The sequence below is a fragment of the Flavobacterium sp. genome (genome assembly GCF_052437795.1).
In the GTDB taxonomy this organism is placed as follows: Bacteria; Bacteroidota; Bacteroidia; order Flavobacteriales; family Flavobacteriaceae; genus Flavobacterium.
Window position 1 is genome coordinate 282,700 of sequence record NZ_JBQVPA010000004.1, and the last position, 230,686, is coordinate 513,385.

Sequence of the window (230,686 nt, forward strand, 5' to 3'; positions counted from 1 at the left end):
GGCATTACTCGAGAATGTTCGCAACCGTGTTACCGATCTCCTGAATGTATTCGGCCGCGTGCCGTTCCTGTATTACCTGCTGCACGTATACGTTATCCATTTGCTGTGCGTTGGCCTTTTTTATGCAGAGGGCTATACTTTTGCAGACAATTTCAGGCTGGACATGGCATTCGGGTTCCGGCCAAAGGAAAATTTCGGGTTCCCACTCGGCATCGTCTACCTGATCTGGATATTAGTTATCGTTTTATGCTGGTTCCCGACAAAGCAGTACGAGAAATACAAGCGGACACATAAAAAATGGTGGCTGAGTTATGTTTAAGGACTTAGATATACAGAGGTGGTTCAGGAACGAACCTGTCCGTATCAGAATTAATAAGGCGTTATAAATAATCATTGTTATTTATAACGCCTTCAACAAAAAGGCAAAAATATTTCTCTATTTCCTGTGATACAACTCCTCAAGCGTGGCGTAAGTTATCGGCACCACTTCTTTTCCCGTATTATCCACCATTCCCCATTTGCCATTGTATTGCACCCAGGCAATATTGTTCCTATATCTTGCCACTCGCTCATATTTAACCGGAACGATCTCTTTACCAACTTTATTTACGACACCTGCACTACCATTTATCTTAACGATCGCCCCTACTTCCCCATTACCATCCTCTTCTTCAAAATACAGCGCCTCATCATATCTAAAGGGTACAACCACTTTAGCGGACTTATCTATGGCACCATACTTTCCGTTTAATTTTACGCTGGCAATGCCTTTCCTAAAACTGTTCGCATCTTCATATTTAGGCGCGATAACCTCTTTTCCTGTTGGGTCCATAAAACCCCATATACCATTGCATTTTACACGGGCAAGACCTTCAACAAAGGAATCATTCTCATCATATTTAAATGCGGTAACCGCTTTGCCTGTTTTATCAATAAACCCCCTCTTACCATTAAGCACCACAGAGCCAAGTCCCTCCGAAAAACCATAACTTCCCTCATATTTGCAGGGGATCACCAACTTTCCGGCCGTATCAATATATCCCATCTTGTCATCAATTTCTACCTGTGCCAGACCTTCACTAAAATCCATAGCGAAGCTATAAGTCGGTGGAATTACCACTTGTTTTGTCTTCCAGTTTTTATAGCCATATTTTCCACCTTCTTGAAATCGGACTAATTCCTGTGCCTGTACAGCTAAAAAAGTACTTAATATAAATACTAACGTTATTAATTTTTTCATTGCGGTTTGTTATTTAATATTCACGAAATGTAGTCTTTTAAATTGTACAATAAATAACTACTAGTAGGTATTTTTAATAGTCATATTTTTCTTTCAGCTCTGACATTTCACAGTTAAACAATATACCGACTAATAAAAACATTGTTAATGTACTATCCCACATCCTGCTAATTAGCAGCATCAATTTTTAATTCGTAATTAATACGTTACTTTTGCAAAAAATCACACAGTGAATTACCTTTCAGTAGAGAACATATCCAAGTCGTTTGGGGAGCGCACGCTTTTCGAGAACCTTTCCTTCGGCATCAATAAAGACCAAAAGATCGCTTTCGTAGCGAAGAATGGCACCGGCAAGACCAGCATCCTTAAAATACTGACCGGCGAAGACATGCCTGATACGGGACAGGTCGTGATCCGCAAGGAAATAAAGATGGCATTCCTTTCGCAGGAGCCGAAGCTGGATCCGGAACTTACCATTGAGGAAAGTATTTTTGCGTCAGACAATGAGGTATTAAAGATAATTTCGCAATACGAAAAAGCCCTTGAGAACCTTGAAGACGAAGATGCCTACCAGAAGGCTTTTGAGAAAATGGAACTGCACAATGCCTGGGATTTTGAGACCCAGTACAAGCAGATCCTTTCCAAATTAAAACTGGAAGACCTGAAGCTGAAAATAAAGAACCTGAGCGGGGGGCAAAAAAAGCGTGTGGCACTTGCCATCATCCTGACAAGCAAGCCCGACCTGCTGATCCTCGATGAGCCTACCAACCACCTCGACCTTGAAATGATCGAGTGGCTGGAGAACTACTTCGCAAAAGAGAACATGACATTGTTCATGGTGACGCACGACCGCTTCTTTCTGGAGCGTGTATGCAATGAGATCATCGAGCTGGAAAATGGTAAACTTTACCAATACAAAGGTAATTATTCGTACTACCTCAACAAAAAAGAAGAGCGCATTGCCGCCGAGAATGCCAGCATTGACAAAGCAAAGAACCTGTATGTAAAGGAACTTGACTGGATGCGCCGCCAGCCTAAAGCGCGTACGACCAAGTCGAAATCCAGGCAGGATGATTTTTATGTCATACAGGAAAAGGCCCACAGCCGCCGGAAGGAGCACCAGGTAGAACTGGAGATCAACATGGAGCGCATGGGCAGCAAGATCGTAGAGTTGCATAACATATCTAAAAAATTCAAGGATAAGACGATACTGGAGAATTTCAGTTTTAACTTTAAAAAAGGAGAGCGCATTGGCATTATCGGGAAGAATGGTACCGGAAAGTCGACGTTCCTGAACCTTATCACCCAGACACTCCCTCCCGATAGCGGCAAGGTCGTGATAGGCGATACTATAAAACTCGGCTATTATACCCAAAGCGGTATCAACCCAAAACCGGAACAGAAGGTTATTGACATCATTAAAGAATTTGGCGAATACATCCCGCTGGCAAAAGGCAAGATAATATCGGCAGCGCAATTGCTGGAACGCTTTCTTTTTGACCGTAAAAAGCAATATGATTTTGTAGAGAAGCTGAGCGGTGGTGAGCTGAAGCGCCTGTACCTGTGCACGGTCCTGATACAAAACCCCAACTTCCTGATACTGGATGAGCCAACGAACGACCTGGACATCGTAACGCTTAACGTACTGGAAAGCTTCCTGCTTGACTATCCGGGATGCCTTTTAGTAGTATCGCACGACAGGTATTTTATGGATAAGATCGTAGACCACCTGTTCGTTTTCCGGGGTGAAGGCGCCATTGAGGATTTTCCGGGCAACTACAGCGACTTCCGCACTTACGAAGATAGTGCCGAACCAGCAAAGGAAGAACTGAAACCCGTTGGCGACAATGCTAAAAAGAACTGGAAACAAAATAATGTGAAGGCGGGGCTTACTTTTAATGAGCAAAAGGAATACCAAAAGCTGGAAAAGGAAGTAAAAGACCTGGAACGCGAAAAAGAAGCCATTGAGAAGCAATTTTCGGATGGGTTGATCGCCGATAAGGACATTGCCCAAAAGGCTGCCGACCTTGAAAAAGTACTGAAAAGCCTTGAAGAAAAGACCGAAAGGTGGTTTGAGCTCGAAATGAAAATGGAGGAATAATAGGGTTGAGCCGCAGCCGCAGTTTTCAGGTCTTAAACTGCGGCTATGACCGCGACTGAAAACTGACACTATTTTATGAGTACATTATCCTATACACGATTCTTATGGCGCTCGCTGGACGATCACGGCATCCATTCGCCATTCATGTTCCATTTCGTGAGCAAGGCTTTTTACGCTAAAGGGCCGCGCCTCTCCAAACGAGAGCACCGTGGGCAAAATATGCAGATCCCCTATCCGCAGGCCGAACTCCTGTACCGCATAGTGAGCTACCTGCGCCCCGCAAAGTCATTTGTCCTTGGCGAAGATGCTGATAAGGTGATCGAAATGCTGCGCTATGCCGGAGAGGAGAATAAGATCAAGCTGTGGTTCTTTTCGCCATTGGCGCCAATACCCGGCGGAACCGACTTTGCCGTTATAGCCGAAAATAACAAAGAAGCCGTACTGGCTTCCTTTAAAAAGATCGTTTCGAATTCGCACAATGATACGGTGTGCATCCTCCCCAATATACACGCAAATGCACAACTGGAAGCCTCATGGCAGGCCATCCTGGATCACGAGAAAGCTACCGTTACGGTTGATGTGTACCATTTGGGCATCATCTTCTTCCGAAGAGAGCAGGTGCAGCAGCACTTTATGGTACGCCCTTCAAGATCATTTTTTAGAGATGCGCTCATCGGCCTGAAGAGCGGCTACGGATTGTTGGGCTGATTCGCACAAAACAAAAAAGAAGGCATACCGAAATATGCCTTCTTCCTGAATTAATCAACCAATTATTATACTTAGTTCGCTTTTTCTTTAGCGTTTTTGTTCTCTTCACCTTTCGCGGTCATACGCTCCCAACGGAACTTAGGCGCGAATTTTAGCTTGATGTTAGCGATCTTACCATTATCAGAAGAAGAAAGGCCTTCTTTCTCAACAGTGTTTTTCCTTGCGTCAAGCGCTTCGTACCAAGCCTTTACTTTGTCAAGGTCCTGCCTTGTATACTCGTCCTTTTCAGCATCAAATGTTTCGTAGAATTTAGTGTATACATCAAGGATGTTGTCTTTATTCACCCAGGCAAATGTCATGTCATTTCCTACAACATTGCCAGGCCCAAAGAATTTGTCAGCCATTGGGTTACCTGCAGGGGTAGCCGCTGCTTCTGCTTTCGCTTTCGCTTCATTTTCAGCCGCCATTTTTACGCCGTCATACTTTGTTTTGCTCTCCTCGATCCTCTTTGCAGAAGCTTCGTCGTTTTCAAGAGCTGTAAGCGCCGCTTCAGCTTCCGATACCCTGCGTTGGTGTTCAGCATCGATAGCAGCCCAGTTGGCAGCCCTTTCAGCAGCGTCAAGTCCGTTCACAGAGTCAACGAATACTACATAGTGATCTACATTGTGCTCAGCAGTTTGCTTAGCCTCATCCTTACAAGATACAGCACCGGCAGCAACAAGCACAGTACCCAGAACTAAATTGAATCTTTTCATGGTTGTTTTGTATTTTTAAGTTACATTATTGAGTGACCAAAATTACAATACAACCAGTCATATTTCAAAATTTTAAGTTTTTTATTAAGAATAGTTTAGTAATATTATGAGTGTTTTATGAATTTTAAGAATTCGTTAACTATAATCATCTAACCCAACTATGGATAATAAAAAGCCACTCCGTAAGAAGTGGCTTTTTTATGAGGAGTTAATCCCTCTTATTTTTCTTTTCCCTTTTTTCCTCTTTCTTTTCCTTTGCGGTTTTAAGAGGCTCCTTCTTTACGTTCTTTTTAGCATCCTGACTCTTTGCCATAATGTGGGATTTAATTGATTACAGGTCTAATATACGGAATTTAAAGGAATGATACAGGGCACAAAATTAAATTCCCAATTCCTTAATTACCTTTTCGCTGAACAACCTTGTTTTAATAGGTCCGTCGCTATTATTAACGAACATCCATTTACCATTCGTATCCTTATCCCAAACGGCAACGGCCTGCGATCTCTTGATGATAGTAAAGGAATTGTCCTTTTTATCGAAAGTAACGTTATCAGTCTTCAGGTTGGTTTTCAAAGAGGCCAGTAAAAACTCCAATTCATCATCAGCAACCGGCTCATCAAAGCGCATTTTCATATTCAGGTCATGAGTGAGCACGCTATAATGTCCACCGTCGATCTTTTTTATCTCCCCAAATTTGAAATTAGGCGGTGTAGGCGCTATGGCAATAGTGAAACCTTCACCTTTGGTCATACGCTGCAATATCTCGACCATTTTATCGCGGGGCACGATCGTAAAAAGCTTAGGATAAGTAAAATCCAAAAGTTTCTCATATTGTTCCGAAGCTGTGTAACCGTACATTTGGTTGGCGCGCTCTTCAAGGGACTTTTTGTCCTGCGCGAATATCGTTATTGAGGATATAAGTAAAACCGAAAGAAGGATGAGTTTTTTCATTTTGTAAGTTTTGGCAAAGATAACCGTAATGCACCCACCAACAACCAGGCCAATATAAAAAACAAGTTCTGTTTTCTTATATTTGACAAAATTCGTAAAATGATAGTCGCTTACATATTCGGATCAATATCCATCGCATTCGCTTTTTCAGTCGTAGGATTACTCATTAATAACGCAATAAAACATACAGGTTTTTACAAGAGGCTCTCCCATTTTAATTTTGTAACCAGCGAAAAAGCGAACCGCTATCTCGGCGTACTTTATTTCAGACAGATACTGGTAAGATCGTTCTGGAGGCATTTGAATCCTGCCTTAAAGCTTACCCAAAGGCCTGACAGACAAAAACTACGATCCCTAAGGAACGAAATGACATACGCAGAGATCAGCCATTTATTTGCTTTCCTATTGGTTGCGGCAGTCGCTATTGCAAGCAAAGTATGGCATTATCGCGAACAGGGCATATCGGCGCTGATCATATCCAATATAGTTTTTCACCTTTATCCCGCTTTAGTACAGCAATATAATAAACGCAGGCTTGACAGGATAATAAAACGATCAAACACATAAAAAAATCCCTTTGCAGGGATTTTATTATTTGACAGAAATGACTACCTGCTCAGGTACATTTTCCTTCTTGAATACAGCTCGTAGAACTGGTCGTCCTTAAGGTCGTCGATGAAGAGGATGCTTTCCCCTGTCGATTTCATTTCAGGGCCCAGCTTTTTGTTTACGCCCGGGAACTTATTGAACGAGAACACCGGCTGCTTGATCGCATAGCCCTTTAGCTGTGGGTTAAAGGTAAAGTCGGTTACCTTATTATGGCCGAGCATCACTTTGGTCGCGTAGTTCACATACGGCTCGCCATAGGCTTTCGCGATGAACGGCACTGTGCGCGATGCCCTTGGATTGGCCTCGATAATGTATACCGTATCGTCCTTGATAGCGAACTGTATGTTGATCAATCCAACCGTTTTAAGGGCAAGGGCGATCTTCTTCGTATGGTCTTTTATCTGCTGCATGACGAACTCGCCCAGGTTGAACGGCGGCAATGTCGCATTCGAGTCGCCCGAGTGTACACCACATGGCTCGATATGCTCCATGATACCGATGATGTACACGTTCTCGCCATCGCATATCGCATCGGCTTCGGCCTCGATGGCACCATCAAGGTAATGGTCGAGCAGCAATTTGTTGCCCGGTATGTTCTTAAGCAGGTCGATAACGTGCTCCTCCAGTTCCTGCTTATTGATCACGATCTTCATGCCCTGGCCACCGAGTACGTACGACGGGCGCACTAACAGCGGAAAATCGAGCGTGTCAGCCAACTGTGATGCCTGGTCAGCATTCTCTGCCACCCCGAATTTCGGGAATGGTATGCCCAGTTCGGAAAGCAGCTCAGAGAAACGGCCGCGGTCTTCAGCAAGATCGAGTGCGTCGAAGCTCGTTCCTAATATTTTTATACCGTAGCGGTCGAGCTTTTCAGCCAGCTTAAGCGCCGTTTGCCCACCCAACTGTACGATCACGCCTTCCGGCTTCTCGTGGCGGATGATATCGTAGATATGCTCCCAGAATACCGGCTCGAAGTAGAGCTTGTCAGCCGTATCAAAATCGGTCGACACGGTTTCCGGGTTACAGTTGATCATGATGGTCTCGTAGCCGCATTCAGATGCCGCCAGTACACCATGCACGCACGAGTAGTCAAACTCGATACCCTGTCCTATCCTGTTCGGCCCTGAGCCAAGAACGACTACTTTCTTTTTATCCGATACAATGCTTTCATTATGTACGTATCGTGTACCGTCGGCCTTCTCGATCTCGGCCTCAAAAGTGGAATAGTAGTACGGTGTTTTGGCCTCGAATTCAGCAGCACATGTATCAACCAGCTTGTACACGCGCTTTACACCCATTTCCTCGCGCAGGTTGTACACCTGGCTTTCCAGGCAGCCCATCATGTGTGCGATCTGCCTGTCGGCGAAACCTTTCTGCTTGGCTTCTAAAAGCAATTCTTTTGGAAGGTTGTCTATTTTGAAAGTGGAGATCTCCTTTTCAAGCGAGTACAATTCCTCGTACTGCTTCAAGAACCACATATCGATCTTTGTTATTTCATGGATGCGGCTTAGCGGTATGCCCATCTGTATCGCATCATAGATCACGAACACCCTGTCCCAGCTCGCATGGGTCAGCTTATCAATGATCTGCTCATAATTTTTATAACCTTTACCATCGGCTCCAAGGCCGTTACGCTTTATTTCCAATGACTGTGTTGCTTTGTGCAGTGCCTCCTGGAACGAGCGCCCGATGCCCATCACCTCGCCCACTGACTTCATCTGCAGGCCAAGGGTACGGTCGGCACCCTCGAACTTGTCGAAATTCCAACGCGGTATCTTTACGATAACATAGTCAAGCGTTGGCTCGAACAATGCCGAAGTCGATTTTGTGATCTGGTTTTGAAGTTCGTCAAGGTGGTAGCCAAGCGCCAATTTTGAAGCGATCTTAGCGATCGGGTAACCAGTAGCTTTTGATGCCAGTGCCGAAGAACGCGACACACGAGGGTTGATCTCGATCGCTACGATATCTTCCTTCTCATCCGGGCTTACGGCAAACTGCACGTTACAGCCACCCGCGAAGTTCCCGATACTGCGCATCATCTTTATCGCCATGTCACGCATTCTCTGGAACGTCTTGTCCGATAATGTCATGGCAGGTGCAACCGTGATACTGTCGCCGGTATGGATGCCCATCGGATCCATATTCTCGATTGAACAGATGATCACCACATTGTCGTTCTGGTCGCGAAGGAGCTCCAGCTCGTATTCTTTCCAGCCTAAAAGGGCTTTGTCAATAAGTACTTCGTGAATTGGGGAAGCTTCGAGGCCGCGGGTAAGCAGCTCGTCGAAATCTTCTTTATGGTGTACGAAAGCCGCCCCGGTACCCCCAAGTGTAAAGGATGGGCGGATAACCAGTGGGAAACCGAATTCCTGCGCGATCTCTTTTCCTTTAAGAAATGAGTTGGCTGTTTTAGCCGGCGCGGCAGGTATCTCTATCCTTTCAAGGAGCTGCTTGAACTGCTCCCTGTCTTCGGTAATGTTGATCGCATTGATATCTACCCCTATCAGGCGTACATTGAAGTCGGCCCAAATGCCTTTTTCCTCCGCCTCAAGGCAAAGGTTCAGCGCGGTCTGCCCGCCCATGGTTGGGAGTACGGCATCGATGTTTGGGTGCGCCTTTAATATTTCAATGATAGACTTTGTGGTCAGCGGCTTCAGGTACACATGGTCAGCCATAGATGGGTCGGTCATGATGGTAGCCGGATTGGAGTTGATCAGGATCACCTCGATACCCTCTTCCCTGATGGAGCGCGCCGATTGTGAGCCGGCATAATCGAATTCGCAGGCCTGGCCGATAACGATAGGCCCCGAGCCAATAATAAGAACGGATTTAATGGATGTGTCTTTAGGCATTGTATGTGTTGTCGTTGTAGTTTAGTGTGTGCAAATTTAGTGAATTTTAGCCTCACCCCCTACCACCTCTCCAAAAGAGAGGGGAAACTCAGCCGCAACAGTGGCGGGAAGAGTATAGCTGCTCCCTCTCCGAAGGAGAGGGGTTAGGGGTGAGGTTTTTATAAAAAAAAGGCGTTACCAATACAGGTAACGCCTTTATATATGCTTGTGTCCAAACATTATTTTTTGTGCCTAGGTTCGCTTGAAACTGTTAGTTTATGCCTTCCTTTAGCCCTTCTGCGAGCAAGCACCTTTCTTCCATTGGCAGAAGCCATCCTGTCCATAAAACCGTGCTTGTTCCTTCTTTTTCTTTTCGATGGTTGAAATGTTCTCTTACTCATTGCTTTGTATCTTTAAATCTTATTGAAATATCTTTACCGGGGATAAAGGAAACTGCCTTTCCAAAACCGAGTGCAAATATACAAAGGTTTTTTTTTCGTGCAAGCAGTTTATTAAAAATATTTTACAAATCTATATATCTGCTTTTATTACCTTTGCAACCGCAAATATAAACTGATCATGTTCAATAAAAATATTAAGCTGGCAATTGCCGCGCTCCTGTTCATAACTGCCGTATGGCAATTCACCGAAGGCAACATCGGCAACGGCATTTGCCTGCTGTTGCTTATAGGTATCGTTATACTGCTCTACTTTAAGAATGAGTACATCATCATGGCCTTCCTGCAACTGAGGAAGCAAAATTTTGACGGTGCCACCAAATGGCTGGATAAAATAAAGAACCCTGACACCGCGCTCGTACGTAAGCAACAGGGCTATTACAATTACCTGAAGGGACTTATGCTTTCGCAGACGAACCTGAGCGCTGCTGAAAAGCACCTTAAAAAAGCGGTGGAATTTGGCCTGAGCATGGACCAGGACATGGCCATGGTAAAACTTAACCTTGCCGGCATCGCGATGAGCAAGAACCGCAAGATGGAAGCCGAGAAACTGCTAATAGAAGCCAAGAAGCTTGACAAGCAGGGCATGCTTAAGGACCAGATCAAAATGATGAAGGACCAGATCAAGAAAGGCCCGCAGGTGCAAATGAGAAGATATTAAATGAGACCGTCCGAAAGGGCGGTTTTTTGTTGGGTTAAAATTACCTTTGGAAAATAATCAGTCAAAACCAATAAATAATGAACACACCCCTTACCCTCATCGGCCTGAAACTCGGCTATAAGACCACCAACAAAAACGAAAAAGCCATGGAAGACTGCGGTGCGCTGTGGCAGGAATATATGGGCGGGTTCGTACCGAATAAGATCCCGAACAAGCTCAATGGCGATACCTATGCCGTATATTTTGACTATGACGGCGACCATACCGACCCCTACTCCTACTTCATTGGCTGTCCTGTGGAAGATGGAACAGAAGTACCTACCGGACTCGACAGCATTATCATCCCCCTGCAAAAGTATGAAATGGTAACCGCCAAAGGCAAAATGCCGGACTGCGTTGCAGAGGCATGGTGCGACATCTGGCAGCGGGACATCGACAGGGCGTATGGATATGACTTTGAGATCTACCGCGGGAATATGGACTGGAATAATGCGGAAGTAGAGATCTATTTATCGGTGAAGTAACGCATCTCGACTGCGCTCGATGTGACAACCGTTCAATGACATTAATTACATAGATATTCTTAATTCCGTTGTCAGTTCGGGCGCAGTCGAGAACAATACAAAGAAATTTATATTGCGTAAATTTCCTTACTTTTACTCCTTAGCAAAAATCATTTATATGCCCGAGACCATAACCTTATTACTCGCCTTTATCATTGCCCTTGCCATCGGGACCTTTATTGGCAAGGCTGTATTTTCATCGAGATCCGCCGCCGAAAAAAAGGTGTTAGAAGAACGCAACAACAGTCTCCAAATGCAGGTGGAGCAGGTAAGGCAGCAATCGCAGACCGAGCGCCTAAGCCTCGAAAAACAGATAACCCACACCCAAACCGAGCGTGATGACCTCCGCCAGGCCAAGGACTCGCTGAGCATCCAACTCACAAAAAAAGAAACCGATTTCGACAACCTGTTTGAGCGCATGCGCGAACAGCGCCAGGAAACGGACGAGCTTCGTGAGAAATTCACCAAGGAATTTGAAAACCTTGCCAATAAGATACTGGAAGAGAAATCGAATAAGTTTACCGAACAGAATAAGGAAAACCTGAAGAACATCCTCTCCCCGCTTCAGGAAAAGATACACCTTTTTGAAAAAAAGGTGGAGGATACCCATAAGGAAAGCATCGACTATCATGCCGCCCTCCGCCAGCAGATCATCGGCCTGAAGGACATGAACGAGCAGATGAGCCGCGAGACCCTGAACCTGACCCGCGCCCTGAAAGGCGACACCAAAATGCAGGGCAACTGGGGCGAGCTGATCCTTGAGCGCGTGCTGGAAAAATCGGGACTGGAAAAAGGCCGCGAATACTATACCCAGCAAAGCCACACCACCGAAGAAGGCAGCCGCATACAGCCCGATGTGGTGATCAACCTGCCGGACGGAAAGAAAATGATCGTCGACTCGAAAGTGTCATTAGTCGCCTATGAGCGTTTTATTAATGAAGAGGACGATGTGTTGAAGGCGTTGCACCTCAAAGAGCATTGCAATTCCATACGCCGCCACATCGACCAGCTGAGCGAGAAGAACTACCACGACCTATATAAAATCGAAAGCCCGGATTTCGTACTGCTTTTCATCCCGATGGAACCTGCATTTGCAAGCGCCCTTAATGAAGACACCACATTATACAGTAAGGCTTTTGAACGTAATATCGTGATCGTGACCCCAAGCACGCTGCTGGCCACGCTGCGCACCATTGACAGTATGTGGACGAACCAGAAACAGCAGGAGAACGCGTATGAGATCGCCCGCCAGGCAGGTGCGCTATATGATAAATTCGAAGGTTTTGTGGGCGACCTGACCAAAGTAGGCAACAAAATGCGTGATGCCCAAAGCGAATACCAGAACGCCATGGGCAAGCTGGTAGATGGCCGCGGCAACATCATCACCAGTATTGAAAAACTGAAGAAGATGGGCGCCAAAGCCAAGAAGGCACTGCCGGAAAACATACTGTCGCGCGCCTTGCAGCAAGAAGAGGAAGGGAATATTGAAGACGAACTACTGAACCCATAATTATGGAAATCTCAAAAAAAGTAAGCGCCTCGAAAATAACTATATCCGAACTGATGCTGCCCTCGCATACCAATTTCAGCGGAAAGATCCATGGTGGCTACATCCTTATGCTGATGGACCAGATCGCATTCGCGTCGGCATCCAAATACAGCGGAAGCTATTGCGTAACAGCATCGGTAGACACAGTAGATTTCCTCAACCCTATCGAGGTGGGCGAATTAGTAACCATGAAAGCCTCTGTAAACTATGTTGGCAACAGTTCGATGGTGGTGGGCATACGCGTAACTTCGGAAAACATCCAGACGGGCAAAGTCAAGCATTGCAACTCGTCGTACTTTACAATGGTCGCTAAAGATGCTTCAGGAAAAAATGTCACCGTACCAAGGCTTGTTTTGTCAGGCCAGGACGATGTGCGCCGCTTTTGCAACGCTCTGAAACGCATTATGCAAAAGAAAGAACACGAGCAGCACCAAACGAAATTCGACCATAATTCGCCTGAAGTTTTAGAGTCGCTGAAGCAGTACCGCATTGAGTTCGACCTCTAGCAACAACAGCTATAACATTTGAAATTTCGCAATGATGGATCTCATCGGCTTTTCGTGTATTTTACCGGTTAAACTTTTAACAAATAAGCAGATAACTTTTCCATAATGAAAAGTTAAAGCAAAAAGGTTTTATCATATATTTGTTATCATTTTATAAAAATTGCTACGATAACATTATGAAAAAACTTTACGTTTTAAAAACTTTATTGTTTTTATCACTATTCATTGCACTTACCTCATGCGGCGATGATGAGGGATATAAGAAAGTATCACCTGTCCAGCTCGACCTTACTGCTGTGCCTTACCCCAAGCTTTCGGACTACAAATTCTTTAAGGGGGAGATGAAAGACCATGACCCCGTCTACAAGGTTTTACCATACGACCTGAACAGCGGACTTTTTACAGACTATGCCCACAAAAAAAGGTTCATATGGATGCCAGAAGGTGTGAACGCTACCTATACCGCAGATGCCGACATTTTGGACTTCCCTGTAGGGACTGTGCTGATCAAATCATTTTATTATGACAACGTACAGCCGGCGAACACTACCCGGATCATAGAAACAAGGCTGTTGATAAAGAAAGATAACGCCTGGATATTTGCCAATTACATTTGGAATGATGACCAAACCGAGGCAACCCTTGACCTGGCCGGCGGTTACACTCCCATATCATGGAAAGAGAACGGGGTTACCAAAAGCACTAATTATCAAATACCTTCTGCTGCCGAATGCCTTGTGTGCCACAAAGTAAATGACAGCCCCATACCCATTGGCGTAAAGCCGCAAAACCTTAACAGGTCCTTCGCTTATCCTGACGGTACCGAAAACCAGTTGTCGCGATGGATCGATGAAGGCTACCTTGATGACAAACCCAACGACATAACATCGACAGTAGACTGGACCGACGAGACCAAACCCCTGGACCTGAGGGTACGTTCGTATATTGACATTAACTGCGCGCACTGCCACAAGGAAGGCTCACATTGCGACTATATGTCCATGCGCTTTGCGTTCAGCGAAACCGTAAACCCGCAAAACATTGGCATCTGTGTGCCACCACAGGAGAAGCCCGACCCGGCGCTTACACATATCGTTGCCAAAAGGAACCCTGAGCGTTCGGCATTGTTTTACAGGATCAGTTCTGTAGTCCCTTCGGAAAGGATGCCGATACTGGGACGGACCGTAGTGCATGAAGAAGCCGTTGCAATGATCGAGCAATGGATCAATGCCATGGAAGGTTCATGCCCTTAAATTTATCAACTACTAACAAAGATAAACTATGAAACAAATTTTTACCCTTGCGCTTTTGTGCCTCAGCCCACTGGCATTACTGGCCCAAACTGACTGCGGCCATCCGCAGGCTGCAGGCCCCGGCACCCATAGCGTTGCATTGACAACGGGAAGCCAGGTACCCGACCCTGTCTGCATTCCCGGTAACGGAAGCGTAACAAAAGGAGGCTGGTACATTTATACTCCCTCCCAACTCCATACAACAACTGTAAGCACCGAAGCATCCGGATTCGATACGCGTGTGCATGTGTATACCGGCAGTTGTGATGGCCTTACCTGCATAGGCGGTGATGATGATGGCGGAACAGGGCTTACTTCACTGATCAGCTTTATGGCCGAAGCCAACGTAACATATTACATCGTTTTTGATGACAGGTGGCGCAATTCGCCCGGTTATAGCGACAACTTTTCATTCACACTGACTGAAGAAGAATTCGTCCCTCCGGCCTTTACACAACAGCAGGTAAGCATTGGCGGCATTACCAGCTGCGTGGTCGACATGAACGGCGACTACCTTGATGACGTTGTTGGTGTTAGCGACGGCATGGTACATGTATTGTATCAAACCGCCAACGGCAGCGGCTTTACCGCACAGGACCTCCCAGCGCTGAATTCGCAACGGTCACCTACCTGGAGCATTGCCGCCGGCGACTATAACAAAGACGGGTATAATGACCTGCTTTACGGTGACGGAGGAGGATCGGTAGTGATGCTGTCCAACAATACCGGAACAGCATTTACTGCAAAGCTTGAAACGCCTGACAGCTTCCTGACGCAACGAACTAATTTTGTCGACATTAATAACGACGGCCAGCTTGACGCCTTTATGTGCGATGATAACGCGGCCAATGTATATTTCCAGAACACGGGCGGCAACAATGGTACGTTTAAGCGAAGCGGCCTGAACGGTGCGCCAGACCTTGGAATATTCTTCTCGGGCGGCAATTATGCATCGATATGGGTGGATTATGACGATGACGGCGACATAGACCTGTATATTGCCAAATGCCGTGGTGCCAATAACGATGCCGCGAAAGACGAGCTGCACCGCAATAATGGCAATGGTACCTTTACCAATGTAGCGCAGGAGCTGGGCTTTGCGGACTATCACCAGTCATGGTCGAGCGCATGGGCCGACTTTGACAACGACGGAGACATGGATGTGCTTGTGGGCAGCAACGCCGGACTGGACGGCTCATTATTCACACAAAAGCTGATGCGCAACAACGGCGACGGTACTTTTACCAACGTTACTGCCGGTTCGGGATTAGAAACCTTTACCGGGACAAGCAGGGATTATGTAGCACATGACTTTAATAACGATGGATTTACCGATGTATTAGGCGGCGGCAATCACATTTTGTACAATACGGGGGGACTCACTTTTAATCCTGTGCATATCAATTTTGGCAACGGCCCTGTAGGCGACCTTAATAATGACGGTTTCCTTGACGTACAAAACGGAAACACGCTGAACCTTGGCTATGACAACGGCAACAACTGGCTGAAAGTACACCTGAAAGGCATCGAGAGCAACCGCAATGGCATAGGCGCCCGCGTGGAAGTATATGTGAACGAGACTGACAAATTCTGCCGCGAGATACGAAGCGGCGACGGGTTTGAGTACATGGGCTCGCTGAACGCACACTTTGGCCTTGGCCAAAATGAGACGATAGACCATGTAGTGGTAAAATGGCCTTCGGGGACTGTGGATGTGAAAGAAAATGCCACTGTGAACCAGTCACTGCTTGTCGAGGAAGGTGCATTCCCGCTTGGTGTGAATGAGGCAGGTAAACAGCTTTTCAGCCTGTATCCTAACCCTGCCAAAGAGGTACTGACAATATCTGGCAGCCTTGATATTGCAAGCGCTAACATCTACGACCTTACCGGAAGGCTTGTAATAGCTGTGGACATAAAAGATGCGACCATACCGGTCCATCAGCTTACGAAAGGCAGCTACATCGTCATCCTGCATGATACGAACGGAAAACAGCATTCGGCGAAATTCATAAAAGACTAAAATAGCTAATCTGTAAATATGATCCCCGTTTCCTTTGAGGCGGGGATTTTTATTGCGGAAATTACCTGCTCCATAAAAACAGGTAATTACTACCTATATCAATAGAGAAGTATTGTTTAACATTGTATAAATTTTTCACACACATCCCAACCTTTTTGTGGTAATAGGCATCCTACTTTAGAGGGACACATATCATCTAGTAACCAACTAATTTATATATATGATGAAACACGATCGAAAAAAGCCCTGGAGGCTGTTGTTTTGCTTAATGCTACCACTACTGCTAACGCAATGTGCCCCTGAAGAAAGCGTTGTCAGGTCGCAAAGTACAAACTCAGGTGAATTGAGGTCACGCCTTGTTTCGCTTGATGAACTTGAAAAAATGCCACGCTTTATGTAAAAGCTCAATTCGCTTACTGTAAGTAAGAACAAGCGTCTTGCCTACAGCGCAAAGCATAAATTTTCTGTTGAGACGGAACAGGTACTGCTTATTGAAAAGGGGAATTACCAATCATTGAGCTTTCCTGTTTATAGGGAAAATCCATCCAGGGATATGGAGAACCTATTCCTGCATCCTCACAAAGGAGGCTATTTGGCTTTTTTGGCCAGTTATCAACTTGATGCCGCCGATCTTGCCAACCTAGACAAAGGCAACCCTATTACGGGTTTGCTATCAAAAGTCCGGTTTACACCGCTTGATGAGTTTGACCTTTCAGATATTGGCGCCGAAGTACATTCCGGAAATGTTTACAACGACCCCGGTTACACAGGTATTTTGTACTGGTTCGAAGGTAAGTGCTGGCGCATAGATCATGTTGCCGCCGATCTTTCGTCGTTTACAATAGTGCCCTGCCCCAACTGCGGGTGTACGCCTCCCGGTGGTGGCACAGGAGAAGGCTCTACAGGCAATAATAATACCCCGGGCGCTTTACAACAGCAATACCTTGCCATAGTAGACCTTATAGGCGGGAGTAGCGGAAGCTCTTCCGGCGGGCCGGGAAGTCCCGGAAGCGGGGGTGGTACTCCCTATATACCAAGAGCGGGTTTTTACTCGCCTTTTAATCCGGTAAAGCCCTCGGAGGTAGACCCTATGGAGCCGCAAGACGAGGATTTTTATCACCCACAGCCTATTATTGGGGTGGTGTCGCCGAACCTGATTGTGGAAGATCCGCATGAGAAAAACTGTGAGGAATTGAAAAAAATGCTGGAGAATCAGGCTATTAAGAACAAAATTATTTCACTTCAAAATGCTGCAAATGATTCCAATAAGAAAAATGAGGAAGGCTATGCATTAAAACATCCTGCATCTAGTAATAACACAACGCTAACCCCGGAACCTTTAGAACCCACATCAACCTCTCTTGGCGCCGCAGTAAAAATAAAATATGGTAGCGGCTACTACGGAGCGCTACATGACCATCCTTTCCCTGACCCAACAGATCCCAATCGAATAATACCGATGTTTAGTGTTTCAGATATGTATAATTTTGGCAATATTGTTCTAAAATATAATAATGGGATATCTAAAGATTACAATAAATTTGTTTTCACTTTAAGCGTTAAAGGTGGAAGCGAGGGCTCACAAACATCCACATATGCTTTAAAGATTGAAAATTGGATTCAATTTAGCGGTAATTTCATGACAACATATTTTAATATGTCTGATGATGATAAGAAAAGTTTTGGCGCCGACCTTGCAAAAAAATATACTGATATTGAGAAAAATACAGCAAATCTTGGACCAATGCAATATATGAAAGTACTTTTTAAATTTATGCAAACCAATAACATCCGAGGAGTTGCAATTTATAAAGCAAATGATAACCTTACCCAATGGGAAAAGCAAGTATTCAATCCTGCAGATAACACAATAACATCACAACCTTGTCCATAATGAAAAATATTCTAATACTTATAAGTTTTATAATTACAGCAAACTGTAATGCTCAAACCATACTATCATTATACGATGGAGAGAGAGATATACAAGGCGCTTACTACAAAGACCTCAACAATGACCTCAATAATTTTGTTGGCACCTGGAAATATGCTAATGGTACTACATCTTTAACCATTATATTGCAAAAGAAAGAAATGCAAAATCACAGTTACAGCTATAATAACATAAGTTATTACGAAGATATTATTGTCGGAGGCTATCAATATATAGAAAACGGTATTGAAAAAATCAATACACTGTCACAGTTGTCAATTAATCTTCCGAAAAGTTATGATTACCATATTGCAGGAAATATAATTTTGCCGCCGGCTGCAACTAACTGTCTTGGATGCATTTCAAATATGAGAATTGTGCACCTTGGATTTACGGACCCGAACCGCTCGATATTAGGGATGGAGTCCAGAATGATGTTTGCCAGGGCTGATTCCGGAGGTGTTCAAAAACTTTTACTTAAATTCAGGGCGTTGTCCGGGGGGCTTGAGGATCCTGACCACCCGCGACCGTATAATGAATACACAGTACCTTTTGGCGAATATCTTTTAGTGAAACAATAATTAAGGGCTGCCCGTCGCGGCGGGCAGTTTACTACCATGAAGACAATTTTTGTAATAGCGGTTTTGGTTTTGGGGAATTGTATAATGGCCCAGGATCTTCCTGTTTTAAGCACTACTTCATTGGCTAATGAAGAAGATGATTTAAAAATTGGTAATCACGGAAGTTATGCCGTTGATACTAATAATGAGCGCGACCAATACGTTGGTTTATGGGAATACAATCAAAATGGCATCATCTTTCAACTAAAAATTGAAAAGAAAGATAAAGTAGTCAGGAGATATAAATTTAATGGTGTAGTGACAAAATATAGTTTCTGCGATAGGGTTATATTGAAATATAAAATAGTTAAGAATAACATCGTTATATATGACAATCTATCCGAATTGAATGTTGATCCTGAAACTGGCTGGGGGCTAAAGAAAGGGAGTTTACAAGTCTTATTTGGGCGTATACTTGACCGCACCCGTAATGTAAGAGGTTCGTATACAATAGAGAAACTATCCGGCAATCCACAAAAAATAAATTTCAATTTAGTTTTGGGAGATTATAAATTTTTAAATGATCCTTCTTTCTATCAGGATGGCCAGCCGTTATTCAGCATCCCTACCGGTGGTATTGAAATGGTAAAAATTGATTAAACTAATAACTGCCCGTCCCGGCGGGCAGTTTACTATTATGAAGACAATCTTTTTAATATCGCTTTTATTTGTCAGCATTGGTTGCAAAGCACAATCCCCGATCAAATCTTTGTATGAAGACGATACTAATATACAAGGCGCTTATTACAAAGACCTAAACAATGATCTTAGTAATTTTGTTGGTACGTGGAAATATACCAACGGTACTACATCTTTAACCATTACATTGCAAAAGAAAGAAATGCAAAATCATAGTTACAGCTATAATAACATAACTTATTACGAAGACATTCTTATAGGAGGCTATCGATATATTGAAAATGGTGTTGAAAAGATCAATACGCTGCCACAACTTGAACTGAATCTCACGAAAAGTTATCAATATCATATTGCAGGGAATATTATTTTGCCGCCTGCTACAGATAATTGCTATGGATGCCTGCCAAACATGAGAATGATACACCTTGCATTTTCAGACCCAACCAGGGAAGTTTCCGGAATGGAATCAAAAATGGTTTTTGCCCGTGCAGATTCAGACGGTGTCCAAAAACTGCTTTTAAAGTTTGTAGTAACATCAGGGGGCTATAACAATATAAACAATCCGCGCCCTCATAATAGCTATACCGTTCCTTTTGGAGAATATCTTTTAGTGAAACAGTAAATTTCGGCCACTAATAATATCCCCATTTCCATGTCAAAGGAACGGGGATATTTTTTTCATAACAAATTGTTAAACATTCGGCAATTGGCTATATTGCGCCATTAAACCAACACTGATAATGAAGCGCTTTACCCTCCTGCTGTTTGCCTTTGCACTACAAACAGTTCATGCCCAAAAGAACATAGACCCTACCCCTGAAGATATTTCTACCGCAAAAAAACTGCGTGAAAAATACAGCAAGGATGACGTTGCTATTCTTGAAGCTGCCGAGACCATAACTTTTGAGCTTGGCAAAAAGGACCAGGGTGTTTCGGTAACCAATAACGTTCGCGAAAAGCTGATGAACATTGGACACCGTGCCGATATCCAAAAGGCCGAATTTTATGATAGTGAGTCGGAGATACAGGAATTCAGTATGAAATTCCGCAATGACAAGGTGGCGTATTTTTTGGTAAAGGACGAATTCTATAAAAGCGATGACCTTTTTTACAACGACTACAGGGTAAAATACATGACCGTGGATTTCCCGGTGCAAGGCTACATTTACAATTATGAGCTCAATAAAAAATACAAAGACGTAAAGTATTTTACCTCACTGTACTTTCATGATGATTACCCTACGGTAAAGAAGGAATTCGTGATCACTGTGCCGGACTGGCTGGAGGTAGAGCTAAAGGAATTCAACTTTGAAGGTTATGCGGTAAAGAAGTCTAAAAAAGCCGACCCGAAAGGCAAGGGTACCATTTATACCTACTCGCTTGAAAATATGGACGGTTTCCCTAAAGAAGAATCGACACCGGGTCCAAGCTACCTGTACCCGCATATTTTGGTCATTGCTAAATCGTACACTGTTGACGGCAAGAAAAACACACTGTTCAACTCCACCGCCGACCTGTACAAATGGTACAAATCGCTCGTGGACACCATGGACGAAAAGCCCGATGCGATGAAGGAGAAGGTAAAAGAGCTTACGGCCAACGCCAAAACCGACGATGAGAAGATAAAGAACATATATTATTGGGTGCAGGACAATATTCGCTACATAGCGTTTGAGGACGGGCTGGCCGGCTTCCGTCCTGATGCGTCGCAAAACGTTTTCCAGAAGCGCTACGGCGACTGCAAGGGCATGGCCAACCTTACCCGCCAAATGCTGAAACTTGCAGGCTATGATGCAAGGCTTACATGGATAGGCACCAAAAGGATAGCCTACGATTATACCATACCGTCATTGGGTGTAGACAACCACATGATATGCACACTGCTTAAAGACGGCAAGCAATACTTCCTGGATGGTACCGAAAAGTACAACTCCTTTGGCGAATATGCCGAAAGGATCCAGGGGAAGGAAGTGATGATCGAGGATGGCGACAAGTTCATCATCGGTAAAGTACCGGTGGCAGAAGCTTCAGCCAATAAAGAGATATATAATGCTACCTTTAAAGTAGATAACGAGACCCTTACAGGAAAGGTGAACGGCAGCATGAAAGGTGAAAGCCGCGCGTCGTTCCTGTACGGCTATAATAACACCAAGAACGACAAAAAGGAGAATGCCCTGCAATATTACATTTCAAGGGGTGACAAGAATTTTTCGGTTTCCGGCATTGTGACCTCTGACCTGGCCAACCGCGACAAGGTGCTGACCATTGAATACAATGCGGGCGTGAAGAACAAGGTATCATCCTTTGATAATGAATTGTACATCGACCTGGATTACACGGAGGAATTTTCGGGCCTTGAGTTCAAGGAACGCAAAACCGATTTCGAGTTCAGCTATAAAAAAGATTATGAGTCGAACATCACATTGGAGATACCAGCCGGATATACTGTTACACGCCTGCCGGAACCGCTCAACGTGAACACGACCGATTATGCGATCAATGTTTCATACGAGCAGAAAGGCAATGCCATCCTTTATAAAAAACATTTCCTCATTAAGAACGGCACTATTAAAAAATCAGATTTCACTAACTGGAATGCTGCCATTGCCGGACTGAAAAACCTTTATAACGAAACCATTACATTAACCAAGCTATAAATGAAGACCAGGATCTTAACCTTACTGTTCGTATGCATTACGGGCATGGCTTTAGCACAGGATAAAGCCAAAGCCGAAATCAAGGAGTCTTTTTGGGGCAAGGATGACGCCTACAAAAAGTCCAATACCATTCCCGACAAGTGGAAAAATGAGTCGGCCGTGGTGATCTACAAAAATGAAAATTACGACTTCCATAAATTCGGGCAGAATGTAACCTACATCTCCTCGGTACGCAAAAGGATCAAACTTCTGGACCAGGCCGCGGTGACGGAGTTTTCTGAATTTTCGTTCAAGGACCGCTTCATGTCTTCAAAAGGAGGGGGCTGGACTTTTAAAAAGGGGACCAATGTGATCGGTATTAAGGTTGTTAAGCCCGATGGCACCGAAAGGGAGATCAATGTAGCAGAAGAGGCCGTAACTACCGACGACCAAAAAAAGATAGCGATCTCTAACCTTGAAGTAGGTGATATTATCGACTTTTACTACCACTCTACCGAGCCGTTCAAAAGCAAGTTCCAATATGGATTTGAGCCGGTTGAACAAACCCTAGGTGATGATTACCCGATCATGAACATGAAGATCACCTTTAGGACCGAGAATGACTTTTTTGTAAACTTTGCAACCTACAACGGCGCACCCGAATTAAAGCAGGTGCCATCTGAAGATAGTAGTGAACGCAGGTATGAGCTTGTGGCGACCGATATTGAGAAGAACGACTTCCCGCGATGGTTCTACCCATTGGCAGAATTGCCTTGCTACAAGTTCCAGGTATATTTTGCCCGATCGGGAAAATTTGAAGAATTGGCCACAGCCTACCTTCCGGAAAAAGAAGATGTCATAAAAAGATCGGTATCAAAAGAGGAGATACTGAATTACTACGAATCCAAGTTCAGGCCGTACGGAGACATAGGCGACATAAAAGATTTCCTGAAAAAGAAGACGTTTAAAAACAATGCCGAGAAAGTGCGTGAGGTATACTATTACACAAGGCACGCTTACTATACCCGATACATTGAGGCTTTCATTGCCGATGATACTAAGATAATCAATCCGTATGAAGTATATGGCTATTACAAAAATCCGGTTTTCCTGAGGAGCGAGCGCGAGTTCATTAACCACTTCATGGTATTCCTTAAAGACCAGAAACTGGATTATGACATCATAGTTGCCACACCGCGTGTAAATGGTACTATACAAGACCTCCTGATCGAGAACAACGCCAGCGTGATGCTTAGGGTAAATACCGAAGAACCTGTTTACCTGCAATTCTTTACCCCCTACACGAATGCTGACCAGATCAACTATACCATTGAGGATACAGATGCCTATGTGCTAAAAATTTCGAAAGGCAAACGTGTGACCGACATTGAAACGGTAAAGCTCCCTGCATCGGCGTATAAAGACAACTTTACCAAAGAAGTGGTTAATGTTACGCTTTCAACTGACCTCAATACTGTTAACGTTAAGAGGCAGTCTTCGTTGTTTGGACATAATAAAGATCATGAGCAGGACGATAAAATGTACTTTTTTGACTATGTTTATGAAGATTACGGTAAGTATGGTACCGAGCAGCTTATAGACCTGGTACGAAACAAGAAAAGGAAAGAGCAATACGGCAAGGAATTCGACGCACTGAAAGCAAAGCTGAAAGACAAGCAGAAGAAGGAATTTGAGGAGTCTGCGGAATCGGAATTCGGTTTTGAGATCGAGGACCACAAGCTAGAGATAACAAGTACGGGGCGCTTTGGCAAAGCTACTCCGTTCACCTTTGACGATGAGTTCAACGTAAAGAACAACCTTATTAAGAAGGCAGGTGCCAATTATGTATTCGAGATAGGCAAGCTTATCGGCGAGCAGACGGACATTGAGGAAAAAGAACTGAAGCGCACCAACAACATCTATATTGCATTTCCAAGGTCGTTCGAAGAAGAGATAACCATGACCATCCCTGACGGCTATACGGTTACCGGGCTGGATAAGCTGAACAAAAAAGTAGAGAATGCTACAGGAGGCTTTGTAAGCACCGCAACCGTAGAAGGCAATATGCTAAAAGTAAAAGCATATAAATACTACACCAGGTCCTACCAGCCCAACAGCAACTGGAAGGATATGGTGGCTTTTCTTGACGCAGCCTACCAGTTTACCCAGGAAAAGGTCCTGCTGAAGAAAAACTAAATGAAGAAGCCCTCACAAAGAGGTCTTTTTTTGTGGTATAGTGTACAGTTATGTCTCTGTGATGAATTGTATGCCGGCTCTATGATATCCTTTGATACTATTATATATTTAACAACACAATTACAAAAAGCCCCGACGTACCAAGTCCGGGGCTTTTAAAATATACACACACAAAATTTTTATTTTTTTACTACGGTCATTTCTTTGATCGCTTTTCCTGCATATGCCTTTACATAATAAGTACCCGCACTATAGTTATCCATATATAATTTTACGGTTGCGTTTCCGGCAGTAGTATTTACGACCAGCCTGCCACTTTGGTCATACACTTCCACCCTGTCGATCACTGATCTCGAATTGATAGTCAGGACATCTGTAGTCGGGTTCGGGAAAAAAGCGAAATCGGGCGCGTTCAGTTCCCCTGTACCCATCACCTGCTGTGTTGTGATCGTACCCTGCATCATGGCATGGATATTACACCTGTAGTTCGTAGATCCAACGACAGTAAATACGCGCGAATACTCCTGGTTGCTGCCTGCAAGCTGCCCGCTGTTAAAGGTCTCCGCGCCACCCGCAATGCTCGTTACCGTATGCGGGGCGCTATCATCCCACGTCCATTTTACCGTATCGCCTGCATTGATGGTCTTAGAAGCCTGAGCCGATGACACCCCCATAAACCAGCTTACTACATGCGTGGTCTGCGCGCTCATGCCTATCGAGGTTATAAGTAAAATAAATAGTAGATCTTTTTTCATGGCAATTCTTTTAAGGTTTATGATTTTGATGTAAAGCTACTCACATTGCAAAGCACTATTTTTACGTTTTGAGAATTGCCGGGGTTTCAGTTAGTATCTGTAAGCTATTACTTAGTATTCGAGAATTTGGGCGTGCCGCCTTCGTTAATACTACGGCGTCGGGCTTTCGCCTTTATCTTTTCCTCCCGATAGTTATCGGGGAAAAAGGATATCGGCTCTATCCCTCACGCAGCCGTTAACTTTCATATTTTCGATACCGACTCATAATAAAAAACCCCAAAGGTTTACAACCTTTGGGGCCTGATAACAGGAATGTTATATTGGCTATTTCCTCACGATCTTCTTTGTTACAGTACTATTTGCACCCGATGCCTTCACAATATACATTCCTGGCGCATATTGCCCCAGATCGAGGTTAACATCGGTTGATGCTGCCTTTTGCGACTGCAGCAGCTTTCCATAAATATCATATACCTCAACAGAATACAGCACCTCAGCTGATCTTACGAACAGTGTGTTGCCTACAGGGTTCGGATAAATAACCGTTGATGATACAGCAGTAAAGCTATCCGCCGAAAGTGCATCTGTTACCGAAGCTACCCAACTCGAAGCAAGGCTGTTGTCAAGATCCGTGGAAACAAGCTGAAGGTAGCTACCGCTTCCGTCAGCATCCGGCCACGGCTCGTCATCATCATATTCTACCACATCTATCACATTGCCAAAACCATCTGCAAGCACCAGCTTTTGGGTGCTGTTCGACAAGTTGCGCTGGAACTGCCCGAACGGTACCACGCCATGCTTAGCTTCAAACACATTTGGATCGCTGGCAATGTAAAGGTTTGCTCCTGCTGCCAATGTTGCATTGACAGGGAATTGGTAAGATATGCCAAGTTCACGCAGGTACACGCCGGTAAGGTCAGCCTCTGTAGTGCCTGCGTTGGTGATCTGTATGAACTCCTGGTCGTCTGACTCGGGGAATTCAGTATTTTCAGATGGATTGTAATGGATCCTGCTGATAACCAATTGCGGCAGCGTAATGTTGCTGCACTCCGCAAAGCTTCCGATGTTGGCATCCATCCATGGCATCCTCTCAAGTATAAAATCTTTGATGATATGTATCTCCATGCCAAGGTCGGGCACCGTACCCCAACGCTGCTGTTCGCGCACAGAGGCTTCCGTGATCAATTCAACAGTGTCGTCGATGAAAGCTTCGACCGAAGCGAAATGAAGCGGCTGCCCCGGCTGGGTAAGTTGGTTCCATCTCCTTGAGAAGTAACATTTATAAGTCGGGTTATTAAACAGGTCGGTCCAGAACTTGGCACCTTCATTGTCTTCATTCGAAAATTGCCATACATCCGGCTGGCTCCTGTCGCCAAACACATCCAGCGCCAGGCTGAGGTTAAAGTCCCATACCGGGCCGGCCCTTAGTTTGCCGCCTTTATCTTTATGAAAAAACGTACTGATCTGGTAGGCATCAACATTTGAGGAAAATTCATTGATGATCATAAAATCAACGAACGTAGGGATATCGATCACTGAAGGGTAACCAGTGGCCACACTTGCATTATTCGCGCCCGTAGTCGACTCTAAGAGCTGGAACTGCCCGTGAATGTAGTCATTCTGTGCAGGTGTAATATTATTTGGCTTAGGCAGTTCATGTATAAAATCCGATGGCCAGCCCTGATAGGAATCCATTTGCCATGCGATTGGGTCGCCGCCTGTTGTTTTATCGGCCTTGGTAATGTAGCCGCCTGTCAGCGCCATTCCCGAAGAAGCCTCTTCATCGATCTCCTCGATATTCACACGTTTGGTATCGTCTTTTATTTTTTCCTGTAAAACGTACAGCCCGCGGTAATCACCATTGATGATCACTTCGCAGTAATGCGTGCGTGTGGCATACTGTCCCATCTGACGGGTAAGGTTGTAGCACAGGTAATCGCGCATTAGTGATGCGTCGAATGCAAGCCCGTTCAATATCCAGTCATTTTCACTTGGCATTCCCAGTAGGCTTACGTTCTTTTTAGTTGTGTCGTTATTTTCATAGGTTGTCCAGCCGTATTGCTTTTTCTCGAGCATTTGCGAGGAGGAACCACGCAGTTCGATCTTGATACGCCCGTTGTAATTGAGGAAAGCCGCATTACTTTGGTCTGTCATGTAGTTGCGCGTACCGTCAGGATGAAAAATGATCTTCATGCTGGCCGGGATCTTCGGGTCATCGGGTATCTCCATCGGTTCCCCGGTATTTGGGTCATTATCAGTAGTAATGATAACGATGGGCAGGTTACTGTCGGTAAAGTTGACCTGCGCATAAGCTAAAGCCTGTATGAAAAGAATCGCTGCCAGTAAGGAATAGCGCCGCAGAGCGTTGGGTAATAGTTGTGTCATAGTCAGATAGATGTTTGATCAAAGATAGTATTAATTTAATGTTAGTTTAAAAATAATTTAACTTGATGATTAAAGATCACATACATTTTACCCTAATAGCAAACGGCAAGTTCCCTGCTCACCGGCATGATATTTATTTTCTCCCCACTATAAAAATTTAATTTTTTAATTAAATTATTCTTTTAAATTTGGCGCTTTAACAACCTAACCTTTATTTATGAAACTTTTAAAACTTGCAGGCCTTTCTTTACTTGCGTGTGCCCTCCACAGTTGTTCTGACGACGACTCTTCGTCTACAGGTGGCACTAATAACGAACCGCAATACGCGATGACCGTTAAGATCAATGGAACACTTTATAACATGACCGCACCACTGGGCGGAAATAATGCATCACAGGGAGGATTTTCAGAATATCCTGATGAAACACACATCCATCTTCAGGGATGGCCTGTCAACCTGGGCATAGGTGCAATGGAAATATCCCTTTATCTCGACAGGAACAACCTTATACCCGGCACATATCCCATAGAAACTGACAGTTCACCCGATGCCACTTTTGATGCCGACCTGATCGACAACACCAATGATGAATTCGAAAGCGCTGTATCAGGAACGATAACTATTACCGAAGTGGATACCACCGCAAAGAAGATCAAAGGGACTTTTCAGTTCAGGACTTCAGATGACCCGTGGGTGGCATCGCCGGTAATTAATTATGATCTGACAGAGGGCACTTTCAATTACGATTATGATCAGGAGTAACAGCCTGAAGCTATAGCTAAAAAACCTGCGATCACTTGCAGGGTTTTATTTTTCAGGCATCCGGAGCACATGATAAAAGCAAAACCCCGCTGGATGCGGGGTTTTATCTGTAAATATGCTTTGTATCACTCGTGTGAGATGATCCACTCACCGGTTGCCAAAAGGCCTTCGGCTTTCTTGAATTTCATGGTTTCGGTCTTGCCACTCATTACGTGCTTGATAGTAACGTTATCGTTGCGATTGATCTTCGGGGCATCCCTGGTAATGGTCTCAGTCACCGGTTGGCGCTGCTGCGATTGCTGTGATGCTTCGCGTGCTGCTGCTGCCATCTCGTCGGTATTCATGATCTCATCCTTAGTTTCGGTATATTGCTCTTGTTTAGGAGCCTGCTGCTGTCTTGCCTCCTGGATGTTGTTCGGGTTCTGCGAAGGCAGGTCGCCCTTGAACAGGAACGATATCACTTCCTTGTTGATCGCCTCGATCGACTTCCTGAACAGGTTGAACGCCTCAAACTTATAAATAAGCAGCGGGTCCTTCTGCTCGTGTACGGCCAACTGCACCGACTGCTTGAGCTCATCCATTTTACGAAGGTGTTTCTTCCACGCCTCGTCTACAATGGCAAGAGTAATGTTCTTTTCAAAATCAGTTATCAGCGACTTGCCCTGGCTTTGGTAAGCTTTCTCAAGGTTGGTCACTACGTTCAGTGTCTTGATGCCATCAGTGAACGGAACAACGATACGCTCATACTGGCCGTTGTTGTTCTCGTACACATTGCTTATCACCTGGAAAGCCTCAGTAGCATTGCGCTCTGTCTTTTCATTGTAAGCCTCTGTCACCGCCCTGTACACTTTACCCGCTATCTCCATTTCCGACAGCTTCAGGAACTCCTGTTCTGTTATCGGTGAGGTTATAGAGAATGTGCGTATCAGTTCGAACTCAAAGTTCTTATAGTCATTATTGGCTTTGCTTTGTTCGGCAATCACCTCAGCAGTATCATACATCATGTTCGCAATATCCACTTTAAGGCGCTCGCCCTCCAGTGCATGCTTCCTGCGCTTGTATACCACCTCACGCTGCGAGTTCATTACGTCATCATATTCCAACAGGCGCTTACGCACACCAAAGTTGTTCTCTTCAACCTTTTTCTGGGCACGCTCTATGGATTTTGTCATCATTGAGTGCTGGATCACTTCGCCCTCTTTAAGGCCCATACGGTCCATGATCTTGGCAACCCTTTCGGAACCGAACAAACGCATCAGGTTATCTTCAAGCGATACGTAGAACTGCGAGCTTCCCGGATCACCTTGGCGTCCTGCACGTCCGCGCAGCTGCCTGTCTACACGTCTTGAGTCGTGGCGCTCTGTACCTATGATAGCAAGTCCGCCTTTGGCCTTAACTTCCGGCGTAAGCTTGATATCGGTACCACGTCCGGCCATGTTGGTGGCTATTGTTACCACGCCCGGCATACCGGCTTCGGCAACGATCTCGGCCTCTTTTTTATGGAGTTTCGCGTTCAGTACGTTATGGTTCACGTTCCTCATTTTAAGCATACGGCTCAAAAGCTCGGATATCTCTACCGATGTCGTACCGATAAGTACCGGCCTACCTGCATTAGAAAGTTCGGTAACGTCTTCAATAACGGCGTTGAACTTTTCGCGCATGGTGCGGTATATCAGGTCATTGTGGTCCTTACGCGAAATACCCCTGTTGGTAGGTATCTCCACAACATCCAACTTGTATATTTCCCAGAATTCACCTGCCTCGGTCACAGCGGTACCGGTCATACCGGCCAGCTTTTTATACATCCTGAAATAGTTTTGCAGGGTAATGGTAGCAAAAGTCTGCGTTACGGCCTCGATCTTTACGTTCTCCTTGGCCTCTATAGCCTGGTGAAGCCCGTCAGAATAGCGCCTTCCGTCCATGATACGGCCAGTCTGCTCATCTACGATCATGATCTTGTTCTCCATGATCACGTACTCAACGTCCTTCTCGAACAAAGTGTACGCCTTAAGCAACTGCGTAAGCGTATGGATACGCTCGCTCTTCACGCCAAAATCCTTGAAAAGCACTTCTTTCATTTCTACTTCCTCTTCTTTCGGAAGGCCTTTCTTTTCAATGTTGGCAATTTCGGTACCAATGTCCGGAAGCACGAAGAAGTGCTCATCCGTATCCTGCGAAAGGAACTTGATACCATTATCGGTAAGTTCTACCTGGTTGTTTTTCTCTTCAATAACAAAGTAGAGCGCCTCATCGATCTTGTGCATGTCGCGGTTGTTATCCTGCATGTACTGGTTCTCGGTCTTCTGCAGCAATTGCTTCACGCCTTCCTCACTAAGGAACTTGATAAGCGCCTTGTTCTTTGGCAAACCACGGTGCACCCTTAACAAAAGGAACCCGCCTTCTTTCGTCTTGCCTTCACGTATCAGTTTTTTGGCTTCGGCCAAAACACCGTTCAGCAATGTCCTTTGCAGGTTAACAAGGTGATCCACCTTAGGCTTAAGCTCATTGAACTCGTGGCGGTCACCCTGTGGCACCGGCCCGGATATGATGAGCGGCGTACGTGCGTCATCGATCAATACAGAATCCACCTCATCCACGATCGCATAGTTGTGCTTACGCTGAACAAGGTCTTCCGGCGAATGCGCCATGTTATCCCTCAGGTAGTCAAAACCGAATTCATTATTGGTACCATAAGTAATGTCAGCAGCATACGCTTTCCTCCTGCCGTTGGAGTTGGGCTGGTGGTTGTCGATACAATCTACCGTAAGGCCGTGGAACTCGAACAGCGGCGCTTTCCAGGTGCTGTCGCGTCGTGCCAGGTAGTCGTTCACCGTTACAAGGTGCACACCCATGCCCGGAAGCGCGTTAAGGTATAACGGAAGGGTAGCCACAAGGGTCTTACCTTCACCTGTCTGCATTTCGGATATTTTACCCTGGTGCAGTACCATACCGCCTATCAGCTGCACGTCGTAGTGTATCATGTCCCAGGTAATCTCTTTACCTGCGGCATTCCACGAGTTGGCCCAAACGGCGTTGTCGCCCTCAAGCTGTATGTATGTTTTTGTAGCCGAAAGCTCCCTGTCAAGCGGGGTGGCAGCAACCGAAATGGAGGTATTCTCCTTAAAGCGCCGCGCAGTTTCCTTAACCACGGCAAAAGCTTCAGGAAGGATATCCAGTAATACTTTCTCGGTAATGTCATACGCCTCTTTCTCAAGAGCATCTATCGAGGCATAGATATCCTCACGGGCATCAATGTCCTCCGTTTTTTCAACCTCCTGGAGGTACGAAGCTATTTTCGCGTCCTTATCGGCACGGGCCTCGCGTATCTTATCTTTAAAGAAGATGGTCTTTGCCCTAAGCTCGTCATGCGAAAGCTGCGAAAGCGGGCCCTCAAATGCCTTAGCCTTGTTGATATAGGGCTGTATGGCCTTGATGTCTTTTTGCGACTTATCGCCCACAAAGGCTTTAAGTATGCTGTTTAATAAACTCATTATATCTGTAATTACTTAAATTGTATCAAATTAAGGTGCAAATTTAACCAAAAAAAAAGCCTCCTGAAAGAGACTTTTCCATTGATCTTATTTGCTAGTATTCGTCCTCGTTCCAAAGATAATCTTCGTCCGTCGGATAATCCGGCCATATCTCTTCCATTGATTCATATATCTCGCCTTCGTCTTCAATGGATTGAAGGTTTTCTACCACCTCCAGCGGCGCACCGGTCCTGATGGCATAATCAATAAGCTCATCTTTTGTAGCCGGCCACGGGGCATCACTTAAATAAGACGCCAGTTCTAATGTCCAATACATCTGTTAACGGTTAAAGTTTATGCAAAAATAATTTTTCTAACGAAATAGTCAAGTAAAAAGTATTTTATTTTACTTAAAAAGTATAAGAACGTTTTTTTCAGTGTTCAGTCGCAGTCACAGCTTGCAGTTTCCCTGCTTTGTAAAACTACTATTCACTCTGTTGCGACTGGAAACTACAATTTTTCAGGTATCCACTTCACTTCGTCAGCCTGCAGGTCATGTGACAACTTCCGTGCCAGTACAAAAAGGTAGTCAGAAAGTCGGTTAAGGTATGTCAAAACCAGTATATCTACAGGCTCGATATCGTTCAAGTGCACCGAAAGGCGCTCTGCACGGCGGCAAACACACCTTGCGATATGACAGTATGACACGGTAGTATGTCCACCAGGCAGCACAAAGTGCGTCATTGGCGGCAGCGTGGTTTCCATGGCGTCGATCTCATTTTCAAGTAATTCTATATCGGCTTCAGAGATCTTAGGTATGTTCAGGCGCTCTTTGCCATTCTTCAGGATCTCTTTTGCCGGAGGTGTTGCCAATATGGCGCCTACCGTGAACAGCCTGTCCTGCACACGTATGAGTATTTGCTTATGATCGGGATCGATGTCCTGATCGCGTATCAGCCCGATGTAGGAATTGAGCTCGTCTACCGTGCCGTAGCTTTCTATGCGTATGTGGTGCTTTGGTACGCGGTCGCCCCCAAAAAGGGAAGTTGTGCCTTTGTCACCGGTTTTGGTGTATACTTTCATAAGCCTTACCCCCCGCCCTCTCCAAAGGAGAGGGAGCTGCTCACTCCTGCGGATATTGGGTCGTATTAATTTTAATATTTTTATTTACCGACTTCAATTCCCCTTTTGGGGGTTAGGATTCACTTTATCGGTCTCTATCACGCCGTCCCTGAGGCGGATCACGCGGTGGGCGTAGGCGGCAATGTCTTCTTCGTGAGTCACAAGGATCACAGTGTTGCCATTGGCATGTATCTCCCCGAACAGCTTCATGATCTCGACCGATGTTTTACTGTCAAGGTTACCCGTTGGCTCATCGGCAAGTATTATGGAAGGGCTGTTTACCAATGCCCTTGCTACTGCCACCCTTTGCCTCTGCCCTCCCGATAGTTGGTTGGGCTTGTGGTCCATCCTGTCGGACAATCCCACCTGGGTGAGCACTTTTGTTGCCCGGGCATTACGTTCCGGCTTTTTATACCCGGCATATACCATGGGCAGGGCCACATTGTCCAGTGCTGTCGTACGCGGCAGCAGATTGAACGTCTGGAACACGAAGCCGATCTCCTTATTACGTATACCGGCCAGTTCGTCATCACGCATTTGGCTTACCGGTTTTCCATTAAGGATATAACTCCCGGAAGTTGGCGTATCCAGGCATCCCAGCAGGTTCATCAGTGTACTTTTCCCTGAACCCGACGGCCCCATCAGCGCTACATATTCGCCTTTGTTTATGGTAAGGTCGATGCCTTTCAGCACATTAACCGTCTCGCTTCCCATCTGGAAATCGCGGGTTATGCCTTTTATGTCTATTATCGGTTGTGACATGTTTGTATTTTGAACGCTAAAAGTAAGGATTTTTATTTTATGTTATTCATTATCATAGAAAGATGGAACTCCGATCAAGCGTATCGGGCTGCTCCGCACCGATCTAAAGCATGAGTACTTTAAGATAAAGATATAATTAATGAAGAGTGGAAGATTTCCGATTTGCGCGATCCGTGTCATACGCTTTCTTTTTGTCCGCAAAGCAATGCTAAAACTGCAACCATGACCGTTACTATTAGTAGGATATAAAGTCAACTTTCGCTATTTTCGCAAAAGTCGATATTTTTTATACCTAAAATTACTTTACACGCCTATGGAGTTGTATTATTCATTATCGGTACTCATAGTACTGGCCTCTTTTTTTGCTTATCTTAATGTACGTTTCCTCAGGCTGCCATCAACCATTGGTGTCATGGTCATTGCCATGGCAGTTTCTATTTTCCTGGTAGTTTTCGGAAAGGTTTTCCCCGGTACTCTTACACGCATTTCGGGCCTCATAGCAGGCTTCGACTTTACTGAGCTCCTCATGGGGGCGATGCTTAACTTCCTGCTTTTTGCGGGAGCTGTACACATTAACCTGAAAGACCTCCGCGAACAGCGTGCACCCATCATGGTGTTCTCTACGGTCAGCGTGATCATATCCACTTTTGCAGTAGGCACGCTTGTCTATTTCATACCCATTAAAGGCCTCGAGATACCCTATATCTACTGCCTGCTCTTTGGGGCGCTCATCTCCCCTACCGACCCGGTGGCCGTACTCAGCATACTGAAAGGCGCGAACGTACGCAAGAGCCTTGAGACCAAGATCGCCGGCGAATCGCTTTTTAACGATGGCGTAGCCGTAGTGCTGTTCGCGGTTATCCTGCAATTGGCACAGGGCACTTCGGAAGACCTTACTGTGATGCATGTACTGTGGCTGCTGGTACGCGAAGCGGGCGGCGGATTCGTGCTCGGCGTGCTGTTGGGCGTTACCGCATCCAGAGCGCTTCGAAGAATCGATGATTACAAGGTATCAGTACTCATTACGCTATCGGTAGTAATGGGCGGGTACCTCATCGCGCGGGAGATGCACATTTCCGGACCAATTACCATGGTATTCGCGGGGATAATCATCGGAAACTTCAAAAAGCGTTTTATAATGTCGAGCGTTACGAAGGACTACCTCGATAAATTCTGGGAACTGAACGACGAGATACTCAACGCCATCCTGTTCCTTTTCATCGGCTTTGAATTGCTATTAATAAAAGACATCAATAACTACTGGTTCGCAGGATTGGCATGCATAGTCCTTGTGCTTTTTTCAAGATTTATATCAATATGGCTCCCTACCAAGTTCATTCCCTTCCGGGAGAAGTTCAGCAAGGGTACCATAAAAATATTGGTTTGGGGAGGATTGCGTGGCGGTGTATCTATCGCGCTGGCACTTTCCATTGCCGAAGGGCCTTATAAGAACGTGATCATTGCCATCACTTATATCGTTGTGGTATTCTCCATCATAGCGCAGGGGCTGTCTATCGGCAGGGTAGCTACCAGGGCGCTGGCAAAGGAAACTGCTGCCGCAAAAGCCCAAGGTTAAGAATGATCGCTATTATAAAATAAGAGAGCCGTAGCAATGCTACGGCTCTCTTATTTTATAATTAAGGATGTGATCATACCAAATTAAAAACTGAAAATTACTTCTGCGCCTTCACAAAGTTGCTAAGTTCGTTCTTGCTGCTGTCGAAGTTAAAAGAACTCCCCAGCTTGTAGTAGTTGTTCTTGTCAGTACAATGATCGTAAGCATATTTAGCGAGCTCCAGCCTGCTTTCCTCAAAGTTGATCAGCTTCAATATCTCTGCGACTTGGTTGGTATTAACACAGTTGGTCATCATGATCTGCTGTGCTATAGAAACTTTCGTATCGTCAAAGTTACCGTTCTTGATCGCTTTTTTGGCCTCTTCAAAATCGGCATTGCCCATGGCATTCATGCATGGTTTAGGACCATTATTGTTATTGCCGTAGCCGTTATTACCATTGTTGTTGTTATTGTTATAGCCACCAATATTATTGTGGTGGCCACCATTGCCATTACCGCCATTGTTACCATGATGGCCGCCATTGTTGTAGCCGCCATTGTTACCATTGTTGTTATAACCGCCGTTATTACCGTAACCGCTATTGTTGTTATAACCACCATTGTTATTACCTCCACCTGTAGTAGTGGTTGTTGTGGTAGTGGTCGTAGTACCGCCTGAACCGCCACCGGCAGACATGTTCACATTGAACCCGCCCATATTTACGTTCATGCCAAAAGCATCAGAATCGTCAATGGTCACAGTTTCCGTTTGGGTCACTATCACACCATGCTGGTCCATATACATGTCATGGGGATGGCCATAAACGTAAACTGGGGTGTTACGTGGTCGTACCATGTTTTGTTCCGCTGGGATAGAAGAATAAAAATTAAGCGTGCGCTTGCCCTTTTTATTCTTAATGCGGTAGGTCACGTCCTCCAATACACCATCAACATCTTCAATAGTGAGCGTCTTTTTAGTGATCGATGCTATTTTTGGGTTCTCGAAAACGATCTTGCAGCTGTAGTATGGATTGGGCAGCTCCTCCACACGAACGTTGGTTAGTGCCTCATCATTATACCGTTCGCCGTTAAGCTCAAGGTAAAACCTGGTACCGTCTTCAGAGAATACGGTAAGATTTCCGGTCTGCATGCGTTGTGCCATCATTGGCAGGGCAGAAAAAAGGAACAGATAGAGTAAAGTTATTTTTTTCATGTGTTCGGGTTTTGAATTGGCAAATGTAATTTTTTTAAATAATAATTTAAGATTTATTTAACAATAAACAAATCGCGTGCCAAAACCCTTCGATAATAATAACACAGTAGTTGCCAGTTTAATTTTTTAAAGCAAAAGCCGCTTCCCAATACTGGGAAACGGCTCGCACAAAACTAACGGATATCTGCTAAAACTTATACCCCACGCCTAAGAACATACCGCTTAGTGCCACATCGCCCATCCCGATGGAATACCTTGCCTGTACATCAAAGTTCTCGGTAATGTCGTACGATGCACCAAGGTCGATGTTCACCTTGAACTTGTCCTCTTCGGCATCAAGCAGGTAGTTCATGTCCGGGCCTGCAAGCACACTGAAGCTGCCAAAGCTGTATTTGGCCAGCACCGGTACGCTAAGCGAGTTAAAATCTTTGATCGAGACATACAGCACCTCAGGCTGTACGGCAAAGCTCTCGGAAATGCCTAATTCGGCGAAAGCACCAATAAAGAAGCCGGTCTCTGACGAAGATACCGTGCTCTCGTCACCTGTTATAGGGTTAACGTAAGCCACCTTCATCGAGGCAAAATCGACACCCGCGCGGGCGCCAAATTTTGTTTCCTGTGCCGATACTGCAAAGGTACCCGCCATTAGCAAACCTGTAAAGAATAATTTTTTCATCATCGGAATATTAAATTGGTTTATAATGTCCAAAATTATTCCATGAAGGTAGCCGCGGCAATACGATATATGCCGTATATTACTTTTCAGATAAACAAAACCCTGCACCCTAACTTTATTCCTTTCACAGCTTGCAATTATTCATTTCATATCCTTCGTACATGAAAAATATCGCAATTAGCAGCTAACCATACAAAAAACCTTATTTTTACTTCTCATAAACCAGTAACGTGGACACACCCAAACCCAATAAAAGCGCACTCCATGAAATTAACGGCATAGAACAGCCGGAGAGCATTAGCCTTGAGGTCGTTGCGCACATTACACAAATGCGGAAAAAACAGCCCTCCGCAAATGAACTTGTGCAGGGGATATTGAATGGGGATAAAACCGCCCTTAGCCGTGCCATAACACTAGTAGAGAGTACCAACCCCACCCACCTGGAAAAAGCCAATGTAGTTATAGCGCAATGCCTGCTTCATGCGGACAAATCGGTGCGGATAGGGATAACAGGTGTGCCGGGCGTAGGGAAGAGCACTTTTATAGAGGCTTTCGGGAAACACCTTACCTCATTGGGATGCAAAGTTGCGGTACTGGCCGTTGACCCGAGCAGCTCGCTATCGCACGGCAGCATACTGGGCGACAAGACACGGATGGAGGAACTTGTAAAAGATGACAATGCCTATATAAGGCCATCAGCATCGGGTGAGACACTGGGTGGCGTGGCCCGCAAGACCCGCGAAGCCATTATCCTTTGCGAGGCCTGCGGGTTCGATACCATCATAATTGAGACCGTTGGCGTAGGCCAGAGCGAGACGGCAGTACACAGCATGGTCGATTTTTTCCTTCTGCTGCAAATAGCAGGCGCGGGCGATGAACTGCAGGGCATTAAGCGGGGCATTATGGAAATGGCCGACCTCATTGTGATCAACAAGGCTGATGGCGATAACATCAAAAGGGCTAGGCTGGCAAAAACGGAGTTCAATCGGGCATTGCACCTGTTCCCTGCCAAAGCCTCAGGATGGCAGCCCACTGTAACCACCTGCAGCGCCATAACCCATGAAGGCATAGCCGAAATATGGCAAACTATTAGCAGGTATTTTGAGCAGGTTAAGGAAAATGGCTTTTTCGGCATCCGCCGAAGCGAGCAGAACAGCTACTGGCTTACCGAAACCATCAATGAGCAGTTACTGGGACGGTTTTACAATGACACAGAGATCTCGGGATCATTAGAGGATACAAAAATAGCGGTACAGGAGAACAGGATGTCGCCTTTTAGCGCGGCAAAGGTTTTGCTTGAGAAATATTTCAGATCTTAGATCTCAGATCAAGCTTCACTCAAATCTTATATTCTACGACTAACCACTATTAAAACCTCCACGACCTTATCAGCCAGCGGTAGATCAAAAGGTTCACTATCAGGAAAACTATCAATGGTACGATCAATACCAATGCCCACATGTAGAGCCATATATACGGCGACAGCAGCCCCTGGGTTATTTCGGCTGTCCCAAGATAGTACTGCCCTACCGATACTGCAATAAGACACAGCAACATGACGATGCCTACATTGATGCTGAAATGACGGCTGATGCTGCTCACCATTTTGCGTGGCGAATAGCCCAGTGAGTATTTAATAGATACTTCCTCCTGCTTTTCAAGGAATTCCATTTTAATGAAGTTGATGATAATGAAAAGGCACAGCAGGAATATGAACGCCCCAATAAACGCAATGGCATTGAGCACCAGGAACAGCTTGCTCTTGATCTTGGCCGAACGCAGGGACTCCTGATTGGACTCATACCCCTTTTCTCCCATTTTTTCGATAAGCCCCTGATCGGAGGCATCGTTTACCTTTACCAGCACGCGTGTGAAGATGTCCTTATGGTCCCTGCTAAAATCCTGGGTGGCATTGATCGAGTCCAAAAAATGCTTGGGCACAAGCACTGAATGTATCCTGTCGGACAGGCCTATCAATTTTCCTTTATACCTGAGATTCTTATCTTTTAGCCTCAGGTTGATATTTACCTCTATCTTCTTAGCAAAGTCTTCGGTGATCTGTGGCAATCCCTGGTTAAGCGCAAAGCCGTAGTTGTACAGGTTGAGGTATTCCCTGGAAATAACGATCGGGATGGTATTGTTCTCAACCTTAAATTCGGAAAGGTCCTCAATATCTATCGCGGCATCGTCAACCGCTTCCAGGTACATGTCGGTATAGAACGGGATGAAGTCACCACCGTCTGCCGACACCTTAAAGTCATTCGACACTACCGGGTACACATCCTTGACTTCTTCCCATTTGCTAATGCTGTCTATCTGTTCCCTGTTGAACCCAATAAGTTCTTTCCTCCCAATGTTATCAGGCGTTATGGCCTTCGACATGGTGATCCAGTAATTGGCATCGCTGCTTTTGCTGCCAAACATGGCATTGGCATTTACATATAGCTGGATGCAGCTCAGCACCAACGCAAAGGCGAGGAACAGCCCAAGGTAAAGGAAAGCGAATTTGGTAAACTTTTTCATAGGTTCAATTTCCGGCAATCATGCCCGAACGGAAGGTCGTTGAGTTCAAAGAATATCACCGCGCTGCCGCTTTGCGCTGCAACTGAGGTAATAAGGCCGTAGGCATTTTTCTTGTTATTAAGGTCGAGGTGGCTGAAGCATTCATCATACACCAGAAAGTCGGCGGGGTTGATGAGGCTCCTCAATATGGCCGAACGCTGGCGCTCGCCATAAGAGCAATTCTTTGCCTTTTTGTCCAGAAGCGGCTGGATGCCCAGCGTCGTGGCATAAGACTGCAGCTTTTCCTCAAAGGCCGAATTTTTTTTTGCGAAGGTGCGCAACAGCACATTCTCCCGGATAGTAAGATCGGGTATCAGGCGTACGTCCTGGAACAGGAGCTGTATGCCGTTCTTACGGAAGCCCACCACCTGCTCTACCGATTGTGTTTTGAGGCTCACGCCATCGTAGCTTATCGTGCCGTCATACTCAAAATGGTTGCCAAGCATCGCGGTGGCAAGTGTCGACTTACCGCTTCCGGAAGGGGCGATCACCAGGTAGTGGCCGCCCTTTTCGAAAGTTGTCCTATGATTCCATATGGATGTCGATCCAATGGTTTTCGGGGTAAAATATTTTGGCGAAATGCCGTCCAGCACAATGCTATTCATATCCGAAGATGTAGTGTAGGGCGTTTTTCTTATCCTTGTCAAGCTTGATAACCGTTTCGGATGAAGCGTTGCCGCCGTCTACTTTTGTTGTAGACTCTATACTAACGACCTTTGCTTTGGCCTTTCCTTCAAATCCTTTATTGAAATCCTCGCCGGTTGCCCATGAGTAGCTGTTCACACCCGAAACTTTATTCAGCTTTTTGTTGGCAGCTGCCTTGTTATCCTTCAATAGCTGTAACTGGCTGTCTTCTGTAGCAAATACCAGCACCTCTTTGTTGTGGAACATTTTTGCGTAATACCTAAGGCTTTCTTCAGAAACTATGGCATCGATAAGCTTATTGGCTTTATCACCATTGATACCCAATGCTACTACACCGCTTGGTTTAGGGTAGGCATACGGATCATTCGGATCAACAGGCTGTTCCGCGAACAAGGCGAACGCATAGTTCCCGTTAAGTGCGGCCGCAATGTCTTCCATCTTAAGGCCTTTATATTCCAATACCTGGTTCACTATCGGCTCGAAACCTGCTTCCTTCACAAAGTATTTCACAAAATCAAGGCTAAAAAAACCAACACTGTACATCTTGGCCTGATTGATATCGATATTTTTTACGACATTGTAATCAACACCTTTGCTGTCATAGTATTTCTTAACCAGTTTCTGCATCTCGTCATTAAAGAACGTATTGGTCTTGAAATCGATCTTGCCCTTATCAAAATTAAGGCTCATGCCACAGCCTGCATCTACAAGCAGTTTATTTACAGCGAGCGTTTCAATGTAACCCCTTGATACCGTGTTCACCACACTGTAGATATTTATCCACGCATTAACATCCGCATCGGCTTCAAGCGATTTCTCGATCTGTGTGATCATACCTTCTTTTTCAGTACCTTTCCTTTCCCAGAAAGCGGTGTAGAATTTTTCGGTAGCCTCACCATCGCCGGCCGGCATAGCACCTCCGCCCATCATGCCAGCCATTGGATTGCCAACAGTCCTCGAAAGCACCATCATGCCATCCTTTATACTGCCAATAAGCTTTTTATCAGAATAAATAAGGTTCTTGCCCTGGTCGATGCTGATCTTTGTTTCAGATATTTTAGAGAAGTTCTTTGTAAATTTAGCCTCGTCATCCAGCCACCCGATAAATGAGAACGAGAACTGGTCCTTATCCTTATCCGTCACCATGTACATTGGCTTTTCGATGTCGATACCGTTATCCTTCGCATTCATGAACAGGTCCATTTTTTCTTTTTCAGAAGCGGAGAATTTGTTCGACTTATCGTTCATTATCTCCTTTTTAGGAAGCTTCCCATCGATTTTGCCGAGGTTCACCTTTACGATGGCAAGGGTGTTATCAGTAGTGTATCCAAGGATAACATCATCGGTATTGTCACCTCCGCACGAAACGGCTAAAAGCCCCACTGAGAACATCAGGAAGCCGTAAATAATTCTTTTCATGGTTTTAATTGGTTATATTTTTTACAAACATAATTTTTTTCCTTTGGTTTACCACTAAACACCCTGATCTTTTTATAAAAAAGACAGCCGGGTCAGGCTGTCTTATATATATTATATCGTCACAATAATTGCATTGCAGATCTCAGGGCTCTTATATAACTAAACAGATCTGGGCAGGTTGCTAATTCTTCTCGTAGCGCTCCATTTCTCTGTCATAAAATTCCCCGGCAGCCACGATGAGGCCTTCCATTTCGGCATTCAGTTCGTTCTCATCAAGATCTTCGGGTTCTTCCAGGAACTCCACCTCATCATCCTTAAGATTGATGATAAATCGCGGGTAATCCAGGTGGATGATGAAAATATCCTCAGGAAAATCGGTATTATCGGCCAGTACGAATTTTGGTAACTCCATATTATTTTGTTTCAGGTTTCAGGTTTCAGGTTTAAAGTTTTAGGTCCCTCTTCGTTGCGGATTAGCTTATTGGTAAGATAATTAAAGCGAAGATACAAAAATAATGCGGCAGCAGTAAGCCCCGCAAGCAATCCTATCCAGATGCCGGTACCTTTTAGCGATGTATGCAGCCCCAGGTAATAGGAGATCGGGAAGCCGATAAGCCAATAAGACACAAAGGTTATTACTGTGGGTATTTTTACATCCTGTATACCGCGCAGCGCGCCAAGCACGACCACCTGCACGCCATCTGACAATTGGAATACTGCCGCGACAAGTATTAAGGTTGACGCAATGCCGATCACTTCGGTATTATCGGCAACCTGCAGGGTATTTTCCATGTTCAGGAACAAATGCGGCAGAAATTGGTGGAAAGCCACAAAGAGCAGCGCAAATACAGCTTCGACAATGATCACCAGCAAAAATACCGAACGCGCCACGGTGCGCAGGTTGGCATAGTTCCCCTGTCCTTTATTGTTTCCCACACGCACCATCGCTGCTACGCTGAACCCCATAGCAAACATAAATGTCATCGAAGCCATGCTGAGCGCGATCTGGTTAGCTGCCTGGTTGTTCTTACCCAAAAAGCCCGATAGCCATACGGCAGTGGTAAACAACGCTACTTCGAAAAGCATTTGCATTGATGATGGCAAACCCAGTGCCACTATCTTTTTGAGCATTGATCTTTTTATTTCGCTGAAGCTGAAATTTTGGAAGTACTGCTTCAGTTTATGGTTGTGCGAAAGCAGGTAATGCATGTATACGACCATGGCCGTACGCGATACGACCGTACCGATAGCTGCCCCCATAATACCCATTTTAGGGAAGAACCACACGCCATAGATGAGGAAATAGTTGATCACTACGTGAAGTACGTTCGAAAATATGGCGGCGTACATATCGTACTTGGTCAGCGACATGCCATCGGCAAATTGCTTGTATCCCTGGAATATGACCACGGGAATGAGCGAAAAACCTACCCAGTCGATGTAAGGCGAGGCCAATGCGATCACCTCCGGCTGCTGGTTCATCAGGTACATGAGCGGCTTGGCAAGGGTGACCAAGCCAAAAAGGAACAACCCCAGAACGGTGCATAGCAACAGTCCGTGATGGAATGCCGAACGGACCAGCGAATTGTCTTTAGCACCGTCGCCCTGTGCCACAATAGGTGTAATGGCCGTGGAAAAGCCAATACCTACCGACATAGCGATGAACACGATGCTGTTGCCCAGCGAAACAGCGGCAAGTTCAGTACTCCCCAGCCTGCCTACCATAATATTGTCTACTACTGTGATAAGGGTATGGCCCAGCATCCCAACAATTACGGGATACGCTAATGTAATGTTCGCCCTGAATTCCTTAGTATATTGAGAAAAACCCACCTTTATTTTTTTCGGCAAAGGTAATTTTAAAGTTCGCATGTAAGATAATCAAATGATAAAAACTTATGGTTCATCACCTTACATACTATTCCTGTTAATTTTATTATTTCATTACCAATTAATTAACGAAATATTGGAATTAACAGTAAAATCGTTACAGTAATTTTACACCAACTAACAAATACACGAGAGATCATGAAAAAGGGAATGAATATCAAAGGACTGCTGTTATCGGGCATGATGATGCTTGGCATGACAGCTTTTGCGCAGGATGGCGCTTCTTCTAAAGAAAATTATGACCAGGGGTTCCGCTTGGGATTCGCTGTTAACGCCGGTGCCGTTACAGGAGACTACTTCAACTTTGCGCTGGGTGGCGACGTAAGGCTGCAATATGACCTTAGCCAAAGGACATCGCTTACATTGACTACGGGTTACACCCACATGTTTGGCGAGGAAGACTACATTAAAGACCTCGGCTTCATTCCGGTAAAGGCAGGTTTCAAAGCTTTTATCTGGGAAGACAGGTTTTACGTATTGGGAGAGGCAGGTGCCGGTTTTGCAGTAACAAATGATTATGATGAAACAACTTTCCTTTGGGCTCCGGGCATCGGTTACGCGAATGACGTGATCGACCTTAGCCTTAGGTACGAAGGAATGAACGACTTCCAGGCAAACCAGATCGCGCTTCGACTTGCATACGGATTTAAATTGTAAAAAGCATTTCCACCGCGCTCGATCATGTGACAACGTACATAGTAATATATCCGTGTCAGTACTAGCGGGGTCGGGAACATAACACCCAAGTACAAAAACTGACTTTGTTAAAAACCTGCAAAATATTGCAGGTTTTTTTACATTTGTATAACAACCTCCGAACCATGAAACTATTCATTATCGACTGGAGTAAAGATAATTCAACGCCGCTGCTTGATTACTGCAAAGGCACAGGACACACTATTGCCGGCCATGAACTTGTAGATGGTGCGGAGGCCTATCGTAAAACCGCAAAGTGCAAGCCCGATGCCATTGTGGTTAACTATTCCGTACGCCCATTACACGGCCGCGCTACTGCCGAGCAGATATTCAAGCGCAAGATGACTTCAGAGATACCTATCTATTTTATTGGCGGTGCCGAAGATGATAACGAAAAGGTAGAGCACATGGGGCTGTGCCTTTCTGAAGAAGAACTGTACGAACTCCTTGACTGATGCTTTTCCCGTCTTTTCCTATTGCATACGATCGCACAGATCGGGATGATCAATTATAAATTATTTCTCTCCTTTTAGTTTTATACGATACGAATTGATGTTCTCTAAAACCTCTTCATCTACTGCGGGCTCTTTGATGTCATATTTGCAAAGCTCGTCCAATATGGTCTTTGCTACAAGATAACGCGCGGTTTCCTTATTATCGGCAGGGATCACATACCATGGCGCATGCTTTTTGGAGGTTTGGCTGATCGCTTCCTCAAAATATTTTTGGTAATCGCCCCAAAACTGGCGCTCATCAAGGTCCGACGGTGCAAATTTCCAGTTGTGGCTTTCCTTGTTGAGCCTTCGCAACAGCCTTTCCTTCTGCTCATTTTTACTGATATGCAGGAAAAATTTGAACACCAATGTACCGTTCTGGCTGATGTGCTTCTCGAAGTTATTTATCTGACCATAGCGTTCCTCCCACAGATCTTTCGGGATTTCCTCCACGGCTGTAATGCCCGGAAGGTTTTCTTTTAGAATGAATTCCGGGTGAACTCTTGTAATGAGTACATTTTCGTAATGCGAACGGTTGAAGATGGCGAACTTGCCTTTTTCAGGCAGCGCTATGTAATGACGCCACAGGTAATCGTGCTCTAATTCCGAAGATGTAGGCGTTTTAAAGCTGAATACATTTACGCCTCGTGCATTGAACCTGCGAAACACTTCACGTATCAGGCTGTCCTTACCCGAGGTATCCATACCCTGCAGGCACACCAGCACGCTGTAGCGGTTGTTGGCATACATTTTGTCCTGCAGCTTGCCGAGCTTGCGGCCCGCCTTTTTCATGGCCTTGCGCACTTTTTTTTCTGACGCGTCCATATCTATAGTTGTGGGTGCCTTACTGATGTCAAATATATCGGTGATCCTAAAATCTTGGGTATTGATGTCCTTCATATGGGAAATGGATTATCTTTATATAAATATAACTATTAAACAAATACTGCGTTTACAGGTAAAACATAAGATTATGCAAAAGTTTCAGATGGAGCTGCTGTTCCACATCATTGGCATCGGGTCGGCATCAGGATTGTTCCTCAATGGCAATTCGCTATTCATCATTTCCGATAACAGCCATATCCTTTACGAGTACGACATGACAGAGAAGTCGCTGGAAAAGATCTCGCTGGCAGACCCATCATACAAAGGCCCATTGGAAAATGTACCGAAGCCTGACAAAGCCGACTATGAAGCCATGGCGGCAAAGGGAGATGAACTTTACTTTTTCGGTTCCGGGTCGACCGACAAGCGCAACACCATTGCGCACATCAATTTCAAAACCAAAGAAATATTACCCACTATCGATGCGACCGACCTGTATATGATCATGCAGGAATTCGGCCAGATTGATGCAAAGAATTTCAATATTGAAGCGGCGGTGAACGATGGCGACATTTGGTACCTTTTTAACCGTGGCAACGGGCCGAGAGGAAAGAACGGCATATTTACCCTTGAGGGCGACATGGACGAAACCACGTTCCAGATCATTTATAACGATATAAAGCTGCCAAAGATCAATGGCGCTGCATCGGGCTTTACCGATGCCGTGAAGGTGGGCGAAAAAATATGGTTCATTGCCGCAGCAGAAAGATCGAACTCCACGTATAAAGATGGCGAAGTAGCCGGAACACTGATCGGGCGCATTGACATTGAGTCCATGGAAATAGAATACGCCGTGACTATTTCGTCTAAAAATAAATTCGAAGGCATAACCCTATATAAGGAGAACCCGACTTCACTTGAATTCCTGCTGTGCGAGGACACTGATAGTGATGCTAAGGAAAGCGGGGTTTACAAATTAAGTGTTGAAAAATAAAGTCCTCTCCCCCGACCCCTCTCCGAAGGAGAGGGGAGCAACACGGAGTGGTACGTATTTACCCAATATTAACAGCCGTTCGAGTAAACAAAACTTTAAACTTGTAACCTGAAACTTTAAACTTTTAATTTTTTTTCACTCCCTCCCAACCTTTTCCTCTTTTTGATCCTCTATATAAAAAAACAGACCTATCGTGATAGATGAACAACTCATAACAGCATGCAGGAAAATGCAGCGCGACGCCCAACGGAAGGTGTACGACTACCTTGCGCCCCGGCTCTACCAGTCGTGCAGGCGGTACCTGAAGAGCGAGGAGGCGATAGAGGAAGCGATGGCAGATGCTTTCTTTACCATTTTTACTAAGATCGACCAGCTCAAGGAGGACAAGGCATTTGAAGCATGGGCAAGGAAGATCGCGGTTAACAATTGCCTGCTTACACTGAAGCGTAATGTGAACTTCAACATTTATATTGAGGACATGGGGCACAGCGTAACCCCGGCGGCAGCACAGTCGGATGCACTGGAGGAAGAAGACCTCCTGCACCTGCTCACCTACCTCCCCGAAGGATGCCGCACGGTATTCAACCTTTTTGCGATAGAGGGCTATTCGCATAAAGAGATCGCGGTAATGCTCAACATCAGCGAAGGCACATCGAAATCGCAGCTTAATGTGTCGCGCACCAAATTGAAAGAACTGGTAAACAATGTTTACTATCAAAACAGGAACAGTCATGGAGGATCAAGATAAATTATTCGAACAATTCAGGGCTTCTGCCGAAAAGGCGGAACAAAAAGGCTTCGACCGCATGGAAGCGCTCTGGAACCGTGTTGAGGACAAGCTCGACAAGGAAGAACAGCGGAAGTCGGCCACGTGGTGGAAGTACACGGGTATGGCAGCGGTAGTGGTATTGTTCATTACCGTAGGGACATTCCTTTACAGGGAAAACATGCCGGGCAGTACACCTCAGGGCACACAAGAGAACCAGGTCACCGTTATCGACACCCAAAGGGTAATGAAGACATTTGAGCCTTCAAAAGAGAATGTGGCAGGCAATGCGGTTGTTATCACTACAGATGCGGCCAATGGTAATGCAAAGGCAAAAGGACACACTTATGACACTTTATATCCCGGCAGATCATTTAACCGCGCGCTACCGGGGCAAATTGCGGCACAACAAAATGAAAACAGCTCTGATGACTACTATGCCAATTCAAAGTCTTATTCTGCAGAAGTGGGATCAGACAGTGATAATGCTATAACGTTTAGCGGTATCGTAACTGACGACAGAGGGATGCCACTGCCGGGAGCCATCATCAGATCTGAGGATGGCACAAGCACAGCGCTTTCCGACATTAACGGGCGCTATACCATCACTGCTGTGGAGGGCGATAAGGTTATAGCCTCTTATATCGGCATGAAAAGCGGTTCTATACTTGCCTACAAAGCAAATGACAACCGCAATGTAGCCCTGGCAGAAGATACGCATATGCTAAGCAGCATCACGGCTGAAGCCCCCCGTACCGACTCCAGATCAAAATATACCGCACTGAAGGACCTGACCCCTGAGCAGGTGGAAAACCCGAACAACGGATCAATGCCGAGCGTAAATGGTACGGTAGCAGAGATCGATGAAGGAAAAGTACGCAAGCGTGAACAGCAGGTAAAAAGACCGGACAATGCCCTTGCCAACAATTATGCAAATGGGCTGACAGCAAATAAAGAGCAGGTGTCGCGCTACAATAACAGCATGCAATTGAAACAAGCTCCGGGGGCGAATCCTGTTTATGACAGCCTGGTATCAAACCAATTCCCTGATGACGCCATTACAGGAGGTGATCCGCTATATATAATTGATGGGATCGTATCTTCGGAGGAAGCATTCAGGAAAACAGATGCTAAAGATATTGTAAGCATCACGGTATTGAAAGATAGCAGTGCCACATCGATATACGGCAACAGGGCAAAAAGCGGCGTAATTATGATAAAGACCAAAAAAAGCCTGACAGCGGAAGAACTGAAAAAGCTGGAGCGCGACATGAAAAAATCGTACAGGGAAACAGAAAAGAAACTCAAAACCGCAACAAAACCATAAGCTATGAAATATTTTATAGCGACCCTACTGCTGGCTAATGCAACTGCTATGTTGGCGCAGGAAGGCACATTGCCATCGCAAGAGATCAAAGCGGAGGAAGTAAAACTGAAAAGCAGCGATGTACAGTTGCAGCCACAGATCGGTGTGGCGATAGCTACCCACTGACCCCCGGGCGAGGGACAGCCGCAAGGCCTGGCGTGCAGATTTCCGTCTTCGGCAGGGCAACAGAAACCGTTATACGTGATCGACGGAGTGCTTTCAAGCCAGGAAGCTTTAATGGGGCTAAACCCTAATGACATTGTTAGCATCAATATCCTGAAAGACGCATCGGATCCGCTGAACCTTTGCAACCGGTCCAATAATGGCGTGATCATCATCAAAACAAAAAACGGCCTTTCCAAACGCGAGCTGCGTAACCACCAGCGCAAAGAAAGAAGGGCCGCAAAGAAACTGGCGAAAGCATAAAAGAACAAATTCCGTTTTAGGTTGGGAATTTTAAATACCGGATCTTATTTTTAACTAACTCAAATCCGAAAGCCCCGTGGGAGCCATAACCCGCGGGGTTTTTAAATCAGATCTAATGAAACGAGCAATACTTATCCTGCTATTACTGACAGGACTTTCTTCGCACGCACAAAAACAAGAGCAACGTAGAGCGCAACAACAATTCGAAAATGACCTTTCAGTAAATAACCTGCGTATTTATATTTTAGGAGGGATCGCAGCGCGTCCAAAAAAAGGTGATACCGATTTCCAAAAGAAATATGGCGTGCATTTTTATGACTTTGGCTGCCTTGCTCCGGTAAATATTAGCTTTCACAATGAATACAATTTACTTGTATTCAAATACCTTACCGAAAAACACGAAACCGAATGGGAGAATGCCATACGAACCGATGTAATGGCATGGAACCAGTGGAAGCGTGAAAAATGATGTTTTTCTCTTGTCACTTCGAGCGCAGTCGGGAAGCAAAAAAATTAACGGAATATCCATTTCGACTGCGCTCAATGTGACATTCCGTTAATTTTAAGATCGAATTAAATTGTCAATTAATTCTTCTTTTCTATATCCCTAAGGTTCTCCATCTTTTTCATTTCGAGGAAACCTTTTATGTCCTCAAAATGTTCTTTAACCCGTTTGTGACCGAATTCAAACACCTTCTCCGCAAGGCCGTCAAGAAAGTCCCTGTCATGCGACACGAGAACCAGCGTACCGTCAAAAGCTTTTAGCGCATCCTTGATGATGTCCTTGGTCTTCATGTCGAGGTGGTTGGTAGGTTCATCGAGTATCAGCACGTTTACCGGTTCGAGCAGCAGCTTTATCATGGCAAGGCGTGTCCTCTCCCCTCCTGAAAGCACTTTTACTTTCTTCGTCGTATCGTCGCCACTGAACATGAACGCACCCAGCAGGTTCTTTATCTGCGTACGGATGTCGCCCACCGCGATCTGGTCGATCGTTTCAAATACCGTAAGGTTCTCGTCTAGCATTGCCGCCTGGTTCTGGGCAAAATAGCCTATCTGTACGTTATGTCCTACTTCGAGCTTGCCGTCAAAATCTATTTCCTTCATTATGGCTTTCACCATGGTCGACTTACCTTCACCATTACGGCCTACGAAAGCTACCTTTTCGCCACGTTCTATAACCATCGAAGCATCTTTAAATACAACATGGTCGCCATATGCCTTCGAAAGCTCATTCACCACTACAGGGTACTGCCCTGAGCGAGGTGATGGCGGGAATTTCAGCTTCAGTGCAGAGGTATCCACTTCATCCACTTCTACAAGCTCGAGCTTCTCAAGCATCTTTACACGCGACTGCACCTGCAATGTTTTCGAGTACGTGCCCTTGAAGCGTTCAATGAATTCTGTATTCTCAGCGATCATCTTTTGCTGCTCTTCGTATGCCTTTTGCTGGTGGGCGCGGCGGTCCTTGCGCAGCTCAAGGTAATGCGAGTATTTTGCTTTATAGTCATATATGCGGCCCATGGTCACCTCAATGGTACGGGTAGTAATGTTATCTACAAAAGCCCGGTCGTGCGATATTACCATAACGGCTTTGGCACTGTTCACAAGGAAATCCTCCAGCCACTGGATACTCTCGATGTCCATGTGGTTGGTAGGTTCATCTAATAATATCAGGTCGGGTTTCTGCAAAAGTATCTTTGCCAGCTCTATCCTCATCCTCCAGCCACCACTGAATTCTGATGTCGGTCGGGTAAAGTCTTCGCGCTCAAAGCCCATACCCTTCAATACTTTTTCAACTTCGGCCTCGTAGTTCACTTCCTCTATGGCGTAGAACTTCTCGCTAAGCTCGGATACCTTTTCAATGATCTTGTAATAATCTTCCGATTCATAATCCGTACGCACGGTAAGTTCATCGTTCAACGCGTCAATTTCGGCTTTCATCTTGAAAATACCTGCGAACGCTTTAGAGGTCTCCTCAAAAACTGTAGCATTATCCTCAGTAAGGAGATGTTGCGGAAGGTAGGCGATAATAGTGCCTTTGGGTGCCGATATCTGGCCGGATGATGGCTTATTCTCACCTGCGATCAATTTGAGCAGGGTCGATTTTCCCGCGCCGTTCTTACCCATGAGGGCGATCTTGTCATTCTCGTTGATGGAAAAAGAGACATCGCTGAAAAGCGTGGTACCGCCAAATTGTACGGCAAGTGAATCTACAGTGATCATTAGCTGTTTTTTTGAAGCCGCAAAGATAGTTTTTTTACCAACCGATTTCAATACCGCCGCTAATTTAGCATTGGTGTAACTTTAGTATCTTTGCCATATAATTTTGAATAATGAATAAGAGTTGGGTAAAGTTCGGGCTGATATGGGGAACCCTCATGGCTATCATTATGAACATAGGCTTTCCGCTGTTTGACGGCGAGGCCATCAACTGGACCAAGGCCGCGATAGGGTTGCCGGTCTGGCTGGTATTCGGACTTATCTTCGGTTACGTTTCCCGAAAGAAACCTGTAAAAAAGCAATAATATGAACCGGACAGCGCGATTCGCAATTATTTGGTTTGTGGCATTCTTTGTCCTCAACACATTCATTGGCCCACTGATTGGCATAAATGAAGTAGAGGTGACACCTGTGTATATCGCCGGAAACTTTGTCATTTGGGGTGCCGCCGCTATGGCTATGTATTTTATATTGAAACGGAAACAGAAAAAATCAGATGGCAATGAAAAAATGGGTTAGGTCGGGACTTGTATGGGGCGGCATACTTTACGTGATCACGATGGTCCTGTTCCCATTGATCGACCACGAAAAATTCGATACTGTAAAAATACTGCTCGGCATCCCGTTATGGGTGATCGTTGGGCTTACCATTGGATATCTTTTTGATACCAAGAAAAAAACAATGAAAGCCACAAAAAGAAGGTAACTTATATCGTTTGAAGAATATCGAAGAGCTTTCCGGCAAACTCATAGCTCTCGTTTATGGCATTATGCCCTTCGCCCGGCAAAGGTATGAGTGTCACATTTTCTTTACCAATTTCTTTTAACTGCTGCGAATGGCTGAAGGGAATCAGCTTATCTTCGGTTCCGTGAAAAATATATACGGGCGCTTTCACTCTTCCAATTTCATCACACGTATTGAATTTGTACCTTTTTATGAATTCGGGGATCAGCGGGACCTTTTTTCTTGCCAGGTCCGTTAAGCTGTAGTAGGGTGCCTGCAATATCAATGCTTTTACATTTCTGGCTGCCGCCAAATGTGCCGCAGGGCCCGTACCTATAGAATATCCGGCGATGATGATATTACTGCCATATTCCTTCCGCATAAATGAGAAGGCTTTTTCGACATCATCGTTGAGCTGTTCCTCACTTTCAATATGTCCGGCGCTTTTGCCATATCCCCTGTAATCCAGCATAAAAATATCATATCCCGCTTGGTTATAGAGCCCTGCGGACTGTCCCCAATCCTCTACACAACCGCCATTGCCATGCAGGTAAAACACAAGCCCTTTACTATTTTTTGCCCTGAAAAGGATGCCTTGCAATTTTACATTATCACCAACGGGAATGTAAACTTCTTCAAACTCATTTGAAAAAGAAAACTTGTGCTTTTGATCCAGTACAGTTGGATGGAACAGCAGCTTTTCCTGAAAAAAATAGAGCAATGTGAGTGACAGGGCATATAACAGGACTATCGTTACAGTGACTATTTTCAGAACCTTCATAACCCTTTTCATAGTGCTGCAGGATTTACAATTTCATACCAAACCGATGGAACTCCATCATCGTCAAATGTTCCCATTTTCAGTAATCTTGCTTTTTCAAGTACAGCGTGCGAATTCACGTTCCCGGCATCAGCATACGCATTGATCTTTGACAGGAACATCATATTAAACCCATGATCTACAAAGGCTTTGGCAGCCTCGGTAGCATAGCCTTTACCCCAGTGCTTTTTCATGAACCGGTAGCCCAGGTCATAATAATTTGTATGTCCATTGATTTCCTGCCTGACGAGCTTTAGGCCTGCCCATCCTAAAAATTCCCCGGTTTCTTTCAGTATCACTGCCATACGTGCCACACCGTTTTCTTCATATTGTTTACGTATCATTGCAATTGCGGTTTTTATCTCATCCATAGACCTTACAGGTGCATTGCCAAGGTAACGATGCACTTCGGGGTCAGAGTCCATCTCATAAAGGCTTTGCGCGTCATCATGATCGATCTTGCGAAATAACAGGCGGGATGTTCCTTTTGGGCCGTGCCATAACAGTGGGTTGTGTATCTCATACCATACTGCTTTTTCACCTTCGTATTTTCCGGTAAAAGTAAATTCTTCTATCAATTGCATTCCTGCTTTTTCCAATACTTTACGGGAAGCTGCATTGCCAGTGAGCGCACAGGCGTTTATTTTTTGAAAGCCCAGCGACCGGAAACCGTGATCGATAAAAGCCACAGCAGCTTCGGTAGCATATCCCCTACCCCAATATTGAGGGAGCAGCCTGTAACCTACATCATAGAACTTGTCGTGCCCATTGACATCATGCTCGAGCTTAAGCCCTGCCCAACCAATGAACTCACCTGTATCTTTGATTATTACAGCCATGCGGCCGATGCCATTAGACAGATACTGCTGCCTAATGCCATTGATAACCTCCCTGCTTTCCCCGATCGCCTGCAGAGGTTTATTGCCGAGGTAACGGTGCACATCAGCACTGGAGTCTAACTCAAACATTTTTATATCATCAGAAGCAAGGAGTTCACGGAACAATAGCCGTTGCGATCCAAAGGTGTCGGGCATATCTAAAGTAATTTGTTAAATATAAATAAAAAAACGGGTGGCATATGCCACCCGTTCCATGTTATATGCAAATCTGTTTTATTGTTTCACTACCTTAATGGTTTTTGATGCGCTGTCGCCCATCACTTTAACCAGATAAGTACCTGCTGACAATTGCGACATGTCTACAGTAGTTTCATTTTGACCGATCATTTTAACCATTACCTGCTGGCCTACGATATTGTACACTTCAATTGAAGAAATGTTCCTGTCGTAAGAAAGGGTAAGGACATCCTTAACAGGGTTGGGATGGTAACTGAACGAAGCCGCGCTAAGATCACCGTTGCCTAATGTCACTGTTGCAGTTACGGCATAGCCAAGGCTTTCGCATCCGTCAATAGTTTGCGTGGCATAGTATGTAGTCCCCGATACCAATACAGTATCCGATGAGAGCGGGTTCTCGCCTTCTTCGGCATCTTCCGCAGTGGTATACCATGTTACAGTACCCGTCGCATCCACCCCTAGATCGGCAATTGTAGCCTCCTCAGCATTATCCACAGTTATTTCCTGTGTCTGGTCGCCTGCCGGCATATCAGTAGATGTTATTTCAACGGTAACCGCAGTACGGCCTACGCTTTCGCAGCCATCAATTATTTGGGCAGCATAATAGGTAGCTCCTGAAACGGCTTCCATATCGTCATTAAGCGGAGCCCCACCTGTTTCGGCTGCATACCAAATGATCTCTCCATCCCCTTCTACATCCAGGTCTTCAAGATCGGCTTCATCACAAAATGTTTGTGTAGAGGCCTCGGTCGTTGGCGCAGGTGTTATGGTGATTTCCACTTCTACAGCGGTCCTTGCTGTGCTTTCACAGCCACCGTTAGGTGTAACAGCAGCATAATAGGTTGTGCCATCCGTTAGCGGTGCATCCTGATTTACAATATTCCCGCCTGTTGCGGCAGTATACCATGTTATTGCATCGCCTTCAGCTTCAAGGTCGGCAATCGTAGCACCCTGGCAGAATGACTGCTCAGCCTCGGCGTCAGGGGCCGGGATGTTAGTGATCGTAACAGTGACAGGGGTCCTGGCCACACTTTCGCAGCCACCCGCAGGCGTAACCGATGCGTGGTAGGTAGTTCCGTTAGTAAGTACTGTAGTTGAAGCCAGTGCCGTACCACCGGTCGCGGCACTATACCAGGAAATTACCGAACCTGTAGCAACAAGGTTAGCTACCGTTGCACCGGGGCAGAATGTTTGTGCGCCATTAGCTACAGGTGCAGCAGTTGAACACGTTACAGTAAGCACACCGCTGATATTGGTAGTACCATTCCAGATCCCGCCGCCTGATGGTGGCGCTTCATATCCTCCATAAACATATGTGCCGCCATTCAGCTGGAAACGGCTTGCATAGTAGTAGGTACCCGGAGCAAGTGTTGCACCGATCGTAGCCATGTATTCGTCATTATTGCCTGGATCTGTCGCAGTAGCATTAAATGTTGCAGGTACCCATGTCGTCCATGTACTTGGGTTCGTATTACTGCCCACGGGGCTGATACCGATCCATGCAGTGATCCCTGCGCCTGCGCCTGCAGCTTCGGTAACGCCCGGCTCATAAACGCGTGCATACACTGTGTCTGAGCCGCCCTGTGCGATATTTATCGTTGCCGGCCATTGCAGGTTAACCCAGTCCGGTGTTTCGACAACCGGAACAGTAATATTTACAATGTAATCCTCAGCCTGGCCATAACCTGTGTTATCACTTCCGCAGGCACCACCATACGGCAACGGCCATTCCTCATCTTCATCATAGTACCAGTTCTTTACTACCCTCATGTACGTAAGGCCTGCCGTTGCCCCGGAAGGTACTGCTATAGGCCCACTTACCGTAACGCCATCAGTACCGTTCGAATCAACGATAAAGCCCGGTATCTGGTAGGTTTCGTTAGTATCAGCAAAGTCGCCATCATGGTTCCAGTCGATATAAACCGCGTAATAATTCTCATAACCGCTACCCCAATCATCGGCAGTATTCCCGGCAAGAGTTATCGTATAGCTTTGTCCGGCAGTTACCTGTGCAGGTGCCAGAGAAGTAAAGTTCTGAAGCGCCGGCGTACCGCCTACGGTCGCAGAAGATGTATTATTTATTCCTGCAAAATTCACAAGTGTGATCGGTTCTACAGCGCCAGGGAACGTAATTTCGCAAGGACAAGGTACTCCACTGCTGGTCACCTGTACGGGAGCCGAATTTGTAGATTGCCCTGATGACGTACAGGTAGTTACCAATCGGTACCACATAGTTGCAGCAGGTATTGTTGTGTAGGTTGACGCTGTACCGCCGGTGGCTACGTTAGTGTATGTTGTATTATCAGCAGAGGTTTGCCACTGATACGTCAGTCCCGTATCAGTATACGGTGCCGCAAGGCCTAACGTTACCGAAGCACCATTACACAAAAGAGCACTTGACGCTACAGCTGTAGATGCCCCCGGAGTTCCGGCACATGCTATCGGCGCGGCCTGTGTAACCTGGACCTGGTCGAAATACACGAAGAAATCGCTATCCTCATTAGTCACTGCCGCATATATACCAAGATAAACCTGGCTGCCCGCAGGGGGATAGAACGTAACACTGCGCTGAATACAGTCGGCAGATTCAACGTGGTTAGAAGGGTCCCTAGTCTCAAGCAGGTAGAATGGCCCGGTAGCTGAAGTTGCCCAGTACACTTCGATGAAACCCCAATTTTCCGAATTTTCGGTTGCTTCAGTTGGATCCGTCGAATCGTAGTTCACGACCTTGTAGCGGTAATTGAATGTTACCTGACCGCCATTTGATGTACCGATACTCGGAGACACCGACTGCGCTTCCGGTTCTAACGCCCAAAGGTTTGCCCGCATGGCCCCACCGCCCTGGCAAGGTGCCGTAGCCGAATAGTCGAACACATAATTATCCCAGGTGTCTACATTGCCCTGGCCGTTAAAGTTCGATGTGTAATTAATTTGCGCGTTCGCACCGCCTGATAAAAGCAAAGTGCACAAGACCGCAAAACTGTAATAAAGCAATCGTAATCTTGTTTTCATAACATTTTTTTGTTGGTTTAAAAAGCTAAATTTAACAAAAATTTTACTCCAAAATGTTAAATATCACAGATATGTGACTTTTTGGCTAAATTTTAACTTTTTTATAACAAATAAGCCCACCTTATTGTTAACCGGACTTAGTATACTCAATTCCAATAAATTATATCCTGAAAACGTGACCGCGTGAGGGATAGCAGTGAAAAGCCTTTATGCAGCCTGCGGAATAAAGCTTGAAACGGATAGCCCGCCGCTCCACTGCCTGCCGGCAAAAGCAGGCGGTGGAACGGCACGCCCAAATTAATCCTTAACGATGTTTATCGTCCTCAGCTCATTATCGGCGTATACCTTCATCACATAATTACCTTCTGTAAGTCCTGACATATCCAGCCTCCTGAGGTTACGGTCGATATTCTCTACCACGACCACCTGTCCCTGCATGTCATAGATGGTCACGTCATTGATCGCACCATCGTAATCTAAGTGCAGGTAATCGGTAACCGGGTTAGGCCAGGTTTTAAGATCGGCATCAGCCACTATTGGCGCTATTGTAATATTCTCCTGCAGCAGGCTGATATTATCTACATAAATAAAATAACTGATGCCCGGCTCGGTCGCGCCAGAAGCAATGATCCTGAGGAATACCTCTTCGCCGTTGGGTGGCGTAAAAGCAATTTTACGCGTCAGGCATTCATCGGTAGCCCTGTGATTCTCCGGCAGGATCATATCCAGTTCCCTCCACGGGCCATTTTGGGTCGGGCCATATTCGATGGTGAAAATTCCCCAGTCAGCATCGGCTACAGCTTTATACGGCAGCACATCATCATAATATACGAGCTTGTAATTATAGCTGAGGATGACCTCCTCGCCATTTGACATACCCAGGCTTTGGGAGACCGTTTCTACAGGTATGGGTGCGCCCAGATCATTCATAGGGTTGGCACGCAGGGCATTTCCGCCATCGCAAACGGCAATGCTCGTGGCCCGGAAGTCACGGTCGCTCCACATTCCGTCATTGATACTGAAGTCCTGGAAATAATCGATCTGGGCATTCATTGTGCCCGTTACTGCCAGCGCGGCCCCTGTAAGGATGCCGAAGCTGAGTTTTCGTACAAGTGCTTTCATCATTAGGCCTCTTTCTGTTTTGCATTATAAAGTTACCACCTAAAGCACTGAAAACCTGTTAATAAAATACTGTTTAACGGCAATTTGCCATAGCATTAATACCCTTTTAACGAAAACAGCCGGATTTTTTTAATAATTATAAAAATCTTAAAAAATCATTTTACGAAAACGTTTGAAATCTATACTTTTGCCACACGAACAACAAACTAAATCTTCCAAAGATGAACAACAATGTTTTATACGAAAAGGAACTTTCCTTCCAGGCCGACAGGCGCAGGGCAGGCGTTGAATTCATAAAGATCGTAAGCGACCTGTGGTACGACAAATCCATCGAGTTGGTGCTTTTCCGCAACCAGCTTATCGACCGCAGCGTGAGCGACATCATGAACCTGCACGAATACGCCGGCGAATTTGTACAAAAGCCCATCAATGTGTTCGATACCGTTGAGATCGCACGTGCCATAGAAGCCCTCGACCTTCCTCCTTCACGTATCGACATTGGCAAGCTTACTTATGAGTACCATCTTGAAGATGACAAATACAACGACGCCACCGCTTTCGTGATCGACAAGCTGAAAGGCGCACGCACTACCGAAAGCATACAGCCTAAGGACGTAGTGCTTTACGGTTTCGGACGCATCGGGAGGCTGTTGGCCCGCGAAATGATGTCGAAGATAGGCAAAGGCAACCAGCTGCGCCTCCGCGCTATCGTAGTTCGCGATAAGAACGATGCCACATTGCTTGAGAAGCGTGCTTCCCTGCTGCGCCACGACTCTATCCACGGCGACTTTGAAGGATCTGTGAGCGCCGACTTCGAGACCGGCTCGCTTATCATTAATGGCACTACAGTACACATCATCAGCGCCGCACAGCCTGAGGATATCGACTATACACAATATGGCATCAGCAACGCCCTGCTTATCGACAACACCGGCGCTTTCACTACCGAGGAGGCCCTGCGTCGCCACCTTGCCTCCAACGGTATTGAGAAAGTACTCCTTACTGCTCCGGGCAAAGGTGTTCCGAATATTGTTTATGGTGTGAACCACAACGAGCACAGCCCCGAGGAGGTAGATATCTACTCGGCTGCATCGTGCACGACCAATGCGATCACTCCTATCCTGAAAGCTGTTGAAGACACACTTGGCGTAGTGAAAGGCCACCTGGAGACCATCCATGCCTATACCAATGACCAGAACCTGGTTGACAATATGCACAAGAAATACCGCCGCGGCCGTGCTGCCGGACTTAACATGGTGATCACCGAAACAGGTGCCGGAAGCGCCGTTGCCAAAGCCCTGCCGTCACTGGCCGGAAAGCTTACCAGCAACGCCATCCGTGTACCGGTGCCGAACGGATCGCTTGTGGTGCTTAACCTTGAGGTGGAGCGCCCTACAACGGTAAACGAGATCAACGAGATCATGAAGCACTACGCCCTTGAAGGGGAGCTCGTGGAGCAGATCAAATACAGCATGAACAACGAGCTGGTATCGAGCGACATTGTGGGTACAGCCCAGCCGGCTATCTACGACAGCAACGCAACCATCGTGAGCGCCGATGGCAAGAACATCGTGCTTTACGTATGGTACGACAACGAATACGGCTACAGCCACCAGGTGATCCGCCTGGCAAAATACATAGCTAAAGTAAGGCGTTATACGTACTATTAATAGCTACCTAAACCGATCATTTTTACAGATCCGCACCTTGAAGGAGGTGCGGATCTTTTTTTTGTATGGACTTACCCAAGCAATTTTCCAACGATTTCATAGAAGATTTACCTTTATGACGCGGCTTCGACGTAATATTTTTTAGCGTTCAGGTAACAATTTTGCATTCCTGAGTTGGGCCTTACATATACTGAGTAAAAACACAAATAATCAACTTGGGACAACTAAGTTCAAATCCAGACTGGCACCATAAAGTATTAGTGCTCAACCTTTTTTTGAATCTTAGGAGAAATATGCCAATAGAACTCCCGTCAAATCATTACAACATTTCCTGTTAATTTATTATTTATTTTTATATTCGCAATTATCAATCCCTAGCCCACTATATAATATGAAAAGATTTACCATCGTATTGTTTATAGCTATTTTTTATAGTCCAACAATAAACGCACAGTACATTCCTGGTTATACCGAGTTCCAAAGTGGTGGAGTAGACACAATAAGGACGATGAATTCCGAAAAAAAAATAGGTTATACCAAATGGTGGGCGCTTAATAATAATGTCCTTACACCATTGATCCCATATCGTTTTGATTGGGCCGAACATTTTTATCAGGGACTTGCAACAGTAAAAACTAATGGCAAATATGGCGTTATAGACCATAGCGGAAATGCTGTTGTTCCCGAAAAATATGATTTTATTACCGACTATTCCGAAGGTTTTGCGGTGGTAATTGACAAGGGCAAATACGGCCTGTTGGACAGGACAGGCAAGTTGGTGGTGCCAATTGAATATGATTTCATCAACAGGCTCATCTCCAAAAAGCAGACACTGAGCGCAGTAAAGAACGGCAAATGGGGACTTATAACAGCTCAGAACAAAGTGGTGGTGCCTTTTGAATACACGTACAGTAAACTTGACGAAACGGGTTCGTTCCTCGGATTGGACGCCAATCTTAAATACTACAATTTCAGCCCGGTGGGTACGCCGCTCGTACTTGAAAACATGAAGATGTTTACTGAGATCGCACCCGGCATTTATGAAGTCAAGAACTCAGAAGGAATGACCGGGATCCTAAATGAAAAGATGGAAATACTACTTCCGTTCGAAAAGCAGTCGCTTAACACACTCTCCACAAAAAGCACAATGGTAGTAGTGCGCCAAAAAAAGCTCTACGGACTTTACAATTACGCGCTCAAAAAATTTGTGCTCCCAATTGAAAGCCAGGGCATATCCGGCAATGACGATGCCACGATATTTACAGTAACAGAAAAAAGGAGTACCGAAGAGGAAGATGGTATTTACCGCTTTTATGATGCCAAAGGCAACCAGCTTTTTAACCGTACATTTCAGGATGCTTCTTCGTTTGACGGTGAAATAAGTGGTATCGCACAGGTTAAATACGATGACCGATGGCAGTATATAGACACTACCGGAAAGCCACTCCTTCCAATAGGAACGTACAGTGAAAGGGACATAAGCATCGAAGACAGGGCTGAAGGCATCATTTCCGCGAGGGGTGAAAATGGGTATGGCGTCATTAATTCAAAAGGAAAAGTATTGATCCCGTTTGAATATTATTCGTCTGTAAATGACAATCCATTCGGATTTTGGCAAAGCACAACCTATTATCGCGTTTACAAGGATGAAAAGGTTGCATTGATCAAAAAGGACGGAAAAATAGAGTTTCCATTTGGAAAATATGAAGAAATATCAATCGAACATACCGAACCGATAAAAGGTTCTTATTTTGAATATGCTTTCTTAAAAAAAGGCAATGGCAAATGGGGCGCGATTGATCTTGCGACCAAAGAACAGATACTGCCGTTTGAATATGACCTCGGTGGTGCGCAACTGAATTCATCAAAATCAAATTCAGAATATGTAGTGTACATCAGGGGCGTAAAGAAAGGGAATTCAATGGACGGCCTTTATATCGTCAAAGACAAAAAGTTGTACCTGTCGAAAGATTTTGATTACATACAGTATTACGCCGGCGCCAAGGGTTTCCACATTGCCGAAAACTGCGGTATGATGTGCCCCTCTAACGGAATTGCAGACAATAGCGGGAAAGCAGTTACCGACAGGGCCTACAGTACAGTATTAGATCAGTGGGATTGTTTTTTTGTGCAGCGGGGCAACAAAGTTGGTTTTCTCGATGGTAATGGAAATGAAGTCATCCCGGTCACGTTTGATGTCCGCACAGACGCTAACGGAAATGGTCTGCTCGACTTCTACCATGATGGCTACGCTTCCTTAAAAAAAGGCAACCGGACGTACCTTGTTGCTAAAGGCGGAAAGATAATCAATACAGACAAACTCAATATGCCGGCAGATGCTACCTATGATATGGGCCAGTTCGGTAAAACAAAAGTTATGGCGGGGTATACCGAAAATACAATGAAATTCCTACTTAACAATGAGGTGTATGAAGCGGGCGCCAACCTGACCTTGATGGCAGAACGCGTGGCGGTTCCCCAAAAATATACTTATGCTACTTTTACCTTTTATGGCGGGCTTATCGCCGCGAAGAAAAATGGGTTATACGGTTTTCTTGATCATGATGGCAACGAGGTCATTCCGTTTGTATACAAAATGGCAAGTGAGTTCACTCCCTATGGATATGCCTACGTGAAAAAGGACAGTGAGGCTTATATAATTGACAGGTATGGCAACCGTATGCCGATGATGGATGTACAAGTTGGCCTCTTTAACGAAAATGAACGGAAGAACAAATAAAAAAGGCGTTCGTTCGGTGGAATCGCCGGGAATCGAACTTTCGAGAAACAGACAATAGATTTATAGGAGCAAAATCAAACTGAATCGATATGTCTTTCTTCACGAAGCACTAAAAAGCAATAGCTCGAAGCTATGCATTCCCAATATCTGATCCACACAACTGCATCACAGGCATACTTTTTGCCCTATAGCTCCTATACAAAGCAGCTATGACGATGAAGAAAGAGAGAACGTATATCAGGGATGGCCGGGCGCCTGTTCCGGTAAATGAAGTGACGTCGCGGGTAATGAGCGCGATAAAGGCCAAGAACACCAAGCCGGAGCTCGTATTGCGGAAAGCGCTTTGGAACAACGGCCTGAGGGGCTACCGCCTGCACTGGAAAAAAGTCCCGGGCAAGCCGGACATCGTTTTTGCCGGTAGGAAGCTGGCCATATTCATCAACGGCTGTTTTTGGCACCGGTGCCCGCATTGCAAGCCACGCCTGCCTAAGACCAACCTTGATTTTTGGGAGGCCAAGTTCCATAAAAATACAGAACGGGATACGAAAAAGATCGCCGACCTGGCAGCCTTTGGGTGGGAAAGCATGACCTTTTGGGAATGCCAGCTCAAAGACCCGCAACAAAGTGTGGAAGTCATAAGGGAGGCGTTGAAGGAGAGGAATGTCGAAAAAATTAACCACATAGAGACATTGTGTTCATAGTCTTTATAATAGCTGACGGATATATACTACCATATAGATGAAGTGTAGCTTCAGGCTCCTGTGCTCTCCGGGTGAAATTAATAAATGTATTTTAGGCCTATGTACCTATGTGGTTAAATATTGCTTTCTGATACATTATTTATTATTGACTACACGAAAACAACACAAGGTTAAACCTTATATTTGCATAAATGTAGCATTGCAATTCATATGATCAGGACAATTGAACTATTTGCCGGTGTAGGCGGTTTCAGGGTTGGTTTGGAGCGGATAAACAAAAAGCTGGGCAGTGCGGCCTACAAGGTCGCCTGGAGTAATCAGTGGGAACCTTCGACCAAAACCCAGCACGCCTCCCTGATCTATGAGAGCTTATGGGGAAAAGACGATCATTGCAATAAAAGCATTGAAGAAGTTGACGTAAAGGACATCCCCGACCATGACCTGCTCGTGGGCGGTTTCCCTTGCCAGGACTACTCTGTTGCTACCACCCTGAAAAACTCAAAAGGGCTTTTAGGGAAAAAGGGCGTACTATGGTGGTCCATCCACAGGATATTAAGCGAAAAGAAAAAGAAACCGAAATACCTTTTCCTCGAAAATGTCGACCGGCTGCTAAAATCACCCAGCAACCAAAGAGGACGGGATTTTGCCGTGATGCTCAAATGTCTCGACGAATTGGGCTATGCCGTAGAATGGCGGGTCATTAATGCCTCCGACTATGGTTTTCCGCAGAGAAGGCGAAGGGTCTTTTTCCTGGGCTACCACAAAACATCCGACCTGTACAAAAAACTAAAGTCCAACCCATTAAGCGACTGGGCTCTTAGCGATGGCATATTGGCAGAGTCGTTACCTGTTTCGGCAACCGTAAGCCAGGAGAACATCCTCACCATTGAGGGCGACCTGCAGCACATAAGCGATACCTTTGGGAAAGGCAGGACCGTTTCTCAATTCATGAATACCGGCATCATGCTCGACGGGCAGATATATACTGCAAAGACAATACCCCAATATGAGGGCTACAAGACGGTGCTGAAAGACATACTGATCGACGACAAGGACGTCCCGAAAGAATTTTACATCGATGAGCAGGACATAGATAAATGGTCCTATCTTAAAGGTGCGAAAAAGGAGGTCAGGAAAACAAGCAACGGATATGAATACAACTATGCCGAAGGGTCAATGATCTTCCCGGACCCCCTGACCGAACCCTCAAGGACTATCATCACGGGTGAAGGCGGCAAGTCACCGTCGAGGTTCAAGCACATCATCCCGACCAATAAAGGCCTCAGGAGATTAACGCCGCTGGAACTGGAGCGGCTCAACATGTTCCCGGACAACCACACCCAACTGGAAGGCATAAGCGATACGAAAAGGGCTTTCCTCATGGGTAATGCCCTGGTTATCGGTATTGTCGAAAGGGTTGGCGAAGTACTGGCAAAACGTATCAGCTAACTTTTTAGCCATTCCCACACGGATAAGGTTCCCGAGGCGTAACACCAGATTTATGGGTTGTTCAGCTTTGAATACTTCAGTTACTTGCTTAAGATCAGATCCAGTCGCCATCAGTAAGAAGTCCCGGTTCTCTCATCACGACACGGCCTACCTTTTTCCTTGGAGCCAATTGGAATTGCTCTATCCGGAACGTCTCCGGGGCTTTCAGTCCGATAATGAAGATCGGGACCGTCAGGATGTTATTCAGCGGCGGCAAAAACTCGATGTATCGCTCATACGTCCCAATGGCGCCGTCAAATCCACCCGCACGCTTCAATTCTTCCGTCGCTGCTATGATCAGCCCTATCTTCGTCTGTATGGCTTTTTGCACGTGGTTCAGCTCACTGGCCAAAACCGGCTTGAGGAGGTTCCAGGCTACGACCGACCCATGATTGAACGCAACCTCTACAGATACATCCTGCTTTGCAAAATCCAGCCGCCAGGTGTCCCCCTGGTAGTCGGGATCCCGAAAAATAGAAGACTCGCCATGCCAGCCCGCCGCCAAAAACCGTTCCTGCAACAAATGGTTGATGGCCCGCGACAGGCTCTTAGGCAGGAATTCTTCCGAAACCGTACCGTAAGACTGATGCCGTGCAATGAGGTCGTCATCAGTGATGTCAACGATGATCTGGATGATCTCCTCAAATTGCTCCCGGAACTCCGGCTCCTGAAAGATCACTTCCGCATGGCGGAACGAATGGTTGATAAAGTTCATCCTGCTTGTTTTATTTAGGAAATGTAGGTGTTATTGGCGGGAAATGCAAGGGGGATTTTGGAGCAGGAAGGTTTGGCTTTTTTGGAAGCGTCTTTCCCGCTATCGCCTTTATCTCTCCGCTGCGCTACGAGGATACCGGCTCTATCGGGGCTAAGGGGAGGGGGGGTTGAGACGGAATGTTTCGGACCCTACATAAAGGTTACAAGAAATTTTAAAAATAATTATAACAAATTTGTTATTATAACATTTTTGTTATATGTTTGCACTGTGGAATTAAAGGAAGGAAATCGTTGTAGATAAGCCAACATGCTTTACCTCAAAAACGATTAATTGAATTACTAACCTTTAAAACCACAATTATGGCAAAAGTCAACGAAGTGCTGAAGCGCTTAACAGATGACGGTTGGTATTTGTACAGGCATGGCGCAAATCATGACCTATACAGACATCCTTCCAAGCCGGGTCAGATTCCGGTTCCCAGACATGGGGCCAAAGAGATGGCCAAGGGTACTCTAAAAAGTATCTTGGGAAAAGCAGGGCTTTTATAGCCCTGCGGCCTTCCCGCTTTAACTCTAAATCTTAGAAAATGAAAAGTCGTGGTGTAATCACTGTAATTGTCGAAAAAACAGGTACTGGTTTTTCAGCATACGCTAATGAAATTGAAGGACTAACAACTGTTGGGGAAAGCATAGGGGAATTGAAATCCAATTTCAACGAAGTCTTTTATGAACATATAGAATATTTGAGAGAAATAGAAGAATTAACAGACGATACAAATAATTTTGATATAAATTATGTGATAGATTTATCACAGTTTTTTGAATATTTTTCTGTTTTGAATAAATCTGCTTTTGCAGAACATTATGTTAAAATGAATGCAAGTTTATTTAGACAATATACAAAAGGATTAGCTCCACTTTCTAGCGAAAAATTACAAAAAATCTCAGATGGATTAAAATCATTAGCGGATGAAATTAACAATTTAAATTTTAGTATTTCTTCATTACCTAATAATTAATAAATAGCTACTTTATTCAATTATTAAATAAATACTAATGAATTATCTTTTTTTTAACTTTTAATTTTGTTTGTCATTTTTTTTTAACTTTCTTTAGCGTACAAAATAAAATTAGTATGGCTAAAAATTTAACATTAGATGCTACAAAATTAAGTTTAGATTTAAAAAATTATAGAACTGTACCACAGACGACAGAAGAGGATGCAATCAAAGCGATGATTGCTATATCTCCTGATCGTTTTTTCGCTGTTATGGATAGTGTAGTTGATGATGGGTACACTCCTACTGAAAATATAATAATTTTGGACGATTCAGGTAAGCGAATTGTCAAGGAAGGAAATAGACGTATTGCTTGTCTAAAACTTATTCAAGGTCAATATCCATTAAGTAATTTTAATACAATTCCTTCTTCAATCGTGGATAAGATAGCCAACTTAAATAAGGTTTGGAAAAAACAAAATTTAAATGTCCCATGTATTGTATTTGACAAATCTGAAGAAGCCCAATGTGATAGGGTTGTTTCACTAACGCATGGAAAAGGCGAAAAGGCCAATAGAGAAAAATGGAGTTCAGTCGCTACAGCAAGGCATAATAGAGATGTTAACGGAGTTTCTGAACCAGGTTTAAATTTGCTTGAACATTATTTAAAAGTGGGTAACAATCTTACGAACCAACAAAAAGAGCGTTGGGCAGGAAATTACCCATTGACCGTTCTAAACGAAGCTATCCGTTTGCTATATCCACGTTTAGGTTACAGTAATGCAAATGATCTTGTTAAAAAATACCCCTCTATAGTTAACTTGGCGGGAATTGAGGACCTATTGCGAGACATTGGCTTGGAGCAAGTTACATTTAAGATTATGCGAGATGCAAATACAGATTTTGCATTAAATTACAATATTGCTCCAATAACGCCTCCGGCGCCTATCCAAAACCCTACTCAAACACCTACTCCAACGCCTACTCCCGTTGCTACAGGCGCTAATCCAATTCCTTCGCAATCATCTGGAAGTGGCGGTTCTCCATCATCTCAATCAGGAAGTTCAACTCCATCCTCCACAGGTCAATCCCCTACACTATCTACTCAACCTTTGCCGCCAGCACCACCAGCATACGCACTGAATGATCCAAAAAGGGTTACAGCCATGTTAAAAGCATTTAATCCAAAGGGAAATCGTGCCAAAGTTGTTACTTTGCGCGACGAAATAAAAACACTTAAATTAAAGAACAATCCTATCGCATTCTGTTTTATTTTGAGGAGCATGTTTGAGATTTCAGCAAAGTCATATTGTAATGATAATTCAATTATAACTACTAAACAAAAAAAAGGAAATACTGTAGAAAAATCTCTAGTTGAGTTATTAACAGATGTCACAAATCATCTTACTAACAATAACAAAAACACTTCTGTCGTAAAAGTTTTACATGGATCACTAACTCAGTTAGCTAAATCCGATGGTCTGTTATCAGTTACATCGATGAATAGTTTGGTACATAATCCATCATTTTCTGTAAGCGATAAAGATGTTGCACTATTGTTCGGACAAGTTTATCCACTTTTAGAATATATGAATTAATATGGGTCAATTTAAAACACCATTGAGATATCCGGGAGGTAAGCAAAGAGTTACACCTTTTATAAATGAAATTCTTTTAGAAAATAATATTGATGGCCATTATTGTGAACCGTATGCTGGCGGGGCAGGAGTTGCTCTAGAGCTACTTTTAACTAAAAAAGTATCCCACATCCACCTTAATGACTGTGACTATGGTATCTATTCTTTTTGGTATTCTGTGTTAAACCATACCGAAGAATTATGTGCTATGATAGGGAGTGCCTCTTTAACGGTAGAAGAATGGAGACGTAGACAAAAAATTGTCAAAGATTGTGATAAGACAAATATACTTGAATTGGGTTTTAGTATTTTTTACTTGAATAGATGTAATCGTTCGGGTGTATTATCAGGAGGATTGATAGGTGGCCTTGAGCAAAAAGGAAATTATAAAATGGATGCTAGATTTTCTCGGAATGATTTGATACGCCGTATTGAAACTATAGCTCTATTTAAAGATAATATCACTATAACGAATTTTGATGCAGAAATATATATTGAAAATTATATACCAAACCTGCCAGTAAATACACTTATTTATCTTGACCCGCCTTATTACGACAAAGGCAGTTTGCTCTATCTAAATGCATATAAGAAAGGTGATCATGCAAGGTTGTCTGATACAATTCAGTCCAAAGTAAACCATAAATGGGTTTTATCTTATGATGGTGTTACAGACATTATTGATTTATATAAACAACGTAGACATTTTTTATATGATTTACAATATTCTGCAGCAAAAGTTTATAAGGGAAAAGAAATCTTTATTTTTTGCGATAGTTTGACAATACCTATCGTCTCATCATTATTAAATATTAATGCTGGCATTGAAAGCCTAATTGAAACTCAAAATTAATTTTTAAAATAATTCTTACGATAAAACCGAAACACAATATCCTCCAAATCTACTACGTAGATTTGGAGGATATTGTGTAGCATTTACAACTACCAAACACCTAGCCCCGATAGAGCCGATATCCTGCCGTAGCTTGTGGAGGCAGATAAAGGCGATAGCGGGAACGACGTATAGCAATTGTACCAAGCTCCGGCGCTTCTAATTAGTATTCAACACAGTCGCAGTTTTGAATGTCTATCATTCCCAAGGAAAGATTGCTTCGTCGTTCCTCCTCGCAATGACAGAATAAAAAAACTCCCCGACTTTCATCGGGGAGTTCTCATATAAAAACTAAAAATTATTTACGCTGTTGCGCTGGCTGCTGCAATAAGGTTCAGTGCCGAGCCTGCTACGAACCAGCCGATCTGGCCTTCGTTGTAGCTATGGTTCACAAGGATGGTTTCCTTAGTGCCGTTATCGTGGATCACTTCAAGGGTAAGCTGCCTGTTCGGCGCGAACTCTTTAAGATCGATAAAGTTAAAGGTATCGTTCTCCTGTATCTTGTCGTAGTCGGCCTCGTTGGCAAAGGTAAGCGCCAGCATCCCCTGCTTTTTAAGGTTGGTCTCGTGGATACGTGCGAACGATTTTACCAGTACGGCCCTTACGCCAAGGTGGCGTGGCTCCATGGCGGCATGCTCACGCGACGAACCTTCGCCGTAGTTGTGGTCGCCCACCACTATGCTTGGTACGCCTGCTGCTTTGTACGCACGTGCCGTTGCGGGTACCGCTTCGTATTCGCCCGTAAGCTGGTTCTTAACATTATTGGTCTTTTGGTTATAGGCGTTTACCGCGCCGATAAGCATGTTGTTCGAAATATTGTCCAGGTGGCCACGGAAACGCAGCCATGGACCCGCCATAGAGATATGGTCGGTAGTACACTTACCAAATGCCTTGATAAGCAGTTTGGCACCCATGATGTTCTCGCCATCCCACGGTTGGAACGGAGCCAAAAGCTCAAGGCGCTCAGATGTTGGGCTAACCACGACCTGCACTTTAGAGCCATCCTCGGCCGGAGCCTGGTAGCCCGGATCTTCGGCGTCAAAGCCTTTAGGAGGCAGCTCGTTACCTGTCGGCTCGTCCAGCATTACCTCTTCGCCATTCTCATTGATCAGCTTGTCGGTAAGTGGGTTAAAGCCAAGGTCGCCCGCAATGGCCAGCGCCGTTACAAGCTCCGGAGAACCAACGAACGCAAGTGTGTTAGGGTTACCGTCGGCACGCTTGGAGAAGTTACGATTAAAGGAGTGCACGATGGTGTTGCGCTCTTCCTTCTCTGCACCTTCCCTGTCCCACATACCGATGCACGGTCCGCAGGCATTGGCAAATACAGTAGCACCGATCTTATCGAACGTATCGATAAAGCCGTCGCGCTCTATAGTGTAGCGCACCACTTCCGATCCCGGGGTAATGGTGAACTGTGCTTTGGTCTTAAGGTTTTTCTCAGCTACCTGCTTGGCAAGCGATGCCGAACGCGCGATATCCTCATAAGATGAGTTGGTACACGACCCGATAAGGCCAACCTGTACCTGCAAAGGCCAGTCGTTCTTAAGGGCTTCTTCCTTCATTTTAGAGATCGGCGTAGCAAGGTCCGGCGTGAAGGGCCCGTTAAGGTGCGGCTCCAGCTCAGAAAGGTTGATCTCGATCACCTGGTCAAAATACTCGTGCGGATTGGCATATACTTCGTCGTCACCTGTAAGGTAAGCGGCTACTGCATTGGCAGCATCGGCTACATCCGCACGGTTGGTGGCACGCAGGTAGCGGTCCATCGAATCGTCATAACCGAATGTAGAGGTCGTAGCGCCTACCTCGGCACCCATGTTACAAATGGTACCTTTACCGGTACATGACATATTCTTCGCGCCTTCGCCAAAATATTCTATTACAGCACCCGTACCGCCTTTTACGGTAAGGATACCTGCTACTTTAAGGATAACATCTTTAGGCGCTGTCCATCCTGATAGTTTTCCTGTCAGGTGTACGCCTATCAGTTTCGGGAATTTTAGTTCCCATGCCATGCCGCTCATTACGTCAACAGCATCAGCGCCACCAACACCAATGGCAAGCATACCAAGGCCGCCGGCATTCACAGTGTGGGAGTCGGTACCGATCATCATACCGCCCGGGAACGCATAGTTCTCAAGCACTACCTGGTGGATGATACCCGCACCCGGTTTCCAGAACCCGATGCCGTATTTGTTCGATATGGAAGAAAGGAAGTCGAAAACCTCGTTGCTTTGCTCTTTGGCACGCTTAAGGTCGGTTTTCGCGTCTACTTTAGCCTGTATAAGGTGGTCGCAATGCACGGTAGTCGGTACGGCAACTTTAGCCTTACCCGCATGCATGAACTGAAGGAGTGCCATCTGTGCGGTGGCATCCTGGCAGGCTACCCTATCCGGTGCGAAGTCCACATAGTCTTTACCCCTTGTAAATGTTTTGGATGGCGTTCCTTCCCACAGGTGGGAATATAAAATCTTTTCAGATAGCGTAAGCGGGCGCCCAACAAGCTCTCGTGCTTTGTCTACGCGCTCGGCCATGTTCGCATACGCCTTTTTGATCATTTCAATATCAAAAGCCATAGTAAGTATATTTGTTCGTTTGTAAAAGTCCGTAAATTTACGTAAACCTTTAGCAATTAAAAAATTTTTATTGTTTCTTTAGTTTCAGGGAATTATTATTTTTAAACATTCTATTTTACTGAATAAACCATAACAGATTTAAGAAATAGGGTCAAATTTTTAGGAATTCGTAAAATTTTGATTTTATATTGCCAAATTACAAACAAACACCTTAAAAAATAAAAAAAGCCACACTCCGATATATCACGAAGGTGGCTGTTAAGCTCTTATTTTAAGATCTAGTACGTTACTGTAAGTACGCTTTCTTCGTCATAATTCTCCTTTTCAGTTGCAAAACGGTACACCATCATACCTGCCATTAGCAAACCGGAACCGAAGATCGCCCATCCCACGAATTGCATCTTTAGTGCCTCTGCAGAAAGCTCACCAAATTGGGCGACTTCTGAGTTAGTAGCCAGTATCATGTAGGCCGAAATAAGCCCGAGTACCGCACCGTAAGTAATGCCGAGGATACGGTTTTTGTAAAACAACTGGAGGAACAAAAGCCAAACCAACAGTAGCGCGATGTAGTTGATAACGCCGCCGATAAAATAATTTTCAGCAGCCCAGAAAATCCCTAAACCCATAAAATAGATCTCGGGGATGAATTTTAGTATCTTTTTCATAATGTTTTTTAGTTGCGTGATAAATATATAACTAATCATTTAAAACTTTTATTGCACAGCACATAATTTTTTCCACTTATTATTAACAATACAACAACTGTACCATAACAAACAATGAAAAATCCTTACTCTAAAGTTAACGAATTAACTCGCCGTCAAATGGTAAGGAAATGCTAAAAAAGTTTTTTGATGATCATCTCCTCGGTGATACCCTCTGCATCAGCCTTGTAGTTTTTAATGATCCTGTGCCTTAGTATACCCGTAGCCACCGCCTGGACGTCCTCAATGTCGGGAGAGAACTTTCCATTAAGCGCAGCATGGGTCTTGGCAGCAAGTATCAGGTTTTGGGACGCCCTCGGGCCGGCTCCCCAATCGAGGTAATTATTTACATAGTCTGTAGCCAGAGGATTGCCCGGCCTGGTTTTGCCAACCAGTGTTACCGCATACTCAATGACGTTATCAGCCACCGGTATCCTCCTTATCAGGTGCTGAAAATCGGTTATTTCCTGCGCAGTGAACAACGGTCTGATGGTCTCGCTGCGGTCGCCGGTCGTGCTCTTTACCACCTGCACCTCCTCTGCAAAAGTGGGATAATCCAGCTTGATAGCGAACATAAAACGGTCCAGCTGTGCTTCGGGTAAAGGATAGGTTCCCTCCTGCTCGATCGGGTTTTGGGTAGCAAGGACAAAGTACGGGAGTGATAGTTTGTGGTGATGGCCGGCAATGGTCACAGCCTTTTCCTGCATTGCCTCCAGCAGGGCGGCCTGTGTTTTTGGCGGCGTACGGTTGATCTCGTCAGCAAGGATGATGTTTGAGAATATGGGGCCCTTTATGAATTTGAACTGCCTGTTCTCATCAAGTATCTCGCTTCCCAGGATATCACTCGGCATAAGGTCCGGGGTGAACTGGATACGCTTAAAGTCAAGTCCCAGTGCCTGTGAGATGGTGTTTACCATAAGTGTTTTTGCTAATCCGGGAACACCCACCAAAAGGGCATGCCCCCCTGCAAAGATGCTCAGCACGATCTGGCCTACCACTTCCTCCTGCCCTACTATTATTTTCGAGATCTCCTGCTTAAGTTCTTTTTGCCTTGCGACCAGATTTTGAATAGCTGCTACGTCTGACATAGTGTTTTATTGGATAAATTAAAGCTAAGGGGTTTCCTTAGCTTCAAACTTAATAAATATTTTGAGAGTTCACCTATACCTACCCGATAATAACCTTATTTTTTTATCCAATTGTTCACAAACGGAAAATTCTGGTACTCGGGGCTTATTTTGATATAGGTATCTTTTATTTTCTGGTCGCTCCATTTCGCGATCGCTTTCTTTTGCTTCTCCCTCAGGGCAAGCTCTTTGATCCTTGTATAATCTTTCGCGTAGTCAGCTGTGTGCTGGTCATACCTGTTCGCTACGGTATACAGCTTATATGTTTTTTCGCCACGCTGCCCTTCTACTAATATGGGCTGCGATACCTCGCCATCCTTCAGGCTTTCCACGTCACCATAGATCTCCGGTGGCAGTTTGGTCAGCTCAAAGCGGGTCTCCAGTGTCCTTGGGTTCATCAGGAGCCCACCACTGTTGCGTGTTTCTTTATCTTCTGACTCCGAACGTGCGGCATCAGCAAACGTAATGGCGCCGCTCACAATGCGTTCCCTTATTTTCTCTATCTTTTCTTTTGCCTTCTTTACAGATTCCTGTGTAACTTTTGGCGACATCAATATATGCCTCACATCAAGGTCCTGACCGCGTATCTTTTCCACATATATGATATGAAAACCATATTCTGTCTCAAATGGTTCTGATATCTGACCTTCATCCGTACTAAAGGCCGCGTCTTTAAATTCCTTTACCAATGGCGACTTCCGATTCACTTTGATAAAACCGCCACTTGGTACTGACGCTTTATCTTCTGAATACAAAACTGCCTTACTGTAAAAACTTGAGCCGTCCAACACTTCTTTTTTTATCTGCTTTAGCCGGTCTATGACGATCTGCTTTTCAGCTTGAGAGACTTCGGGCTTTACTACGATTTGCGCTACTTCCATCTCGGCACCAAATACAGGAAGGTCTTCTTTCTTAAACTGTGCGAAATACTGCCTTACTTCTTCAGGTGTGATCTCTACGTCCTCCATTATTTTTTTCTGCATCTGCTCAGTAAGCTTCTGGTTCTTTATCAGTTCTGTAAGCTCTGCCTTAAAGGTCTCAATATTCTTCTTCTTGAAATATTTAACCATTTTATCTTCCGAACCTATCTGCTCCACAAAAAAGTCGATCTGTTTGTTCATCGTCTCATTCACCTCAGCATCGGTCACAATGATACTATCCTGGATCGCATGGTGCGCGTACAGTTTATCCTCCATAAGTTTGCCCAGCAGTTCGCCGCGCGGAATGTCTTTAACCGGCATGTTCTGTGCCTGCATCTCGCGGTACATAAGGTCTATATCCGACTCCAACACTACAAAATCACCCACTACTGCCACTACACCATCTACCTTACTCCTCCCTTTCGGGATCGACGGCTTTATGGTATCCTTTGGCTGTTCCGGTATTATTTCCTGCGCCTGGGCTGTTATCCCCATGATCGCAAAAACAATGAACAGTGCCAGCCTGTTACTTATAAACCTCATACTTCTTGTCTTTGATCGCATCATCCGTTATATCTTTTTCGAACTTTTTTATTAACTCCAGCTTCCTGTTATTTATTATCAATTGCTCCAGCGTAGGCCTTATATATTCAAAAGGCGCTACCTGGTTCTTGTCTATTACCCGCGATACTTTTACCAAATATACATCCGTAGAATCCGGATATTGGTAGCTGACCCCGCTGCTGATGTACTTGTCCCTGTTATCAGGAGTAATGAACGGCAGCTTGCTGTATACCTGGTTCATCTCTACCCAGGTAGTATCATTAAAGGCATAGCTTTTAAATTGTATCGCCATGTCATTTAACGCTTTCAGGTCTTTTTTATTGCCACTGCCAAATTTACTTCTTACAACAGCAAACTTCGGGTGCTCCTTATCCATTCGTATATACCTGAGCCTTACCAATGTTCCCGTTGTCCTGAAATTGTCCTTGTTGGCATTATAATATTTCACGACTTCGTCCTGTGTCACCACTGTATCAACGTTGCTTTTTACCAAATCCTCAATATAGGCCTTAGTGTAAAGGTCTACTTTATACTGCCGGACCAGCTCATCATATTCCGACTGCTTTTCCTTGCTAAGGTTTACCTGCGCGCCGCTGTACAGCAGCTTTTGCGAAGCCCAGCGGTCAATATAGCTTTTTACGATGGCAATGCTGTCTTCTTTGGAAGTACCCGGAGGTACGATACCCTTCAGGTCGTCCTTGTACAAATAAGCATCACCTACCCTTGCCACTGCCTGCGGCTTTTGTCCTGCACCCCCGTCACTGCAGGAAAGGGCAGCAAGCGCTACTAATGACAGCAGGCCCTGTTTTATCATTTTTGGTTAACCTCTTTCTTTACTTTTTCAAACGTATCCTGGTTCACCTTAATGGCGAATTCCTTTTTAAGCTCACTTACCCAATTGGCCTCCAGGTACTGCTGATAATCATTGATCACACGTCCTTTGGCCTCATCAAGTGTTTTTGCCCCGGCCGGCAGCACCTTGCTTATCTTTACCACATAGTAATAGTTACCTTCATGGATAATGTCAGAGATGCCCGTTTTCCAAGCCGCCTGTTTTGGCAATGCATCACTGCCCTGCTCAAAAGTACCCGACTTCTCAATGATATTCACCTTCTTATCCACATTCAGCTTCTCCTTTATAAAGGCAGCATCCTTGCCCTGCACCAAAAAGTCTTTTGCCTGCTTTAGCATCTTCTCGTCTGTCGAAGAATATACATCAGCTTCCACCCTGTCTTTCCACTGATAGTTAGCCTTGTTCATATCATAGAATTTCTGCAGGCCTATGGTATCGTTCTTTGCTTTCTCCCAAATTTCTTTTTCCATAAGGTCAAAAAGCAGCAACCCATCGCGGTACTCTTCCATTACAATGGCAAACTCCGGGAACTCCTTCTCAAGGTTGTCGTTATAATAAACGTTCAGCTGATCATCAGTAAAGGCATCGAACATCACATCAGCAAGCCTTGAAACAGGCTTAACCGTAGGAACTTCCCTTAGTTGGCCTGATATATATTCCAGGAATGTTCTAGCATCCACTTTCCTGTCATTATTGATGACCAATACGGTTTTTGCCTTATAAGTCTCAAGGTTCGCAGGAAGTTTCCATCCTCCTGTATAAATACTGTCGGTTATCGCTTTTACTGCGAATTCATATCCGGCATTATCTTTTTTAACAGTGTATTTTTTCTTAAGCTTTTTGGTAAGCGATTCTGTAATAAGCTTAGAGCGGTCATCCCTGCGTATCCTGTTCTCAAAATCAGGCTGTACTTCTTCCAGTGTCTTCATTGGGTGTTTCTCGATTAGCTTCACTATGTGCCAGCCAAAAGCGCTCTCGAACGGCTGTGAAAGCTCACCCGCTTTCTTTAGGCCGAAAGCATTGTCTTCAAAGACCGTAGAGCTCAATTCGCCTGAGCTGAACCTGTTGAGCTGCCCGCCGCCTGCCGCGGTCGACTTATCCTGCGAGAATTGCTTTGCCAGTGCGGCAAAGTCCTCTCCCTGCTGTAATTTTTGGTAAATTTCGTTGATCGTGGTCTTTGCCTTTGCTGCCTCTTCAGGGTTATCCTTCTTCGGCTTCATGATCATGATATGCGCGACCGTAATGTCACCCCTGTTATCCCTTACCTCATTTACCTTGATAAGGTGGTAGCCAAAACGGGTCCTTACCGGCTGCGACACTTGTCCTTTTGGGGTATTATAAGCGCCCGACTCAAACGGGTACACCATCCTGAAAACGCTAAAATAGCCCAGGTTGCCGTTATTTTCCTTTGCAGAAGGATCTTCGGAATACTGCACTGCCAGCTTGCCAAAGTCCTCTCCTGCCATGATCTTTTTACGAACGTCCATTGCCTTATTATATGCTTTTAGCGTATCGGCAGGCGATGCATTCTCGTCAGCAAGGAAAAGTATGTGCGATGCATTTATCTCTTTTCGTGAGCGCTGGAAGGCCTCATCAATAAGCGCCTTGGTCACTTTGCTGTCGGTAAGGTAATTTTTAGAGAGCTGTGTGCGATAGCTTTTTAGTTCACCCTGGTATTTTTTTCCGTCCTGCAGCCCCAGTTTGTTGGCTTTGTTCACTTTTAGTTTGTAGCCAATGAACAGGTCCAGGTAATTGTCAAGGTCTTTTTGGGAATCGTCTTTTACAAGGTCGAGGTTTTTGTTGTAAACCCTTATGAATTCGTCCGTATAATAAGGCTTATCATTGATGGTGAAAAGGACTTCTTTTTTATTATCACCCGAAGTTCCTTTTGAAGATTTGCACCCCGTAACAGCCACAGCCGTAAGCAACAGGCCTGTAAGAACATGTTTTAATTTCATTATAACTGCAATTTATAATATAGTACCGTTAGTAAACGCATCGTCAGCCCAAAAAGTATACCCACTTTTTGCGACCAACAAAAGTAACAATTCACGAACATTAAACAAGGATATATTTTCAATTATAGGGTATTATTCAATTTTATTGTCTATATTTATATGTACGAAAAAAGTATCCGCCCTATAATCCGATCCGCTATGAAGAATATCTTTACTTTCCTTGCTGCCATCAGCCTGCTACTTGCCGGCCCCGGACATGAAACGGACGACTCCTTTTATTAGTGTAACCCATTAAAGATAAAAAGCCCAAAGGTGCGGAACCTTTGGGCTTTTTGTTGTTAATCAAATTCCGAAGTGAAGAACAGCTTAACGCTCGGGTATTTGGATTGCGTCATTTGGACGGAGAATTCAGAATCGGCAAGGAATACCAGTTGCCCGAATTTATCTTTTGCCAAAAACTTTTGCTTGATACGCTTGAATTCGGCGAACTCTTCGTTCTTAGGGTCGTCCGGCTTCACCCAGCAGGCTTTGTAGGCGGGGAAATTTTCATACGAACATTTCGCACCATATTCATGCTCCAGGCGGTACTGTATCACTTCGTACTGAAGCGCGCCCACAGTACCTATCACCTTACGGCCGTTCATTTCTAGAGTAAAGAGCTGTGCCACACCTTCGTCCATCAGCTGGTCGACACCTTTTTCGAGCTGCTTGGCCTTCATCGGGTCGGCATTGTTTATGTAACGGAAATGCTCCGGTGAGAAGCTCGGGATTCCCTTAAAGCTCATATTCTCGCCCTCGGTCAAGGTATCGCCGATCTTGAAGTTGCCCGTATCGTGCAGGCCGACGATATCGCCGGGGTACGAAACATCCACGATCTCTTTCTTCTCTGCGAAGAACGCATTGGGGCTGGAGAATTTAAGGTTCTTATTATGGCGTACGTGCAGGTACGGCTTGTTGCGCTCGAACTTGCCCGACACGATCTTCACGAACGCGATGCGGTCGCGGTGCTTCGGGTCCATGTTGGCGTGTATCTTGAATACGAAGCCCGCAAACTTATCCTCATACGGGTCAACAGTCCGGGAGTCGCTGTCCTTTGGCCTTGGCGAAGGCGCGATCTCGATGAAGCAGTCCAACAGTTCGCGCACCCCAAAGTTGTTTAAGGCCGAACCGAAGAATACCGGTTGCAGTTTGCCATCAAGGTAGGCCTGGCGGTCAAATGCCGGGTACACTTCGTCGATCAATTCCAACTCCTCGCGCAGCTGCTTTGCCGGCTTGGCGCCGATAATATTGTCGAGCTCCGGGTTGCTGACATCCGAAAATGCTATAGTTTCCTCAATGTTCTTACGGCTGTCGCCGCTAAAGAGGTTGATGTTCTTTTCCCAGATGTTGTAGATGCCCTGGAAATCGTAGCCCATGCCGATGGGGAAGCTGAGCGGGGTAACAGTAAGGCCGAGCTTTTGCTCCACCTCGTCCATAAGGTCGAAAGCATCTTTACCCTCACGGTCGAGCTTATTAATGAAAACCAGCATCGGGATGTTGCGCATACGGCACACCTGTACGAGTTTTTCGGTTTGTTCCTCGACACCTTTTGCCACGTCGATCACTACGATAACGCTGTCTACCGCGGTAAGGGTTCGGAAGGTATCCTCGGCAAAGTCCTTGTGGCCGGGCGTATCGAGGATGTTGATCTTTTTGTCCTTGTAATTGAAAGCAAGCACCGATGTCGCCACCGAGATTCCCCTTTGGCGCTCGATCTCCATGAAGTCGGACGTTGCGCCCTTCTTGATCTTGTTGCTCTTTACGGCGCCGGCTTCCTGTATCGCGCCCCCAAAAAGGAGCAGCTTTTCGGTTAGCGTGGTCTTACCCGCATCGGGGTGGGATATAATGCCGAAGGTGCGCCTTCTTTCAATTTCCTCTGTAAAGTTCATGGGTATGCTTTTTATAAAACCGTGCAAAAATAGGGTTTATATTTTGGAAAACATAGTTTTGGGGAAATTGGGTATATTTGGGGAGTTATTCTTCTATATAATTTTTTACTTAGAATATATTAGCAATATTAACTAATTTGCTAAATGTAAAACAATAAATTTAACTATCTAAAAATGAAAAAAACTATTACGATTTTTGTTATATCAATTTTACTGTTGTCTTGTGGATCATCAGCTATAAAAACATCCTTGTTAAAACCGATTTCTGTCGAAAATGTAGGTAATAAAATAAATATAGAATATATAGCCGAAATTGGTGAAAATATGGCAGAAACCGTTTATGGATCATATTTTGATGCAATTAGAATTATTAAAGGAGCAAAATCAGATAAATATTATTTCGATGGCGAATTGAAACAGGGAGAAACCTTGGTAAAATTTTTTGATAGTAAGGATTATTACATATATGTTTGTCCAGCTATGTCGTGTCAGATAGGCGTGGCAATAGCAAAAAGTAATGGAGAAGCAAAAATGTACTATCAAAATGGTTATTCCAAATCTGTAATGAATTTCAAAGAGCCAATACAATTTGAAAAGACAAATTATCTCAATGTTAGTGACGAGTATCTCAAGCAAGAGTTTGTATATAATGGAAAAGTCGGGAGTAGCATAATTTATGTATAGAGAATATAAAAACGACATGGCTAGACCAGCTTTTACACAAGATTTACAGTATGATTTGTCTGAAAGTAATATTATCGGGGTTTAAATCTTTACGAGTAGAAATTATTAAAGCTACAAACATAGATATCCAATATAAAATCTTAAAAAGCTTATAATTTAAGCTAAGATATTAGGACAAAATAACATCTCAAAAAATTATGCCAGTATGCTACTACGTTATTAAGAATAGGTATGTAAAAAATAATTTATCACCAAAGCCAATTTATGGTATAATAACAAGAAAAACTTCAGAACCAGTCGTAATTGCCGATTCCGAAAATTTCGAAGGCCCATTTCTGAATTTAGATATTTTAAAGAAGCATTCCCGTTTGATAAATGAACTTAAAAGAAATGATGTAAAACAATATATCAAAATCATTAAGCCTGACAGTTTCATTAATTCGGAGTACATAATTAAAATTCCAAAAGGTAAAGAGTACGATTTTGATTTTATTGATTTATTTGAACACGGCACCAAAGGTGGCGTTAAAGCTTCAAAAAGTCAAGGAGGTCATTTTTACTTACCAAATAATATTAGAATAATCGAAACATTAAAAGTTGATTGTAAAGGTGTTGTTGAGGCTAAGATATCTATACGAAATCAAAACACGGGTCAATGGATAATTAAAGAAAAAGAAACTACTCTATTTCCATTATCATGGGATTTTCAAAAATATTTTACGGAGTGTGAATTTACTTTAAACAATAAAATTAAAATTGGGGAATACAAATATTCTTCAACAACTAGTTGTGGTATTCCCGTAGAAATAATCGTGAAGGGAGATAAATTGAAAAGTATATACCCCCTACTAACGTTGAGCTGATAATCTGAATGAGAAAGTAATCTGTTACAATCCCTCGCGCTGGTGCGAGCGTCACGCTCTTACGCCAACTATTTAAATATTTCAGGTAAAAGATTGCTTCGTCGTGCCTCCTCGCAAGGACTCAAACGTGCTACGTGTGTTACAAACCCTTCAAAGAAAAATCAGTGTAAATCCGCCCGATCCGCGTCATCCGCGTTCCCTTTACAACTTTACCCTCAATATTTTCCCACATATCCCTGAAAACACTATTTTTACAGCTACAGTTTTTAATTGCTAAGAAAAAGTGTACCAACCAACAAACTCCAACCACCTGATAACGAAGCTGGCGCGATGGCTGCCGGTACTCCTTATATTTAATATAATGCAGCTGCAGGCCCAGCAAGATCCGCAGTATACGCAGTACATGTACAATACCCTCACCGTGAATCCCGGCTATACGGGCTCGACCGGCAATCTCGAAGCTACCTTGCAGCACCGCACGCAGTGGGTAGGTATAGACGGCGCGCCACAAACACAGGCGTTTACCATTCACGCACCCATGCTGGCGGATAACGTCGGGCTGGGGCTGAGCGTGGTCAACGACAGGCTGGGGCCATCCAACGAGACTTTTGTCAACGGTAATTTCTCCTATACCGTGCCGCTGGGCGTGGATACCAAACTTGCTTTCGGACTTCGTGCCGGTGCCAGGATGCTGAACATCGACTGGTCCAAAGGGCGGTACTACCAGGAGGGGGACCCGCTCCTTAATACAAACATCAATAATAAGATAAACCCTACCACAGGATCGGGGATCTATGTATACGACGAGAAATGGTACGCGGGTGTTTCGGTGCCGAATTTCCTGAGATCGGATTATTATAATGACATACAGGAGGCCACAGTACAGGACCGATTGCATTATTACGTGATGGGCGGCTATGTGTTCGACCTTACAGAAGACCTGAAATTCAAGCCGGCCGTGCTGGGCAAGATCGTGTCGGGTTCGCCGCTCATCGTTGATGCCTCTGCGAATTTCCTTATTCAAAATGTCGTGACGCTGGGTGCCTCCTATCGCTGGGACGACTCGGTGAGCGCACTGGCCGGTTTCCAGATCACAAAGAGCATCTTCGCGGGGTATTCCTATGACTACTCCGTTACCGAACTGAACAAGTATAACAACGGCTCGCATGAGATAATCCTCAGGTTCCAGCTCGTTCCGAATGGTTCGCGCATCAAGTCGCCACGGTTTTTCTAATAATGCAGATCATGAAAAGAACACTATTCTTACTGGCTTTCCTTTTTTGCATGACACAGGGCTTTGCGCAAAAGCTACTGAAAGCCGACCGCAAATATGCTGCCTTCGAATATACCGAAGCCGCAAAATTATATGAAGGATATTTGGCAGATGCCAAAAAACCGAAACCCGAGGTAGTTGCCAAAGCTGCCGACTCCTATTATTACATCAACAACATGGGCAGTGCGCTGCGGTGGTACTCCAAACTCTACGAACTGCAAGGAGACAAGATGACCGACAGGCACTTCCACCGCTACCTTTTGGCCCTGCGTGCCGAAGAGAAATATGAAGTGGCCGATGAACTCCAGTTCAGCCGGATGGATGCAAAGGGCGACATGAACGGCATACGCCGGATGATGCACCAAAAAGCGAATTTCTTCGATTATAAGAATGGGCTTACCAACCACGCAAAATATAATGTCACCAACCTGGCGGTAAATTCCAACAAAGCCGATTTTGGTGTGGCATGGTATGGTGACAAGGTCGTGTATGCCTCGAGCCGTGATACCGTAGGTAAAAAGATGTATTCCTGGAACGACCAGCCTTATCTTGTGTTATATGAGGCAAAAAGCGATACCGCCACAGGTGCTTTTTCTAAAGACAAAAAGTTCTTGCAGAAAGGCCAGACCACGTACCACAATGCCGCGGCTACCTTTTCGCCCGACCTGAAAACGGTATACTTCAGCGTGAACAATGTAAAGAAAGGCAACAAGCTGGTGGACGACGAAAAAGGCACGAATAACATACAGATCGTAAAAGGCACCATAAAAGGCGATAAGCTCGAAAAGCAGGAGAAGCTGCCATTTTGCAGTGAGGAGTATTCGGTGGGGCATCCCGCGCTGACTGCTGACGGAAAGTATATGTTCTTCGTGTCGGACATGCCGGGCGGGTTAGGAGAAACTGATATTTATTATGTGGAGATCTACAGTGACGGTACGTTTGGCACACCTGTAAATGCCGGGCCGGATATCAATACTATCGGGCGCGAAATGTTCCCGTTCATGCACGGCGATATTTTATATTTTTCTTCTGATGCGCACTACGGCCTTGGTGGATTGGATGTGCTCTCTACTAACATTGGAAAGGAAATGGAGTTTTCCGTTCCGCTAAATATGGGTACGCCAATAAACAGCAATGGTGACGATTTTGCTTTCATCATCAATGATAAGAATACCTCGGGGTACCTGTCATCTAACCGGAAAGGCGGTAAGGGCGATGACGATATTTATTTCTTTAAGAAAGAAAAACAAAAGCCCTGCACCTATACCATTTACGGGACTGTTCGAAATAAAAAAGATGGCCTGCCACTGGCAAATGCACAGGTAAGTGGTCTTTCGGGCGATTCGGAATATAATGCTGTTACCGGTCCTGACGGCAAGTACAGCCTCACAGCTTCTTGCAGCCTGAAGCTCCATCTTAAAGCTACGCTCGAGGGATATTCCAATGATGAGAAGGACGTGGAGACCGGTAAAGTAACCGGCGAGCTAAAGAATATAGATTTTGTTTTAGCCAGGTACGAAGAGCTCGTGCGCATTGAAGATAACGTCGAAAAGATCGATATCAACCCTATTTACTTTGACTTCGACCAATACTACGTTACCCCACAGGGTGCGGCCGAATTGGACAAGGTAGTGTATGTGATGCAACACTTCCCTGATATTATCATCAAGATAGAATCGCATACTGACTCGAGGGGCAAGGACGACTACAACATGCGCTTGTCTGACGACAGGGCGAAATCGACTTTCAGCTATATCATGGCGAAAGGCATCGACCCCAAGCGCATCGAGAGTGTCCATGGTTATGGTGAATCCCGCCTTCGCAATAAGTGCAGCAATGATGTGGAATGTACCGAAGAGGAACACCAGCTAAACCGCCGCAGTGATTTTATCATCGTGAAACAATAACTGTACGTATCAAACTGCCATTAAAAATATTCACGCTCTTATACTAAACTGGAGCGTGAACATTTTTATTTTATATCCTTAAATCGCTACTGATATGGATAATTTGAAGTGGCATATACATCGCATCATTAATACACTAACTGGCATAAATTTTCTTTCATTTTTTGAAAAGTCGCGAAAATTCTATACAACATCTACCTATACATATTTGTGGATTTACATAAATATTTGATTTTTAATACGCTATAAAATCGCTGTCTATACTTTATCTATGCACGATTTGGGAGGAATTTTAAGAATTATTTAACAAATAATGTTATCTTGACACCTCCAAAATACGCCTGAATAACCCGCATGAAATACATTATTATCAAGGGATCTAAAAGTTCCGGAAAAACAGCAACTGTAAGAGACATTTGCAAACGGCTGAACCCTTCTACTGTAAAACAGCTTAGCTTTGACGCATCCGGAAAGCCGGTATTGCGCCCGATGGCGATAACCGATCTTGATAAGGACAATTACATCTTAAAAGTAAAGAAAAGGATAATACTTATTGTAGCCTGTGCCCCCACAGAGCAGCGCAAAAAAATATCAGATATCGTTGCGGCTATCCACAGCCTTGGCATTTTTCCCGAGATGGCGATCATAGCCATGTGCGGAATTGAAAAACTTAAGGATTTCGCTACCGCCAAAGAACTCGAAAAGTTTGGTGAATGCATACATGAAACAAAAATATGGAGGATACCCTCCAACCAATACCATAAAACTGAAGAATGGGATACCAGGATATCCAGCCTTACTAGTCTTGCCCTCAAAAACATGTAGAGGATATCCTTGAAAAGAAGGCCCTGCCATAGCGGGGCCTTTTTAGCTGCAAATAATGAATAGAAAAAGGGCTCCGTGTAGGGAGCCCTTCATTCACAAAAACAATTAATAACCTATCGCTTAATTACTTTTATTGTTGTGGAAGTATCGCCTGCGGCAACCTTCGCGATATAATTTCCTGCGGCAAGCGATGACATATCCACCTGTGCTTTGGCAGTATTGAATTCTTCCGAAAGTACCGGCTGGCCCAGAAGGTTATATACTATTACCGAAGAGATCATTTCATTATAAGAAAGGTTCAGCATATCATTTACCGGGTTAGGGAAGATGGACAGGCTTGTTTTATCAAACCCTCCTGTGCCCAATACCTCTTCAACGGTAATGGCAAGAGCTTCACTGCTGCATTCGCCCTGTGTAGCGACAGCGTAGTAAATGGTACCATCAACCAATATTGTGGTTTCTGGCAATTCGTCTGTTAGCTCTTCATTCGCATACCATACGATATCCTCACCTTCTGCCTCAAGATCGGCCAGGGTCTCACCTGCTTCAAATTCCTGTGTAGCCTCACCTTCCACACCTTCAACTTCTGTTACTGTGACCATCACCCCTGTCCTCGCGCTTTCGCAGCCGTTAACCGTTTGCGTCACATAATATAATCCTGTTTCTACAGCCACTGTACCTTCAATGGCTTCGCCGCCTGTCGCAGTTTCATACCATGCAAGGCCTGTGCCTGCAGCGATAAGTTCACTCACAGTAGCAGTGTTACAAAAGTTCATGTTAGATATTTCGGGAGTAGCAGGTACTGTGTTCACGGTTACGGCGACCATTGTCCTTGTACTTTCACAACCGTTAACCGTTTGCGATGCATAGTAGCTTCCTGTTGCAAGCGGCGCATTTCCTGCAAGGGCAATACCACCTGTTTCGGCAGCATACCATTGGACATTCTCTCCTGCAGTTACCATCAGCTGGCTCACGATACCGCTACCGCAGAAAGACTGCGCTACAGCGACCGGAGCAGCAGGGATGGCATTCACTGTAACTTCAACAGCTGTCCTTACAGCGCTTTCACATCCGTTCATTGTTTGCGATACATAGTAAGTACCTGTAGCAAGTGTCGTAGTGCCTGGTAACACTGTACCGCCAATTGCTGCATCATACCATTGTGGGGCAATACCGGCAGTAGCGAGTTGGCTAACTGTAGCAGCACCACAAAAATCCTGGTCGGCAGCGGCCGGTGCAGGAGTATTGTTCAGCTGGACAGCTACGGCCGACCTTAGCGTACTCTCACATCCGTCTACCGTTTGCGAAGCATAATAAAGCGAGGTACCCACAGCAATGGCAGTAGTTTCGGCAAGCGCAGTACCACCCGCAGGGGCCGTATACCATAGTATCCCTGTTCCTGTAGCATCAAGGTCGGCAATAGTAGCCGCTGTACAAAAAGTTTGCACGTTATCTACAGCCGGTGCGGCAGGAATAGGATTAACCGTTACTGCTACCAATGTCCTTGGGCTTTCGCAGCCGTCGATCGTTTGGGATACATAATAATTCCCTGTAGCTATGGCAGCAGTTTCGTCAAGTTCAGCACCACCAGTTTCGGCAGCATACCATTTTGTGGCTTCGCCTGTAGTCACCATTAATGCTGCAACAGTGGCAGGGCCACAGAATGCCTGGGCTGAAGCTACAGGTGCTGCAGGTATTGGGTTCACAGTTACAGCTACGGCTGTTCTTGGGCCTTCACAGTCTGTTACTGTTTGCGATACGTAATATGTGGCAGTTGCCAATGCTTCGGTACCGGCAAGTTCAGCTCCGCCAGTTTCAGCAGTATACCATTTTGGAGAAGCACCTGTTGTTACAACAAGCTGGCTAACTGTAGAAGGGCCACAGAATATTTGTGCTGCCGCGATCGGGGCGGCTGGCAGTGGCGTAACTGTTACAGCAACGGTAGTTCTTCCGCTTTCGCATTCGCCAATGCTTTGCGAAGCATAATACGTTTGTGCCGTAAGCACTTCTGTAGCAGCAAGGGCAGTACCACCTGTAAGAGTAGTATACCATTTTATATTAGTACCTGTTGTTGACTGAAGGCCTGCTACTGTAGTACCGTCACAAACTGTTTGTGCAGGAGGGGCTGTTGGCAGGTCAACTATCACGACTTCTACCTCAAGAGGCATGGCAGTATTATTCATCGTATCAACAAGTGCGATCTCAAAAGTGATCGAACCATAGCTAACTCCGGCTGTAGGGTCAAATCTTACATAAACGGTTTGGTCTGCGCCTTCAAGAACATTGCCTATCTGGAAAGAGCCGTCAACAAAAGTACCCGTTGCGCTTCCGCTAAAGCTGATGCCTTCAAGCGCCGCGCCATCAGGGCCGCTTATCACTACTGTACCCGTGCCCATTCCTGTACCGCTTAGGTTGGTCGCGTCAAATGTAATTGAACCTATCGCGCCGTTAGGGTCAGTGCTAAGGCAGGCAGGCTCAAAATCAATGGTATTGCTTATCAATGTAAGTGTTGTAGGCCCTGCAAGCGCATTTGTCGTGCCTTGACCTGTAGCGCTCCATGGCGTTTGTATGCCCGCACCGTTCTGTGCTGAAAAACTAAATGTGTAAGTAGTGCCCGGCTGTAGAGCATTTACACTGATAATTGCTCCCCATTGCGCGGCAGTGAGCCATACAGGAACAATTCCAACTGAGCCATCTGCGTTCACGTAGTCATTTTCATATCCGCCACCCTCTATAACAATAGCATAAAGTGTGTTGGCAGGGTTTCCATTTATATCAAGCGCAACATTGAGACTGAATATCCCCGGGTTGCTGACAACCGGTGCGCCCGGAATATTAGCATGGGACCAAAATGAGTATTCTGTGCCATAAGATGTTCCTGTACTATTTGTTGCATAAGCCCTGTAATAGTATTGTGTATTAGGTGAAAGACCTGCAAGGTTGCTGGTAAATGTCCCGGCACCAGTACCATTTGTAGTCACAGATGACGCTATTGTTGGGTTTGGGGTAGTTGCCCATACCACACCACGCGCCGTAACAGTATCATTTCCTGTATTCGTCACATTTCCTCCAGATGCCGCGGTAGAAGCAGTTATGCCCGTAGCCAGAACTTCAGTTGTGACCACGGTCGCGGGAAGAGGGTTAAGAGTGGTTACATCGATCACATTAGAACTTGAAGAAGTCTGTGCTCCAATTTCCGCACGGACCCTGTAATAGTAATCAACATCAGGCTGGATGCCTAAATGAACAAAATGAGACAAACCGGTAACGGCAATATTGTCGTAATCTTCAAGTATGTTGGCAAATGCCGAATCAGTAGCTACATCAAGCCTGTAGCCCGTTGCACCTGTCACACTGTTCCAGTTGGCCGTAAATCCCGATGCCAAAATATTCGTGGCCGCTGTTGCTACAGGTGTTGGGGGGGCATTTAAAGCTACACTTCCGTTGAAGTTGAATTCATTTACGCTAAATGTTCCACCCGCCGCACCATTACCCCAACCATAAAGGCGGAATGTAATTGCGGTCGTTACATTGTCAAATGCGGCACCGCCTAAGTTGATAGTATAGGGACCCGACTGGCTGCCGTTGGCGGTTACGCTGCCTGTTACTATGTTAGCTGCATAATTATCGAGGCTCGACCTTACAGCGTAGGTATTGGCACCCGTGTTAGACGATTGCAGGTACAGCACAAGGCTGGTAAAGTCGATCTTATAACCTGCATTGGGAGTCAGGGTGAAGTAGAAATAATCAGTAGCATCAAATGTTGCAGACCAGCTGTTGGCGCTATAACGGTTGCCTGCCGCAGCACCTACTATGCCCGGGCCCCTGCCCACACCGCTTACGGTTATGTTGGCATCTTTCACATCTCCGGAAGTAAATGGGTTTTGTGAACTCGGAGCACTGTCTGTAATGGGATTGTTCCAAATCGATTGCCCCCACGATCGTCCGCCGACCAGCAAGACGATCAAAAGCAATCCCTGAATAAAGTTCTGCTGTAAAATTTTCATCATAATTTTTTTATTGGTTTTATCTTTCAAAAGCAACCAAAATTATGATTCCGAAGCCCTAAACAGGTTTCGTGTAGATAAAATAACCTTTAAGTTTTTGTTAATCAATTTCTTATCGGGTGTCTAAAATCTGTAAACCTGTACAGTATATGGGGTAAGCGTAAGGTATCTTCCGTCTTCGGGCAATTTTACGTTCGGTGTTCCTGAAAGCAGTTTCAGTCTGGCAAAGCTATAATCTTCGTACGGATCTATCAAAGCCTCCTGCGGCTCTGCTGAAAGATTGATCACTACAAGTATCTTTTCGAGATCATTTATCCTCATAAATGACAATACCTTGTCATTGCTATTAGGTACTGTTTTGTAGGCTCCCACAGCGAGCGCCGGATGGAGTTTCTTAAGCCTTATCAGTTGCTTATAATAATTCCAAAGCGAGTTGGGGTCCTTTTGCTGCTCCTCCAGCGAAATGCCATCATTGGGCTTCATATTGCGGTTGTCCCACCACGGGCCCGAACCCCTATACCATGCAGCCATACCGGGGCCGGTTTCTGCAGCATACCACTCAAATGCCTCACGGATGGGTATGTCGGTGCCGTCGGTCGGATGCTGCTCCCTCTTCCCTTTCATTCCGATCTCCTGTCCGTAATATATCGAAGGTATTCCTCCCATTAATATATTTAGCGCGGCTCCGATCTTCAGCTTCCCTATATTCATGTCCGGCAGCGAGGCAAAACGATCGGTGTCATGGTTCTCAATGAACACAACCTGGTGCTTGCCTTCCGCGTTGTACAAAAATGTGCTGTCGGCAGCCTTCTCTATCTTATTTTTATCAAATGCCCAGATCGCTTCCTTCAGCCTGAATGCGAACACCCTGTCTACATTCCCTTTGGTAAAATATTCATGTCCGTAAGAATTCCAGTCGGCCTGCTCCGCGACGATCTGCAATGCAGGGTTTACTTTGCGCAGATCGTTAAGGATGGGTGTCCAGAAATCCTTAAACAGGTTGGTCAGCTTGTTGGCATTATCCAGGTTATCCATCATATGGTCCAGGCGGTAGCCGTCCACACCATCGCTAAAGTTGCCATCCCCATTGGGGTCGGCCAAATACTTAAGGACCTTCAGGGTATATTCCTTCACTTTTGGGTCTTTCATGTTAACCACAATGATCTGCTCCTTCAGGCTATCGTAAGTGGTAAACTCGGGCACGTCCCAAAAATACCACGGCTTCTCATTGGCCTTGTCATTATAATAAAGATACTTTGCATATTGCGACTTCGGGTTCTTATACGAATCCTTAAACCACGGATGTTTACCCGTTACGTACTGCATTTCCACATCCTGGTAAAGCTTCATTTTGCGCTTGTGTACCTCAACAATAAGTTCACGGTATTCCTTAAACGTACCATACTCCTTGTCGATGGCCTCAAAATCGGTCGCGAAATAGTTATGGTAAAAATCGCTTTGGTATAAGGGTGTAAGCAATATCGTAGTCACGCCCAACTGCTGCAGGTAGTCCAGTTTTTGCTGCATCCCTTTGAGGTCGCCATGGCCATCGCCGTTACTGTCAAAAAAACTGCGCTGGAACACGTGGTACATTACCTCCCGCTGTGCAGAGGCATTAAGGGTAAGGAGTATTGTGAATGACAGGATGATTTTTTTGATCATGTTTAATTCTCGCGATTAGCATTAATAATTAGAAGAACACACCCTAACCCTCTCAAGAGGGAAAAGTTATACTCATTCCCGCAAAGACCGTCTTAAGAGCATGAGTAAGCCTACCCCTCTCCTTTGGAGAGGGTTGGGTAGAGGCCATCCTAAAACGTCACCTGCCGCAGTATCGTCCTATCCATAGGCACAAGGGTTACGGTCTCGTTCTTTCCGGTCTTCGGGTTGTACAGCCTGGTCTCAAATATAAGGTTTTTCCCTTTTTGCTTTACCTTTTCACCCGCAAATTGGTATACGACCAGATCTTCCGGGGTGTATTTCAGGTCGACATAGCCCGGCAGCGGGAAGAATTTCGTTTTCGCTTCTTTACCTGTTATGGCATGCGCCAAAACCAGGGCACCGTACGTAAAATAATGCTCGCCATTAATGTCCCGGTGGGCTATCACTTCCGGAATGAACTCAATGGTCACGGCATCCTTGGCCTTCCAGTTCTTAGTGATAATGATAAAGCCATCCTCTTCTTTATATTTAGCACTGACCTTAAATTTCGATACCCATTCCGGCTTGCGGACTTTCAGGACAAAATCCTTACCCGCACCCCCCACTTCAAAGGTAACTTTGTTGTCATGCGGATAGTTGGTGATTTCCTTTACAGAAACACCACCCATAACAACTGAGCTAGGCCCCAATAGTGAAGCCACCAAATTGCTGCCGTCCTTCAGCCACATGTACTGTACATAATAAGGCGCTATCCTGCCAGCGTTCGGTACGCAACATACAGCCGCATCCTGGTGTACGGGCGAATATTTGTAACGCGTTTGGGTCTTTACCGAATTATCGCCATTAAGCCCGCCGGTCATTTCATACGAGTTGTCGCTTTTAAGGTAGGCAATGCAGCTTTGCTCCGGATGCCTGGCACCTTGTGCAGCGTTTAAAAAGAGGGTCTCAATTTTATCGCCATACCCATGGTCACCCGACTTCGCATACAAGCTGGCATAGCTATGCAGCAATTCCTGTAGCGAGCAGTATTCGTAACCACGTCCTGTCGCGTCGGCTTTTTTGCCCGCGATCCATTCATCGCCTACCGGCCCGCCCGATGCTGTGGTGGTTTGCCTTATCTTTTCTTCAAAGTTATCAACTGCTTTTTTCAGTTCAGGATTGCCCGAAGTTTGGTACGCGGCCGCCAATGAACGTAGGTGCTCGTAGGTATGCACGCCATGGCCGGTTAACATCCTTTGGGTATCCATGAGTTTTTTATACTGCGCATCCTCATTCAGTTCTTGCGTCGAAAAATCTTTATAAAGGAACAGCGCATAGTCAAGGTACTTTTTCTCTTTCGTGATGTAATACAGTTGTTCCAGTACATCGGTAAAAGTCAGTCCGTGCGACAGCCCGCCCACATTCGGGTTAACCGAATAAAAAGGCTTCGAGCCGTCTATGGGCCAATTCACCATCACGTTATCCACTGCCTTTTTCACGGCATCCAGCACCTCCGGTTTGTCAGTATGTTCATACCACGCCAACAGGCCGCGCAGCACCGTGGCTTTGGCCCAAAGTTCGCCGTTCTCATTATCGAATTTATAACGAAGCTCTTCATCATAAATGCCGAGGTACCCATCCTCATCCTGCGTGCTCAGTATACGCTGTACGTATTGCTCTATCCGCTCCAGATGCACTTTGTCATTGGCCAAAATGGCACTGCGTATGTAGCCGTCCCACCAGTTACTTTGGGTCTCGCTGTTCCACCACAGGAACTGCACCTGCCAGTCGCCCTCATTGTCGCCCAGCGCGCCCACATCCTTGCTCTTTACTTTTTTGGTAAGCCTGTCCTTCCCGTAAATATCATCTTTTTGGATAAGGTCGGGTACCAGCTCATCCAGATGCCCTGTGTATCCGTCAAGGTTATTCTGCATCTGCTCCTTTATCCACCCTTGGGGAAGCACATCACCGAATGGCAAAATGGTATAGGTTTCCGACAGAGTTTTTACTTTTTGGAATGGGTCATTTTGCGCCATGGCGGCCGAAGCGGCAAGAAATGCGAACCCCGCCGTTAATAGCTTATTAATATATCTTTTCATCAGTTCAGGTTTATTTTGAGGTACTCTTTCATTTTTGCATTGATGTTCCATTGGTCGCCCAAAGGCTCTCCCGTAAATGGCATGGCAGGCATATAAGGCGCGGGGCCAAATTCCGGCGTTACGGTAAGACGCGTCTCCCCTATCCCTGTTTTGTAATGCCTGATATCCTTCCACCACGAGAGGAAGCAGTCCAGATGCCGGTGCCATTCCGGGGCAAATGGGTCAGCTGCCTGAGGCCCTTGCGGGTGGCCGATACGCGCATGGATGTGACCTATGTGTGGCAATATTTTTTCCAAAATATACCCCTGCCCTTCCAGCATGCTCTCCGACACGTTGCACCAGTGAGAATAGTCGGCAACAAGCTCTATTTGCGGAAAGCGCTCCAGGTACGGCAGCAGCGATGGCCCATGAAAGCTGAACCTGCCCCTATGTGTTTCGTGCAGTATCCTCACATTATTCTTTTCAGCAAAATCTTCAATGGCTTCGATCACTTTGCAATTTTCTTCAAAAGAGTAATAGTCTTTCCCTGTATGCGAATTAATGGCATCAGGTTTCAGATCTGCCAGTGATCGCAGGCGTTCCATTACCCTCTCAATATGCTCCTCCAGCGTTTCGTTCCTTGCATCGGGAACGCACTGTGCTATAAATGCGAAACCGGGGCGCGTTTCCCTCACCCCGGACAATTGATCTTTAAACTCCTCTATGAATACCCCGTCGTCGGGCATATTGATCTCTATCCCGTCGTAGCCTTCCTTCAGTACGGACTCAAAAAAAGCTTCAGCCGTTCGTCCTTCGCTGCCCCAGTGCGGGCATAAGTAGTGTAGTGTCATTATAGTAAGTGTGATTTGGCCTCATCCCCGACCCCTCTCCTTTGGAGAGGGTAGGCAGGGATGGATACCATATTATGAACGTGTATTAAATATATTAAGCCCCATTTTATCCATCTGAGTAACGCTTCTCCCTCTCCTTTGGAGAGGGGTGGGGTGAAGCCTACGGCTGATACAAGATCGGGTTTAGCGGTGTAATGATGACCTCACCCACCGTAGCTCCCGGGCACCATGTATGCCAGTCGTTTATCTGGTTCTTGTTCTCCGGGTTTTTCAGCACCATGTCGCGGTCCATGTAAATTATGGTCATTACCTTGCGCATTTCTTTAGTTGTGTTCGCCCCTGCCCTGTGGAAAACCCATCCCGAATGGAAGCTTACCTCTCCCAGGTCGAACGGCTCGATCACGTGGTCAAAGTCGGTTACCCGAAGCTTCTCCTGCATTACGTTCTCACTTTCATCGCCAATTTCAAGGTCGCGCCCCTCCACGATCACATGGCTCCCGGCACTGAATTCGAGCGGACCCATTTCCAACGGTGTGGCTTGCAACGGTATCCATGCGGTAACGGTCTTATCGGTCTCCAATGGCCAGTAGTACTGGTCGGCATGCCACGGGGTGATGCCCCCACCGCCTTCCTTGAACAGCGCTTGATCGTGGTACAACCGGCTTCCCTGCACCTGCATCAGGTCGGCGGCGATCTTGCCCAGTCTTTCGCTGAACACGAGTTGCTTTACCACATCATTTTCCCGCCACAGGTTAAATAGCTGCAAAAAAGCTTTCCCATAGGTATCTCTTTCATTAAGCGACTTTTGCTGTGTGTTCATGGCATTGACCTGTCCTGTGATCGCCTCGTTGAAAAAGGCTATGGTTTCAGCGTTAAGTACGTCCTTCAGCTTGATGTAGCGGTTGTTTTGGTAAAAAGCTACCTGTTCAGGGGTAAGTGCATATGATCCCGAAAGGTGATCCGCGATGGATGAGGGTATGTTGCTCATAGTTATCTTTTTTACAAAGCTACAGTGCATCATCATGGCTTTCAGGCACAGGAGGTCAAAAAAATAGCACTATATTGACAAAAATATCTTTAAAATAGAAAACGATCGATTATATTGTACCCATGAAAGCTGCTTATGAAAATGTAGAAAGCAAAAAGGATGGCGCATCGTTCGTGGCTTATCACTCAGTTGTTCCGTATTTTGAATTCAAATGGCATTACCACCCAGAGTATGAGCTTACGCTGATAACACAGGGAGAAGGTAAGCGGCTGGTAGGCGACAGCTATGAGAATTTTGAGGCGGGCGACCTCGTGTTGCTGGGTTCAGGACTGCCGCACACGTGGAGCAGTGAACCACTGGCAAAGGAAAGAACATCGGCTGTGGTGATACAGTTCTCTCCAGAATTCATCAACAGCTTTTTGCAGCATGCCGAATTTGACGTTATAAGAAGACTGCTGGATGCCTCGCATACAGGATCGTTCTTTGCCGCCGAATATTCCAAGCCTGTAATTCAAAAAATAAAGAAACTGCCGGACCTAAAAGGGATCGCAAGGATAACTTCCCTACTGGATATTTTGCAGCTGCTAAGCACGCAGGCAGGTAAGTCATTATCCTCTGAGTTATTTGCTTCGGCGAAAGGAAAAGAGAATGAGGAGCGTATCAACAAAGTATGCGGTTACATCCAAAAACATTCCGCCGAAAGCATCAGCCTGGATATGGCGGCGGGATCAGTAGGCCTCTCCAACAGCGCTTTTTGCAAGTTCTTTAAACGTGTTACCGGAAAAACATTCTCCGATCATGTGAATGACATCCGCACCGGAAACGCCTGCAGGATGCTTACTGAATCGGACAAAACCATCAGCGAGATCGCTTTTGCCTCGGGTTTTGAAAGCCTGACCTATTTCAACAGGGTGTTTTTGAAGAAAAAGAAGATGACGCCAAGGGATTTCCGGATGAGTATAAAGCAATGATGTTTGAAGTTATTTCGCAGAGATTCGCAAAGAAGACACCAAGAGCCACAAAGGAAGACAAGATGTAAAAAATTGATCTTTGCGAAACTTTGGACTTCTTTGGGCATCTTTGTGTTATCACCAAAACAGAATTTACACTACATTTACCTTAACCACTAACCAACACCTATGGAATACGTATTGCTTATTGTACTCATCGTAGTATTCATAATATTCCTCAATACCCTTTCGTCAAAGATCGACAGACTGAAGATCGACCTGTTCGAGGCGCACCGCAAGCTGGACTACCATACCCGCCTGCTCGAAAAATTCCAAAAACCTGCCGAAGCCGCTAAGGAACCTGCGCCTGAACCAAAACCGGCACCGCAGGCGGAAATACCGAAACCTTTATCGGATCGGCCAGCAGAAAAAACCCGCACGGAACCTTTCCCCGAAGCCCCTGTACCGGTACTTCCAAAGCCACAACCAGTACAAGAAACCATCCTACGCCCCACTGCCATACAGCAGCCAAGGCCTGTTGACCCTTCAGCACCAAGGCCGAATGTGGTACTGCCCCAACAAAGATCATGGTGGGAAAAATTCAAGGAACAGAATCCCGACCTGGAGAAATTCATTGGAGAAAACCTCATCAACAAGATCGGTATCCTCATACTTGTACTGGGCATCAGCTACTTTGTAAAATATGCGATCGACAAAGACTGGATAGGCGAGCCCGCACGCGTGGGTATCGGTGTACTTGCAGGCGGCATCGTAATGCTAGTCGCCCACAGGCTGCGCAAAAATTATAAGGCATTCAGTTCCGTACTCGTTGCGGGTGCGGTATCGATATTTTATTTTACCATAGCCGTGGCCTTTCACGATTACCAGCTCTTTAGCCAAACGGTGGCATTTATGATCATGGTTGCCATTACAGCGTTTAGCGCTTTTTTATCCGTCTTGTACGACCGGCAGGAGCTCGCTGCGCTTACGCTCATTGGTGGGTTTGCCGTGCCATTCATGGTCAGCACCGGGAGCGGCAACTACATAGTGCTGTTCAGCTATATCACGATACTGAATGTCGGCATTCTTGCTATCGCCTATTATAAAAAGTGGGGGCTCATTAAGCTGCAAGCTTATGTTTTCACGGTACTGCTTTTCGCCGGATGGCTCATCACTGAAATGGATGCCGGTACGCTGCCCTACCGGGGTGCACTAGCCTTCGCTTTTACATTCTACTTTGTATTCCTGCTAATGAACATCATTAACAACGTGCGGCGCAAAACACCTTTCTCCAACATGGAGCTTAGCATACTGGTGAGCAATACCTTCCTTTTCTATGCGGCGGGAATGGTGATACTGGAGAATTCAACACCAGAGTATAAAGGGATATTTACCCTCTTGCTGGGTGTTTTCAACTTTTGCTTTTCATGGCTGCTGTACAAAAAGCTGCACATTGACCAACGGGCCATTTACATCCTCATAGGGCTTACGCTTACGTTCGTCACCCTTGCCATCCCGATACAGTTCGAAGGCAACTACATCACACTCTTCTGGGCTGCCGAAGCCGTATTGCTGCTATGGCTTGCGCAAAAGTCGAAAATTGAGAGCTTCCGTTTCGGATCGGCCATCGTGCAGGCGCTCATGCTCATCAGCCTGGTCATGGATTGGATGGACCTCTACTATTATGGCAAGTCGCTGCGCATCATCATCAACCCGGCATTCATGACAAGCCTGTTTGCCATTGCCTCCTGCTTTGGCGTTATCCTGCTGCTGCGAAAGGATACGGGTATTTACAAACTGTACGGACTCTCATTTAATGTAGCGAACTATCAAAAGATCGTTGGTATCTTTACCCTTATACTTGTATATACCTCAGGTTTTTGGGAACTCAGCTTTCAGGCAGACACCTACCTCGAAAGCACCTATGCCGCCTACAGCCTGTTGGTGCTGTATCATCTGGCTTTCTGTATTGTTTTCATCCACATCCATTGTATCGGAAAAGACAAGCTGCACGAAAAACTGGGTACGCTCATAGGCATTGCCAATACGGTAGCCTTTATATTGCTGTTTTCAAACCTCGCCTATTATGAGGTGGAAGATTACCTTGATATGGGTGTTTCAATGCCGTTGGCCTATTGGCTGCATTTTGCGCTGCTGGGACTGGTCATCTATACGGTAATTTTGACTTACAGGTTAAACCGCGAAAACTTTGTGGACCGGATGCGCAACGAAAAAGCGCTGCCTTGGATCACGGTTTTTCTGCTTGTATACTTAGCCAGTTCCGAACTAATGGTAAACTGGCTCATGATCGCGATCAAACCTGTAACTACTGCTGTAGAAGTAATTGGTAATACGGTAATCACTCCCGGGGCTTACGAAGAAATTGCAGGCGTACGCGACCATGTTATAAAAACAGGTTACCCTGTACTTTGGGGTGCCATTGCTTTTGTGCTGCTGCTCATCGGCATACGCAAGCAGTTACGCAGCATACGTATTGCCGCGCTGGTACTGTTGGGGCTGACGATAGCGAAATTGTTCCTTTATGATATCCGCAATGTGTCAGAGACCGGCAAGATCATCGCGTTCATACTATTGGGGATACTGATATTGGTGATATCGTTCCTGTACCAAAAAGTAAAGCGCCTTGTAACCGAAGACAAAACTGAAAATGACAATAATGAAACTGTTTAAAGTATTTTTCCTTCTGATAAGCACTATGGCCTTCGCGCAGGAATTTACCGTATCTGCAAAAATATCAGCCATAAAAGAGAGCGGCCCGCACGTTATTTATGTGGGTTGGCAGTTCCGCAGCCTAAGTGATGAAAACCCGGAAATAATCCGCATTCTGGACAGCAGGAATATGGAAGTGCCTTATTTTTTAGAATATGGCGCTACCACCGTGAATGAGCAGGGCTTTCGGAAATTCCCGATCATCACAAAAACCAACATTCCCGGAAAGTCCTCATCATTCACCATAGAAAATACTTCGGCAGGAAAGATGCAGGAGCTTACCCTGGCCATAGCCAATACCGATGCCATAAAAACGTACAGCATCAGCGGGAGCAATGACAACAGGGAGTTTTTCGGATTGGTCAATGATCAAATCTTAAATGGCCTGAACGATCCTGCCGACACGAAAGTGTATAAAACGATCTATCTCCCGCTGCACAATTACAAATACATCCGTATTGATCTCGACGACAAGAAAACCCTTCCTGTAAACCTACTGGAAGCCGGACAGCTTACCGAAAGCATTACGCCTGTCGCCATGGAGGAACTTGTGCCCTATGTAAAGGTAGAGAAGGCAGATGGCGGAAAAAAAACACGCATCAGGGTAAAACAGGACCATTGGATACTTATCGACCGGATGGTTTTCGACATCAAGGGGCCATCCTTCTACAAACGGAACGCCCGGATCATGGTAAACCGTGAGGAAAAAGTAAAAAGGAAACTGCATAAAACCGTGAACGTTGTTGAAGAATTCGAATTAGGATCCTCCACCAAAAATGCTATCGACTTCCTCCATTTTGAGGAAAAGGAGTTCATTATCGAAATAGATAATCAGGATAACCCACCGCTTGACATCGCATCGGTAAAATTTTACCAGGCACCCCTGCGATTGGTAGCCGACCTGAAGGCAGGAGAGGATTATACTGTGGCAACCGGAAATGACAAACTTGGTGCTGCCCAATACGATTTCATCAACTTTAAGAATAAGCTGCCAAAGAACCTGCCTGTTGCCACACTTTCCGATGCAAAAACCATTAACATCAGCGCCCCTGAAAAATCCCCGGCCCACAACCCGTGGATAATGTGGGTGTGCATTGCGGCCGGTGCCGGTATAGTAATCTATTTTTGTATCAGCATGGTACGGGATATGAAGGATAAGGTCTGAATTTCGTGTCATTTCGAACGGAGGCACGGAGTGAGAAATCTCGGTAATCAAGAGATTTCTCCTGTTGTCGAAATGAAATACGGATCGAAAATTTCACACGCATATGCCAATGATAATCGTTACTTTTGCAAAAAATTAAACACCACAACAATGCTTATCATCGGAATTGCCGGGGGTACCGGAAGCGGAAAGACCACCGTTGTACACCAGATCATGAACGAACTGCCACTTACCGAAGTGGGCATCATCAGCCAGGACCACTATTATAGGGAAACTACCCACCTTAGCTATGAGGAGCGCGGCAAGATCAACTTTGACCACCCCCGCGCCATTGATTTTGAGCTGCTTACCGAACACCTTACGCAGCTAAAGGCCGGTAATGTGATCGAGCAGCCGGTGTACTCCTTCGTTACCCACAACCGTACCGACGATACCATCCTTACACACCCGCGCAAGGTAATGATCGTGGAGGGCATCCTTATCTTATCAGACCCCAAGCTTAGGGAACTGTTCGACATCAAGATATTTGTGCACGCCGACCCGGATGAAAGGCTTATACGCCGCCTGAGGCGCGACATTGCCGAAAGGGGCCGGGACATGGACGAGGTACTTAACCGTTATAAAACTACGCTGAAGCCAATGCACGAGCAATTCATCGAACCAACAAAAGCCCATGCTGACATCATCATACCAAATGACAGGTATAATACTGTGGCGATCGATGTGGTGAGGGCGGTTATTAATCAAAGGATCCTGTAGTTTCAGCCTGCAGTAGCAGTCTTCAGTGTTGTCATTGTCAGGAGTTACGACGAAGCGATCTTAACCAGGCAGTTATCATCTTGCAAAACTTTGTGACCTTTGTGGTAAAATAGTTCTGTGTATGCGTAAAAATCATTTCTTTGTAGTAAATAATAATATCAGTGAATTTTTTCAAAAAAATAACCGTCCGCTACCCTTTCCTTAAATTCTTAGGGAACAGGTATGTATTGGTTATCATTTTTGTTGGGATATGGATGATGTTCCTTGACAATTATTCCTACTTCGAGAAGGGCGTCCTGGAAAAAAAGATCGAGGAACTGGAGAATAACAAGCAATACTACCTCAACGAAAAGCGCAAGGACAGTGCCGCTATAAAACAGCTGAACAACCCCGACCAGATTGAAAAATATGCCCGCGAGAAATACTACATGAAGCGAGAAAATGAAGATATTTACATTATAGAATACGAGGGCGATACCCTTGAGGACGAAAACACAAAATCACTTTAAAGTATGAGCAGCCTGTTTGATGAATTCGATGCCGTTTCTTCCAAGCAGTGGAAGCAACAGGTACAATATGAGCTTAAGGGCGCCGATTATAACGAGACGCTGGTATGGGAAAGTCCCGAAGGCATAAAGGTAAAGCCTTTTTACCATGTTGATGAATTTAAAGAACCTATTGTTTCTGGTGGCAAGGCAGCCTCTTTTACCATTTGCCAGAATATTTACGTGCAGGATGTGGAGAAGTCGGCCGGCCGCGCATTAAGCACCCTGAAACGTGGTGCCGAAAGCATCCGTTTTACGATCCCTTCGGCAGATACTGACGTAGAGAAGCTCTTATCACGCCTCCCTAAAAATATTCCCATATATTTCAATTTACATTTCCTTTCTGTCGATATTGTCAAGAAGCTTGATGCAATTGCATCAGGCAACGGTGCTGCGTATTTCGTATCTCTTGACCCTATTGGCCAATTGGCTAAAGATGGCAACTGGTTCACCAACCTTGAGACAGATATTGAAGCGCTTAACACCATTGCAATAGCATGTTCAAATATTCATATTTTAAGTATCGACAGCAAAACGTACCAAAATGCGGGCGCTAACATTGTACAGCAGATCGCCTATACCCTGGCGCATGCCAACGAGTATTTTAACCGGTTGGCTACTATAGGAAAACCGGTTACGATACAGGTGGCCGTAGGCTCAAACTATTTTTTCGAGATCGCCAAGATACGTGCCATCAGGCTTTTGTTTGGCATGATCGCTAAAGAATACGACCATAACTTTGACTGCCATATAATTGCTACGCCCACAAAGCGCAACAAGACGCTGTATGATTACAATGTGAACATGCTGCGTACTACAACGGAGTGCATGAGTGCCATATTTGGCGGTGCCGATGCCGTGGCTAACTTGGCTTACGATGCACTGTACCACAAAGACAATGAGTTTGGCGACCGCATAGCGCGGAATCAACTTTTAGTGTTAAAGCACGAGAGTTATCTGGATAAGGTAAATAACCCCGCCGACGGGGCTTACTACATTGAAGATCTTACACAGCAGCTCGCCGAAAAAGCCTTGGTCTTATTTAAGGACATTGAGGCCAATGGCGGTTTCCTTACGCAGCTTATGGAAAGTACGATACAACGCAAGATAGCCGAAAGCGCCTTAAGGGAGCAGGAGCTTTTTGACAGCGGAAAGGAAATACTGCTGGGCACTAACAAATATCCCAACAAGAATGACCGCATGAGCCATGACCTGGAGTTGTACCCATTTGTAAAAGCCAACCCGAGGAAAACACTTATTTCACCGATCATAGGAAAAAGGCTGGCAGAAAAAATAGAACAGGAAAGAATTGGATCAGAGAAAGTTATCGAATAAATATTTCATTATATTTACTAAAGATCGCATTACGATATGATGATTAAAAAGCATCATATAAATAGAGAGCAAATAGTGGCTTGCATGCCTATATGAGTACAAATACTTCGTTGTGAAGCATTGAGTATGCACTTTGTACTGCAGGAAAGGAGCAGAGCCACCATATATACAAAATGACTACATAGCCCCACGGCCAGGGCTACAATGTTATAATACCCTACTTAGAAAAAACATTGATCACCTCAGATTATTAAAAGAAGGCTTGCAGGAGAGATGAAGCGATAAAGGTGAGCCGGTTAAAATACAGCAACCAATTAAATTTTATAATTATGAGCAAGATCATCTTTAAACCTATCATGATGTTTTTTTGTTTATCCTTTGCCGGGCTTAGCTATGCGCAGGCCGACTGGGAATGGGTAAACACGGTAGTAGTCCCTTCGGGGACGGAGCAAACGATAGCCACGGCCTCGGCTACTGATCATGATGATAATGTTTACGTTGCCATCCAGTCAAATGCGGCCACTTTGACATTTGGCAGCCTTACTTTTACCAATACCATTATGTATTCGTTTACCTTCTACCTTGTAAAGTACAATTCTGATGGCGATGTTCTATGGGTAGAAACAGCACCTGTGCCCTACCTGGCGAGTATAGAAGCTCTGGATGTAGACAATGAAGGGAATATATATGCCTTAGGCCATTTCCTGGAAGAAGTTTCCTTTGACGACATCACTTTAACATCTTCCAACTACAATCACAGTATGTTTCTGGCGAAATTTGACAGTACAGGCGAAACACAGTGGGCCAGGAAAGCCGAAGCCAACGGGACCTTTGAAGATATGTTTGCATTTCCCTCGGATATTGCTGTAGGGGCGGGTGGAAATATCTACGTATCGGGAGGTTTTATAGGTGAAAACATGACCTTTGACAGTGTAACGGTAACCGTGGATACAGAAGAGGGAAGACAGAATTATTTCCTGGCCAGCTATGACGAAGACGGCAATATCCTGTGGGCGAAAAAAGCAGAAACCGATTTATATGGCGGTACATGCAGATTGGAAACAGATCCAACAGGCAACGTTTATGCGGCAGGAAGCTACTTTGGCGCGTTTGCATTCGATACGGATACACTTTCCAGTCCGGGTCTTGCTTTGTTTGTTGCGTTATTTGATAGCAGCGGGGTTATTCAATGGATTAAGTCCTATGATGATGCAGTAGCTGCAGATATTACATGCAACAGTTTGAACAAACCTTTGGTAGTGGGGACATTTACCGCGGCATCTGTTTCGTTTGACAGTTTTGACCTCTATAACAGCGGATCCTATGACTTGTTTGTCGCCGCTTTCAATACAGACGGCTCGACAGCATGGGTAAACGGTGCCACAGGAACAGGGTTTGATACACTCTCGGGCATTGCTGCCGACTTATCCAATAACGTTTACATATCAGGCAGGACTAATAGCCCGCAAATAACATTTGGCACCAACACACTCACAAATAGCGGCACCAATTTAGGCTTTATTACAAAACTCGATTCATCAGGGCAGTATGTGTGGACCGCAACAGCAACCGAAATAGTACCGCTTGATCTCTCCATCGATACCCAAAGCGGCCTCTACCTGAGCGGTTATTTTAGTGACATGGCAACGTTTGATCCCATTACCGTGTCTACAGATGCTGACACAACGTTTTTGGCCAAGCTTACAGATGAATCGCTGTCTGCAAATAGAGTTACAGGGAACTTTTCAGCCCTGTATCCAAATCCCGCAAAGGATACGATCTGCATCGGCAGCAATTCCGCTACATCTTTCTATATTAATGATATGTCAGGAAGGATCATAACGAGTGGAAGTGCCGAAGATGGAACGATTGATGTTTCATTCCTTCAGCCGGGCATATACCTGCTTAATGCCATGGGCAGATCTGAAAAATTTATAAAAAAATAATTCCTTTATACAGAAAACCTATCTTAATAATAAACTCCGGCCCAAACATAAAAACAGGTTGGGGCTGGATATTTTATTATATTTACTCAAAAAAATGGATGGAATAAGGCAATATGTAAAGTTATATGCCCTATAAGCTAATAATGGTCAGCGTTGCAAAGCAGATATTGGGAAATCGTTTTACGAAAGCAGTAAGAGACGGTATCGAAATAATTAAAAGAAATCGTTTTATTTCAAAATTCGTTATGATTATATTACTATAGCGATCAAATGAAGGTTTCCATACATGTTCCATTTTTATATTTAGAATTAGACAATTTGTAAATGCAGCCATACATCACGCAGTTATGATCTATGGATAGAAAGATAATTATGCACAGAAAAAAACTCCAACATATTAAGCTTGCTTCAAGCCAAAAACCCGGAAACCAAAAAGTTGTCACATCGAGCGCAGTCGAGATGCCGGGACAGGAAGATTTTACCACTGCCGAAGGTATTGCCATAAAACAGGAATACTCCGCTGATGACATCGAAAACCTGGAGCACGTTGCTTTCGGGGCCGGGTTTGCACCCAACCTGCGCGGGCCTTATGCCACCATGTATGTACGTCGCCCGTGGACCATCCGCCAATATGCAGGATTTTCTACAGCCGAAGAGAGTAACGCATTTTACCGGCGCAACCTTGCCGCAGGGCAAAAAGGCCTTTCGGTGGCCTTTGACCTGGCCACACACCGAGGCTATGACAGCGACCATGAACGTGTGGTGGGCGACGTGGGCAAGGCCGGTGTGGCCATAGACAGTGTGGAAGACATGAAGGTGCTGTTCGATCAGATACCGCTGAATGAGATGTCCGTATCCATGACCATGAACGGTGCAGTACTGCCCATCATGGCGTTTTACATTGTAGCCGCGGAAGAGCAGGGCGTAGTGCCGGAACTGCTTTCGGGGACGATACAGAACGATATCCTGAAAGAGTTCATGGTGCGCAACACCTACATCTACCCTCCTGCACCGTCGATGAAGATCATTGCCGACATATTTGAATATACCAGCCGCAAGATGCCGAAGTTCAACTCCATAAGCATCTCGGGCTACCACATGCAGGAAGCCGGCGCTACGGCCGACATCGAGCTGGCCTACACGCTCGCGGACGGGCTGGAATACATCCGTACCGGGCTGGCCGCAGGCATGAAGATAGATGATTTTGCGCCGCGCCTATCCTTTTTCTGGGCCATCGGGATGAACCACTTCATGGAGATCGCCAAGATGCGTGCAGGCCGTATGTTATGGGCAAAGCTCTTAAAGCAATTTGAGCCAAGGGATGAAAAATCGCTGGCTTTGCGCACCCATTGCCAAACCAGCGGATGGAGCCTTACCGAGCAGGACCCTTTCAACAATGTGGCACGTACCTGTGTTGAGGCAGCGGCCGCAGCATTCGGGGGTACCCAGTCACTGCACACCAATGCGCTCGATGAGGCCATTGCGCTGCCAACGGATTTCTCGGCACGCATAGCCCGTAACACACAGATATACCTCCAGGAGGAAACCAAAATAACAAAAACGGTCGACCCCTGGGCAGGCAGCTATTACGTTGAAAGCCTCACCGATGAGATCGCCAAAAAAGCCTGGGCGCTTATAGAAGAAGTGGAAGAACTTGGCGGGATGACCAAAGCCATTGAGGCCGGCATACCGAAACTACGCATTGAGGAGGCAGCCGCACGCAAACAGGCACGCATTGACAGCGGGCAGGACATCATCGTGGGCGTGAACAAATACCGCCTTGAAAAGGAAGACCCGCTGCACATACTGGATGTAGACAACCAAATGGTTCGACGCCAGCAGATAGAGCGCCTGGAACAGATAAAAGCATCCCGAGATGACGAAAAAGTAAAAGAATGCCTTGCAAAACTGACAGCTTCGGCAAAGTCGGGCGAAGGGAACTTACTGGAACTGGCCGTGGAGGCCGCACGCCACAGGGCTACCCTGGGCGAGATAAGCGATGCACTGGAAACAGTGTTCGGGAGGTACAAAGCACAAATAAGATCATTTAGCGGCGTGTACAGTAAAGAAATAAAGAACGACGAAAGCTTTGAAAAAGCGAAACAGCTCGCGGATGAATTCGCGAAGCTTGAAGGCCGGCGCCCAAGGATAATGATAGCCAAAATGGGGCAGGACGGCCACGACCGCGGCGCCAAGGTGGTTGCCACAGGCTATGCCGATGTAGGCTTCGACGTAGACATTGGCCCACTATTCCAAACTCCGGCTGAGGCTGCTAAACAAGCTGTTGAGAACGACGTGCACATACTCGGTGTATCGTCATTAGCCGCAGGGCATAAAACCCTTGTTCCCCAAGTGATAGAAGAACTAAAAAAGTATGGCCGTGAGGATATAATGGTGATCGTAGGAGGTGTCATACCGCCACAGGATTACCAATACCTGTTCGATGCAGGTGCCGTGGCTGTATTTGGCCCCGGCACAAAGATAAGTGAGGCGGCGATAAAGATATTGGAGGTATTGGTAAAGGGTTTTGAGGAATAGTAACAGTATGCAAAATATAAGATTATTACAGCTAGACGGCCTGAGGGGGCTATTCTCACTAATGGTTGTCATCTATCATTTTCCCTACGAAAATGAATTTGCGCAAATAAACTTAACGTCCAACTTTTTAGTAAGGCAGGGTGATCTGTTCGTCGACTTTTTCTTTGTACTCTCTGGTTTTGTTATCAGCCTCAATTACATAGACAGGCTCGATTCAGGAAAGTCTTTTGGCAATTATATCAATGCCCGGTTCATCCGGCTGTATCCGCTGCTGTTATATACATCGCTTATCTTTTTGGCATTTGAGCTTACGTTCAACATTTTCATGCCGCAAATGATCGCCCATCCGGAATCTGTAAGTGAACTGTTGCTCGAAACCGCAGATACATTGCTATTCTTGAACTCTACCCCCGCGCTTGATGTGGTGGGGATCAATTTCCCTTCGTGGTCCATATCCTCGGAGATGATCTCATATATCATATTTGGGCTGGTCATAGTATTTGCCGGAAAAATGAGCCGCTATGCTTTGCTGCTCATAGCTGTATTGTCCGGCATACTCCTCCTTTATACCGGTATGTATATGCAAACATATACCTGGGGGTTCGTTAGGGGGCTTGTATGTTTTATTACCGGAGCTTTTACATTGATGGCATTTCGCAAATACGGAAGCAGGGGCATTGGATCATACTGGGAATACATCATACCGGTAATGCTGGTGGCGCTGCTCTACGTTCGTTACCAACATTTACAAGGTTCAGAGCTTTTTACACTGCTTACCATTCCAACATTTTTTGGTGTCGCCATTTACGTTTATGCGGTTAGCGGCGGGCCTGTTGTGAAAGTGCTTTCGGGCAGGGTATTCCAATATCTTGGTAACATATCATACTCAATGTACCTGAACCATGCCATAGTGATGATCGTTATTTCGAAAACGGCTTTCAACGTCATCAAACTTCCTGTTACGGAACTCAATGTAACCTGCGTTATACTGGCTTATATAGTGTGCGTGATCTTGTATTCGCACATTACCTATAATTTAATCGAAAAAAAAGGCACAAAATTCCTAAAACAGCACGGTGTTTTCAAAAACAAAAACACTGTGCCGGCAGGTGATCAAAATAGCGATATTTAAGTAATAACTGGCTTATTAAATACTCATTGCGAGGTCCGGATGTTAACCGATCCGGAGCCAGCAGTTGTCACCGTTATGCCGGATGGCTAACGCTATGAATGATATGGCTCTGCCATGTTTCGGGAATACCAGAATGCACACGAAAAAAGTGAGAAGAAAAAACCCTGAGAACGGGCGGCCCGATTTATTTTCCATTAAAGTATATTTTTAGTACTTTGCATAAAATTTTAACGTTTACACCCTTTTATGAAAAAGTTCGCCCTTGCCCTTATGGCTGTTGTATTATTTATTGCCTGTAAAAAAGAAGACCATGGAGATGCCAACCTCCACATTAAAGGCAATATCAAAGGCCTGAGCCAGGGTAAGCTTTATATCCAAAAAGTAGTGGACACATCGTTCGTATCGATGGATACAATAGTGATCAATGACAACAAGGGCTTTGAAAGCCATCTGAAAATAGACGGACCGCAAATGCTGTATCTCGTTCTGGATAGGGGGGAAACAAGCTCTCTGGACAATGTACTCCCGTTTTTCGCAGAACCGGGCAACATGACCATAGAAAGCAGCAATGAAGAGTTTTTCAAGAGAGCGAAGATCACCGGATCTAAAAACCAGAAGGTCTACGAAGATTTCCTTAAGATCAAAAGCCGGTTTACCGATGATAACCTTGACCTTGAAAAGCAGGGCTTACTGGCAGCACAATACGGCAATGTTAAAAAACTTGACAGCGTGGAAGCAAAGCAGCTAAAACTGGAAGAACGCAAATACCTTTATACACTCAACTTTGCAGTACAGCATGCCGACCTTGAAGTTGCTCCTTACCTGCTGCTGACAGAGACCCAGAAAATAAACACGGTGTACCTGGATACGCTCCAGAAAAAAATGACACCGAAAGTAGCAAAGTCACTTTACGGCAAAATGCTTTCAGAACTCATAGCCCAACGAAAAAAAGCCGCGGCAGCACAATAAGTCACAAACCTTAATACAGAAATGCAATGAGAAAAAGGATCCGATATTACATATATTTTTTTGTTGCTGCCTTATTCCTGCAGCTTATTGCATTACTTAAAAAAATAATGGATCCGCCATCTACGCTGGATCTTACATTATATAGCGAGACCTATGCATTAGATGAATTTGCGATACTTCAGTATGGCGCATTATTTTATTTTGTCATAGGTTTAAGTTATTGGGTATTCCGTAAACTCAGGAGGAAACTTAACCATACGCTTTCGGCGATCCATACTTTTACCACGGTGGGCAGTCTTATGCTCTATGCATTGTCCATACTTATGAGCGAGTTTTTTGAACAGGACAATTACAGCACATATTTCGAGCATAACGAAACCATGATCATGATATTGCTGCCCATTGTTGCCATTGCGCAGTTCTTATACGTTATTAATATCGTGAATGGCCTTATGTTCCCTAGCCGAAAGCACAAACGTAAAATAAAGGAATATTAGCATGAAAGCGCTATATCTTTTAGCCGGGGTGCTTTTCGCGATCTGGAGCCAGGCGCAAAGCAACAGCAGGCAAAACACGACCTACACCCCTACTGAAAGTATCATAACCGACCTTAACAGTGATTCCGTAAACGACACCATAATACTCTACCAAACACCGGTTGAAGGTGACCCTGGCCTGTTCACTAAAATGAATGTATCGGTAAACGGCAGAAGGATGACTTTCCACGCTAAAGACGCGTGGGATGTGGTAAGCGGCGATCTTGCCAAAGCAGGAAAAAATGCGGTTGGATCAAAACTGGCGTACGTTCATAAAGAAGACGGCCAGTCTTATATATTCTTATTCGGGTATCCTTACGCTGCAGGACGCGAAGAAGTATTCATCCTAAGAGTAAAGGGAAGAAATATGGAGATCGTTTTCCATAATGAAATTGCGGAATTGCGTTCGATAACCGACCTGGATAACGACGGATATGCCGAACTGATAGTACGAACTGACCCTGAGATATATGATGCCACCACAAAGGGCGAGATCGGCGCATACAGCCCCTACATTGTTTTTAATCTTTCCTCCTTTATCATAGATAAAACCCTTACGGAAAAATACAACACGGAAAAGTATATTTGGGAAGGGACAGAATATAATGCCGATATTAAAGTTCTATATCCTAAAGATGGCGGCAAGCCAAAACTATTAAAACTTAATAAACCATGAAAAAATTACTGTTACTGCTATTACTTCTCCCCGCATTTTCATTTGCGCAAAGCATAATAGGTAAATGGTCCAGCGTAGAAGACAAAACCATGAGCGTCGAATTTAAAGCTGACGGAACAATGAGATTTATCGATTCGTTAAGCCCTGAAGGCCTTGGCGATATCATTATAAAATATAATCAAACCGTGGAGAACGGCCTCAAATATCTCGTGTGTGACACTTATATAGAAGATGAAAATGTGGGCAGCCAAAAGAATGCATATAAGCTTGAAGGCGACATACTAACTATTATTGGCAATGCCGAAGATGTAGAACGCGGTGAAAGCCTTAACACAGTCTTTCACAGAGTGAAGAATAAGCCATAAAAAACCTATTTTTGTTTTTCGTGATGATTCCTGCGTTTACCTTTTCGCAGGGACTGGTTGGGAAGTGGGCAAATGAAGATACTCCGAATGACAGAGTTTAGAGCTGACGGGACGTGGGACTTTGTTGACACAAAAGCCTCTTTTTCCTGGCGACCTTATAGCTCTGTTGCTAAATATTCGCTATCTTTAGAAGAAGATATATCCTATTTGACATTTTAATTTCACTATTTTGAACATTCAGAGCTGACTAAATGCAAATATATAGTTGAACGTGACAACCTTATTATTTTCAATAAATTTTTGGACCATGAAAATCTGACTACTGCAAAGGAAATCTACAAAACAATTGAAGTTAACTACACACGTATGATAGAATAGTATCATAAATAGCCCTAAAAACACAAAAACCGCCTCATTACTGAAGCGGTTTTTTTTATTGAGCCGATAGAGGGACTCGAACCCACGACCTGCTGATTACAAATCAGCTGCTCTAGCCAGCTGAGCTACACCGGCGTCTCAATACGGGTGCAAATATAAGCCTGAATTTTAAATTTCCAAACGTTCACCCGTACTTTTTATAGATTTTTTTCGCTTACAGCGCGTTGATCTTTCCAACAAGTTGAGTGGCAGTTTCTTCCAGCTCTTTGTTGATCTGCCTAAAATGCGCTGTTTTATTCTCAACTTTCTTCGCGTTCACTTTTTTGATCAATGTATCAAATGCAACAATAGCCTCATCGATGATAGCTTCTGATTTCTCAGAAGGTTGTCCGCCTTTTGCAAGCTCTGTAAGGTATACTGCCTCGATGATATCACCCATTACAAAATTGATATCCTTCTTTAAATTTCTAACGTTTGCCATTTCTATTTACTTTATAGTTCAGTGTGCAAAACTACAACTAATAGTTCTAAATCTTGTTAAGAAATACTTATTTCCAGCAAAGTGGCTTTTCCGCTAAGCAGGAATGACTGTAAAGCCGCCGGTACCAGTACAGTATCGCCTTTCTTAAAGTCATGCTTCTGCCCGTCAAATTCTACCGAAAATGCACCATCCGTGCAGATATATACCCTAAAGCTGCTGCCATCGTTCGTCTTGCCCGCGCTGCCATCCAGTGGAAGGTAACTTGTAGTAAAGTAAGGGCAGTCCACCATCACATTGCTCTTGTTCGGCTCCTGTGTATAGTTTTTCTGCGTATCGGTAGTATTGTAGTTCATGGCATCCAGTGCCTGTTCTACGTGCAGTTCACGGCCTTTACCGTTGGCATCTACCCTGTCCCAGTCGTATATCCGGTAGGTAATGTCACTCGTTTGCTGTATCTCAGCGATCACGATACCCGCGCCTATCGCATGGATCGTTCCTGTTTCCAAAAAGAAAACCTGTCCTTTTTCTGCAGGCACCTGATTGAGGATATCGATCAGGTTCTTGTCTTCCAAATGCTTAAGGTATTCATCAGCACTTGAAGCGTGGTTAAACCCAACAATGATGCGCGAGCCCTCATCGGCTTGCATAACATACCACATTTCGGTCTTGCCGAAGGAATTGTGTCGCTCTTTTGCAAGCTCATCGTTCGGGTGCACCTGGATGGAAAGGTCTTCCCTTGCATCAAGGAATTTGAACAGTAACGGGAACTGTTCCCCAAACTGCGCGTGTACTTTCGTGCCGAGCACTTCCGTAGGGAATTTTTCAAGCAATTCGGTCAATGGTTTTCCCGCATAAGCACCGTTCTTTACTACGCTCACATCGCCTTCCACAGCTGATAATTCCCAACTTTCGCCGGTAGTGCGCGTTGGCAGGTTGGTTTTGCCCAGATCGCTTTCCAGCTTTGTGCCGCCCCATATCCTGTCTTTCAGGATGGGCTCAAATGTCAATGGATACAATTCCATGCTCATATTATTCTCCTTTATAGGTTACAAAATTTCTTGGGGTTTCATACAGCACCACTTCCAGTGCCATACCGGCATCAATCCGGGTACGGATGCGGTTCCATATCACTACGGCAATGTTCTCGGCTGTAGGGTTCAGGTCGGCGAACTCCGGCACATCAAGGTTCAGGTTCTTGTGATCGAACGGTACCTCAACCTCTTCGTAAATAATATCCTTTAATATCTTCAGGTCGATCACATAGCCGGTAAGCGGGTCGATGGGACCGGTCACGCTCACGGTAAGCTCATAATTATGCCCGTGGAAATTGTGGTTGTTGCATTTCCCGAACACGGCATTATTCTGCGCCTCGTCCCAATCCTTTCGGTATAGGCGGTGCGCGGCGTTAAAATGGGCATTGCGGCTAACGGTAACTTTCATAGGCCTCCCCCTACCCCCTCCGAAGGAGGGACTTGTGATGGGTATTGTTATGGTTAAAAATATTTTTCATAAGGTCTGTGTCTCCCCCCTCGGGGGTTAGGGGGCTTTATGCTCTTCCAGATAATGATAAAACTCATCAAATATGATCCTGAACCACACGGTGTACTGTTCAGGGTGCTGTTGCATGTCGTCCTTTACAGCATCGATGCCCATCCATTTCCAGCTTTCGGCCTCTTCACGATTGATGGCAGGCTCTTCATTATAGTAGCCTATCATCACGTGGTCCAGTTCGTGCTCGGTAAGCCCGTTGTCAAAAGGCGCTTTATAGATAAAGGAGAACAGTTCTTTCAGTTCGGTGGTAAAGCCCATTTCCTCCCTGAGCCTGCGCGTGCCAGCCTGGATGTTGGTCTCCCCTTCGCGCTGATGGCTGCAGGTGGTGTTTGTCCACAACAATGGCGAATGGTATTTTTGTGCCGCACGCTGCTGCAGCATTATCTCATTGGCTTCATTCAGCACAAAAACCGAGAACGCCCTGTGCAGGACACCCTTTTCGTGGGCCTCCATTTTAGGCATCAGGCCAATTGGTTCGTCCTGTTCGTTTACAAGTATTACTTTCTCTTCCATGGCGGCGATTAGCCTCCAAAAATAAGAAAAACTTTGCAGAAGAAAGGGCGTTTAACGAATGTTTAAATCATGAAAAAGCCGTTTGCCAAGTTACGTTTCCTGTTCAGAAAAAACCTATATTTACTTTTTTGCATTTGTATGGATTTTATACTATTCCCTCTAGTCTTGGTATTTTGGCTCCCGGCGCTCGTCGCGGTCATAGACATTGCGTCCTTTATAGTAAGAGGCAGGCAATTTGTGAACCTGAGACTTTTCAGGTTTACCGAAATCGTAGCGATTGCAGTGTCTCCTTTTGCATATATCATGCTGGACACCGAAAACAATTGCTGTAGCGATAGTGCAGTTTTTGCTCCCGGCCACCTGCTTACACCTGTTATTTTTATTTTACTTTATATTACGGCTTATTTTTATTCGACATACCGCACGCTTACCGCACCGCCTGTATTGGAGGTTTTGGTCAATGCAGCACTGATACTGGCAATCATCTTCAATATTTTTGTAGGTATACATACCGATGATATTTTTTTGGCGGGTTTCGGAAACTTCCCGATAATTGCGTTCATGCTGTTTGCCCTCATCAACAACCACAGACTGTTCATGGAAGAATACCGTGAAAATGCCTCGACACCTCAATCAAAGGCGGGAGCCATTGCCTGGAAAATACTGCTACTGAAACCGCTTGCCAAGTATCCCATCCTTCTGCTTCTCTGCTTGCCCCTTACAGTGCTTGTCATTTGCTTACTGTTGCTGTTTGGGCAAAAGCCCGATTCTATCATAAAGGCATTTACCGACACCTACAGGCACGGCTTCTCACAACTGGATTATGAGTGTGACAAGGTAATATGCGAAGGCCATTACTTGTGTACCGTGGCAGCCAACGGGCATCAGAATATCGTTAAGCCACAGCGGCTGGGCATTCGCAATGGCGGAACTATAATTTGCAACAGGCAGTTATTGGTTTCTAATGCTTTTGAGGAACTGCTGCAGGATAAAATGCCACGAACACACAGATATATCAGGAGAAACTACAATAAAGTAGGCAACACCATCCGCCGCCATTACCATGTTTTTGACAACAAGGCTGTGTCCGATGCCATATACCTCATTATGAAGCCCGCCGAATGGATTTTTATCGCTGTGCTTTATACCTTCGATAAAAATCCCGAAAACAGGATTGCAAAGCAGTACATTAAAAAGGAACATCGTAATGCGATAGACAATGCGCTTCGAAAAATTCCTGCCTGGCCCGGGGCGAGGCACCCGAAAACTCAGCATTCATCTTCGTTATAATGAAACCGTATCTTTTATAAATAAGTAGAGCCATTGCATTTGCAACGGCTCTACACGAAAACGAATGTATTTTGCCAGAAAAGATGCGGGTCCCATCACACATATTTCTCATGATCATTTATCCGCACTTCAGCTTTTAGGTCTGACAGCAGGTTGTACAGCCCCAGGAATGTGCGGTTGATGTAAATGAAATGCTTCGAGCCACGGTTACCGTTCATTTTACGTAGGGTTTTATCGCTGGCCAGCTCCTGGCTCATGCGTGCCACCTCTTCGAGGAATGATGGATCTGAAAAATCGAATGTGTCGTTTTGAAGCGGTTTGGTAAATACCATGAGCAATTCATGGAACAGCTCGGAGAAGAATTTGACATCTTCAGGCGGATCCGTTTCCTTAAGCATTTCAAGCTCGTGCATCAGCTTCATGTACACTTCCCTGTTGGCAAGGTTTACCGGGTTTACCAGCTCAAAGTACAATTGGTAAAAACTCTCCGGGATCTTTTTCATGCAGCCGAAGTCGATGGCGATCAGGTTTTCGTCTTTATCTACAAGAAAATTCCCCGGATGCGGATCGGCATGAAAGTACTTCAGCTTGTGTATCTGGAACATGTAAAAATCGAACAGCGCCTGCCCTATCCTGTCGCGCTTTTCTTTCGAAAGTGCGGGCGTGTTGTATTCTGATAAGTGGATGCCATCCATCCAGTCCATCGTGATGATCTTTTCGCACGAGTATTCAGGATAATATTCGGCAAACCTCAGGTTCGGGATGCCACCACAGGCCATGCGCACATACTCGCTCTGCTCCATTTCAAGCAGGTAATCGGTCTCCTCCATGAGTTTGCCTTCAATTTCCTCGAAATATTCATCGGACGTACCCTTAAGGTTGAACATCCTGATGGCAATGGGCTTTACAATGGCAATGTCGGTACTAATGCTTTCCTTTACGCCGGGGTACTGGATCTTTACTGCCAGCTCCTTACCATCTTTTTTTGCCTTATGCACCTGTCCTATGCTGGCCGCATTGACCGAATCGGGAGAGAACCAGTCGAACATCTGGTCAGGATACACGCCAAAATAATTTTTGAACGTCTTCCGTACCAGCGGCGCAGACAATGGCGGCACCGAGAACTGGCTTAGCGCGAACTTGTCCACATACGACTGTGGCAGGAGGTTCTTCTCCATGCTCAGCATTTGGGCCACCTTGAGGGCACTGCCTTTCAGTTCCTTTAGGGTATCGTAAATATCGGTGGCATTGTCCTGGTGCAGCTCGTCCTTTGTCAGTTCGGGGTTCACCATTTTTTTGCCATAATATTTAAGGTAGTTCCCACCAACCTTTACGCCTGTGGTCACAAGGCGCGTTACCCTGTCGATCTTGTTGGTGGGGATGGAGTCAAGCCGTTTCATTATGCTTTGAATTTTTCTTTCCAGATGAATTTGCCCAAGTCGAGTACGCTTTTCAGCGGAATGTTGTATACAAGATCGGCCGAGGCTTTCACTGATTTTTCTATGAATATGTCCGTTTTCTCAAAAGCAGATGATGTATCGTCCATCCAGAATTTCAATATGGAAAGGAATTGCAGCCATGCCCCTTCACGGATCGCGGCATCCTGTACCTTGCCAATGCGGTGGCCGTGGGTCTCGATCGGTTTTTCGAGGATGGCTTCAGCGTAGGCCAGGAACAGCCTGCGGAATCCTTTTAGCTTGACAAGGTTACGAAGCGTGTGTCCGCCTTTCCTAAGCGCGAACATAACGAAACTCCTGTTGGCTGTAGCGAGGTCAAAAAAAGTAAAATAGAACGCCGAGAGCTTTTCGGTGCCGGAGTACTCAGCATAGGACGGTGTTTTTTCGAGTATCTCGTGCGTGTGCGTGAACATATCGACAAAGAACTCATGCTCCAATGCTTCGAAAGACGCGAAATAACGATAGAAAAGCACTTCCTCAAATCCGTTGTCATTAGCGAATTTGTAAACCGACTCCGGCCTCTTGCCGTGCATCAGGCAATGGTCAGTATATTTGCTGATAAGCGCTGACCTGTCAGGAGTTATATTTTTTTTCGTAGCCATAAAATTGATATTTAGTATATCAAAATTACAGATAACAACCATCCGATCCTTCGAAACAATGTTAATTGTCTTTCAAAATTTTTGAAAGTTCAGAAACTCGAGTTATTTCAGATTTCAGATTTAAATCTCAAATTCCATTCATACTCTGAATCTTACTGAAGACAAGCGATGATCACTCCCCAACCCTCACAACAAACACATTATCCGGTTTAGTATTCTTATCATTATGATCGGAGCATTTTTTTTCGCCGGCGAGTCGACAATTGGCTACTTTCAGTGTGTCCGTACCTTTAGCGATCGCCTTAAAAGTATACGTAGTGACACCTCCCGCACCATCGTCGGATGAATTTGGCTTAAAACTTTCAGATACAAGGCGTACTGACCTCATATCTGTAAGCCAGCAGTTTTTTGCTCCTGTTGAAGGATTTTCATCCAGTTTTATTATAAACGTATCGCCTATCTTAACATCGAGAGAAGCATTATCGCCAGGCTCATAATAGTCTTTGCCTTCAGTGTAGAAGAGCACAGCCAGCGTTATGAGTATTGCTGCTATAAATATGACAACACGGATAAGTTTCATGGTCGGCTTTTGTTTAATGGCGACCCAGCAGGTCATAGTACTCTTTCAGGTCAGCTGCGCGAATTTTCAACAGCTCAATGGAGCGGCTAATAGGTACGATACCGTAAGGATATTTGTTCTTATCGCTGTACAGCCCCCTGGCAAGGACATTTTCGGCGCCTTCATATTCCTGCCATTGCTTTTTGGCTTCTTCAAGTTTTTTGCGGTCGGCCTCTCCGAGTACGGCATATAGCTGTTGGTAGTTCTTTTCAACTTCTGCTTTCCATGACTTCAGGGCTTCCATCAGGCATTGCGCTATGGCTTTTTCGTCGTAGTCGGCTTCGCGAATGCACTTTTCAAGGGCAATATCGATAGGGTGTTTTTCAGCAATATCCTCCTGCGCCGTAACGGAAACTGTGGCTAAAATGATAAGGAAGCAAAATATTTTTTTCATAACATCTCCCTAATAGTTATACATTTCATAGTATTCCTTAAGCTCCAGAGCCCTTTTCTTTACAACATCTTCATATCGCAAAGCACTAACTACACGCCACATTGTACCCTCTTTATCACTGTACATTTTCCCGTAAAATTTCTTTTCCTCATCGCGGTATTCCAGCCATTTCTTCTGTGCCGCCTTCAGCCTTTTGAACTCATTGGCGCTCAATACACCTTTCAAAAGATCATAGTACTTATTCATCTCTTTGTCCCAGGCATCGTGTTCCGCGTAAGCGCATTCAACCATTTCCTGTGTCGAACCGCCCATGCATTCCTCAAACTGAATTTCTATGGGATGCTTTTCAGCTTCAGGGTTCTGTGCGAAAACCCGCAGTGAAATAAGGACAATAATGAGGGTAAAATACTTTTTCATGGCTTTGCTTTACTTCTCAAATATACAAAAGGCAGGCCAATAAAAAAGGGCAACATCAATGTTACCCTTGCTCTATTTTTTGATAATATCAAAACCTGTTATCACCATCCAGCAGGTTGCCAAGCCCGCCCAGGATGCTGCCTTCACCCCTTTGCTGTCCGCCGCCCTGGCTTGCCGCCGAATAGATCCTGCCCGCCAGTCTGCTAAATGGCAACGACTGGATATATACTGTACCGGGGCCTTTTAGCGTCGCATAGAACAATCCCTCGCCCCCAAAGATGGTATTCTTTATACCGCCTATGAATTCAATGTCATAATCCACCGTCTGCTCAAAACCAACGATACATCCGGTATCTACCTTAAGCACATCGCCGGGGCCCAGTACCTTTCGGGCCAACGTACCACCGGCATGCACGAATGCCATACCGTCGCCCTCCAGCTTCTGCATAATGAAGCCCTCACCGCCGAACAGCCCCCTGCCCAGTTTTTTAGAAAACTCGATACCTACTGTAACACCCTTGGCCGCACACAGGAACGCGTCCTTCTGGCAGATGAACTTGCCTTTGTACTGCCTGAGGTCGATAGGCACGATCTTACCCGGGTAGGGCGATGCAAAGCTCACCATGCGCTTACCGTGGTATTGGTTTAAAAATACAGTCATGAACAGGCTTTCCCCTGTCAGCATCCTTTTTCCTGCCGAGAACAGCTTTCCCATAAAACCTTCGTTCTGGTTGGAGCCGTCGCCAAAGATGGTCTGCATCTGTATACCATCATCCATCATCATGAAGCTGCCGGCCTCGGCCACAACGGCCTCCTGCGGGTCAAGTTCAATTTCTACATATTGCATTTCTTCACCATAAATATGGTAGTCAATTTCGTGTGCTGTCATTTTATTGATTAATTATGATCGGTTTTTTTACTTTAATAAATGATGTCGGATCACATCATCCGACTTCCATCATATATTAGATGAAGATACCTGTTTTTTTGTTACATGATAAATGCAAAATAAAATTTTATATTTTAGCCCAAATAAAATAACGTATGAAAAACATCATCACGCTAATAGCCATTTGCTTTGTGGCAATTAATGCCAATGCACAAAAAGTGACGCAAAAAATGCTGGAGGGCAAATGGATGGTAATACAGCTTACCATGGATGGAAATGTATTTGATATAAAGAACAACACAGTAAAGCTTACCCCCGAATATTTGGCCGGTTTTAAAAAGAAGACCCCTGATGAGGCTAACGCATATATGGTAAAACAGATGAATAAGGAAATGACAGGAAATTACTTCCAGTTCATTGGCAATGTATTTGAAATGAAATTCCTGGCAGACACTATTGATACTGAAAAATATAAGGTAGAGGAAAGTAACGGGAAATACTTTATTACTTCTCCAAGCGATGAATTTGAGGTAAGGATAGAAGGCAGGCTCTTACATGCGGGCACATCGGCCGATGGCCGGGAACTGAAGCTTATACTCGAAAAGCAGCAGCTATAAGAAGTAATTGATCAAAAATGATCGCCGCCAAAAACAAATATCTTCAGCCGCATTATTATTTACTCCACTAAGATAACAGCTTCGCTGCCTGCACATGCATCCGATCATAATCGCGGCACAGCCTGGCAATGTAAAAAAATCGATGAACTGCATGAAGATCAATATTCACCATCCAGATAATACCATTTGCCGCCTTCGTTAATAAATACTGACTTTTCATGGTGTGTTAGTGCCTTCAATTTTGGGTCAAGATAATATGCCCTGAACTCAACTGTGGTTTCTGTTGCTTCCAGAATTTCAAGCTTTACCCAATGGTTTGATCTTGCCCATTGCAGAATGGCCGATTTGCTATGGTATTTACGCATCGCCGGAGCAGTGGTCTCCCAAAGATAGCCTGCATTATGTACGGCATACGCCGAATAGCGCGACCGCATGAGTGCTTCGGCAGTAGGTGCGTTCTTCAGACCCGAAATGTAAGGTTGGCAGCATTCTTCAAATAAAATACCCGAACCGCAATGGCAGCTGTGTCCGCTCATGATGTTAATAAATAAAAAAGGGCCGCGTGAACGGCCCTATTAAGTATATCTCACTTATTATTTTTTTGTAGTGATAACCGTAGTTGTTTTAGTACTGTTGGTAACTTTCATGTCTATCTTCATTCCCTGTGCTTCAAAGCCCATGTCCATAGTCATATTAGCATTGTTGGTCACCGGGAAGTTCTGGTCAAGGTCGTATACCATTTCACCTGATCCCGTGCCCGAACCTTTCATGTCCTGTCCTTCAACATTCCCCTGGAGCGTTACTACGTGATCGATGTCAAATATGGCTTTACGGCCTTCAACTTTCTTAAGCTTAAAAGTAGCTACATCCTTCATGTTCATTGTTATACCAGGGCCTACAGGTATTTCCATTGGTATGTCAACCGCGAAGCTTTCGCCTACCTTCATTTTTTTAGCCGGGAAAAAAGTAGCCTTGAACGCCTGTTCCATCATACTTTTTATCATGTCCTTTACCTGATCGGGCATGTTTGGCGCATCTACCGATTCAAAAGCAAGTTTCCCGCTTTTTACCTTACCTGATATTTTTGCACCATTAAGCATTTCCGCACCCTGCTGGCTCGCATCCATTGTCATTGTTATTGTAAAAGGCAGCTCATTATTGGCAAGCTTACCTACTTCAATAGTCCTGACAACGCTTGTTGGCACTTCTTGTTCCATCGGTTCCTCAGCTCCTTCAAAGGTCATTGCTATCTTATTGGCCTGGACCTCTGTTTGTGTGTAGGTAGTGTTCGCCTTAAATTCCGGCTTGAGGTTTACTTCCTGCGCGTTCATGCTCATTGCCATTACGAAAGCTGCTGCAAGTGTCGTGATCTTTTTCATTGTTTGGTTATTTTTAATTGCCCCAAATATACTATTTCCCCAACAAAAAAGAGCCTTTCGGCCCTTAAATTAGTTTATCTTTTTATTATATTGCTTGACCATATCCAGCGTTGAGGCATCGTTGCTGAACACCGTATTAAGCCCTTGTGGTTCCTGCGGTGGATCGGCAGTAAAGTCATCGCCTTCAACCCATTTGCCATTGGCCGGATCATTTTTGCCGCTTCCGCCAAAGCCCCAAAAGTTCAGCGCGGCAAAGGCTTCCTTATTTTTTACACTTTGTATCAGCCTGTCGAAAATAGCTTTGTAAAAGGCATCGCGGGCAGTAACGGATGCCCCTCTGTCGAGGCTCTCTCCCTCCCTTGGCAATCCGAACTCTTCCAGCACTATGGGCCTGTTAAGCCTTTTCGCAACCACGATATGCTCATCGATATAGGCGATCGCTTTTGTGATGGCTGGCTGCAATGTTTCCTTCTCCTTTTTATGATCGTACCAACTCCAGTTCTTCGGCCAGATGTGCATGGTAAGGTAATCGATCTTCGGGTTGTTGTGCGTACGCTCAAAGATGGCAATGTCATCTGCAGATCCTGCCTTGCCCTCGCTTCCGGTACATATTAGCTGGTTGGGCGCCAGCGAGTCCAGCAGATCCACCACACCATTAAGCCATTTTGTAAAAGCGGCCTCATTATCAGCGGTAAACACACGCGGCTCATTAGCCACCTGCCATGCCATTATAGTAGTATCTTCGGTATACTTCTTTTTGGTATATGCGTTGGTACGTCCTAATATGAATTTTATATGGTCGTTGAATGCCTTAATGCACGGCTCGCAATTATGGAATTGCTTTGTATATTCCATGAACTGCGGCCAGGTGTTGGGCTTAACGTTCGGGTTGGGCAGTTTGCCATAGCCGTTCCATTCCAGGTACTGCGCCATGCCGCCGCTCCATTCCCAGTTGTTGTTCAGGTACAGTACAGCATACATACCTCGCTTGCCCATTTCGGCAAGGAGGTGATCCAGCCCGTCGAGCTGGTTCTCATCATATTTACCCTGCTGTGGCTGCAATGCCGGGGTCACGGTAAAGTCCTGCGTGCCGGACTCAGCACCTACAAGTATACGCAGGTTGTCAATGCCTTTTGATTTGAGCAGGTCAAGCTCTTCAGCAAGGCGTTTGCGGTCGCCGCCGTCCTTAGCGGCAAGCAATGCACCGTACCAGTAATTGGTGCCAATGTAATGATAGGACTTGTCGCCTTTGTAAAATTGCGTGCCTTTTACCGTAATGCGCGGCTGCTGTGCCTGGCAGGAAGTTACCGTTATGGCAAATAATAAGAGTTTGAATATGTTTTTCATTTAAATATTTTTTGACCTCACCCCCAACCACTCTCCAAAGGAGAGGGGAGCGAGCTACGGTATATTTAATTTGTTACAGTAACGATTACGAGTGAAGCTAATTCCCCCTTTGGGGGTTAGGGGGCTGCATACATATCCGGCACTGTATTTTGAAGCACCGATTCGGCCTTATTGGCAAACTGTACAAGATCAGGGGTGTTGCTTTGCCCCGCAGGCGGTACGTAATAGCCGTTTTGGTCATTGCCCCAAAACATTACAAAAGCAAGCTCTACATCGTTAGCGGTCATAGCAGTATAGATGTTATTGGCAAAAAAGCCGTTGATAGGGCTTGTACCCGATGTTACCCTGAAGCCAGTTTCGGTCAGCGCAGCGATCTTTACCTTTTGCTTTGCCAGGTCCGATATCATTTTCAGCTTGTTGTTGGCGGCAGTTACGCCGGCAGTGCTGCCATTGGCAAAATCGCCGTAGTTATCCATGCCAAGCACATCGATATGACCGTCACCCGGATATCGGCTAAGGTAGTTGCCCGAGGTCGTATAACTATTATCAGGTGCATAAGAGTACAATACATTATGCACGTTCTTTGTATCGCGCAGGTATTCCACGGTAAACTGCCATGCCTGCTTGTATTGTTCGGGCGTGCAGTATGCCGCACCCCACCAGAACCAGTTGCCGTCAAATTCATGGAATGGGCGGAAGATGACAGGTATCAATTTATTATTACTGTCTTTAAGGTTGTTCAGTACACTGGCTACTTTATCCAACTTCGCTTTGTAATAGTCGTGGTTCACACCACCCGGGAGTATGCTGGTAAAAGCCTGTTGCTTCTGTTGGTCCGTCATGTCGGACGTGTAGAAGGTCTCGCCTTCAAAAGGTTCACGCAGGTGCCATGACATGATGTTCACCATGCCCTTACCGTACGCCTCCTTTATGTCGCCTATGATGATCTGTTCCTGCTGGTAAAACCAATTGGATGGTGTGCCGTCGTTCTGGTCATCGGTAATGAACATAAAGTCAGATCCCAATAGTGCAGGGTCTTTCCCCGTGGCTTTCTTCATGTCGCTATCGCCACCCGCATTGTTGTAAAAGCCTGTAAAGGCATCCTGATGGCCTACAAGGTATTTTGTTTTTGAAAGCATTTTCAGGTTATAGAACAATGCCACGGTCTCGGCAGTAGCATTGGCGTCCACCATGTACGAGCGTACATTTTGGGGTGTAAGCACATCAGGTTCTTCGTTTACGGGGCCGTCATCGCTTTTGCCGGAATAGCGGCTGTCTTCGGAGCAGGATGTTATGGCCAGTAACAAAAGTGCCAGTATTGTGGTGATATTTTTTTTCATAGTATAATATGTTGCAGACCTCACCCCCAACCCCTCTCCAAAGGAGAGGGGAGCCGGGAACAAAAGCTAATTGATACTTATTACATAAATTTATCTCTTATCCTGTTTAAACAGTTTAGATCTGAGTGAAGCTTCTCCCTCTCCTTTGGAGAGGGTCGGGGTAAGGTCATCTACAACCGCGACATCAGCTCCAGACATGCCCGTGAATTATGGTACGGACATTTCCAAAAACCGGCTTTGTCCTTTTCTATCTTTGAATAGTCAGCATTTACGCCCCATATCCATTCGCCGTTCGTTTTATCAAGGATGTATTGCTGTACAAATTCCCAGTTGTGCTGTACCGCGTCAAAGTATTTGGCATCACCAGTTATCTGCCAGGCATTGACCATTCCTATCCACAATTCACTTTGGGGCCACCAATGCTTTTCGGCAATGAGCCTTTCCTCCTGCGGTTCGTATTCGTACCACAGCCCGCCATCGGCATCAAGCCCTTCAAAAGTGGCATCGGCCATAGCAACGGCGTGCTTTTTATAGATGCCAACAAGGCTTTCATCGCCTATCACTTCGGCACACCACTGTAGCAGCCAGGCCGCCTCGATGTCGTGTCCGTAAGAGATCACATCCTGCTTCTCTACCCAGTCCTCACTGAAAAAGAGGCGTAAATGGCCGGACTCTTCATCAATAAAATGCTCATTAATGGTATGCAGCAATCCGGCGATCGTATCCTTCAGGCCTTCGTCCTGCCATACCTTATACAGGTTGGCATACCCCTCTACAATGTGCAGGTGGGTGTTCATGGTCTTCTTTTCGTTGGCATCCTTATCGCTCAGGCGGAGGTCGTCGATCGGCTGCCAGTCACGGGTAAAGGCTTCAAAATAACCTCTATTCACAGGGTCATAGCTGTACTGCTCTATTTTGCCATAAAGTTTCTTGGCCAATGCCAAGGCCTCTTCATGCCGCGAGATGGCGTAAAATTCCGACAGGCCATAAATTACGAATGCCAATGCATATACCTGGTTCTTTGTATCTTTCGGGTTGCCCTGATGGTCGACACTCCAAAAAATGCCGCCATGCTCCTTGTCGAAAAAATAAGCGGCAATATACTCATAGGCCCTCTGTGCCAATTGCAAATGCCGTTCGTTCCCGGTAACAGGGTATGCCGCGGAGAACGCCCACAAGATCCGTGCATTGAGCACTGAGCCTTTGTCGGCGATAAAATCTTTATTTTCAGAAAAGTCGATGGCCCCAATAAAACCGCCGTTGGCTTCGTCAACACAGTTCACCGTCCAATACTCAAGAATGGACAGCAGTTCATCGTGCATTTCTTTTTTCAGTCCTTCCATTACAGGAACTTGCTGTTGTCATCCACCATTTTGATGATGGTATCTACCGAACCTGCCGAAGTAAAGGTATCTTCCGGCGTGTTCATGGCGTAATCCACCAGTTTGTCAATGGTCGAAACCGCCACATGCATGCGCGTATCTGACGAGGCGTAGTAAATGTATACCGTCCCATCGTCATCGGCGATCCAGCCATTTGAGAACAATACATTGGATACGTCGCCTACCCTTTCCACATCTTCCGGAGCCATGAAATAGCCTGCCGGCACATGGGTAACTTTACCAATGTCGTTCAGGTCGGTCATGAATACATATAAGGTATAGCGAAGGCCGGCCGCAGTATTGCGGACACCGTGTGCCATGTGCAGCCAGCCTTTTTCCGTTTTTATCGGAGCCGGGCCAAGGCCGTTCTTCAACTCATATATAGTATGGTATATTTTACCAAAAATGATCTTCTCGTCCTGTACCACCGGGTTTTCCATGCTATCTACAAAGCCAAGGCCGACACCGCCGCCGCTTCCAACATCTATAAAGCCATCCTGCGGGCGCGTGTAGAGCGCATACTTGCCATTCACAAATTCAGGATGCAGTACCACATTGCGCTGCTGGCCGGTATTAGAGATAAGGTCGGGAAGCCTTTCCCACTCCACCAGATCTTTTGTACGTACTATACCCGCATTGGCTATTGCCGCGCTGGTATCGCCTGCCGGGGCATCAGGATCTTTTCTTTCAGTACAAAATATGCCGTACACATACTCGTCCTCATGGGCGACCAGGCGCATGTCGTATACGTTGGTATCTTCATCTTCAAGCTGAGGGATAACGCACGGCTTGTCCCAAAAACGGAAGTTATCCACCCCGTTCGGGCTTTCGGCTATGGCAAAGAAGGACTTGCGGTCTACGCCTTCCACACGCACCGCCATCAGGTATTTGTCGCCCCACTTCATCGCCCCGGCATTGAACGCCGCATTGATGCCTATGCGTTCCATGCCATGCGGGTTGGTTTCCGCATTCAGGTCATATCGCCATGCAATAGGCGCGTGTGCTGCCGTAACCACAGGGTTCTTATATCGTGTATAGATACCGTTGCTCACGCTAACGGGGCTGTTTTTTTGCTCGATAAGCTGTTGGTGCGCCTTTGCAAGCGCATCATAATTAGGTATCCGTACCAGCCTGTCAGTGATCATATCATTACCCATCTTAATATCTGTTCTTTAATTTGTATTTCTTAATAATCGGTCAGCCTGTTCCACCAGGTGCGTTTCATTGTCAGGAATATTACCGCCAGCAATGCCAGCACGATGCCGAAGCCCGTCCATTTGGAAAGGATGAAGTACATTGGCAGCAGGGTGAGCAATATCTGCCCGGTAATACCCATGGCCACATTGGCCATATTGATGCCGAAATTCCTGTTCTTTTGTATACCAGGATCATCCGAAGCCTGTATCTTCATGCGGACCGGTTTCCAGAAGCCCCATGGCCTTACGGTCTTATAAAATTCTTTTAGCGTTTCTTCATTGGTAGGAGGCGCGGCATACGAGCCAAGTATACAGGCAATAAGCTGTATCACGATGAATATCGGGAAGAAGTACAGCATTCGCGTTCCGTCAAAGTAATCGGTAACCCCGCTTACAGACAGTGCAGGCGGAATGGCGCTGGCAATGATACCTGCAAACATACCCCAGAAGTAACCGCTGGCATTAAAGCGCCACCAGTACCATTTGAGCACATTAGCACAAACGAACCCTCCGTACAGTCCTGCCGTAATAATATTGAATATCATGTTCACGTCCTTGATCATGAGGCCAAGCCCCACACCCAGGATAACCATCACCGTACCGGAAATGTAGCTCATCGTAATGATCTGCTTCCTGTCGGCTTCAGGCTTAAAGTATTTAAGGTAAATGTCGTTTACGATATACGCCTGACCCGCGTTGAGGGTACCCGAGAAGTTACTCATGAACGCCCCCAGGAACCCGGCAAGCACAAGGCCCACCAATCCTACAGGAAGGTATTTGTTGATCACCGCCGGCATGATGCTCTCGAAGTTAACACCTTCTGACGTTTGCCCCAAGGCAAGGTCCTTAAAGTACAGCACACCCAGTATGCACAACCCCATGGTCATGAAGTAGCGTATCGGCAACAGAATGATGGATATGAATCCGCTCATCTTGCTGGCCTCTTCCGGCGATTTGGTGCTCAATATCTTCTGGCAATCGTAGTTTGGCGCTGGCCCGGCAAGGCTTTTCAGCACACCTGAAAAGAACATCATGCCCACTACTGCCGAGAACAGTTTATAACCGTCCTTTTCAAGCTTGACCTGGGCATCTGCCAGAATGTTCTGCCATTCAAGACCCAGCTCCATCCCGAAAAGCGGATCGTCCCATCCTATCGGCATTTTATCGGCAAGCACAATACCCGAATCGGCAAGGTGCATCATGGCTATCGTTCCCACAAAAATGGAACAGATGATCATGATCATATATTTAATGAAGTCGGCCAGCACAATACCGTGCATGCCGCCAATGATACTGTAGAATGTTGCTACAAGGCAGATGCTTACCCCATAAAATTGTGCGGTCGTATTCTTGGCTTCATATAATGCAGTGGTATATTCCGCCGAACCGGCAGTGTATCGTCCTAAATCCTGGTCAAGGAACGGCACCACTTCTTTTATTGACTCATACGGAATGAATATCTCCAAAAATTCCCCTACACCAACAAACGCGTAAGCCATGTAGCCAATGCACAGCATGAGCGCAAATACTACAACTATGGCATGGCTTTGCTTTACGCCTTTATCGGTAAGCCCGAAACGTGTACCCAGCCATTCGGCCCCGGTCGTGGCATTGCTCCGCCTTAGCCATTTGCTCAGGAAAACCATTAGGAAAACCTGGTTGAACACCGGCCACATCCAGGGGATCCATACGCTTTTAAAGCCGTACAGGAAGGCCATGCTCACGAGCAGCATTGTACCGCTGATATCGAACATGTCGCTGGCATCGCTAAGCCCAAGCATGTACCATGGGAGCTTTTTACCTCCTAAAAGGTAGCTGTCCTTGCTGCGTTTGGCACGGTTCTTCATAATGATGCCTATAACGATCATCATTATAAAATATAAGGCGATTATTGTAAGGTCTATGGCTGTTAATCTCATCCTGTAAGTGGCTTATACGCTTAGCGGTATAATTTTTCTTTAGTTACATCGCTTTGGAACAATGTATTCTTTAGGTTATAAAACTCAATAAAATCTTTTTCAGACACCTGCCCTTTATATGGGCCATAGTAATGCATTTTTGCAGGCTTGAACCAGTCATTCCAGCCGTGGTTGCGCCATACCAGCACATAAGATATTTTGTGGTCACCAATGGCCTCCGCCAAAGTACCCGTCCACCATTTGGCATCCGGCACGGCTTCATAACCCGTCTCGGCAATGGCACACAGCTTATTGTGCTCACGGGCTACTTTATCCATTATCGCTACGATATTTTTGGTTTCCTTCAGGAATTTTTCACGCTTTTCGCCTTCGCCGCCCTGGTACACGTCAAAACTCACCATGTCTACCCACTCGTCACCGGGGTAATACTCCATAAAATCAGCCTCAGTAGCTACATTTTCATTGGAAGTATTGTATACATAGATCAGGTTGTGCAAACCTGTGCTTTGGAAGTATTTTACAGTAAATATCCACAGTTCTTTGAATTGCTGCGGTGTAGTAGTATTTTTACACCACCAGAACCAGTTGCCCGTAAACTCATGGTAGGGCCTGAACAATATGGGAATAGGCTTGCCGTCACTTCCTTTCAGCGTCAGCAGGAACGCTGCCGCGTTATCCATCCAGCTCTTGTACTTCTCGTGTTGTGAACCGCCGGGCAGTACCGAAGCCACCGTCCCGGGAGGGTTGTCCCACGCGTCCTTCCCGCTCAGCGGATTGTTTACGTGCCAGCTTACCGTATTGATGCCGCCGCGGTCATACACCTGCTTCATCCACTCGCGCATTTTATCGAACGGCACGCCGTCAAGGTCTTTTAGTTCCTTATTTTCGATACGGCCAAGGTCCCAGCCATATACGGCGGGATGATCACCCGTAACATCCTTTACATCGCTCCTGCCTTCTTCATACTTCCACTCCACACCATAGGCGAGCGCATCCTGGTGGCCGAACATATAGCCTTTCTCCTTGAGGCGGAAAAGGTTTTTGTATAATGCTATAGTTTCTTTGGTAGCCCTTTTATCGGCAGTTGCAGGAGCCGAAGCAGCCGTTTGCGATGCCCCTTTGCAGGAAAACAGCAGCAAAATTGCCGGTATGGTTAGTAGGATGTTCTTCATCAGGTTTTGCATCAGCTTCAAATTTAAGCTTGTAGTGTTGTGAAATTCACAAATTTTTAAACCAATATTTCAGGACAGTGTAATTTTAAACACACTTTTTTGATAATGCCAAAGATAATTTGACTGCTAAATTTAAGTTAATATTATTTTATCAAATTTATATCATATAATTGCACCTAAAATTTAAAATATGGACAACAAGAAGTTTTACCGCGAGATCCCGCCGCTTACCAAAGGCGACAGCTTCCTTGTTTTTGACCGTACCAAAGACACTTTCGACTTCCCAATACACTACCATGAAGAGTTCGAGATCAACTTCATACTCAATGGGAAAGGTGTAAAACGGATAGTGGGCGACCATATTGAGGAAATCGACGATGTAGAATTGGTATTAGTGGGCCCCAATCTCTATCATGGTTGGGAACTCAACAAATGCAGGAACAAAAAAATACACGAGATCACGATACAGTTCCACAACGACCTGTTCAGCGATTCGATGCTGGAACGCCGCATCATGCAGCCGATACGCGACATGTTCAACCGCGCCAACCACGGCATCCTGTTCTCCAAAAAAACCGGAACTGAACTGGCCGATAAGCTGGTACGCATCTCCAAACTGGATGGAATGGATTACTTCCTCGAGATCATTTCCATACTGCATGACATGGCCAACTCCAGAAACCAGCGCCTGCTTTCTACCTTTACCGTGGATTATGATACTTTTGAGGACGACGACAAAATGAAGCTGATCTACGAATATGTGCAGAAGAACTTTTCGGAAAAGATCACGCTGGACGACGTATCGAACATTGCCAGCATGAGCCCGGTATCATTCAACCGCTTCATCAAGAAACGCACCGGCAAGACCTTCGTCAACTACCTAAACGACATACGCGTGGGTTACGCGGCACGATGGCTGGTGGAAAAGGACCTCAGCATTTCGGAGATCGCATTCAAATCAGGTTTTAATAACATTGCCAATTTCAACCGTATTTTCAAGAGTATAAAGAACACGACACCAAGCCAGTACCGGGAAGAATTTTACGGTATGAAGCGCTTCCTGTAGCTGGCAGTGATCAAAAAATACATATGGTTTTGACAGCTTTACAAATTCATTTTTAAATCATTAATCACTGATAACCAATATTTTATTATTTACAATATTTTTTCTTACACTTATAAGTATATTTTTTACGCAAACGTTAGAGAAAATATTATCATCAAATGATAAAATAATATTAACAAACGCTTAACAACTCCCATAAATTTGTTTTTGTCAATAATCCCCATTTAAAATTATTGATAGTCAAAAGAATTTGTTATTTATTTTAAGATTCAGTAACTAACCAAACACAAATTACTATGGGTAATACTCTACTACATGATCTTATTAAATGGTGCACAGGGGGACGCTCCCTTGTTTACCTCCTCCTGTTTTGCTGTGCAGGCGTTGCACAGGCACAAAACACGGTTTCAGGGGTGGTGTCCGACGGAAGCGGTATGACCATACCGGGCGTGAACGTTTCCATTAAAGGTACCAATACCGGTATCTCCACCAATGTTGATGGCGAATATTCCATCGACGTACCTGCTGACGCAGTGCTTGTATATAGCTTCATCGGCTTTGAAACACAGGAAATTACCGTGAACGGAAGGCAGCAGATCAACGTAACGCTTGTTGAAGGCAGCGAGGTCCTTGAAGAAGTTGTTGTTATCGGTTATGGTACGCAGCGCAGGGATGATATTACGAGCGCCGTATCGACCATTCGCACCAAGGACATTGAGAACCTTAAGCAAACAACTGTAGACCAGATGATACAAGGTAAAGCCGCGGGTGTATCAGTAACGAATAACTCAGGCCAGCCGGGCAGTGCGGTATCTATCCGTGTACGCGGTACTACCTCAATATCAGGGACCAACGAGCCACTATATGTTATAGATGGGGTTCCTGTATCGGGTGATGCCACAGGTAAATCAATGAGTGGAAGGCCATTAGGCAGCAATGATTTTTCATCAAGCGGCAGCGCGGGCAACAATGCCGTGAGCCCGCTATCGATGATCAACCCTAATGATATTTTGTCAATTGACATCCTGAAAGATGCATCGGCAACAGCGATCTATGGTTCAAGGGGTGCCAATGGTGTAATTATCATCACGACCAAATCAGGTAAAAAAGGAACAGGTAAATTATCGTATGAAGGCTGGACATCGGCAGCTTCTGTCTACAACAAGCTGGATGTGCTCAACCTTCGCCAGTACGCGCAGTACCAAAACCAGCTCTCTCTTCTATTTGGCACCGCACCTGACCAGCTTCGCCCGGAATTCGCACACCCTGAACTATTGGGCAACGGTACCAACTGGCAGGATGAAGTATACCGCACAGCAGTAACCAAGAGCCACCAGCTGGCATTTTCAGGAGGCAGCGAGTCTACTTCATACTACCTTTCGGGCGGTTTCATGGACCAGGAAGGCGTACTTTTGGGATCGGGCTATAAACGTTACACCATGAGGCTGAACCTTGACACGAAAGTGAAGGACTGGCTTCGTGTAGGCGCAAATATGAGCACGGGTATCACAAATGAGGTGCTTACCATTAACCAAAGCTACGGTGGTATCATCAGCAATACGTTACTGCAGTCGCCGGACATACCGGTGCGCAACCCTGACGGATCATTCGCCGGGCCATTGGACAACAGTATGAACGTGACTTACTTTAACCCTGTTGCCGAAGCGCTTTCTAAAGATAATAAGCTGATCAGGAAAAACTTCCTGGGCAACGTGTATGCTGAAGCCGAGCTCATCAAGGGCCTTAAATACAGGCTGGAAGTAGGTGCCAATACCGAATTCTCAGAACACACCGAATTCAGGCCGCAATACGCCTGGGGTGTGCAGACGAACGCAAGTGCCGACCTTGATGAAAGAAGGCAGAACTGGTACTCTATCAACCTTAAGAACCTGCTTTCGTATGACAAATCGTTCGGAAAGCACAAGATAACACTATTGGCAGGACAGGAAGCAAACGACAGCCACTGGTCGGGTATATCTGCCTACGCTACGGGCTTCCAGAGCAACTCACCATACGGCCTTAACCTTGCCGACCCTGCCCAAAGCACCGTAACAGGCTACAAAGGCAGCGCCGCATTGTACTCACTATTTGGCCGTGCCATCTATGAATACGATGACCGTTACAGCCTGTCGGCTACATACAGGGCCGACCGTTCGTCTAAATTTGACCCTACCACAAAAAACCAGTGGGGCTACTTCCCTGCGGTATCGGGTTCATGGAAGCTTTCGAACGAAAAGTTCATGGAGCCTACCCGCAAGTATATCGACAATATCAAGTTCCGCCTTGGGTATGGTGAAACCGGTAACCAGCAGATCGAGAACAACAGGTATACGGCAATGCTGAACCAGCAGAACTCAGGCCTTGGCTCGGGCTTCCTGGTATCGAACATCCCGAACCCGAACCTTACGTGGGAATCGATGCAGCAAACTAACCTTGGTATTGACTTTACGTTGCTTGACTCAAGGCTTGGCGCAAGCGTAGACTTTTACACCAAGACATCGAAAGACTTCCTTTTCCAGGTGCCACTTGCTGACTTCCTTACCGGCGGCGGCTCGCAATATGGCGGTATCGCTGCGCCAATATCCAACCTTGGCGAAATGCAGAACAAAGGTGTAGACATTACCCTAACGTATGCTACAAGGGGCGAATTCAAATGGAACTCTACTCTTGTGTTCTCACGCTACCGCAACGAGCTGACCAGCATCCAGGATGGGCTTCCGCTTACGCAGGAAGTGAACACTAACGGTTACATTCCGGTAGTTGCCACCAATACTGAGGTAGGCCACCCGATAGGTATGTTCTACGGCTATGTGGCAGAAGGCATCTTTAACTCTATGGATGAGCTGAACAATGCGCCGATACAATTCGACCAAAGCGTTGGTCCGGGTGCTGGGCAAACCTACCTGGGAGACGTGAAATATAAGGATGTTGACGGCAACGGCGTAATCGATGCCAACGATAAAACGTTCATCGGGAACCCGCACCCGGACTTTACATTCGGTTTTACAAACAGCTTCAACTATAAGAATTTTGACCTTTCGGTATTCGTACAGGGTTCTGTTGGCAACGATATTATGAACCTTACCTACAGGAATGGTACTGCCAACTCCGGACTTTACCAGAATGCTTTGAGTGATGCGCTGAACTACTGGACGCCTGAAAATACCAGTACCGACATACCAAGGCCGATCGGGTCGCAGAGTAACCCTAACGTGCAGATATCGAGCCGTTACATAGAAGACGGGTCGTATGCAAGGATACAGAACGTTACATTTGGCTACACATTGCCAAGTGACCTTACATCTAAAATAAAACTAAGCAGGGTAAGGCTGTACGGAAGCGTGCAGAACCTGCATACCTTCACCAAATACAGCGGCTACGACCCTGAGATAGGTTCCTTTAACCAGAACCAGCTCCTTACGGGAATTGACAACGGAAGGTACCCGACACCGAGAACATGGTCAGTGGGAGTTAATGTAGAATTCTAAAAAAAAGAAAAAAGAAAATGAAAAGATCTCTCAACATATACAGATTGTCAGTCTTAGCAGTCGTATTAACATTATTCTATTCCTGCGCCGAGGAATTTACCAACCGGCCGCCGGAAGACGGCATTAGCCTTGACGCCTATTATAGCACCAATGCCCAGGTAGAGTCGGCCACGAACGGTATGTATGCCCGTACCTGGTTCCAGTTCCACAACAAGTTCTTCTTTGCTATCGCAGAAGTAGGATCGGGCAATATGTACTCGGCTTCAAGCGACGTGAGCGCCATGCGCAACTTCTCGATCAACGGAAGCGACCCGGAACTTAACCAGGGATGGAGGTCGCTTTGGGCCAATGTTGCCCAGGCGAACGCGATCATCAACTTCCTTGCCGACCGTGTGGGGCCGGGCGTGGATGACGCTGTGCTTCAAAACACTATTGGTGAAGCCTATTTTATGAGGGCTACCGCCTACTTTTACCTTGTGAGGCTTTGGGGGCCGGTGCCAATAATCGAGAATAATCTTGACTATGTAGCAACACCCAATATCAACACGAACAGGATCGAGGATGTGTATACCCTTATTGAGAGCGATTACAATATGGCCGCAGAGAAACTGTATGAAAAAGTAAGGGGGTCCAACTATTCGGCTAATGGCCGTGTATCTAAAGGATCAGCCAGATCCATGCTTGCCAAAGTACACCTGTACCAGGGAGAGTATGCAGAGGCAAGGCAGCTGGCTGAAGAGGTGATCAACAGTGGCGAATTCAAGCTATTGGGTGGCGCGCAGCTTCCCGGCAAAACTTTCGGCGACCTCTTTACGTATCCTAACAATAACAACGAGGAGTCGATATTCGCACTACAGTGGGTAACAGATGGTAACTATGGTTCCGCAAGCAACTGCAACACGCAGTTTGGCATCAGCACTGCGGCGCTTACAACATCTAACGCTTCGTATGGTGGTGTGTTCGCACCTTCGCAGGATGTTCTTGACCTTTATGAGGCTGGCGACCTGAGGAGGCATGAAACTATTATGTTCCCGGGTGACAGCTATCCGAATATGAAAGTAAAGATCAATGGCCTTACTGACCAGGTAGGATTTACTGTTCCTGCAGCCGACCAGATCGGCGGACAGGGCGCAGGCGCAGCTATCAAGAAATATTGCCAGGGTATCGTGAACGGCAATGCTACAGGCCCTATAGATGCGTGGGCAATGATGGAAAACAACACCTACATCATGCGCTATGCCGACTTGCTGCTTATCCATGCCGAAGCGGTATTGGCCGGTGGCGGAAGCACATCCGATGCGGGTGCGCTGGCATCGTTCAACGCTGTGAGGGCAAGGGCAAACCAGCCTGCACTGGCTACCCTGACATTTGATGACATTTTCCTTGAAAGAAGGCGCGAGCTTTGCTTTGAGGGCGACTACTGGTTCGATCTGGGCAGGATACCAAGGGCACAGGCAACAGCCATCATGGCGGCACAAAACAGGGGTAATATGTTCCTTGAGGAACACTTTACACCTGATGCATCTGACTTCTATCTGGACTACCCGGACAATGATGTGGCCAAAAACCCACTGCTTCTTGCCGACCCGGTACCTTATACCTTCAACTAAAAAATCAGCATTATGAAAAATATGAACATTAAACATTTATTGGGAGCGCTGGCAGTAGCAACGATAGGACTGTTTACTGCATGCAGCGATGACGACAGTTCGGGAGGCGGGCAGCCTGTGATCGAAAGCGTGAGCCTGGCCCAAAACGACTCTCTTGTGGAGCAGGGCTATGCAGACAACATGTACATTATCCGTGGGCGTGGGTTTACAAATACCCAAAAGATCTATTTCAACGAAACAGATACTTATTTCAACTCTACATTTGTAACAGATGATGTTATCCTGGTAACCATCGACAGGAATACGCCTTATGAGAATGCTCCTGACGAACTTAAGGTAGTTACCGCCGACGGTACTGCGGTTTATCATTTTGTAGTAGCGCCGCCTGCACCTTTTGTAAGGAGCTTCCAACCTGTAAATGCCGCCGATGGTGAGCAGATAACCATATACGGTTCCTTTTTCCTTGACCCTACCGTAACGGTAGGTGGCGTAGAGGCAGAGATCGTGTCGAACACACTTACCGAGATCGTAGCGATACTGCCTGCAGGCTCACAGCTTAAGACAGTTACCGTAACTACCATTTCGGGTGGATCAGAATGGGGTACTGCTGTAGGCACAGCCATTTATGACGATGCCTTTTATGCTCCTTGGGACATTGAGCCGTGGAACAACCATACCTATGAAACGGATGCCGCAAAAGCGTACCAGGGAGTTAAGTTCATCAAGAAGACCATTAATGGGTGGGACAACATTCAGGGTAACTGGGCCTGGAACGATCAGCTATCGCAATATACAGGTATCCATTTCTGGATAAGGTCGGACGATGCCGGTAAGTTGATACCGATCATCAACGGGAACGGATGGGGCGATGCATCTAAAGCCGTTATCACCGGTACCGAATGGACAGAATACCGCTACACTTGGGCAGAACTTGGCAACCCTGCGGCTTTGCAGAACATAACGTTCCAGGAATTTACCGGTGCCGCACACAATTATTACTTTGACAACTTCGGTTTTACAGTTGACTAATAAATAAGTTTGGGTTACTACAGTTGGCATTCCCCGGGAGCGATTTCGGGGAATGTTTTTATACCATAAATCGTATCTTCGGCAATAAAACACCTGTATCATGCCAGATCACACTCCATCACCGTCGCGATATACCACAACACCCTACCGCCGCTGCGGCAACAGTGGGCTTAAACTACCCGCGCTATCACTGGGCCTTTGGCATAACTTTGGGCATGTGAACGATCTTGATAACAGCCGTAATATTATACATACAGCGTTCGATAATGGCATTACACACTTTGACCTTGCCAATAATTACGGCCCGCCGCCGGGCAGCGCCGAGGAGAATTTCGGAAAGATATTGCGCCATGACCTGAAAGACTACCGCGATGAACTGATCATTTCTACAAAAGCAGGATATACTATGTGGGATGGCCCTTACGGCGACTGGGGCTCTAAAAAGTACCTGGTATCAAGTCTGGATCAGAGCCTGAAACGCATGAAGCTGGACTATGTGGACATTTTTTACCACCACCGCCCGGATCCGGATACGCCTTTAGACGAAACCATGCAGGCACTTGACCTTATCGTGAGGCAGGGTAAAGCATTGTATGCAGGGATATCGAACTACAATGCGGAACAGGCAGAAAAAGCCATAAAAATATTGAAGGAACTGGGCACACCATGCCTCATCCACCAGCCGAAGTACTCGATGTTTGAGCGCGCCCCTGAGAACGGCCTGCTTGATGTGCTTGGAATTAACGGTGTTGGGTGCATACCCTTCTCCCCTCTCGCACAGGGACTGCTAACGGACAAATACCTCAACGGCATTCCTGCCGATTCGAGGATCGCTACAAGCGGGGTGTTCCTGAACGAAAGCAGCATCACACCCGAAAAATTAGACAAGATAAAAAAACTGAACACCATAGCCGGACAACGCGGCCAAAAACTGGCACACATGGCGCTGGCGTGGCTGCTGAAGGACGAAAGGATAACATCGGTGCTTATTGGAGCAAGCAAGCCCGAGCAGGTTACCGACTCCCTGCAAAGCCTCAGTAACATTACTTTCAGCCGTGAAGAGCTGGATGCTATAGAAGCTATTTTAAGCCAATAGAAAATTACACAACAATGAAAAAAACACTCTTTTCTATTTTCACATTACTAATGACCCTTGCCACAATGGCGCAGGGCAATAATTATGTGCAGGATTACACCAAGTACCCCAACCTTGCCATGACCCCGCCAATGGGATGGAACAGCTGGAACAAGTTTGCCTGCAATGTAGATGAGAACATGATAAAGCAAATGGCCGATGCCATGGTAAGCAGCGGCATGAAGGATGCGGGCTATACTTATATAAACATTGATGATTGCTGGCACGGTGACCGCGATGAGAAAGGCTTCATCAGTCCTGACCCGAAGCGTTTCCCTAACGGGATGAAGGCTGTGGCTGACTACGTGCACAGCAAAGGCCTCAAGCTGGGCATATATAGTGATGCCGGAAGCCAGACCTGTGGCGGGAGGCCGGGCAGCCGCGGCTATGAATTCCAGGACGCGCTTACCTATGCATCGTGGGGCATCGATTACCTGAAATACGACTGGTGTAATACCGAAGGCCTTAAAGCCGAAGGTGCCTACAAAACCATTACTGCCGCCCTGAAGCGTGCAGGCCGGCCAATTGTACTTAGCATTTGCGAATGGGGTAATGACGAGCCCTGGAAGTGGGGCGCAAATGTAGGCCACCTGTGGAGGACGACCGGGGATATCTACAACTGTTTCGACTGTATTAAAGATCACGGTTCGTGGAAAGCATTTGGTGTAATGCAGATACTCGACAAGCAGGAAGGCCTTCGCCGGTATGCAGGGCCGGGCCACTGGAATGACCCCGATATGCTTGAGGTGGGCAATGGCGCGCTTACCGTTGGCGAGGACAGGGCACATTTTACCATGTGGGCCATGCTTGCCGCACCGCTTATTGCCGGAAACGACCTAAGGAGCATGAACAAAGAAACCATAGAGGTACTGACCAATAAAGAAGTTATCGCCATCAACCAGGACAAGCTGGGCATACAGGGCTTTAAAGTTTCGGCTGAGGACGGGCTGGAAATTTGGGCCAAGCCATTACAGGGTGGCGACTGGGCGATCGCGTTCCTAAACCGAAGCACATCGGCCAAAAAGATCGATCACAACTGGGCTGCGCAAAAGGTGTATGATGACATCAACAAACTGGATGCGGCTTTTGGCACTACCACCTATAAGATAAAGAACCTTTGGGACAAAAAAGATAAAGGCACGGCTACGACCAAAAAAGCTTTTAAAGCCGAAGTGCCTGCCCACGACATTATTACCCTAAGGCTTACAAAAACCAAGTAGCATGAAAACTATTTTTAAAACGATATCGGTCCTGCTGTTCTCAGCACTTTCTTTCGGGCAGGGTGTAAAGGAGCACGGACAGTTGAGCGTAAAAGGAACGCAGCTTACAGATAAGAATGGCAAGCACGTAATGTTGCGCGGCATGAGCTTTGGGTGGCACAGCTTTTGGCCGAGGTTTTATAATGCGGGTGCCGTAAAGTGGCTTAAAAATGACTGGCATGCCAATGTAGTTCGCGCCGCCATGGGAATAGAAACCGGGAGCAAGGGCCTAACCTACAAAGAAAACCCGGCAGACAGCAAGGTCAAAATAAAGGCTGTGGTGGACGGCGCCATTAAAGAAGATATTTATGTGATCATCGACTGGCATAGCCACAACATCAACCAAAAGGAGGCAGTCGCTTTTTTTGACGATATCTCAAAGGAATACGGTAAATACCCGAATGTTATCTATGAGATATTAAATGAGCCTGATGATGAGAGTTGGGCCGATGTAAAAGCCTACAGCGAAGCCGTTATAAAGGTGATCCGTAAAAACGACCCGGACAATATTATCCTTGTGGGCTGCCCGCACTGGGACCAGGACATACACCTGCCGGCCGCCGACCCCATTAAAGGCTATGACAACCTGATGTATACCGTACATTTTTATGCGGCTACCCACAAGCAGGAATTGCGCGATCGTACTGATGCCGCGCTAAAAAAAGGACTCCCCATATTCGTATCGGAATGTGCGGGGATGGAAGCCACCGGCGACGGCCCGCTGAACGTGGAAGAATGGCAGCGCTGGATCGACTGGATGGAGGATCGCGGCATAAGCTGGATAACATGGTCGGTATCGGACAAGGATGAGACGTGCAGCGTATTGCAGGCATCGGCCGCATCTGAAGGCGGATGGAAGATGGCCGACCTGAAGCAGAGTGGCATCATGACAAGAGGGTTCCTCAAAAAATTGAATGCCGCCCCAAAAGGCAGCAAAAAATGATCAATTGACGATGTTTAAAGTGAATATAAGTTAAGTTAGTTTGAATTTGGGTTAAAGCCTTCGCGAAAGTGGAGGCTTTTATTTTTGATCATTTGGCACGATGGGGAAAAAACCTGCGTAAGGTTATACAAATTAAATTTTCACCAAATCAAATCTGTAAAAAAAAGCAGCGGGCTACCACACCCGCTGCTCACATCTATAAAAATCAAAACTTTACGGTGCTTTGGGGGCAAAGGCTATAAAGTTTAACTTCAAAATTTTAAAAAAGCCGGCAGGACTATGTAAGACATAATTCAGAAAGGGAGGTCGGTGGTTTTTGAGGGGCTTAGAACACCCGAATTATTAACCCTGCCTGACTTTTATATGGATAACCAATGAATGGTATTGTGCAACTATAACATTATCGTTTTTTATCCTGAGTCAAAATTAAGAAAGAGTTAACATCTGGCATAGGTAGAAATTACCTGTTTTATAAAAACAGGTAATTTCTACGGGTAGCCGAACTAAAGTACCGGGAGCTCATCAACCTTTATGTATCCGTGCTGAATAGCATAGATCACCAGGCCTGCAATGTTTTTTGCACCTGTTTTGGCAAAGAGGTTGGCCTTGTGCCCGTCGATGGTGCGGGCGGTAAGGAACAGCTCATCGGCCATTTCCTTCGCCGTTTTTTGGTGGCAGATGAGGCGCAGCACCTCTATTTCCCTATCAGAAAGGGTATCATCATGCTCCAGGGCCGGCTTGGGCGACTTGGAGGAGATCTGCTGCCTTACCGCATCGAGTTGGTCCTCTTTAAAGTAAAAGCCCTGCCTGTGTACGGTACGGATCACATCAACCAGGTCGATAGGCGAAATGCCTTTGGGTAAAAATGCCGAAACGCCTGTCTTGAGCATAAAGCCCATAAAGCTGCGCTGGTAGTGCGATGATACCACAATGACCTTAATGTCGGGATGATCGGCTTTGAGGTGGTTGGTTACTTCTATGCCGTCCATGCCGTCCATCTTCAGGTCGAGCACAAGCACATCCGGCAGTATGGAGGCTTCCGCAAGCAGCGACAGCAGGCCGGGGCCGCTATTGGCAGTAAAAAGCACCTCCATGCCCTCGCAGCTGTGAAGGTAGCCCTGTAACAGGCTTACTATTAGGGCATCGTCATCGGTAATTGCAATTTTTACGTTTTCCATGGGTGGTTGTTTTTTTGACCTCACCCCTAACACCTATCGAAAGGAGAGGTGGAGCGGGGATGTGCTGACAGAACATATATTAATTCTGCACGATGCTTATATTGATGCCGCCATAAAGGTGGTCGTACCTTTTCCTATGGCCGACTTTACCTTGTATTTTGCATTGAGGTACTGCATACGGAATTCAAGGCTGTTAAGGCCAAGGCCCTTTTTGAGCTGTTTGGTATCGAAGCCCTTGCCATTGTCTGTTACCGAGAGCGCAATTCCACTGGCCGTATGTCGAAATGCTACCTTTACCTGCGTAGCGCCCGCGTGCTTGATGATATTGGTAAGCAGTTCCTGTGCCACGCGGAGCAGCTGGATCTTTACATCGGGTGTCAGGTCCCCTCCTACCCTTACATCACTGTAAAAATCAATGCCCATTTTTTCCCTCCAGGGGTTGAGGACATTCTCTATCAGTTCCTCTGCACGGGAGAATTCGAGAAGTGGCGGAGTAAGGTCATGCGATATCCTGCGCGCCTCGGTAATGCTTTCGCCCAGCAGCCCTTCAATTTCGGGCAGTGGCGAGCCTATCTGGCTTTTCATCCGAATAAGGGTAAGCTTCCCGATAAGGCTGTCATGAAGGTCGGCGGCAATGCGCCCGCGTTCCTTCTCCTGTGCCTCAAGGTTGGTCTCCATTAACTTTTTTTGGTGCTCCAAAAGGGTTTGCGCCTCGCGGAGGTTGGCCTCTGTCATGCGCTTATAGCCCGCATGCATTATTTTTACCACAAAAAGGATGATGGTAAATATGAGTACGACTATAATAGTGATCCATATAGCAATTACCTTGGGGTCCTGCCATTTTTCCATAATCTCACCGGGGAATTGTTTCACCCCAAAAATAGGAAGATTATGGAGATTTGTCGATGAAAAAAGTAAGTTTACTAAATTATCTAACGCTTTTAGATGGGAGATCCTTCAAATTCCTATCTTCCAAAATAAAATAGATTAAGCATATATAAAATATAACCGTTAAGATCGTATTTGCTGATAAGAAATAAAACTTTAATCCACTACTTTCATTTACAAGAAAATTAAATGGCAATAAAAAAATCAGGTTCAATATAAAATAAACAAAAATCACAATATTGAGGGGAAAGTTATCCCATTTTGTTTCCTCGAACTTGTTGATTTTCTTGTAGAAAAACATCATTGCTATCAATATTACAACAAAATTATCTACCACTTTTGAATAGGGCTGAAATTGCCGGGGATTAAAATCATTAAGTATGAAATAATAGAAAAACTCTCCAACTATAAATAAGCCTCCTGTTGTACCTAAAAGTGCTATTATAAAATTTTTGGACCTTAAAAAGTACTTCTTATAAAAATAGATAAAGAAAGACATTTCTACGAAACTATAAATTGGGAAGAGTATTAAATTCATTCCTAAGTATACTTGTAATACTCTCCCCGTTAAATCAGTCATAAGCATCAGAATAAAATACACTAACAAAGTCCTGTGTACCCCATTCAAGTGCTTAAAGCTATATAGGCCCAATATTAAACCCACAATGAGTAACAATGGGGTTAACTTTGGCAAATGTTGTATAATTTCTTCGAAGCTCACTATTTATTCAACCTTATCTAAATCTGATCTCGATAGTTCCCAGTCAATTGCATGCTATTGAAGAGTGCTCGCAGCTATCATTAAATAAAAATCTGATGCTGCCGCACTTGCTCCATAGGGAGGTACGGGCTGTGAAAAATCGTCAAACTGCACTATCGATTTGTCATTGGCATTGGCAATGACAAGGTCGGCTGTCTTAGCCCCTTCTATTCCGCCTAATTGCAGCGCAAGCGTAGCAAGGCACTCCTGCGATTCAAAATCATCGGCAGGTATGTTAAAAGCCTTGAACATTCCTACAGGTTCTGCTGTTTGCTTTGGCACCCATGTTTTATATTGTTCTATCCAGCGTGTAATGCGTATCTCGGCCTCCAGGTCGGGTATGGTATGGGTTCCTAAAAGGCTCCACATGACCGGGCAGGCCTGCACGTAGTCGGAGAACGTGGTTGAATATTCCGGCTTGTCATAGGCATCCGGGATCAGGAAAAAATAGAGTTTTTCATTATGTATCCCAAGATAGGCGTGGATGTATTCAGACTCTTTTCCATAAGAAATGTTGTCGTAAGTAAAGCAGTTGCCCTGCTCAAGGAAGCTTACCAGTTTTTCGCTTTCGTGGATGTCTTCATTCCATCTCCCGATGGCTTCGAGGATCATTTTTGTAGTCATAGTATTATAATTTGGTTAATTGGGGTTGTTAAAATACTCACTGAGGTTTTAACAAATTTAAGTTTTTAGCCGATACCATAAGAGCTAAAACTGTAATTTTATCATTAATTCTTCAGCCTGCCGCAAGCTGTCCGCTTAAATGGCTGCACAGCTGTTAAATAAATACTGCATGTTGTACAAGCAATAGGTAATTTTAATAAATTAGCCCCATTATAACACTTTAAACAAATGAGGAAACTATTGTACCTGTTCGTGGCAGTATGCGTTTCGGCAACAGCTTCGGCACAAAAATTAACAGATAAGGACATCCAGGGCACATGGAAGCTGGCGGCACTTGAGGCCTCTGGCATGGTGATCGATGTAGTAAAGGAAAAAGTAACCCTTCCGCCGGAAACAGAGGCAATGCTTACCGAAGATCAAAAGGCTGAAATGAATGCCGGGATGGCACAGGCAATGGAAATGTTCCGTGAATCGTTCGCCAAGATCGAGGGTAAGAACCTTACGCAGAACCTTGGGCCTGAGGAGCAAAAAGGCACTTTTGTAATGGCTCAAAAAGATGGCAAGAACGTAATAACGCTTACACAGGAAGACGGTACTACGAAAGAAATCATCGTTTCTATCGTTGATAAAAAACTTCGCCTCGAAGAGAACGAAGGCGGCGCGGCAGCGGTTTTTGTTTACACTAAGCAATAAAACTATATTTTATAGGTTAATAGAGAGTCCCTGTACCATCGTGCAGGGCTTTTTTTATTACAATAAAGCACACCCTTATGAAGAATTTTTTACTACTGCTTACCCTGATGGTTTCAGCCGCATTAAGCGCCCAGGAAGTTACCCAGCAAAGCCTGCAGGGCATTTGGAAGATCTGCGCTTTTGACATTAATGGCATTCATTGGGATTTTAAGACCGATGTGGTAAAGCTTCCCACAGAATACGAAAATCTTGGCCAAAGCCAAAAGGATGCCATGATCGCCGACATAAGGCACGGCCTTGCCGACTATAAAGACGGCACGTTCATGATCAAAGGCAATTATATGGAGCAAACTATGGGCGGACAGACAGGGAGCGGCTCGTTTTCCATAGAAAAACAAAAAGATAACACTTTTTTGCGCATTGTGAATGATAATGCGGAAAAGTCGGTCGACCTGATGAAGGCTGTGCTTAAAGAAGGAAAACTGCACCTGACCGTTCCTGATGAAATGGGTGGTACATCAACACTGGTGTATTGCAGGTAAGCTTCTTTAGCTGACCTATGGGCTTTCCACATAAATGTAATCTACCGGTAGCAGGTCGCCGGCCTTAAGGGTTGCCATGTAACCGCCAAAGGTTATTTCATTTAATGGGAAGAACAACCCGTTAGGATCCACATAAAAAGTACCTGTGCTAAAGCTTATGGACGACTGCTCTTTTTTATCATACAGGATATTGAAGCTCACGCCATCATATTTACCTTTTGATGACCCGGGCCTTACCGTAAAAACGGTTATGGGGCGGACATCTTCCGGTGGGGCCTTCAGCAGCCGCACTTTTCTTAGCCCTAATGTATCAGTTACCACAAAATAGTCGTGGGGATCATCCGGAAAGCTGCCCACATAGAACCCGAACTTTTGTTTACCCCAATCACCATCCACCAGAGTTTTTACCAGGTGTGTTGGTGAACCGAGATAGGCTTCTTTTCTCCGTTTTTCGGCCTTCTCTTTATCTTTCTTTTCGGTTACATCGGTATAAAAAGTAGTCCCCGAGAAATGGGTACTGTACGCATCGATCTCCGAAAGGCTTCGGATGCGGTACTTTACGTTAAAGACGGCCAGCTCAAACACCACCTTGTACCCCAGGCGCGGGTTGGTTATCCTGATCGGCCTGGCGGCAACGGCATTCAGCGTATTATTGTCAACATCATACCAAAGCGTAATATCATTCTCATTTTCTATCGTGCAGGAACTTCCTGCTTTTGACCGCCCCAAAAACTCTTCTCTGAAAGCACGCAGCAATTGCTTCCTGCTAAAGGGGCCTTTCTTTTTGTTCACGATCACCTCATCCAGCCGTGTAGACTCTTCCCGCAACAGCACTTTGAAAGGCTTGCCATAACTGAACGGATCTTCCACCCTCATTGTCTCAAATCCTATGAAGCTTACCACGAGGGCGGCATTGTACTTTTGCGGAGCACTCATAGTAAAAAAGCCCCTGGCATCTGTCGTGGCAGAAAGCGTGGTGCCGTCCAGGTACACCCATGCACCTTCCAGCGGCTTATTCTCGGGTTCATCATACACATATCCTGAAATGGTCTGTGCATGGGTTTGCAGGCAAAAGAGGAATAGCAGCAGGGTAAAAAAATATTTCATACGTTGTAATTAGTTATCTGTTTCCACACTTATGCCCACCGAAACAGCATTGGGCAGGTAAATATTGGGGAACTTGTTATACAATTCAACCCTGTATTTCCCTTTGGCCAGCTGCACATTATCCTTTAAGGGTGTATCGAGGTCGCACACATCACCCAGGCATTCTGAAAGGTCATTGCCTTCCTTATCCCTAAGTTCCAGCATGATCGCAATATTTTCCTTTTCACCAGAGGGATGGGTGATCACAGCTTCTAGTGGGATAGATGTAAATTGCGGGTCGTGCACGTGCGAGAACGCAATTTTGATGCCGCCCGCACTAATGTCCTTTTCAAGATCAAACTCAAAACTTTTTACATCAGATGCCAGCCAGCGGTTGTCCTTAAAGTCTTTAGCATTTTCATGATACACTATGGTTTTCGTGCATGAGACTAAAGTTAAAAGGATCGCGATCAGGAGGAGAGATCTCATTTTTTTTGCGAATTAGGGGATCGTTAAATATTTTTTGGCCGATACTAAAATACAGAAAAATAACATATATTTAAATTCCGAATAAATTCCGACCAACTGAATGAGATCGCAAAGCCCGGCACAAATCTACAGATCAGACCTACGGGCGCATAGTGAAGACGGATCGCACCGGACCTATGCAACCTTTAACTTTGAGGAACACATCAGTCCCGACAGGAAACCCTTTGGGCAACTGCTGGCCATTAATGATGAAACCCTTGCGCCGGACACAACGCTGAAGAGAACGCTGCGCAAAAAGGAAAGTATAATTATAATACCACTGGTAGGAGCACTTGAATACGATCTCGAAGGCGATGAACCGCAGGCAATAATTCCGGGAGAAGCCTGGATACTGCCGTCGGCAGATAGCAGCGTCTGTGTGAGAAACCCGTATGACGACGAGTTGATCAACTTCCTGTACCTGGCGTTTTCGGCCCCGCTTTCAGCAACGATACCCGTGGTGGAAATAAAGCTCGAAGAAGGTAATGTACTGCACCCTTTTGCCGGAAATTTTGGTGGTGTGTTCTGTTACATGGGGATATATGACTGCCGAAAGGAAGATATTTACAAAGTCAGGAGGCCCGGGCACGGTATATTCGTATTTGTCATTAATGGGGCATTTGAAGTTTCCGGCAGGCTGCTCGAGGAAAGGGATGGCCTGGCAATGTGGAATGTTGAGGAGACCGACTTTGAATCCCTGTCCAACAATGCGATACTACTTGTGATAGAGGTGCCGTTGTAGCCGTCAGATCTTAAAACCCATTAACTACTTTAAATGGGCTATCGGCACATTCACCGCAACAAAAAAACCATTCACCTCAATTTTTATGTGGGTAAAGATCAGGCTCATATATTTGGAGCATAAAACCCCTCCGTTTACGCTGGAATATGATTCAGAAGTCAGCATTACTATTTACGACCTCAACGGCAGGCAGGTACGCAACCTGTACAACGGCTCCATGGATGCCGGGGCAAACGACATTTCCATAAACAGGGACGGCCTGCAAAGCGGTCTGTACCTCTGCAAAGTGGCGGTCAGTAATGGTAACGGCATCTTTGAGGAGAGTAAAAAATTAGTCATAAAATAGTAGCTGAATAGTTGGTTACTTTTGAAAGAAGGATTTATTCCCTCTTTCTTGTTTTCATACATCTGTCCCAGCCTAAAATACGCCTGGCCGTGCGCACCGTCATCGACAGTAATTCCCAAAACCCATGGGACCGCTATATTTTTGAGGATAGCTACCGCGAATACCTCATGCAGCAGCAATTGTATAACGATAAGGACAACCCGAAAAATACTTTCCGCGAGCTGCTGGCGGAAAACCCAAAAGCCGAAAAGCTGCATTTCCTTACAGGAATGGCAGCTGAACATTATGTAAGCCAGCGTAAGGGCAGCTTCTATCGCGTAACCGATGTGCTGGGCAGTACGTTTTTCCCTTTTACAGGCTACAAACTGGACATCATCAATACCGACATAACCGACATATCGCGGCACAAAGTCGGCATCACGCTGTTCTCACCACTGCTTAGTTATGTGGGCATCGTGAACAACTGCTATCTCGTATCGCTCAATACAGATGAGGGAGGAGGTTATGAAACAGTCATGTTCCCGGTACAGCTCCAACTGGCGATATGTTATTTCGAAGGAGAAAAGTTGTGTCAGGGAAGTAACGGATGATGCGATCATGCGTATAGCACAGATCATTTATCATACCACGCCTCCACTTTCACCTTTACCGTTTTGCTTTTGGCGGGTTTTGCGATCACAATGTTGTCGTCTTCGCTTTGATTGGTTGCTGCTTTCGAATCCCAGCTGCCACGCGTTATCCTGAACTCAATGGGGAATTGCACGTTAAGGGTTATTTCCCTTTCAAGATCAGAGACTTTTTTCAGTTTTACCTTTCCGGGATCCCAGTCACCGAGGCTGTTTTGGTTTCCGGCAATAAATGCCTCGTCATCCTTCTCCGGTACTGTAAACCTGAATGTGATCGGGATCAGTGCGCCCTGTGGCTTTGCAGGATTGCTTCCTATAAAGGCATTAAGCTTTTTTAGACCGAATATCAATGAAGGCACAAAGGTATGCCAATGGTTTTCATCCGGGAATTCCTTTACAAGCACGGTATAATTTCCAAGATCATCTTTGGCATCAATGAACGTTTTGACCTTCTTGTAGCCAATACCCCATTCTTCCCTCATTTTCACAAGTTCGTTACCCTGGCTGATATAGAGGAACTTCTTCTCATTAGGCTTATTGAAGTCGGCAGCAATGATATCATTCGCAAGCCTGTACTCATCATAGGCGAGGTTGGGCGAGATCGCAAGGCAGCCTTTAAATAGTGATGGTGCATTAATGGCCTTATCCAGCACAAAGGACGCACTAAGCGAATGCCCTATCGCATATCTTTCTGATGTCGTGCGGAACTTTGTCGACGAAGGGCATAACTTCATCCGTGACGTATTTCCGGAAATTTTCCGCATTGGGCTTTTTTGTAAGGGTAAGCTCTTCTACATTAATGGGTTTTGGCAGGTAATCGCTGTTGCGGTAGTAGTCCTGTTCAGGATACGGAGGCGAGCATATACCTACCACAATGCAGCTTCTCGGTTTATCAGTAAAGCCCATTGCCGCATGCACCATGTCGAACATTTCGCGGTTTTGGGCATCGAAAACATAAATGACGTCATAGCTCACCAGTTCCCGCTCATCATAAAACCGGGGTGTATATACAATTATCGGCCTGTCCTGTTTCAATACTTTCGACTTTATTTCCAGTATTTGCACACGTGGGATCTCCTGCGCTTTTGTCACTGAAGGCAGCAGCGTTAGAAGGCAGGTTAGCAGTACTACTTTACAAAGATCTTTCATGGAGGTTGGTATTTATAACTCCAAAAGTAAAGTAAGATAATACGCTAAAATTGTACGAATGGGACATTATTGTTAACTTTACGTACAAACTAACAACGACTATGGATATATTCATCTACATTTTTGCGGCACTTTTCTCGGTGATCAACCCGTTGGGGGCTATCCCAATATTTGTAGGCCTTACACAGGATGACACTCTTAAAGAACGCCAGCGCATTTCCTTCTGGACAGCGATCAATGTATTCATCATTATGATCATCTCCTTTTTCGTAGGGCAATACGTACTGGCATTTTTCGGCATCAGCATTGACGCGCTGCGTATTGCGGGTGGGTTCATAATCGTGAATTCGGGCTTTACTTTGCTCAACCGCAAGTTCAGCAAAAGCCGCGGCGTGAACAAAGAAGTAGAGACCGATGCCCAAAAGCGCAACGACATAGCCCTAACCCCACTGGCCATACCCATGCTTGCCGGACCGGGATCCATATCCCTGCTCATAGCCATGTACCAGGACTATAAGGACAATATTACCAGCCTCATCATTGCCTGTTGTGCTATGGCTGCAATGGCACTATCCATCTTCCTTATCATGCGCAGCTCGCATTACCTTTCAAGGATACTCGGCGCATCGGGCATTGTAGCCATTTCAAGGATAATCGGGTTTATAGTGATCGCTATCGGCATACAGTACATCGCAAGCTCTGTGGTGAATATTGTGGAGTCTATTGATTTTGGATAAAAACCGGTTTTCAGTCGCAGCCTGCCTGCCGACAAAGGCAGGCCGCAGTTCTCGTTAAAATGTCTTAGCTTAAAACTGCGGCCTGACCTGCTTGAGACCGATACTTGTTATTTGAATTTCTATTTCTTGATATGATATACGATCTTCATCTCTACCACATATTGCAGGCACACTTCGGGGTCGGAAGGGTTGATGACCTTATCGAACGATGAAGTATCTACACCCTGGTAATAGAATGTTTTTGCCTTGCGGGCCTCTTTCTTAACATACCTGTGGTCACCGTCTATGTAGCTAAGATCGGATGTCTCGAACGCGCTGTACTTTTGATACTGCGTACGCGGCTGCACGCTATAGTAGCTGTCCTGTATGATGTTGAAATCATCCGACAATACCGCTTTGAACGCTTTTACATATTTCTGTTTTTTTGCATCGATCGATCGTACCGCCTCATCAAATAATTTCGCGTAAAGTGCATCCACATCCAGGTTGATATATTCGGCCTTGACAATATCGTATATTGCGAAATCCGAAGCAATATCAGTAAGCTGGTTAAAAGCCTTAACATTGGTAAGGCGTACTATAACATTCTTCTTTATTTCAAAACCTGTTTCTTTTTGCACGGCTTTGGTCTCGCCCACTTCATAGTCATATATTTTAGTCTGCGAAATGAAATCGGTGTATACATCAGCTTCTTTTACGCCAAGACTTCTCACATCTTTAGTAAAGCCGTCAATGCGTTTTTTAATGGCCTCGTTGCAGCCCTTCACGGTTTTGGATTCCTGGCTCAGGCCGAGTGTTACGATAAGCACATCGGGGCGCACGTTCATCAGGATGCGTGTGGAGACGGTAAACTGGTCGCCGCTGGCCGAGATGGAGGTTTGCGGTGCCGTGTTGCCACGGCGATTGTTGTAATAATCATTGTTGTCACCGTAAACCTGGTTGCCGCTGATCTGGGCAGATGCGGAAAAGGAAATGAGTGTCAGGAGTAAAAGAAGTTTTTTCATGTTATTTGTTATTAATGATTAAATTTTCTGTCATTCCGAGCGTAGCGCAGCGAAGTAAGGAAATCCCAAAACCGGATACCTGAGATTTCTTCTATCGCCAAAATGACAAATGCACTATCGAAATTTCAATGGCAAAACTATTCCCTGCCCCGGAACAAACAGTGGTAAGACATTGGTAAACAAACCGAAAACTATTTTCCAGTAGTTTTACAGTACTTTTGCAGTAGGCTAAAGCGCCTATTTTACTACATTTACTTCCGGATGAATGACATTGCCCTTTTTTACCTGCTCAAGGAAAAGATTCTCGTTAAATACCGGGAGCATTACCCCTATTACACAGGGACGATACATGCATTCGGGAATAAGGACATCGCCCAGCTGATCGACCTCATCGAAAATGAAAGCAACGAGCGGGTCAGTGAAAAATGGGTATACACACACCTGAAGCCGGTACAGAATGAAAAACTGCCACGCAGGGACATGCTTGATATCTTTTGCAAATGGACAGGCTACGGTAACTGGGATGAATTCGTTTTCCGCCATAAAGAAGATACCACCCCGGCACAGACTGAAGAAAAACCAGTAACACAAAAAAGAAACAAAAGAGTCATATATATGATCACAGGCATAGGAGCAGTAGTTTTGGGCGCTGCCATCGCTTTTACAGGCGGCGACCTTACCATCTGCCTGCGCGACCGTTATACCCAAAAAGAAGTCGGGGAAGGCAAGGTCACTTTGTATGTACTGGAAAAAGGCAAAAAGCACAAACTGCAACGCGAGGGCAGCTGCTATGTTTTGAAAGGCCCACCTGCAGAAAGCGTTGTGATAGCCGAAAGCCCCTACTACAAGCCCGATACCCTGAAGATAGCAGCAGGGAGGACACAGTATGAATTTGACCTGCAGCCCGATGATTATGCCATGATGATGCGTGCCTATATGAATAATAATGCCGATGACTGGAAAAAACGCCGCAGCCAGCTGGATGCAGCAATCTCAGACGATGCGGTTATCGAGGAAATTATGTTCGACGACATTGGGGTAGAATTCCTGAACAAGGATGAGTTCATTAATAAGATCACCACACCTTCAAAAATTTCGAAGGCAATGGAGATCATTGAGATCGAATACAGCGGAAAGAAAATTGTTTCACTAAAATACATGCAAAAAGAAAAATGAAAAAACTGATGATCATAGCGCTTCTCGCGCTTGTACAGGCAGGCAATGCACAATCCTCAGGAGACAGGCGCAAGCCTGAAGGTATCTCCTCAAAAGAAATGGAAGCTTATACGCTTAAAGCCGAATCGAAGGCTGCAGAATTTTTCAGCTACCTCGAATTGCTAACCGACCCCTCGGCTAATGCAGAAATGAAGGCACAAACCGCGGCCGAAGCCGCGAAGCTTTACAAATACGATAGCGAAACCATAGAAAATGTATTCGATGAAAAAGAGAGTGTCATAACCATTCAGAAGCTGCTGGAACTCGCATCGGCACAGAAGAAGAAAGTACGCTTTTCTATAACCTCGGTCCAGGTGATGCTGATCGATGAAAATGCCAGGCGCAGCGAATGGATGATGACGTACGACCTTATTATCGGAAAAAGGGTCGTGAACGTCAGCCAGGTATTTATAATGGCCCTGGAAGAAAAGAAATTTGGCAACACCAAAAAATTAGTATGGAACTCCTACCTGGGCGAAATGCGAAGGTATAAATAAACAGCTTCAATTCACGGAAAGCTCTTCGGGCACAAGAGTGATGCTCAACCTGCCTGTAGGTAACCAGTTAGATATTCTGAGATATGGAATCACAACTGTATCAGGTCATACAGCGTTTTTTGCTGTAGCAGCGCCAGTGTATTGTCGCGTACTTCGGCCATAAAGTGATTTAGCGCGCAGGTCTCCTCTTGTGGGCAGTCGGCACATCTTTCATAAAAATTGAGACTCACGCACGGCAGCATGGCAATGGGACCGTCGAGCACCCTGATGAGCGTGGCCGCGGTAACGGTTTTGGGGTCTTTTAAAAGATAGTAGCCCCCACCCTTTCCTTTTTTGGAGCCAAGGATACCAAATTTCTTGAGGTCAAGCAGTATGGCCTCAAGAAATTTCTTAGGTATCTGTTCCTTTTCCGAAATATCCGAGATAAGTACGGGCGTGGGACCTTCCTGCTTAGCTATATAGATAAGCGCTTTTAATCCGTATTTCGTTTTTTTGGAAAGCATTTATTTCTTTAGTAAAAAAACTTCAGCCATCATGCACCGTGCGCTTCCGCCGCCGCAGGCCTCAATGGTATCAAGGCTTGAGCTGAGTATTTCGGTATGTTTTTCGATCCTTGCTATCTGGTCTTTTGTAAGCACCTGCCTTGCCGACTCGCTCATTACAAGGTAGCTCTTGCCGTTAGCGCCCTGCACCTGCAGCATATTGCCCGCAAAGTGGTTCAGTTGCGCTTCGGTAAGCAATATGATCTCCTTGCCGTCTGCACGAAGATTTTCAAGCACCATTTTACGTTCCTTCTTATCGTCGATGCAATCAGCGCAAATTACGGCAAAAGTATCGCCTATGCACATCATCACGTTGGTATGGTATATGTGCATGCGCTGCCCGTCCACGGTTTGGAATGCTTCAAATATTACCGGCGACAATTCAAAATCCTCGCAGTACTCTATCAGTAATTCTTCATCCGCCCGCGGCGAAAGGGCACAGTAGGCTTTATGGTTCGCCCTGTCAAGAACAATACTGCCAGTGCCTTCAAGGAAAATATTATCCTCTTCGGCAGAGGTATAGTCTACAATATTCTCTATGTTGAATCCCTGGTCTTCCAGCAGGTCAAGAATGTCCTCGCGGCGCTCACTGCGGCGGTTCTCGGCAAACATCGGGTACAAGGCCACATCGCCATTTTCATGGAAGGACACCCAATTGTTAGGGAATATCGAGTCGGGCGTATCAGGGTCAACGGTATCGTCAACCACCACGACATTGATGCCGGCGGCACGAAGCTTCTCTACAAAAGCATCGAACTCCTGTTGCGCCTTGGCATTTACGGTAGACGGCATCAGGCCATCCATAACTTTTTGGTAATAATTGTTCACTGCGGTCTGCTCGTTCATCCGGAAAGCTACCGGACGGATCATTAGCAGTGTATCTGTGATCTGTCTCATCGTATTGTTATTCCCTGATAAGGGGTAAAGTTGAACATCTTAAAAGCCCTTCCTGCTTGGCGATCTCGGCATAAGGCACTTCCTCTACGGTAAATCCGCGCTCCAGAAGCCAGTTTTTCAGCCTTGTAAAATCCTTCTCGATCACCACAACATTGTCATCTATCGAAAAGAAATTCGACATCATGTGGTACATCTCTTCCCTTTCTATGTGGAACAGGTTATCCTTGCCAAACAAGTCAACAAGATACAAATAATCTGCCTCTTCCCTAAAGCCGCTTTTATAAATTACCCCTTTATCTTTCCCCACGGGCTGGAAGCAGCAGTCAAGATGCAGTGCATTGTCGCGCGCCTCGATCCTCGACTTCACAAGATCGAACTCCTTTACGGTCTTGTTCGGGAAAAGCTGCTTTATATAATTCACGCCATGCATGTTGGTACGTGCCGTGATAAAATCTTTGTAATCACTTCCTTTGTAAGTCCCTATGAAGATATGGTCGTTCCATAAGATCACGTCACCGCCTTCAATATGCACTTCCTCGGGAGGGCGCACCACTTTGGCCGGATCCATTTTATCAATGATGTACTGTATCGCATCAAGTTCCCTCTCACGGTCCGGCAGGATGTTCGCCTTAATGAAGACATCATCGATAACAAATCCGATATCCCTGCTGAATATCTGGTTATAGTCATTAATGATCTCCGGGCGGTATACCTCAACATCATATTTTTGGAACACTGCGTTGAGCGCTTCCATTTCGGTGATCATATCGGCTTCTACAGGATAAGTACCTGCCTTGATATGTTCCAGCGATTTTGGGTCATAAGCCTCCTCTAACGCAGGTGTGGGGCCATTGCTTTGGGCAGTACCGAGCACTACAGCCTTAAGCCTTGAAGTTTCGTTCTTTACGTTCAAATGTAACATTGTTTGTTTGTGCTTTGGGCAAATATAAAAAAAAGCCCCCGTTGGGAGGCTCATTTTGATATTATTCTCATTATAAGTTTGGAAAAATAATGAAGTGCATATAGTATCCTATTTTACCACAAATTTCTTAGTAGCTTTTGCACCGTTCGAGTTAGCAGTAAGCAAATAGATCCCGGAAGCAAGGTTCGAAGTATTTATCGTATGGCTGCCACCGTCTACATTGCCCGAAACATATACCAGCTTACCGGTAATGTCGCGCACCTCGAATGCTACAGCCGATGCATCGGCCAACTTTATATTGATATGGTCACTGGCAGGGTTAGGGTACAGTGTCATTGAATTGGCACTGAATGTTTCATTACCCAATACTGCCATAGCAACAGCACCTTGGTACGGAATGAAATTTTGCTGTGTTATCGTAATGGAAAGTGGTATCAATTCACTTGAAAGTTCGCTTAGGACAATAGTGACCTGCCCGCCCGAAACAATGCCCGTACCAACAATAATACCATTCTGCGTAATTGCCACAACCGCTCCCTCAACAGGGCATTGTATCGTTATCGAACCCTCTGACTGCTCTATTACTTCCTGATGTACCGCTGTTATCTGCGATGCTTCAGCCGTCCTGAATATCACCGAAGGATCACCAAAAAGAACCCATGTCTGCATGATCTCGATAGCTGTAGTGCTTTCCCAGTAATTCTCCATCATACTGTATTGGCCGTTGTAAAACAGCCCTCCTAACGTACATTTTTCATTTCCCGGCTCACTGCCTGTGATAAGCTCTGTCATTTCATCCTGTGTCTGCATTGGCTCAGCCCACGCCATCAGGATAGATGATCCCGCTGCGGCGATCGCACCGGCCGGCGCATTATCGTGCTGTACCCTGAGCCAGGACTCACAGAACGAAGTACCCTGTGCGAACGTACCGTTGTTACAAGCTACAGAAACAATAAAAGGGTACATACCGTTATTCTCGAGCCCGAAAACTTCAGTATTTGTGAACCACCCTGTTGCAAGCAATTCCTGCGCACCATGTCCTGTGTAGTTCAAAAGTCCTATACCACCATTTACAGCGTCAGATATCATGTAAGACTCTACATTCCCTTCAGCGTCATATCCGCCATGGCTTCCGTCATATAGTTCATGTACATGGCTATAGCCATACCCCAGCAGCTTATTGGCAATATTCCTGTTATGCTGCCAGTCGGCTTCGCCATCATCGCCATATCCGTCGCCTTCGTCAGACCCAATGCCCGCGGCCCTGGTGATCCAGTTGCCTTCCAGCGGAGTGGTTTCATACTCAAGTGTGCGGCCCACCATTACGGCTACATCCTCCACACTTCCGGAGAACCTTCCTATGAGCGCTTCAGGATAAAAATCATCCCCCGCAAGCTGCACATAATAAGTATCACTCCAAAGTTCTTCATTAGCCCCGGTAAGGCCATACGTGTATGTCGGGAGGTCACTGTGGTCACCTGCCAACAATACATAGATCAGCCCGGGATTGTCATTATAAAAATCCTCAATATAGGCTTTTATGCTTTCAGGGGTATTGCCCGTCTGGGACAATGTGGCGACTGTAGTATTGATCCCCTTTTTTATTTTCCAGGCCACCAATGGCGCAAGGGTTTCTGTATAATTATCCGGCGCGATAACGAGCATCTCCCCACTTTCGGAAACGGGCTCATACATTAGGGCATTGGCATAGAGATTTTGGTACACCTGGCTGAATGCATTTGAAGGATGTGCTTTGCCACCGTTTATCTCATTCAGTCCGGCGATGCCATCATTTGTTACCACATTGGCGGTAATGTTCTTGTACAGCCTTAGCTTTTTGGTCACTGGATTGTACTGGTATGGGTAGAAAGACACCGAAACCCCACGAGTATCCCTAAGAATGAAAGGATCGGATATCGCGGCCAGCTTGCCGGGATAAAAAGCATCCTGGGTATAAGCTTCACCCATGTCATAAGGGATTAACTGAGGGTTTACATTCCTTTTCAGGCTGCCTTTAGAAGGAAGCACGGTAATATTATCAAATTCTTCATAACTGTCGTAGCTGATAACTACTGACACGTTACCGATATTCGGCACGATAACCGACTCCGAATGTACCGGAAGCGCAGGCGCACCTTTTACCATGGTCAGCACTTTTGCGCTGCCGCTGAAGTCCTGGCAGGCAATACCATTTACATTTTTAGTATGGGTTGTAAATCCTGCAGAGGTATTTTTCAGTGCTATCCCGCTGCCGCCATCCTGAATCAATTTGATCTCCTGTGCCGATACGCCCAACACTGAAAGCGACATCAACAGGACATAAGTAAAGTTTTTTGTCATAATTTCTGTTTTATTGTCTTCATAGCGGGCTAAAGGTAGCTATTTTTCCGATCAAAATGTTAACATACAACATTTATCACAAAAAAAGCCACTCCTGTTCGGGAGCGGCTTCACTATATCAAAATGGTGATTTATTTCCTGTTCTCTACACCTACAAAGTCACGCAGTGGTGCACCTGTGTAGATCTGCCTCGGACGCCCTATCGGCTCCTTGTTCACACGCATTTCTTTCCACTGTGCGATCCAGCCCGGAAGGCGGCCGATGGCGAAAAGAACGGTAAACATTTCGGTTGGGATGCCAAGCGCCCTGTAAATGATCCCAGAATAGAAATCTACGTTAGGGTACAGGTTCCTTGACTTGAAATACTCATCCTGCAATGCAGACTCTTCTAGTTTTTTTGCTATGGTAAGCACCGGATCGTCTACACCAAGGGTGGCAAGCACCTCGTCGGCTGCTTTTTTGATGATCTTGGCACGCGGGTCAAAGTTCTTGTACACCCTGTGGCCAAAGCCCATGAGGCGGAACGGATCATCCTTATCTTTTGCTTTAGCAAGGTATTTGTCTGCGTCACCTCCGTTAGCCTGTATCTCCTCAAGCATTTCCAGCACTGCCTGGTTGGCGCCACCGTGAAGCGGGCCCCAAAGAGCCGATACACCTGCTGAGATCGAAGCGAACAGGCCTGCATGCGACGAACCTACCATGCGTACTGTAGACGTTGAGCAGTTTTGCTCGTGATCGGCGTGAAGGATGAACAACTTGTCAAGGGCGTCGATAATTACCGGGTTGCTTTTGTAAGGGCCGGTAGGAAGCTCGAACATCAGCCTCATGAAGTTTTCTACATAGCCTATGGTGTTGTCATAATAGTTGAGCGGGTAGCCCATGTTCTTACGGTATGTCCATGTTGCGATAACCAGGAATTTACCCATGGTCTTGCAAACAGCCTCATACATATCTTTTTCATTGGCTACATTCACCGATTTCGGGTTGAAAGCCGTAAGCGCGCTGGTAAGGCATGCCAGCACTCCCATTGGGTGCGCATTTTTAGGGAAGCCATCAATTATGTTCTTCATCTCCTCGTTCACGAGGGTATATTTCCTGATATCGGTCTCAAATTTTTCAAGCTGGGCAGCTGTTGGCAGCTCACCAAAGATCAAAAGGTAAGAAACTTCAAGAAAGTTGGATTTCTCGGCAAGGTCTTCAATAGAATAACCCCTGTAACGCAGGATCCCCTCTTCCCCGTCAAGGAAAGTAATTTCGCTTTTACATGATCCTGAGTTCTTATAACCCGGGTCCATAGTTATTGCACCGGTCTCACTGCGCAGCTTATCGATATCGATGGCAACTTCATTTTCAGTACCCACAATTATCGGGAACTCATACTTTTTGCCATCAATTTCTAATATTGCAATATTTGACATGATTTATATTGTGATTTTGGTTCAGAAAAAATTAATCCTGCGAATTTAATAAATTGAAATCAATTTTTAAAGGAAACTACGTAAGAAAATGGTTAAATATGACAATAAATAGCAAAAGTCAATATCATGGGACATTGACTTTTGATAAATATTTAAAAACAAACTATCTTATCACTCCTTAATAACCTTCTCAAGCTTCACGCCTTTTTCAGTCCTTACTTTCACAAAGTACATTCCCGCCTGCCTTGATCTCAGGTCGATGGTCGTATTCATATCATTCACTATCCCTGTCTCCAACAGCCTGCCCTGTACATCGTACATTTCAATAGATCTAATTGTACTATCAGCGGTAATTGTGAGCATGGTTTTGGCCGGGTTAGGGAACATCATTACTGAATTGTCTTTTTCAAGATCGCCCGTGCCCAGGTTTTCAAATACCGTATTGGCATCATTCGTCTCCACAGGGAATTTGTAGTCGAAGAATATCCTGGCGTTGTTGGTTACCGATGATCCCGCAGAAAGGCTTGGCTTGGTTTTTACCTTGAAAAGTATGTTACCATGGTCGGCGGCGGCAAGGCTGGCATTCCGGAACATGAATTCTACCCTGTTACCTGTAACCATCGTGCGCATTGCGTGCGAACTGTTGAGCACCTGTACCGATGCCGCGTCAAACTGTGTTGGGTCGATATCGTGTTTTACCACCACATTGGCTATCGGATCCGTGCCGGTATTCTTGAAGTTAACCACATAATGCAGATAATTACCTATGTTGGCAGGCGATTCGCTCTCGCCTTCAATGCATACTATATTGTTCGGGTTAAACGCCCCTACAACTTTTTGATCCAGGCTAAAAGTATTGTCCTGCGGAATATCATCGCCCGAAGTTGTTGTTATTGTCGAAGAGAAGAGCAACACATCGCCTACATTTACAGGCTGAGTGTCCGACGGGCTGTTAATGTCCAGCGATACGTTGATCTCCCTGTTCTCAAATGGCTTCAGGTTGTTATAATTCCATGTATAGGTCCCGGGAACAATGTTATCCGGCATTGGGCTTACATAAGCATAGTCCAGGTAGCTCTCGTCGCAGCTGAGCGTAACGCTGCCGGAAAGGGCCTGGTTACCCTTGTTCTTATACACCACTTTATAGGTTGCCTCCCCGCCCGGTACAGCAGGCATGAGTGGCTCGATCACCACTTCTACATCAGGGTTATTTCCGTTAGGCGCAATGCAAAAATCGCGCACTTCTACCGACTCGTCCACTAATGGGAACGTAACGGTCTCAGACACTTGGGTAATTGTAAAGAACCCCGCATTCTCAAGTTGGGGGGCAATGGTGTAGGCACCTGCCTGGGTATAAAAACTGTAATTGCCCTGTGTATCTGTAAATGTAGCGCCCGGCACAACTATGCCATCAATGCTTATCGGGATGAAAGGCTGCGGAATATCGCCCGCATCACATCCATCGCCATCTCCGTCAAAAAGTATGGCGCCGGTAATGGTGTTGTAAGCGCCGCCGGGAACAAAGGTGCAGTAGCTATTAAAGCTCACTGTAAGGGTGTTAGTGTTCAGGATCGTGCTTACCACTGCTTCCTCAAACTCATCAATGCACACGAACTCGAGGTTAGCATTGCCGTACCAATGATTAGGTGCATTCGTTGCATCATATACCTGGGCCGCACCATTTTTAATATTTATAAAAGTAATATCGTTTTGAAAGCAATCCAATTCGTTAAAAGCGGGATTCCCCGAAAAGTCAAGGGATGTAAGCTGGTTTTCAGAACAGTTCACACTGATAAGATAATCAAGCCCGGTGAAGTCGAGGGTAGCAATATAGTTTTTGTTGCATACTAACTCTTCCAAATGAGTCAATCCTGTCAGATCGAGCATTGAAAGGTTGTTGTCCCCGCATTCTATAAGGCGAAGGTCGGGCAGGTTGGCTACCGTAAGGCTCGTAAGACTGTTACTGTTGCACTTAAGCTCACGCAGATCGGCTAACGGGGTCACGTTAAGCAATGTGAGGCTGTTATTATCACACTCCAGCCAGCGAAGGTCTGTAAGCCCGGCAAAGCTTATGGTGGAAAGGCTGTTATCCGAACAATATAGTCCGCGCAGGTTTGAAAGCCCTGTAAGGCTCAGGGTGCTTATGTTGTTCGATCCGCAATATACCGTTTCAAGATTCACTAAGCCATTCAGGGTAAGTGTGGCAATTGAGTTGCCACTGCAATCCAGGGCTTCAAGGTTGCCGAAGGACTGTATGCCCGTCATATTGGTTATAGATGCGCCGGGAACATTCAGTTCATATACAGCATTCGCCTCCGATTGCTGGATGTAGTTATCATTGTTCGTATCAACCTTTATCGAAGCACCGCTGCTGCCCTTGGCAATGTTATTGGCCGTACTGGCCTGAAGCAGCTTATTCCTGAAGTTGGTATCAGGTATATTTACTATCTGTGCCCCCGCAATGCCGGTACAAAACAGTAGCAGGATGGGTAATAATCGTTTCATAACAGATCTTGTTATCAGTCAGTTTTTTCAAATATATAGCATTCAATACGATATAGCGGCTACCGTCGAGAATTCGGCGGCTCCCGTTTAGAATTCGCTTTACTATAACGACTTCAGCAGTTCCTGGAGCCTTTCCTTTTTACGCTGTGAAATGGGCAGGTTGCTGTTATCGGCCATTACCGCATAGCCACCATCCTTTTTGATATATGATCTCAGGTAGGCCAGGTTTATCAGGTGCGACTGGTGTATCCTCTCAAATCCCTGTTCAGAGAGCAGGTCCTCATATTCCTTCAGCGTCTTCGCGATCAGCACCGGCTTGTGGTCCTTGATGTGGAAGCGTGTATAATTGTCCTGCGACTCCAGCCTTATGATGTCGCTCACCTCAAAAAGGTGTATGCCGTCTGACGTGGACAGTGCGATCCTCTTGAATTTGTCTACCTTCTTGCGGATGTTCTCCAGCAATAGGTCAATATGCGCGTAGTTGTCGTTGTTCGACAGCACTTTTTTTATCTTTTCGATCACTTTTTGCAGCTCTTCCGGATCCACCGGCTTCAGTAGGAAATCCAATGCGCTAAAGCGGAATGCCTTTACCGCGAACTCCTCATGTGCCGTTATGAAGACCACGTGCGAAGTAAGGCTGCCTTTTTTTTGCGCGAACTGTTCCAATATGTCGAACCCTGTGCCATCCCCTAGCTGTATGTCGAGGAATATCACGTCGGGCTGGTGGGTCGCAATGGCCTGGATGCCGCCCTTTACGCTGTCGGCCTCGCCCAGTATCTTAATGTCAGGCGCGTACATTGCAAGCAATCCTTTCATCCCGTTCCTCAGGTTAGCATCGTCATCTATAAGTAAAGCTGTGATCATGAGTTAGTTATTAGCATATTGTACAGGCAAATGTAATATAATTCGCGTTCCTGCCGGTTCGCCTGTCGCATTTGTTATTTCTTTTATTTCTACTTGCGAATGCCTCGACGTTACCGCCTGTATCACTTCCAGCCTTTTGCGGGTGATCTCCATCGCCATCGACTTGTGTACCGTAACCGAAGCTTCCTTCAGTTTTTTCGACCTGTTGATGCCAATACCATCGTCCGTCACCGTACATATCAGCTTTTCGCCCTCCAGCTTAAAGCCGACAGTGATACGCCCGCGCATCTTTTTCGGGACAATGCCATGGATGATGGAATTTTCTACAAAAGGCTGCAACAACAATGGCGGCAGCGCCATGTCATCTTCGATATTGGGGTCTTTTGTGATCTCGAACTCGAACATATTGTTGAAGCGCAGCTGCTCCAGCTCAAGGTAGTTTTGCAGGCTCTCTATCTCCTTGTCGATCGGTATCAGCGATTCTTTTGAGTATTCCAATGTAAGGCGCATCAGCTTCGAGAATTTCGAAAGGTATTTTATCGCCTGGTCAGTGCCGTTCTGTACAATAAAGCTCGAAATGCTCCCCAGGCAGTTGAACACAAAGTGCGGGTTCATTTGCAGGTGCAATGCCTTTTGCTCATATTCGGCAAGGTCCCGCTGCAGGGTCAGGCGTTTTTTCAGCTGCAGCCTGCTATAGATGAGGAACGCTATACCGAACAATAATAAAGCCGACAGCCCTATGAACACCATCTGCTGTACGTGGCGCTTGGCCTGCTCGTCATAAAGTACCTGGCGTTTCTCGTCCTCTACTTTTTGAAGGGCGGCTTTGCGCTCAAACTCGTAGTTCATCTCCTCGCGCACAATGTTCTTTATGTTCTCGCTGTTGATGATCTTGTCCTTGGCGGCCGTATATTTTTTATAATGGAGGAGCGCCTCGCCGGCATTGCCCATCTTTTCATAAATGTCGCTTAATGCCTTTTCCGATTCCTTAACCTGCTCCAATACGCCAATTTCTTCGGCCAAAGCCGATGAACGCTCCAGGTTGGCAATGGCATCGGCAGTTTTTCCTTCCAATACATAAATATTGCCAAGGAAAGTTAGTGATGATGCCGCACCATACTTCTCCCCCGATCGCTCAAAAATATCCAGTGCCTTATTATAATAGGCTACTGCTTTTGGAAGATCGTTCTTCTTTCTGTAAAAATTCCCGAAGTTGTTATAGAGCTCCGCAAGGCCGCGGTTGTTCTCAAACTTGCCGAATTGCGCTTCGGCCTCATTGAAGGATTGCAGCGCTTTTTCGTCTTCATCTTTCGCAAGATAAATTTTCCCGATGTTGGAAATTGTAATGGCAGAGGAAGGGTCGCCGGTCTTCTTTTGTATCCAAAGTGCCTTGTTGAAGTATTCGAGGGCTTTGGTGTATTCTTTTTGTGTGCTGTAAATGTCGCCGATGTTGTTGTATACAATGGCTACTATTTCCTCCTGCCCTGTTTCCCTAAACAACTTCAATGCCTTAAAATAGTACTCCAGCCCTTTCGCGTAATTATTCTGTTCAGAACAAACGATGCCGATACTGCCGTATACGTTCGCCAGTCCATCCTTGTGATCATTGTTTTTCGGGTCCGACTTTACCAGCGATTCATATAGTGACTGCGAATTGGTAAAGCTTTTCAGCGCCTGTGTATATTTGCTCAGGATGATGTTGGCATTTCCTATGTTGCGCCAGGAGTCGGCTTCGTACTGCTTTAATCCTGCTTTATGCGAAACTTCCATGGCCTGCCTGGCATACCTAAGCATCTGTTCCGGCTCGTTCTCATATTCTGCCGATATCGCATTAAGCAAGACAGCCTTCTCTTTCTCATCTTTAGGATGCTTCAGCTCAGTAAATAAGCTATCTAGTAGTTTCGTTTGCGAGAATGACGGCACACTGCTGAAAACAGCACAAAGCAAAGCCAGGTATTTTAAGATCTTCATACGCCGCGTGAATTACCGAAACAAAAGTATGATTTCGTATGGATTAATCCCTATCTGTTTAGAATTTAGGGGATGTGACTTAGAATTTGCAGAAAAAAGACACCCGCCGTGTGAGGGCGGGTGTCAATTTATAATAGCTAAATAATTATTTCTTCACCTTAAAAGCTTTCTCGCCCGGGAAGTAAGCCACTTCGGCAAGCTCTTCCTCGATGCGCAGCAATTGGTTGTATTTTGCCATACGGTCAGAGCGTGAAGCCGATCCTGTTTTGATCTGTCCGCAGTTAAGCGCCACGGCAAGGTCGGCGATCGTGTTGTCTTCAGTCTCTCCCGAACGGTGCGACATTACCGATGTATAACCGGCATTGTGCGCCATGTTCACGGCAGCAATGGTCTCAGTAAGCGTACCGATCTGGTTCACTTTTACAAGGATCGAGTTGGCTGTATCTTCAGCGATACCTTTAGCAAGGCGCTCTACATTGGTTACGAACAAATCGTCGCCTACCAACTGTACCTTATCACCTATTTTATCGGTAAGGTATTTCCAGCCTGCCCAGTCGTTCTCCTGCATGCCGTCCTCGATAGAGATGATCGGGTATTTCGCAGCAAGGTCGGCAAGGTAATCGGCCTGCTCTTCGCTTGTCCTTATTTTCCCGCCGGCACCTTCAAACTTCGTATAGTCATATTTTCCGTTCACATAGAACTCAGAAGCCGCGCAGTCAAGGGCAAGCTTGATGTCTTCGCCAAATTTGTAGCCCGCATTCTCGATAGCTAATTTAATAGTATCAAGGGCATCCTCAGTACCACCTTCAAAGTTAGGTGCAAAACCTCCTTCATCACCCACAGCAGTGCTAAGGTGACGGTCGTGAAGTACTTTCTTCAGGTTGTGGAATACCTCGGTACCCATTTGCATGGCGTGTGTAAAGCTGGTCGCTTTTACCGGCATGATCATGAATTCCTGGAACGCTATCGGCGCGTCAGAGTGCGAACCGCCGTTGATGATGTTCATCATTGGCACAGGAAGCGTATTAGCCGACACACCGCCAATATAACGGTATAGCGGAAGGCCAAGCTCATTGGCTGCTGCTTTGGCTACAGCCAGGGAAACACCAAGGATGGCATTCGCGCCAAGGCTCGACTTGTTGGGAGTGCCGTCAAGCTCGATCATGGCTTTATCAATAGCGTTCTGTTCGAATACCGACATACCGATGATCTCGCCGGCAAGTTTTGTATTTACGTTCTCCACAGCTTTAGAAACACCTTTGCCCATATATGCCTTACCGCCGTCGCGAAGCTCAACAGCCTCATGCTCGCCGGTCGAAGCGCCAGATGGTACTGCGGCCCTTCCAATTATGCCATTCTCGGTAACTACATCAACTTCAACTGTCGGGTTGCCGCGTGAATCCAATATTTGCCTTGCGTGAACTTTAATAATTATGCCCATTAAATATTTGTTTTATTGTTAGTATTCGTTTGTTTAATTTGAATTAAAACCAAATTTAATCAAATTAAAATATGAAATTCTTTTAATTTTAAAAACTTATAAACGCAAACGTTTTAGCGCCAGTGTTTTAATCCATTAAATGACTAACTACTTTTTGCGCTTTCAATATTCGTAATGAACTGGTCGAACAAGTAAGTAGCATCATGCGGACCCGGGCTGGCTTCTGGGTGGTATTGCACAGAGAAGCAGTTCTTACTCTTCATACGCATCCCGGCCACGGTCCCATCATTAACGTGCTCGTGGGTGATCTCGAAGTCAGAGTGTTTTTCCAGTTCCTCACGTACTACTGCAAAGCCGTGGTTTTGGGAGGTTATCTCGCCTTCGCCTGTCAACAGGTTCCGCACCGGGTGGTTAATGCCCCTGTGCCCGTTGAACATCTTATAAGTAGAAATGCCATTGGCCAAAGCCAGTACCTGGTGCCCAAGGCAGATGCCGAATACCGGCTCATTCTTGTCGAGGATTTTGCGGGCTGTTTCCTGTGCGGCGTATAACGGATCTGGATCACCGGGCCCGTTGGAAAGAAAATATCCGTCGGGGCTAAAGCTTTTCATCTCTTCGTAAGAAGCATCATACGGAAAAATCTTGATGTAGCAGTCCCTTTTCGCAAGGTTACGCAGTATGTTCTTTTTAATGCCAAGATCCAGTGCGGATATCTTGTATTTTGCATCAGGGCTCCCTACGAAATAAGGCTCTTTGGTGGATACTTTTGAAGAAAGTTCCAAGCCTTTCATATCAGGTATTTCAGAAAGCTTTTTTTTAAGCTGTTCGATATCGCAGTCCTCGGTACAGATAGCCGCGTTCATCGCGCCGTTATCACGGATATAGCTTACCAGTGCCCGTGTATCTACATCCGAAATGGCAACGAGGTTTTGTTTTTCAAAATATTCCTTAAGGCCCTCGGAAGAATTTGGCCTGGAGTGATTAAAACTGAAATTTTTGCACACCAGCCCGGATATCATGATCTTATCAGCTTCCACCTCTTCCTCATTGGTACCGTAATTACCAATATGGGCGTTGGATGCCACCATTATCTGTCCGAAATAAGAAGGGTCAGTAAAGATTTCCTGGTAGCCGGTCATCCCTGTATTGAAGCAGACTTCGCCAAAAACAGTACCTTCTATGCCTATGGATTTGCCATAAAATATGGTGCCGTCAGCGAGGAGCAGGATCGCACGATCCCTGTTAGAATATTTCATTATGTCGTTTGTTGTTGTGTTGCGTGCAAATTTACTTTAAAAAATCGTGAAAGCGAAACGTATTTTTTTGTCATGAAGTTACTATTGATCCTCAATCATCCCAGTCATTTCGAGGACGAACGACGAAGCAATCTTTCTAAGGGATCAAACTTCGTGGAACGTATAAAAGATTGCCGCGCTCCGTGCCTCCGCTCGCAATGACCGTAACGTTGGATACATAAAACTTCAGGGCAAAAAAAAAGGACAAACCGTTAAGTTCATCCTTTTTTGATATTTGAAGATCATTGATCCATGATTATTCAGTAGCTTCTTTGTTTTCTTCTGTGTCAACAGCAGGAGCTTCTTTAGCTGCAGGAGCTTCGGCAACCACTTCGCCACCATCAGCCTTCTTGGCAGTACGGCTACGACGTGTAGTTTTCTTAGCTTCTTTCTTAACAGCGTTGTAAAGTTCATTGAAGTCTACCAGTTCGATCATTGCCATATCAGCGTTATCACCAAGACGGTTACCAAGCTTAATGATACGTGTATATCCGCCCGGACGATCGCCAACTTTAGCTGCTACTTCCCTGAAAAGTTCAGTAACCGCATATTTATTGCGAAGGTAAGCGAAAACGATACGCCTGTTGTGAGTAGTATCTTCCTTTGATTTTGTAACAAGCGGCTCAATAAATTGCTTAAGCGCTTTAGCTTTGGCAACAGTCGTATTGATACGCTTGTGCTCTATAAGCGAGCAGGCCATGTTAGCCAGCATAGCTTTCCTATGCCCTGTCTGCCTGCTTAAGTGATTATTCTTTTTTCCGTGTCTCATCTCTGTAGTAATATAAACCTAAAAAGGTCCGGATTATTCTTTATCTAATTTGTACTTCGTCAAATCCATCCCGAAGTGAAGGTTTTTAGACGCCACAAGCTCATCAAGCTCGGTAAGCGACTTTTTACCGAAGTTACGGAACTTCATCAAGTCATTTTTATTGAACGATACAAGGTCACCCAAAGTATCAACTTCAGCCGCTTTCAAACAATTTAGCGCCCTTACAGAAAGATCCATGTCAACCAGTTTGGTCTTAAGAAGCTGCCTCATGTGCAGTGATTCTTCATCATAGGATTCTGTTTGTGCAATTTCGTCGGCCTCAAGTGTAATTCTTTCATCAGAGAACAGCATAAAGTGATGTATCAGTGTTTTTGCTGCCTCAGTAAGCGCTTCTTTAGGGTGTATAGATCCGTCAGTGATGATCTCGAATACCAACTTTTCGTAGTCGGTCTTTTGCTCAACACGGAAGTTCTCTATTGCGTATTTTACATTCTTTACCGGTGTAAAGATGGAATCTGTAAAAATAGTACCTATAGCTGCATTTTGCTTTTTATTTTCTTCAGCCGGAACATATCCCCTTCCCTTCTCAATTGTAAGTTCAAGGTTAATGTTGATCTTGCTGTCGATGTTGCAGATAACCAACTCCGGATTCAACACCTGAAAACCTGAAATGAACTTTTGGAAATCGCCGGCAGTAAGCTGGTCTTTTCCTGTAAAAGATACAGATACAGATTCATTGTCGATATCCTCGATCTGGCGCTTAAAACGAACCTGCTTAAGGTTCAGGATTATTTCTGTAACATCTTCAACAACCCCTGCTAAAGTGGAAAATTCGTGATCAACTCCTTCAATGCGAACTGAAGTAATTGCGTAACCTTCCAGTGAAGAAAGCAAAACTCTTCTTAGTGCGTTACCAACGGTCAATCCGTAACCCGGTTCCAAAGGCCTGAATTCAAACTTGCCTGTGAAATCCGTAGAATCGATCATTATAACTTTATCGGGCTTCTGAAAATTAAATATTGCCATATTTCGACTAATGTCAATTATTATTTGTTATACAACTCAACGATTAGTTGTTCTTTGATGTTTTCCGGGATCTGGATCCTTGCAGGTACAGAAACGAAAGTTCCTTCCTTAGTATCATTGTTCCAGGTGATCCACTCGTATACACGAGAAGAGTTTGATAAAGAATTTGTGATGGTGTCAAGAGATTTTGACTTTTCACGGATAGCCACTTTATCACCAGGCTTAAGGTGGTATGAAGGGATGTTCACCAGCTCACCGTTAACGGTAATGTGCCTGTGCCCTACGATCTGCCTTGCAGCCCTGCGTGAAGGAGCGATACCCATCCTGTATACTACATTGTCAAGCCTTGCTTCGCAAAGCTGTAAAAGGATCTCACCAGTTACACCTTTAGAGGCAGCAGCTTTTTCATACAGGTTCCTGAATTGTTTTTCAAGAATGCCGTAAGAATATTTAGCTTTCTGCTTCTCCATCAGCTGGACAGCATATTCAGATTTTTTACCCCTTTTCTTAGCCAAGCCGTGTTGTCCCGGTGGGTAATTTCTTTTTTCGAAAGACTTATCGTCTCCGAAGATCGCCTCGCCAAATTTACGGGCGATCCTTGTTTGTGGACCAGTATATCTTGCCATTTCTAAAAATTAATAAGCAGGAGGTTATGAATTCAGGTCTCATCCTCCGATAACCTTTTGTTCCCGCTCTTGTTATACTATATTAAATTAAACTCTCCTTCTCTTTGGAGGGCGGCAGCCGTTGTGCGGCATTGGCGTTACGTCGATGATCTCGGTAACTTCTATTCCTCCGTTGTGCAGCGACCTGATAGCAGACTCACGTCCGTTACCCGGGCCTTTAACGTAAACTTTCACTTTCTTAAGACCGGCCTCAATGGCAACTTTACTACAGTCTTCAGCAGCCATCTGGGCAGCATACGGAGTGTTCTTTTTAGAACCCCTGAAGCCCATCTTACCTGCAGATGACCATGAAATAACTTCACCTTTCTTATTTGTAAGAGATATGATGATGTTGTTGAAAGTTGCGCTAATATGTGCTTCGCCTGTAGACTCTACAATTACTTTACGTTTTTTTGTACTCGCTTTAGCCATACTACTTATTATTTAGTTGCTTTTTTCTTGTTAGCAACAGTTTTCCTCTTACCTTTCCTAGTCCTTGAATTGTTCTTGGTGCGTTGGCCCCTTAACGGAAGACCTGCCCTGTGGCGGATGCCCCTGTAACAACCAATATCCATTAAACGCTTGATGTTCAAAGATACTTCTGAACGAAGTTCACCTTCAATCTTATAGTAAGACACAGCTTCACGGATGGCACTGATCTGGTCGTCATTCCAATCCTGAACTTTAATATCCTCGCTAACGTTAGCTTTAGCCAAAATCTCTGAAGACCTGCTCCTTCCTACACCGAAGATGTAAGTAAGTGCAATCACTCCCCTTTTGTTTTTAGGTATATCTACCCCTGCAATTCTTGCCATAATTATCCTTGTCTTTGTTTAAATCTAGGATTCTTTTTGTTAATAACATATAATCTGCCTTTCCTGCGCACGATGATGCACTCGGCACTTCTTTTCTTAACTGATGCTCTTACTTTCATTGTTAATAGCTATTAGTATCTATAAGTAATTCTTGCTTTGGACAGATCATAAGGGCTCATCTCAAGTTTCACCTTGTCGCCCGGAAGCAACTTGATGTAGTGCATACGCATCTTCCCTGAAATATGAGCAATTACTATGTGCCCGTTTTCTAATTCAACACGGAACATGGCATTAGACAATGCCTCTATTATCGATCCGTCCTGTTCTATTGCTGACTGTTTTGCCATAAAAAATTAAGCTACCGCTTTTCTATTCTTACCACTTTTCATCAATCCGTCGTAATGCCTGTTCAACAGATAAGAATTTATTTGCTGAATGGTATCGATCGCAACCCCGACCATGATCAACAGTGATGTACCACCATAAAATAATGCCCACTGCTGCTGAACTCCAAAGTTGAACACTACTGCCGGGAACACGGCAATAAGTGCAAGGAACAATGAACCAGGGAATGTGATCAATGACATGATCTTATCAAGGTAGTCTCCGGTCTCAACACCAGGCCTTACACCCGGTATAAAACCACCACTCCTTTTAAGGTCGTCTGCCATTTTGTTGGTAGGCACCGTTATCGCGGTGTAAAAGTAAGTAAAAATTATTATTAATAAAGCAAAAACCACATTATAGGTCAAACCGAACACATTCTGGAATTGAGAAGTGATGGTTTGAGCAGTATCAGACTTTGAGAATCCTGCCAATGCAGCAGGTATGAACATGATAGCCTGGGCAAAGATGATCGGCATGACCCCCGAAGCATTAAGCTTTAATGGGATCCACTGCCTGTTATTGTCCATCATATCCTGTTCAAAATCGCCTGATGTAGTACGCCTTGCATATTGTACAGGTATCTTTCGCACTGCCATGATCATAAGGATACAGGCAATGATAACAAAAAGCCATACAACAATTTCAAGAACAAGCATCAAAGGACCGCCGTTGTTCTCAGTGATCACTGAAGTGAATTCCTGGATGAACGCCTGTGGCATCCTTGCGATGATACCTACCAAGATCAATAGTGAAATACCGTTACCGATACCTTTATCGGTGATCTTCTCACCAAGCCACATTGCAAAAATGGTACCTGTGGTAAGGATCACAACTGATGAGAATAGGAACGGGAAAGAATCCGAAGGCAATAAGAATGCCTGGGCCGGCAGTGTCCTGTACAGGTTATAGATATAACCGGGACCCTGAACCAGCGTGATAAGGATCGTTAGCCAACGGGTGATCTGGTTGATCTTTTTCCTTCCGCTCTCGCCCTCTTTCTGAAGTTTTTGCAGGTAAGGTACCGCGATACCCATAAGCTGCACTACAATCGAAGCAGAAATGTAAGGCATGATACCCAATGCAAATACAGATGCCTGCGAGAACGCACCACCTGTAAATACATCGATAAGCCAGCCAATACCTCCCTTAGTCTGATCCGATAAACTGTTTAACTGTGTAGCATCAATACCCGGCAGGGTCACGTGTGCACCAAAACGGTATACAAGCAACAATCCGAGAGTAACAAGAATCCTGTTCTTAAGTTCCTCTATCTTCCAGACATTGGCAAACGCTTCGAAAAATTTCTTCATAATGAGATTAAAGATTATAAAGTTACCGCTTCACCACCGGCAGCTTCAATAGCAGCCTTGGCAGTTGCAGTAAATTTGTGAGCAGTTACTTTTAGTTTTGCCTTAAGCTCTCCTCTTCCTAAAATCTTTACCATTTCATTTTTTGTAGCCAAACGGTTCTCTACCAATACTGCAAAGTCTACAGTGTCAGTAGCAAATCCGTTATCTACAAGAGCCTGAAGCGTATCAAGGTTCACACCTTCGTACTCCTTACGGTTGATGTTTTTGAAACCGAACTTAGGAACACGACGCTGTAAAGGCATCTGGCCACCCTCAAAACCGATCTTCTTAGAGTATCCTGAACGCGATTTGGCACCTTTGTGGCCACGAGCGGAAGTACCGCCTTTGCCTGAACCTTCACCACGTCCTACCCTTTTATTCTGATTATGAACCGAACCTTCAGCAGGTTGTAAGTTACTTAAATCCATTAGTGTATTTTGTTAGTTGATCTCTTCTACAGAAACCAGGTGTTTAACTTTGTTTACCATTCCAAGGATAGCAGGAGTTGCATCGTGCTCAACAACCTGTCCAAGTTTACGAAGGCCTAATGACTCAAGCGTAAGCTTTTGTGTTTGCGGACAGTTGATCTTGCTCTTAACTTGTTTTACTTTTATTTTTCCCATGATTTCCTTGAATTAACCTTTAAATACTTTTTCAAGTGAAACGCCCCTTTGTTTTGCAACGGTAGCAGCGCTCCTCATTTGAAGCAAAGCATCAAAAGTAGCTTTTACAACATTGTGAGGGTTAGATGAACCCTGTGATTTTGACAATACATCGTGAATACCTACTGATTCAAGTACTGAACGTACCGCACCACCGGCAATTACACCTGTACCGTGAGAAGCCGGCATCAATAGTACGCGTGCACCACCGAATTTACCTTTTTGCTCATGCGGAACAGACTGCCCGGAAAGTGGGATCTTTACAAGGTTCTTCTTGGCATCCTCAACAGCTTTGGCGATAGCCTCAGACACGTCTTTGGATTTACCAAGGCCATGGCCTACTACACCGTTCTCATCACCTACCACTACGATAGCAGAGAAACCGAAAGCACGTCCACCCTTTGTAACTTTAGTAACACGGTTTACAGCTACCAAACGGTCCTTTAGCTCAAGGCCGCTTGGTTTTACCAGCTCTACGTTTTTATAATTATGATACATAATTTCTTAGAATTTAAGTCCGGCTTCCCTTGCGCCTTCTGCTAATGATTTTACACGTCCGTGGTAAAGGTATCCACCCCTGTCAAAAGTGATGGTATCGATACCGGCTTTAAGAGCAGCTTCGCCAATGGCTTTACCTACAGCTGTAGCAGTCTCTAAATTAGTACCTTTAGTTATGCCTTTGTCCCTTGAGGACGCAGCTGCCAAAGTTACACCGTTCACATCATCTATGATTTGAGCATAGATCTCCTTATTACTCCTGAATACAGAAAGCCTAGGCTGAGCAGCAGTTCCGCTAACAATCTTTCTGATACGGAACTTAATCCTCTGTCTTCTTTCAGATTTATTTAATGACATAGTCTTTAATTTTTAAGATTATTAAGCTGATTTACCTGCTTTTCTCCTTAGTACTTCACCTACGAACTTAACTCCTTTTCCTTTGTAAGGCTCCGGCTTGCGGAAAGAACGTATCTTGGCCGCTACCTGCCCTAAAAGTTGTTTATCATGAGAAGCTAATTTAATGATAGGGTTCTTACCTTTTTCAGATACCGTTTCAACAGTAACTTCAGATACAACTTCAAGAACGATGTTGTGGGAGAAGCCCAGTGCGATATCTAATTTCTGTCCCTGGTTCGAAGCCCTGTAACCAACGCCTACCAGTTCAAGTTCTTTAGTAAAACCTTCAGACACCCCAACGATCATGTTGTTGATAAGTGACCTGTACAATCCGTGTTTCGACCTGTCATCCTTATGGTCAGACGAGCGCTCCACTATTACCTGGCCTTCTTCGATCTTAACAGACACGTCTGAAAAATCTTGTGTAAGCTGGCCTTTTTTTCCTTTTACCGTAACAACATTACCGTTAACCTCTACAGTTACGCCGGCAGGTATTGCTACTGGATTTTTACCTATTCTTGACATCGATAAATCTTTTTATTAGTATACGTAACAGATCACCTCACCACCTACATTCTGCTGTTTTGCCTGTTTTCCTGTCATAAGTCCTTTAGACGTTGACACGATGGCAATACCCAATCCGTTAAGGATCCTTGGAAGGTTTGTTGCGCCTGCATACTTACGTAAACCCGGTTTACTAATTCTCTGGATATCTTTTATTACCGACTCTTTAGTCTCTTTATCGTACTTAAGAGCGATCTTGATAGTACCTTGAACGGCATTATCTTCGAATTTGTAACTAAGGATGTATCCCTGGTCGAATAAAATTTTTGTGATTTCTTTCTTCATGTTAGAAGCAGGGATTTCAACCACTTTGTGATTAGCCCTCACTGCATTTCTAATCCTTGTCAAAAAATCGGCAATTGGATCTGTGTACATATTTATTAATTTGCGGAAACGGTTTTCGGCCTGTTACGGCCGAACCTGTCACCAATTTATAATTCTTTATTACCAGCTGGCTTTTCTAACTCCCGGTATCAAACCGTTGTTAGCCATTTCACGGAAAGTTACACGTGAAATACCAAACTGGCGCATATAACCCCTTGGCCTTCCTGTAAGTTTGCAACGGTTGTGCATACGTACCGGTGAAGCGTTCTTAGGTAGCTTTTGCAGGCCTTCATAATCTCCGGCTTCTAGTAGAGCCTTCCTTTTTTCAGCATACTTTGCAACCGTTGCCGCTCTTTTCACCTCGCGGGCTTTCATTGATTCTTTAGCCATAACTTAATTCTTTTTAAAAGGTAAACCTAGTTCTGTCAATAGCGACTTAGCTTCTTTATCGGTTTGGGCCGAAGTTACAAAGGTAATATCTAATCCTGATATTTTGTTAACTTTGTCAATATCAATTTCAGGGAAAATGATCTGCTCCGTAACACCCAGGTTATAGTTACCCCTTCCATCGAATCCTGTAGCCTTGATTCCGCTAAAATCCCTTACACGAGGTAGTGACGATGTCACCAACCTGTCCAGGAATTCATACATCCTCTCGCCACGAAGGGTCACTTTTGCACCGATCGGCATACCTTTCCTAAGTTTGAACGACGCAACGTCTTTCTTTGAAATGGTAGAAACAGCTTTCTGGCCTGTAATTTTTGTTAGCTCTTCCACTGCATAGTCGATAAGTTTTTTATCAGATACAGCGGCGCCAACACCACGGCTAAGAACGATCTTTTCCAGTTTTGGAACCATCATTACGTTCTTGTAACCGAACTCTTCTTTAAGTGCAGGTACTACCCTGTCCTTATATTCTTGTTTTAATCTTGGTATATAAGCCATCACTATAGTACTTGATTAGATTTTTTTGAAAATCTCACGTTCTTATCTCCTTCTTTCCTTACGCCTGTTTTTGTAGCAACACCTTTGGCATCTACAAGGACAAGGTTAGAAATGTGGATAGGAGCTTCTTTCTTAACAATACCACCTTGTGGGTTCTTAGCGCTTGGCTTAGTGTGCTTAGACACCATGTTAGCACCCTCAACGATAGCTTTGTTCTTGTCTACAAGGACACGAAGAACTTTTCCTTCAGTGCCTTTATGATCACCGGCAATTACCCTTACGGTATCTCCTGATTTTATCTTTAGCTTTATCATTTTGTATAAATATTAAAGCACTTCAGGTGCCAATGATACAATTTTCATGAATTGCTTCTCACGAAGTTCCCTTGCTACAGGACCAAAAACACGTGTACCCCTCATCTCACCGGCAGCGTTCAACAATACGCAAGCGTTATCATCAAACCTGATGTATGAGCCGTCGGCACGACGTACTTCTTTTTTGGTACGTACAACAACTGCTGTAGATACAGCGCCCTTCTTAACGTTACCGGTAGGCGTAGCATCTTTAATAGAAACTACGATCTTATCACCTACAGACGCATAACGCCTTTTGGTGCCACCTAACACACGGATCGTCAAAACTTCCTTTGCACCCGTGTTATCTGCTACTTTTAGTCTGGATTCCTGTTGTACCATAATTACTTCGCTCTTTCAATTATTTCTACTAACCTCCAACATTTAGTTTTACTCAAAGGACGTGTTTCCATGATCCTTACTGTATCACCAATGTTACAGTCGTTTGTTTCGTCGTGTGCAACAAATTTCTTTGTTTTCAATACGAACTTACCGTATAGAGGGTGTTTTACCCTTGTTGTTTGAGACACAACTATGGATTTTGCCATTTTGTTGCTGGTTACTACACCAATTCTCTCTTTTCTTAAGTTTCTTTTTTCTTCCATCTTTTGGCAGAATACAATTATTGTAACTCTCTTTTTGTAAGCTCAGTAGCTACCCTTGCGATCGACCTTCTTACGGCCCTGATCTGTAGTGGGTTCTCGATTGGAGAAATAGCGTGAGCTGATTTTAGGTCGGCATATGTTTTCTGTAACTCACCAAGCTTGCTTTGAAGCTCGGTTGCAGATAGATCTTTTATCTCTGATTGTTTCATAATAATATCGGATTATGCTTCAAAATCTCTGGCGATAACAAACTTGGTCTTCACAGGCAGTTTCTGGGCAGCAAGGCGAAGTGCCTCTTTTGCTACGGCCAGTGGCACGCCTCCTACTTCAAACATTATCTTACCTGGTTTAACAACGGCAACCCAGTACTCTACAGCACCTTTACCTTTACCCATACGTACCTCAAGAGGTTTTTTGGTGATAGGCTTATCCGGGAATATTTTGATCCACAACTGGCCTTCCCTTTTCATGAAACGGGTCGCAGCGATACGTGCAGCCTCGATCTGGCGGGAAGTGATAAAAACTGAATCTAAAGATTTGATACCAAACATACCATTAGAAAGTTCATGACCCCTTTGGGAAATGCCCTTCATCTTACCTTTCTGTACCTTGCGGTATTTTGTTCTTTTAGGCTGTAACATTTTTCTTTAGTTTTTTAATTACTTTCTTTTGCGTTGGCCTGATTTATCACCACCTGGACGACCACCACCCGGCCTTCCGCCTTGTGACCTGTTGTCCCTGTCCTGAGATCCTGCAGACTTAGACTGTTTTTTGTCCATGCCTACTAACGGAGAAAGATCTCTTTTGCCATAAACCTCACCTTTCATGATCCACACTTTGATCCCCATCCTACCGTAAGTAGTGTGGGCCTCAGCAAGTGAGTAATCGATGTCCGCCCTGAAAGTTGATAGAGGGATCCTGCCTTCTTTGAACATTTCCGAACGTGCCATCTCAGCACCGTTCAAACGGCCTGAGATCATCACTTTAACACCTTCTGCGTTCATACGCATAGCTGCAGCGATAGCCATCTTGATAGCCCTCCTGTAAGAGATACGGCTTTCGATCTGGCGGGCAATGCTTGTACCTACAAGGTAAGCGTCAAGCTCCGGCCTTTTAATTTCAAAGATGTTGATCTGAACCTCTTTGTCTGTGATCTTCTTAAGTTCTTCTTTCAGCTTGTCTACTTCCTGGCCGCCTTTCCCGATGATGATACCAGGACGTGCAGTGGTTATAGTAACGGTTACAAGCTTAAGGGTCCTCTCGATTATCACCTTAGACACACTAGCTTTAGATAAACGGGCATGGATGTATTTCCTGATTTTGTGATCTTCGGCAAGTTTGTCACCGTAGTCATTTCCACCGTACCAGTTAGAATCCCAACCCCTGATGATACCAAGGCGATTTCCTATTGGATTTGTCTTTTGTCCCATTTCTCTTAGTTGCTTTGTGTGTTATTATTCTTAGCTCCAAGCACGATGGTTACGTGGTTAGAACGTTTCCTTATCCTGTGGGCACGACCCTGCGGTGCAGGACGAAGCCTTTTCAGCATCATTCCGCCGTCAACCCTGATCTCTTTTACGAAAAGGCCGGCGTTTTCAAGGCTTTCCTCAGCATTCTTTTGCTGCCAGTTGTTGATGGCTGATAGCAATAGTTTTTCAAGCTTGCGTGAAGCCTCTTTTGAACTGAACCTTAATATATTTAGCGCTAATTCTACCTTTTGGCCCCTTACAAGATCCGCAACAAGGCGCATTTTGCGTGGCGACGTAGGGCAGTTATTCAGCTTAGCGAAAGCGATAGACTTGTTAGCCTCTTTCCTTGCTTCTGCGGTTTCTCTTTTACGAACTCCCATTGCTATTATTTTTTACCTTTATTTTTAGCACCGGCGTGGCCCCTGAAAGAGCGCGTCGGCGAAAATTCTCCTAATTTATGACCTACCATGTTCTCTGTAACGTAAACCGGTACGAATTGACGACCGTTGTGTACTGCGATAGTCTGCCCAACAAAATCCGGGGTGATCATCGAAGCGCGAGACCATGTCTTCACTACTCCTTTATTGCCCTTTTCAATGTTTTCCTGAACTTTCTTATCCAACTTATAGTGAACAAAAGGTCCTTTCTTTAATGAACGTGCCATATCTTACTTATTATTTCTTTCTACGTTCTACGATATACTTATTACTCGGGTTAACTTTAGAACGAGTCCTGTAACCTTTCGCCGGAAGACCTTTCCTTGAGCGTGGATGTCCGCCCGAAGAGCGTCCTTCACCACCACCCATCGGGTGATCTACCGGGTTCATCGCTACCGGCCTTGTCCTTGGCCTTCTGCCCAACCAACGTGTCCTACCGGCTTTACCGGAAACGATCAATTGGTGGTCAGAGTTGGAAACAGCTCCGATCGTAGCCATACATGTAAGAAGGATCAACCTTGTCTCACCTGAAGGCATTTTGATAGTAGCATATTTTCCGTCCCTTGCCATAAGCTGTGCAAATGTACCCGCGCTGCGTGCGATAACCGCACCCTGGCCAGGACGTAGCTCAATACAAGATATAACAGTTCCTAGAGGAATTTTGCTAAGAGGTAAAGCGTTGCCTATCTCCGGCTGAGCATCAGCTCCCGAAGTAACAACCTGGCCTACCTGAAGCCCGTTTTGTGCAATGATGTATGTTTTCTCACCATCAGCATAGAACAATAGAGATATGAATGCTGAACGGTTCGGGTCGTACTCGATCGTCTTAACTGTAGCAGGGATACCCGCCTTAGTCCTTTTGAAATCGATCATACGATACCTTTGCTTGTGACCACCGCCTGTATAACGCATGGTCATTTTTCCTTGACTATTTCTACCGCCTGAGTTTTTTTTCGGTGCGATCAATGAACGCTCCGGCTTATCAGTTGTAATAGTGTCAAAGCTATTTACAACTCTAAAACGCTGACCCGGGGTAATAGGTTTTAATTTTCTAACTGACATTGTTATTAGATATTATTATAAAAATCTATTGTTTCACCTTCCTGTACTTGTACGATAGCTTTTTTGTAAGCATTCGTCTTTCCTGAGATCAAGCCACTCTTAGTGTACTTAACCGATCTATCAGCCCTGTAGTTCATTGTGTTCACTTCAACAACACCAACACCATAAGCAGCCTCAACTGCATTCTTGATCTGGATCTTGTTCGCTTTTTTGTCAACAATGAAACCAAAACGGTTGAAAACTTCACCGTCTTTAGTTATTTTTTCAGTGATGATAGGTTTAATTATGATACCCATGACCTTATTATTTGCTTAAATTTTCTTCAATTCCTTCCAAAGCACCTTCCAAAAGAACAAGCTTATTTGCGTTAAGTATCGCATAAGTACTTAATTCTGAAGTAGTTACAACGTTAGAAGCTTTCAAATTGCGTGACGACAAATATACGTTTTTATTTGTATCACCCAACACGATAAGCGATTTTTTATTATCTAACCCTAAAGCTTTCAAAAAGTTAATGAAATTTTTAGTGCTTGGAGCGTCGAATTCGAAGTTCTCTACTACGGTCAGGCTTGATTCCTGAGCCTTCATTGTGAAAGCCGATTTCCTGGCAAGACGCTTAAGAGCTTTGTTCAATTTGAATGAGTAGCTCCTTGGCCTTGGGCCAAAAATAGTACCACCACCTTTGAACAATGGGTTCTTGATAGAACCTGCACGAGCCGTACCTGTTCCTTTTTGCTTCTTGATCTTACGTGTACTACCGGTTACCTCAGCCCTTTCTTTGGCTTTGTGGGTACCCTGCCTTTGGTTAGCAAGATATTGCTTAACATCAAGGTATACAGCGTGCTTATTAGGCTCAATTGCGAATACTGAATCAGAAAGAGTGATCGTCCTGCCAGTTTCTTTTCCGTTGATATCTAATACTTTTACTTCCATTACTTCTGAATGATTACATAAGAGTTTTTGTGACCCGGAATAGCACCTTTAATTACAAGAAGGTTCTTATCCGCAACCACTTTTAAAACCTTAAGGTTTTGTACTGTTACATTTTCCCCGCCAGTCCTTCCGGCCATACGCATACCCTTGAACACTCGTGAAGGGTAAGACGATGCACCTACTGAACCCGGAGCCCTAAGACGGTTGTGCTGACCGTGAGTAGCCTGTCCAACACCACCAAAGCCGTGACGCTTAACAACACCCTGGAAACCTTTACCTTTTGATACACCCTGTACATCTACGAATTCACCTTCAGTGAAAACATCTACAGTTAAAACATCACCAAGTTTATACTCAGTTTCGAAATGCTTGAATTCAACGACTTTCTTCTTAGCATCAGTACCGGCTTTCTTGAAATGGCCAAGAGCTGCCTTTGTAGTGTGCTTTTCTGTTTTGTCATCGAAACCAAGTTGTAACGCTTCATACCCGTCAACCTCATTGGTTCTGACTTGGGTGATAACGCATGGGCCAGCTTCTATCACGGTACAAGGGATATTTTTCCCATTCTCGTCGAAAATACTGGTCATGCCGATCTTTTTACCAATTAACCCAGACATAGATTATTATTATTAATTAATTAAATCCCTTCAATTTGAAGTAACGAAATACTCCAAACAGGGGTGCAAAAGTAATTATTATATTGAGATAATCAAACACTTACAAAAAAATAAATGCAAAATATTTGATATTCTGCAAATATGCACATTTGTAGCCGCCATTATAATGCTTTTTGTAATCAAAATACCCATCCCTGCAATTCGTCCCAGAGATCAACCCAAATAGCACAACGGGAGCCTGATGCATTTCACAGTAAACGGAATTTAAGCCGGATGCAACCAGGACAGATGCTTAATATCCGGATTATACCACGCAAAAAGCCCCGGCATTATACCAGGGCTCTTTTATATTTCGTATGAATTATCACACTTTGATCTCTACTTCAACACCACTAGGAAGCTCCAATTTCATTAGAGCATCGATAGTTTTTGAAGATGAACTGTAAATATCAAGAAGCCTCTTGTACGAGCTAACCTCGAACTGCTCCCTTGATTTTTTGTTCACGTGCGGTGAACGTAGTACAGTGAAGATCTTCTTGTGCGTAGGAAGGGGAATAGGACCCGTTACCACTGCACCTGTACTTTTTACAGTCTTAACGATCTTCTCGGCAGATTTGTCTACCAGGCTATGATCGTATGATTTTAGTTTTATTCTGATTTTTTGACTCATTTTCTTTCTAATTAAGCGTTACCTTTTGCTTTTTTAATTACATCATCAGCAATGTTAGATGGTGTCTCAGCATAGTGAGAGAATTCCATTGTTGATGTTGCCCTTCCTGAAGACAATGTCCTTAGGGTAGTTACATAGCCAAACATCTCTGAAAGAGGCACACTGGCTTTGATCACCTTGGCACCTGCCCTGTCATCCATGTTATTGATCTGTCCACGGCGACGGTTAAGGTCACCCACGATATCACCCATGTTCTCTTCCGGCGTAAGCGCTTCAAGTTTCATGATCGGCTCAAGGATAACAGCTCCCGCGCTCCTTGCAGCTTCTTTGTAACCCATTTTTGCAGCAAGTTCGAAAGAAAGTGCATCCGAGTCAACCGGGTGGAATGAACCGTCAAGAAGTGTTACCTTCATGCTGTCCATTTCATAACCTGCAAGAGGCCCCTGTTTCATCGCTTCCCTAAAGCCTTTTTCTACAGATGGGATAAATTCCCTAGGGATGTTACCACCTTTAACTTCGTTAACGAACTGAAGTCCCATTGGCACTTTTCCGTCAACTTCGTCTGCCGGCCCAAGACGGAATACGATATCACCAAATTTACCACGTCCACCGGATTGCTTTTTGTAAGTCTCCCTGTGTTGTGCTTCACGTGTGATAGCTTCTTTGTACTCTACCTGTGGCTCGCCCTGATTAACCTCTACTTTAAACTCACGCTTAAGACGGTCTACAAGGATGTCAAGGTGAAGCTCACCCATACCAGAGATGATCGTTTGTCCTGAAGCATGGTCAGTCCTAACTGTGAACGTTGGATCTTCTTCAGCAAGTTTTGCCAAAGCCATACCCATCTTATCAACGTCAGCCTTAGTTTTAGGCTCAACAGCGATACCGATCACCGGATCAGGGAAGTTCATACTTTCAAGAACGATAGGGTTTTTCTCATCAGAAAGTGTATCACCAGTCTTGATATCTTTAAAGCCTACAGCCGCACCAATGTCACCTGCCTCGATGTACTCGATAGGGTTTTGCTTGTTAGCGTGCATCTGGTAGATACGGGAGATACGCTCCTTGTTACCTGAACGGTTGTTAAGAACATAAGAACCCGCATCAAGACGGCCTGAATAAGCCCTGAAGAACGCCAGGCGTCCAACATAAGGGTCAGTAGCGATCTTGAACGCAAGCGCCGCGAACGGCTCAGTAACTGATGGCTTACGCGTGATAGGCTGGTCAGTATCAGGGTTAGTACCTTCGATAGCCTCTTTGTCAAGTGGTGAAGGAAGGAATTTACAAACCGCGTCAAGCATGAACTGTACACCTTTGTTCTTGAATGAAGAACCACAAAGCATAGGGATGATAGCCATATCAATGGTAGCTTTCCTTAGCGCCTCGTTAACTTCCTCTTCTGTAATGGAGTTTTCGTCCTCCATGTATTTCTCAAGAAGGTTCTCGTCATAAGCAGCCACCTCTTCAATAAGCTGTGACCTGTACTGACGCGCCTCTTCTTTCATGTCCTCAGGGATTTCAACGATGTCGAAAGTAGCGCCCTGAGTGTCATCATGCCACACGATAGCCTGGTTCTTGATAAGATCTACAACACCCCTAAAGTCAGCTTCGTCACCGATCGGAAGTACGATAGGCACCGCGTTTGATTTAAGCATGCTTTTCACCTGCTGGCAAACAGCAAGGAAGTTAGACCCCTGGCGGTCCATTTTGTTCACAAAGCCCATACGTGGAACTTTGTAGTTATCAGCAAGCCTCCAGTTGGTTTCAGACTGTGGTTCAACACCGTCAACGGCGCTGAAAAGGAACACAAGTCCGTCAAGTACCCTTAGGGAACGGTTCACCTCAACGGTAAAGTCAACGTGTCCCGGGGTATCGATGATGTTGAAATGGTAATCTTTAGAGTCACCGGTAGTCTTGCCCTGGTCTGTAGGGAAGTTCCATGTACATGTCGTAGCAGCCGAAGTAATGGTAATACCCCTCTCCTGCTCCTGCGCCATCCAGTCCATGGTTGCTGCACCATCGTGTACCTCACCTATCTTGTGGGATTTACCCGTATAGAAAAGGATACGCTCGGTAGTTGTGGTCTTACCCGCATCAATGTGGGCAGCAATACCAATATTTCTCGTGTATTTTAAATCTCTTGCCATTATTTATTAGATGTGATGTTTTGTTTTCTTTATGAATTAAAACCTAAAGTGAGAGAATGCTTTGTTCGCTTCTGCCATCTTGTGAGTATCCATCCTCTTTTTAACAGCAGCACCTTCTTCTTTAGCAGCAGCTAAAATTTCAGAAGCCAGCCTCTGAGCCATAGATTTCTCGTTTCTTCTCCTTGCATAAAGTATCATCCATTTCATTGCCATAGAGATCTTCCTGTCCGGACGGATCTGCATAGGTATCTGGAATGTAGCACCACCAACCCTGCGGCTGCGTACTTCTACGTGCGGCATAACGTTGTTAATAGCATCTTTCCATGTTTCAAGCGCCGATTTCTCAGCATCCTGCTTTTTGTTCTCCACGATCTCAATAGCATCATAGAACACTTTGAAAGCAGTTGATTTTTTACCGTCCCACATTAGGTTGTTCACAAAACGTGTTACAAGTTGGTCATTAAACCTTGGATCTGGTAAAAGAGGTCTTTTCTTGGCCTGTCTTTTTCTCATGTCTTTTCTTTAAAGCGTTCTTAAATTACTTTTTCTTTCCGGTTGCAGCTGGCGCCTGTCCTGGTTTCGGACGCTTGGCCCCATACTTTGACCTGCGTTGTGTCCTTCCAGCCACACCTGCGGTATCAAGTGCACCACGAACGATGTGGTACCTTACACCCGGCAAGTCTTTTACCCTTCCGCCTCTAACTAATACTATCGAGTGCTCTTGAAGATTGTGTCCTTCGCCCGGGATGTACGCGTTCACTTCGTTACCATTCGTCAAACGTACCCTTGCAACTTTACGCATTGCAGAGTTTGGTTTCTTTGGTGTCGTAGTGTACACACGTGTACAAACGCCCCTTCTTTGAGGACAAGAATCTAAAGCAGCCGATTTACTCTTCTTAGTTATCTGGGCTCTCCCTGTTCTTACTAATTGTTGAATTGTTGGCATAATTAAATACTAAAATTTCTTTTGATTAAAAAACCCGCTTTTTACGGGGTTGCAAATGTAGAAATTAAAAACAATAAAACAAACTGTAATACATTAATTTTCAAACCTTATCCCCGCAGCGCAAAATTACAAAAGAAAATCAGGCTACGAATTGTACCTGTACCAGAGATCAACTTGACGACAAATATTCTGCATTCGCATTCCGGACCTCCTCTGCTTCATTATATTATTTCGGATATTTTTGCGTTATTTTACACTAAGAATTTCCCGGTTGAAAAAACTACTCCTTATATATATAGTATGTCTTGGCTTTTTTTCAGCAAAAGCGCAAAACTTCCATCTCAATATCGGGGGGCGTAATGCAGCGGAAACCAAAACCATCGACTCCATACCTTATAACAGGCTACACCAAAATGCAAAGTCGGCTGCCGATGAAGCCGCACTCCTCTCCTCTGCCTTATTAAAGAGAGGCTACCTGGAGAATCACGAGCTTGCCCACCTTAAAACTAACGACTCTACTTTCGTGTATACATTTTCCGTTGGCGAAAAAACCAAACACCTATACATATACACCGGCAACCTTTCCTCCCAGGAAAAAGAACTGCTAAACATCAGTAAAGACACCCTCATAATGCAGATGGAAGAGATCGAACCCTTTATGGCTGGAAGCCTTGCTCTACTGGAACGCAAAGGCTACTCATTAAGCTCGCTCCAATTAAAAGACTATGAAAAAAAAGGCAGCGCCCTCACCGCACGCCTGGATATGAAGACCGAAAAACTGCGCACGCTTGACGACATTGTGATCGAGGGATATCCCAAATTTCCCGAGGGTATTCGCAAAAACATCGCAAGGCAGTATAAAAAGAAGACTTTCAACCAGGAGAACCTGCAACGGGTATATAACGACTTTAACGCACTGCGCTTTGTGACCCAGGCACGCTACCCCGAAATACTATTTAAAGAAGACTCCACAAAAGTGTATGTATACCTGCAAAAAGCAAAACCAAACAGCTTTGACGGCTTTATCGGATTCTCCAACGACGACGAGAGCAACATGATATTCAACGGCTATCTCGACCTGAACCTGAACAACGTACTCAATTCCGGAGAGAAGTTCACCCTGTTCTGGAAGAACGACGGCAACAAGCAAACTACTTTCAACTCGGCTACCGAACTGCCCTATATGTTCCGAAGCCCGATAGGCATCAAGGCCGGATTGAGGATATTCAAACAGGACAGCACTTTCCAGAATACCGTGACCGACGTGAATCTAGGCTACTACTTCAGCTATAATTCCAAGGCTTTTTTAGGCTACCAAAGCACACAGTCGGTCGACATCCAAAACAGCAACACCGCGTCACTGAGCGATTATAACAACCGGTTCTACACAGCAAGCTATGAGTTTACCGGCTTTAATATAGATGACTTTATTTTTCCCGAAAGAACGATGCTGCTCGTAAAAGGAGGCACCGGAAAAAGGATCGGTGGCACCGGGAACAGCGGGCAGTATTTTATACAAGCCAATGCCGCACACAATTTTTACCTTAACAAAAAGAACATCATCAACATTAAGAGCCATTCTTATTATTTAAAAAGCGATACCTATATTATAAATGAGCTGCACCGGTTTGGCGGGATCAATTCCATACGGGGGTTTAACGAGAACAGCCTGCAGGCCAACCTGTACACAGCCCTCATGGCCGAATACCGCTACATGCTGTCACCGGGACTTTATGCACACTCGATCACTGATTACGGATATTTCAGGGACGAAGCAAATAACATAAGCGACCACCTTACCGGATTAGGCTTTGGCATAGGCCTGTTCACTAAAAACGGGCTCTTTAACATTGTTTATGCTAACGGTACTACCAAGGGACAACAGATAAAACTTTCGAACTCAATTGTGCACATAAGTTTTAAAACCAATTTTTAACATTAAAAACTTACATATTTAGTTAATTTCCTACTAAGGTTCTAAAATTCATATTAAAATTATATTAAAAAATCATTAAATATTTTGGTAATGTAAATACTTCGTCAGACATTTGATAGACTAACTCAAATCTATTTCAATGAAGACAAAGCTGCATGTTTTGTTAACGCTCCTGTTTGCGTTAACGATGCAAAGTTCATTTGCACAGGAAAGGACAGTATCAGGTACTGTTACAGATCAGGCAGGAATGCCGATCCCCGGGGTGAGCGTGATGGTAAAAGGCACTACCACCGGAACCCAGACTGATTTTGACGGTAAGTTCCAGATCCAGGCGTCTCCGCAACAAACGCTTGTATTTACTTACATCGGGATGGGAACCAAGGAGTATTCGGCCGCCGCAACCACCATTAATGCCAGCCTCGAAGACCAGGCTACAGAACTTGAAGGCGTAGTGGTAACAGCGGTAGGTATCCGCAGGGAAAAATCATCCATTGGTGCCGCGACCACCACATTAAAGTCGGAAGAGATCCTGGAAGGTCAACAGACCAACATTTCAGATGCTATTAAAGGTAAAGTTGCGGGTGTGGTCATCTCCAACAGCTCTACGGATCCCGGTGCATCCTCGAGCGTTATGATCAGGGGTATTAAATCGCTTACCAAGAGCAACCAGCCTTTATACGTTGTTGACGGAGTGCCATTGTTCGAGCGTTCCAACTCTTCTTCGAGCCTGAATAACGGGTATGACTTTGGTAACGCAGCATCGGACATCAACCCTCAGGACATTGAGACCATGACGATCCTTAAAGGTGCTTCGGCTACGGTCCTTTATGGCTCCAGGGCAGCGGGCGGTGTGATCCTGATCACTACTAAAAAAGGAAAAGAAGGCAGGCTGAGCGTTGAATACACCAATGCGACCTCCTTCACACAGATCAACAGGACACCTAAATACCAGTCTACTTTCGGACAGGGATGGGACGGTGTACACTACCTTACAGAGAACGGATCGTGGGGTCCGCGCTTTGACGGGCAGCCAAGGGTATGGGGGCACATTGTGAACAACAGCCAGTTACTGAAGCCTTATTCTTTCCAGAAAGACCAATTGGAGAACTTTTTCACAACAGGTACATCAAGGGTCAATTCAGTATCAGTATCCGGCGGCCATGGAGATAGTACCGTGCGACTGTCATACACCAATACGCAGCAGGACGGTATCTACCCTACTGATGCCGATTCTTTTGAACGAAATGTACTGAACCTTGCAGCCACCTCTAAATTTAAAAACCTTAGCATTAGCGGCTCCATGAGCTACGTGAGCAATTCGGGGAGCAGTGTAGGTACAGGACAGGGCGCTACCGCATACAATAACCTCTTGCAGATCCCTACCGATATCCCTATCACGGAATTTGAAGACTACAACAACCCGTTCCATAATGTGAGCAATTACTATACGCCTTACGGTGTTACCAACCCATACTTTTCACTTAATGAGAATGGTGCCCAAAACAAACGTGAACGCGTTTACGGATCTTTTGAAGCCACTTATACGGTTAATGACTGGATGAACGCTACCTACCGCTTCGGTATGGACTTTTCAACGGACAGGGGCAAAATTTGGACATCAAGGATCGATGCTGCTCCGGGAAGCCCTAATGATGGCTCTTCTACAGAGAACCCAGGAAGTTACGCGGAAGTATACTCACACGCTAAGATGCTCAATCATGACTTCATAATGAACTTTGATCTTGAACTGACAGAGAAACTAAAACTTCAAACATCTCCGGGTTTTAACATCCAATCTCAGCATTTCAACAGCCTTAGCGCATCGGTATCAAGCCAGGACATCCCGAACTTTTACAATCTTGCGAACAGTTCAGAGATACCTGCAGTTGGCACCAATATGTCGGAAGATAAGATATACGGCCTCTACAATACCACCACATTGTCGTATGACGACCAGCTATTTCTTACCGGAAACCTTAGGAACGACTGGTTCTCTACACTTCCTAAGGATAACAGGTCGCAACTTTATGCAGGTGGTAACCTAAGCTGGGTGTTCACCCGTACTTTTTCTGGTATAAACAAAGTATTGAATTACGGTAAGTTGCGTGTAGGTTACGGATCGACCGGTACAGGTACCGACCCTTACCAGGTATTTGCCGTAAATACACCAACCAACGTAGTGATGGGCTTCGGAAACCTTACTTTTCCTATTAATGGTATAAATGCCTACGGAATTGGCAACAGGATGGCAAACCTGGACCTGAGGCCTGAGATTAAAACAGAGCTTGAGGTAGGTACAGAACTTTCCTTCTTCGATAATCTTATAACTATTGACGCTACATACTTTGACGCTAAGGTGAAAGACCAAATACTTGATCTGCCACTGGCACCTAGTACAGGATACACCTCCCAGCGCACCAACGTAGGTACGCTCCGCACCAAAGGTTTTGAAGGATTGATCAACATCAACTGGGTAAGAGATCCAGGTGGTTTCAGTTGGAGCTCAAGCCTTAACTATACTAAAGCGGAAACTATACTTGAGGAACTTGACCCACGCATTCAGAATGTAGAGCTGGGCGGCCTTACCACTATGCAATATTTAGCCGAAGAAGGAAAACCTGTAGGCCTTATTAAAGGCTATGTTCCCGAAAGAGACCCTAGCGGAAATGTTGTAGTGGATGCAAATGGTGTGCCGGTAGCCTCCCCTAACCAGCAAGTATATGGCGATACACAATATGACTATACTATGGGTATCAGTAATACATTAAGCTGGAAGGGACTTTCACTGGACTTCACTTTGGATATCAGGGAGGGTGGCCTTATGTACTCAAGAACAGCTGATATAACAAGATTCACCGGTAACTCCATTACTACTGTGTATAATGACAGGAACCCTTTCATCGTACCAAATTCAGTAGTAAAGACGACTGCAGGCGACGGTTCTGTAACTTATGCACCTAACACAACACCTGTAGATGTGGAGCATATGGATGACTACTACCGTGCAGATGCTAATGCCCGTAACACGGTTATCGACAAATCGTTCATAAAACTTCGTGAAGTGGTATTAAGCTACAAATTCCCGACCAAACTATTGGACAGAACACAGATCCAATCGCTAACATTCTCTGTGATAGGACGAAATCTGTTCCTTTGGACACCAAGCAGCAACCAGTACATTGACCCTGAAGCATCAACTTTTGGTAACGACCTTGCCGGTCAATTTGGTGAATTTAGCGCCAACCCGTCAACTAGAAGCCTCGGATTCAGCTTAAAAGCAACTTTCTAATAAATTATCTATGAAAAATATAAATAAATTTTTGATACTCTTTCTGGCAGGGATATTTACTGTGTCTTGCGAGGACAACCTCGACATCAACACAGATCCCAATTTTCCTGAAGAGATTAATGCAGGCCTGGCGCTAACGTCTGCGGAAGGTGCGCTGGCATCTGTAGTGGGAGGCGAATTTATGAACATTGGCGGATTTTACGCCCAGTACCATACCCAGTCTCCAAGTGCGAGCCAGTTCGAGAACATCGATTCGTACAACCTGAACACTACATACGCCAACACACCATGGACGATCCTTTATGCCGGTGTGTTAAATGACCTTAAGTTCGTATCGGCAGAATCTACTGAGGCAGGCGATACAGCGACTTTGCTTATAGCAGAAGTATTGCGTGGATATACGTTCCACTACCTTGTAGACCTTTTTGGGGACGTACCGTATACTGAAGCATTGCAGAATGGTAATATCACACCTGTGGTAACGCCCGGAGAAGAGATCTATGCCGACATTATAACAAAGATCGATGCCGCCGTAGCTGCATATGAGGCGAATCCTGTGGAAGCAGAAGTGGGTGATCAGGATGTTATTTTTGATGGCGACATGGACAAATGGATACAGTTCGCAAACACGCTTAAATTAAGGATGTATATAAGGATGGCTTATACACCACAGGCAGATCCTGCCGCTGTAACCGCCTTGATCAATGAAGGTAACTTTATTACAGAAGACGTAAAGTTTGACCTGTATACTTCGTCAGCAAACAAAAGGAACCCTTTCTATGAGGTATTTTTGTCACAAACAGGACTAGGTGATGTAAACCATATCGCCAGCAATACGCTCGCAGGTTTTTATAACCAAAACAATGACCCAAGGCTGGAAGCCGTATTCCGTCCCGGGACCGGTGGTACTTATGCATCTATCGACCAGGGTACCGGAAATGACTTCAATAATACAGCTGTCGCTTACGCCCGTCCGAACATTGGCCCTGTTACGCCAGTATTCCTAATGACAGTGTCGGAAAGCAATTTCCTTCAGGCAGAAGCGCTCATCAGGTATTCCGGTGGCACAGGCGCAAAAGAAAAATATGATGCCGGTGTTACAGCTTCATTTGCCACTTATAGCGAGTATTTCGGCTTAACAGGCGAATCTGCTGCAGATTATATAGGTGCAGGTGATGTTTACGAATACCAAACGGGTGGGACTGTTGAAGGAACGGTAAGGCAGGTAATAATTCAGAAATGGGCGGCATTGGCTTATGTAAATAACATCGAGGCCTATATTGAAGCCACAAGGACTAAATTCCCTGAGGTGGTCGAAACAGGTACACAAGATTATGCAGAAGGAAACCGCATACCTTCCGCAATATCTATACTGCCTGGCACTACGATACCGAGCATACTGTTCTATCCCGATGATGAAGTAACCCGAAACCCGAATATCACGCAGCATTCGACGCTGACCCAAAAAGTATGGTGGGATCAAAAACCAGAATAAATCTTGGCAATTATGAAAAAAATATTAAGATATAAAGCGGCAATTGCAATCTGCACGATCGCAATGGCTATAACTTCATGCTCAAATGAAGACGCGGTAAGCTCATCGGTAACTTATTATGCTGTATTGGATATGGCAGGTGATAGGATAACGGTACTTAATGAGGGTGATACCTTTACCGATCCGGGCGTAACAGCAACTATAGACGGCCAACCGGTAGATGTAACTGTAGATGGTACTGTAGACACCAGTACTCCCGGAGTTTACGACATTTATTATTCTTCCATTAACGAAGATGGATTCCCTGCCGAAGTACGCAGGATCGTGATCGTATTGGAATCGGACCCAAGCAGTGTGAACCTTGAAGGTACCTTTTATAGGAATGGCAACCCAAATACTGTAACGAGGCTGGCAGACAGGGTATACCAGGCGAACAATGCAGGAGGTCTTGCGTTGAGTGACGACAAAAATTTACTCAATGTGACTTTCTATAATATTGATGATGAGCAGCTTTACATTCCATATCAGGAAAATGTATCCGTAAGCGGCATTGATGTAGAGAGTATTTCGGGACAGATCGTAAACCAAAACAGTTTCAATTGGGTGCTTTCGGCGTCATCTTACTATGGTACGGCCGTAAGGAACTTCACAAGATAAAAAAATAAGATCATGATGAAATTAAGAAATAAAATAGCTTTTATAGCCCTTTCATTTGGCATGTTAACTTTTACGGCCTGTGAAGAAGACGGCTATGGTGACTACGATGCAGGAGGTACCGCTACCCAGGCCATGAATGGGGAATGGTATATTACCATTACTGACGAAGCATCCGGCGAAGTGCAGGTAGAAAACGCGCTGCACAAAACATATGACAGCAACGGCCGCCTGTTCATTACTGACAGACTGGGGACCGGATTTACCGGGTGGTGGCTCGAAAGCGCCCTTGACGCTGACCTGTCCAACCTTACTTTTACTGCTACCGACGAGATGAACTTTGCCGACGAATCTGCAGTAACCATTACAGAAGGTAAGATCATCAAAAATGGTGGGCGTTCTACTTCTGGTGTAGTAGTTGACAGTATTTATTTTAAAGCGGTATTCGACTACGAGCCAACCCAGACGCTGATCTATGCCGGGCACAAGCGTACCGGTTTTGAAGAAGATGAGCATTAATTTTTAATATTGCTTTTTGAACCACCCTGCAACGGGTGGTTTTTTTATACCTTTGCTGCATGGAAAAAGAACACCAGATATTTGGCATACGGGCGATCATTGAAGCGATAAATTCAGGCAAGGAGATCGACAAAGTATTTATTCAGAAAGATGCGGATGGCGACCTGATGCGCGACCTAATGAAAACGCTAAAAAAGAATAATATTAATTTCTCCTACGTTCCCGTAGAAAAGCTGAACCGGCTTACCCATAATAACCACCAGGGGGCAGTGGCAAGCATTGCACCGATCGCCTTCCATAACCTGGAGACGTTGGTAGAGAACGTTTTGGAAAGCGGCAGGACACCATTATTCCTAATACTTGACCAGTTGAGCGACGCGCGTAATTTTGGCGCCATCATCCGCACGGCCGAATGTACAGGTGTGGACGGTATCATCGTACAAAAGCAGGGTTCTGCACCGGTGAATGGCGATACGGTAAAAACTTCTGCCGGCGCTGTGTTCAATGTGCCTATCTGTAAAGTGGAGCATATTAAGGATGCTATATTCCACCTGCAGGGATCGGGCATTAAAACCGTTGCTGCCACCGAAAAGACCGACGACAACATTTATGACATCGACCTTAAGCAGCCATTAGCCATCATTATGGGATCGGAAGACAGGGGGATCAATCCGTCTGTATTGAAGATCGTTGACGAAAAGGCGAAGTTACCAATGTTTGGTACCATAGGATCTTTAAATGTATCTGTTGCCTGTGGTGCTTTTTTATATGAGACCGTTAGGCAGCGAGGCTAGTGATCAATATCTATCCATATAACGACCATATATCGATCAGTATCTTTTTTTATAAGAGATATTTTCTGAGTTGACACCCTCAGTATAATGAAGGCAAATAAGGGCCAAAAACACTTGGAGTATAATTGTCCCGTAAATTGATCTTGAGACAAATATACTCCATTTTTCATCTGTTGTATGCCTGGCTTATTTTTGTGCCGGGATCCTCAATACCTGCCCCGGATATATTTTGTCTGGATTGGAAAGCATTGGTTTGTTGGCATCGAATATGATGTCATATTTCTGCACATCTCCATAGTATTTGCCTGCGATCTTAGACAATGAATCTCCTGAAACCACAGTATGGTACTGTGATCCGGGTTCCGAAACTGTCACGCGCATCTTATTCTCAACCGACTCTACGCCCTGTACATTTCCTATTGCAATGCCGATCTTTTCGGCTTCAGCCTGGGTATCCACCTCACCTTCAAGCACTACTTTGCCGGCGGTCGCAGCTATCCTGATGTTTTTATACGTAAGCCCAAGTTTCTTTATGTAGTTAAATAACTCGTCGGCTGTCTTGTGGTCGTTCTCGGGGGTTTGCGCGTTACTGCTTATGATCTTTTCACCCAGGTCCTTCAGAAATGATAATGTGCTCATAGTTTTAGCTTTTAAATTGATACTTAAAGTTACTAAAACTGAAGTTTTGGTGAGCGTGGGTCCGCAAAGTTTAGCAAATGTTTATGCAGAATCCAAAGATCATTCTTAAATACTACACTTCCCCTATCCTCTTAAAAAAGGCCTCCTTGTACGTATTTCCCAATGGCAGTTCTTTTCCCTTTATGAAAACAGAAAAGCTATCAGTAGTGTCGATATGCTTTATGGCAACCGCATAAGAGCGATGTATCTGTATGAAATCATTAGCAGGAAGCAGGTCGAGGATGTTTTTCAGCGAACTATGGGTAATGATGGTATCGCCACCCGTATGAATGCTCATATAATTCTGCAGGGCTTCAACGTAGAGGATGTCGTCCAGGAACACCTTGGCAAACTTGTTCTTACCATCGGTTTTAATGAAGATGTATTCATTAGCCGGGCTATGTTGGGAATGGGTAGTTTTATTTCCGTTCGTAAGTTTTGAAACCGCCTTGTAGAACCGCTCGAAGGCAATGGGCTTGAGCAGGTAGTCGGTCGCGTTGAGATCGAATCCTTCCAGTGCAAAATCAGGATAGGCAGTCGTAAAGATCACTTTCACGTTGTCGCCAATGATCTTTGATAGTTGCAAACCCGTTAGCTGGGGCATCTGGATGTCGAGGAAGACCAGGTCAACACTATTGCTGTTGAGGAATTCCAATGCCTTTAACGAATCGCTGAAAACGGCAAGCTTTTCCAAAAACGGAATACGTTCCACATACTTTTCGAGCAGGCGGATGGCTGGCGGTTCGTCGTCGACTATAATGCAGGTGATTTTCATGGGCGGCTTAGCGGCAGTTTTAAATGGGTTGTAAAAATATCATTTTCGGTCGTCTTTTCCAGCATAATATCATCACCATAGGCATACCGGAGGCGGTCGGAAAGGTTTTTGTAGCCAATGCCGGTCGACGAATAGTTCTCCCCGCGCTGTATGTGGTTGCGGGTATGCATTTCCAAAGTCCCATCGGTAATGACTATACTGACAGATGCTTTTTTAGCATGATCATTAATGACCCCATGCTTAAAAACATTCTCTAAAAAATGGATGAGCACTGCGGGAAGGATCATCTGTTCCCCAGCATCGCCTTTAACGTCATGATCAAGCGACATTTCATTTTCAAACCGCTTTTTATGCAGGGTGATGTAGTTACTGATGAATTCCAGTTCTTTCGCCAGCGGCACCCGCTCCTTATCGCTTTCGGTAATGATGTAGCGCAGCAGGTCGGAGAGCACTAGCAGATCGGCCGCGGTTTGCTCATCCTTTTCAACCCATTCACTGTAAAACGAATTGAGGGTGTTAAAGAGAAAGTGCGGGCTTACCTGCGACTTTAGCAGGGTGAACTGCGCCTTACGGTTCTCCAGTTCCAGTAACTGGTTCTTCATCCGGTATACATGCGATTGCCAGGAGATATACACCAAAACCGACATTAGTACCGATGGGAAGCCGAAAAAGAAATTGTCGCGGATGTAGAACGAAGGCTCCAGCGAACCGGGCGCATAATTATGTACACCGGTAATACTGCTTACAACCACCTCCTCTATAAGGTAGCGTACTCCTGCGAACAACAGCAACGATACCGGGACGGAGAATACGTAGAATAAAATACGGCTGCGGTTGAGTAAGGCCGGGCATACCAGGTAATAATTGAGCAGGTATATCGCAAATAACGACACTACGTACGTAGCCCCGAACAATAAACTATATGCGCTGAATTGGGCGGCAATGTTCTCGGTTTGGGTGCTGATCTCCCATCCGGTAAAAAGCAGGAACAGTGATACAAAAAGCACAATATGGTAGTAAAAAGGTATCTTCAGTTTCATAATGATCGGATTTTAACCCAAAAGTACCGATAGTGATAAAGGTAAATGATTTATTTACACCAATAGCGCATTTCCCTATACGAACAGTTAGAAAAAAAGGGTCGAACTTTCAATAAGGTTCAAAGTTGGGGTTAGTCAATGCAGGCTGACCATCCGTCAAAAGTTTTTATCCGGCTAATATCCTGACTGTATTTTTGACATGAATTTAAAAACGAAACACCATGAAAACATTATTTACAACCCTGATGATCGCCGTTTCATTACTGTCTTACGGGCAGTCCAAAAAGAAACAGATACTCATCATAGGCACCTTTCACTTCGCCAATCCCGGGCTCGATGTAGCACAGGTAAATACCTTTGATGTTATGTCGGCCAAGAGCCAGAAGGAATTGGAAAACATCACTAACAAGATAAAGGCATTCGGCCCTGATAAAGTTTTTGTCGAATGGTCGTACAAAAATCAGGAGGGACTTGATAAATTATACCTCAGGAAAACCGATAGCCTCCTGAAAAGCAACCCTGATGAAAGAATACAGCTGGCATTGCGTACTGCCAAAAAGATGAAGCATCCCGGAATGTATGCGGTAGATTATAATGAAACGCTTTTCCCTTATGAAGACCTGTTACTCTCCATGAAAGCAGCAGGGCAGGACGGACTTCTGAAAAAGAATGAAAATATGATGAAATTGGTTGAGGCAAGTGAGAACAAAAAGATAGCAACCTATACCTTAACGCAATTGCTGCTGGAGCATAATAAGCCGGGAGAAGACAAAGACAATATTGGCTGGTACCTGAGTATCGCTAACAAAGCAGGAAAGGCAGACGATTTTACCGGGGCTCAACTCGTATCGGAATGGTACCGCCGCAACCTGTATATTTATTCCATCCTGCAAAAGCTGACCGAAGCTGAAGATGATAAGGTGATGCTGATCATGGGTGCAGGCCATACTGCCCTTTTACGTGAATTCATAAAATTTGATGACACTTTTGAGATTGTGGAGCTTAAGGACGTGCTGAAATGATAAAAGCCATCTTTACCATCATCCTGTTGGTGGCCGGAACATTACAGCAAGCTTTTTCCCAGGATATGCTTTCGCGGAAGCAGATGGAGCAGGACATTGACGCCATGGTAGGCAGGATCGTTTATTCGCATGTTAATGCCTATCATTACAGGAGTAAACAGGAATGGGATGTATTCCTCAAAGAAGTGAAGTCCGGCCTGCCCGACAGCCTTTCAAGATTCGGGTTTTGGCGGAAGGCGGAACAGGTGCTTGTATTTATGAACGACGCACACACACGAACGTATCCCTCTGTTTTCTATAAAGAATATACCGACCGCGGCGGGCTGTTTTTGCCCTTTACCATTCAGAAAAAAGAGGACGTCTACCATGCGGCTGAAATTTACGGGGACACGTCCAACATAGACACATTTAAAAGTATCATAAGCATCAATGGCGTGCCAATGGCTGCAATTTATGCCGACATGAAAAAACAGTGCGGCAAGGAACTTGATCTTCTGGATGAAAAAGCCATCTGCGGATCGTTCCCCTACTACGTCTGGAAAGTATACGGTTGGGAGCCGCCCTACAGCGTTATCTGGTCCGGAAGCAATGCGCCTGTCATGGTGCAGGGTGTTACGTCCGACAAACTTGAAAATGGCGGACCGCTTTCGCCAAAGAAAGAAATATGCAGCCTGTCGTTTCTCAATGAGGCCACGGCACTCATTACGGTTATCGATTTTGAAACGATGCCACGAAGCTATTACAAAAAGTTTTACAGGAAGGCATTCCGCGAAATTAACAGGAGGGGTATAAAGAACCTTGTGCTCGACCTGCGGGGCAATGACGGAGGCGACAGCCGGTACTGCGAAGACATGGCACGCTATTTTGCCGATAAGCCTTTTCGCATATCGTCGCGCACGCTTTGGAAGGTAACGCCGGAGTTTAAGACAAACTTCACGCAACTATACATTCCCGGCATCATGCGTTGGGCAAAATTCCTGTATGGCATTAACGAACATACCAAAGCTATCTGGAAAACCGGCGACGGCGCCATTGCCGTTGTAGAGCATAAGGAACGCAAACCCTACAGGTCGGCGCTAAAGCATCCCAAAAAAGTATATTTGCTGATAGATAATGATACCTTTTCTGCGGGTTCGATGTTTGCCGCCATGGTAAAGGATTATAATCTTGGTATTCTTGTCGGGCAGCCCACCGGCAACCTTTCCAGCTTTTATGCCGACCCGCTGATGTGGTACATGCTGCCCAATAGCCGCATTACATTCCAGGTTTCCACAAGCCTAAATGTGCGTCCCAACGGAAAATTGGACAATGACAGCATACAGCCGGATATCCTGCTGCCTGAAAGTACGGATGCTTTGGAGTATGTGTTAGAGTTAATAGGGAACTAAAGTTTTTGGCGTGAAAAACTGTGACACCATCCACATTTCCATTACCGGAATTTTACGGAATTCTCAAAAAACAGTTATCTTCGCACCTTAAAATGAAAAGACTGGTAATTTACTGTAACGATTTCGGTTTCAGCCCTACTTATCAGCACAACTATTAACCTTATTCTAATTATATGAAAAAACTTATTCTGTTCCTTACCATGTCGCTCATGGTACTGCCTGTAAGGGCCGATGAGGGAATGTGGTTCCTGATGTTCATTGAGCGCCTTAATCACAGGGACATGCAAAAAATGGGCCTACAGCTTACATCTGAGGAGATCTACAGCATTAACAACCACAGCCTGAAAGATGCCATAGTGCAATTCAACGGCGGGTGTACCGCAGAGCTTATCTCTAAGGACGGCCTTGTGCTTACCAACCACCACTGTGGTTATGATGCCATTGCTGAGCTTTCGAGCCCGGAGCACAACTACCTTAAAAATGGTTTTTGGGCGGCCAACCGCGCCGGCGAGCTGAAACCGAAAGACCTTTACGTGCGTTTCTTCGTAAGGATGGACGACGTTTCCAAAAGGATATTGGGCAAGGTAAACCCTGCGATGACCGAAGCTGAAAGGGAAAAAGCCATACAACAGGAGATCGCCCTTATCGAAAAGGAGAATAACGAGGGCGGTAAATATACTGTATCGGTTCGCCCGTTCTTTCAGGGGAACGAATATTACTACTTTGTATACCAGGACTATAAAGATGTCCGCTTAGTAGGTACGCCTCCGGAAAGCATCGGTAAATTTGGTGGCGATACTGACAACTGGGAATGGCCCCGCCATACAGGTGACTTCTCAATGTTCCGCGTGTATGCTAATGCCGACGGAAGCCCTGCGGAATATTCTGTGAACAATGTACCGCTGAAGCCGAAGCACCACTTACCTGTAAGCCTTAAAGGTGTTCAGGAGAATGATTTTGCCATGATCCTTGGTTACCCGGGCCGTACTAACCGCTGGATGCCTGCGGGCGGGATCGAGCAGAACGTGAAGTTCGCTTACCCGGCGTGGGTAGAATCGTCTAAGCTGGGCATGGACAAAATGAAAGTGCACATGGACAAGAGCGAGGATGTGAACCTGCACTATGCATCGCAGTATGCAAGCGTGGCAAATTACTGGAAAAACCGCCAGGGGATGATCGACGCGCTTACAAAGCACAAAACTGCCGCAACAAAAGCCAAGGCTGAAGCCGACTTCAACAAGTGGGCCAACAAGCCTGAAAATAAAGAGAAATACGGCGCTGTGATAGCAACGATAAATAACTTCTACTCTAAAACCAACGAAAAGGCACGCCACGACAATTACCTTGTGGGTATGTTGAGGACCGCTACAATGGCACCCCTACCATACAGCCTGGGCCGTGGGCTTGAGGCTTATGCCAGTGCCAACGAAGCTGCAAGGGCACAGATGAAAGATGAGCTTAAAGCAGGTATAGAAGAGTCGTATGCCACATTGTACATGCCGCTTGAAAAAGATGTGCTTGCCGCGCAACTGGGCCTTTATGCTACAAAGTCTACCGGTTTTGCAATAGCTCCTTACGTAGCTGAACTTGGCGCTAAAAACGGCAACAACTTTACAGCTTATGTGAACGACGCGTTCAACTCGAGCATTTTCGGTTCTAAGGAAAAGCTGCTTGTTTTCCTTGAGAACCCTAATGCTGAAGTTTTGAAAAAGGATGAACTATATAAGCTTTCATCAGACCTGATGACGAAATACAGGGCAAAGTCGGAAGAGCAGACTAAGCTTGACGCTGATTTTTCTAAATCGTTCCGTCTTTTGGTCGAAGGTATGAGGCTTGCAAATCCGAACGTGAAATACTATCCGGATGCCAACAGCACGCTGCGCCTTACGTATGGTAAAGTACGTTCGCTACCCAAAGACAAGAGGAACGATGCCAAGAAAAACTACTATACTACCATGCAGGGTGAGGTGAAAAAATACAAGGCGAATGATCCGGAATTTGACCTTCCTAAGAAATTGCTTGACATGTACGAAAAGAAAGATTATGGCCGCTATGCCGATAAGGCTGGCTACATGCCGGTAAACTTCCTTACTGACAATGACATCACAGGCGGTAACTCAGGTTCACCTGTGCTTAACGGCAAGGGCGAGCTTATCGGGTTGGCATTCGACGGTAACATCGAGGCCATGGCCGGAGACGTGATCTTCGACAAAGACCTGCAAAGGACCATTAACGTAGACATCCGCTACGTACTATGGATCATCGACAAATTCTCAGGAGCGAAGCACATCGTGGATGAGATGACGATCGTGAAATAGACTGTTAGATGAGAGATAATAGACCGCCCTGATGAGGGGCGGTTTTTTTTGTTGATCAATATGAGTGTGATGCATCCCCCTTCCCCTCCTTTTGAGCGGTGCCAAATGATTTGGGTGGTTTTGATCCTCCTTCTCAAAATATATTTTCCTTTCGCCCTGATTTTCCCTATTTTTGAAGCATATAAAACTATATAATGCGAACACACTTCATAGCCATAGGCGGCGCGGCCATGCACAACCTGGCGCTGGCCCTTCACGATAAAGGATACAAAGTAACCGGCAGCGACGATGCCATATTCGAACCCTCGCGCACCCGCCTTGAAAAGAAAGGCCTTCTGCCTGCCGAATTGGGCTGGTTCCCCGAAAGGATCACACCAGATATCGAGGCCGTTATTCTGGGAATGCACGCTAAGGCTGACAATCTGGAGCTGCTGAAGGCTCAAGAGCTGGGGCTGACCATCTACTCGTACCCCGAATTCCTTTATGAGCAATCGAAGAACAAGACCCGCGTTGTGATTGGCGGTTCGCATGGTAAGACGACCATAACCAGCATGATACTCCACGTAATGAAGTACCACAACATTGAGGTAGATTTCATGGTGGGTGCACAGCTGGAAGGATTTGATAACATGGTACACCTAACGGAGGATAACGACTTCATTGTACTCGAAGGCGATGAATACCTGTCGTCGCCCATGGACCGCAGGCCGAAGTTCCACCTGTACCAACCTAACATTGCCCTGATCAGCGGTATTGCTTGGGATCATATCAACGTGTTCCCGACTTATGAGAACTACGTGGAGCAATTTGAGATCTTTATAGAGAAGATAACCAACGGCGGTATTTTAGTCTATAACGAGAACGACACTGAAGTAAAGCGCGTATCCGAAGCGGCGACCAATCCAATACGCAAGCTGCCGTACCACACACCGGAATATACCGTGCAGAATGGCATTACCTATCTTGAAACGCCCGAAGGACCAATGCCGATTGAAGTATTTGGCGCACATAACCTGAACAACCTTGCCGGAGCCAAATGGATCTGCCAGAACATGGGCGTGGATGAGGCCGATTTTTATGAAGCCATTGCTACCTTCAAGGGAGCAAGCAAGCGCCTGGAAAAGATCGCTGAGAACGGAAAGAATGTCGCTTATAAAGACTTTGCGCATTCGCCAAGCAAGGTAGCTGCCACCACAAAAGCCGTAAAGGAACAGTACCCGGAGCGCACGTTGATCGCCTGTTTGGAATTGCATACCTACAGCAGCCTGAATGCGGAATTTTTAAAAGAATATGAAGGAGCGCTCGATGCGGCCGATGTGGCTGTGGTGTTCTTCAGTCCCGATGCGGTCAGGATAAAGCAGCTGGAGGAAGTGACGCACGAGCAGATAGCCAAAGCCTTCAACCGCGAAGACCTCATTATATACACGAATCCGGCAGCCTTTAAGGAGTACCTGTTCCATTTGAAATATGATACCGAGGGAATCGCACTATTACTGATGAGTTCGGGTAATTACGGCGGGCTGAATTTTGATGAGGTCAAGACGTTGCTATAGTTTATGAACATCTCATTAATACTAACAGCATTTATCACATCTCTTTTTTATTAACACAATAAAATACTTATTGCTTCAATACAATATTCCTTTGGCAAAGTAGTTTTTAGACTACAAACCAAACTAATATTATGAAAAAACTAATTGCTTTAGTAGCTATTACTGCATTAATGGCCTCATGCGCTGATGATGATACCAACAACAATGGAGATGAAGGATTTTTTGCGCTTACAGAGGGAAACCTATGGGTCTATAAGCTATACAGCGTATCGGCTGAAGGGATCGAAACTTCTTCAGGACAGATAGACAGTGTTAGAATCACGGGCCAGCAAATTGTGGACGGAGACACATATTTTAATTTCAATCACAAAATATATACCGGCTCAGGTTTTCTCACAGAAGAACGGGACGAGCTATTGCGGGTTAATGAACAAGGGCATCTTATAACTAACCACGGCATCGTCATACATCCGGGAATGGATACTGAATATCAGTATATCTCAGAAATATCACACCCTGTTGGAGGTGGCTCTGTAATCTGGCAATTGGAGGAAAATATCAATGTAACTGTTGAAGGCAACAATTATACGGTTGCTCCGTACACAGGATATTTTACCCCTGTTCCTATAGTAAATTATCCAGCAGGTATGGCCTGTAAAACCAGCTACGAGTCCGGTGTTGGAATCGTGTTAGAACATCGCCGCCTTACTAATTCCATGGCCTATTTTGAAGATCGCCTTATTTACTATGAATTAAATTAATAATTTATTTCTTCTCGTACCTGTAATGTCCTGTCACCTTATGGTCAAATAAGCAATCCTCAAGGATTTGGCCTCCGCCGATGTTGTGTACCACCATATACCCACCACTATTCTTTAACGATCTCTTATCCACCACAATACCAATGTGTGGCAGATTACCCGGGAGCATCCACGTTACGACGTCCCCTGGCTTATAGTCGGGGGCTTTACTGGTTACGGGTAATGACTTTCCTTTTCGGGTAAAGAAGACCTGCAGGTTCGGTACGCGCCGGTGATCGATATTGGTATCGGTGCTTTTTAGCCCCCAGCTTTTAGGGTATTTAGAAAAGTTGGCCTTCATATCCTCATGCACTTCCTTTTGGAGGTCGATGCCAAGCTTGCGGTAAGCCCGTATCACCACATCCGTGCAAACACCGATTCCTTTTGGCACATCGCCATTTGGGTAGGGGATCTTATGGTAAGCGCCACTGTAGTGCACTTTGTCTTTTGTCAGTGTAAGTGCCGCGTCGGACAGTTTATCAAAAAAGGTCTTTTCAGCCGGGATGCAGGCGATCCCGATGAGGAATAGTAGTACTATGTGTTTCATGGTTTGGTTTTTAATAGAAACGGCAGAATATTTTACAATAGTATGCCCGTGCATCGTGAATTTATTTAAATTCGTGCAAACTGCGTTAACCATGGACGAAACACAAGGCACTTTCTCGATAAAATACTGGGCCGAAGATGACCAGCCCCGCGAAAAGCTCATGCTCAAAGGTAAAGCGGCACTAAGCGATGCCGAGCTGATAGCCATACTCATCGGGTCGGGGAGCCGTAACGAAAGCGCGGTCGAGCTAAGCAAGCGTATCCTGGCAAGTGTGGATAACAACCTGAACTTGCTGGGCAAACAATCGTTACAGCAGCTTATGAATTTCAAGGGTATTGGTGAAGCAAAAGCAATTACCATTGCTGCAGCCATGGAACTTGGGAGAAGACGAAGGGAAGAAGAGGTGGTCGAACTGAAAAAAATAACCTCCAGCCGTGCAGTGTTCGATATAATGCAGCCTATAATTGGCGAACTTCCCCATGAAGAGTTCTGGATATTATACCTCAACAACTCCAATAAGGTCATTTATAGATCGCAGCTTAGTAAAGGCGGGATCACAGCTACGATCGTAGACGCCCGTATCGTGTTCAGGCTTGCTCTGGAACATAATGCGGTAGGCATCATACTTTGCCACAACCATCCGTCGGGCCAACTGCAGGCCAGCGAACCCGACAGGCAGCTTACACGTGAGCTCAAAGCGGCCGGGCGTACCCTGAACATAAGTGTACTTGATCATGTAATTATTACTGAGACAGGCTATTTGAGTTTTGCAGACACCGGGATATTATAATCAATCCTCTTATCTGCTCTTTATCAGCAGTATGCCTTACCTATGTGATGCTATACGCTTTAAAATATCCCTTGCCGCACCCTTATATGCTGCCGTATGCTTCACAGAATCTTCTGAAAGTATACGTAGGAGTTCCGGGAAGATCCAGTCCTCTTTTTCACCCAGCAGGAACAGCGCCCGCATGGCGTATGTTTTTGCCGCCACTTTCCCTTCAGGATCAATGAGCCAGTCAAAGCACACCTCCGTTATCTGTTCCAAATGGTTAGGTTCCAGGAATTTTTCCTTTTGATGACGGGTCACGGCAAACAGGCATATCTTAGAGACCGACCGTATGGCACCCTCCTGCCTGTATCCGGATAAAGTGTTGCAAAAAGCATCCCTATGAGGTGTTAACCACTCTATCCTGGCTTCCATCACGAGTTCGAGTATCCAGCAGGCCTTGTGGTGGTTCTTGTCTTTTATATCAAGTGCTATATGCAACAGCTCCTGGAGTAATGCAGGATCATGCAGCACGCGACCCGACAGCAGATCGCGGATGGGGCGATGGGCAGTACTGTTGGCTATACTGTTGTAGAATTCCTGGTCCACTATGAAATGTTTGATACGAAAATAGGGATTTTGCCACTATTCTGATCAGGTAATTTTCTGAAGGCTAAAATATATACCCAACCGAAACATTCCCATAAAAGTTGACCGGCAGCCCCGGATAATAATACCTTGGCGACGCTCCCCCAAAACCCGTTGCATTGACCAATACCATCGAAGCATATTTTGTATCGGTAGCATTGTTCACACCGGCCGAAACGTGGGCTGTGAACCCTTTGAACAATTCCTGCCTCCACCCCGCTTTCCCATTGAGCAGGTTATAGCTGTCGGCGTAGAGCGAGTTGGCATCATTCAACGGCAGGCGGTCGACATAATAATAGTCGGCCGAGAGGTACAGCCCATATGGTGCAAGCAAAGTAATGCCCGCATTGATCTTGTTGTCCGGAACGCCTGTGAGCTCGTTCCCTGAATGATCCACGCCGTTGTTGAGGAATTCGGTAAACTCATACTTTCCTATTGACACCGCTACATACCGCTTCAATGCGACATCCGGGCTTATCTGCCAGTGGTGGTTGATGCTTGTCTCGACGCCCTGGTGCAACGTTTCACCGGCATTCACGCCAACATACTGGTCATCTCCTACGCGCTGTGCCACCAGCAGGTCCTTCACCTGCATGCGGTATAATGATATCTCAGCATACAGGTTCCTGTCCTGAAGCCAAAACTTACCGCCCACCTCAAAGTTATACCCGCTCTCCGGTTTTATGTTGGGGTTAATGGTCCCCGCCGCGGTCAGGGTTTCCTCGATAGACGGTAGTGAAAATCCACGGCTCACCGAAGCATAGAGCATTTGCAGTGACGAAGGCTTGTACAGCAGCGATGCCTGTGGCGACCAAATGCCTTCATACCCATAACCTTTAGAAAATGTTGACGCTTCGGGAAAGACGGTGTTGAGTTCAAATTGTGTTTTGTTGTAATTCAGCCCGGCCTGCAATTCCCACTTCCGTGCCAGCTGAACCCTGAGCTGCGCAAAGGCATTAATAAAGTCGCGCTGCTGTTCGGTACCCGTAAGCCTGTTGCCCTGTATGCTGCCCTGACCGTTGTTGTCCTCGTACAGATTGGCATAAGTGCTACCCTCGAACCCATCATTAAAATATTCAAGCCCTGCAACGAACCGCGTTGTCATTTTGCCCAGCCTGAGATCACCTGAGAATTGCGTGCGGGCTCCCCACGCTTTAGTGTCCTGCGCCAGGATATCGAAAGGCCGCGGTTCATAATTCTCCTTAAAATTGATGAATGCGGAAGTCGAGTTCTTAATATTCCCAACCTGCCAGTCGTATGCAAGTCCTCCCAGCCAGGAGTCATACTGCTCATAACCTTTGGCCGCATTCCATGTAAAAGCCGCCGCGCGTGGGTCGTTCTCAAAAGTTCCCTTATCGACAGAGCTCGGTATATAGGCTTTCAGGTAGGTGTAATTCCCAAAGTATGACAGTTTACTATTTCCCTTTCGGAACAGCTCTCCGGCAAGGGTCACGCCTTCACGGCTGTAAGCACTGTTGTCGCGGTAGCCGTCGGTTTCGAGTTTGTGATAGCTGAGGTTAAGGCTCCCGTTTTGAGTGTTGAGGCTGTAACCGATCGTATTCTTCATCAGCCCGAACGAACCATGCGTGGTGGTGATGCGTCCCGTGCTCCCTGTTGCTGATGACAATTTTGGCGAAAGCAATATGGCACCACCCAAACCTGCGCCATATACGCTTGAGAGCGGCCCTTTTATAACCTCTATCTGGCTAATGATCTCGAGGTCGATGTCTTCGATGGTGGTTTCGCTGTCGCCCGACGTGAGCGGGATGCTGCCATAAAACGCCCTGATCTTATTAGTCCCATAAGGCGTCCTTGCCCCAATGCCGCGGATGGAAATGCGGTTGGTATTGATGCCTCCCGACTGCATGAACACACCCGGCAATGTATTGAGCACCGGCGATATGTCGGATAAATTGTTTCGCTGTATCTGTACCTGGGAGAGGATGCCGATGGAAGCCGGAGCATTCAGCAGGCTGTCGTTGATGTGGTAGCGGCTGATGACCACTTCCTGTAAAGACGTGCTGTCCGTGGGCTGCTGTGCAAAAGCATTCAGCGTAAGAAGGAACAGGAGTAGCAGTAGTTTTTTTAGCATGGCATAAAGCTAAACAAATAGGATATGTTTTAAAAATATTTTGGTAGGGGCATTGCGAAGAGGCATGATGAAGCAATCGCTCTTCCGCCACTACGTGTCGCGATCAAAAGAAAAACTGCTTCGTTATGCCTCCTCGTAATGAGACTCACCGTTAGAGGTTTTATAAATGGAAAAGGAAAAATTAGGCTTCTAAAGTTCAATCTTGTTATTTGGGACCTGTTTTGGAATTTATTTAGAAACACTCACCTTCCAAAGTGTATTCCCGCTGTCGTCATTCACCAATAGCGACCCGTCATTCATCACGGTCACATCCACCGGGCGGCCCCATGCCTGCGCTTTTTTCTCATCGGCGATGAAACCGGTAAGGAAATCCTGCGGCGGTCCCGATGGCTTGCCGTTTTTAAAAGGGACGAACAGTACTTTATAGCCACTCAGTATGGAACGGTTCCATGAGCCGTGCTGTCCCACAAAAGCGCCGCCCTTATATGCTGCCGGAAATTTGTCGGCGTTATAAAATGTGAGCCCCAGTGCCGCGGTATGGCTTCCCACAGGAACGTCAGGGACTATAGCTTTTGCTACAAGTTCAGGCGACTTGCCTTTCATGCGCGGGTCTTCGATCTGCCCGTAGTACGAGTATGGCCATCCATAAAAACCACCTTCTTTTACGCTTGTAATGTAATCGGGCACAAGATCGTCGCCCAATTCATCACGCTCATTTACGGCGGTCCACAGTTCTTTATTGGCAGGGTTCCAGTCCATCCCCACCGGGTTGCGAAGGCCCCCGGCGTAAATGCGTTCGCCGCTGCCGTCAGGGTTGATCTCCAGTATGCAGGCACGGCGCACTTCATTTTCCATGCCGTTCTCACCCACATTGCTCGATGAGCCTACAGAAATGTATATCTTCGACCCATCTGCATTTGCCAAGAGGTTGCGTGTCCAGTGGTTGTTATAGCCCTTGCCGGGAAGCTCCACGATCTTTTCGCCTTTGGGAGCCAGCTTGAGGTCGCTTTCTTTATACGGGTATCGATACAACCCGTCAGTATTAGCGATGTAAAAATAATTTTTCAGCACCAGCATCCCGTAGTTCTGGTTCAGGCCTTCCGCAAAAACATAGCGGGTCTCAAACTTGCCGTCCTTGTCCTTATCGCGGAAAATGGTGATCTGATCGGCACTGCCTTTGGTATTCGATTCAGCCACAAAAATATCGCCATTAGGCGCTATGTAGGTGTTGCGGGGATTCTTGAGTTCGGTTGCAAATTTGGTTACGGTAAATCCTGCCGGGGCTTTTGGGGTTTGCCCTTCAGGCCAGTCGACCATACTGTTACTTTTGGTGGCCGACTCAGTCGTGAACGGCGCTACCAGCGTAAGCGGCCCAATGGCGGTTTGCACGGTGGTGCTGCCTTCGGCTTTTGCCTCTTTTTTTTCTTCTTTCGTAATGCGGTCTTTTTTGCAGGATGCCAAGCTTAATGCGGCCACAAGGGACAGTGTGATAAAGGATGTTCTCATAGTAGTAATTATGTTATTCGATGCTTTACGAATTTACTTATTAACACTTCCAAAGCCTTATGAATTAGGTGTAATTTAACATTGAGTACGATTAACACATAGTTTATTAAGGATCTGCCCGCATAATTAATTTCGGTCGGCAAAAAATACTATATTCGCTATAAACACCACTCTATGAGAAAACTATACATAACTGCACTATATACGGCATTCCTATCACTATCCTTGAGTGCTTCCGCACAGGAACTGTCACTGCCTAAAGGCTTCGCGCCAGCCGAGCACAACGTGGTCTCGGGCTTTGCATTCCGCAATGCCATGATGAGCCCTCCCCCACCATCTGCAGTGCGCACCGCGGCCGAATGGGAAGAAGTAGAATACCTCGTGGTCACTTGGGATCCCTGGTACCCCAATATACTGCGCCAGATCGTGCAGGCTGCGGTATCCGAATGCAAGGTCATTATCACGACCGAAGATGAAGCCTCTGTGTCCGCCTACCTGACAACGAATGGTGTCGACCTGACGAACGTGATCTTCATGAATGCATCATGGGACAGCATCTGGACGCGTGATTATAGTGGCAACACGGTATACTCCAATGATGTGGGCGAACGCGCTCTGGTCGATTGGATCTACAACCGGCCGCGCCCTAACGACAACGTGATGCCGTCAGCACATGCCGCACTGACCGGAATACCGATATATGTGACTGACTCCGGCATGAACGACCTTGTGAACACGGGTGGCAACTGGATGAGCGACGGACTGGGTAATGCCTTTGCCTCCGAGCTGATACTTGAAGAGAACAATGAGGGCAACCCGTATGGTGTTTCGGTAAAGGATGAGGGGCAGATAGATGGAATCATGGCAAACTATATGGGAATTACCAATTACATAAAAATGCCTGTGCTGCCTTACGATGGTATACACCACATCGACATGCACATGAAGCTGCTAGATGAGGAAACCCTGCTTGTGAGCCGCTACCCTCCCGGTGTGGCCGATGGCCCACAGATAGAAGAGAACATTGAGTACGTACTAGCTAACCAAGTATCGCACTTCGGTACGCCATACAAAGTAGAATGGATCGATGCACCGCCTAGCACTTCGGGCGCATACCCCGATACCAATGGCTATTACCGCACCTACAGCAATGCGACGATCGTCAACAAAACAGTGCTCATACCGCTGTACCGTCCGCAAACCGATGCTGCCGCAATAGCCAAATACCAGGCGCTCATGCCCGGCTATACCGTTGTGGGCATTGATGTGGATAATGCCGAGGAAACGCTCATTGCCTCATCGGGTGCGATACACTGCATCACCCATACCATAGGTGTAAATGAGCCGCTACTCATCGTGCATCAGGCGGTAAAAGAAGCTGCTACCAATACATCGGTTGCCATTCATGCGATGATAAAGCACGAGTCGGGCATCGCAGGTGCCAAAGTATTTTGGAGGAATGAGGGAACGACCGAATGGAACGATGCCATAATGTCTTCGGCAGGAGCCGATAACTGGTCGGCCAATATACCTACCGGCAATGACGGCACCGATGTGGAATATTACATCTGGGCGCAGGCCAATTCCGGCAAAAGACTCACACGTCCACTGGTGGCGCCGACAGGTTTCTGGACGATAAATGTAGAAGTGCTGTCTATAGAAGAATGGGCGGTTAAAGGGATCTCCGGGGCTTACCCCAACCCGGCACAGGGCACAGTGAGCTTCGACCTGAACCAGATCGATGGGCCGATGACCGTAAAGATCACGAATGTTCTTGGCCAGCAACTGTACAGCAATACGATAGCTGATGGAAACGGAACCATTACCCTAAGCATCGCCGATCACTGGAGCGGTACGCTTTTCGTGACTTTTGAGGGGCGATTTGGGAAAGTGGTGAGAAGGGTTTTGCAGTTGTAACAGATAACGATACAACTGATAATTATGAATCCTTACACTGTAACTGTTTCATTTCTGACGAAGGTAGGAACTCTTAATCTTTAATAAATATACTTCACCCGCAGGCTGCGTCCAGAATGACAAATCCCGCCATAATAACCACAAATAAAGCGCCTTACGGCGCTTTATTGTTTAATTGTTGAGCATCTGCCACAACTTGTCCTTCAGTTCTGTAAGCCCTTGCTGTGCTACGGAAGATATGAACATATACGGCATTCCTTTAAATTCTTTATCCAGGACCGCTTTCATTTCGGCCTTTAGCTCATCATCGAGCATATCGCATTTGGATATTACAACAAGCCTGTCCTTGTCGAGCATCTCCGGGTTATAGCGGCGCAGCTCATCAAGTAATATCTCGTATTGTTCTTTAATATCATCGGCATCGGCAGGAATCAGGAATAATAGTGTGGAGTTCCTTTCTATATGGCGAAGGAAGTAGTGCCCAAGGCCCTTGCCTTCCGCTGCACCCTCTATTATCCCGGGGATATCTGCCATCACGAACGACTGGTAATCCCTGTATGCCACGATGCCAAGGTTTGGCTTGAGTGTGGTGAACGGGTAATCGGCGATCTTGGGTTTCGCAGATGTGAGTACCGAAAGCAAAGTTGACTTACCCGCGTTCGGGAAGCCTACAAGGCCCACATCGGCCAATACCTTTAACTCTAGCAGTACATCTTTTTCCTCTGACGGCATACCCGGCTGTGAGTACCTTGGCGTCTGGTTGGTCGCGCTGCGGAAATGCCAGTTGCCCAGCCCGCCCTTGCCGCCTTTTACCAATATCTGCTTTTCGCCGTCCTCAGTTATTTCAAACAGTACTTCGCCGGTCTCTTGGTCTTTTACTACCGTTCCCAGCGGTACTTCAATGTATTTATCATCGCCATCGGCACCGGTGCTGCGTGCGCTTCCGCCATCGCCGCCGTGGGTCGCCTTGATGTGCCGCGCGAACTTAAGGTGGAATAGTGTCCACAGGCTTTTGTTGCCTACTAAGTACACGTGTCCGCCACGTCCGCCGTCCCCTCCGTCAGGGCCGCCTTTTTCAATAAACTTTTCCCTGTGCAGGTGCGTAGATCCCTTACCCCCTTTTCCGGAGGATACATATATCTTTACATAATCTACAAAATTCCCTTCTGTCATTTTTTGTTGGTTTAAAGTTTAAAGTTTAAAGTCAAAAGTTGCCGATCAGCACTTTCAACCCTCTTTAAACCATTATTATTTATCGTGCCCCAGACGAGCTAATCCTGGACCCTTGTCCCGGAACACCGAACTTTATTCTTTAAGAGAGCGGACCCTCACCTTATCGATCTTCACACCGTCCATCGACAGCACTTCAAGCTCATATAAGTGCCAGGCCAGCTTTTCGCCTTCCTTAGGTATGTACGACAGTTCTGTCATGATCAGGCCGCTTACCGTGGTCACTTCGTAATCGCTGATAAGGTCGTCGAGGTCAAAATAGGTCAGGAAGTCATGCAGGGGGTACGATCCGTCTACCGTCCATGTATTATCGTCGTTGGCAACAAGGCTAAATTCATCCTCATAAAAGTCGGCAGCATCGCCCACAAGCGCTTCCAGTATGTCATTCAACGTTATAACTCCCTGAAACACGCCATACTCATCTGTAACCAGCGCATAATGTACTTTTGAGTTCTTGAACAGCTCCAGCGCCTTATAAGCAGACGTATGCTCTATCAGGTAGGTTGGCTCCCTTACGATATCTTTCAGCCTAAATTCAGGGTTATCGTAATTCGCAAAAATGTCCTTAAGCTGTACGATACCTATCACATCGTCAAGGCTGTTGCCATCGCAAACGGGATACATAGAGTGTAGTTCGTCCAGCATGATCTCCCGCACGCCTGCCTTATCCGATTCGGTTGACAGGTACACCACCGACTTGCGGTGAGTCATCAGCGAGTTGACTTTTCGGTCACCAATATGGAAAACGCGTTCCATGATGTCGTGCTCTATCTCCTGTACCTCGCCGCCTTCGGTACCTTCCTTAATAATGGCCTTGATCTCCTCCTCGGTCACTTTTCCGTCCGCCGTCGGGCGAATGCTGAATATCTTAAGTAGGAAGTCGGTCGTAGTGGTCAATAACCAGATGAATGGCGCCGTAATGATCGAAATGTACTTCATCGGCAGGGCCATCGTTTTAGCAATGGTCTCCGGATAGTTGAGCCCTATCCTTTTCGGGAGCAGCTCACCCAACACCAGTGAGAAGAACGTTAATATCACGACAACTATACCCACCGAAATATTTTTGCTGTACGGTTGCAGAACTTCGAATTGCTCTATGAAAACCCGCACATCATCGGTTACCTTGTCGCCTGAATAAATACCTGTAAGGATGCCAATAAGCGTGATGCCTATCTGTACCGTTGAAAGGAATTTATTAGGCGAATTGGCCAGGTCAAGTGCCGCCTGCGCACTGGCATTGCCCTTCTTGGCAGCCATTTCCAGGCGGTTCTTGCGAGCCGATATAAGGGCTATCTCCGACATCGAGAATACCCCGTTAAGAACAATAAGTAATAATATTATGGCTATTTCCAATGGTGGAATTTTTAGTTAAGCGTATCGATCACCGAACTCAAACGGTGTGTGATCTGGGCAATATCACCAATGCCGTCAACCGAATGGAATTTACCCTGTTTGGCATAGTAGTCCATTAGCGGAGCCGTTTTTTCGTTATATTCCTGGTAGCGTACACGGATCTTATCTTCGTCCTGGTCGTCGGGCCTTCCGCTGGTCTTACCCCTTTCTAAAAGGCGCTTTATAAGCACCTCATCATCTGCTTCAAGGGCTACGGTCGCGTCTACTTTCCAACCTTTTGACCATAAAAAAACATCAAGCGCTTCGGCCTGTGCCTTTGTCCTCGGGAATCCGTCAAAAAGAAAACCCTTGGTATCCGGATCACGCTCCACTTCATCCTGGAGCATTTTTATGGTAACATCATCCGGCACCAGCATCCCTTTGTCGGCATACGACTGTGCCAGCTGTCCCAATTCGGTATTATTGCTTTTGTGGAAGCGGAACAGGTCACCCGTTGAAATGTGCTTCAGGCTGTATTTCTCTTTTAAAAACTCTGCCTGTGTCCCCTTGCCTGCTCCCGGCTTGCCGAAAAGTACGATATTGATCATTTTTGTTATTAAGTTGTGTTATGATTGTAGTTGATAGATCTCGGGTAAGTTGCGGCCCAGTCCGTCATAGTCGAGACCGTAGCCCACTATGAACTTGTTGGGTATCTCGAAGCCAATGTAATCGAGCGCGATGTCCTTGGTATAGGCTTCGGGCTTAAAGAACAGCGTAGCGATCTTGAGTTGCTTTACGTTTTGCTCTTCGAACATTTTTTTTAGTTCCACAATGGTATTGCCGGTGTCTACGATGTCCTCGATGATAACAACGCTCCTACCTTCAAGGGATTGCCCCAGCCCAATGAGCTGCTTTATGTCGCCTGTGCTTTGTGTACCTTCATAGGATGCCATCTTTACGAAGCTTACTTCGCAGGGACCGGTGTAGTATTTTACAAGATCGGACATTACCATGAAGGCGCCATTGAGTACGCCAATTAGAACAGGGGTTTCGTCTTTCAGGTCGAATGCGATCTGTGTCGCCATGCGTTTTACTACGGCGTCGATGTCTTCGGCGGTAATAAAAGGCACAAAATGTTTATCGTGAAGCTGTATCACTCTTAATTTGATGATTTGGGATAATTTGCAAATATACTAATTCGCACGTAGCTGTTAAATTATAAGGGGCTAATTTGTAATATTTTTAGCAGTGGGCTCATCTCTCTATAATTTTTCACGCAAAGCAATGTGCCCGCGGTTAGCAATACCGTGCACATTAGATGATAGCTGAACGGGCAGGCCGCAAAAAACCGATACGGTGGTTATCAAAATACGGCGCGGTATTTTGATGTGCAAGGGTGCGCTCGCCGTAACGCTTTTATTACTCAAAGATCATTTTGAGGATCGTCTCCCTTTTTGTCGGGGGTAATAATATAACGGTATACAAAAGGCAATATCTGCGGAGAAGGACTCACTATCTCAGGATCCACAACCTCAATATCTTCCGGTCTCGGCGGGTTAACGAAGTTGCCGTTCTCATCAAAGCGCTTCATGAATTTGTCGTGCCTGGGATCAAAGTCAGGCTGCTGCCAGTCATAAAGTATTGGTGCTTTGAACTCCGGCGTTTTATAGATGCGTGCGAAGAGCAGCCCTGATAAAAAACCTCCCAAATGCCCCTCCCATGAAATGCCCTGCTCAATGTCCGGGAAAATGTACCACACCATCCCACCGTACAGTACTACCACCATTAGCGATAGCGCAACCAGCCTGTAATACCCTGTCTGTATCCCTTTAAAGAAAATAAAGCTTACCAATACATAGATGAGCCCGCTCGCCCCAATGTGATACGATTCACGACCAATAAGCCAGGTAAAGGAACCGGAGAGCAATATGCCGTAACCGATGACCTGCAGTGCCTGCCGCCTGTAAAAATAGCGGACTGCCGCAATGAGCACCAGCAGCGCTACTGAGTTATTGTAGATATGCTCCAAGCTGCCGTGCAGGAACGGGCTGAGCACAATGCCACGAAGGCCAACGAATGTGCGCGGCAGTATACCATAGTCGTTTAAATAGATACTAAAACGTACCTCAACCCAATACACCAGCCACATTGTAAGCACAAAGTATAGCGGCCATGCTACTACCGAAGGCGAGAATACTAAATGATCGTCCCTGTCGTCTTTCATGCGTAAGGCAAGTCAAAAACATAACCAAAACTATTTTCCTGTTAAAATGTCATAGGAATTTTAACCGCCTATATTTTTTACGCTATTAGAAAATAAACTAATAATCCGTAATTTTACAGCATGGAAGCACCTTTAGCCGAGCGCATACGCCCACAGCATTTATCAGAATACATCAGCCAGCAGCACCTTGTGGGGCCTAACGGCTCACTCACACACCAAATAGCGCGGGGTATTATACCATCGCTCATATTATGGGGGCCGCCGGGTACCGGAAAAACCACACTGGCACAGATCATGGCGCAGGAAAGCAATCGCCCTTTTTACGTGCTGAGCGCGATAAATGCGGGCGTAAAGGATGTGCGCGAAGTGATCGATAAGGCCAAGCAGAGTGGAGGTTTGTTCACTGCTAAAAATCCTATTTTGTTCATAGATGAGATACATCGTTTCAGTAAGTCGCAGCAGGATTCGCTACTGGCAGCGGTAGAAAAAGGCTGGGTAACATTAATTGGTGCTACGACCGAGAACCCAAGCTTTGAAGTTATCCCTGCATTATTGTCAAGATGTCAGGTATATGTGCTAAACGCCTTTACCAAAGAAGACCTCGAAGCGCTCCTGCACCGCGCCATGGAGACTGACGCCTACCTGAAGCAGAAAAACATAAACCTGAAAGAAACCGAGGCATTGATCAAGCTATCAGGTGGTGACGGAAGAAAATTGCTGAATATATTTGAACTGGTCATTAATGCAAGCGAGGGTGATGAAATAGAGATCACCAACGACAGGGTTATGCAGCTGGCGCAGAAAAATACCGTGCTGTATGACAAAACAGGCGAGCAGCATTACGATATCATATCTGCTTTCATAAAATCGATGCGTGGCAGCGACCCGAACGGGGCCGTATACTGGCTTGCCCGTATGATCGAAGGCGGCGAGGACCTGAAGTTCATTGCCCGAAGGATGCTCATCCTGGCTTCGGAGGACATTGGTATTGCCAACCCGACAGCGCTCATACTGGCCAACAATGCTTTCCAGGCGGTATCGGCCATCGGCTATCCGGAATCGCGCATCATCCTTAGCCAGTGCGCGGTGTACCTGGCTACATCGCCTAAGAGCAATGCCACATACATGGCAATTGGAAAAGCACAAAGCATTGTAAAGCGAACCGGCGACCTACCTGTACCGCTGCACCTGCGCAATGCGCCAACAAAGTTAATGAAGGAACTGGGCTATGGGGACGATTATAAATATGCCCACGACTACGATAACAATTTTGCCGAACAGGAATTCCTGCCCGATGAAATAAAAAATACTGCTTTTTATGAACCCGGAAACAGCAGCCGCGAAAACGCCGACCGAGAATTCCTCCGCAGGAGGTGGAGAGGGAAATATGGATATTAGAAGCCGGAAAGTTTGTAATGTCATAAAGTCGCAAGCCGAAAGGCTACTACTTTACAACTTTAGACTTGATGACTTTAGACTTTAAAATTTGATATTGAGTTTTTCCGACACCAGTTTGTCATCTTTGTAATATTCAAAAAACCATTCATTACCTTTTTTGAATACAACGCCATTTTTACCATCACCCTGAGCGGTATAGTTGTCCGGCTGCGAAGTCTTATACATTTTCAGCACCACTTTAGGGGTCATATCCACCAGTTGGTAACCATTTGTTATAGGCTGTGCGAAAAGTTGGTTCCCGTTTATGACTGAAAGCGTCTCTGGGGCCTGGACCGAAACGACCGGTGTAGTTACCTGCTCCTGTTTTGGCGTACTTTTTAGTTCATTGGCCTTTAAAACTATATCATTGCCGCCCGAATATTGGTAATTCAAGGACACTAATGAATGTGAAGCTTCCCTCAATGCTTCGGTATATGCCTTTTTATAGTCTTTGGTTTTACTATTTCCCCTTTCAGACTTATATAACACCTTGCCGTTACAATCTTTGATCTGGATATAAACATTTGTCGCCAGCATTCCTGAATCATTCAACAAATCGCCGTATAATGCCTTGCAACGGTCAAGGGCGAGTTCATCCGGCAGCTTTTGATCGTCATAAAATACGGTAAACCCATATTTTTCGAAAACCATTTTGGTAAGTTCGTTCATATTGTATTTGTTAGGCTCCCTTAAGAATTCAAATTTACGGGGCACGATAAGATACTTGTGATCGTTTATCGTCTTTTCCTGAGCAAAAGCGCCTACGGCAAACATCAGGGTAAAAGCTAAAAGTGTCTTTTTCATAATTAAAGCAGGTTCTTGAGTTCCAGCAGGTGGTGTACCTGGGTTACAGAAGGATGGGCTTCCTTCCTGAATTCGTTAAAATATATGGCATCAATGCCGCAATCCAGCGCGCCCTGCACATCGGCCTCTATGCAATCGCCGATCATGATACTGTGGCTTTTCTCGGCATTGGCGGCCTTCAGTGCAAACTCGAATATGCCGGCATGTGGCTTTTTGCAACCCGCCATGTCGCTGTTGGTAACGGTCTCGAAATACCTGTCCAGGTTGGAATTTTTCATCTTCCCGGCCTGAACTTCATGAAAGCCATTGGTAATGATATGCAGACTATATTTCGGCTTCAGGTAGTCGAGTATCTCAATGGCACCTTCGAAAAGGTGATTGCTCTCAGGCAGGTGCTTAATGTATTCGGCGGCAAGTATGTGAAGCAAGTCATCAGCCACCTCATACCCTATCTGCCGGAAAGCCTCTCTAAGCCTTCCGTAGCGCAGTTCCTCCTGCGAGATCATCCCGTCTCGGAAAAGCTTCCAGTAGTTTTCGTTGATCGGCACATACAACTCTATGAACCGTTCATGGTCCATGTCCATGCCATGCTTTTCAAAAATGGTACGGAATGTTATGGCCGAGTTTTTCTCGAAGTCCCACAAAGTATGGTCCAGATCGAAAAAGACAGCTTTTTTATTGGTTATCCTCATTAATTGCCTTTAGTAATAACAGCATTTTCTACGTGGTAGATCCAGTCATCTACATCCGAATCATTGTAGCGAAAAGTACCGGTAAGCGTTACATACTGGTCGGTCTTCAGCTTCATGTTAGGGTTCTTGAACTTGATGCCCATTATGGTTTCCGGCCCTGCCTGCCCGCAGAAGAAGCACGACGCGAACACGTTCTTGCTGAGTGCATAGTTTTTATTATCAATAGGGATAATGAATCCACTCATTGTTATCTGCTTCTTATTCTTAGTCTTAAGTGTTGTGTTCACCACAGGGAACATTACACCTTCAGGATAATCCGCGCTTGGCTTTTTGATATATTTTATCTGGCCCAGCAACTTCCAGGTCAGTGTATCGGAAACAACAGTTGTAGTAACGGACCTTTCCGAAGTTATTTTAGAAGGCGAGCCTACCGATGCCAGGAAAAATCCGGAAAGTAGCAACGCAGAGATGAAAAATGTCTTACGCATTTGCAAGTGTTTTTGAAATATTTAATCCGTATGCTTTTACAGCCGGTATGACCGCCGCCAAAATGCCTACAAAGATAGTGAGCAGGAACAAATATCCCTCCTTTTCCCACACAAACTCAAGGGGATCGAAGGACATTTTGAATTCAGTTTCAGACGAGCCGGATATAAGGCTTAATGCAACCCTTCCAACAATCGTTCCAAAGATGAACCCTGTAACACATAAAAGAAGGCTTTCTACCAGCACCAGCGACAGCAATTGCAGACGGCTGGCACCATTAACGCGAAGCAGGGCAAATTCGTATTTCCTTTCTTTCAGTGTATTAAAAAGCGCAATGAATATACTGATACCGCTGATGAGCATAATGCCGTAAGCCAAATACTGCAGCGCGTCCAAACCGATACCAAATAGCGTGAACAGCCTGTTGATCTCGATAGCCGGTGATGCCGCCTGCATTTTGGTATTTTGCGCGATGAGCCTGGGCCAGGTAACGATACCCATCTTACTACGGAATTTTATCAATACCGCGGTAATCTCCTTACCTTCTTCGGTTATCTTCACATCTTCATGTGCATGGCCATGACCATGATCATGTACCTCGGTGGCGTGATCATGGTCATGACCATCCTCATGCTGGTGTTCTGTGCCTTCTTCGGCAGCATGGCCGTGTTCATCATGGTCGTGGGTTTCGCCTGCTGCATCATGGTCGTGATCGTGAGCCTCCTCACCTTCTTCATGGCCGTGGTCGTGCATGGCCCATACGCTCTGTATGTTGCAAAGAATAAGATTATCGACCACTTTGCCTGTTGGCGAAGCGATGCCTGCAACTATGTACGACTGGTGGTCATGGACCTCGCCCTCTTCAGCGTCGCCGTGGGACCCGAAGAATTTGTCCCCAACCTTTATACCAAGCTTTTGCGCTATCTCACTCCCGACTACTACCTCAAAATTTTTCGCGAACACTTTTCCGTTCTTCACTTCGGCACCGTACTTTTTCAGGTAATCGGGTGTCGTACCAACAATGCGGTAGCCTTTGTAATTATCCCCGAATGCCAGTGGGATAGCTGTTTCCACAAAGCGGTGCTTCATCCATTTTTTGGCTTCGGTGTAATCGATGTTGCCAGTTGGCGCATCGACCTGGTATACTGACGAGAGTATGAGCTGCAACGGGCTGCCCTGTGCTCCCAGTACAAGGTCGATACCATCGATATTGTCATTGAATTTCTTTTCGAACTGTTCCTCGAGCAGTATCAAAAGCGTAATTATGGCAACGCTGGCTGTAAGCAATATTATGCTTAATGCAGTGTTGAGCGGCTTGAACCAAATGTTTTTCCAGGCTATTTTAGTGATCATGACAGGGCTATTTGGTTACGGAAACGGTCTTTGAGTCGTTGGTCATGTGTTACTATGACCAGTGCTGTGCCGTATTGCTTAGCAAGCGAATCGAGCATATCGGCTACCTTGAAGGCATTTTCATCATCCAGGCTGGAGGTAGGCTCGTCGGCCAAAAGCAGCTTAGGCTCATTGATGAGCGCACGTGCGACAGACACCCTTTGCTGCTGCCCGATACTGAGCTGTGACGGCAGTTTGTGCAGATGCTCAGACAGTCCTAATCGTACCAAAAGTTCTTTAGCCTTTTCGGTGGCCTGTTTGCCGGTCGCCAGCCATGAAGCCAGCACCACATTTTCAAGCACGTTTAGCGATGCCACAAAATAATTCTGTTGCAGCACCAAGCCGATGTTCTTTCCGCGGAAGTGGTCGAGCTTCTTTTCTGAAAGTGAAGCAATATTGGTGTCTTCTATGATTATCTCGCCTTGCTGCGGCCTTTGCAAACCGCCAAGGAGATGAAGGAGTGTGGTTTTACCCTTGCCCGAGCCGCCCGTTATCAGGAGGCTTTCGCCCCGAGAGGTAGCGATATCGGGAAAACTGAAGTCGGTACCTTTCCCATAGGAAAAGCGAATGTTCTTTGTGCTGATCATGCCAATGGTTATATGTCCTGCAAGTTAGGGAATATAAAGGCAAATTCAAAAGACGTGAATGTTAATGCAGCGATGCATTTTTACCGTAGGTTATAAAAAAAAGATTGGCATCAGGCCGTTGCGCTATAGCTGTCCTTCTTCTCAAAAACGATAAGGCTTTGCAGCAATCCCTGTTCCGGGTCGTCGTTCTCCTGGGCACGGCTCAGGGTCAAGTCCCTGTCGCGCATGGCCTGCAGGCATCGGGAATATATACCGTCACGCGACTTCATGTCGGTGCGGCTCATGTCAAGTCGTATCTCAAGCACCGAGCGGTGGAGGGACGGGTCTTTTATGTAGGTATCGATAATGTTACGATCGTAATTCTCAGAGAGGTTAAAATCAACCAACTGGAAATGACCAAGCTCCATTTTCTCTAAAACCATGCGCGGAAGTTCGCTGTCCCGTATTTCAGGGGCGTCCGGCAGGTCGAAATCGCCGTCATATATAAAGGTCATTGTGTAATTATGCATAGCAGTGCAATTTTATAACAAAGTTACTACGTAAATATTCAAACACACAACAGATTAACACCCCGCTAATATAAATAATCCTTAAAAGCATGATAAGTGATCTGGATACGCCTTCGGGCATTTTGGATACAAATGAGAACAAGGCGGTCACCTATCTTTGTTACATCAAACAAAAATCAGAATAATTTATGATACCAGCTAAAGGATATGCCGCGCAAAATGCCGAAAGCAACCTCGCACCATGGACATTTGAACGCCGCAATGTGGGCGCGCACGATGTGCAGATAGAAATATTATATTGTGGGGTTTGCCATACCGACTACCACCTTATCAAAGATGAATGGTTCCCCGGCCTATTCCCCATGGTACCGGGCCACGAGATCACCGGACGCGTTATTGCGGTGGGAACCCATGTAAATAAGTTTAGTATCGGTGATGCTGCGGGCGTGGGCGTTATGGTAGACTCGTGCCGCCATTGCGAGAATTGTGATAATGGGCAGGAACAGTTTTGCCAGGATGGTGGGGTACTAACCTACAATAATCTTGATCGCGAAGGGCAACCTGCCTATGGCGGATACAGCAACACCATCGTAGTCCATGAGCTCTATGTACACCTTATTTCTGAAAAGCTGGACCTGGCAGCAGTGGCACCGCTGCTGTGTGCGGGCATTACAACTTATTCGCCATTACGGAAATGGAAAGTGGGTAAAGGGCACAAGCTTGCCATTGTGGGATTGGGCGGATTAGGGCATTTAGGTGTGAAGTTCGGGTTGGCGTTCGGTGCAGAAGTAACGGTACTAAGCACTTCCGAATCCAAGCGTGAGGATGCAAAGGCATTGGGCGCGCACAATTTCGTCGTGACCCGCGATCCTGAAGAAGCTTCTACTGTGACCGGCAGCTTCGATTTTATACTTGACACCGTTGCCGCCGACCACGATATTGCGCCGTATCTGGCAATGCTGAGGACCAATGGCACTTATATAAATGTGGGAATGCCTGCAAAGCCACTGGACGTTTCTGCCTTTACACTGGCATCAGGCAACAAGACCGTAGCCGGATCGGGCGCAGGCGGAATGCCCGAAACACAGGAAATGCTGGATCTTTGCGCGGAGCATAACATTGTTTCCGATATTGAGCTTATCGACATAAAAGATATTAATGCCGCTTTTGAGCGTATGCTGAAAGGCGATGTGCGGTACAGGTTTGTGATCGACATGTCCACATTATAGGCCTGCCCTCTGCACTATCCGAAAACAAGGGCTTCACTAACTCATTCAAAAATTCCGGAAAGAGCTACCTATTCGGTACGCTCGTCTTTGATGAGGACAGGCACTGTAATAAAAAGATAAGCTATCTTTACAGTACTATTTTTTCCAAACATGAAGACGACCCAGCCGCCTATACACATCAATTCCGTTTCGGAAATGCACCGCTACCTCAACCTGCCGGGGCCGGAACACCCGCTCATCAGCATGATCAGCTTTAAGGACCTGGAGCCGGAAACGACCGACTGGGGCCGGGGAATGGTCATTAATATGTACATCATCGCCATTAAAAAAGAGTTTTTAGGCAAGATCAGGTACGGGCAGGGCTACTACGATTTTGACGAGGGGATGATGTCTTTCATCGCGCCTGGGCAATTGTGTTACCAAAGTGGTCCAGGCGAAAATCCACGCGGTGGCCAAATGCTGTTGATCCATCCTGAGTTCATACAAAATTCTACATTGGCTAAGACCATGAAAAATGAGGCTTTCTTTTCGTATGCTGTAAACGAGGCGTTGTATCTTTCACAGAAGGAAGAAACAACGATTGAAGGCATTATGACCAACATCGCCCAGGAATACCATTCTGCCATCGACAGCTTTAGCCAGGACCTCATCCTTTCATATATTGAATTGCTGCTGAACTATTCGAACAGGTTCTATGCACGGCAATTCATGACCCGTAAGGCTGCCCACAACGACCTGCTTATAAAACTGGAACAGGTATTTGACAGCCATTTTGAAAACACAGGGAACAAGCTGCCTACCGTTCGCGACATTGCCGAAAAGCTCAACGTATCGCCGGGCTACCTTAGCGACATGCTGCGAACCTACACCGGGCAAAGCGCGCAGCAGCACATCCATAACAAGCTTATTGACAAGGCCAAGGAGATACTTACCACTACCCCGCTATCGGTTAGCGAGATCGCCTATCAATTGGGATTTGAATACCCGCAGTCGTTCAACAAGCTGTTTAAAAGCAAAACGAATGTGTCACCTTTAGAATACAGGAAACAATTTAATTAGCGGACTATTTTCAGATGTTGAAATGCCTTTGGTTTTTTACTGAGGGGAAATTATGTCTTAACGCTAAATATCCTATCTTCGGTTAATGAAAGGATATCCCGAAATTTACCAACCCAGGCAAAGCCTGGTATTCAGCATAGTAACCAACCTTACATTTTGGGTACTCATAGCAATTGTTGCAGGCATCCTGCTGGGGCATTACGCACCGGCAACCGCCGTAAAGATGGAGGTCGTTGGCAAATCGTTTGTCGAGATCATTAAAATATTCATCGCGCCTATTATTTTCCTGACGATCGTGTTGGGCATTGCGGGTATGGGTGACATAAAAAAAGTGGGGCGCATCGGCCTGAAGTCGCTTATATACTTTGAGATCGTTACCACTTTTGCATTGGCGATCGGCGTTACCGTAGCCTACTTTATAGAGCCCGGCAAAATAGACAAGGCCGGATTGAACATGCAGGATGCCTCCAAATACACTAAAGGTCCGGAAGATTTTAGCTGGCTGCAGTTCTTTCTTGATAATATAACACTACAGGTGCTCGTAATAGCCATAGTAGCGGGTATTGCGCTCAATTATTACCGTAAGAGGGAGCAGGCCATAAGTATTTTATACACCTGTTCCAAGTACGTTTTCATGGCGCTGAAATGGGTTATGTACCTCGCACCTGTGGGGGCTTTTGGCGGCATGGCTTTTACGGTGGGCAAGTTTGGGCTGCACACGCTGATACCCCTGGGTAAACTTATGCTGACGGTATACATTACCATGGGGCTGTTCATTTTTGTGATCCTGGGCGGCATCATGCGGTATTACAAGCAAAGTATACTTGAATTCATTAAATATATCAAGGCCGAACTACTCATTGTGCTAGGCACCTCATCATCAGAAAGCGCACTGCCCAACCTGATGGAAAAGCTCGAAAAAATGGGGTGCAGCAAACCTGTTGTAGGGTTGGTGGTGCCAACTGGCTATTCGTTCAATCTCGACGGCACATCGATATACCTGTCGATGGCGGTAATATTTTTGGCGCAGCTATATGATGTACACCTGACCCTTGGCGAAATAGCTACCATCATTGGCCTGCTGATGATAACCTCCAAAGGTGCGGCCGGTGTTACCGGAAGCGGATTCATTGTGCTGGCATCAACGCTTACTGCAATTAATAAAATCCCTGTAGAAGGACTGGCGTTCCTACTGGGTGTAGACAAATTTATGAGCGAGGCACGTGCCATTACCAACTTTATAGGCAATGGCGTGGCTACAATAGTAATTTCCAGATCAGAAGGTGAGTTTGTGGATGTGGATAACCCGAGAACTGAATAAGCATTGCCCCCGAGTGAAGTTCGCGTGAGGGATGGAGGCGGTATCCCCGTAGCTTGCGGAGGGATAAAGCCGATAGCCCGACGCATAACGCAGTGGAGCGGCACGCCCAAAAAACTCAATTATTCCTTTTTACCCTCATCATCATAGTTAAAATTCCGCAGTTTAGGCGCACCGAAGAAGGTTACCGCTACTACTCCCAATGTGAGGCAGCCGCCAACGACCACAGCACGTACTGTACCGAGCCAGTGCGCCATGACCCCGCTCTCGAAGTCACCCAACTCGTTACTGGAACTGACAAATATGGTATTGACCGAGGCCACGCGCCCCCGCATATGGTCGGGTGTAACGAGTTGTAATATGGTACTGCGGACGACCACGCTCACGGCATCGAACATCCCCGAAAAGAGCAGCAGGAAGAATGAAAGCAGGAAGTTGGTCGAGAGGCCGAACCCAATGATGCAAAGCGCAAAACCGGTTACGGCAATGAAAAGCTTTCTTCCCGGATAGGTTTTGAGCGGCAGGAAGGCCAGCAGGACAAGCGTAACCAGTGCCCCAACACCAGGTGCCGAACGCAACAAACCAAAGCCCACTTCATCTACATGCAATATTTCCTTTTGATAAACCGGCAGCAGCGCCACTGCCCCGCCAAACAGCACCGAAAACATATCGAGCAGCTGCGCGCCAAGCAATGCCGGGGTTTTCATTACAAAGCGGATACCCTGAGTAAGGCTTTGCAGTATTGGTTCCTTCTCTTTTTTGAGGATAGGCTTACGCTTTATGGTAAGTATTGGAAAGAGCAACAGCACCTGCAATAAGACAACAGCAAACATTCCCATGGTAATGCTGTTGACAGCGATGGCAACTCCCGCAGCCAATGGGCCTAACATAGCACCCGTTTGCCAGGCCATGCTGCTCCAGCTTGTAGCATTGGGAAAATGCTCACGTGGCATGACCAACCCGAACAGCGAGAATACCGACGGCCCCATGAACGCACGGGTTATCCCGCCAAGAAAAACGAACGCGTAGATGAGGTATTGTGTAGACTCTACTCCAAGTCTGTCAAAAGCAAAAGGTGTAGTGAGCGTGAAGAGGCTACACCCAATGACAATATAGGATGCAATGCAAAAGAGCACCATTTTGCGCTTTTCGCTGAGGTCGACAAGATGCCCTGCAAAGAACGAGCAGCAGATGGCGGGTATCACTTCGGCCAGGCCTACAAGGCCGAGTGCGAGCTTATCGTTCGTAATGTTGTATATCCAGTAAAAAACAATGGTAGACTGCATATTCAGGCTAAAGATGAGCCCGAACCGTATGCTGAGGAAGTACCGGAATTCTTTTATGGAGAGGGATGGGTTCTTTGCCCAAAAGCCATTTTTCAAGGGAGAAAGTTTTGTGCAAAGTTAGTTTTTTTGGCCTGACCCCAGATCTTTTTTAACCTTACCCCCAACCCCTCTCCAATGGAAAGGGGCAGCTGCACTCGTGCCGGAAAAGCATTATGAGGTTATGAAGATCTATATCAGCTAAAAACTGTGACTGTCAACTAAGATCATCCTCCACTACGCAGCCTGTCCAGCAATGTCTTAATATTTACGGTGGCAAAACCTGAACTGTGGTCGGAGAGGCCGTAGGGCAGGATGAGTTCGCCGTTGTGGATCACCGAGCCGCAGGAATACACTACATTGGGCACATACCCTTCGCGCTCGTCGGGGTTAGGTACTATGAGCGGATCCCGAAGCCTGCCGATCTCGATGGATGGGTCATGTATGTCCAGCAGCGACGCACCGATGGTATAGCGTCGCATTGGCCCTACTGCGTGAGTTATAATAAGCCAGCCATATTCAGTCTCTATAGGCGAGCCGCAGTTGCCTATCTGTACAAATTCGAAATGATACTCTGGCTCCTGTATTTTAATAGGATCCTCCCATTCATTAATATTATCGGAATACATGAGGTAATTGTTCCAGCCATCTATACGCGAAAGCATGGCATACTTGCCGTTTATCTTGCGGGGGAACAGTGCCAGGTTTTTATTCTTGGCCCCTGCCCCGTGCAGCGGACTCGTTTTGAATTCATAAAAATCGGTGGTCTTTAGCAGCTTGGGCATGATATGTACGCCATCATAGGCTGTATACGTAGCATAATACACCGTCTTGCCATTATCATCGGTAAATTTCACGAAGCGTGCATCCTCGATACCTTTTGATTCGAAATCGGATATCGGGAAGATAACACGGTCACTGATATCGGTATCTTTAGAAAAAGTAATGCGGCGGTAGCTGTCAGACAATGCCAGCAAAAGATTGTATTGTTTCAGGGTGGCAGGGTCATCGGTTTTTTGCCTCGCCTCAATGACCAGTTTTTTCAATTCTTCATAATCAAAGCGGTCCTCGAGCTTTTCGGTAACCATCCCGAGGAATTCTTCATTGATATCGGCTTCCTGCGCTTTTTTCAGGAACAGGCGTTTTTGGTAAATGATGTTGTGGATCTTTTCGGCCTCATCTATGTAATTCCCGGCAGGGATCACAGTTATATCATTATTGCGGTCAATTAGCGCACGGCGGAACACTACAGACGACACATGACCCTCGCCCACCGCACGGAAACTGATGATGACACGCAACTGGCCTTCTTCCAGGTTATGCTGGTCGGGATCAGGCACGATAGACGGATTAAAGAATGCCGCCGACTCGATGGAATATTCATGCGTAAAGTAGGACCCTATAAGTAGCCGCGTATAGTCGTCAAGCCTCTCGTAGTTGCCACCAGCTTTGTTGATATATATCTTTACACGTTCACAGTGACGGAAAAGCTTGCGGGTAATGCTGCGATGCCTTTTGGAAAAATCCTGCAGCAGCGGCAATACAAGTCCTGCAACCTGTTCTTTATCGAGTGCCAGTATCTTTTTGATCAGCTCAACTGCTCTTTCTTCGCCATTAAAAAAAAAGCGTGCTATTACACGCCTGGTATCGGGCAGCACCTTTGCCGGCTTTCTTTCTACGGTCAATCTCATATGTAAGTCTTTTGCATCCGCCTGGTGCGGATTAGTGAACCTCTAAAATACGCATAATTTGAAACAGGGCAGAAAGCGCAAATGCTAAAATTATGGTAAAAATACTACAGGTAAAATTTAGATTATCAAACTGGCGGAATTGTTTGGGAGTATGGATAATATTACCATAATATCTTTATGCGGGTAATCACTTTTAGTTTATGGTAAACCGGCATTTTCACAACTGCTATTCGTCGATCATACTAAACTGACCTTAACTTTAGTACCTGAAATTCATGCTTTTTACAAAACCAATAAATAAGTATCTTTGGCGTAGAAACAACACACTACAAATGAACTATTTTTCTTCTGACTTTAAACTGGGCATACTGGGTGGCGGCCAGCTTGGCAAGATGCTGCTTACCGAGACCCGGAAATTTGACATACAGACCTATGTGCTCGACCCGAGCGATGAGGCGCCATGCAAAATTGGGTGTAACCAATTCTTTAAAGGTGACCTGATGAATCATGACACCGTATACAACTTCGGGAAACAGGTAGATGTACTTACTTTTGAGATCGAGCACGTAAATATTACTGCTCTTGAAAAGCTTGAAGCCGAAGGCGTAAAGGTATATCCTTCACCAAAAACGCTGAACCTCATCCAAAACAAAGGGATACAAAAAGACTTTTACGCACAGCATAAGATCCCCACTGCCGATCATCGCAGGTTTGAAACGCTTACCGAATTGCGCCTTGCGGTGAAAGACAAAAAAGTCCTCATGCCTTTTGTTTGGAAAAGCACCGAGGGGGGGTATGACGGTATGGGCGTCAAGGTAGTACGCAACGCGGAAACGCTGGAAAGCCTGCCGGACGTACAATGCATTGCCGAGGCCATGGTGCCTTTCAAAAATGAATTGGCCGTGATCGTGGCGCGCAACCCATCGGGAGATATAAAAACGTACCCTGTCGTGGAAATGGAATTTCACCCCGAGGCCAACCAGGTCGAGTATGTGATATGCCCTGCCCGGATCGACCATGTGGTATCAGAAAAAGCAAGGGCGGTGGCGCTGAAAGTGTCACAGCAATTTGACCATGTCGGATTGCTGGCGGTGGAGATGTTCCAAACGATAGATGATGAGATATTGGTGAACGAGGTGGCACCAAGGCCGCACAACAGCGGACATTATTCTATTGAGGCAAGCTATACGTCGCAATTCGAACAGCACCTCAGGGCGATACTCGACCTGCCATTGGGCAATACTGATAGCAAGGCGGCCGGCATCATGGTGAACCTTGTGGGTGAGGAAGGCTACAGCGGAAATGTGGTGTATGAGAACATCGAAAAAATAATGGAACTTGATGGCGTGACCCCACATATTTATGGCAAGAAGCAGACAAGGCCTTTCCGTAAAATGGGGCATGTGACGATAGTGAATAAAGATGTGGAAGTGGCAAGGAAGATAGCGGAGGAAGTGAAAAATACGATACGCGTGATCGCCTGATCTGAAAACCAACAACTATAAGAAATGAAAGTAGCAGTGATAATGGGCAGCATATCGGACATGCCGGTAATGCAGGATGCCATAGATATATTAAAAGAGTTCGGAATCGGGACGGAAGTGGACATTGTATCGGCGCACCGCACACCCGAGAAATTGTTTGAGTTCAGCAAGGATGCACATACCAAGGGCATATCGGTGATCATTGCCGGTGCCGGTGGCGCGGCGCATTTGCCGGGCATGGTGGCCTCTATGAGTCCGCTGCCGGTAATAGGAGTGCCTGTAAAAAGCAGTAACTCTATTGACGGTTGGGATAGTGTGCTCTCCATACTGCAAATGCCGGGCGGCGTGCCTGTAGCTACGGTAGCGCTAAATGGCGCCAAGAATGCGGGGATATTGGCCGCACAGATAATAGGCAGCCATGACAAGCTGGTACTTGCAAAAATAATTGCATACAAGCTGAGTCTGAAGGAAGCGGTGAATAAGGCTTCGGAGGGATTGAGGAATAAGGAATAGTTTTTGTAACGGTGCTGAAATACGAAATTATCAATAAAAAAAGACATCCGTAAATAGTACGGCCAAATATACCATGAACCTACTCACACAAAAATTTACAACAAAGCACGATACTGCGCCATTCAGCGGAATAAGAACAGAAGATTTCATGCCTGCTTTTTTGGAAGGTATTGAAGTGGCGCGCAAAGAGATCGACGAAATTGTTGCGAATCCGCAAGAGCCAACGTTTGAGAACACCATTGAAGCCATGTCTTTTGGTGGCGAGGTACTGGAGCGTACTTCCTCTATATTTTTTAACCTGCATTCGGCGGAAACGAATGATGAGATACAGAGGATCGCTATGGAGGTATCCCCACTCCTCTCGGAATTCGGTAATGACGTGCGACTGAACAAAGACCTGTTTGAAAGGGTGAAAGCCGTTTACGATAAAAGGGATACTCTAATCCTGACATCGGAGCAGCTAACCCTCCTCGAAAAAAAATACAAAGGCTTTTCGCGCAATGGCGCCAACCTGCCGGAAGATAAAAAAGCAAGGCTGAGGGAGATCGACAAAGAGGCATCGAAACTGAGCCTTGAATTCGGTGAGAACGTACTGGCGGAAACCAATACCTACCAACTACATATTACCGATGAGAAAGACCTTTCGGGACTTCCTGAAGGAACCATAGAAGCGGCACGCGAGTTGGCCATGAGCCTCGAAAAGGAGGGATGGGTGTTTACATTGGACCATCCAAGCCACGTTCCGTTCATGTCCTATGCCGACGATCGCGAACTGCGTAAGGAACTTGCCATTGCTTTTGGAGCAAAAGGCTTTCAGGACAATGAGTTCAACAACGAAGAAATTGTATTAAAAATAGCCAGGCTGCGCCACGAGCGTGCCAATCTGCTGGGCTACAAGTCGCATGGCCATTTTGTACTGGAGGAGCGCATGGCCGAAAGCCCTGAAAAAGTAAGATCGTTCCTAAATGACCTTTTGGCGAAGGCCAAACCAGCAGCCGAAAGGGAGTTTGCAGAACTGACCGCCTTCGCAAAAGAAATCGATGGCCTTGACCAATTGGAAAAATGGGACGGTGCCTACTATTCGGAAAAGCTGAAGCAAAAACTGTTCAACCTTGATGATGAAAAGCTGAAGCCCTATTTTAAGCTGGAGAATGTGCTTAACGGCGCTTTTACCATTGCAGGAAAACTATACGGGCTGAAGTTCGAGGAAGTTAAGGACATTGACAAATACCATAAAGATGTTACCACATACGAAGTGAATGACGAGGCCGGCAAACTTGTCGCGATTTTCTACGCCGACTTCTTCCCTCGTAAAGGGAAGCGTAATGGTGCGTGGATGACCTCGTTCAAGTCGCAGTATGTAAAAGACAGCATTAACGAAAGGCCACACGTATCCATCGTGTGCAACTTCACAAAGCCGACTGAGACCAAGCCGTCGCTGCTTACATTTAACGAAGT

At 45.6% G+C, this 230,686-nt stretch carries 220 protein-coding genes and 1 tRNA gene (2 of these 221 running past the window's edge); 94 read left to right on the plus strand and 127 right to left on the minus strand.

Going from position 1 to position 230,686, the window contains the following annotated elements; genetic code table 11:
* Positions 1 to 319 carry the end of a DUF1624 domain-containing protein gene (locus tag ACT6R0_RS14125; protein WP_444654159.1) on the plus strand. The gene continues 863 nt to the left of window position 1, outside the view, so 319 of the gene's 1,182 nt are visible here — the last part of the coding sequence; its start codon lies off the left edge, out of view; its stop codon occupies positions 317 to 319.
* A 117-nt stretch (positions 320 to 436) separates the two neighbouring features.
* Here the strand turns inward: ACT6R0_RS14125 and ACT6R0_RS14130 are convergent, their stop codons facing one another.
* A complete protein-coding gene (locus ACT6R0_RS14130) occupies positions 437 to 1,240 on the minus strand; it encodes a WG repeat-containing protein (RefSeq protein ID WP_444654158.1) in 804 nt (267 codons plus the stop codon).
* Positions 1,241 to 1,469: 229 nt separating this feature from the next.
* On the opposite strand from ACT6R0_RS14130, the gene ACT6R0_RS14135 reads away from it, so the two are divergent.
* Both ACT6R0_RS14135 and ACT6R0_RS14140 read left to right on the plus strand, forming a co-directional pair.
* Positions 1,470 to 3,341 (plus strand): ABC-F family ATP-binding cassette domain-containing protein, encoded by a 1,872-nt coding sequence (locus tag ACT6R0_RS14135; protein ID WP_444654156.1) that lies wholly within the window; start codon positions 1,470 to 1,472, stop codon positions 3,339 to 3,341.
* A gap of 75 nt (positions 3,342 to 3,416) precedes the next feature.
* Entirely contained in the window at positions 3,417 to 4,049 is a 633-nt protein-coding gene (locus ACT6R0_RS14140; RefSeq protein WP_444654155.1) for a hypothetical protein, read from the plus strand.
* A gap of 71 nt (positions 4,050 to 4,120) precedes the next feature.
* Here the strand turns inward: ACT6R0_RS14140 and ACT6R0_RS14145 are convergent, their stop codons facing one another.
* Both ACT6R0_RS14145 and ACT6R0_RS14150 read right to left on the minus strand, forming a co-directional pair.
* A complete protein-coding gene (locus tag ACT6R0_RS14145; protein WP_444654153.1) occupies positions 4,121 to 4,804 on the minus strand; it encodes a hypothetical protein in 684 nt (227 codons plus the stop codon).
* 379 nt (positions 4,805 to 5,183) lie between these two features.
* Positions 5,184 to 5,756, minus strand: coding sequence for a hypothetical protein (locus ACT6R0_RS14150; RefSeq protein ID WP_444654152.1), 573 nt, complete (start codon positions 5,754 to 5,756; stop codon positions 5,184 to 5,186).
* A gap of 99 nt (positions 5,757 to 5,855) precedes the next feature.
* Here ACT6R0_RS14150 and ACT6R0_RS14155 point away from each other — a divergent pair, with 99 nt between their 5' ends.
* Positions 5,856 to 6,323, plus strand: a complete 468-nt coding sequence (locus ACT6R0_RS14155; RefSeq protein ID WP_444654151.1) for a glycosyl-4,4'-diaponeurosporenoate acyltransferase CrtO family protein — start codon at positions 5,856 to 5,858, stop codon at positions 6,321 to 6,323.
* Positions 6,324 to 6,364: 41 nt separating this feature from the next.
* Here ACT6R0_RS14155 and carB read toward each other — a convergent pair whose 3' ends face one another.
* Positions 6,365 to 9,217: a carbamoyl-phosphate synthase large subunit gene (carB, locus tag ACT6R0_RS14160; RefSeq protein ID WP_444654150.1), complete on the minus strand. Its 2,853-nt coding sequence runs from the start codon at positions 9,215 to 9,217 to the stop codon at positions 6,365 to 6,367.
* Between the two features lie 218 nt (positions 9,218 to 9,435).
* Positions 9,436 to 9,597, minus strand: coding sequence for a 50S ribosomal protein L34 (gene rpmH / locus ACT6R0_RS14165; protein ID WP_008464848.1), 162 nt, complete (start codon positions 9,595 to 9,597; stop codon positions 9,436 to 9,438).
* A gap of 178 nt (positions 9,598 to 9,775) precedes the next feature.
* On the opposite strand from rpmH, the gene ACT6R0_RS14170 reads away from it, so the two are divergent.
* The 13 genes from ACT6R0_RS14170 (at position 9,776) to ACT6R0_RS14230 (ending at position 24,269) form a co-directional block, all read left to right on the plus strand.
* Positions 9,776 to 10,315, plus strand: coding sequence for a DUF2892 domain-containing protein (locus ACT6R0_RS14170; protein WP_444654148.1), 540 nt, complete (start codon positions 9,776 to 9,778; stop codon positions 10,313 to 10,315).
* A 77-nt stretch (positions 10,316 to 10,392) separates the two neighbouring features.
* Positions 10,393 to 10,839 (plus strand): GyrI-like domain-containing protein, encoded by a 447-nt coding sequence (locus ACT6R0_RS14175; protein ID WP_444654146.1) that lies wholly within the window; start codon positions 10,393 to 10,395, stop codon positions 10,837 to 10,839.
* 157 nt (positions 10,840 to 10,996) lie between these two features.
* Positions 10,997 to 12,388: a DNA recombination protein RmuC gene (gene rmuC, locus ACT6R0_RS14180; protein ID WP_444654145.1), complete on the plus strand. Its 1,392-nt coding sequence runs from the start codon at positions 10,997 to 10,999 to the stop codon at positions 12,386 to 12,388.
* A gap of 2 nt (positions 12,389 to 12,390) precedes the next feature.
* Positions 12,391 to 12,933, plus strand: a complete 543-nt coding sequence (locus ACT6R0_RS14185) for an acyl-CoA thioesterase (RefSeq protein ID WP_444654144.1) — start codon at positions 12,391 to 12,393, stop codon at positions 12,931 to 12,933.
* 176 nt (positions 12,934 to 13,109) lie between these two features.
* Positions 13,110 to 14,186 carry a hypothetical protein gene (locus tag ACT6R0_RS14190; protein ID WP_444654143.1) on the plus strand — a complete coding sequence of 359 codons (1,077 nt, stop codon included), beginning with the start codon at positions 13,110 to 13,112 and terminating at the stop codon, positions 14,184 to 14,186.
* A 28-nt stretch (positions 14,187 to 14,214) separates the two neighbouring features.
* Positions 14,215 to 16,245, plus strand: a complete 2,031-nt coding sequence (locus ACT6R0_RS14195; RefSeq protein WP_444654141.1) for an FG-GAP-like repeat-containing protein — start codon at positions 14,215 to 14,217, stop codon at positions 16,243 to 16,245.
* Positions 16,246 to 16,465: 220 nt separating this feature from the next.
* Positions 16,466 to 16,645: a hypothetical protein gene (locus tag ACT6R0_RS14200; RefSeq protein ID WP_444658526.1), complete on the plus strand. Its 180-nt coding sequence runs from the start codon at positions 16,466 to 16,468 to the stop codon at positions 16,643 to 16,645.
* Positions 16,646 to 16,798: 153 nt separating this feature from the next.
* On the plus strand, positions 16,799 to 18,139 hold the full coding sequence (locus ACT6R0_RS14205; RefSeq protein ID WP_444654139.1) for a hypothetical protein: 1,341 nt from the start codon (positions 16,799 to 16,801) through the stop codon (positions 18,137 to 18,139).
* Positions 18,139 to 18,759, plus strand: coding sequence for a DUF6705 family protein (locus ACT6R0_RS14210; protein ID WP_444654138.1), 621 nt, complete (start codon positions 18,139 to 18,141; stop codon positions 18,757 to 18,759). Before ACT6R0_RS14205 ends, ACT6R0_RS14210 begins: the two co-directional genes overlap by 1 nt.
* Positions 18,760 to 18,795: 36 nt before the next feature.
* The gene (locus ACT6R0_RS14215) at positions 18,796 to 19,398 is read left to right on the plus strand and encodes a DUF6705 family protein (protein WP_444654137.1); all 603 of its coding nucleotides are present in this window, start codon (positions 18,796 to 18,798) and stop codon (positions 19,396 to 19,398) included.
* Positions 19,399 to 19,435: 37 nt separating this feature from the next.
* Positions 19,436 to 20,059: a DUF6705 family protein gene (locus ACT6R0_RS14220; RefSeq protein WP_444654136.1), complete on the plus strand. Its 624-nt coding sequence runs from the start codon at positions 19,436 to 19,438 to the stop codon at positions 20,057 to 20,059.
* Between the two features lie 118 nt (positions 20,060 to 20,177).
* Complete coding sequence (locus ACT6R0_RS14225) at positions 20,178 to 22,094, plus strand: transglutaminase-like domain-containing protein (RefSeq protein ID WP_444654135.1); 1,917 nt, start codon at positions 20,178 to 20,180, stop codon at positions 22,092 to 22,094.
* A complete protein-coding gene (locus ACT6R0_RS14230) occupies positions 22,095 to 24,269 on the plus strand; it encodes a DUF3857 domain-containing protein (RefSeq protein WP_444654133.1) in 2,175 nt (724 codons plus the stop codon). It abuts the gene before it with no gap.
* 179 nt (positions 24,270 to 24,448) lie between these two features.
* Here the strand turns inward: ACT6R0_RS14230 and ACT6R0_RS14235 are convergent, their stop codons facing one another.
* On the minus strand, positions 24,449 to 25,024 hold the full coding sequence (locus ACT6R0_RS14235; protein ID WP_444654132.1) for a T9SS type A sorting domain-containing protein: 576 nt from the start codon (positions 25,022 to 25,024) through the stop codon (positions 24,449 to 24,451).
* A gap of 324 nt (positions 25,025 to 25,348) precedes the next feature.
* A complete protein-coding gene (locus ACT6R0_RS14240) occupies positions 25,349 to 27,409 on the minus strand; it encodes a CotH kinase family protein (RefSeq protein ID WP_444654131.1) in 2,061 nt (686 codons plus the stop codon).
* A 217-nt stretch (positions 27,410 to 27,626) separates the two neighbouring features.
* On the opposite strand from ACT6R0_RS14240, the gene ACT6R0_RS14245 reads away from it, so the two are divergent.
* Positions 27,627 to 28,172: a DUF6252 family protein gene (locus tag ACT6R0_RS14245; RefSeq protein WP_444654129.1), complete on the plus strand. Its 546-nt coding sequence runs from the start codon at positions 27,627 to 27,629 to the stop codon at positions 28,170 to 28,172.
* Between the two features lie 125 nt (positions 28,173 to 28,297).
* On the opposite strand, the gene secA is transcribed toward ACT6R0_RS14245, so the two are convergent.
* From secA to ACT6R0_RS14265, 4 genes are all read right to left on the minus strand, one after another.
* Entirely contained in the window at positions 28,298 to 31,663 is a 3,366-nt protein-coding gene (gene secA, locus ACT6R0_RS14250; RefSeq protein WP_444654128.1) for a preprotein translocase subunit SecA, read from the minus strand.
* Positions 31,664 to 31,757: 94 nt separating this feature from the next.
* Positions 31,758 to 31,979 (minus strand): DUF2795 domain-containing protein, encoded by a 222-nt coding sequence (locus tag ACT6R0_RS14255; RefSeq protein WP_002986941.1) that lies wholly within the window; start codon positions 31,977 to 31,979, stop codon positions 31,758 to 31,760.
* 173 nt (positions 31,980 to 32,152) lie between these two features.
* On the minus strand, positions 32,153 to 32,725 hold the full coding sequence (locus ACT6R0_RS14260; protein ID WP_444654126.1) for a cob(I)yrinic acid a,c-diamide adenosyltransferase: 573 nt from the start codon (positions 32,723 to 32,725) through the stop codon (positions 32,153 to 32,155).
* 93 nt (positions 32,726 to 32,818) lie between these two features.
* On the minus strand, positions 32,819 to 33,526 hold the full coding sequence (locus ACT6R0_RS14265; RefSeq protein ID WP_444654125.1) for an ABC transporter ATP-binding protein: 708 nt from the start codon (positions 33,524 to 33,526) through the stop codon (positions 32,819 to 32,821).
* A gap of 313 nt (positions 33,527 to 33,839) precedes the next feature.
* On the opposite strand from ACT6R0_RS14265, the gene ACT6R0_RS14270 reads away from it, so the two are divergent.
* Complete coding sequence (locus tag ACT6R0_RS14270) at positions 33,840 to 35,102, plus strand: cation:proton antiporter (RefSeq protein ID WP_444654124.1); 1,263 nt, start codon at positions 33,840 to 33,842, stop codon at positions 35,100 to 35,102.
* A 97-nt stretch (positions 35,103 to 35,199) separates the two neighbouring features.
* On the opposite strand, the gene ACT6R0_RS14275 is transcribed toward ACT6R0_RS14270, so the two are convergent.
* Positions 35,200 to 36,294 carry a DUF4476 domain-containing protein gene (locus ACT6R0_RS14275; RefSeq protein ID WP_444654123.1) on the minus strand — a complete coding sequence of 365 codons (1,095 nt, stop codon included), beginning with the start codon at positions 36,292 to 36,294 and terminating at the stop codon, positions 35,200 to 35,202.
* A gap of 187 nt (positions 36,295 to 36,481) precedes the next feature.
* Positions 36,482 to 36,973, minus strand: a complete 492-nt coding sequence (locus tag ACT6R0_RS14280) for an outer membrane beta-barrel protein (RefSeq protein ID WP_444654122.1) — start codon at positions 36,971 to 36,973, stop codon at positions 36,482 to 36,484.
* A gap of 227 nt (positions 36,974 to 37,200) precedes the next feature.
* Between ACT6R0_RS14280 and meaB the strand changes: the two genes are divergently transcribed.
* The gene (meaB, locus tag ACT6R0_RS14285; RefSeq protein WP_444654121.1) at positions 37,201 to 38,289 is read left to right on the plus strand and encodes a methylmalonyl Co-A mutase-associated GTPase MeaB; all 1,089 of its coding nucleotides are present in this window, start codon (positions 37,201 to 37,203) and stop codon (positions 38,287 to 38,289) included.
* Positions 38,290 to 38,338: 49 nt separating this feature from the next.
* Here the strand turns inward: meaB and ACT6R0_RS14290 are convergent, their stop codons facing one another.
* From ACT6R0_RS14290 to ACT6R0_RS14310, 5 genes are all read right to left on the minus strand, one after another.
* The gene (locus ACT6R0_RS14290; RefSeq protein WP_444654120.1) at positions 38,339 to 39,493 is read right to left on the minus strand and encodes a hypothetical protein; all 1,155 of its coding nucleotides are present in this window, start codon (positions 39,491 to 39,493) and stop codon (positions 38,339 to 38,341) included.
* Positions 39,490 to 40,137: an ATP-binding cassette domain-containing protein gene (locus tag ACT6R0_RS14295; protein WP_444654118.1), complete on the minus strand. Its 648-nt coding sequence runs from the start codon at positions 40,135 to 40,137 to the stop codon at positions 39,490 to 39,492. The genes ACT6R0_RS14290 and ACT6R0_RS14295 overlap by 4 nt, the downstream gene beginning before the upstream one ends.
* On the minus strand, positions 40,130 to 41,596 hold the full coding sequence (locus tag ACT6R0_RS14300; protein ID WP_444654116.1) for a DUF4836 family protein: 1,467 nt from the start codon (positions 41,594 to 41,596) through the stop codon (positions 40,130 to 40,132). Before ACT6R0_RS14300 ends, ACT6R0_RS14295 begins: the two co-directional genes overlap by 8 nt.
* A 181-nt stretch (positions 41,597 to 41,777) precedes the next feature.
* On the minus strand, positions 41,778 to 42,008 hold the full coding sequence (locus ACT6R0_RS14305) for a hypothetical protein (RefSeq protein WP_444654115.1): 231 nt from the start codon (positions 42,006 to 42,008) through the stop codon (positions 41,778 to 41,780).
* Positions 42,009 to 42,019: 11 nt separating this feature from the next.
* Positions 42,020 to 43,429, minus strand: a complete 1,410-nt coding sequence (locus ACT6R0_RS14310) for an MATE family efflux transporter (protein ID WP_444654515.1) — start codon at positions 43,427 to 43,429, stop codon at positions 42,020 to 42,022.
* A 195-nt stretch (positions 43,430 to 43,624) separates the two neighbouring features.
* On the opposite strand from ACT6R0_RS14310, the gene ACT6R0_RS14315 reads away from it, so the two are divergent.
* Positions 43,625 to 44,143, plus strand: coding sequence for a hypothetical protein (locus ACT6R0_RS14315; RefSeq protein WP_444654114.1), 519 nt, complete (start codon positions 43,625 to 43,627; stop codon positions 44,141 to 44,143).
* 164 nt (positions 44,144 to 44,307) lie between these two features.
* Positions 44,308 to 44,637, plus strand: a complete 330-nt coding sequence (locus tag ACT6R0_RS14320) for a hypothetical protein (protein WP_444654113.1) — start codon at positions 44,308 to 44,310, stop codon at positions 44,635 to 44,637.
* Between the two features lie 60 nt (positions 44,638 to 44,697).
* Here the strand turns inward: ACT6R0_RS14320 and ACT6R0_RS14325 are convergent, their stop codons facing one another.
* Positions 44,698 to 45,576 carry a PPK2 family polyphosphate kinase gene (locus tag ACT6R0_RS14325; protein WP_444654112.1) on the minus strand — a complete coding sequence of 293 codons (879 nt, stop codon included), beginning with the start codon at positions 45,574 to 45,576 and terminating at the stop codon, positions 44,698 to 44,700.
* A 73-nt stretch (positions 45,577 to 45,649) separates the two neighbouring features.
* Here ACT6R0_RS14325 and ACT6R0_RS14330 point away from each other — a divergent pair, with 73 nt between their 5' ends.
* The 6 genes from ACT6R0_RS14330 to ACT6R0_RS14355 all read left to right on the plus strand — a co-directional run bounded on the left by ACT6R0_RS14330 (position 45,650) and on the right by ACT6R0_RS14355 (position 49,522).
* Positions 45,650 to 46,495 carry a DUF6929 family protein gene (locus tag ACT6R0_RS14330; protein WP_444654110.1) on the plus strand — a complete coding sequence of 282 codons (846 nt, stop codon included), beginning with the start codon at positions 45,650 to 45,652 and terminating at the stop codon, positions 46,493 to 46,495.
* Positions 46,496 to 46,724: 229 nt separating this feature from the next.
* Positions 46,725 to 47,243 carry an RNA polymerase sigma factor gene (locus tag ACT6R0_RS14335; protein ID WP_444654514.1) on the plus strand — a complete coding sequence of 173 codons (519 nt, stop codon included), beginning with the start codon at positions 46,725 to 46,727 and terminating at the stop codon, positions 47,241 to 47,243.
* Positions 47,227 to 48,588 (plus strand): hypothetical protein, encoded by a 1,362-nt coding sequence (locus ACT6R0_RS14340; RefSeq protein ID WP_444654109.1) that lies wholly within the window; start codon positions 47,227 to 47,229, stop codon positions 48,586 to 48,588. Before ACT6R0_RS14335 ends, ACT6R0_RS14340 begins: the two co-directional genes overlap by 17 nt.
* A gap of 3 nt (positions 48,589 to 48,591) precedes the next feature.
* Positions 48,592 to 48,753, plus strand: coding sequence for a hypothetical protein (locus ACT6R0_RS14345; RefSeq protein WP_444654108.1), 162 nt, complete (start codon positions 48,592 to 48,594; stop codon positions 48,751 to 48,753).
* 75 nt (positions 48,754 to 48,828) lie between these two features.
* The gene (locus ACT6R0_RS14350; protein WP_444654107.1) at positions 48,829 to 49,053 is read left to right on the plus strand and encodes a hypothetical protein; all 225 of its coding nucleotides are present in this window, start codon (positions 48,829 to 48,831) and stop codon (positions 49,051 to 49,053) included.
* 115 nt (positions 49,054 to 49,168) lie between these two features.
* On the plus strand, positions 49,169 to 49,522 hold the full coding sequence (locus ACT6R0_RS14355; RefSeq protein WP_444654105.1) for an FEKKY domain-containing protein: 354 nt from the start codon (positions 49,169 to 49,171) through the stop codon (positions 49,520 to 49,522).
* A gap of 116 nt (positions 49,523 to 49,638) precedes the next feature.
* Here the strand turns inward: ACT6R0_RS14355 and ACT6R0_RS14360 are convergent, their stop codons facing one another.
* Positions 49,639 to 51,276, minus strand: a complete 1,638-nt coding sequence (locus tag ACT6R0_RS14360) for an ABC-F family ATP-binding cassette domain-containing protein (protein ID WP_444654104.1) — start codon at positions 51,274 to 51,276, stop codon at positions 49,639 to 49,641.
* A 110-nt stretch (positions 51,277 to 51,386) separates the two neighbouring features.
* Here ACT6R0_RS14360 and ACT6R0_RS14365 point away from each other — a divergent pair, with 110 nt between their 5' ends.
* From ACT6R0_RS14365 to ACT6R0_RS14375, 3 genes are read left to right on the plus strand one after another with little or no spacing between them, the layout of a single operon-like run.
* Positions 51,387 to 51,578, plus strand: a complete 192-nt coding sequence (locus ACT6R0_RS14365; RefSeq protein WP_444654103.1) for a hypothetical protein — start codon at positions 51,387 to 51,389, stop codon at positions 51,576 to 51,578.
* A gap of 1 nt (position 51,579) precedes the next feature.
* Entirely contained in the window at positions 51,580 to 51,792 is a 213-nt protein-coding gene (locus ACT6R0_RS14370) for a hypothetical protein (protein ID WP_444654102.1), read from the plus strand.
* Positions 51,776 to 51,979 carry a hypothetical protein gene (locus ACT6R0_RS14375; protein ID WP_444654101.1) on the plus strand — a complete coding sequence of 68 codons (204 nt, stop codon included), beginning with the start codon at positions 51,776 to 51,778 and terminating at the stop codon, positions 51,977 to 51,979. The genes ACT6R0_RS14370 and ACT6R0_RS14375 overlap by 17 nt, the downstream gene beginning before the upstream one ends.
* Position 51,980: 1 nt before the next feature.
* Here the strand turns inward: ACT6R0_RS14375 and ACT6R0_RS14380 are convergent, their stop codons facing one another.
* The 4 genes from ACT6R0_RS14380 to ACT6R0_RS14395 all read right to left on the minus strand — a co-directional run bounded on the left by ACT6R0_RS14380 (position 51,981) and on the right by ACT6R0_RS14395 (position 58,030).
* Positions 51,981 to 52,790, minus strand: coding sequence for an alpha/beta hydrolase (locus ACT6R0_RS14380; RefSeq protein WP_444655593.1), 810 nt, complete (start codon positions 52,788 to 52,790; stop codon positions 51,981 to 51,983).
* Positions 52,787 to 53,851, minus strand: coding sequence for a GNAT family N-acetyltransferase (locus ACT6R0_RS14385; RefSeq protein ID WP_444654099.1), 1,065 nt, complete (start codon positions 53,849 to 53,851; stop codon positions 52,787 to 52,789). The genes ACT6R0_RS14380 and ACT6R0_RS14385 overlap by 4 nt, the downstream gene beginning before the upstream one ends.
* Positions 53,852 to 53,929: 78 nt before the next feature.
* Positions 53,930 to 56,905 carry an Ig-like domain-containing protein gene (locus ACT6R0_RS14390; protein ID WP_444654097.1) on the minus strand — a complete coding sequence of 992 codons (2,976 nt, stop codon included), beginning with the start codon at positions 56,903 to 56,905 and terminating at the stop codon, positions 53,930 to 53,932.
* A gap of 297 nt (positions 56,906 to 57,202) precedes the next feature.
* Positions 57,203 to 58,030, minus strand: a complete 828-nt coding sequence (locus tag ACT6R0_RS14395) for a T9SS type A sorting domain-containing protein (RefSeq protein WP_444654096.1) — start codon at positions 58,028 to 58,030, stop codon at positions 57,203 to 57,205.
* A 218-nt stretch (positions 58,031 to 58,248) separates the two neighbouring features.
* On the opposite strand from ACT6R0_RS14395, the gene ACT6R0_RS14400 reads away from it, so the two are divergent.
* The 4 genes from ACT6R0_RS14400 (at position 58,249) to dcm (ending at position 64,587) form a co-directional block, all read left to right on the plus strand.
* Entirely contained in the window at positions 58,249 to 59,697 is a 1,449-nt protein-coding gene (locus ACT6R0_RS14400) for a glyceraldehyde-3-phosphate dehydrogenase (RefSeq protein ID WP_444654094.1), read from the plus strand.
* Positions 59,698 to 60,088: 391 nt separating this feature from the next.
* Positions 60,089 to 62,437: a WG repeat-containing protein gene (locus tag ACT6R0_RS14405; RefSeq protein ID WP_444654092.1), complete on the plus strand. Its 2,349-nt coding sequence runs from the start codon at positions 60,089 to 60,091 to the stop codon at positions 62,435 to 62,437.
* A gap of 215 nt (positions 62,438 to 62,652) precedes the next feature.
* A complete protein-coding gene (locus ACT6R0_RS14410) occupies positions 62,653 to 63,138 on the plus strand; it encodes a very short patch repair endonuclease (protein ID WP_444655955.1) in 486 nt (161 codons plus the stop codon).
* A 210-nt stretch (positions 63,139 to 63,348) separates the two neighbouring features.
* The gene (dcm, locus tag ACT6R0_RS14415) at positions 63,349 to 64,587 is read left to right on the plus strand and encodes a DNA (cytosine-5-)-methyltransferase (protein ID WP_444654090.1); all 1,239 of its coding nucleotides are present in this window, start codon (positions 63,349 to 63,351) and stop codon (positions 64,585 to 64,587) included.
* Between the two features lie 94 nt (positions 64,588 to 64,681).
* Here the strand turns inward: dcm and ACT6R0_RS14420 are convergent, their stop codons facing one another.
* Positions 64,682 to 65,341 carry a BglII/BstYI family type II restriction endonuclease gene (locus ACT6R0_RS14420; protein WP_444654089.1) on the minus strand — a complete coding sequence of 220 codons (660 nt, stop codon included), beginning with the start codon at positions 65,339 to 65,341 and terminating at the stop codon, positions 64,682 to 64,684.
* A gap of 359 nt (positions 65,342 to 65,700) precedes the next feature.
* On the opposite strand from ACT6R0_RS14420, the gene ACT6R0_RS14425 reads away from it, so the two are divergent.
* The 4 genes from ACT6R0_RS14425 (at position 65,701) to ACT6R0_RS14440 (ending at position 68,828) form a co-directional block, all read left to right on the plus strand.
* The gene (locus ACT6R0_RS14425) at positions 65,701 to 65,889 is read left to right on the plus strand and encodes a type II toxin-antitoxin system HicA family toxin (RefSeq protein ID WP_444654088.1); all 189 of its coding nucleotides are present in this window, start codon (positions 65,701 to 65,703) and stop codon (positions 65,887 to 65,889) included.
* A 38-nt stretch (positions 65,890 to 65,927) separates the two neighbouring features.
* Positions 65,928 to 66,359, plus strand: coding sequence for a type II toxin-antitoxin system HicB family antitoxin (locus tag ACT6R0_RS14430; RefSeq protein ID WP_444654087.1), 432 nt, complete (start codon positions 65,928 to 65,930; stop codon positions 66,357 to 66,359).
* Positions 66,360 to 66,475: 116 nt separating this feature from the next.
* Positions 66,476 to 67,936: a hypothetical protein gene (locus ACT6R0_RS14435; protein ID WP_444654086.1), complete on the plus strand. Its 1,461-nt coding sequence runs from the start codon at positions 66,476 to 66,478 to the stop codon at positions 67,934 to 67,936.
* A gap of 1 nt (position 67,937) precedes the next feature.
* The gene (locus ACT6R0_RS14440) at positions 67,938 to 68,828 is read left to right on the plus strand and encodes a DNA adenine methylase (RefSeq protein WP_444654085.1); all 891 of its coding nucleotides are present in this window, start codon (positions 67,938 to 67,940) and stop codon (positions 68,826 to 68,828) included.
* A gap of 341 nt (positions 68,829 to 69,169) precedes the next feature.
* Here ACT6R0_RS14440 and ACT6R0_RS14445 read toward each other — a convergent pair whose 3' ends face one another.
* From ACT6R0_RS14445 to ACT6R0_RS14475, 7 genes are all read right to left on the minus strand, one after another.
* Positions 69,170 to 71,440: an aconitate hydratase gene (locus ACT6R0_RS14445; RefSeq protein WP_444654084.1), complete on the minus strand. Its 2,271-nt coding sequence runs from the start codon at positions 71,438 to 71,440 to the stop codon at positions 69,170 to 69,172.
* Positions 71,441 to 71,718: 278 nt separating this feature from the next.
* Positions 71,719 to 72,105, minus strand: coding sequence for a hypothetical protein (locus tag ACT6R0_RS14450; protein WP_444654083.1), 387 nt, complete (start codon positions 72,103 to 72,105; stop codon positions 71,719 to 71,721).
* Between the two features lie 173 nt (positions 72,106 to 72,278).
* Complete coding sequence (locus ACT6R0_RS14455) at positions 72,279 to 73,232, minus strand: AAA family ATPase (RefSeq protein WP_444654082.1); 954 nt, start codon at positions 73,230 to 73,232, stop codon at positions 72,279 to 72,281.
* Positions 73,233 to 73,327: 95 nt separating this feature from the next.
* Positions 73,328 to 74,734, minus strand: a complete 1,407-nt coding sequence (locus ACT6R0_RS14460; protein WP_444654081.1) for a peptidylprolyl isomerase — start codon at positions 74,732 to 74,734, stop codon at positions 73,328 to 73,330.
* The gene (locus ACT6R0_RS14465) at positions 74,718 to 75,569 is read right to left on the minus strand and encodes a hypothetical protein (protein ID WP_444654080.1); all 852 of its coding nucleotides are present in this window, start codon (positions 75,567 to 75,569) and stop codon (positions 74,718 to 74,720) included. The genes ACT6R0_RS14460 and ACT6R0_RS14465 overlap by 17 nt, the downstream gene beginning before the upstream one ends.
* The gene (locus tag ACT6R0_RS14470) at positions 75,566 to 77,566 is read right to left on the minus strand and encodes a peptidylprolyl isomerase (protein WP_444654079.1); all 2,001 of its coding nucleotides are present in this window, start codon (positions 77,564 to 77,566) and stop codon (positions 75,566 to 75,568) included. The genes ACT6R0_RS14465 and ACT6R0_RS14470 overlap by 4 nt, the downstream gene beginning before the upstream one ends.
* Before the next feature lie 338 nt (positions 77,567 to 77,904).
* Positions 77,905 to 79,494, minus strand: coding sequence for a peptide chain release factor 3 (locus ACT6R0_RS14475; protein WP_444654078.1), 1,590 nt, complete (start codon positions 79,492 to 79,494; stop codon positions 77,905 to 77,907).
* 174 nt (positions 79,495 to 79,668) lie between these two features.
* Between ACT6R0_RS14475 and ACT6R0_RS14480 the strand changes: the two genes are divergently transcribed.
* The 5 genes from ACT6R0_RS14480 to ACT6R0_RS14500 all read left to right on the plus strand — a co-directional run bounded on the left by ACT6R0_RS14480 (position 79,669) and on the right by ACT6R0_RS14500 (position 85,046).
* Positions 79,669 to 80,178, plus strand: a complete 510-nt coding sequence (locus tag ACT6R0_RS14480) for a hypothetical protein (protein WP_444654077.1) — start codon at positions 79,669 to 79,671, stop codon at positions 80,176 to 80,178.
* Between the two features lie 197 nt (positions 80,179 to 80,375).
* The gene (locus ACT6R0_RS14485) at positions 80,376 to 81,041 is read left to right on the plus strand and encodes an EndoU domain-containing protein (protein WP_444654076.1); all 666 of its coding nucleotides are present in this window, start codon (positions 80,376 to 80,378) and stop codon (positions 81,039 to 81,041) included.
* A 283-nt stretch (positions 81,042 to 81,324) separates the two neighbouring features.
* A complete protein-coding gene (locus tag ACT6R0_RS14490; protein WP_444654075.1) occupies positions 81,325 to 82,275 on the plus strand; it encodes a PorP/SprF family type IX secretion system membrane protein in 951 nt (316 codons plus the stop codon).
* 11 nt (positions 82,276 to 82,286) lie between these two features.
* The gene (locus ACT6R0_RS14495) at positions 82,287 to 84,221 is read left to right on the plus strand and encodes an OmpA family protein (protein WP_444654074.1); all 1,935 of its coding nucleotides are present in this window, start codon (positions 82,287 to 82,289) and stop codon (positions 84,219 to 84,221) included.
* A 354-nt stretch (positions 84,222 to 84,575) separates the two neighbouring features.
* Positions 84,576 to 85,046, plus strand: a complete 471-nt coding sequence (locus tag ACT6R0_RS14500) for a hypothetical protein (protein ID WP_444654073.1) — start codon at positions 84,576 to 84,578, stop codon at positions 85,044 to 85,046.
* Positions 85,047 to 85,159: 113 nt separating this feature from the next.
* Here the strand turns inward: ACT6R0_RS14500 and ACT6R0_RS14505 are convergent, their stop codons facing one another.
* The 5 genes from ACT6R0_RS14505 to ACT6R0_RS14525 form a co-directional block, all read right to left on the minus strand.
* Positions 85,160 to 89,056, minus strand: a complete 3,897-nt coding sequence (locus tag ACT6R0_RS14505) for an Ig-like domain-containing protein (protein WP_444654071.1) — start codon at positions 89,054 to 89,056, stop codon at positions 85,160 to 85,162.
* Positions 89,057 to 89,176: 120 nt separating this feature from the next.
* Positions 89,177 to 90,715: an alpha-amylase family glycosyl hydrolase gene (locus ACT6R0_RS14510; protein WP_444654070.1), complete on the minus strand. Its 1,539-nt coding sequence runs from the start codon at positions 90,713 to 90,715 to the stop codon at positions 89,177 to 89,179.
* A 149-nt stretch (positions 90,716 to 90,864) separates the two neighbouring features.
* Entirely contained in the window at positions 90,865 to 92,793 is a 1,929-nt protein-coding gene (locus ACT6R0_RS14515) for a beta-L-arabinofuranosidase domain-containing protein (protein ID WP_444654068.1), read from the minus strand.
* Positions 92,793 to 93,623: a sugar phosphate isomerase/epimerase family protein gene (locus ACT6R0_RS14520; RefSeq protein WP_444654067.1), complete on the minus strand. Its 831-nt coding sequence runs from the start codon at positions 93,621 to 93,623 to the stop codon at positions 92,793 to 92,795. Before ACT6R0_RS14520 ends, ACT6R0_RS14515 begins: the two co-directional genes overlap by 1 nt.
* 160 nt (positions 93,624 to 93,783) lie before the next feature.
* Positions 93,784 to 94,611: a phytanoyl-CoA dioxygenase family protein gene (locus ACT6R0_RS14525; RefSeq protein WP_444654066.1), complete on the minus strand. Its 828-nt coding sequence runs from the start codon at positions 94,609 to 94,611 to the stop codon at positions 93,784 to 93,786.
* Between the two features lie 122 nt (positions 94,612 to 94,733).
* On the opposite strand from ACT6R0_RS14525, the gene ACT6R0_RS14530 reads away from it, so the two are divergent.
* The 13 genes from ACT6R0_RS14530 (at position 94,734) to ACT6R0_RS14590 (ending at position 110,257) form a co-directional block, all read left to right on the plus strand.
* Positions 94,734 to 95,582, plus strand: coding sequence for an AraC family transcriptional regulator (locus ACT6R0_RS14530; RefSeq protein WP_444654065.1), 849 nt, complete (start codon positions 94,734 to 94,736; stop codon positions 95,580 to 95,582).
* Positions 95,583 to 95,750: 168 nt separating this feature from the next.
* Complete coding sequence (locus tag ACT6R0_RS14535) at positions 95,751 to 98,252, plus strand: DUF2339 domain-containing protein (RefSeq protein ID WP_444654063.1); 2,502 nt, start codon at positions 95,751 to 95,753, stop codon at positions 98,250 to 98,252.
* A complete protein-coding gene (locus ACT6R0_RS14540) occupies positions 98,239 to 99,456 on the plus strand; it encodes a hypothetical protein (protein ID WP_444654062.1) in 1,218 nt (405 codons plus the stop codon). The genes ACT6R0_RS14535 and ACT6R0_RS14540 overlap by 14 nt, the downstream gene beginning before the upstream one ends.
* A gap of 150 nt (positions 99,457 to 99,606) precedes the next feature.
* Complete coding sequence (udk, locus tag ACT6R0_RS14545; protein WP_444654060.1) at positions 99,607 to 100,215, plus strand: uridine kinase; 609 nt, start codon at positions 99,607 to 99,609, stop codon at positions 100,213 to 100,215.
* Between the two features lie 161 nt (positions 100,216 to 100,376).
* Positions 100,377 to 100,724 (plus strand): FtsB family cell division protein, encoded by a 348-nt coding sequence (locus ACT6R0_RS14550; protein ID WP_444654059.1) that lies wholly within the window; start codon positions 100,377 to 100,379, stop codon positions 100,722 to 100,724.
* Between the two features lie 3 nt (positions 100,725 to 100,727).
* The gene (locus ACT6R0_RS14555; RefSeq protein ID WP_444654057.1) at positions 100,728 to 102,095 is read left to right on the plus strand and encodes a methylmalonyl-CoA mutase subunit beta; all 1,368 of its coding nucleotides are present in this window, start codon (positions 100,728 to 100,730) and stop codon (positions 102,093 to 102,095) included.
* A gap of 329 nt (positions 102,096 to 102,424) precedes the next feature.
* Positions 102,425 to 104,041: a T9SS type A sorting domain-containing protein gene (locus tag ACT6R0_RS14560; protein ID WP_444654056.1), complete on the plus strand. Its 1,617-nt coding sequence runs from the start codon at positions 102,425 to 102,427 to the stop codon at positions 104,039 to 104,041.
* A 372-nt stretch (positions 104,042 to 104,413) separates the two neighbouring features.
* Positions 104,414 to 106,579 carry a methylmalonyl-CoA mutase gene (gene scpA, locus ACT6R0_RS14565; protein WP_444654054.1) on the plus strand — a complete coding sequence of 722 codons (2,166 nt, stop codon included), beginning with the start codon at positions 104,414 to 104,416 and terminating at the stop codon, positions 106,577 to 106,579.
* Between the two features lie 7 nt (positions 106,580 to 106,586).
* Positions 106,587 to 107,711 carry an acyltransferase family protein gene (locus tag ACT6R0_RS14570; protein WP_444654052.1) on the plus strand — a complete coding sequence of 375 codons (1,125 nt, stop codon included), beginning with the start codon at positions 106,587 to 106,589 and terminating at the stop codon, positions 107,709 to 107,711.
* A gap of 246 nt (positions 107,712 to 107,957) precedes the next feature.
* Entirely contained in the window at positions 107,958 to 108,680 is a 723-nt protein-coding gene (locus ACT6R0_RS14575; RefSeq protein WP_444654051.1) for a DUF4369 domain-containing protein, read from the plus strand.
* Positions 108,681 to 108,706: 26 nt separating this feature from the next.
* Positions 108,707 to 109,177 (plus strand): hypothetical protein, encoded by a 471-nt coding sequence (locus tag ACT6R0_RS14580; RefSeq protein ID WP_444654049.1) that lies wholly within the window; start codon positions 108,707 to 108,709, stop codon positions 109,175 to 109,177.
* A gap of 1 nt (position 109,178) precedes the next feature.
* Positions 109,179 to 109,892 (plus strand): hypothetical protein, encoded by a 714-nt coding sequence (locus ACT6R0_RS14585; RefSeq protein ID WP_444654048.1) that lies wholly within the window; start codon positions 109,179 to 109,181, stop codon positions 109,890 to 109,892.
* Positions 109,889 to 110,257 carry a hypothetical protein gene (locus ACT6R0_RS14590; RefSeq protein WP_444654046.1) on the plus strand — a complete coding sequence of 123 codons (369 nt, stop codon included), beginning with the start codon at positions 109,889 to 109,891 and terminating at the stop codon, positions 110,255 to 110,257. Before ACT6R0_RS14585 ends, ACT6R0_RS14590 begins: the two co-directional genes overlap by 4 nt.
* Positions 110,258 to 110,696: 439 nt before the next feature.
* Here ACT6R0_RS14590 and ACT6R0_RS14595 read toward each other — a convergent pair.
* The 5 genes from ACT6R0_RS14595 to idi all read right to left on the minus strand — a co-directional run bounded on the left by ACT6R0_RS14595 (position 110,697) and on the right by idi (position 113,180).
* Positions 110,697 to 110,770: transfer RNA gene (locus ACT6R0_RS14595), tRNA-Thr, on the minus strand.
* 79 nt (positions 110,771 to 110,849) lie between these two features.
* Entirely contained in the window at positions 110,850 to 111,116 is a 267-nt protein-coding gene (locus ACT6R0_RS14600; RefSeq protein ID WP_444654045.1) for a hypothetical protein, read from the minus strand.
* Between the two features lie 56 nt (positions 111,117 to 111,172).
* Positions 111,173 to 112,144: a type I phosphomannose isomerase catalytic subunit gene (locus tag ACT6R0_RS14605; protein ID WP_444654043.1), complete on the minus strand. Its 972-nt coding sequence runs from the start codon at positions 112,142 to 112,144 to the stop codon at positions 111,173 to 111,175.
* 1 nt (position 112,145) lies between these two features.
* A complete protein-coding gene (locus tag ACT6R0_RS14610) occupies positions 112,146 to 112,556 on the minus strand; it encodes a 6-pyruvoyl trahydropterin synthase family protein (RefSeq protein WP_444654042.1) in 411 nt (136 codons plus the stop codon).
* A 96-nt stretch (positions 112,557 to 112,652) separates the two neighbouring features.
* On the minus strand, positions 112,653 to 113,180 hold the full coding sequence (gene idi, locus ACT6R0_RS14615; protein WP_444654041.1) for an isopentenyl-diphosphate Delta-isomerase: 528 nt from the start codon (positions 113,178 to 113,180) through the stop codon (positions 112,653 to 112,655).
* A gap of 138 nt (positions 113,181 to 113,318) precedes the next feature.
* Here idi and ACT6R0_RS14620 point away from each other — a divergent pair, with 138 nt between their 5' ends.
* Positions 113,319 to 114,470: a DUF6688 domain-containing protein gene (locus ACT6R0_RS14620; RefSeq protein WP_444654039.1), complete on the plus strand. Its 1,152-nt coding sequence runs from the start codon at positions 113,319 to 113,321 to the stop codon at positions 114,468 to 114,470.
* Between the two features lie 95 nt (positions 114,471 to 114,565).
* On the opposite strand, the gene ACT6R0_RS14625 is transcribed toward ACT6R0_RS14620, so the two are convergent.
* From ACT6R0_RS14625 to ACT6R0_RS14650, 6 genes are all read right to left on the minus strand, one after another.
* Positions 114,566 to 115,870, minus strand: coding sequence for an ABC1 kinase family protein (locus ACT6R0_RS14625; RefSeq protein WP_444654038.1), 1,305 nt, complete (start codon positions 115,868 to 115,870; stop codon positions 114,566 to 114,568).
* Positions 115,870 to 116,529, minus strand: coding sequence for a TetR family transcriptional regulator C-terminal domain-containing protein (locus ACT6R0_RS14630; RefSeq protein WP_444654037.1), 660 nt, complete (start codon positions 116,527 to 116,529; stop codon positions 115,870 to 115,872). Before ACT6R0_RS14630 ends, ACT6R0_RS14625 begins: the two co-directional genes overlap by 1 nt.
* 172 nt (positions 116,530 to 116,701) lie before the next feature.
* Positions 116,702 to 117,109, minus strand: coding sequence for a protease inhibitor I42 family protein (locus ACT6R0_RS14635; protein WP_444654036.1), 408 nt, complete (start codon positions 117,107 to 117,109; stop codon positions 116,702 to 116,704).
* 13 nt (positions 117,110 to 117,122) lie between these two features.
* Positions 117,123 to 117,542, minus strand: coding sequence for a lysozyme inhibitor LprI family protein (locus ACT6R0_RS14640; RefSeq protein ID WP_444654035.1), 420 nt, complete (start codon positions 117,540 to 117,542; stop codon positions 117,123 to 117,125).
* A 9-nt stretch (positions 117,543 to 117,551) separates the two neighbouring features.
* The gene (locus tag ACT6R0_RS14645) at positions 117,552 to 117,959 is read right to left on the minus strand and encodes a lysozyme inhibitor LprI family protein (RefSeq protein ID WP_444654034.1); all 408 of its coding nucleotides are present in this window, start codon (positions 117,957 to 117,959) and stop codon (positions 117,552 to 117,554) included.
* A gap of 88 nt (positions 117,960 to 118,047) precedes the next feature.
* Positions 118,048 to 118,848, minus strand: a complete 801-nt coding sequence (locus ACT6R0_RS14650; protein ID WP_444654033.1) for a TIGR00266 family protein — start codon at positions 118,846 to 118,848, stop codon at positions 118,048 to 118,050.
* A 155-nt stretch (positions 118,849 to 119,003) separates the two neighbouring features.
* Between ACT6R0_RS14650 and ACT6R0_RS14655 the strand changes: the two genes are divergently transcribed.
* Positions 119,004 to 119,465, plus strand: a complete 462-nt coding sequence (locus tag ACT6R0_RS14655; RefSeq protein ID WP_444654031.1) for a hypothetical protein — start codon at positions 119,004 to 119,006, stop codon at positions 119,463 to 119,465.
* A gap of 158 nt (positions 119,466 to 119,623) precedes the next feature.
* Here the strand turns inward: ACT6R0_RS14655 and ACT6R0_RS14660 are convergent, their stop codons facing one another.
* The 8 genes from ACT6R0_RS14660 to ACT6R0_RS14695 all read right to left on the minus strand — a co-directional run bounded on the left by ACT6R0_RS14660 (position 119,624) and on the right by ACT6R0_RS14695 (position 129,200).
* Positions 119,624 to 120,001 carry a YchJ family protein gene (locus tag ACT6R0_RS14660; protein ID WP_444654029.1) on the minus strand — a complete coding sequence of 126 codons (378 nt, stop codon included), beginning with the start codon at positions 119,999 to 120,001 and terminating at the stop codon, positions 119,624 to 119,626.
* 57 nt (positions 120,002 to 120,058) lie between these two features.
* On the minus strand, positions 120,059 to 120,844 hold the full coding sequence (locus ACT6R0_RS14665; RefSeq protein ID WP_444654027.1) for a hypothetical protein: 786 nt from the start codon (positions 120,842 to 120,844) through the stop codon (positions 120,059 to 120,061).
* 69 nt (positions 120,845 to 120,913) lie between these two features.
* Positions 120,914 to 122,191, minus strand: coding sequence for a glycoside hydrolase 5 family protein (locus ACT6R0_RS14670; RefSeq protein WP_444654026.1), 1,278 nt, complete (start codon positions 122,189 to 122,191; stop codon positions 120,914 to 120,916).
* Between the two features lie 116 nt (positions 122,192 to 122,307).
* The gene (locus ACT6R0_RS14675) at positions 122,308 to 123,531 is read right to left on the minus strand and encodes a glycoside hydrolase family 26 protein (RefSeq protein ID WP_444654025.1); all 1,224 of its coding nucleotides are present in this window, start codon (positions 123,529 to 123,531) and stop codon (positions 122,308 to 122,310) included.
* Between the two features lie 170 nt (positions 123,532 to 123,701).
* Complete coding sequence (locus ACT6R0_RS14680; protein ID WP_444654024.1) at positions 123,702 to 124,874, minus strand: AGE family epimerase/isomerase; 1,173 nt, start codon at positions 124,872 to 124,874, stop codon at positions 123,702 to 123,704.
* On the minus strand, positions 124,874 to 126,070 hold the full coding sequence (locus tag ACT6R0_RS14685) for a glycoside hydrolase family 130 protein (RefSeq protein ID WP_444654023.1): 1,197 nt from the start codon (positions 126,068 to 126,070) through the stop codon (positions 124,874 to 124,876). Before ACT6R0_RS14685 ends, ACT6R0_RS14680 begins: the two co-directional genes overlap by 1 nt.
* Before the next feature lie 29 nt (positions 126,071 to 126,099).
* Complete coding sequence (locus ACT6R0_RS14690) at positions 126,100 to 128,028, minus strand: sodium:solute symporter family protein (RefSeq protein ID WP_444654022.1); 1,929 nt, start codon at positions 128,026 to 128,028, stop codon at positions 126,100 to 126,102.
* A 20-nt stretch (positions 128,029 to 128,048) separates the two neighbouring features.
* Positions 128,049 to 129,200 carry a glycoside hydrolase family 26 protein gene (locus ACT6R0_RS14695; protein WP_444654021.1) on the minus strand — a complete coding sequence of 384 codons (1,152 nt, stop codon included), beginning with the start codon at positions 129,198 to 129,200 and terminating at the stop codon, positions 128,049 to 128,051.
* 190 nt (positions 129,201 to 129,390) lie between these two features.
* Here ACT6R0_RS14695 and ACT6R0_RS14700 point away from each other — a divergent pair, with 190 nt between their 5' ends.
* The 7 genes from ACT6R0_RS14700 (at position 129,391) to ACT6R0_RS14730 (ending at position 139,730) form a co-directional block, all read left to right on the plus strand.
* Positions 129,391 to 130,266 carry a helix-turn-helix domain-containing protein gene (locus tag ACT6R0_RS14700; RefSeq protein ID WP_444654019.1) on the plus strand — a complete coding sequence of 292 codons (876 nt, stop codon included), beginning with the start codon at positions 129,391 to 129,393 and terminating at the stop codon, positions 130,264 to 130,266.
* Positions 130,267 to 130,562: 296 nt separating this feature from the next.
* Positions 130,563 to 133,754 carry a SusC/RagA family TonB-linked outer membrane protein gene (locus ACT6R0_RS14705; RefSeq protein WP_444654017.1) on the plus strand — a complete coding sequence of 1,064 codons (3,192 nt, stop codon included), beginning with the start codon at positions 130,563 to 130,565 and terminating at the stop codon, positions 133,752 to 133,754.
* 17 nt (positions 133,755 to 133,771) lie between these two features.
* On the plus strand, positions 133,772 to 135,364 hold the full coding sequence (locus tag ACT6R0_RS14710) for a RagB/SusD family nutrient uptake outer membrane protein (RefSeq protein WP_444654015.1): 1,593 nt from the start codon (positions 133,772 to 133,774) through the stop codon (positions 135,362 to 135,364).
* A gap of 12 nt (positions 135,365 to 135,376) precedes the next feature.
* Positions 135,377 to 136,393 carry an IPT/TIG domain-containing protein gene (locus ACT6R0_RS14715; RefSeq protein WP_444654013.1) on the plus strand — a complete coding sequence of 339 codons (1,017 nt, stop codon included), beginning with the start codon at positions 135,377 to 135,379 and terminating at the stop codon, positions 136,391 to 136,393.
* A 100-nt stretch (positions 136,394 to 136,493) separates the two neighbouring features.
* Positions 136,494 to 137,489 (plus strand): L-glyceraldehyde 3-phosphate reductase, encoded by a 996-nt coding sequence (mgrA, locus tag ACT6R0_RS14720; RefSeq protein WP_444654011.1) that lies wholly within the window; start codon positions 136,494 to 136,496, stop codon positions 137,487 to 137,489.
* Between the two features lie 14 nt (positions 137,490 to 137,503).
* Entirely contained in the window at positions 137,504 to 138,748 is a 1,245-nt protein-coding gene (locus ACT6R0_RS14725; protein ID WP_444654009.1) for a glycoside hydrolase family 27 protein, read from the plus strand.
* Between the two features lies 1 nt (position 138,749).
* Positions 138,750 to 139,730: a glycoside hydrolase family 5 protein gene (locus tag ACT6R0_RS14730; RefSeq protein WP_444654008.1), complete on the plus strand. Its 981-nt coding sequence runs from the start codon at positions 138,750 to 138,752 to the stop codon at positions 139,728 to 139,730.
* A gap of 503 nt (positions 139,731 to 140,233) precedes the next feature.
* On the opposite strand, the gene ACT6R0_RS14735 is transcribed toward ACT6R0_RS14730, so the two are convergent.
* The 4 genes from ACT6R0_RS14735 to ACT6R0_RS14750 all read right to left on the minus strand — a co-directional run bounded on the left by ACT6R0_RS14735 (position 140,234) and on the right by ACT6R0_RS14750 (position 143,180).
* A complete protein-coding gene (locus ACT6R0_RS14735) occupies positions 140,234 to 140,908 on the minus strand; it encodes a response regulator transcription factor (RefSeq protein WP_444654007.1) in 675 nt (224 codons plus the stop codon).
* Positions 140,909 to 141,004: 96 nt separating this feature from the next.
* Positions 141,005 to 141,757 (minus strand): sensor histidine kinase, encoded by a 753-nt coding sequence (locus tag ACT6R0_RS14740; RefSeq protein WP_444654006.1) that lies wholly within the window; start codon positions 141,755 to 141,757, stop codon positions 141,005 to 141,007.
* Between the two features lie 79 nt (positions 141,758 to 141,836).
* Positions 141,837 to 142,517: a hypothetical protein gene (locus tag ACT6R0_RS14745; protein WP_444654005.1), complete on the minus strand. Its 681-nt coding sequence runs from the start codon at positions 142,515 to 142,517 to the stop codon at positions 141,837 to 141,839.
* Between the two features lie 54 nt (positions 142,518 to 142,571).
* Positions 142,572 to 143,180, minus strand: coding sequence for a hypothetical protein (locus ACT6R0_RS14750; protein ID WP_444654004.1), 609 nt, complete (start codon positions 143,178 to 143,180; stop codon positions 142,572 to 142,574).
* Between the two features lie 228 nt (positions 143,181 to 143,408).
* On the opposite strand from ACT6R0_RS14750, the gene ACT6R0_RS14755 reads away from it, so the two are divergent.
* Both ACT6R0_RS14755 and ACT6R0_RS14760 read left to right on the plus strand, forming a co-directional pair.
* Entirely contained in the window at positions 143,409 to 143,873 is a 465-nt protein-coding gene (locus ACT6R0_RS14755) for a hypothetical protein (protein ID WP_444654002.1), read from the plus strand.
* Between the two features lie 77 nt (positions 143,874 to 143,950).
* The gene (locus ACT6R0_RS14760; RefSeq protein WP_444654001.1) at positions 143,951 to 144,415 is read left to right on the plus strand and encodes a hypothetical protein; all 465 of its coding nucleotides are present in this window, start codon (positions 143,951 to 143,953) and stop codon (positions 144,413 to 144,415) included.
* A gap of 15 nt (positions 144,416 to 144,430) precedes the next feature.
* Here ACT6R0_RS14760 and ACT6R0_RS14765 read toward each other — a convergent pair whose 3' ends face one another.
* Both ACT6R0_RS14765 and ACT6R0_RS14770 read right to left on the minus strand, forming a co-directional pair.
* Entirely contained in the window at positions 144,431 to 145,522 is a 1,092-nt protein-coding gene (locus tag ACT6R0_RS14765) for a carboxypeptidase-like regulatory domain-containing protein (protein ID WP_444654000.1), read from the minus strand.
* 9 nt (positions 145,523 to 145,531) lie between these two features.
* Positions 145,532 to 145,990: a hypothetical protein gene (locus ACT6R0_RS14770; RefSeq protein ID WP_444653999.1), complete on the minus strand. Its 459-nt coding sequence runs from the start codon at positions 145,988 to 145,990 to the stop codon at positions 145,532 to 145,534.
* A gap of 100 nt (positions 145,991 to 146,090) precedes the next feature.
* Here ACT6R0_RS14770 and ACT6R0_RS14775 point away from each other — a divergent pair, with 100 nt between their 5' ends.
* The 3 genes from ACT6R0_RS14775 to ACT6R0_RS14785 all read left to right on the plus strand — a co-directional run bounded on the left by ACT6R0_RS14775 (position 146,091) and on the right by ACT6R0_RS14785 (position 147,707).
* Positions 146,091 to 146,771, plus strand: a complete 681-nt coding sequence (locus tag ACT6R0_RS14775; RefSeq protein WP_444653997.1) for a pirin family protein — start codon at positions 146,091 to 146,093, stop codon at positions 146,769 to 146,771.
* 85 nt (positions 146,772 to 146,856) lie between these two features.
* Positions 146,857 to 147,117: a T9SS type A sorting domain-containing protein gene (locus ACT6R0_RS14780; protein WP_444653996.1), complete on the plus strand. Its 261-nt coding sequence runs from the start codon at positions 146,857 to 146,859 to the stop codon at positions 147,115 to 147,117.
* An 89-nt stretch (positions 147,118 to 147,206) separates the two neighbouring features.
* Positions 147,207 to 147,707, plus strand: coding sequence for a hypothetical protein (locus tag ACT6R0_RS14785; RefSeq protein WP_444653995.1), 501 nt, complete (start codon positions 147,207 to 147,209; stop codon positions 147,705 to 147,707).
* Positions 147,708 to 147,730: 23 nt separating this feature from the next.
* Here ACT6R0_RS14785 and ACT6R0_RS14790 read toward each other — a convergent pair whose 3' ends face one another.
* Positions 147,731 to 148,477: a hypothetical protein gene (locus ACT6R0_RS14790; RefSeq protein ID WP_444653994.1), complete on the minus strand. Its 747-nt coding sequence runs from the start codon at positions 148,475 to 148,477 to the stop codon at positions 147,731 to 147,733.
* The gene (locus ACT6R0_RS14795) at positions 148,407 to 148,892 is read right to left on the minus strand and encodes an alpha/beta hydrolase-fold protein (protein ID WP_444653993.1); all 486 of its coding nucleotides are present in this window, start codon (positions 148,890 to 148,892) and stop codon (positions 148,407 to 148,409) included. Before ACT6R0_RS14795 ends, ACT6R0_RS14790 begins: the two co-directional genes overlap by 71 nt.
* A gap of 101 nt (positions 148,893 to 148,993) precedes the next feature.
* Here ACT6R0_RS14795 and ACT6R0_RS14800 point away from each other — a divergent pair, with 101 nt between their 5' ends.
* On the plus strand, positions 148,994 to 149,629 hold the full coding sequence (locus ACT6R0_RS14800; RefSeq protein ID WP_444653992.1) for a MarC family NAAT transporter: 636 nt from the start codon (positions 148,994 to 148,996) through the stop codon (positions 149,627 to 149,629).
* 119 nt (positions 149,630 to 149,748) lie between these two features.
* On the opposite strand, the gene ACT6R0_RS14805 is transcribed toward ACT6R0_RS14800, so the two are convergent.
* Positions 149,749 to 150,633, minus strand: a complete 885-nt coding sequence (locus ACT6R0_RS14805; protein ID WP_444653990.1) for an SIMPL domain-containing protein — start codon at positions 150,631 to 150,633, stop codon at positions 149,749 to 149,751.
* Between the two features lie 261 nt (positions 150,634 to 150,894).
* On the opposite strand from ACT6R0_RS14805, the gene ACT6R0_RS14810 reads away from it, so the two are divergent.
* Together ACT6R0_RS14810 and ACT6R0_RS14815 are read left to right on the plus strand one after the other, a co-directional pair.
* Positions 150,895 to 151,809 carry a hypothetical protein gene (locus tag ACT6R0_RS14810; protein WP_444653989.1) on the plus strand — a complete coding sequence of 305 codons (915 nt, stop codon included), beginning with the start codon at positions 150,895 to 150,897 and terminating at the stop codon, positions 151,807 to 151,809.
* Positions 151,806 to 152,345 (plus strand): hypothetical protein, encoded by a 540-nt coding sequence (locus ACT6R0_RS14815; protein WP_444653988.1) that lies wholly within the window; start codon positions 151,806 to 151,808, stop codon positions 152,343 to 152,345. The genes ACT6R0_RS14810 and ACT6R0_RS14815 overlap by 4 nt, the downstream gene beginning before the upstream one ends.
* 89 nt (positions 152,346 to 152,434) lie before the next feature.
* Here the strand turns inward: ACT6R0_RS14815 and ACT6R0_RS14820 are convergent, their stop codons facing one another.
* The 42 genes from ACT6R0_RS14820 to rpsL form a co-directional block, all read right to left on the minus strand.
* Positions 152,435 to 152,848, minus strand: coding sequence for an RrF2 family transcriptional regulator (locus tag ACT6R0_RS14820; RefSeq protein WP_444653986.1), 414 nt, complete (start codon positions 152,846 to 152,848; stop codon positions 152,435 to 152,437).
* Positions 152,849 to 153,784, minus strand: coding sequence for a citrulline utilization hydrolase CtlX (ctlX, locus tag ACT6R0_RS14825; protein WP_444653985.1), 936 nt, complete (start codon positions 153,782 to 153,784; stop codon positions 152,849 to 152,851).
* Between the two features lie 7 nt (positions 153,785 to 153,791).
* Positions 153,792 to 154,706 (minus strand): dimethylarginine dimethylaminohydrolase family protein, encoded by a 915-nt coding sequence (locus ACT6R0_RS14830; RefSeq protein WP_444653984.1) that lies wholly within the window; start codon positions 154,704 to 154,706, stop codon positions 153,792 to 153,794.
* 108 nt (positions 154,707 to 154,814) lie between these two features.
* Positions 154,815 to 157,046 (minus strand): C25 family cysteine peptidase, encoded by a 2,232-nt coding sequence (locus ACT6R0_RS14835; RefSeq protein ID WP_444653983.1) that lies wholly within the window; start codon positions 157,044 to 157,046, stop codon positions 154,815 to 154,817.
* A 131-nt stretch (positions 157,047 to 157,177) separates the two neighbouring features.
* Positions 157,178 to 158,464: a citrate synthase gene (locus ACT6R0_RS14840; protein WP_444653982.1), complete on the minus strand. Its 1,287-nt coding sequence runs from the start codon at positions 158,462 to 158,464 to the stop codon at positions 157,178 to 157,180.
* 171 nt (positions 158,465 to 158,635) lie between these two features.
* Positions 158,636 to 160,969, minus strand: coding sequence for a DUF7619 domain-containing protein (locus ACT6R0_RS14845; protein WP_444653980.1), 2,334 nt, complete (start codon positions 160,967 to 160,969; stop codon positions 158,636 to 158,638).
* A gap of 102 nt (positions 160,970 to 161,071) precedes the next feature.
* The gene (locus tag ACT6R0_RS14850; protein WP_444653978.1) at positions 161,072 to 161,833 is read right to left on the minus strand and encodes a LytR/AlgR family response regulator transcription factor; all 762 of its coding nucleotides are present in this window, start codon (positions 161,831 to 161,833) and stop codon (positions 161,072 to 161,074) included.
* A 3-nt stretch (positions 161,834 to 161,836) separates the two neighbouring features.
* On the minus strand, positions 161,837 to 163,804 hold the full coding sequence (locus ACT6R0_RS14855; protein WP_444653977.1) for a tetratricopeptide repeat-containing sensor histidine kinase: 1,968 nt from the start codon (positions 163,802 to 163,804) through the stop codon (positions 161,837 to 161,839).
* A 145-nt stretch (positions 163,805 to 163,949) separates the two neighbouring features.
* Positions 163,950 to 165,245, minus strand: a complete 1,296-nt coding sequence (gene eno, locus ACT6R0_RS14860) for a phosphopyruvate hydratase (RefSeq protein WP_444653976.1) — start codon at positions 165,243 to 165,245, stop codon at positions 163,950 to 163,952.
* Between the two features lie 143 nt (positions 165,246 to 165,388).
* Complete coding sequence (gene carA / locus ACT6R0_RS14865) at positions 165,389 to 166,501, minus strand: glutamine-hydrolyzing carbamoyl-phosphate synthase small subunit (protein WP_444653975.1); 1,113 nt, start codon at positions 166,499 to 166,501, stop codon at positions 165,389 to 165,391.
* A 295-nt stretch (positions 166,502 to 166,796) separates the two neighbouring features.
* Positions 166,797 to 167,309: a 50S ribosomal protein L17 gene (rplQ, locus tag ACT6R0_RS14870; protein ID WP_444653974.1), complete on the minus strand. Its 513-nt coding sequence runs from the start codon at positions 167,307 to 167,309 to the stop codon at positions 166,797 to 166,799.
* 33 nt (positions 167,310 to 167,342) lie between these two features.
* Positions 167,343 to 168,335, minus strand: a complete 993-nt coding sequence (locus ACT6R0_RS14875; protein WP_444653973.1) for a DNA-directed RNA polymerase subunit alpha — start codon at positions 168,333 to 168,335, stop codon at positions 167,343 to 167,345.
* Positions 168,336 to 168,355: 20 nt separating this feature from the next.
* Positions 168,356 to 168,961, minus strand: coding sequence for a 30S ribosomal protein S4 (rpsD, locus tag ACT6R0_RS14880; protein WP_444653972.1), 606 nt, complete (start codon positions 168,959 to 168,961; stop codon positions 168,356 to 168,358).
* An 87-nt stretch (positions 168,962 to 169,048) separates the two neighbouring features.
* Positions 169,049 to 169,432, minus strand: a complete 384-nt coding sequence (gene rpsK, locus ACT6R0_RS14885) for a 30S ribosomal protein S11 (protein ID WP_099077422.1) — start codon at positions 169,430 to 169,432, stop codon at positions 169,049 to 169,051.
* Between the two features lie 8 nt (positions 169,433 to 169,440).
* On the minus strand, positions 169,441 to 169,815 hold the full coding sequence (gene rpsM, locus ACT6R0_RS14890) for a 30S ribosomal protein S13 (protein ID WP_444653970.1): 375 nt from the start codon (positions 169,813 to 169,815) through the stop codon (positions 169,441 to 169,443).
* Between the two features lie 2 nt (positions 169,816 to 169,817).
* Positions 169,818 to 169,934 (minus strand): type B 50S ribosomal protein L36, encoded by a 117-nt coding sequence (ykgO, locus tag ACT6R0_RS14895; protein WP_002987490.1) that lies wholly within the window; start codon positions 169,932 to 169,934, stop codon positions 169,818 to 169,820.
* A 12-nt stretch (positions 169,935 to 169,946) separates the two neighbouring features.
* Complete coding sequence (gene infA / locus ACT6R0_RS14900; RefSeq protein ID WP_007136545.1) at positions 169,947 to 170,162, minus strand: translation initiation factor IF-1; 216 nt, start codon at positions 170,160 to 170,162, stop codon at positions 169,947 to 169,949.
* Positions 170,163 to 170,168: 6 nt separating this feature from the next.
* On the minus strand, positions 170,169 to 171,512 hold the full coding sequence (gene secY / locus ACT6R0_RS14905; RefSeq protein ID WP_444653966.1) for a preprotein translocase subunit SecY: 1,344 nt from the start codon (positions 171,510 to 171,512) through the stop codon (positions 170,169 to 170,171).
* A 14-nt stretch (positions 171,513 to 171,526) separates the two neighbouring features.
* Positions 171,527 to 171,979: a 50S ribosomal protein L15 gene (gene rplO / locus ACT6R0_RS14910; RefSeq protein ID WP_444653965.1), complete on the minus strand. Its 453-nt coding sequence runs from the start codon at positions 171,977 to 171,979 to the stop codon at positions 171,527 to 171,529.
* A gap of 12 nt (positions 171,980 to 171,991) precedes the next feature.
* Entirely contained in the window at positions 171,992 to 172,174 is a 183-nt protein-coding gene (gene rpmD / locus ACT6R0_RS14915; RefSeq protein WP_099084894.1) for a 50S ribosomal protein L30, read from the minus strand.
* A gap of 12 nt (positions 172,175 to 172,186) precedes the next feature.
* Entirely contained in the window at positions 172,187 to 172,711 is a 525-nt protein-coding gene (gene rpsE / locus ACT6R0_RS14920; protein WP_108776513.1) for a 30S ribosomal protein S5, read from the minus strand.
* Between the two features lie 6 nt (positions 172,712 to 172,717).
* Complete coding sequence (rplR, locus tag ACT6R0_RS14925; RefSeq protein WP_444653964.1) at positions 172,718 to 173,068, minus strand: 50S ribosomal protein L18; 351 nt, start codon at positions 173,066 to 173,068, stop codon at positions 172,718 to 172,720.
* 21 nt (positions 173,069 to 173,089) lie between these two features.
* Positions 173,090 to 173,632: a 50S ribosomal protein L6 gene (gene rplF / locus ACT6R0_RS14930; RefSeq protein WP_444653963.1), complete on the minus strand. Its 543-nt coding sequence runs from the start codon at positions 173,630 to 173,632 to the stop codon at positions 173,090 to 173,092.
* A 15-nt stretch (positions 173,633 to 173,647) separates the two neighbouring features.
* Positions 173,648 to 174,046, minus strand: coding sequence for a 30S ribosomal protein S8 (gene rpsH, locus ACT6R0_RS14935; protein WP_444653962.1), 399 nt, complete (start codon positions 174,044 to 174,046; stop codon positions 173,648 to 173,650).
* Positions 174,047 to 174,115: 69 nt separating this feature from the next.
* The gene (gene rpsN / locus ACT6R0_RS14940) at positions 174,116 to 174,385 is read right to left on the minus strand and encodes a 30S ribosomal protein S14 (protein WP_294823755.1); all 270 of its coding nucleotides are present in this window, start codon (positions 174,383 to 174,385) and stop codon (positions 174,116 to 174,118) included.
* 3 nt (positions 174,386 to 174,388) lie between these two features.
* A complete protein-coding gene (gene rplE / locus ACT6R0_RS14945; RefSeq protein WP_444653959.1) occupies positions 174,389 to 174,940 on the minus strand; it encodes a 50S ribosomal protein L5 in 552 nt (183 codons plus the stop codon).
* A 2-nt stretch (positions 174,941 to 174,942) separates the two neighbouring features.
* Positions 174,943 to 175,254: a 50S ribosomal protein L24 gene (rplX, locus tag ACT6R0_RS14950; RefSeq protein ID WP_444653958.1), complete on the minus strand. Its 312-nt coding sequence runs from the start codon at positions 175,252 to 175,254 to the stop codon at positions 174,943 to 174,945.
* Between the two features lie 12 nt (positions 175,255 to 175,266).
* Entirely contained in the window at positions 175,267 to 175,635 is a 369-nt protein-coding gene (rplN, locus tag ACT6R0_RS14955) for a 50S ribosomal protein L14 (protein ID WP_265174032.1), read from the minus strand.
* A 2-nt stretch (positions 175,636 to 175,637) separates the two neighbouring features.
* Complete coding sequence (rpsQ, locus tag ACT6R0_RS14960) at positions 175,638 to 175,898, minus strand: 30S ribosomal protein S17 (protein ID WP_294823748.1); 261 nt, start codon at positions 175,896 to 175,898, stop codon at positions 175,638 to 175,640.
* 17 nt (positions 175,899 to 175,915) lie between these two features.
* On the minus strand, positions 175,916 to 176,107 hold the full coding sequence (gene rpmC, locus ACT6R0_RS14965; RefSeq protein WP_444653956.1) for a 50S ribosomal protein L29: 192 nt from the start codon (positions 176,105 to 176,107) through the stop codon (positions 175,916 to 175,918).
* Positions 176,108 to 176,119: 12 nt separating this feature from the next.
* A complete protein-coding gene (rplP, locus tag ACT6R0_RS14970; RefSeq protein ID WP_444653954.1) occupies positions 176,120 to 176,539 on the minus strand; it encodes a 50S ribosomal protein L16 in 420 nt (139 codons plus the stop codon).
* Positions 176,540 to 176,557: 18 nt separating this feature from the next.
* The gene (rpsC, locus tag ACT6R0_RS14975) at positions 176,558 to 177,328 is read right to left on the minus strand and encodes a 30S ribosomal protein S3 (RefSeq protein ID WP_444653953.1); all 771 of its coding nucleotides are present in this window, start codon (positions 177,326 to 177,328) and stop codon (positions 176,558 to 176,560) included.
* Between the two features lie 5 nt (positions 177,329 to 177,333).
* Positions 177,334 to 177,747: a 50S ribosomal protein L22 gene (rplV, locus tag ACT6R0_RS14980; protein WP_444653952.1), complete on the minus strand. Its 414-nt coding sequence runs from the start codon at positions 177,745 to 177,747 to the stop codon at positions 177,334 to 177,336.
* A 5-nt stretch (positions 177,748 to 177,752) separates the two neighbouring features.
* On the minus strand, positions 177,753 to 178,031 hold the full coding sequence (gene rpsS, locus ACT6R0_RS14985) for a 30S ribosomal protein S19 (RefSeq protein ID WP_014085019.1): 279 nt from the start codon (positions 178,029 to 178,031) through the stop codon (positions 177,753 to 177,755).
* A gap of 10 nt (positions 178,032 to 178,041) precedes the next feature.
* Entirely contained in the window at positions 178,042 to 178,866 is an 825-nt protein-coding gene (gene rplB, locus ACT6R0_RS14990; protein ID WP_265174028.1) for a 50S ribosomal protein L2, read from the minus strand.
* 5 nt (positions 178,867 to 178,871) lie between these two features.
* A complete protein-coding gene (gene rplW / locus ACT6R0_RS14995; RefSeq protein ID WP_265174027.1) occupies positions 178,872 to 179,162 on the minus strand; it encodes a 50S ribosomal protein L23 in 291 nt (96 codons plus the stop codon).
* A 7-nt stretch (positions 179,163 to 179,169) separates the two neighbouring features.
* On the minus strand, positions 179,170 to 179,799 hold the full coding sequence (rplD, locus tag ACT6R0_RS15000; protein ID WP_444653950.1) for a 50S ribosomal protein L4: 630 nt from the start codon (positions 179,797 to 179,799) through the stop codon (positions 179,170 to 179,172).
* Positions 179,799 to 180,416, minus strand: a complete 618-nt coding sequence (rplC, locus tag ACT6R0_RS15005; RefSeq protein WP_444653948.1) for a 50S ribosomal protein L3 — start codon at positions 180,414 to 180,416, stop codon at positions 179,799 to 179,801. Before rplC ends, rplD begins: the two co-directional genes overlap by 1 nt.
* 364 nt (positions 180,417 to 180,780) lie before the next feature.
* Positions 180,781 to 181,086: a 30S ribosomal protein S10 gene (rpsJ, locus tag ACT6R0_RS15010; protein WP_020213633.1), complete on the minus strand. Its 306-nt coding sequence runs from the start codon at positions 181,084 to 181,086 to the stop codon at positions 180,781 to 180,783.
* 11 nt (positions 181,087 to 181,097) lie between these two features.
* Positions 181,098 to 183,233, minus strand: coding sequence for an elongation factor G (gene fusA, locus ACT6R0_RS15015; RefSeq protein ID WP_444653947.1), 2,136 nt, complete (start codon positions 183,231 to 183,233; stop codon positions 181,098 to 181,100).
* A gap of 36 nt (positions 183,234 to 183,269) precedes the next feature.
* Positions 183,270 to 183,746 carry a 30S ribosomal protein S7 gene (gene rpsG / locus ACT6R0_RS15020; protein WP_444653945.1) on the minus strand — a complete coding sequence of 159 codons (477 nt, stop codon included), beginning with the start codon at positions 183,744 to 183,746 and terminating at the stop codon, positions 183,270 to 183,272.
* Between the two features lie 25 nt (positions 183,747 to 183,771).
* The gene (rpsL, locus tag ACT6R0_RS15025; protein ID WP_108776531.1) at positions 183,772 to 184,179 is read right to left on the minus strand and encodes a 30S ribosomal protein S12; all 408 of its coding nucleotides are present in this window, start codon (positions 184,177 to 184,179) and stop codon (positions 183,772 to 183,774) included.
* Positions 184,180 to 184,450: 271 nt separating this feature from the next.
* Between rpsL and ACT6R0_RS15030 the strand changes: the two genes are divergently transcribed.
* The 6 genes from ACT6R0_RS15030 to rlmB all read left to right on the plus strand — a co-directional run bounded on the left by ACT6R0_RS15030 (position 184,451) and on the right by rlmB (position 192,866).
* The gene (locus ACT6R0_RS15030) at positions 184,451 to 186,115 is read left to right on the plus strand and encodes a hypothetical protein (RefSeq protein ID WP_444653944.1); all 1,665 of its coding nucleotides are present in this window, start codon (positions 184,451 to 184,453) and stop codon (positions 186,113 to 186,115) included.
* Between the two features lie 139 nt (positions 186,116 to 186,254).
* Positions 186,255 to 189,404 carry a SusC/RagA family TonB-linked outer membrane protein gene (locus ACT6R0_RS15035; RefSeq protein ID WP_444653943.1) on the plus strand — a complete coding sequence of 1,050 codons (3,150 nt, stop codon included), beginning with the start codon at positions 186,255 to 186,257 and terminating at the stop codon, positions 189,402 to 189,404.
* A 10-nt stretch (positions 189,405 to 189,414) separates the two neighbouring features.
* A complete protein-coding gene (locus ACT6R0_RS15040; RefSeq protein WP_444653942.1) occupies positions 189,415 to 190,899 on the plus strand; it encodes a SusD/RagB family nutrient-binding outer membrane lipoprotein in 1,485 nt (494 codons plus the stop codon).
* Positions 190,900 to 190,911: 12 nt separating this feature from the next.
* Positions 190,912 to 191,556, plus strand: a complete 645-nt coding sequence (locus ACT6R0_RS15045; protein ID WP_444653941.1) for an immunoglobulin-like domain-containing protein — start codon at positions 190,912 to 190,914, stop codon at positions 191,554 to 191,556.
* 12 nt (positions 191,557 to 191,568) lie between these two features.
* Positions 191,569 to 192,072 (plus strand): lipid-binding protein, encoded by a 504-nt coding sequence (locus ACT6R0_RS15050; RefSeq protein WP_444653940.1) that lies wholly within the window; start codon positions 191,569 to 191,571, stop codon positions 192,070 to 192,072.
* Positions 192,073 to 192,131: 59 nt separating this feature from the next.
* On the plus strand, positions 192,132 to 192,866 hold the full coding sequence (gene rlmB, locus ACT6R0_RS15055; RefSeq protein ID WP_444653939.1) for a 23S rRNA (guanosine(2251)-2'-O)-methyltransferase RlmB: 735 nt from the start codon (positions 192,132 to 192,134) through the stop codon (positions 192,864 to 192,866).
* Between the two features lie 186 nt (positions 192,867 to 193,052).
* Here rlmB and lysM read toward each other — a convergent pair whose 3' ends face one another.
* The 3 genes from lysM to ACT6R0_RS15070 all read right to left on the minus strand — a co-directional run bounded on the left by lysM (position 193,053) and on the right by ACT6R0_RS15070 (position 195,359).
* A complete protein-coding gene (lysM, locus tag ACT6R0_RS15060) occupies positions 193,053 to 193,505 on the minus strand; it encodes a peptidoglycan-binding protein LysM (protein ID WP_444653938.1) in 453 nt (150 codons plus the stop codon).
* Positions 193,506 to 193,617: 112 nt separating this feature from the next.
* Positions 193,618 to 194,319 (minus strand): LytR/AlgR family response regulator transcription factor, encoded by a 702-nt coding sequence (locus ACT6R0_RS15065; RefSeq protein ID WP_444653937.1) that lies wholly within the window; start codon positions 194,317 to 194,319, stop codon positions 193,618 to 193,620.
* Positions 194,316 to 195,359, minus strand: a complete 1,044-nt coding sequence (locus tag ACT6R0_RS15070) for a sensor histidine kinase (RefSeq protein WP_444653936.1) — start codon at positions 195,357 to 195,359, stop codon at positions 194,316 to 194,318. The genes ACT6R0_RS15065 and ACT6R0_RS15070 overlap by 4 nt, the downstream gene beginning before the upstream one ends.
* Before the next feature lie 221 nt (positions 195,360 to 195,580).
* Here ACT6R0_RS15070 and ACT6R0_RS15075 point away from each other — a divergent pair, with 221 nt between their 5' ends.
* The 5 genes from ACT6R0_RS15075 to ACT6R0_RS15095 all read left to right on the plus strand — a co-directional run bounded on the left by ACT6R0_RS15075 (position 195,581) and on the right by ACT6R0_RS15095 (position 202,401).
* Positions 195,581 to 196,381, plus strand: coding sequence for a DUF5694 domain-containing protein (locus tag ACT6R0_RS15075; protein ID WP_444653935.1), 801 nt, complete (start codon positions 195,581 to 195,583; stop codon positions 196,379 to 196,381).
* Entirely contained in the window at positions 196,378 to 197,769 is a 1,392-nt protein-coding gene (locus ACT6R0_RS15080) for a S41 family peptidase (protein WP_444653934.1), read from the plus strand. Before ACT6R0_RS15075 ends, ACT6R0_RS15080 begins: the two co-directional genes overlap by 4 nt.
* Before the next feature lie 173 nt (positions 197,770 to 197,942).
* Positions 197,943 to 200,087: a S46 family peptidase gene (locus ACT6R0_RS15085; protein ID WP_444653933.1), complete on the plus strand. Its 2,145-nt coding sequence runs from the start codon at positions 197,943 to 197,945 to the stop codon at positions 200,085 to 200,087.
* 194 nt (positions 200,088 to 200,281) lie between these two features.
* Positions 200,282 to 201,640, plus strand: a complete 1,359-nt coding sequence (locus ACT6R0_RS15090; protein WP_444653931.1) for a UDP-N-acetylmuramate--L-alanine ligase — start codon at positions 200,282 to 200,284, stop codon at positions 201,638 to 201,640.
* A 131-nt stretch (positions 201,641 to 201,771) separates the two neighbouring features.
* Positions 201,772 to 202,401: a hypothetical protein gene (locus ACT6R0_RS15095; protein ID WP_444653930.1), complete on the plus strand. Its 630-nt coding sequence runs from the start codon at positions 201,772 to 201,774 to the stop codon at positions 202,399 to 202,401.
* 4 nt (positions 202,402 to 202,405) lie between these two features.
* Here the strand turns inward: ACT6R0_RS15095 and ACT6R0_RS15100 are convergent, their stop codons facing one another.
* A complete protein-coding gene (locus ACT6R0_RS15100) occupies positions 202,406 to 202,987 on the minus strand; it encodes a DUF1287 domain-containing protein (protein ID WP_444653928.1) in 582 nt (193 codons plus the stop codon).
* 91 nt (positions 202,988 to 203,078) lie between these two features.
* Between ACT6R0_RS15100 and radC the strand changes: the two genes are divergently transcribed.
* Entirely contained in the window at positions 203,079 to 203,777 is a 699-nt protein-coding gene (gene radC, locus ACT6R0_RS15105; RefSeq protein WP_444653927.1) for a RadC family protein, read from the plus strand.
* Between the two features lie 36 nt (positions 203,778 to 203,813).
* Here radC and ACT6R0_RS15110 read toward each other — a convergent pair whose 3' ends face one another.
* The 3 genes from ACT6R0_RS15110 to ACT6R0_RS15120 all read right to left on the minus strand — a co-directional run bounded on the left by ACT6R0_RS15110 (position 203,814) and on the right by ACT6R0_RS15120 (position 208,002).
* Complete coding sequence (locus tag ACT6R0_RS15110) at positions 203,814 to 204,365, minus strand: hypothetical protein (protein ID WP_444653925.1); 552 nt, start codon at positions 204,363 to 204,365, stop codon at positions 203,814 to 203,816.
* Positions 204,366 to 204,429: 64 nt separating this feature from the next.
* A complete protein-coding gene (locus ACT6R0_RS15115; RefSeq protein WP_444653924.1) occupies positions 204,430 to 206,496 on the minus strand; it encodes a TonB-dependent receptor in 2,067 nt (688 codons plus the stop codon).
* A 228-nt stretch (positions 206,497 to 206,724) separates the two neighbouring features.
* Complete coding sequence (locus ACT6R0_RS15120; RefSeq protein WP_444653922.1) at positions 206,725 to 208,002, minus strand: PQQ-dependent sugar dehydrogenase; 1,278 nt, start codon at positions 208,000 to 208,002, stop codon at positions 206,725 to 206,727.
* A 174-nt stretch (positions 208,003 to 208,176) separates the two neighbouring features.
* On the opposite strand from ACT6R0_RS15120, the gene ACT6R0_RS15125 reads away from it, so the two are divergent.
* Positions 208,177 to 209,919: an agmatine deiminase family protein gene (locus ACT6R0_RS15125; protein ID WP_444653921.1), complete on the plus strand. Its 1,743-nt coding sequence runs from the start codon at positions 208,177 to 208,179 to the stop codon at positions 209,917 to 209,919.
* 171 nt (positions 209,920 to 210,090) lie between these two features.
* On the opposite strand, the gene obgE is transcribed toward ACT6R0_RS15125, so the two are convergent.
* The 5 genes from obgE to ACT6R0_RS15150 all read right to left on the minus strand — a co-directional run bounded on the left by obgE (position 210,091) and on the right by ACT6R0_RS15150 (position 214,705).
* Positions 210,091 to 211,092: a GTPase ObgE gene (obgE, locus tag ACT6R0_RS15130; RefSeq protein ID WP_444653920.1), complete on the minus strand. Its 1,002-nt coding sequence runs from the start codon at positions 211,090 to 211,092 to the stop codon at positions 210,091 to 210,093.
* Positions 211,093 to 211,224: 132 nt separating this feature from the next.
* On the minus strand, positions 211,225 to 212,502 hold the full coding sequence (locus ACT6R0_RS15135; RefSeq protein WP_444653918.1) for a hemolysin family protein: 1,278 nt from the start codon (positions 212,500 to 212,502) through the stop codon (positions 211,225 to 211,227).
* Positions 212,503 to 212,513: 11 nt separating this feature from the next.
* Positions 212,514 to 213,089, minus strand: coding sequence for an adenylate kinase (locus tag ACT6R0_RS15140; RefSeq protein WP_444653917.1), 576 nt, complete (start codon positions 213,087 to 213,089; stop codon positions 212,514 to 212,516).
* Positions 213,090 to 213,107: 18 nt separating this feature from the next.
* On the minus strand, positions 213,108 to 213,638 hold the full coding sequence (hpt, locus tag ACT6R0_RS15145) for a hypoxanthine phosphoribosyltransferase (RefSeq protein WP_444653916.1): 531 nt from the start codon (positions 213,636 to 213,638) through the stop codon (positions 213,108 to 213,110).
* A gap of 266 nt (positions 213,639 to 213,904) precedes the next feature.
* The gene (locus ACT6R0_RS15150) at positions 213,905 to 214,705 is read right to left on the minus strand and encodes a rhomboid family intramembrane serine protease (RefSeq protein WP_444653914.1); all 801 of its coding nucleotides are present in this window, start codon (positions 214,703 to 214,705) and stop codon (positions 213,905 to 213,907) included.
* 120 nt (positions 214,706 to 214,825) lie between these two features.
* Between ACT6R0_RS15150 and ACT6R0_RS15155 the strand changes: the two genes are divergently transcribed.
* Entirely contained in the window at positions 214,826 to 216,103 is a 1,278-nt protein-coding gene (locus ACT6R0_RS15155; protein WP_444653913.1) for a replication-associated recombination protein A, read from the plus strand.
* A gap of 81 nt (positions 216,104 to 216,184) precedes the next feature.
* On the opposite strand, the gene ACT6R0_RS15160 is transcribed toward ACT6R0_RS15155, so the two are convergent.
* From ACT6R0_RS15160 to ACT6R0_RS15185, 6 genes are all read right to left on the minus strand, one after another.
* Positions 216,185 to 216,946 carry a hypothetical protein gene (locus ACT6R0_RS15160; protein WP_444653911.1) on the minus strand — a complete coding sequence of 254 codons (762 nt, stop codon included), beginning with the start codon at positions 216,944 to 216,946 and terminating at the stop codon, positions 216,185 to 216,187.
* A gap of 2 nt (positions 216,947 to 216,948) precedes the next feature.
* Positions 216,949 to 217,638, minus strand: a complete 690-nt coding sequence (locus tag ACT6R0_RS15165) for a YjjG family noncanonical pyrimidine nucleotidase (RefSeq protein ID WP_444653909.1) — start codon at positions 217,636 to 217,638, stop codon at positions 216,949 to 216,951.
* Positions 217,638 to 218,126, minus strand: coding sequence for a hypothetical protein (locus tag ACT6R0_RS15170; protein ID WP_444653908.1), 489 nt, complete (start codon positions 218,124 to 218,126; stop codon positions 217,638 to 217,640). Before ACT6R0_RS15170 ends, ACT6R0_RS15165 begins: the two co-directional genes overlap by 1 nt.
* The gene (locus ACT6R0_RS15175; RefSeq protein ID WP_444653906.1) at positions 218,119 to 219,477 is read right to left on the minus strand and encodes an FtsX-like permease family protein; all 1,359 of its coding nucleotides are present in this window, start codon (positions 219,475 to 219,477) and stop codon (positions 218,119 to 218,121) included. The genes ACT6R0_RS15170 and ACT6R0_RS15175 overlap by 8 nt, the downstream gene beginning before the upstream one ends.
* Entirely contained in the window at positions 219,474 to 220,103 is a 630-nt protein-coding gene (locus ACT6R0_RS15180) for an ABC transporter ATP-binding protein (protein WP_444653905.1), read from the minus strand. The genes ACT6R0_RS15175 and ACT6R0_RS15180 overlap by 4 nt, the downstream gene beginning before the upstream one ends.
* A gap of 110 nt (positions 220,104 to 220,213) precedes the next feature.
* The gene (locus tag ACT6R0_RS15185; protein ID WP_444653904.1) at positions 220,214 to 220,612 is read right to left on the minus strand and encodes a hypothetical protein; all 399 of its coding nucleotides are present in this window, start codon (positions 220,610 to 220,612) and stop codon (positions 220,214 to 220,216) included.
* 188 nt (positions 220,613 to 220,800) lie between these two features.
* Between ACT6R0_RS15185 and ACT6R0_RS15190 the strand changes: the two genes are divergently transcribed.
* The 3 genes from ACT6R0_RS15190 (at position 220,801) to ACT6R0_RS15200 (ending at position 224,221) form a co-directional block, all read left to right on the plus strand.
* Positions 220,801 to 221,841 (plus strand): NAD(P)-dependent alcohol dehydrogenase, encoded by a 1,041-nt coding sequence (locus tag ACT6R0_RS15190; protein ID WP_444653902.1) that lies wholly within the window; start codon positions 220,801 to 220,803, stop codon positions 221,839 to 221,841.
* Between the two features lie 150 nt (positions 221,842 to 221,991).
* Positions 221,992 to 222,900, plus strand: a complete 909-nt coding sequence (locus ACT6R0_RS15195) for a helix-turn-helix domain-containing protein (protein WP_444653901.1) — start codon at positions 221,992 to 221,994, stop codon at positions 222,898 to 222,900.
* 85 nt (positions 222,901 to 222,985) lie between these two features.
* A complete protein-coding gene (locus ACT6R0_RS15200) occupies positions 222,986 to 224,221 on the plus strand; it encodes a cation:dicarboxylate symporter family transporter (protein WP_444653899.1) in 1,236 nt (411 codons plus the stop codon).
* 119 nt (positions 224,222 to 224,340) lie between these two features.
* On the opposite strand, the gene ACT6R0_RS15205 is transcribed toward ACT6R0_RS15200, so the two are convergent.
* Positions 224,341 to 225,600 carry an MFS transporter gene (locus ACT6R0_RS15205; RefSeq protein WP_444653897.1) on the minus strand — a complete coding sequence of 420 codons (1,260 nt, stop codon included), beginning with the start codon at positions 225,598 to 225,600 and terminating at the stop codon, positions 224,341 to 224,343.
* A 167-nt stretch (positions 225,601 to 225,767) separates the two neighbouring features.
* Positions 225,768 to 227,231, minus strand: a complete 1,464-nt coding sequence (locus tag ACT6R0_RS15210; RefSeq protein ID WP_444653895.1) for a glycoside hydrolase family 130 protein — start codon at positions 227,229 to 227,231, stop codon at positions 225,768 to 225,770.
* Between the two features lie 332 nt (positions 227,232 to 227,563).
* Between ACT6R0_RS15210 and ACT6R0_RS15215 the strand changes: the two genes are divergently transcribed.
* The 3 genes from ACT6R0_RS15215 to ACT6R0_RS15225 all read left to right on the plus strand — a co-directional run.
* Positions 227,564 to 228,715, plus strand: a complete 1,152-nt coding sequence (locus ACT6R0_RS15215; RefSeq protein WP_444653893.1) for a 5-(carboxyamino)imidazole ribonucleotide synthase — start codon at positions 227,564 to 227,566, stop codon at positions 228,713 to 228,715.
* Positions 228,716 to 228,739: 24 nt separating this feature from the next.
* A complete protein-coding gene (gene purE / locus ACT6R0_RS15220) occupies positions 228,740 to 229,228 on the plus strand; it encodes a 5-(carboxyamino)imidazole ribonucleotide mutase (protein ID WP_444653892.1) in 489 nt (162 codons plus the stop codon).
* A 73-nt stretch (positions 229,229 to 229,301) separates the two neighbouring features.
* Positions 229,302 to 230,686, plus strand: partial view of a M3 family metallopeptidase gene (locus tag ACT6R0_RS15225; protein ID WP_444653891.1) — the 5' portion only. Its footprint extends 643 nt past the window's final position; only the first 1,385 of its 2,028 coding nucleotides appear in the window; it begins with the start codon at positions 229,302 to 229,304; its stop codon lies beyond the right edge, outside the window.

Coding starts and splice junctions, on each gene's coding strand:
- ACT6R0_RS14430 (WP_444654087.1), top strand. CDS start 65,928: ATGAAAAGTCGTGGTGTAATCACTGTAATTGTCGAAAAAACAGGTACT.
- rpsE (WP_108776513.1), bottom strand. CDS start 172,711: ATGTATCATAATTATAAAAACGTAGAGCTGGTAAAACCAAGCGGCCTT.
- secY (WP_444653966.1), bottom strand. CDS start 171,512: ATGAAGAAATTTTTCGAAGCGTTTGCCAATGTCTGGAAGATAGAGGAA.
- rplP (WP_444653954.1), bottom strand. CDS start 176,539: ATGTTACAGCCTAAAAGAACAAAATACCGCAAGGTACAGAAAGGTAAG.
- dcm (WP_444654090.1), top strand. CDS start 63,349: ATGATCAGGACAATTGAACTATTTGCCGGTGTAGGCGGTTTCAGGGTT.
- rplB (WP_265174028.1), bottom strand. CDS start 178,866: ATGTCAGTTAGAAAATTAAAACCTATTACCCCGGGTCAGCGTTTTAGA.
- ACT6R0_RS14515 (WP_444654068.1), bottom strand. CDS start 92,793: ATGAAAAGATATATTAATAAGCTATTAACGGCGGGGTTCGCATTTCTT.
- ACT6R0_RS14435 (WP_444654086.1), top strand. CDS start 66,476: ATGGCTAAAAATTTAACATTAGATGCTACAAAATTAAGTTTAGATTTA.
- ACT6R0_RS14670 (WP_444654026.1), bottom strand. CDS start 122,191: ATGAAAAACATATTCAAACTCTTATTATTTGCCATAACGGTAACTTCC.
- rplN (WP_265174032.1), bottom strand. CDS start 175,635: ATGGTACAACAGGAATCCAGACTAAAAGTAGCAGATAACACGGGTGCA.
- ACT6R0_RS14570 (WP_444654052.1), top strand. CDS start 106,587: ATGCAAAATATAAGATTATTACAGCTAGACGGCCTGAGGGGGCTATTC.
- rpmD (WP_099084894.1), bottom strand. CDS start 172,174: ATGGGAAAAATAAAAGTAAAACAAGTTAAGAGCAAGATCAACTGTCCG.
- udk (WP_444654060.1), top strand. CDS start 99,607: ATGCTTATCATCGGAATTGCCGGGGGTACCGGAAGCGGAAAGACCACC.
- rplC (WP_444653948.1), bottom strand. CDS start 180,416: ATGTCTGGGTTAATTGGTAAAAAGATCGGCATGACCAGTATTTTCGAC.
- rplF (WP_444653963.1), bottom strand. CDS start 173,632: ATGTCAAGAATAGGTAAAAATCCAGTAGCAATACCTGCCGGCGTAACT.
- ACT6R0_RS14240 (WP_444654131.1), bottom strand. CDS start 27,409: ATGACACAACTATTACCCAACGCTCTGCGGCGCTATTCCTTACTGGCA.
- rplO (WP_444653965.1), bottom strand. CDS start 171,979: ATGGATTTAAGTAACTTACAACCTGCTGAAGGTTCGGTTCATAATCAG.
- ctlX (WP_444653985.1), bottom strand. CDS start 153,784: ATGAGACAGATCACAGATACACTGCTAATGATCCGTCCGGTAGCTTTC.
- ACT6R0_RS14765 (WP_444654000.1), bottom strand. CDS start 145,522: ATGAAATATTTTTTTACCCTGCTGCTATTCCTCTTTTGCCTGCAAACC.
- ACT6R0_RS14635 (WP_444654036.1), bottom strand. CDS start 117,109: ATGAAACTTATCCGTGTTGTCATATTTATAGCAGCAATACTCATAACG.
- rpsC (WP_444653953.1), bottom strand. CDS start 177,328: ATGGGACAAAAGACAAATCCAATAGGAAATCGCCTTGGTATCATCAGG.
- ACT6R0_RS14815 (WP_444653988.1), top strand. CDS start 151,806: ATGAAAAAACTGATGATCATAGCGCTTCTCGCGCTTGTACAGGCAGGC.
- ACT6R0_RS14840 (WP_444653982.1), bottom strand. CDS start 158,464: ATGTCAAATATTGCAATATTAGAAATTGATGGCAAAAAGTATGAGTTC.
- ACT6R0_RS14410 (WP_444655955.1), top strand. CDS start 62,653: ATGAAGAAAGAGAGAACGTATATCAGGGATGGCCGGGCGCCTGTTCCG.
- ACT6R0_RS14420 (WP_444654089.1), bottom strand. CDS start 65,341: ATGAACTTTATCAACCATTCGTTCCGCCATGCGGAAGTGATCTTTCAG.
- rpmC (WP_444653956.1), bottom strand. CDS start 176,107: ATGAAACAATCAGAGATAAAAGATCTATCTGCAACCGAGCTTCAAAGC.
- ACT6R0_RS15035 (WP_444653943.1), top strand. CDS start 186,255: ATGAAGACAAAGCTGCATGTTTTGTTAACGCTCCTGTTTGCGTTAACG.
- ACT6R0_RS15065 (WP_444653937.1), bottom strand. CDS start 194,319: ATGAAAATCACCTGCATTATAGTCGACGACGAACCGCCAGCCATCCGC.
- ACT6R0_RS14665 (WP_444654027.1), bottom strand. CDS start 120,844: ATGAAAAAGATCACGACACTTGCAGCAGCTTTCGTAATGGCAATGAGC.
- ACT6R0_RS15140 (WP_444653917.1), bottom strand. CDS start 213,089: ATGATCAATATCGTACTTTTCGGCAAGCCGGGAGCAGGCAAGGGGACA.
- rplR (WP_444653964.1), bottom strand. CDS start 173,068: ATGTCATTAAATAAATCTGAAAGAAGACAGAGGATTAAGTTCCGTATC.
- ACT6R0_RS14190 (WP_444654143.1), top strand. CDS start 13,110: ATGAAAAAACTTTACGTTTTAAAAACTTTATTGTTTTTATCACTATTC.
- ACT6R0_RS14270 (WP_444654124.1), top strand. CDS start 33,840: ATGGAGTTGTATTATTCATTATCGGTACTCATAGTACTGGCCTCTTTT.
- fusA (WP_444653947.1), bottom strand. CDS start 183,233: ATGGCAAGAGATTTAAAATACACGAGAAATATTGGTATTGCTGCCCAC.
- ACT6R0_RS14195 (WP_444654141.1), top strand. CDS start 14,215: ATGAAACAAATTTTTACCCTTGCGCTTTTGTGCCTCAGCCCACTGGCA.
- ACT6R0_RS14325 (WP_444654112.1), bottom strand. CDS start 45,576: ATGAAGGACATCAATACCCAAGATTTTAGGATCACCGATATATTTGAC.
- ACT6R0_RS14640 (WP_444654035.1), bottom strand. CDS start 117,542: ATGAAAAAAATATTTTGCTTCCTTATCATTTTAGCCACAGTTTCCGTT.
- ACT6R0_RS14355 (WP_444654105.1), top strand. CDS start 49,169: ATGAAACGAGCAATACTTATCCTGCTATTACTGACAGGACTTTCTTCG.
- ACT6R0_RS14710 (WP_444654015.1), top strand. CDS start 133,772: ATGAAAAGATCTCTCAACATATACAGATTGTCAGTCTTAGCAGTCGTA.
- ACT6R0_RS15040 (WP_444653942.1), top strand. CDS start 189,415: ATGAAAAATATAAATAAATTTTTGATACTCTTTCTGGCAGGGATATTT.
- carB (WP_444654150.1), bottom strand. CDS start 9,217: ATGCCTAAAGACACATCCATTAAATCCGTTCTTATTATTGGCTCGGGG.
- rplD (WP_444653950.1), bottom strand. CDS start 179,799: ATGGAAGTAAAAGTATTAGATATCAACGGAAAAGAAACTGGCAGGACG.
- ACT6R0_RS14650 (WP_444654033.1), bottom strand. CDS start 118,848: ATGACAGCACACGAAATTGACTACCATATTTATGGTGAAGAAATGCAA.
- ACT6R0_RS14600 (WP_444654045.1), bottom strand. CDS start 111,116: ATGGCAAACGTTAGAAATTTAAAGAAGGATATCAATTTTGTAATGGGT.
- ACT6R0_RS14610 (WP_444654042.1), bottom strand. CDS start 112,556: ATGAAAGTTACCGTTAGCCGCAATGCCCATTTTAACGCCGCGCACCGC.
- ACT6R0_RS14680 (WP_444654024.1), bottom strand. CDS start 124,874: ATGGAAGGACTGAAAAAAGAAATGCACGATGAACTGCTGTCCATTCTT.
- ACT6R0_RS14775 (WP_444653997.1), top strand. CDS start 146,091: ATGAGATCGCAAAGCCCGGCACAAATCTACAGATCAGACCTACGGGCG.
- ACT6R0_RS15115 (WP_444653924.1), bottom strand. CDS start 206,496: ATGCTAAAAAAACTACTGCTACTCCTGTTCCTTCTTACGCTGAATGCT.
- ACT6R0_RS15120 (WP_444653922.1), bottom strand. CDS start 208,002: ATGAGAACATCCTTTATCACACTGTCCCTTGTGGCCGCATTAAGCTTG.
- ACT6R0_RS14440 (WP_444654085.1), top strand. CDS start 67,938: ATGGGTCAATTTAAAACACCATTGAGATATCCGGGAGGTAAGCAAAGA.
- ACT6R0_RS14800 (WP_444653992.1), top strand. CDS start 148,994: ATGGATATATTCATCTACATTTTTGCGGCACTTTTCTCGGTGATCAAC.
- ACT6R0_RS14805 (WP_444653990.1), bottom strand. CDS start 150,633: ATGAAAAAACTTCTTTTACTCCTGACACTCATTTCCTTTTCCGCATCT.
- rpsM (WP_444653970.1), bottom strand. CDS start 169,815: ATGGCAAGAATTGCAGGGGTAGATATACCTAAAAACAAAAGGGGAGTG.
- ACT6R0_RS14455 (WP_444654082.1), bottom strand. CDS start 73,232: ATGTCAGACGTAGCAGCTATTCAAAATCTGGTCGCAAGGCAAAAAGAA.
- ACT6R0_RS14130 (WP_444654158.1), bottom strand. CDS start 1,240: ATGAAAAAATTAATAACGTTAGTATTTATATTAAGTACTTTTTTAGCT.
- rpsQ (WP_294823748.1), bottom strand. CDS start 175,898: ATGGAAGAAAAAAGAAACTTAAGAAAAGAGAGAATTGGTGTAGTAACC.
- ACT6R0_RS15050 (WP_444653940.1), top strand. CDS start 191,569: ATGATGAAATTAAGAAATAAAATAGCTTTTATAGCCCTTTCATTTGGC.
- ACT6R0_RS14700 (WP_444654019.1), top strand. CDS start 129,391: ATGGACAACAAGAAGTTTTACCGCGAGATCCCGCCGCTTACCAAAGGC.
- idi (WP_444654041.1), bottom strand. CDS start 113,180: ATGGAAGAGAAAGTAATACTTGTAAACGAACAGGACGAACCAATTGGC.
- ACT6R0_RS14360 (WP_444654104.1), bottom strand. CDS start 51,276: ATGATCACTGTAGATTCACTTGCCGTACAATTTGGCGGTACCACGCTT.
- ACT6R0_RS14220 (WP_444654136.1), top strand. CDS start 19,436: ATGAAGACAATCTTTTTAATATCGCTTTTATTTGTCAGCATTGGTTGC.
- ACT6R0_RS14520 (WP_444654067.1), bottom strand. CDS start 93,623: ATGACACTACACTACTTATGCCCGCACTGGGGCAGCGAAGGACGAACG.
- ACT6R0_RS14660 (WP_444654029.1), bottom strand. CDS start 120,001: ATGAGCGGACACAGCTGCCATTGCGGTTCGGGTATTTTATTTGAAGAA.
- rplQ (WP_444653974.1), bottom strand. CDS start 167,309: ATGAGACACGGAAAAAAGAATAATCACTTAAGCAGGCAGACAGGGCAT.
- ACT6R0_RS14740 (WP_444654006.1), bottom strand. CDS start 141,757: ATGGAAAAATGGCAGGACCCCAAGGTAATTGCTATATGGATCACTATT.
- ACT6R0_RS14790 (WP_444653994.1), bottom strand. CDS start 148,477: ATGAAGTTATGCCCTTCGTCGACAAAGTTCCGCACGACATCAGAAAGA.
- ACT6R0_RS14230 (WP_444654133.1), top strand. CDS start 22,095: ATGAAGACCAGGATCTTAACCTTACTGTTCGTATGCATTACGGGCATG.
- ACT6R0_RS14855 (WP_444653977.1), bottom strand. CDS start 163,804: ATGAAGATCTTAAAATACCTGGCTTTGCTTTGTGCTGTTTTCAGCAGT.
- ACT6R0_RS14475 (WP_444654078.1), bottom strand. CDS start 79,494: ATGAACTTTACAGAGGAAATTGAAAGAAGGCGCACCTTCGGCATTATA.
- purE (WP_444653892.1), top strand. CDS start 228,740: ATGAAAGTAGCAGTGATAATGGGCAGCATATCGGACATGCCGGTAATG.
- ACT6R0_RS14850 (WP_444653978.1), bottom strand. CDS start 161,833: ATGATCACAGCTTTACTTATAGATGACGATGCTAACCTGAGGAACGGG.
- lysM (WP_444653938.1), bottom strand. CDS start 193,505: ATGAGCACATTATCATTTCTGAAGGACCTGGGTGAAAAGATCATAAGC.
- ACT6R0_RS14530 (WP_444654065.1), top strand. CDS start 94,734: ATGAAAGCTGCTTATGAAAATGTAGAAAGCAAAAAGGATGGCGCATCG.
- ACT6R0_RS14225 (WP_444654135.1), top strand. CDS start 20,178: ATGAAGCGCTTTACCCTCCTGCTGTTTGCCTTTGCACTACAAACAGTT.
- ACT6R0_RS14380 (WP_444655593.1), bottom strand. CDS start 52,790: ATGAAAAGGGTTATGAAGGTTCTGAAAATAGTCACTGTAACGATAGTC.
- ACT6R0_RS14205 (WP_444654139.1), top strand. CDS start 16,799: ATGGAGAACCTATTCCTGCATCCTCACAAAGGAGGCTATTTGGCTTTT.
- ACT6R0_RS14235 (WP_444654132.1), bottom strand. CDS start 25,024: ATGAAAAAAGATCTACTATTTATTTTACTTATAACCTCGATAGGCATG.
- ACT6R0_RS14630 (WP_444654037.1), bottom strand. CDS start 116,529: ATGGCTACGAAAAAAAATATAACTCCTGACAGGTCAGCGCTTATCAGC.
- ACT6R0_RS15155 (WP_444653913.1), top strand. CDS start 214,826: ATGGAAGCACCTTTAGCCGAGCGCATACGCCCACAGCATTTATCAGAA.
- ACT6R0_RS14335 (WP_444654514.1), top strand. CDS start 46,725: ATGCAGCGCGACGCCCAACGGAAGGTGTACGACTACCTTGCGCCCCGG.
- rpsK (WP_099077422.1), bottom strand. CDS start 169,432: ATGGCTAAAGCGAGTACAAAAAAACGTAAAGTAATTGTAGAGTCTACA.
- ACT6R0_RS15200 (WP_444653899.1), top strand. CDS start 222,986: ATGAAAGGATATCCCGAAATTTACCAACCCAGGCAAAGCCTGGTATTC.
- ACT6R0_RS15190 (WP_444653902.1), top strand. CDS start 220,801: ATGATACCAGCTAAAGGATATGCCGCGCAAAATGCCGAAAGCAACCTC.
- ACT6R0_RS14495 (WP_444654074.1), top strand. CDS start 82,287: ATGAAAAGAACACTATTCTTACTGGCTTTCCTTTTTTGCATGACACAG.
- ACT6R0_RS14580 (WP_444654049.1), top strand. CDS start 108,707: ATGAGAAAAAGGATCCGATATTACATATATTTTTTTGTTGCTGCCTTA.
- ACT6R0_RS15160 (WP_444653911.1), bottom strand. CDS start 216,946: ATGAAAAAGACACTTTTAGCTTTTACCCTGATGTTTGCCGTAGGCGCT.
- ACT6R0_RS14590 (WP_444654046.1), top strand. CDS start 109,889: ATGAAAAAATTACTGTTACTGCTATTACTTCTCCCCGCATTTTCATTT.
- ACT6R0_RS15045 (WP_444653941.1), top strand. CDS start 190,912: ATGAAAAAAATATTAAGATATAAAGCGGCAATTGCAATCTGCACGATC.
- ACT6R0_RS15210 (WP_444653895.1), bottom strand. CDS start 227,231: ATGAGATTGACCGTAGAAAGAAAGCCGGCAAAGGTGCTGCCCGATACC.
- ACT6R0_RS14280 (WP_444654122.1), bottom strand. CDS start 36,973: ATGATGAAAAAATTATTCTTTACAGGTTTGCTAATGGCGGGTACCTTT.
- rpmH (WP_008464848.1), bottom strand. CDS start 9,597: ATGAGTAAGAGAACATTTCAACCATCGAAAAGAAAAAGAAGGAACAAG.
- ACT6R0_RS14835 (WP_444653983.1), bottom strand. CDS start 157,046: ATGACAAAAAACTTTACTTATGTCCTGTTGATGTCGCTTTCAGTGTTG.
- ACT6R0_RS14175 (WP_444654146.1), top strand. CDS start 10,393: ATGAACACACCCCTTACCCTCATCGGCCTGAAACTCGGCTATAAGACC.
- ACT6R0_RS14260 (WP_444654126.1), bottom strand. CDS start 32,725: ATGAAAGTATACACCAAAACCGGTGACAAAGGCACAACTTCCCTTTTT.
- ACT6R0_RS14810 (WP_444653989.1), top strand. CDS start 150,895: ATGAATGACATTGCCCTTTTTTACCTGCTCAAGGAAAAGATTCTCGTT.
- rpsD (WP_444653972.1), bottom strand. CDS start 168,961: ATGGCAAGATATACTGGTCCACAAACAAGGATCGCCCGTAAATTTGGC.
- ACT6R0_RS14605 (WP_444654043.1), bottom strand. CDS start 112,144: ATGAGCATGGAATTGTATCCATTGACATTTGAGCCCATCCTGAAAGAC.
- ACT6R0_RS14145 (WP_444654153.1), bottom strand. CDS start 4,804: ATGAAAAGATTCAATTTAGTTCTGGGTACTGTGCTTGTTGCTGCCGGT.
- carA (WP_444653975.1), bottom strand. CDS start 166,501: ATGAAATATTCTAACAGGGATCGTGCGATCCTGCTCCTCGCTGACGGC.
- ACT6R0_RS14575 (WP_444654051.1), top strand. CDS start 107,958: ATGAAAAAGTTCGCCCTTGCCCTTATGGCTGTTGTATTATTTATTGCC.
- ACT6R0_RS15175 (WP_444653906.1), bottom strand. CDS start 219,477: ATGATCACTAAAATAGCCTGGAAAAACATTTGGTTCAAGCCGCTCAAC.
- ACT6R0_RS14690 (WP_444654022.1), bottom strand. CDS start 128,028: ATGAGATTAACAGCCATAGACCTTACAATAATCGCCTTATATTTTATA.
- ACT6R0_RS14345 (WP_444654108.1), top strand. CDS start 48,592: ATGAAATATTTTATAGCGACCCTACTGCTGGCTAATGCAACTGCTATG.
- ACT6R0_RS15185 (WP_444653904.1), bottom strand. CDS start 220,612: ATGCATAATTACACAATGACCTTTATATATGACGGCGATTTCGACCTG.
- ACT6R0_RS14470 (WP_444654079.1), bottom strand. CDS start 77,566: ATGAAATTAAAACATGTTCTTACAGGCCTGTTGCTTACGGCTGTGGCT.
- ACT6R0_RS14510 (WP_444654070.1), bottom strand. CDS start 90,715: ATGATCAAAAAAATCATCCTGTCATTCACAATACTCCTTACCCTTAAT.
- ACT6R0_RS14425 (WP_444654088.1), top strand. CDS start 65,701: ATGGCAAAAGTCAACGAAGTGCTGAAGCGCTTAACAGATGACGGTTGG.
- ACT6R0_RS14295 (WP_444654118.1), bottom strand. CDS start 40,137: ATGAATAGCATTGTGCTGGACGGCATTTCGCCAAAATATTTTACCCCG.
- ACT6R0_RS15100 (WP_444653928.1), bottom strand. CDS start 202,987: ATGAAACACATAGTACTACTATTCCTCATCGGGATCGCCTGCATCCCG.
- rlmB (WP_444653939.1), top strand. CDS start 192,132: ATGGAAAAAGAACACCAGATATTTGGCATACGGGCGATCATTGAAGCG.
- ACT6R0_RS14655 (WP_444654031.1), top strand. CDS start 119,004: ATGAAAAACATCATCACGCTAATAGCCATTTGCTTTGTGGCAATTAAT.
- ACT6R0_RS14185 (WP_444654144.1), top strand. CDS start 12,391: ATGGAAATCTCAAAAAAAGTAAGCGCCTCGAAAATAACTATATCCGAA.
- ACT6R0_RS14845 (WP_444653980.1), bottom strand. CDS start 160,969: ATGAAACGATTATTACCCATCCTGCTACTGTTTTGTACCGGCATTGCG.
- ACT6R0_RS14730 (WP_444654008.1), top strand. CDS start 138,750: ATGAAAACTATTTTTAAAACGATATCGGTCCTGCTGTTCTCAGCACTT.
- ACT6R0_RS14385 (WP_444654099.1), bottom strand. CDS start 53,851: ATGCCCGACACCTTTGGATCGCAACGGCTATTGTTCCGTGAACTCCTT.
- ACT6R0_RS14505 (WP_444654071.1), bottom strand. CDS start 89,056: ATGATGAAAATTTTACAGCAGAACTTTATTCAGGGATTGCTTTTGATC.
- ACT6R0_RS14390 (WP_444654097.1), bottom strand. CDS start 56,905: ATGAAAACAAGATTACGATTGCTTTATTACAGTTTTGCGGTCTTGTGC.
- ACT6R0_RS14245 (WP_444654129.1), top strand. CDS start 27,627: ATGAAACTTTTAAAACTTGCAGGCCTTTCTTTACTTGCGTGTGCCCTC.
- radC (WP_444653927.1), top strand. CDS start 203,079: ATGGACGAAACACAAGGCACTTTCTCGATAAAATACTGGGCCGAAGAT.
- infA (WP_007136545.1), bottom strand. CDS start 170,162: ATGGCAAAACAGTCAGCAATAGAACAGGACGGATCGATAATAGAGGCA.
- ACT6R0_RS14875 (WP_444653973.1), bottom strand. CDS start 168,335: ATGGCAATATTTAATTTTCAGAAGCCCGATAAAGTTATAATGATCGAT.
- ACT6R0_RS14465 (WP_444654080.1), bottom strand. CDS start 75,569: ATGATAAAACAGGGCCTGCTGTCATTAGTAGCGCTTGCTGCCCTTTCC.
- rpsJ (WP_020213633.1), bottom strand. CDS start 181,086: ATGAGTCAAAAAATCAGAATAAAACTAAAATCATACGATCATAGCCTG.
- ACT6R0_RS15150 (WP_444653914.1), bottom strand. CDS start 214,705: ATGAAAGACGACAGGGACGATCATTTAGTATTCTCGCCTTCGGTAGTA.
- ACT6R0_RS14305 (WP_444654115.1), bottom strand. CDS start 42,008: ATGGAGTTACCAAAATTCGTACTGGCCGATAATACCGATTTTCCTGAG.
- rplE (WP_444653959.1), bottom strand. CDS start 174,940: ATGGCTTATATACCAAGATTAAAACAAGAATATAAGGACAGGGTAGTA.
- ACT6R0_RS14540 (WP_444654062.1), top strand. CDS start 98,239: ATGAAACTGTTTAAAGTATTTTTCCTTCTGATAAGCACTATGGCCTTC.
- eno (WP_444653976.1), bottom strand. CDS start 165,245: ATGGGCATAATTATTAAAGTTCACGCAAGGCAAATATTGGATTCACGC.
- rplW (WP_265174027.1), bottom strand. CDS start 179,162: ATGGGTATCATAATTAAACCTATCATCACTGAAAAAATAACTAAAGAC.
- ACT6R0_RS14725 (WP_444654009.1), top strand. CDS start 137,504: ATGAAAAAAACACTCTTTTCTATTTTCACATTACTAATGACCCTTGCC.
- ACT6R0_RS14685 (WP_444654023.1), bottom strand. CDS start 126,070: ATGGGTAATGATATGATCACTGACAGGCTGGTACGGATACCTAATTAT.
- ACT6R0_RS14585 (WP_444654048.1), top strand. CDS start 109,179: ATGAAAGCGCTATATCTTTTAGCCGGGGTGCTTTTCGCGATCTGGAGC.
- ACT6R0_RS14645 (WP_444654034.1), bottom strand. CDS start 117,959: ATGAAAAAGTATTTTACCCTCATTATTGTCCTTATTTCACTGCGGGTT.
- obgE (WP_444653920.1), bottom strand. CDS start 211,092: ATGACAGAAGGGAATTTTGTAGATTATGTAAAGATATATGTATCCTCC.
- ACT6R0_RS14750 (WP_444654004.1), bottom strand. CDS start 143,180: ATGACTACAAAAATGATCCTCGAAGCCATCGGGAGATGGAATGAAGAC.
- ACT6R0_RS14320 (WP_444654113.1), top strand. CDS start 44,308: ATGAAACTATTCATTATCGACTGGAGTAAAGATAATTCAACGCCGCTG.
- rpsN (WP_294823755.1), bottom strand. CDS start 174,385: ATGGCTAAAGAATCAATGAAAGCCCGCGAGGTGAAAAGAGCGGCAACG.
- ACT6R0_RS14300 (WP_444654116.1), bottom strand. CDS start 41,596: ATGAAAAGAATTATTTACGGCTTCCTGATGTTCTCAGTGGGGCTTTTA.
- ACT6R0_RS15080 (WP_444653934.1), top strand. CDS start 196,378: ATGATAAAAGCCATCTTTACCATCATCCTGTTGGTGGCCGGAACATTA.
- rpsS (WP_014085019.1), bottom strand. CDS start 178,031: ATGGCACGTTCATTAAAGAAAGGACCTTTTGTTCACTATAAGTTGGAT.
- ACT6R0_RS15215 (WP_444653893.1), top strand. CDS start 227,564: ATGAACTATTTTTCTTCTGACTTTAAACTGGGCATACTGGGTGGCGGC.
- ACT6R0_RS14375 (WP_444654101.1), top strand. CDS start 51,776: ATGAAAAAATGGGTTAGGTCGGGACTTGTATGGGGCGGCATACTTTAC.
- ACT6R0_RS14480 (WP_444654077.1), top strand. CDS start 79,669: ATGAAAAAAACTATTACGATTTTTGTTATATCAATTTTACTGTTGTCT.
- rplV (WP_444653952.1), bottom strand. CDS start 177,747: ATGGGAGTTCGTAAAAGAGAAACCGCAGAAGCAAGGAAAGAGGCTAAC.
- ACT6R0_RS14555 (WP_444654057.1), top strand. CDS start 100,728: ATGAGCAGCCTGTTTGATGAATTCGATGCCGTTTCTTCCAAGCAGTGG.
- secA (WP_444654128.1), bottom strand. CDS start 31,663: ATGAGTTTATTAAACAGCATACTTAAAGCCTTTGTGGGCGATAAGTCG.
- ACT6R0_RS14450 (WP_444654083.1), bottom strand. CDS start 72,105: ATGAAAAAGATACTAAAATTCATCCCCGAGATCTATTTTATGGGTTTA.
- ACT6R0_RS14395 (WP_444654096.1), bottom strand. CDS start 58,030: ATGATGAAAGCACTTGTACGAAAACTCAGCTTCGGCATCCTTACAGGG.
- mgrA (WP_444654011.1), top strand. CDS start 136,494: ATGCCAGATCACACTCCATCACCGTCGCGATATACCACAACACCCTAC.
- ACT6R0_RS14675 (WP_444654025.1), bottom strand. CDS start 123,531: ATGAAAAAAAATATCACCACAATACTGGCACTTTTGTTACTGGCCATA.
- ACT6R0_RS15195 (WP_444653901.1), top strand. CDS start 221,992: ATGAAGACGACCCAGCCGCCTATACACATCAATTCCGTTTCGGAAATG.
- ACT6R0_RS14150 (WP_444654152.1), bottom strand. CDS start 5,756: ATGAAAAAACTCATCCTTCTTTCGGTTTTACTTATATCCTCAATAACG.
- ACT6R0_RS14140 (WP_444654155.1), top strand. CDS start 3,417: ATGAGTACATTATCCTATACACGATTCTTATGGCGCTCGCTGGACGAT.
- ACT6R0_RS14535 (WP_444654063.1), top strand. CDS start 95,751: ATGGAATACGTATTGCTTATTGTACTCATCGTAGTATTCATAATATTC.
- rmuC (WP_444654145.1), top strand. CDS start 10,997: ATGCCCGAGACCATAACCTTATTACTCGCCTTTATCATTGCCCTTGCC.
- ACT6R0_RS14330 (WP_444654110.1), top strand. CDS start 45,650: ATGCAAAAGTTTCAGATGGAGCTGCTGTTCCACATCATTGGCATCGGG.
- ACT6R0_RS15170 (WP_444653908.1), bottom strand. CDS start 218,126: ATGCGTAAGACATTTTTCATCTCTGCGTTGCTACTTTCCGGATTTTTC.
- ACT6R0_RS14755 (WP_444654002.1), top strand. CDS start 143,409: ATGAGGAAACTATTGTACCTGTTCGTGGCAGTATGCGTTTCGGCAACA.
- rpsL (WP_108776531.1), bottom strand. CDS start 184,179: ATGCCAACAATTCAACAATTAGTAAGAACAGGGAGAGCCCAGATAACT.
- ACT6R0_RS14365 (WP_444654103.1), top strand. CDS start 51,387: ATGAATAAGAGTTGGGTAAAGTTCGGGCTGATATGGGGAACCCTCATG.
- ACT6R0_RS15085 (WP_444653933.1), top strand. CDS start 197,943: ATGAAAAAACTTATTCTGTTCCTTACCATGTCGCTCATGGTACTGCCT.
- rpsH (WP_444653962.1), bottom strand. CDS start 174,046: ATGTACACAGATCCAATTGCCGATTTTTTGACAAGGATTAGAAATGCA.
- ACT6R0_RS14370 (WP_444654102.1), top strand. CDS start 51,580: ATGAACCGGACAGCGCGATTCGCAATTATTTGGTTTGTGGCATTCTTT.
- ACT6R0_RS14695 (WP_444654021.1), bottom strand. CDS start 129,200: ATGAAGAACATCCTACTAACCATACCGGCAATTTTGCTGCTGTTTTCC.
- rplX (WP_444653958.1), bottom strand. CDS start 175,254: ATGATAAAGCTAAAGATAAAATCAGGAGATACCGTAAGGGTAATTGCC.
- ACT6R0_RS15090 (WP_444653931.1), top strand. CDS start 200,282: ATGCGAACACACTTCATAGCCATAGGCGGCGCGGCCATGCACAACCTG.
- ACT6R0_RS14265 (WP_444654125.1), bottom strand. CDS start 33,526: ATGTCACAACCGATAATAGACATAAAAGGCATAACCCGCGATTTCCAG.
- ACT6R0_RS15180 (WP_444653905.1), bottom strand. CDS start 220,103: ATGATCAGCACAAAGAACATTCGCTTTTCCTATGGGAAAGGTACCGAC.
- ACT6R0_RS15075 (WP_444653935.1), top strand. CDS start 195,581: ATGAAAACATTATTTACAACCCTGATGATCGCCGTTTCATTACTGTCT.
- ACT6R0_RS14705 (WP_444654017.1), top strand. CDS start 130,563: ATGGGTAATACTCTACTACATGATCTTATTAAATGGTGCACAGGGGGA.
- ACT6R0_RS14760 (WP_444654001.1), top strand. CDS start 143,951: ATGAAGAATTTTTTACTACTGCTTACCCTGATGGTTTCAGCCGCATTA.
- ykgO (WP_002987490.1), bottom strand. CDS start 169,934: ATGAAAGTAAGAGCATCAGTTAAGAAAAGAAGTGCCGAGTGCATCATC.
- ACT6R0_RS15095 (WP_444653930.1), top strand. CDS start 201,772: ATGAAAAAACTAATTGCTTTAGTAGCTATTACTGCATTAATGGCCTCA.
- ACT6R0_RS14460 (WP_444654081.1), bottom strand. CDS start 74,734: ATGAGGTTTATAAGTAACAGGCTGGCACTGTTCATTGTTTTTGCGATC.
- ACT6R0_RS14445 (WP_444654084.1), bottom strand. CDS start 71,440: ATGGCTTTTGATATTGAAATGATCAAAAAGGCGTATGCGAACATGGCC.
- ACT6R0_RS14780 (WP_444653996.1), top strand. CDS start 146,857: ATGTGGGTAAAGATCAGGCTCATATATTTGGAGCATAAAACCCCTCCG.
- ACT6R0_RS14405 (WP_444654092.1), top strand. CDS start 60,089: ATGAAAAGATTTACCATCGTATTGTTTATAGCTATTTTTTATAGTCCA.
- ACT6R0_RS14560 (WP_444654056.1), top strand. CDS start 102,425: ATGAGCAAGATCATCTTTAAACCTATCATGATGTTTTTTTGTTTATCC.
- ACT6R0_RS14525 (WP_444654066.1), bottom strand. CDS start 94,611: ATGAGCAACATACCCTCATCCATCGCGGATCACCTTTCGGGATCATAT.
- ACT6R0_RS14255 (WP_002986941.1), bottom strand. CDS start 31,979: ATGTATTGGACATTAGAACTGGCGTCTTATTTAAGTGATGCCCCGTGG.
- ACT6R0_RS14210 (WP_444654138.1), top strand. CDS start 18,139: ATGAAAAATATTCTAATACTTATAAGTTTTATAATTACAGCAAACTGT.
- ACT6R0_RS14290 (WP_444654120.1), bottom strand. CDS start 39,493: ATGAAAAAGTTTACCAAATTCGCTTTCCTTTACCTTGGGCTGTTCCTC.
- ACT6R0_RS14500 (WP_444654073.1), top strand. CDS start 84,576: ATGAAATACATTATTATCAAGGGATCTAAAAGTTCCGGAAAAACAGCA.
- ACT6R0_RS14200 (WP_444658526.1), top strand. CDS start 16,466: ATGATGAAACACGATCGAAAAAAGCCCTGGAGGCTGTTGTTTTGCTTA.
- ACT6R0_RS14485 (WP_444654076.1), top strand. CDS start 80,376: ATGCCAGTATGCTACTACGTTATTAAGAATAGGTATGTAAAAAATAAT.
- ACT6R0_RS14795 (WP_444653993.1), bottom strand. CDS start 148,892: ATGAAAGATCTTTGTAAAGTAGTACTGCTAACCTGCCTTCTAACGCTG.
- ACT6R0_RS14770 (WP_444653999.1), bottom strand. CDS start 145,990: ATGAGATCTCTCCTCCTGATCGCGATCCTTTTAACTTTAGTCTCATGC.
- ACT6R0_RS14170 (WP_444654148.1), top strand. CDS start 9,776: ATGTTCAATAAAAATATTAAGCTGGCAATTGCCGCGCTCCTGTTCATA.
- ACT6R0_RS14400 (WP_444654094.1), top strand. CDS start 58,249: ATGAACAACAATGTTTTATACGAAAAGGAACTTTCCTTCCAGGCCGAC.
- ACT6R0_RS14340 (WP_444654109.1), top strand. CDS start 47,227: ATGGAGGATCAAGATAAATTATTCGAACAATTCAGGGCTTCTGCCGAA.
- ACT6R0_RS15070 (WP_444653936.1), bottom strand. CDS start 195,359: ATGAAACTGAAGATACCTTTTTACTACCATATTGTGCTTTTTGTATCA.
- ACT6R0_RS14715 (WP_444654013.1), top strand. CDS start 135,377: ATGAAAAATATGAACATTAAACATTTATTGGGAGCGCTGGCAGTAGCA.
- ACT6R0_RS14215 (WP_444654137.1), top strand. CDS start 18,796: ATGAAGACAATTTTTGTAATAGCGGTTTTGGTTTTGGGGAATTGTATA.
- ACT6R0_RS14315 (WP_444654114.1), top strand. CDS start 43,625: ATGAAAAAGGGAATGAATATCAAAGGACTGCTGTTATCGGGCATGATG.
- ACT6R0_RS15165 (WP_444653909.1), bottom strand. CDS start 217,638: ATGAGGATAACCAATAAAAAAGCTGTCTTTTTCGATCTGGACCATACT.
- ACT6R0_RS14620 (WP_444654039.1), top strand. CDS start 113,319: ATGGATTTTATACTATTCCCTCTAGTCTTGGTATTTTGGCTCCCGGCG.
- ACT6R0_RS15125 (WP_444653921.1), top strand. CDS start 208,177: ATGAGAAAACTATACATAACTGCACTATATACGGCATTCCTATCACTA.
- ACT6R0_RS14275 (WP_444654123.1), bottom strand. CDS start 36,294: ATGAAAAAAATAACTTTACTCTATCTGTTCCTTTTTTCTGCCCTGCCA.
- scpA (WP_444654054.1), top strand. CDS start 104,414: ATGCACAGAAAAAAACTCCAACATATTAAGCTTGCTTCAAGCCAAAAA.
- ACT6R0_RS14155 (WP_444654151.1), top strand. CDS start 5,856: ATGATAGTCGCTTACATATTCGGATCAATATCCATCGCATTCGCTTTT.
- rpsG (WP_444653945.1), bottom strand. CDS start 183,746: ATGAGAAAAAGACAGGCCAAGAAAAGACCTCTTTTACCAGATCCAAGG.
- ACT6R0_RS14625 (WP_444654038.1), bottom strand. CDS start 115,870: ATGAAACGGCTTGACTCCATCCCCACCAACAAGATCGACAGGGTAACG.
- ACT6R0_RS14820 (WP_444653986.1), bottom strand. CDS start 152,848: ATGCTTTCCAAAAAAACGAAATACGGATTAAAAGCGCTTATCTATATA.
- ACT6R0_RS14735 (WP_444654007.1), bottom strand. CDS start 140,908: ATGGAAAACGTAAAAATTGCAATTACCGATGACGATGCCCTAATAGTA.
- ACT6R0_RS14830 (WP_444653984.1), bottom strand. CDS start 154,706: ATGTTACATTTGAACGTAAAGAACGAAACTTCAAGGCTTAAGGCTGTA.